This is a genomic window from Streptococcus oralis, from assembly GCF_026782375.1.
GTDB classification, from domain to species: Bacteria; Bacillota; Bacilli; order Lactobacillales; family Streptococcaceae; genus Streptococcus; species Streptococcus oralis_CL.
In genome coordinates, this window is sequence record NZ_JAKUWJ010000001.1 from 1 (window position 1) to 230,686 (window position 230,686).

The following is a 230,686-nucleotide window of genomic DNA, read 5'->3' on the forward strand; positions in this document are numbered from 1 at the left end:
TCGGTGGTTCGAGTCCACTCGTGCCCATTAATAGGAGAATTACTCAAGAGGCTGAAGAGGACGGTTTGCTAAATCGTTAGGTCGGGTAACTGGCGCGGGGGTTCGAATCCCCCATTCTCCGTAATTTAAGAGTGATAACTCTTTTTTTGTTGCCTTTGTAAGATAAATTATCCCCTCTTAGTTTATAAGAGGGGGATTTTTAATTACCAACTTGTTAGGGAAACCTCTCCACTATTTAGCCAAATGTTTTTTTTGTCTTCTAGTTCGACTTGAAGTTGACCGGTGTTTGAGATGTCTTTTGCAATTCCCTTTTCATTTTGTCCATTTCGCTGGAAGGTGATTTCCTTTCCCAGTACGATTGATCTCTCTTTATAGAAATAGAATAGCTCGTCTGGATCCGTATTGTAGAAACAATTCCATATTTCGCTGATGAGCTCATTACGACTAATTGGTGCAGGTGGCATAAATAGGCTACCTGCTTTTTCTTTTAGTTCTTCTGGAAAGTCTTCTATAGAAAAATTTATACCAAGTCCGATAATGACATCTGTAACTAAGCCTGTCTCAACTGATGTCATTGCTTCGGTAAGAATACCTGCCATTTTTTTATTTTTAAAGTAGATGTCATTTACCCATTTGATATATACTTCTATCATAGTTAGATTTTTAATGGCTTTGTAGACTGCAGCAGCTACAAGGAGGGTATAGGAAGGGAGTTTTTCATAGGGAAGATTGGGTTGAATATGCAGGGACATATAGATCCCCCCCTGAGATGGAGAATAGTAGGGACGCTGAAAGCGGCCACGACCTGCTGTTTGACAGGTTGAAAGATAGAGTGTATTTCCTTTGTTTCCAGCTTCAATCCCTTCTTTTGCATCTGTTTGTGTTGATTTGGTCTCAGGTTTGTAGCGAATGGTTAAGTTGCTTTTCTCCTGAATCAAATCAGGCAATATCAGATCGCCTTGAATAAGCTTGTATCCTCTATTTTTGATACTGTCAATTTCTAGCCCTTCTTGTTGGAGGCGTTGGATTGCTTTCCATATGGATGTCCGACTTAGATTCAGTTCTTCGCCAATTTTTTCTCCGCTGACATAGTCGTTTTCTCTGGTTAGTATTTGGTAGACTAGTTGGTGTGATTTCATAGATTTTTCCTTTTTAACTGTCGTTCATATAGTAGTTATTTTCAACTTTATTATATTCTACCATAGCTTTTCCTTTTTTAGAAGTTTCCTTCTTTTTCTCTAGCAACTACTGGACTGGAATGTCTTTGAATATAACAGAGTATACTTTGATACTTCCGTAAAAGTTTTTTCTTTTTGATAGCGTGTTCATTGTTCCCAAATGACGGAAAAAATGGTAGAATATAAAGATAGTTTAGCATTTATCTTCTGGAGAAATCCAGAACAGAAAGGATCCGTTTTGAAATCAATTGGATTACTGGATAAGATAAGAGGGCTTTCAAAAAAAGATTTCTTTTTGTATTTGATGATCATGAGTATCTTTTTACCTTTTTATTTGTTCTTAGCACTCTTTGCTTTATATTTGATAGGTTTACTTGTTACTGGGGAGATGAAGGGAATTATCAAAGGATTAGCCAAACATCCTGTACTTCTCTTTTTTATTGCCTACAGTAGTATCATTTCCATCGTCGCCAAGAACTGGCTTGGTCTAGCAGCATCTTTCCTGATGCTCCTATTTCTTATTTTCTTTAGTTTTTACCAGAAGCGTCTGACGCATGCTTTCTTTCGACTGATACTCCAGACGGTTTTGTTTGGTAGTGTTGTCTCTGCCGCTTTTGCTACTTTGGAGCATTTCCAAATTGTAAAGAAATTTAACTATGCCTTTCTTTCACCAAATATGCAAGTATGGCACCAAAACCGTGCAGAGGTGACCTTCTTCAATCCTAACTACTATGGGATTATCTGTTGCTTCTGTATCATGATAGCTTTTTACCTCTTTACGACGACAAAGCTAAGATGGTTAAAAATTTTTTGTGTGATAGCAGGTTTTGTAAATCTTTTTGGTTTAAATTTCACGCAAAATCGAACAGCCTTCCCTGCTATTATAGCGGGTGCCATCATTTATCTCTTTACAACCATTAAAAACTGGCGCGCCTTCTGGCTCAGTATTGGAGTTTTTGGGATTGGCCTTTGTTTCCTCTTCTCAAGCGATTTGGGTGTCCGTATGGGAACGCTAGATTCTTCAATGGAGGAGCGAGTTTCGATATGGAATGCGGGTATGGCTTTGTTTAAACAAAATCCGATTTGGGGTGAAGGTCCATTGACCTATATGAATTCTTATCCTAGAATCCATGCTCCTTATCACGAACACGCGCATAGTCTTTACATCGATACTATTTTAAGTTATGGATTGATTGGAACCATTCTCCTATCCATTTCTTCGGTTATCCCAGTTCACATGATGATGGATATGAGTCAGGAGTCGGGTAAACGACCAATTATCGGTCTTTATCTCTCCTTCCTTACAGTAGTCGCTGTACATGGAATTTTTGACCTGGCTCTCTTCTGGGTTCAGTCAGGATTCATCTTCTTATTGGTTATGTGCAGTTTACCGTTGGAGCATCGTACCTTAGTAGCGGACATGACCGACTAAGTTTATAACGATTGAAGATCTTCTACTTTAGGTAGGAGGTCTTTTTTGTTTGGTGGAAATTATTTCTAAGTCGAAATAGTTGACAGATAGAACAACAGGTGTTACAATAAAAACAATTCTATATAGAAATAAATTGGAGAAGTCATGAAAGATAGTCATTTGGTAGCCCATCATATTCGTTTGTTGAATGGGCGGATTTTTCAAAAGTTACTGAGTCAGGATCCTGAGGCTCTTTATCGGAGTGAACAGGGAAAGATTTTAGCGGTTTTATGGAATAGTGAAACTGGCTGTGCAACCGCGACAGATATTGCACTTGCGACAGGATTGACCAATAATACGCTGACAAGCATGATTAAGAAACTTGAGGAGCAAAATCTGGTCATCATTAGCCCATGTGGAATAGATAAACGAAAGAAATATGTCAAGTTGACAGAGCAAGGTTGGTGCCAGAAAGAAGTTGGCCGTCGTGTTAGTCAAAAATTGGATACAATTTTTTATAAAGGCTTCTCAGAGGAAGAAATTCGCCAGTTTGAAAATTATCAGGAACGTATTTTAGAAAATTTGAAAGAAAAAGCAAATGAGGTTTAGAATGGGGTAAATTAGTTATTAAAAGTTTGGTAACTTGACCAACCGAGGAAAATTTTAAATTGAGGACAAAAAATGATTGAATACAAAAATGTAGCGCTACGCTACACAGAAAAATATGTTTTGAGAGATGTCAATTTACGGATTGAGAATGGGGAGTTCATGGTTTTAGTTGGGCCTTCTGGGTCTGGTAAGACGACCATGATCAAGATGATTAACCGTCTCTTGGAGCCAACTGATGGAAATATTTATATGGATGGCAAGCGCATCAAAGGCTATGATGAGCGTGAACTTCGTCTTTCTACTGGTTATGTTTTACAGGCCATTGCTCTGTTTCCCAATCTAACGGTTGCGGAAAATATTGCTCTCATTCCTGAGATGAAGGGGTGGACTAAGGAAGAAATTGCTCAGAAAACAGAAGAGCTTTTAGCTAAGGTTGGTTTACCAGTGGCTGAGTATGGGCATCGACTTCCAAGTGAATTATCTGGTGGGGAACAGCAACGGGTTGGTATTGTTCGTGCTATGATTGGTCAGCCTAAGATTCTCCTCATGGATGAGCCCTTTTCGGCCTTGGATGCTATTTCGAGAAAACAGCTACAGGTTCTGACGAAAGAATTACATAAAGAATTTGGGATGACAACGATTTTTGTGACCCATGATACGGATGAAGCTTTGAAATTGGCGGACCGTATTGCTGTCTTGCAGGATGGAGAGATTCGTCAGGTGGCGAATCCCGAGACTATTTTAAAAGCTCCTGCCACAGATTTTGTAGCAGACTTGTTTGGAGGTGGTGCTCATGGCTAATTTGATATCAACTTTTCAGGATCGTTTTGGTGATTGGGTAACAGCTCTATCTCAACATTTGCAGTTGTCACTTTTGACCTTATTACTAGCTATTTTTATTGCGATTCCCTTGGCTGTTTATCTTCGCTATCATGAGAAGTTGGCGGACTGGGTCTTGCAGATTGCAGGGATTTTCCAGACTATCCCGTCTCTGGCCTTGTTGGGACTCTTTATCCCCTTGATGGGAATTGGAACCTTGCCTGCTTTGACAGCACTAGTGATTTATGCGATTTTCCCGATTTTGCAAAATACCATCACGGGGTTAAAGGGAATTGATCCAAGTCTGCAGGAGGCTGGGATTGCCTTTGGGATGACCAGATGGGAACGTCTCAAGAAATTCGAAATTCCACTTGCCATGCCTGTTATGATGTCAGGTATTCGGACAGCAGCGGTCTTGATTATCGGTACGGCAACTCTGGCAGCCTTGATTGGGGCAGGGGGGCTGGGATCTTTTATCCTTCTAGGAATCGACCGTAATAATGCCAGTCTGATTTTGATTGGGGCCCTTTCTTCTGCAGTGCTTGCTATTGCCTTTAACTTCCTGCTAAAAGTGATGGAAAAAGCGAAATTGCGGACGATTTTCTCTGGTTTTGCCTTGGTGACAATCTTGCTCGGTCTGTCTTATAGTCCAGCTCTATTAGCCCAAAAAGAGAAAGAGAACTTAGTGATCGCTGGGAAATTGGGACCGGAACCAGAAATTTTGGCAAATATGTATAAACTCTTGATTGAAGAAAATACCAGTATGACTGCGACTGTTAAACCGAATTTTGGGAAAACAAGCTTCCTCTATGAAGCTCTGAAAAAAGGGGATATTGATATCTATCCTGAATTTACTGGTACGGTGACTGAAAGTTTGCTTCAACCAGCACCTAAAGTAGGTCATGAGCCAGAGCAGGTTTATCAAGTGGCGCGTGATGGCATTGCCAAGCAGGATCAACTAGCCTATCTCAAACCTATGTCTTATCAAAATACCTACGCTGTAGCTGTTCCGAAAAAGATTGCTCAAGAATATGGTTTGAAGACCATCTCTGACTTGAAAAAAGTAGAAGGGAAGCTCAAAGCAGGCTTTACACTAGAATTTAATGACCGTGAGGATGGAAATAAGGGCTTGCAATCAATGTATGGTCTCAATCTCAACGTAGCGACCATGGAGCCAGCTCTTCGCTATCAGGCAATTCAGTCGGGCGATATTCAAATCACAGACGCCTACTCGACCGATGCGGAATTGGCGCGTTATGATTTACAGGTCTTGGAAGATGACAAGCAACTCTTCCCACCTTACCAAGGGGCCCCTCTGATGAAAGAAACTCTTCTCAAGAAACATCCTGAGTTGGAGACAGTTCTCAATAAATTGGCTGGTAAAATTACTGAAAGCCAGATGAGCCAGCTCAACTACCAAGTCGGTGTTGAAGGCAAGTCAGCAGAACAAGTAGCCAAAGAATTTCTACAAGAACAAGGTTTGTTGAAGAAATAACAGGAAAGGAAAGTCAGTGGTAGTCACTAGCTCCCTTCTTTAGCAGACAAAATCCCATCTCGTCTATAATTCGAGATGGGATTTTTAATGTTAGAGTAAGATAAAGAGGAGCGTAATTAAAACTGCTAGTGCTACCCTTACAATATGATGCGATATGGTGAGAGAGCCTTTTTGGCGACCATTCCAGTAGGCACCATAGCAGACGATACTCGAGCCCACAATCCATAGAAGAATGGTTGCAAGTGGGACGAAGTAAAAGATAGCTAGAGCCAAAGAGGTGAGACAACTGCCGACCAAGATACACTTGTTTCCCAAACTGTAGTTCTTTTGTTTCATGGCTGAAAAGGCAGCAGCAAGGTGAAGCAATGAGAAGGCGAGAGCTAGTACAATTGTTAGTATTCCTAGAATCATCGAAGTTAACATAGTTGGTTCCTTTCTGAGTTTCAGGCTTAGTTATCAAGTGGAGTTGTAGAGGTCATCTCCATTACATCAAGGTAAAATCTCACCACTTGCTCTTCGGTATAAGATTTTCCTTTTTTTAGCCACCAAGTTAGGGTCTCGATAAAGTTCGTCACAACAAAATGCTGGAGGTAGGAGGCCGGAATGTTTGGATAGGCCTCTTGCAAGTCATCCGCCACCATGGGATAAACGTGGTGTTCGAGTTCCTTGTGTAGTTGGCGGAGGAAGTAGTCGTTTTTAGAAAAAAGGAGACTGGTGACATGGTCCTGGTTTTTCTGAAAATGTAAAAAGATATGTGCGAGGTAATCCTTGGTCGTAAAGTGTCCTTCCCTTTCAAAGAGATGATGAAAGAGGTAGCGACAGAGCTCATCTAAAAGGAGTTCCTTACTTTCATAGTGACAGTAAAAAGTAGAACGTCCAACATCTGCTAGGTCAATGATATCCTGGACAGTAGTGGCATCATAGCCCTTGTCGTTCAAAAGTTGTAAAAAAGCTTGATAGATAGCTTTTTTCGTCTTACTAACCCGACGGTCTCTTTTTGGCATATAGACACTTGAGACAAACTGTTCAGAACTGAACATAGTTTACAGTTTGCTTCTATCCTTTCTTTGAATTTTATTAGATAATACAAATGAAAGAAGTATGTATATACCCATTATACCAAAGGAGGGAGAGAAATGAGTTCTAAAACATCTATCTGGTTAGCTTTTTTCTTAAATTTAAGCTATGCGATTGTTGAGTTTATAGCAGGAGGAATCTTTGGTTCGAGTGCAGTTCTTGCTGATTCTGTTCATGACTTGGGAGATGCTCTAGCCATTGGTATCTCAGCCCTTTTAGAAACAATCTCAAACCGTGAGGAAGATAGGCAGTACACCTTGGGTTACAAACGTTTTAGTCTTTTAGGGGCCATGCTAACGGCTGTGATTCTTATGATAGGGTCTGTCCTAGTGATTTTGGAAAATATCACGAAGATTGCTCATCCGCAACCCGTTAATGAGAAAGGTATCCTCTGGCTGGGAATCATTGCAGTAGCTATCAATGTGCTAGCAAGTCTGGTAGTTCGTAAAGGAAAGACAAAGAACGAGTCAATTCTTAGCTTGCATTTTTTGGAAGACACTCTTGGTTGGTTGGCTGTCATCCTAATGGCGATTATCCTCCGATTTACAGATTGGTATATCCTCGATCCGCTTTTATCGCTGGTTATTTCTATCTTTATTCTGTCGAAAGCCATTCCTCGCTTTTGGAGCGCACTGAAGATTTTCCTAGATGCTGTGCCAGAAGAAGTAGAGACAGGGGATTTGGAGAAGGATTTGGAGGCTCTGATCAATGTCAAAAGTGTCAATCAACTTAGCATTTGGTCCATGGACGGTCTAGAGAATAATGCTATTGTCCACATTTGTATTAAGGACTGGGAACAGATGATGGAAACCAAAGAAGTGGTGCGTCAATTTTTAGAAGAAAGAGGCGTGCAGAATATCACTATTGAAGTGGATAGCAGTCAAAGTAATCATGCGCAACATAAGCGGAGGGTGAGAGAGTTAGAGCAGAAGCATGGGCATCATTAGTAAAAAGTAAAGAATGATTAAGCCCCTATGTTATTTGAAATAGAGTATTTTCTTTCCTGTTTAAATATCTTAAAAGTTTGATCCTATAAGGCTCTGTATAAACTTTACTTAGATGTTTGGTAATTTAAAGAATTTTTCGATTAGATACAAAATGTTTGACTTGGAGTCAACTCAAAGTTGTATAATAAGATGAATGAGTTATAGTTGCTTAAATTCAGTGAAGATAATGAAAGGAGGCTAGTATATGAATATTAAATCTGCCAGCGACTTATTGGGAATTTCAGCGGATACGATTCGGTATTATGAGCGAGTTGGTCTTGTGCCACCGATTACTCGAACCGCGACTGGAATTCGTGACTTTCAAGATCAGGATATAGAAGCGCTGGAATTTATTAAGTGTTTCCGTTCGGCGGGTGTCTCTGTAGACAGTTTAGTTGACTATATGTCGCTCTTCCAAAAGGGGGATGAAACGAGAGAGGAAAGGCTTGGTATTTTAGAAGACGAAAAGAAAAAATTAGAGGAGCGCTTGTCTCAGTTACAGACGGCATTAAATCGCTTAAATCTCAAAATTAAACTTTACAAGGAAGGAAAATTTTAAATGAAATCAGCAGTATATACAAAAGCTGGCCAAGTTGGTCTAGTAGAAGTGGAGCGTCCGCAGATCGAGGCGCCGGATGATGTCATTCTCCGTATTGTGCGTACCTGTGTCTGTGGTTCTGATTTATGGAGCTACCGCAATCCAGACATTGAAAAGGGGCATCAAAATAGTGGTCACGAGGCAATCGGGATTGTCGAAGAAATCGGAGATGCTATTACAACGGTTAAACCAGGAGATTTTGTCATTGCGCCTTTCACCCATGGCTGTGGTGAGTGTGACGCCTGCCGTGCTGGCTATGATGGGACTTGTGACCGCCATATTGGAACCAACTGGTCAGGTGGTGTCCAAGCTGAGTATATCCGTTTCCACTATGCCAACTGGGCGCTGGTTAAAATCCCAGGTCAACCCTCTGATTACACAGAAGGAATGCTCAAATCTCTCCTAACACTGGCTGATGTCATGCCGACTGGCTATCATGCAGCGCGTGTTGCTAATGTGCAAAAAGGGGATAAGGTTGTGGTGATTGGTGACGGGGCTGTTGGGCAATGCGCTGTCATTGCAGCTAAGATGCGTGGAGCTTCTCAAATTGTCCTTATGAGTCGTCATGAAGATCGCCAAAAGATGGCCTTGGAATCAGGTGCGACAGCTGTTGTGGCTGAACGTGGCGAAGAGGGAATTGCCAAAGTCCGTGAAATCCTTGGTGGTGGAGCAGATGCAGCCCTTGAATGTGTTGGGACTGAAGCAGCCGTAGATCAAGCTCTTGGAGTACTTCACAATGGTGGACGTTTAGGCTTCGTTGGTGTTCCTCATTACAATAACCGTGCGCTCGGTTCTACCTTTGCTCAAAATATTTCAGTGGCAGGTGGAGCAGCCTCAGTTACTACTTATGACAAACAAGTTTTGTTAAAAGCGATTCTTGATGGAGACATCAATCCAGGCCGTGTCTTTACATCAAGTTATAAATTGGAAGATATTGACCAGGCTTATAAAGATATGGATGAACGCAAGACCATTAAGTCTATGATTGTGATGGATTAACAATGAAAATCCTAATGGAGATTTGGGACTCCCTATTAGGATTTTTTGCGTTGGTATATTTGTTGAGTTATGGCAGCGTACTTTCTCTCAAAGTTAGTCTGGTTCCCAGCATGGTTAGGCTAGGGATTTTGCGACCGTGTAGAACTTCCTTGTTAAGAATATCCATCCCTGCTCGGCCCATTTCCTCGGTATAGACAGTGATACTGGAGAGGGGGGGATAGACCTGCTTGGTCAGGCTAGTGTCGTTAAAAGAAATGAGGCTGACGCGGTCTGGTAGGCTGATTCCAGCTTCTTGGAGGGCACGGAGGGCGCCGATGGCTAAACTATCGCTAGCTGCGAAAAAGGCTGGTGGGAGTTGTTCTCCTAGCTTGTGAATGGCCTCCTTCATCAAGTCATAGCCAGACTGGGCAGTAAAGCTTCCCTGAAAGACCAGTTCTTCATGGTAGATTCCTTTTGCTTGGGTAATATCTTTGAAATTTTCTAGCCGCTTATCCTGAATAATTTCTTCCTGGTCGGTTGTTTCCTCAAGGCCTGTTAGAATGCTAATCCGATCCAGTCCCTGACCGAGGAAATGGTCTACAACTTGTTTCACAGCAGTGTAAAAGTCAGTGATAATACAGGTATGACCTAGTGAGAGGGTATCACTGTCTAGAAAGACCAAGGGTTTTTGGTATTCTTCAAATGCAGCAATCTGAGCTCGGCTGAACTTTCCGATGCAGAGAATGCCAATCACTTCCTCACTTAATGTAAAAGGATGGTCATTAAAATAGCGCAAGATGTCATAGTCCAACTCTTGGGCTCTTTTTTCAATACCGAGACGAATCTGATAATAGTAAAGATCATCAAGCTCCCCTTGTTCGCTGACCCATTGGATAATGGCAATCTTTTGCTTGGGTTTGTGGGATTCGCCTGTCTTGAGGTGCTTAGTATAGCCCAGCTCTTCAGCGACAGTTAAAATACGGTGTCTGGTTTCTTCTGTAACAGATAGACTCTGGTCGCGATTGAGGACACGAGATACGGTCGCGATAGAGACAGAGGCTAGCTGTGCAATGTCTTTTAAGGTAGCCATAAATCCTCCTCCTTTTAGGTTAGTATATCATATTTTTCTGCTTTTTACTGATAGTTTAGTAAAAGTTTAGTAAAAAGGATTGACCTTGGTAAATCCCTTGGATACAATAGAAGAAAACGATTACACGTTAAGGTGACTTAACGGACAGTCAAAGGAGAATTCATATGACACAAGATCTTACTACTGAAGCCCTTCGCAAAGACTTTCTTGCCGTTTTTGGTCAAGAAGCAGACCAAACTTTCTTTTCACCAGGTCGTATCAATTTGATTGGTGAACACACGGATTACAATGGTGGACATGTTTTCCCAGCAGCTATTTCCTTGGGAACTTATGGGGTGGCTCGGAAACGTGACGACCAAGTTTTGCGTTTCTACTCAGCCAACTTTGAGGACAAAGGTATCATTGAAGTTCCTCTTGCTGACCTCAAATTTGAAAAAGAGCACAGCTGGACCAATTATCCAAAAGGGGTCCTCCATTTCTTGCAGGAAGCTGGCCATGTTATTGACAAAGGGTTTGATTTCTATGTCTTTGGGAATATCCCAAATGGTGCAGGCTTGTCTTCATCAGCATCTTTGGAACTTTTGACAGGGGTCGTGGCAGAGCATCTCTTTGGTTTAAAACTAGACCGTTTGGATTTGGTTAAAATCGGAAAACAAACAGAAAATTACTTTATCGGAGTCAACTCTGGTATCATGGACCAATTTGCCATCGGTATGGGGGCAGACCAACGTGCCATTTACCTAGATACCAATACGTTAGAATACGACTTGGTGCCACTTGATTTGAAGGACAATGTCGTTGTTATCATGAACACCAACAAACGTCGTGAACTGGCGGACTCTAAGTACAATGAACGCCGTGCTGAGTGTGAAAAAGCTGTGGAAGAATTGCAAGTTGCCTTGGATATTCAGACCTTGGGTGAATTGGATGAGTGGGCCTTTGACCAATACAGCTATCTGATTAAAGATGAAAATCGCTTGAAACGTGCTCGTCATGCTGTGCTTGAAAACCAACGTACCCTCAAAGCGCAAGCAGCTCTTCAGGCAGGTGATTTGGAAACCTTTGGTCGTTTGATGAATGCTTCTCACGTTTCTCTAGAACATGACTATGAAGTAACTGGCTTGGAATTGGATACCCTTGTTCACGCAGCTTGGGTACAAGAAGGTGTTCTCGGTGCTCGTATGACAGGAGCTGGTTTTGGTGGCTGTGCCATTGCCTTGGTGCAAAAAGATGCTGTTGAGGCCTTTAAAGCAGCTGTTGGCAAGCACTACGAGGAAGTCGTTGGATATGCTCCAAGCTTCTATATCGCTGAAGTTGCAGGTGGCACTCGCGTCCTTGACTAGTTAAAAGGAGGCTCTATCGTGACCTTAGTAGATAAATTTGTAACACACGTTATTGCTGAAAGTTCATTTGAGGAAATGGATCGCATCTACCTGACCAATCGTGTCTTAGCACGGGTGGGCGAAGGAGTTTTGGAAGTTGAGACTGATATGGATAAATTGATTGACCTCAAGGACCAGCTTGTTGAGGAAGCCGTTTGCATGGAAACGATTGAAGATAGTCTGGCTGCGCGCGAAATTCTCGGTGCTGACCTCATGGACTTGGTAACGCCGTGTCCGAGCCAGGTTAATCGTGACTTTTGGACAACCTATGCCCAGTCACCAGAGCAGGCAATTGCAGACTTCTACCAACTCAGTCAGAAAAATGACTACATCAAACTAAAGGCTATCGCAAAGAATATTGCTTATCGTGTTCCGTCTGACTACGGTGAACTAGAGATTACCATCAATCTCTCTAAGCCTGAAAAGGATCCAAAAGAGATTGCAGCAGCCAAGTTGGTGCAAGCTAGCAATTATCCTCAGTGTCAGCTTTGTCTAGAGAATGAGGGCTACCATGGTCGGGTCAACCACCCAGCTCGAAGCAACCACCGTATTATCCGTTTTGAAATGGCTGGGCAGGAGTGGGGCTTCCAGTATTCGCCCTATGCTTATTTTAATGAGCACTGTATTTTCTTAGACGGCCAGCACCGTCCCATGGCTATCAGCCGTCAGAGCTTTGAGCGTCTGCTGGCGATTGTAGAGCAGTTTCCAGGCTATTTTGCAGGTTCGAATGCCGACCTGCCAATCGTGGGAGGCTCTATTCTCACCCATGACCACTATCAGGGAGGCCGTCACGTATTTCCTATGGAATTGGCTCCCTTGCAAAAGACTTTCCGATTTGCTGGTTTTGAACAGGTCAAGGCTGGGATTGTCAAGTGGCCTATGTCAGTGCTTCGTTTGACTTCGGATTCCAAAGAGAATTTGATCAACTTGGCTGATAAGATTTTGCAGGAATGGCGCCAGTATTCAGATTCTGAAGTGCAGATTTTAGCAGAGACAGACGGGAGACCGCATCACACTATCACACCGATTGCGCGTAAGCGTGATGGACAGTTTGAATTGGACTTGGTCTTGCGGGACAATCAGACTTCGGCAGAGCATCCAGATGGCATCTATCATCCCCACAAGGATGTCCAACATATCAAGAAGGAAAATATCGGCTTGATTGAGGTCATGGGCTTGGCTATCTTACCACCTCGTTTGAAAGCAGAAGTGGAGCAAGTTGCAAGCTATCTTGTAGGAGATGATGAAGCAGTTGCAGACTATCATCAGGAATGGGCAGACCAACTCAAAGTCCAACATCCAGACCTAACAGATAAAGAAAAAGCCCTTGAAATCGTCAAGGACTCTGTGGGTGCCATCTTTGCGCGCGTTCTAGAGGATGCAGGAGTTTACAAGCAGACGGAGCAAGGACAGACAGCCTTTATGCGCTTTGTGGAACAGGTCGGAATTTTGCCAGACTAGGAGCTTTCTCCTTGCACAGTCCTATAAAAAGTAGTATCATAGTGTCGTTTGAACTATCAGGAGGAAACGATGAAAGATTTTCATTTTGATGCTATATCTGCCTTTGAAAATTACGAAATTGAAAAAATGAGAGATGGTCATGTTGTGGTGACGACCAAAGTGGTGGACTCGTCGCTCAACTACTATAGCAATGCCCATGGTGGCTATCTCTTCACCCTTTGTGACCAGATTAGTGGTTTGGTGGTTATCTCGCTGGGGCTTGATGGAGTGACGCTCCAGTCCTCTATCAACTACCTCAAGGCAGGAAAACTCGACGACGTGTTGACCATTAAAGGAGAATGTGTCCATCATGGACGCACAACCTGTGTCGTGGATGTGGATATCACCAATCAAGAAGGCAGAAATGTCTGCAAAGCAACCTTTACCATGTTTGTCACAGGCCAGCGGTCAGAAGACAGACAGGTAAGGATATAGAGAAACAAAAAAGAGGTGTGAGCCTCTTTTTCTTATTTCTTTTTCCGATTTAATACGGCATTGAGTACAATGGCAAGTAGGCTGGCTACGACGATTCCGTTTGAGAAGAACATTTGGAAGGCTGTCGGCATGCTGACAAAGAGATTACTGTTATTGAGTCCGACACCTGCAGCGATTGATACAGCTGCGATAAGGAAGTTGTGTTCATTGTTAGCAAAGTCAACGCGGGCGAGGATTTGCATCCCTTGAAGGGAAACAAAACCAAACATCACCAGCATGGCACCTCCAAGAACAGGGCTTGGAATGATTTGGGCGAGGGCACCAAACTTAGGAAGGAGTCCAAGGAGAACTAAGAAACCAGCCGCGTAGTAGATTGGCAGGCGAGTCTTGATACCAGACAATTTAACCAAACCAACGTTTTGTGAAAATCCTGTGTAAGGGAAGGTGTTAAAGATTCCTCCGAGAAGGACAGCTAAACCTTCTGCGCGGTAACCGTTACGCAGGCGCGTGCTGTCGATTGGGTCATTGGTAATATCAGACAAGGCCAGGTAAACACCAGTGGATTCAACCATAGACACCGTTGCGATGATACACATCATGACGATAGAGGAGATTTCAAAAGTTGGAGCGCCGAAGTAAAATGGAGTTGGGATGTGAACGAGTGGAGCCGCAGCGACTGGAGAGAAGTCTACCAAGCGCATGGTAGCGGCAATAGCAGTCCCAACGATTAAGCCAATCAAAATCGAAATCGACTTGATAAATCCTTTGGTAAAGATGTTAATCAAGAGGATGATCAGAACAGTGATGGCTGCAAGCAAGAGACTTTGACCAGTTGGCTCTGGGACGTTATTTCCCATATTTCCAATAGCGACAGGAATTAAGGTCAATCCAATCGTGGTAATGACAGAGCCTGTAACGATAGAGGGGAAGAGATTGGCTACTTTTGAAAAAATTCCTGAAATCAGAACCACATAGATTCCTGATACGATAAGGGCACCAAACATAGCTCCGCTACCGTGACTTTGCCCAATCATAATCAAGGGAGCGACTGACTGGAAGGCCACTCCGAGAACGACTGGTAGTCCAATCCCAAAGTATTTGTTGAGTTGGAGTTGGAGGAAGGTGGCCACCCCACACATGAAGATATCTGTGGAGATTAGGTAGGTCAATTGCTCAGCTGAATAGCCAAGAGCTGTTGCAATCATGATAGGAACCAGGATAGAACCTGAGTACATGGCTAGTAAGTGCTGTAAGCCAAGAACGGCTGCTTGCGAGTGTTTTTCTTGTTTTTGCATTAGAGATCTGCCTCCTTAAATACGACCTGACCGTTTTCAAAACGTTCCAAACGAGCGAGTGATAGAACTGGATAGCCAGCTTTCTCGAGCAAATCACGACCATCCTGGAAGGATTTTTCGATAACAATACCGATGGCTTCGACTTTTGCTCCGGCCTGTTCGATGATTTGGATCAAGCCTTTGGCAGCTTGTCCATTGGCTAGGAAATCATCGATAATCAAGACCTTGTCCTCAGGTGAGAGGAATTTCCCAGCGATGGAAACCGTGCTCGTCTCCTGCTTGGTAAAGGAGTAAACCTCAGCAGTTAAGATGCCTTCGTTCATGGTGATGTTTTTAGCTTTCTTTGCGAAAATCATGGGAACATCTAAGGCTGCAGCTGTAAAAACAGCTGGGGCGATCCCGGAAGCTTCAATCGTTACAACCTTGGTAATGCCAGCAGTTGCGAATTTTTCCGCAAAAACCTTACCAATCTCCCGCATCAAACGATAGTCAACTTGGTGGGTTAAAAAGGAATCTACCTTGAGGATGTTGTCACCCAAGATATGCCCATCCTGAAGAATGCGCTCTTCTAATAATTTCATAAGATCTCCTAAAGTCTAAACTCTTTTGTGTTTTTCTATCGCCTTTATCATCTCAAAAAGGGCTAGAAAAAAGGACCTACTTAACAGATAAGCAAGCCCTCAAAATAGGTATGTCTAAAAACATACCCTCAACAGACTTACTCATTGTTAGGTGTTCCGGCACCTTGTAGAAACGTCGTGCCAATTCACGACATAAACAAGTAAAATGATATTCAATTTTAAATAGGCTGCTGCCAATGTTTTTATTTTACACCAATTAGCTTTATAAATCAAATATTTTGTTAGTAAATAGATCATAAAAGCGAACGAATAAAAGGCTGCAACGCTAGAAAGTATTGTAGCCTTTTGTTCTTCTATTCGCTAAATCTTAAAAAATAGCCATCGGGATCCAAGACTGCAAATTCGTGAGGATAGATGTAATGATCCCCAACACGAAATGTTCTCTTGGTCAGCGGACGATGGATAGGATAGTCAGCTTCCAGCAGTTTTTGGTGGAGCTGAGGGGCATCTTCAATACCAAAGGAAATATTGACACCGCGCCCGAAAGGATAGGTTAGTTGGGCTAATTCTTCTGTGCTGCCTTCTTCTAGCATAAGTTGGCAGTCTTCAAGCGAGAGGAAGAGAAATTTCTCCTCTGGACGCTCGTATTCGACAGAAAATCCCAGCAAGTCGCAGTAGAAGTGGCGTGACTTTTCGAGGTCAGATACTACAAATTCAGGAATGACAGCTTGATAGTCCATTAGCTTTCTCCTTAAAGTTCAATTTCCAATACAACCGGCGTATGGTCTTGACGCGCACCCGAGTCAATCATGTCAGACTTGGTCACCTTGTCAGCCACGCGGTTGCTAGTGAGCCAGTAGTCGATTCTCCAGCCTGTATTGTTGATTTTAGAAGTCTTGCTACGTTGGGCCCACCAAGTATAACGCTCTGGGACATCGCCGTGAATATGGCGGAAAGTGTCAGTAAATCCAGTTGCCAAAAGGTTGGTAAAACCAGCACGTTCCTCGTCTGTAAATCCAGGCGAACGGCGGTTGCTGGCAGGATTTGCAAGGTCGATTTCCTTGTGGGCTACGTTGTAGTCTCCGGTCGCAAGGACTGGTTTTTCTTTGTCTAGTTGAGCCAAATACTCAGCATATTTGACATCCCAGACTTGACGCTCTTCCAAGCGTTTCAAACCATCACCAGCGTTTGGTGTGTATACTTGGGTCACGAAAAATGTATCAAATTCCAAGGTAATGATGCGGCCTTCCAAATCCATGGTAGAAGGAGCACCGATTTCTGGGAAGCTAATCGTTGGTGTGAGTTCTTTCTTATAAAGGAACATGGTTCCAGCGTAGCCTTTGCGAGCAGGTTCTTGAGAGGAACGCCAAGTGTTTTCATAACCTGGGAAGAGTTCTTCTAAAATTTCCAAGTGTTTTTTTGTAGGCCCTTTGGCAGAAAGCTTGGTTTCCTGGATAGCGATAATATCAGCATTTTCAGCGACCAAGGTTTGTAGTACTTCTTGGGACAATTTGGCACGAGTTGAGTCACTAGTTAGGGCAGCATTGAGGGAATCAATATTCCATGAGATGAGTTTCATAAAGTTACCTTTTTCATTCAGATTATAGATTTTATTATACCAAAAAAAGGTCCATTTCCCCAACGTATGGCTTGAAAAATCACTCTCTTTCGTTTATAATTAAGAATGATTTTATGAAAGGGAGTGAAAATAAATGAAATTTTACTCATATGACTATGTACTTAGCCAAATCAGTCAGCAAAATGGCATCATGATTGGCTTTGGAATTGTTCTCCTAGCTATCACAGGATTTTTTGCTTTTAAAGCCTATCGAGATAAAAAGGGGACTAAGTTTCGGGAATTGGTCATGATTTTGGCCTTGACCTTGGTGGCCATGCTTTTGGTGACAATCTCAAAATACCAGACCAATCAAGCCTCTAACAACCAATTTCAAACCTCCCTTCATTTCATAGAGGTTGTTTCCAAAGACTTGGGAGTGGATAAATCAGAAGTTTATGTCAATACTTCTGCAGCCACTGATGGAGCGCTTGTCAAGGTAGGTCCAAATTTCTACCGCGCCATGAACGGGAGCCAACCAGACAAGTATCTTTTAGAGAAATTAGAATTGAATCAAACAGACGCTATTGAATTGGTGGAGGTAAACAAATGACACTCAATTATATGGAAATTTTAATCAAACTGGCCTTGGGTCTTTTCTCTCTTGTTTTTGTTATTAATGTGACAGGAAAGGGGAATCTAGCACCTAACTCTGCTACAGACCAAATTCAGAACTATGTTCTTGGTGGTATCATCGGTGGGGTGATTTACAATAGTTCAATCAGCATTCTGCAGTACGCAGTGATTTTGATGATGTGGACGATTTTGGTCTTGACCCTCAAGTGGCTCAATAACAATGTTCGTTTTGTCAAACGCTTGATTGATGGAAAACCAACTCTCCTTATCAAAAATGGGCAGATTGACCCAGAAGCCTGTCGTTCAGTTGGTTTGTCTGCAGCAGAAGTTGCTCTCAAACTTCGTAGCCAAGGGATTTTCCAGATGAAACAGGTCAAATGCGCTGTGCAGGAGCAAAATGGCCAACTCATCGTGGTCCAAATGGGAGATGAAAATCCTAAGTATCCAGTTGTGACTGACGGTGTGATCCAAGTAGATGTTTTGGAATCGATTGGTCGTAGCGAAGAGTGGTTGCTTGATAACCTCAGCAAACAAGGGCATGACAATGTAGCCAATATCTTTATCGCTGAGTATGACAAGGGTGTCGTCTCAGTCGTAACCTATGAATAAGAAAAACCTGGGGTCTTGGCCTCAGGTTTCAATTTGCAATCAGAAAGGGATGTTATGTCCATTATTCAAAAACTTTGGTGGTTTTTCAAGTTAGAAAAACGCCGTTATCTAGTCGGGATTGTGGCCCTGGTTTTGGTTTCCGTCCTCAATCTCATTCCCCCCATGGTCATGGGGCGGGTCATCGATGCCATCACATCGGGGCAATTAACCCAGCAGGACCTCCTTCTTGACCTATTTTACTTGCTTCTTGCGGCCTTTGGGATGTACTATCTGCGCTATGTTTGGCGGATGTATATCCTTGGGACTTCCTACCGTCTGGGACAGATTATGCGCTCTCGCTTATTTGAGCATTTCACAAAAATGTCTCCAGCCTTTTATCAAACCTATAGGACGGGGGACCTGATGGCACACGCCACCAACGATATCAATGCCTTAACGCGTCTGGCAGGGGGAGGGGTTATGTCAGCGGTTGATGCCTCAATCACAGCTTTAGTGACCTTGTTGACCATGCTCTTTAGCATTTCATGGCAGATGACCTTGGTTGCCATTCTTCCCCTGCCTTTCATGGCTTATGCGACCAGTCGTCTAGGGAGAAAGACCCACAAGGCCTTTGGCGAATCCCAAGCTGCCTTTTCCGAACTTAATAACAAGGTACAGGAGTCTGTATCAGGTATTAAAGTGACCAAGTCTTTCGGTTACCAGGCGGACGAGTTGAAGTCCTTTCAGGCAGTCAATGAATTGACCTTCCAAAAGAACCTGCAAACCATGAAATACGATAGTCTCTTTGACCCCATGGTTCTCTTGTTTGTTGGTTCATCCTATGTGTTAACCCTCTTGGTCGGCTCCTTGATGGTTCAGGAAGGGCAAATCACGGTTGGGAATCTGGTCACCTTTATCAGCTACTTGGATATGCTAGTTTGGCCTCTTATGGCCATTGGTTTCCTCTTTAATATCACTCAGCGAGGCAAGGTTTCTTACCAACGGATTGAGGAACTTTTATCTCAGGAATCACCTGTAAAAGACCCTGAGTTTCCTCTGGACGGTATTGAAAATGGACGTTTGGAGTACGCTATTGACAGCTTTGCCTTTGAAAATGAGGAGACACTGACGGATATTCACTTTAGTTTAGAAAAAGGACAAACCCTAGGCTTGGTCGGACAGACAGGCTCTGGGAAAACGTCCTTGATTAAGCTCCTCTTGCGTGAATACGATGTGGATAAGGGAGCTATTTATCTAAACGATCACGATATTCGTGATTATCGTCTGACAGACCTTCGTGGTCTCATGGGCTATGTCCCTCAAGATCAGTTTCTCTTTGCGACCTCTATCTTAGACAATATCCGCTTCGGCAATCCTAATTTGCCCCTTTCAGCGGTCGAGGAAGCGACTAAACTAGCTCAAGTTTATAAAGATATTGTGGACATGCCTCAGGGATTTGATACGCTGATCGGTGAAAAGGGAGTCAGTCTCTCAGGTGGTCAAAAGCAACGTCTGGCTATGAGTAGGGCTATGATTTTAGACCCTGATATCTTGATTCTAGATGATTCCTTGTCAGCCGTGGATGCCAAGACAGAGTATGCGATTATCGACAATCTCAAGGAGACGCGCAAGGACAAGACAACTATTATTACAGCACATCGACTCAGTGCAGTTGTCCATGCAGATCTGATTTTGGTTCTGCAAAATGGTCAAATTATCGAACGGGGCAAGCACGATGACTTGCTAGTCCTGAATGGCTGGTATGCCCAAACCTACCAGTCTCAGCAGTTGGAAATGAAAGGAGAAGAAGATGCAGAATAAGAAAGAACAATTGGCTGTATTGAAGCGCTTGATGTCTTATCTCAAGCCCTATGGCCTCCTGACCTTTTTGGCACTCAGTTTTCTCCTCGTGACTACAATCATTAAAAGTGTCATTCCCCTTGTGGCTTCCCACTTTATCGACCAGTACCTCAGCAACCTAAACCATCTTGCTATTACAGTTTTATTGGCCTACTATGGCCTCTATATCCTGCAAACTCTGGTCCAGTATGTCGGCAATCTTCTCTTTGCGCGGGTGTCCTACAGTATTGTCAGAGATATTCGTCACGATGCCTTTGCCAATATGGAGAAACTGGGCATGTCTTATTTTGACAAGACGCCAGCAGGTTCCATCGTCTCTCGTTTGACCAATGATACTGAGACCATCAGTGATATGTTTTCGGGAATTTTATCCAGCTTTATTTCAGCAGTTTTCATCTTTCTGACAACTCTGTATACCATGTTGGTGCTGGATTTTCGTTTGACAGCTTTAGTTTTGCTCTTTCTTCCCTTGATTTTCCTTTTGGTCAATCTCTATCGGAAAAAGTCAGTCAAGATTATCGAGAAAACCAGAAGTCTCTTGTCAGATATCAATAGTAAGCTGGCAGAGAATATCGAGGGAATCAGGATTATCCAGGCCTTCAACCAAGAGAAGCGTCTGCAGGCAGAATTTGATGAGATTAATCAAGAACATTTGGTCTATGCCAACCGTTCTGTAGCCTTGGATGCCCTCTTTTTGAGACCTGCCATGAGTTTGTTGAAACTTCTAGGTTACGCTGTTTTGATGGCCTATTTTGGCTACCGTGGGCTTTATCTGGGAATAACAGCAGGAACCATGTATGCCTTTATCCAGTATATCAACCGTCTCTTTGATCCTCTGATTGAGGTGACGCAAAACTTTTCAACCCTTCAAACTTCTATGGTTTCTGCAGGCCGTGTTTTTGCCTTGATTGATGAGAGGACCTATGAACCCCTTCAAAAGGATAGCCAAGCAAAGATTACAGAAGGCAATATTCGTTTTGAACATGTGTGTTTCTCATATGATGGCAAACACCCGATTCTGGATGACATTTCTTTTTCAGTTAACAAGGGGGAAACCATTGCCTTTGTAGGTCATACAGGTTCGGGGAAATCATCTATTATCAATGTCCTCATGCGTTTTTATGAATTTCAGTCAGGCCGAGTTCTCTTGGATGGTGTGGATATTAGGGACTACAGTCAGGAAGAGCTGAGAAAGAACATCGGTCTGGTCTTGCAGGATCCCTTCCTCTATCATGGGACTATCAAGTCCAATATCGCCATGTACCAAGACATTAGTGATGAAGAGGTCCAGGCTGCGGCTGCCTTTGTCGATGCAGATTCCTTTATTCAGGAGCTTCCGCAGAGTTATAATGCACCTGTATCTGAGCGTGGTTCGAGCTTTTCTACTGGACAGCGCCAGCTTCTTGCCTTTGCCAGAACAGTTGCTAGTCAACCTAAAATCCTGATTTTGGATGAAGCGACAGCCAATATTGATTCGGAAACAGAAAGTTTGGTTCAAGATTCCCTAGCTAAGATGAGACAGGGTCGGACGACCATTGCTATTGCTCATCGCCTTTCGACCATCCAAGACGCCAACTGTATCTACGTTTTGGACAAGGGGCGCATCATCGAGAGTGGAACCCATGAGGAACTCTTGGACTTGGGAGGAACCTATCACAAGATGTATAGCTTGCAGGCAGGGGCTCTTACCTAAAGAAGAATTCCTTTAAATTACAGATTTCTTGCACCGCCTTTTCCATTTTGTGGTATAATGAAAAATGTTGACAAATAGTATAATAAAAACAAAGGAGAAACAGCATGCTGAAATGGGAAGACTTGCCCGTGGAAATGCAATCAAGCGAGGTTGAGTCTTATTACCAGCTTGTCTCTAAAAGGAAGGGGTCGCTGATTTTCAAGCGTTGCCTGGATTGGGTTCTGGCCCTGTTTTTGCTACTTTTGACTTCTCCCGTCTTTCTTATCTTGAGCATTTGGATCAAGTTGGATAGCAAGGGACCTGTCATTTACAAGCAAGAGCGCGTGACCCAGTACAACCGTCCGTTCAAGATTTGGAAGTTCCGTACTATGGTAACGGATGCAGATAAAAAAGGAAGCCTGGTGACTTCTGCTAACGATAGTCGCATTACCAAGGTTGGAAATTTCATTCGACGTGTGCGTTTGGACGAACTGCCTCAGCTGGTCAATGTCCTTAAAGGCGAAATGTCCTTTGTAGGCACACGACCTGAGGTGCCACGTTACACCGAGCAGTATAGCCCTGAAATGATGGCGACCTTGCTCTTGCCAGCAGGAATCACCTCTCCAGCCAGCATCAACTACAAGGATGAGGACACGATTATCAGTCAGATGACAGAGAAAGGTCTGTCGGTTGACCAGGCCTATGTAGAGCATGTTCTTCCTGAAAAGATGCGCTATAATCTCGCCTATCTCCGAGAGTTTAGTTTCCTTGGAGACATCAAAATCATGTTTCAAACCGTGTTTGAAGTGCTAAAATAAAGTAGTCATGAGAAAATGAGTACAGATAAAAGGAGCAAATCAATGCCAAATTACAATATTCCATTTTCACCGCCCGATATCACTGAAGCTGAAATTGCTGAAGTAGCAGATACCCTGCGTTCTGGTTGGATCACAACAGGTCCGAAGACAAAAGAACTGGAGCGTCGCTTGTCTCAATACACACAGACACCTAAGACTGTCTGCCTCAACTCTGCGACTGCCGCCCTTGAGTTGATTTTACGTGTTTTGGAAGTGGGACCAGGTGATGAAGTCATCGTTCCAGCTATGACCTATACAGCTTCATGTAGTGTTATCACTCACGTAGGAGCAACACCTGTCATGGTGGATATCCAAGCAGATACTTTTGAGATGGACTATGACTTGCTTGAGCAAGCTATCACTGAGAAAACTAAGGTTATCATCCCAGTAGAGCTTGCAGGGATTGTGTGCGACTATGACCGTTTGTTCCAAGTTGTGGAGAAAAAACGTGATCTCTTTACAGCTGCTAGCAAGTGGCAAAAGGCCTTTAACCGTATCGTGATTGTCTCTGATAGTGCCCATGCTTTGGGATCTACTTACAAAGGGCAACCAGCTGGTTCGATCGCTGACTTTACTTCCTTCTCATTCCATGCCGTTAAGAACTTTACAACTGCTGAGGGAGGAAGTGCGACTTGGAAGGTCAATCCAGCGATTGACGATGAAGAGATGTACAAGGAATTCCAGATCCTTTCCCTTCATGGTCAAACCAAAGACGCTCTTGCCAAGATGCAATTGGGTTCATGGGAATACGATATCGTCACACCAGCCTACAAGTGCAATATGACCGATATCATGGCGTCACTTGGTTTGGTACAATTGGACCGTTACTCTGGGTTGCTACAACGTCGTAAGAACATCGTGGACCGCTATGATCGTGGTTTTGCGGGTACTCGTATTCACCCACTGGCACACAAGACTGATAGTGTCGAATCTTCACGCCACCTCTATATCACCCATGTAGAAGGAGCAAGTTTAGAAGAACGCAACCTCATCATCCAAGAATTGGCCAAAGCAGGAATTGCAAGTAATGTACACTATAAACCGCTTCCTCTCTTGACAGCCTATAAGAATCTTGGTTTTGATATGGCAGATTATCCAAGAGCCTATGCCTTCTTTGAAAATGAAATTACGCTTCCTCTTCATACAAAATTAAGCGATGAAGAAGTTGATTACATCGTTCAGACTTTAGTGAGAATTTCTGAAGAAATCCTCGGTTCTGGAAAAAAATAATAAAAAATCTTGACAAAAAGCGGACAATAGCATATAATATTCTCAACAAATCAGAAAAGTAACTATTTTTGATCTTCAGGGAGCCTGTGGTGATTGTGAACAGGTGGTTGGAAGTAGTGAAAGTGGGCTGATTTTAAAAATGAATTTGAAACAATGAAAATTCGGTGCGCACACCTTACAGTGCAACTTGTTGTTAGACAAGGCAGAGATGTAAAGGGGAATAGTCCCTTTATAATTGAGGTGGCACCGCGTTACCAACGCCCTCACACGGAAGTAGATTCTGTGTGTGGGCTTTTTTCATATCTTTAAATTAATACTGAAAGAGGAAAAATTTATGACAACTAAAGGTTATTTTGGACAATTTGGTGGTAGTTTTGTACCGGAGCCAATTCAGGCTTTGTTGGATGAGTTGGAAGTGACATTTGACAAGTACAAGGATGATCCAGAGTTTTTGGCAGAATTTCGCCATTACTTGAAGGATTATTCTGGTCGCGAAACACCGCTTTATTTTGCGGAAAGTTTGACAGACCACCTAGGTGGGGCTAAGATTTATCTCAAGCGAGAAGATCTTAACCATCTTGGTTCTCACAAGCTCAACAATGTTTTAGGACAAATTCTTCTTGCCAAACGTATGGGCAAAAAACGAGTGATTGCAGAAACAGGAGCTGGTCAGCACGGTGTTGCGACAGCGGCTGCTGCAGCCAAGTTTGGTATGGCTTGTGATGTCTACATGGGGGCAGAAGATGTGGAGCGTCAACGTCTCAATGTCTTCCGTATGGAGATGATGGGAGCAACTGTTCACGCGGTTGAAACTGGAACTCGTACCCTTAAGGATGCGGTTGATGCAGCCTTTGGAGCATGGATGAATGACCTTGAAGCCTTCTACGTTTTGGGATCTGCTGTAGGCCCTCATCCTTATCCTACCATTGTTCATGAATTCCAAAAGGTCATCAGTGAAGAATCTCGTCGTCAAATCTTGGAAAAAGAAGACCGTTTACCAGACTACGTTATTGCCTGTGTAGGTGGTGGTTCTAATGCCATCGGTGCTTTTTCACAGTATGTGGCTGATGAAGAAGTCAAATTGGTTGGGGTCGAAGCTGCCGGTCACGGACTTGACACAGACAAGCACGCAGCCACTATGACAAAAGGTAGTGTCGGAATTGTCGATGGTATGAAGACTTATGCAGTCTTTAAGGAAGATGGAGAGCTGGCTCCAGTTTACTCTATCTCAGCTGGTTTGGACTATCCAGGGGTTGGTCCAGAACACGCCTACTTTAAAGATTCTGGCCGCGTAGAATACGTGGCAGAGACAGACGAAGAAGCTGTTCAAGCCTTGCTCCTTCTCAGCAAGATTGAAGGGATTATCCCAGCGATTGAAAGTTCGCACGCCATCGCAGAAGCGGTTAAACGTGCACCGAAACTAAGTAAAGATGAGATTATCATCATCAATGTCTCTGGTCGTGGAGACAAGGACGTAGCTGCTATTGCAGACTACCTAGAAGCTAAAAAATAAAAGATGGAAAAATTACAGTCTTTTCTCTCACAGAGAGCTTGTGGTTGCTGGAAACAAGCAGAGAAAGCTGTAAGGTTGGGTCTATCTGAAACGAGAGAAGAAAACATAATTCTCAAGGGAGTGCCCTTTATCGCACAGCCTGTTGCAGGAATGTTCTGAGACAGGAATGAGAGATAGGAGAAATCCTATAATTGAGGTGGCACCGCGAATTTCGTCCTCACGCAAGTTATTTTGCGTGGGGATTTTTATATATTTATCGTAGATATGGCTATCAGTTTTAAATTATGCTTCATCACTAGATAGATTTCTATAAAATATTTGCTAACGAAGTGAGCATTGACCCGCTATTTCCCGCTATAGTGGTATTCTAGAGAAGCAAAGATGCTTCTCTAGAACGGAATTTTTGAGACCTAAGTCTCGAAAATTAGGTCTTTCATTTCATGGATTTCTAAAATCATCCACTGGATAATTTTACCTCCCGTCCGCACTATTTAAGGGAAATAGAAAAAAGACCAAAAATTAAAAATAAGAAACTGAAAGGGAAATTACAATGGAACGAATCATTCATGGAGATGTCTTATCACCAATCTTGGCTTATATGCGCCTAAAGGGACAACACAAGGTGATCTTAGAAAGTATTCCGAGAGACAAGGAAACAGCTCGTTTTTCTATCCTAGCCTATAATCCTGTTTTTGAGATTCAGTTTGAAAATGGAGTCCTTTATCAAAATGGTCAAGTGATTGATCGGGATCCTTTGGATTTCATTTATGAAGTGACTCATAAGAGCCAGCACCATTCAGATCTCCCTTTTGGTGGAGGAGCCATTGGCTTTGTCGGTTACGATATGATTTCTCTTTATGAAGAAATTGGTCAAATCCCTCAAGATACCATTGGGACACCAGATATGCATTTCTTTGTCTATGAGAGTTATATGGTCTTTGACCATAAGAAGGAAAAAATCCATGTCATCGAGGATGCTCTCTATAGTGATCGCAGTCAAGAAGATTTGGAAGAAGCCTTGAAGCAAGTGCTGGAGGAATTACGCATTCCTGCTCCAAATGAATTTGAAGATTTGGATCTATCTCCGCTGAACTTCAAACCGCATATCGCTCCTCAGAAGTTTGAGGAAATGGTGGAAACAGCTCGCGACTTGATTCGTAATGGTGATATGTTCCAATGCGTGCTCAGCCAGCGTTTTTCAGCAGAAGTTACTGGAAATCCATTTGACTTCTACAGAAATCTCCGCGTGACCAATCCATCTAATTACCTCTATTTCTATGATTTTGGGGATTATCAAATCATCGGTGCTAGTCCTGAAAGTTTGGTTTCTGTCAAAAATGGCATTGTGACAACCAATCCGATTGCCGGTACGCGACCAAGAGGGTCTACGGATGAAGAGGACAAAGCTTTGGCAACTGATCTGCTTTCTGATGAGAAGGAAACAGCAGAACATCGGATGTTGGTAGACTTGGGGCGTAACGATATTGGCCGCATCTCTGAAACGGCAAGTGTCCAAGTCACTAAGTATATGGAAGTGGAGCTTTTCCGCTATGTCATGCATTTGACCAGTGTGGTGAAAGGGCGTTTGATTCCCGAACTCACTGCCATGGATGCCTTGAAAGCTACACTTCCAGCTGGAACAGTTTCAGGAGCACCAAAGATTCGGGCCATGAGACGCATCTATGAACTGGAGACGGAAAAACGAGGCGTATACGCAGGAGCAATCGGCTACTTGTCTGCGACGGGTGATATGGATTTCGCCATTGCTATCCGAACCATGATTCTCAAAGATCAAACAGTCTATGTGCAGGCTGGGGCAGGGATTGTCTATGACTCCATCGCCCAAAACGAATACCAAGAAACCATTAACAAGGCTAAATCTATGACTAGAATTGGAGAACTAAGACCATGATTTTATTGATTGACAACTATGATTCCTTTACCTATAACTTGGCCCAATACATTGGGAATTTTGCAGAGGTGCAGGTTTTGAGAAATGATGATCCTAAGCTGTATGAAGAAGCTGAAAAAGCAGATGGTCTGGTCTTTTCTCCTGGTCCAGGTTGGCCAGTGGATGCCGGAAAGATGGAAGACATGATTCGTGACTTTGCAGGCAAGAAGCCGATTCTAGGGATTTGTTTGGGGCACCAAGCCATCGCAGAAGTCTTTGGTGGAAAGCTAGGTTTGGCTCCAAAAGTCATGCATGGGAAACAGAGCCATATCAACTTTGAAGCGCCATCTGTTCTCTATCAAGGCATTGAGGATGGTCGTCCAGTCATGCGTTATCACAGTATTTTAATTGAAGAAATGCCAGAAGGCTTTGTAGTGACAGCTCGTTCAACTGATGACCAAGCTATTATGGGAATTCAACACAAAAGCCTGCCGATTTATGGCTTCCAGTACCATCCAGAAAGTATCGGAACGCCAGATGGCTTGTCTTCTATTCGGAATTTTATCGAGAAGGTTGTAAAGTGAGGAAACTAGGATGAAAGAGATTATTGAAAAACTAGCAAAATTTGAACATTTATCAGGTGTGGAAATGACGGATGTCATTGAGCGTATCGTAACTGGGCGTGTAACCGAAGCGCAGATTGCTTCTCTTCTCTTGGCCCTTAAGATGAAGGGGGAAACACCTGAAGAACGCACAGCCATTGCACAAGTCATGAGAGGCCATGCCCAACACATTCCAACTGAAATCCATGATGCTATGGACAACTGTGGTACAGGTGGTGACAAGTCTTTCAGCTTTAACATTTCCACAACTGCAGCCTTTGTCTTGGCTGGTGGCGGCATTCATATGGCTAAACACGGTAACCGTTCGATTTCTTCTAAATCGGGTTCTGCAGACGTCCTTCAAGCATTGGGCATCAATCTTGACCTTAAACCAGCTGAACTAGGTAAGGTCTTTGATAAAACTGGAATCGTCTTTCTCTTTGCTAAAAATATGCACCCAGCTATGAAATACATCATGCCAGCTCGTTTGGAATTGGGAATTCCAACGATTATGAACTTGACTGGTCCACTGATTCACCCAATGGCCTTGGAAACACAGCTTCTTGGTATTAGTCGTCCAGAACTGCTAGAAAGTACCGCTCAGGTTTTGAAAAATATGGGTCGCAAACGTGCCATCGTGGTTGCTGGACCAGAAGGCTTGGATGAAGCTGGTTTGAATGGAGCTACCAGCATTGCCCTTCTTGAGAATGGCAAAATCACCTTGTCAAGCTTTACTCCAGAAGATTTGGGGATGGAACGCTACGCTATCGAAGATATCCGTGGTGGCAATGCTCAGGAAAATGCAGAAATTTTGCTCAGCGTTCTTCAAAACGAACCAAGTCCATTCTTGGAAACGACAGTTTTAAATGCTGGTCTTGGTTTCTATGCCAATGGTAAGGTAGCTAGTATCAAGGAAGGAGTTGCCTTGGCTCGTCAAGTAATTGCTAGTGGCAAGGCCCTTGAAAAGCTCAGACTGTTACAGGAGTACCAAAAATGAGTCAGGAATTTTTAGCACGAATTTTGGAGCAGAAGGCGCGTGAGGTCGAGCAGATGGAGCTGGAGGAAGTCCATCCCTTGCGCCAGACCTATCGCTTATCTGACTATTTAAAACAACATCAAGACCGTTTGCAGGTAATCGCTGAAGTCAAGAAAGCTAGCCCTAGTCTGGGAGATATCAATCTCGATGTGGATATTGTGCAACAGGCCCAGACTTATGAAGCGAACGGCGCAGTGATGATTTCGGTTTTGACAGATGAAGTTTTCTTTAAAGGGCATTTGGATTATTTACGTGAGATCTCCAGTCAGGTAAACATTCCAACGCTCAACAAGGACTTTATCATCGATGAAAAGCAAATCATCCGTGCTCGCAATGCCGGCGCGACAGTTATCTTGCTAATTGTCGCTGCCTTGTCAGAAGAACGCCTCAAGGAACTGTATGACTACGCGACAGAGCTTGGTCTGGAAGTCTTGGTGGAGACTCACAATCTAGCTGAACTAGAGGTAGCCCACAGACTTGGTGCCCAGATTATTGGGGTTAACAACCGCAACTTGACCACCTTTGAAGTCGACTTGCAGACCAGTGTAGACTTGGCCCAGCACTTTAAGGAAGGTCGCTATTATATTTCTGAATCTGCCATTTTCACAGGGCAGGATGCGGAACGACTAGCACCATACTTTAACGGAATTTTGGTGGGAACAGCTCTCATGCAGGCAAAGGATGTGGCTCAAAGAATCAAGGAGTTGCAGATTGACAAAGGTTAAAATTTGTGGACTATCGACCAAAGAAGCGGTAGAAACAGCCGTATCAGCAGGGGCCGACTACATCGGTTTTGTCTTCGCACCCAGTAAAAGACAGGTGACCTTGGAAGAGGCTGCTGAGCTGGCAAAGCTCATTCCTTCCTATGTAAAAAAAGTTGGCGTATTTGTTTCACCAAGTCGAGAAGAATTGCTAGAAGCGATTGAAAAGGTTGGCTTGGACTTGGTACAAGTTCATGATCAGGTAGCGGATGATTTGTTTGAGGATCTGCCTTGTGCCAGCATTCAGGCCGTGCAGGTAGATAGAAATGGTCATGTGCCTCATTCTCGGGCAGACTATCTACTCTTTGATGCCCCTGTGGCTGGGAGTGGTCAGACCTTTGACTGGGGCCAACTGGATACAGCAGAACTAGCTCAGCCATTTTTCATCGCAGGTGGGCTTAAGGAAGACAATGTAGCAAAAGCAATTCAACATTTCTCTCCCTATGCAGTTGATGTATCAAGCGGAGTGGAGACAGATGGACAAAAAGATCAGGAAAAGATTAGAAGATTTATAGAGAGGGCAAAGAATGGCATATCAAGAACCAAATAAAGATGGATTTTACGGAAAATTCGGTGGACGTTTCGTCCCAGAAACATTGATGACAGCAGTTTTGGAGTTGGAGAAGGCTTACCGTGAAAGTCAGGCAGACCCAAGTTTCCAAGAGGAATTAAAGCAGCTCTTACGCCAGTATGTAGGACGTGAAACGCCTCTTTACTATGCAAAAAACTTGACCCAGCATATTGGCGGAGCTAAGATTTACCTCAAGCGTGAAGACCTCAACCATACAGGGGCCCACAAGATTAACAATGCCTTGGGACAAGTTCTCCTCGCTAAACGAATGGGCAAAAAGAAAATTATCGCTGAAACAGGTGCTGGTCAGCACGGTGTGGCAACTGCAACAGCTGCAGCCCTTTTCAACATGGAATGTACTATCTATATGGGTGAGGAAGATGTTAAACGTCAAGCCCTCAATGTTTTCCGCATGGAGCTTTTAGGAGCCAAGGTGGAAGCTGTAACAGATGGTTCGCGCGTGCTCAAAGACGCAGTCAATGCAGCCCTTCGTTCATGGGTGGCTAATATCGATGATACCCACTATATCCTTGGTTCTGCCTTGGGACCTCATCCTTTCCCAGAAATCGTTCGTGACTTCCAAAGTGTCATCGGTCGAGAGGCTAAACAACAGTACCGTGACTTGACAGGTCAAGATTTGCCAGATGCCCTAGTAGCCTGTGTTGGTGGTGGTTCTAATGCTATTGGTCTCTTTCATCCATTTGTAGAAGATGAGTCTGTAGCTATGTATGGGGCTGAAGCAGCTGGACTTGGTGTGGATACAGAGCACCACGCAGCGACTTTGACCAAGGGTCGTCCGGGTGTCCTTCACGGTTCGCTTATGGATGTGCTCCAAGATGCTCATGGTCAAATTCTTGAGGCTTTCTCTATTTCAGCAGGTTTGGACTATCCTGGTATCGGTCCAGAACACTCTCACTACCACGATATCAAACGTGCCAGCTATGTCCCCGTGACAGATGAGGAAGCCTTGGAAGGATTCCAGCTCTTGTCTCGTGTGGAAGGGATTATCCCAGCCTTGGAATCTAGCCACGCTATCGCCTTTGCAGTGAAATTGGCCAAAGAACTTGGTCCAGACAAGTCAATGATTGTCTGCCTATCCGGTCGTGGGGACAAGGATGTAGTTCAAGTCAAGGACCGCTTGGAAACAGATGCAGCAAAGAAGGGAGAAGCTCATGCCTAAGACTCTAACAGAAAAATTGAATGCTATCAAAGCAGCAGGAAAAGGAATTTTCGTTCCCTATATCATGGCTGGAGACCATGAGAAAGGTTTGGATGGTCTCGCTGAAACAATCCACTTTTTAGAAGATTTGGGTGTTTCAGCTATTGAAGTGGGCATTCCCTTTTCAGATCCTGTTGCAGATGGACCTGTGATCGAAGAAGCAGGCTTGCGCAGTCTAGCTCATGGAACTTCTACCCAGGATTTGGTTGAAACCTTGAAAACCATTCAAACAGAAGTTCCACTTGTCATCATGACCTACTTCAACCCCCTCTTTCAGTACGGTGTGGAGAAATTTGTCAAAGATCTGGCAGATACAGCAGTTAAGGGCTTGATTATCCCAGACCTGCCTCATGAGCATGCCAACTTTGTAGAGCCCTTTTTGGCAGATACAGACATTTCCTTGATCCCCCTAGTTAGCTTGACGACAGGAATTGACCGTCAAAAGGAACTCATTGAAGGTGCAGAAGGTTTTATCTATGCAGTTGCCATCAATGGGGTGACAGGAAAGTCAGGAAATTACCGTGCAGACTTGGACAAGCACTTAGCACAATTGCATCAAGTAGCTGACATCCCAGTCTTGACAGGATTTGGTGTGTCTAGTCAGGCTGATGTAGAACGCTTCAATGCGGTGTCAGATGGCGTTATCGTCGGTTCGAAAATTGTAAAAGCTCTCCACCAAGGAGAGCCAATTCAGGACTTTATCAAACAAGCAGTAGCTTACCAAAAATAATCACACAGGCAGCAAGTAAGAGGAAAGGCACGAAAGGAAGTCTTTCCTTTTTCTTTTGCAGGAGAAAGGCCAGAATGCCTGCCGCAGAAGCGAACTGAATCAAGATGAGTAATTCTGTCACGCTAAAGACGAGCGCACAAGAAGCCAGAAAGAGAAAATCCCCTGCACCCATGCGGATATCTATGAAATGAGCCATGATTCCAAGGATAATGAAGAAGACCATGACTAGATTCCAACCACAGAAAGCCATGAGGATTAGGTGGAAAGTCATCCAGACCAGCAAGGGATATTCCTGATGGCGAAAGTCATAGATTCCTAAGGTCAGGCCAGCAGTGATGAGGATGATTTGACCCAAGGAAATCCATCCCCAAGACCAAGCTAGAAAGAGGATTCCTAAGCCGAGTTCAAAGAGGGCATACCAGAATGGATAACGAATCTTGCAGTAGCGACAGCGAAAGCGATTAAATACCTGCGAGAGGATAGGAATCAAATCCAACGGACGCAAGCGAGTCTGACAGGAATCGCAGTGACTAGCTGGTCGGATAATGGATTGCTCAGGAAAACGGTCAATGACCAAACCCAAGAAAGAAGCGAGAATGCTCCCGACAAGAAAAAAATAAAGATCAATCATACTTATCTATTCGTAAAAAATAGGAGAAGTAGTATAATGGAGAAACATAGATAAGATGGTGAGGTCAAGATGATGATTCGTTTTGAAGAAAATGTGAGCACAGAAAATGCTCAGCACGTATGCCAATGGTCCAACTCCCTTGGCAAATCTTTTCAAGAACAATGGATGGGACCAATGATTCCTTTTCCCTTGACAATTCAAGTCTTGCAAGATTTGGAAGGGATCTTTTCAATCTTTGATGGACAAGAGTTTGTGGGGCTTATCCAGAAAATCAGGCTAGAAGACAGGAATCTTCATATCGGGAGATTTTTTATCAACCCCCAGAAGCAGGGGCAAGGCTTAGGTAGCCAGGCTTTAAGGAAATTTGTTAGTTTGGCATTTGAAAATGAAGACATAGATACTGTCTCTCTAAATGTCTACGAGGCAAATCAAAAAGCTTACAATCTTTACCAAAAAGAAGGATTTGAAATCGTTCAAATGGTTGAAAAACCTATACGAAAATACATCATGAAAAAGGGTAGATAGCAGTCACTTGAGTTAGAGTTCCAAGGATATCCGGGGATAAAACAGTTACCTTTCAAAGTTGGAAACAAGATTATTATGATTTCTTAGATAGAGGAGATAAACATGTCGAAATGTAGAAAAATACGAATCTTGCTCGCTTCTGTACTTGCCTTAGTTGTTGGTATCACTCTTTATTTTCAGTATCAAAGCCACCAAAACAGTTCCAACTAAAGGCTTCCTTTGAAGAAAAGGATAATATAGCAGTCTTACAACATTTAATGGCGTCAGAAAAATATGCGTCTGACATGCGAAAAGCAGGCTATATTGTTCCTCCCGACGGTGCTATCCGCTTGGATGGAGGGATTGACTCCGTAGGGATAAAAGGAGACATCGATTTGGATATCTCAAATCCGGGACGGAATGGGGTAACTGCTTATTTTAGAATAGAGATAGATGGTAAAATAACTAGTGTACTATATGAATTGGATAAGAACTTTGATTTAGTTTCTAGTAGCTACTTTCAAGTTAATGAAAACAATATAAAAGAAAGTGTGACCGTCTCTCAAGCCGAAGAAGAACGCCTATTAAAGATTGTTCGAAAAGAGTTGAAAGCTTTTCTAGATAAGATGTATCAGACTTTGTATGGTTGATGTTACCAGTGAGAAATGAACACGAGACCTTGTTCAGGATGTCAACGATGATGAGAAAGGAGGGACAAGAATGTTTACAGAATTGCTCTTTATTGTCTCTTTTGTCTTACTTTTACGTTTGTTTAAAAGTAGGCGCTCACGAATAATTATAGGAGTCTTGTATAGTTTGCTGCTAGTCTGGTTTGTCTTTTCCGTTTTGAACTATGGCAAATACACTCTTCAACCAGGTCAATCCGTCAACTTAAGAGTAAATCCCAGAACACAAGATTTGGAATACTATTCAATCTTCATCTTGAAGAAAAATGATTCAAGCAGAATTAAATTAACTGGCTCTAGTGTTTGGAGTGAGAGAAATGGTGATGTTTACTATGAAGTAGAGGGACAAAAAATTATAAAAAGCCATGGTTTGGATGAGGAGGATGAAGAACTTCCAAACAAGCAAGCAGATATTTATTTAGTAAAAGATGGAGTTGTTGTGAGTTACCAAGGTGAAAAAGTCTTTGATGCCACCAATAACAAGCCCTACACGATCACCATTACCAATGTAGACAAGAAACCAGCCCAATTTGAAGCTCAGGTGGTGGATAAATAAGCCAGTCTAGTAGTGTGTAACCTTTTCAATTTTGTTTCTTTTAAAAGGGAGCTATTATTTTAAACAAGCAAAAAGCCCTGAAAACAGAGCTTTTCCTGTTAAGAATTTCTTTTAACGAAAATTGGGAAGCGTGTTTAGAATCCGATGTACAAAAAAAGAGGACATTTACGGTCCTCTTTTTGACTACTATAGATGAAAAGGTCAGCTAACTTTTAGCCTTATTTTTCATCTTTGTGAAGCATGTTTTTAACACCTTCAATAGCGCCTTCGACAGCGTCTTTAGCATCTTCAGCAACTTCTTTTACTTTAGAAACAACTTTTTCAGCTGTTCCTTCTTTTTCCATTTTTTCATCGCCGATCATTTTGCCGACACCTTCTTTAATGGAACCTTTTGCTTGGTTTAATTTTTCTTCTGTTGACATGATTCTGCCTCCTTTAAATTGATTGATTTTGATCAGATGAATTAGTGTACGCGAGCATTTTCCTTTGCTTCGCCCTTAACGGCTTCAACACCTTCGCCTACTTTTTCTTGAACAGCAGCAACACCTGAACCGATACCAGATTTCACTTTTTCAAATTGTTCTGAAGCAAATTCTCCTGTTGAAGAAGCCACGTCAGTTACTCGGTCTTGGAGGCTTACTGAATCTGCTTCATGCTGTTCTTTCGTTTTGATATCAACAACATTCACATTGACTTCAACAACTTCTAGATCAGTCATTTTTGTAACTTGTGATACGACAACATCTTTGATTTCTTTGTACAAAGCAGGGACATTCTTTTGGTATTCAACAACAATGTTCAAGTCAACTGCAACTTGCTCTTTCCCAACTTCAACATTGACACCATGAGTGACATTATCTGTATTGATAATTTTTTCTGTTAGATTAGAGAAGAATCCTCCATCCACATCCAAAAGTCCAGGTACTTTTTCAAGTGAAAGACCAATGATTTTTTGGATTACTTTATCCTCATAAGTGAGTTCCCCTTTAACATCTTGAGAAACAACAGCAATATCTTTTTTTTCTACATTTTTATCTACGTTTGACATACGAGACTCCTTTATTTATTTAAATATTTTTCCTTAACATAGTATCCAGCAAATGCTCCTAGGGCTCCACAAATTAGTACAAATAGTGTTTTGAAAAAGCCAAAGGATAGGATAAAGCAAGCGAGAATGACACCTACTAAACCTGCAATGATTGGATACTGATATTTTTTAAACCATTCCATTTTTACTTCCTTACTTTACACGACTAACAGTCTTTTTGGTCGTTTTTCGAGGTTCAAATTCTTTTACTTTAACTTCAAGTTTTACCTCACGTTCAATACCAAAGAACTGCTTTAATCCATGAGTTATTTCATTCTGAATGACTAGACATCGATTTGAGATGTTGTCTGAAGGAAGAATTTTCCCTTCTACAGTAACGAAACATTTATTTTTGCGGCTATTTACATGGACCGTTGGTTCTTTCATCAACTGATGATCAATAACCAAACATCGAACAAAGCCTTCGATAGCTGAATTTTTTAGTTTTAATGTATCTTCTTGAGTTTCTAATTGAATCTCTAGATATTGTTTAGGATAAAAGAGTATCACTAACATTGAAATTAAAACTAAAACAGATAGGACAAGTGTCCCCCAAAAGACATATCTAGCAATCAGGAATTCAGCGTAGAGTTCTCTCCAACTGAATAAGTGGATCCCTAAATCACTGACCTGATGATAATCTATGAGAATAGGAAGGAAAATAGTCAAGATTAAGATACAGAAAATAAGTAACAATATTTTCTTTGATTTTGACATATTAAATCCTTTCAATTGAAAAGCTTTAAACCATAATTTTACCCGTCTACAGTATTCAAAATTATGGCTTATCACTTTTAATTTCTTATTAGGTAATGCTTATTTTTTACCAAATAGAAATGAAACGACTGCAACAACAATCACAGCACCAACGATTGACGGAATAATAGCCATTCCAGCCAATGAAGGTCCCCAGCTTCCTAGAAGTGATTGCCCTACAGACGAACCGATAAGACCTGCAAAGATATTTGCAATCAATCCCATTGAACCACCTTTTTTAGTGATTGCACCTGCGATGAGACCAATAAGACCTCCTACAATAATGGACCACAACATAGTGTATCCTCCTTTTCTATTTCTAAATCAAAGAGTCAATTTCTTTGATTGAACTAATTATATAGTATTTCAACTTGGAAACATAATAGTTCGTCTTAAAAACCGTACTGTAAACATGTACTTTAGATACAAATAAATAAGAAAATCTTGAAGCTACTGGGTTTCTAAGGGATTAGACTAGTCTTTTTATGACAAGCAAAAGTCGTTGTAAGAGGATAAATACACTCCATGTGGTATAATTGCATGAAGATTGAAAGACAATCCTTCAGTTTATTATAAAGAAAGAAAAGCTATCCATGAGAGATTTATTATCGAAAAAAAGTCACAGACAATTAGAATTATTAGAATTACTATTTGAAAACAAACGCTGGTTTCATATTTCAGAACTAGCAGAATTATTGCACTGTACAGAACGTTCTGTAAAAGATGACTTGTCCCATGTCAGGTCTTCTTTTCCTGACTTGATTTTTCATTCCTCAACAAATGGTATCCGTATCATTAATACCGACGATAGTGATATTGAGATGGTCTATCATCATTTTTTTAAGCATTCAACCCACTTTTCAATTTTAGAATTTATCTTCTTTAATGAAGGATGTGATACTGATAGTATTTGCAAAGAGTTTTATATCAGTTCTTCCTCTCTTTACCGTATCATCAGTCATATTAATAAAATTATTAAGAATCAATATCGTTTTGAAATTAACCTTAATCCAGTTCGAATCACTGGAAATGAAATCGATATCCGTTACTTTTTTGCCCAGTATTTTTCAGAGAAATATTATTTCCTCGAATGGCCATTTGAAGATTTTTCTGTAGAACCTTTGTGTAAGCTGTTGGCACTGGTCTATAAAGAAACTGCATTTCCAGTCAATTTCGCCACTCAACGAATGTTAAAGTTACTCCTCGTAACAAATTTATACCGAATAAAGTTTGGTCATTTCTTGGAAGTTGAGAAAAATTCTTTTAACAATCAATTGTTGGAATCTTTCATGCAGGCAGAAGAAATCGAAGAGATTGTAGCCAGCTTTGATTGTGAATATCATATCTCTCTGAATAAAGAAGTGATAGGCCAACTATTTGTATCCTATTTTCAAAAAATGTTTTTCATAGATGAAGAAGTATTTCTCAACCATGCAAAAACAGACAGCTATGTAAAAAAATCGTATCAGTTATTGGGCGATCTAGTAGATCAGGTATCAAGAGACTATAATCTCCAAGTAGACAATAGAGACAATCTGATTTGGCATCTGCATAATACGGCACATCTGCATCGCCAGGAATTATCGACAGAGTTTATCCTATTTGATCAAAAAGGCAATACAATCAAAAACTTTCAAAATATTTTCCCTCGATTTGTTTCAGAGGTGAAGGAAGGGATTGAACATTATCTAGAGGCTTTGGATATGGATCGTAATTCAATGAAGGTCAATCATTTGTCTTATACTTTTATCACTCATAGCAAACACTTGGTGCTAAATCTTTTACAAAATCAACCTAAATTAAAGGTTTTGGTCATGAGTAATTTTGATCAGTATCATGCAAAATCAGTAGCCGAGACACTTTCTTACTATTGTAGTAACAATTTTGAACTGGAGGTTTGGGGTGAATTAGAGTTATCACTTGATTCTCTAAAAGAATCACCATACGACATCATTATTTCTAATTTTATTATTCCTCCTATTGAAAATAAGAGACTGATCTATTCTAATAATGTCAATACAGTTGCTCTCATCTCTTTGCTTAACGCAATGATGTTTATTCGATTGGACGAGTAACTAAGATTAACAAAAAAGCCTTGAAATCAAGGCTTTTTCTGTTGATGTTTCTTTCCTTACACGAACTTTTACATTGAGAATCAACTAGTTTTGAAGTACCTTTACTTAGTCATTAAAGGAAAATAGAGTCAGACTACTCACTGTTTGGTTTGAAACAATTTGATTTTATCGTCACAGTAAGTGATTAAATCTTGAGCTTTTTCAAAATTATATCCTTTTTCAGAAGCTGACTTCACTTTTTTTTCATCAAAATAGTAGCCAGTCAAACCTGTAATTTCTTCTGATAAGGTGAGGTAGTAGCCTGTTTTAATTCCCTCGTCTAGATCTTTTGAAAATGACTTCATCAAGCGTCCGAAGAGAGACTTTTTCGTCTTTTCATCACAGGAATCATTCCCCAATTTGGTTGAAATTAAACCTGGATGGTAAGAATTGATGGTGATGTTTGAACCTCTTAAGAAGAACTTTCTGGCTAGATAGCGTGTCATCCAAATAGTGTAAAGTTTAGAATTATTATAGGCCAATCCGGGATTATAATTGTTCTCAAATCCAAAGTCTAAATCCTTGACCTTGGCAAAATGATGCATATAGGAGGAGGTATTAATGATACGACCGTCAGGCGCTTTTTCTAACAAGGGGCTTAGCTCAGTTGTTAACGTATAGGGAATGAGAACGGATAACATAAAAGTCAACTCGACATTTTCAGCACTCGCTTTTCGTTCTTTTCCTGCATACAGTCCTGCATTGTTAAACAAGACATCGATACTTTGAAAGTCTCGCTTGATTTCTTCCACAAATCGATAAACATCGTCTAATTTTGAAAAATCTGCAAGGTAACTAGAAACTCTGCCTCTCAAGGAAACTGCCCGAACCTCTTGAAGCGCCAACTCAAGTTTTTGAGGGTTTCGACCATGGAGGATGATCTGATGACCTTCACTGGCCAGTTTCTTTGCCAAATGTTTCCCAATACCGTCAGTAGCACCTGTAATCAGAATCGTTTTGACCATCTTAGTCCTCCAAGAAAGTAATGAGTTCTTTTGAAAATTCGTCTGCATATTGGAAGATCGAACCGTGCCCTGCATTTGGATAGATAATCAGCTTACTATTTTCGATTTTCTCATGCATGTCATAGGAATTTTCCGTTGGAACCTGCATATCCTTGTCCCCGTTGACGATTAAGGTTGGTTGAGTGATAAATGTTAGATCGTCTTGAGGATCTTTCCCCCAACGTTTAATAGCTTTGAGTTGAGTTAGGAAACCAGGCACACTCATGTCTTTATCCGCAAATTCCTTTGTTCTCATACCCATTCGTCCTAGAACTTTCAAAGCTTCAATTTTCCCTTGTTTATCATGATTATAGAAGATATAGCGTTTAGGGTCGATGCGCTCGAGTCCAGCTTTAAACATATACTTAAATGTTTTCCCTGTTACCTTATCGATCTCTTTTCCACCTCGAGGTCCTGTTCCTGCCAAGATGAGACGGTTGACTAGATTAGGCTTGATTCTGACGATTTCTTGTGCAATCATACCTCCCATTGAAAGACCTAGGAGGTTGATTTTATCGTAACCAAGGGCTTGAATAAAGGCAATTGTCTGCTCAGCCATTCCAGGAATCGTCGAAGCAACTTTTCCCTGGCTGGCTCCTACTCCAGGAAGATCGACTACAATGACATGGTGCTTTTCAGCAATCAAGTCTAATAGTCTTGGATCCCAGTTATCTAGAGTTGCTGCCAAATGGACCAGCATCAGAAGAGGTAGTTTTGATTTGCCTTTACTGAGTTCGCGATAGGCAATTTGATTTCCTTGGACAGTGATGTATTGATTTTTAGTTGTAAGATATGACATTGTGTTTTCCTTTTTATTTCTTAAAGCTGAGGACTGTTTTTCCACGCGAGCGACCATTAGCGACCTTGTCTAAGGCGCTATTCACTTCTTCAAATGGATAAACTGTATCGATAGAGGGTTTGATTTCTAATTTACTAAAGAGGTCAGCTACCTCTTGTAATTGAGCGCCGTTGCTTTCTACAAAGATAAAATGGTAGTGAACGCCGTATTTGTCAGCCATCTTATCAAATTTGCGACCAGCTAAGCCAAGAATCATCTGTTTCCATTTTGGCAGATTCATGCGTTTGGCAAAGGCAGCGTTTGGCATGGCACGAAGTGAAACAAGATGACCACCTTTTTTCATGATAGACATTTGTTTTTCAGTTTCAGCTCCACCGAGAGTATCGAGGACATAATCAACCTGGCTAACAGTTTTTGTATAATCCTCTGTTTTGTAATCGATAAAGCGGTCTGCTCCTAGTTTCAAGACACGCTCTGCACTATCTCCAGAACCGTTGGTAATGACTTTCAAACCTTTTGCTTTGGCAATCGGAATGGCCATTCCACCAACTCCTCCAGTACCACCAGAAATAAAGATTATTTTCCCAGCTTGAGCGCCCATGAGGTCAAAAGCCTGTATAATGGTTAAGGCAGTAAGAGGAACAGCAGCAGCTTCCTCGTCTGATAGATAGTCTGGAACCTTGGCTAAGGCTTGGCTATCGACAGCTACGTATTCTGCAAAGGCGCCGACATGATCAAGTGGCAGACGGCCAAATACACGATCTCCGACCTGAAAGTTGTCAACTTGCTTGCCAATGCTTTCAACGATTCCAACTACTTCGTTACCTGCAGTTTGAGGAAGTTTGTAAGGAACAATCATCTTGACTTCACCACGAGAGATCATGTTATCGAGAGGATTAACCCCAGCTGCGGTGACTTTGATTAAAACTTCTTTGTCTGTGATACTTGGTTTAGCGATTTCTGTTATGTTCAGTGTGATATTATTTTTGTTATAAGTAGTGTGTTGTGCGGCTTTCATTGTCTTCTCTTTTCTTTTTTAACGCGACTGAGTATACTTGTATCTAATACAAGTATATGTTGTTTCAGGTAAAAACTGATTTGTTATCAAATCAGTTTCGGACTTGTTTGGCTTGTTTATATAGATTGTCAATGACATCTTCTAAAGTTTGATTTGCTAATTCCTTCTCTAATTGAGATTCGGCACTAGCGAAAAGCGGTGAAACTGCTCCTTGGATATGTTTTCCAACAGGGCAATCAGGATTGCTATTTTGATGAACAGGGAATAAACTAATGTGATTGATTTCTTGAGTAGCATAGTAGATCTCTAGTAAAGTCATTTTCTTTGGAGACTTACTGAGTTGATAACCTGTTTTTCCTTGCTGGGAATGAATCAAATCTGCATTTTTCAATAAGGCAATCACCTTTCGAATGTAACTAGCGTTGGTCCCGACGCTCTCAGCCAGTGCTTGTGAACTTAAGGTATCCTTGCTTTCACTAATCATGGTTAGGATGTGCAAGGCTACTGAAAATTTCGTATCCATATAAACTCCTTTAGATAACTTGTATCTGATACAAGAACAAGTATAGCACAAATAAAAAGAAAAGCAAGACTTTTGTTTTAAATTAAAAAAAATTTTTTGAAGAGTGTCATCAGATTAGAGATGTTTGGTAAGAAAGTTCATAATCAAATGGGAGGATAAACTTGTTTTAAAGAAACAGAATCTCCCCTCTCTGCTTGATTAAACATATCTTAGTTTGTGCCTAGTAAACTTTGTTTCATAATCTAATTATATGTTATTTCATTCCGTTTTTTTGTTCTTTTCAAAGCGTTATGAGGACTTGAAACTTATTTTATAATTTTTAATTAGTAAAATGTTGAATTATAGTGAGTATTGTGTCACAATAGATAGTATATAAATCATTAATAGAATAGAAATAATACTTTCTTACCTTTACAAGTAGTATTGGTTACACATTTTTTCGTCTCAATTGTACTTATCTCTCAAGTTTAGTTAATTTTTATTAGCTTTGTTTTCGAATCAATAAAACAAATTTTAGAAGTGCATAAGACAAGATGGTGACATTACTACAGTCATTTCTAGTCACCATATGTTGCTGGCACAGGCTGTTTGTAGTGTTGGCTATTTACTAGTCAGTTTAATCGGAGTGTTTAATTTTTATTGTTGAAAGGTTTTTATATGGCGAAAATTCTATCTTTAGGTCTGACAGGTAAGAAATTACTTGCTCAGGGGTTCTTGTTTGTTCTGCTAGGTCTCATCTTGATGGTCACGGGGACTTGGTTGCCAGTAACGGTTATTCGACTGGTTCTGTTTTTAGCTTGGATAGCAACGGTCTTAGATTTAGTATTACGTATTTTCAAAAAAAGTCAGTCAACGGACACCTTGGGAGTTGCACTGGTTAAATTGTTAGTGCTGGGATATTTGCTTGGCTCCAATCTTGCGACGGATGTGCCGATTTATATTTTGGCTCTTGTGATTGGAGTTTATCAGATTTTTCATGCTAGTATTAACCTTGTCACCTATGTTCTCTACCGCAAAAACAAAATTCGACCTCGTTTTCGTCTCTTACTAGATGGACTCGTACTAGTTTTTCTTGGTGGGACTAGTCTTTTGTCCTCTACAGGAAATTCTGTCTTTCAACTCTTTGTATTAGGGGCTTATTTTTTCCTTTATGGTGTGTCCAATATCCGTGATGGTTTCTTGTTTGAGGAGGAAATTGGGAAAAACCATCTCAAACGTCGCATTAGAATTAGCTTACCTATTGTCCTAGCCGCTCTCATCCCTGCAAGAACTTTAGCAAAAATCAACAAATTCATGCAGGAAAATGCTGATGAGAGAGAGGATATCCATCTTGGAATGGTGAAGTCTGGTAAGACAGCGGAGCTTGAAATTTTTGTTCATACAGCTGAGACCTCTCTGTTTTCGGCAATTGGTCATGTGGATATCTGCTATCAAGGCCGTGTTATTTCTTATGGCAACTATGATCCGTCTTCTGAGACCTTATTTGGCATGGTAGGAGATGGTGTCTTATATTTCTGTGATCGTGACAAGTACATTGACCTATGTAAACGTGAGAGTCAAAAAACGCTTTTTGGTTATGGGATAGATTTGACGCCTGAAATGGAAAAAGCAGTTCAGAAAAAGTTGGCTGAATTGAAACAACTGACGATTCCATGGGAGCCAAGTGCAGATAAAATCATGACAGGTGATGGTAAGGAAGACTACACCTACGCTTATAAAATCAGACATGAGACAGATGGGGAACTTTATAAATTTATCAAATCTAAGTTTAAATCCTACTTTGTCTTATCTACAAACTGTGTGCTCTTGGCTGATACCATAGTCGGTCAGGCTGGCACCGATATCCTCTCACCCAAAGGATTTATCGCTCCAGGAACTTACCAAGCCTACCTTAATCGAGAGTTTGAAAAACCAAATAGTATAGTCGTATCTAAACATGTTTATTAAGGAGAATTTATGAACTTAGTAAAAAAATACACCCCGTTAATACTTTTTATAGGGCTGGTTGCTCTTGTAATTCTGAATGCATCGAGCTTTATATCAGGAGCAATCTCTCTCTTTGATGTAATATCAACCTTGATTTATGGTGCTGTTATTGCTTTTGTGCTTAATGTTCCTATGAAAAAAATTGAACAGTACTTAGTTAAATTGAAGGTAAAGGCAGAGTTGCGTCGTCCGATTGCCATGGTACTTGTTTTCCTAGCTCTTATCTTAATCGTGATTGCTCTTTTGGTTTTGGTGCTGCCAACCCTAGCCCAGACTATTAGTCAGCTGGGAACAGTCCTTTCAACAGTCCTTACTCAACTTGGGAAATTGCTAGGCAGCTCGGAATTTGTAACCAAAGACATGTTGTCAACTATCGTATCAGGCATACAGGGACAATCTAGTTCTATTAGCCAAGCTTTGATAGGTTTTTTATCAGGTCTGACTAGTAATATCGGCAATATTTTTTCAAGTTTGATGAATGCCTTTTTGATTATAGTCTTCACCTTTTTATTTTTATCCAGTAAGGAACATTTGGCAGCGATGACGAGTCGACTTCTAAAAGTTTTTCTTCCAGAGAAGGTGGTGATAAAGTTGACTTACATTGGACAAGTAGCACTAGAGACTTATGACCAATTTTTGATGAGTCAGCTGATTGAAGCAGTTATCATAGGAGTTATGATAGCGGTTGGTTACAGCGTGTTTGGGATACCCTATGGAGTAATGACAGGTATCTTTGCAGGAGTGCTATCGTTCATTCCTTATGTAGGGCCTATGATTGCTTGTGTTGTGGGAGCGATTTTTATCTTCACAGTGAGTCCTACTCAAGCCTTACTTTCTCTTCTTCTATATCAAGTTATACAGCTGATTGAAGGAAACCTTATTTATCCTAGAGTTGTAGGGCAGTCTATTGGTTTGCCAGCTATTTTCACGCTTGCGGCTGCTAGTATCGGAGGGAATCTTTTCGGACTACTTGGAATGATATTCTTTACCCCCGTATTTGCTGTTATCTATCGACTGGTTAAAGAATTTGTCGTTGCAAAGGAAAATCAGGTAGATTAAGAAAAACTAAATTTAATAAGATATACTGAGAAGAGAGTGAGAGATTCTCTTCTCTTTTATTTTTAAATACTTTTCTACAAAAAGCTATTAGACGTTAAAAAAAGCCTTGGTTTCAAGGCTTATTTCTGTTGATTTAGATGCCCCCTGCAGGGCTCGAACCTGCGCCCCATAGCTTAAGAGTCTACTGCTCTACCAACTGAGCTAAGGAAGCAACAGAAAAAGCTGAGAATGTAACTTCCCAGCTTTTTTAATATGCCCAAAATGGCAGCTAGATTATTTACGAAAGGCATCAAGGATATAGGTGAAACCAACAATTAAAAATGCAAAGGCAACGACATAAACGACAAAGACACTTGTAGCTACTGGATTGAACAAAATCACTAGACCTAGTAAAAATGCAAGCAACGCTATCCACATGATATGGTTGCCAATAATAGGGAAAATCAATCCCAAACGATTGCCTTTAAAGAAAACTATAATGGCTTCTACAATTAACCAAATTCCTAAAATAGTTGGAATGACAACTGGCAGCGTCACAAAGCCATAGGCAACGAGGTAAAGAGCTAAGAGAAGATTAACAATCCCTTGGAAAAGATGAGCTGGTGAGCGAAGCTCTTTTGGTACAGAGAAATAGCCTAAAATAGCTGCTATAGAAGAAACCAGTAAACCAAATGCAATCCACCAGCTGTAAGCAACAAGATTAGCTACTGGGTTTGTAAATAGGAAAAGTCCTAAAAGGACAAAAACAACTCCTGCAAGGAATAGCAGTAAACGATTAGAAAATTTCATTTCAATACCCCCTATATAGTATAGTATAGTATAGTTTGATAATAAAAATATTATACACCTTTTTAGAGGAAATGTCAATAAACAAAATGGAAAATTTGGAAGTTTCAGTCTGATTCATGAAAAGAAAATCAGTTTTTATTATTTTGAAAATAAAAAGAGAAGATAAAATTTGTCTTCTCTACATGAAAATATTGTATGGCATCAAAGCAAAAGTAACTGGCTTTACACTATTTGTTAAGATGTAATTTGGTTCAAAAAGAAAAGATAGATTTAAAAGTGGGGCAAATGATGAGGCAAATCAGTTATAGATAAGCAAAAAAGCCTTGGTTATCAAGGCTTTTCCTGTTGTATCTAGATGCCCCCTGCAGGGCTCGAACCTGCGACCCATAGATTAAGAGTCTACTGCTCTACCAACTGAGCTAAGGAGGCAAAGAAAAAGCTGTATTGGTGCCGAAACTTCACGGTTTGTATTGAACCCGCGCAATTAAGCAGGTGGGCAACTCGCTCTAACTGAAGCTGTTTCCGTGTGAGACGGCCTACATGCTGTTAGAAGACTTTTGTTTCCCTAATAATACAAAAAATAGTCGGTCAACACTTAAGTGTGAAGTCGTACACCACAGCGTTTCTATGTTTATATGATACCACTTTTTCAAAAAAAATCAAGAGGAAAATGCAATTATTTGAAAAGGATTTCACAAGTCCCGTAATTTATCAATGGTTTCCTTGCGTTGAGCTAAAGCCCGTTCGTATTTGCCAGTATCTTCCGGAGTGAAGTAGTGCTGATCTTTAATTTTTTCTGGCAGATAGTCCTGCTTGACCCAGTTTCCAGGATAGTTGTGCGGATAGAGATAGTTTTGCGCATTCCCTAGTTCCTTGCTTCCACTGTAGTGGCCATCGCGCAGGTGGCGCGGAATAGGTAAATGACCTGATGTTTTGAGGTCAGCAAGGGCCTTGTCCATGGCCACATAGGCTGAGTTGGATTTTGGAGAGAGGGCCAAGTCAATCACGACATTGGCAATGAGAATGCGAGCTTCTGGGAAGCCAATCTTTTGAGCAGCATCTAGAGCAGTTACAGTATGAATCTGAGCTTCAGGATTGGCCAAACCGATATCTTCATAAGCGATGACGGTCAAACGACGAGCGAGACTGGGCAAATCTCCAGCCTCAATCAAGCGGGCCGCGTAGTGGAGACTGGCATCGACATCCGAGCCACGGATGGACTTTTGCAGGGCAGATAGAACATCATAGTGACCGTCCCCATCCTTATCCATGGTAATGTAACTCCTCTGCAGGCTGTTTTCCATGATATCAAGAGTGATATGACGGATGCCCTTGTCATTTTCGGGAGTAGAAAGAACAGCCAAGTCAAGTGAGTTGAAGGCAGAGCGAAGATCTCCGTTTGTAGAAGTTGCGATGAAATCCAGCGCATCCTCATCTAGCTCAACTGGAAAATCAAAACCACGCTCAGGGTCAGTTAGAGCTATCTGAAGAGCCTCTTTGACGTCTTGGTTAGACAGAGGTTCCAACTCAAAAATTTGAACACGGCTACGGATGGCAGGAGTGACAGAAAAGAAGGGATTTTCAGTCGTAGCACCAATCATGATGACCAGACCACTTTCTAAGAGTGGTAGAAGAAAGTCTTGCTTAGTCTTGTCAAGACGATGAATCTCGTCTAGTAGCAGTACAAGGCCACCTGAGAATTTAGCCTCTTCAGCGATTTCTTGGAGACGTTTTTTACTATCAACAGTGGCATTGAAGGCCCGAAAGGCATACTTGGTCGTTCCAGCGATGGCAGAGGCGATACTGGTTTTGCCGATTCCTGGAGGTCCGTAGAGAATCATGGAGGACAGGCGGTTGGCCTCCACCATACGACGGATAATTTTTCCAGGTCCTACCAGATGCTCTTGACCGATGACCTGGTCGATGGTTTTAGGGCGCATGCGAAGCGCGAGATTGTCAGGCATAGCAGTCCTTTCTAACGTGGATTTTCTGATGTATATATGGTAAGATGGTAGTATCTATTTTAGCATATTTCCGAGTATTCGGGGCGATTAAAGAATCGCATAGAAAGAGGACAAAATGGCAACATACGGATTTTTAGATGTTTTAGAGGAAGAGTTAGATAAGAACTTTCCTTTTGACTTTGAGATTAGCTGGGACAAGCGCAATCATGCGGTTGAAGTGAGTTTTTTATTGGAAGCACAAAATGCTGCGGGAGTAGAGATGCTGGACGAGGACGGAGAGGTCTCATCAGACGACATTCTCTTCGAGGAAGCAGTCCTTTTCTACAATCCTGCCAAGTCAACAGTCAATGAGGAAGACTATTTGACAGTTATCCCTTATCTGCCGAAGAAAGGTTTTTCTCGCGAATTTTTAGCTTATTTTGCGCTATTCCTTAAAGATACTGCAGAGGTTGGGCTAGATGCCCTCATGGACTTTTTGGAAGACCCAGAAGCAGAAGAGTTCGTCATGGAATGGAACCAAGAAGTCTTTGAAGAAGGAAAAGTCGGCTTGGAAGAAGGAGAATTTTATCCTTATCCGAGGTATTAGAAACTAGTGAGGAAGTATATGAAGAAAATAGGTTTGTATCTTATTTCTGGTCTGTCCTTTGTTTTTTTGATGCTAGGATTTGCTTTTGGAACAATTGCCTTTAAAGAGTTAGATTTTTCGTTTGTCTTTGTTCCAGGCTACCTATTTACTTTTTTCAGCATCTATCTGATATTTATCCTTCATGAGCTGGGGCATGCAGTCTGCGGTTACCTGACAGGCTATCGACTGGTGGCTTTTGGATTAGGGAATTTTCTTCTGACCAAAAAGTCAGGTGAGTTTTCTCTTAGTCGAACAGCTGTTCTCAAAAATGTTGGTGCTCAGTATATTGGATTGAAAGAAGATGAAAGTGATCAAAGAATCATCCTGATGCTTGCAGGCGGCTTGGTAGTTCATCTTGGTTTGATTTTATTGGCGATATTGTATGGATTTTTGACAAGAAACTGGTATTTTGCGGCTACTTGGATTTGTCTAAATCTATCTTTTCTTCTCATCAATGCTAAGCCAGTTGGGATTACCGATGGAGCAAAAATTTTGGAATTGCTACAACACCCTGAAAATACCCAATACGCCTACTTGGTGTTGAGGCATTCTGCCCAGACCTTGCTAGCTCCTCAAGAATATGATTTGAAAGACTTTATCATGCCTGTTGATGAGAATGCGAGAGGGAGTTTTGCAGAAAGTGTTCAGACTCTCCAGGGCTTGGTATTCATATTGGATGATAATATAGAACTTGCTAAGCGACAGTTTCAGTCTTTGCTAGAGAAAACAGATAATCCAATGTCTAAAACGATTTCTCAATTATACCTTCTTCACATTGCCTTGCTAGAAGGAGATCATGAAAAAGCGGAGGAGTATGCAAGTAATCGAGGAGTTAAATCCTTTTTGTCTCTAAAAATGGCAGACATGCAGATCATTCAAGCCTGGTATCAATTTAAGATAAAGAAAGATGTAGCTCAAACTCGCAAGGCTATGAAGATTGCTAGACAGAAAATGGCTAGTAGTAGAATGTTACGAAACGAGAAACAATACTATGAAAACTGGTTAGAGGAGCTGGAGAAGGAAATCCATGAAGAAAACTCTGTTGTAAGCTGACAAGCTAGGTTTGTTTCAATCGGCTTGATTGCTTGATATAAATGAGAAGGGGATCTAACTGGTGTTTCTGAAGAGGGGTTGAAGTCTAGAAAAGAGGTAAAAATGTTTCATATTTTCAAGCAGCTATTTAGAAAAATAAGCCCAAACTCGCAAGAGTATGGGATTTCTCTACCACGCAATCGATTTGAAAATTTAGATTTTGAGAGAGTGTTGAAGTGTGAAAGCCGCCGATTTTTTAATGAAGGGGGACTTTATGACGAGAGCGCAAAAATCATGGAACTTGAGTTTTCTGAAGGCTTTGGAGAATTTGAGTTTTTGATTTACTTTAAGACTGGTGAAGAGAAACAGTTTGAGCAGTTGATAGCTTCTTTAAACGACTTTGATAATGCCATCCAGTCCAGTTTGGAAAGGGAGTTTCAAAACTCCATTCCTCAGAACAAGAAAAAGTTGAACAATAGTCGAGAGAGGCGAGAGAAATATTTTTATTTTCATCCATGGATACTGAGTTGCGAGGAGGCTCCACCTAGTCTTCGCTATGTTGCAGATAATGTAAACGATGAGTTTACGGTTTATTTTAGTAAGAATCAGGGGAGATGGCAGGCATATTGGGATCTAGATTGTCAAAAATTGATTCAAGAATAGCTAAGTAGAATGCTAGCATAGAGCAGTTTGTTATCATAGGAAGAGACTTAATCATGGAATTATTGAATAAAAGAATGAATTTCACAGGCTGTAAAATTGCCCTCTTTTGTGAGGATAGGATTTTAACTATCTTACGCGATGACAAGCCCAGCATTCCTTGGCCCAATATGTGGGAGTTACCAGGTGGTGGCCGTGAGGGGAATGAAAGTCCTTTTGAGTGCGCGGCGCGTGAAGTTTACGAAGAACTAGGAATTCATCTGACTGAGGATTGTCTGCTTTGGAGTAAGGTTTACCCAAGTATGCTTTTTGAGGGAAAAGAATCCGTCTTTCTAGTTGGCAAGTTAAGGCAGGAACAGTTTGATAGTATCGTCTTTGGCGATGAAGGGCAGGGCTACAAACTGATGAGCGTTGAGGAGTTTCTTGGCTCAGATAGGGTTGTACCCCAGTTGCAGGATAGAGTGAGGGATTATATGGAGAGTAACTATGATTAGACTAGAACGAGCAGGAGCAGAGGATTTAGAAACCGTAATTGCAATTCAAAGGGCTAGCTTTAAGGCTGTCTATGAGAAATATCAAGATGAGTATGATCCTTATCTGGAGGACTGCGAACGAATCAAGTGGAAACTGGTAGAACGTCCTAATAGCTATTATTACTTTGTGAAAGAAGATGAAGAAAAGATTGGTTTTTTACGAATTCAGACCAATGAAGAGTTGACAGAGGCTTGGTTGGGAACGGCAGCGATTTTGCCCCAGTATCAAGGAAAAGGTTATGGTTCTGAAGGATTGGAATTGCTGGAAAAGGAATTTCCGACGATTAAACAGTGGGATTTGTGTACGGTATTACAGGATGAAGGTATGGTTGCTTTCTATGAGAAGAACGGCTACCATCAAACCCATATTGAACCTGAAAAAGAAGGCATGGATATGGTATACATGAAAAAATGCATAGAGAAATAGAAAGGATAGTTCAGTTACATTTCTAAACTGAACCCGCCCTAAACACTGTGCCAAAAAGATAAACTTCTCTTAGACCCAAGCGTCATCAGAGAATTTCCTATTTTGGCTTTGTGTTTTACGGGCTTGGTATCTTAATTATGGAAACATGGCAAGAGTTAAAAGTAACGGTTAAGCGTGAGGGAGAGGAATTGGTTTCCAATCTCTTAATTGAGCTGGGGGCGCAAGGTGTTGCGATCGAGGATAGTATGGACTATGTGGGAAATGTAGACCGTTTTGGTGAGATTTTCCCAGAGGTCGAGCAGCAAGAAGAAATCGTGGTGACAGCCTATTATCCCGAAACGGTTGATGTAGTGGCAGTTGAGGCAGACTTGCAGGCTCGTCTGGCAGAATTGGCAGATTTTATGGACTTAGGAGAAGTCAAGATGGGGACGACTGTCTTAGCTGAGGAAGACTGGGCAGACAACTGGAAGAAATACTATGAACCAGCTCGCATCACTCATGATTTGACCATTGTGCCGTCTTGGACGGACTATGAGGCGACTATGGGAGAAAAGATTATCAAGCTAGATCCTGGTATGGCCTTCGGGACAGGAACTCACCCGACAACCAAGATGAGTCTTTTTGCCTTGGAGCAGGTTCTTCGCGGTGGGGAAACGGTGCTAGATGTGGGGACAGGTTCAGGTGTCCTTTCTATCGCTAGCTCACTACTAGGAGCTAAAGAAATCTTTGCCTATGACCTCGATGACGTGGCGGTTCGTGTCGCTCAGGAAAATATTGAGCTCAATCCAGGTATGGAAAACATCCATGTAGCGCCAGGTGATTTGCTCAAGGGTGTGGAGATTGAAGCAGATGTCATTGTGGCTAATATCTTGGCGGATATTCTCATCCATCTGACGGATGATGCTTATCGCTTGGTCAAGGACGAAGGCTACCTGATTATGAGTGGCATTATCAAGGACAAGTGGGATATGGTGCGAGAGTCGGCTGAAGCGGCAGGTTTCTTCCTTGAGACTCACATGATGCAAGGGGAGTGGAATGCCTGTGTCTTTAAGAAGACCAAGGATATTTCCGGTGTGATTGGAGGCTAACATGCAGCAGTATTTTGTCAAAGGCAGTGCTATCTCTCCTGTCGCCATCGAGGACAAGGAAACCAGCAAGCACATGTTTCAGGTCATGCGCTTGAAAGAAGGTGATGAGGTGACCTTGGTCTTTGAGGATGGTATCAAGCGCTTGGCGCGCGTGTTGGATGTGGAAAATCGTCAGTTTGAGTTGGTCCAAGAGTTGGCTGACAATGTGGAACTGCCCGTTCAAGTGACCATTGCATCTGGATTTCCCAAGGGAGACAAGCTAGAGTTCATCACTCAAAAAGTGACGGAACTGGGAGCCAGCCAAATCTGGGCATTTCCTGCCGACTGGTCAGTTGCCAAGTGGGACGGCAAGAAATTGGGCAAAAAGGTTGAAAAACTAGAAAAAATCGCCCTCGGTGCAGCTGAGCAAAGCAAGCGAAACTTTGTTCCAAGTATCAAGCTATTTGAGAAAAAAGCAGACTTTTTAGCACAACTTAATCAGTTTGATCGTATCGTGGTAGCTTACGAAGAGTCAGCAAAAGAAGGTGAATCAGCTGCCCTTATTCAAGCTGTCGCTGCCCTTGAAAAAGGAGCCAAACTGCTCTTTATCTTTGGACCAGAAGGTGGTCTTTCGCCTGCGGAAATCGAAAGTTTCGAAGCTAAAGGAGCCGTCTTGGCAGGCCTAGGACCTCGCATCTTGCGAGCAGAAACAGCGCCACTTTACGCCGTATCAGCCCTTAGTGTTTTATTAGAATTAGAGAAATAAGAGGAAGAAAATGGAACAAAAACACCGTTCAGAATTTCCAGAAAAGGAACTTTGGGATTTAACCGCCCTATACCAAGACCGTGAGGATTTTTTGCGTGCAATCGAGAAAGCTCGCGAAGACATTAACCAATTTAGCCGTGACTACAAGGGCAATCTTCACACTTTTGAGGATTTTGAGAAGGCCTTTGCGGAATTGGAGCAAATCTATATCCAGATGAGTCATATCGGCAATTATGCCTTTATGCCTCAGACGACAGACTATAGCAATGAAGATTTTGCCAACATTGCCCAAGCTGGAATGGAATTTGAAACAGATGCCAGTGTAGCCTTGACCTTCTTTGACGACGCCTTAGTCGCTGCAGATGAGGAAGTCTTGGACCGTTTGGGTGAATTGCCTCACTTGACGGCAGCTATTCGTCAGGCCAAAATCAAAAAAGCCCACTATCTTGGGGCAGATGTGGAGAAGACCTTGACCAATCTCGGTGAAGTTTTCTACAGTCCACAGGACATTTATACTAAGATGAGAGCTGGGGATTTTGAAATGGATGATTTTGAAGCCCATGGCAAGACCTACAAAAACAGCTTTGTTACCTATGAAAATTTCTACCAAAATCACGAGGACGCTGAGGTTCGTGAAAAATCCTTCCGTTCCTTCTCAGAAGGACTCCGTAAGCACCAAAATACGGCTGCCGCAGCCTACCTTGCTCAAGTCAAGTCTGAAAAACTCTTGGCAGATATGAAAGGCTATGACTCAGTTTTTGATTATCTTTTAGCTGAGCAGGAAGTAGATCGTGCCATGTTTGACCGCCAGATTGACCTTATCATGAAGGACTTTGCGCCAGTCGCTCAGAGATACCTCAAGCATGTTGCCAAGGTGAATGGTCTTGAAAAGATGACCTTTGCTGACTGGAAGCTTGACTTGGATAGCGCCCTCAATCCTGAAGTGAGTATTGATGATGCCTATGACTTGGTCATGAAGTCAGTCGCACCATTGGGTCAAGAATACACTCAAGAAATTGCCCGTTACCAAGAAGAACGCTGGGTGGACTTCGCTGCTAATAGTGGCAAGGATTCAGGTGGTTACGCAACGGATCCATATCGTGTGCATCCTTATGTTCTCATGAGTTGGACTGGCCGTTTGAGCGATGTCTATACCTTGATTCATGAGATTGGGCATTCTGGTCAATTTATCTTTTCAGACAACCATCAGAGCTATTTCAACGCCCACATGTCGACCTACTATGTCGAAGCACCATCAACCTTCAATGAATTGCTTTTAAGTGATTATTTGGAGCACCAGTCTGACGATCCGCGTAAAAAACGCTTTGCCCTTGCTCACCGTTTGACAGACACCTACTTCCATAATTTCATCACCCACCTCTTGGAAGCAGCTTTCCAGCGTAAGGTTTATACATTGATTGAAGAAGGAGAAACCTTCGGAGCAAGCAAACTTAACAGCATTATGAAGTCAGTCTTGACGGATTTCTGGGGAGATGCCATTGAGATTGATGATGATGCAGCTCTGACCTGGATGCGCCAAACTCACTACTACATGGGCTTGTATAGCTACACTTACTCGGCAGGGCTAGTCATCTCGACAGCTGGTTACCTTCATCTGAAACATTCAGAAACTGGAGCTGAAGATTGGCTCAATCTCCTCAAATCAGGTGGCAGCAAGACACCGCTTGAGTCAGCCATGATTATCGGAGCCGATATCTCAACGGACAAACCACTCCGTGATACCATCCAGTTCTTGTCAGACACAGTTGATCAGATTATCGCCTACAGTGCTGAGTTGGGAGAGTAAGGGAATAGAGAGGTCGTTCTAGAATGATGCTAATGAGACTTTTGCTTTATTTGTAGTGATTGTCAAGAAAAGTGTTGAGGGTCGTAATTGCAAAGCAGAATTAATAACGGAATCGGTATTACTAATCATCCTTTTTATTTTCTATATGATTGAATTTAGTTAAGAAATTGATGAGGAACTATATATTACAATTTATAGTTAAGTTGTTTTATGTAATTATAGATGCAAGGTATAGATTTATAAACAATTTCTAAGAATATCGTAATTCTTTAAAAATATAGGAATATATGATAAAATATAAAATGTAAACGCTTAAAAAGAAAGGTTGGATTAATGAAAAAGGAAAAAGTGCTGATTGGTTTGGGAGTTGCAACTGCAATAGTAACTGCTTTTAATGGTCATGTCCAAGCAGATGAGGTTACAAATAAACAATCGAATAAAACTACTGTCAGTCAATCAGAGACCAAAAAGGATGTTGAAGTTTCAGAATCAGATGTAAAAAATGCAGAAGTAAAACTAAACAAAGCAATTGATGAAGAAAAGAATGCTCAGAAGATTGTTGATAAAACGCAACAAGAGTATGCATCTGCTGTAACAAATAAGAACAAAGCAGATGACGCTTTGAAACAAGCTCAAGAATTTGCTAAACAAGCTACACCTGAGAAAATTAAAAATGCAGAAAAGGATCTTGCCGCAAAACAAGTAACTGTCAAGAAAGCCGAAGAAAATTTGGCTGGAGTAAAACAAGGTGAGAAACAAGCTCAGACAAGTGTCGAGAACCAACAAACAGTTGTTAATAAGGCAAAAACTCAGGTTGATCAAAGAGCAGCAGACGTAAAAAAGGCACAAGACAAAGTAAGGGTAGCAGAGGAAACTTTTGATTGGAATACATTACGTGAGGTGCAACAAGCAACTGAGAAATTAGATGCGAAGGTGAAAGCTGACCAAGCTAAAGTGAGTTCTTTAACTAGTGAGTTCTCAAAAGCACAACAAGAAAGAAAAGCACTTGTAGAAAGAGGAAATAAGAACCGTTCTACTCTTGAAAAGAATTTAAAATCAGCTGGGAATGAGTTTTTAACAGTTACGGTCCCTCACGAGATTCAATCAAATTCTGTTAGCGAGAGTGATTCCAAGACTCCTCCACTTGAGGAAAAAACTTTCGTAGGAAGTGATGGGAAGACATATTATGTTGCTGCAAATGAAGATGTGAATTTTAGCGGAGAAAGAACAGAAACTATCGTTGTTTCATCTAAAGATTATGTCAGCGATCCTCATGTGGTTGATTATAAAAAGGTTTCTGAAGAAGTTCGTAAATACTTAATTGAATTGCGTAGAATCAATGGTATTGATATTCCAGTGCCAGCTGTGACTGACAAGGCTCTGAGATATGCAAAAGCGAGAGCAAATGAAATGGTGGCAAATAATAAATTGTCACATGATACAAAATTGAAAAATCAAGATTTTGGTTTTAAGGATGCGACTGAAAATGCAACAGCTGGTTCGGTTCCAGAAAAGAGCCTGTTAAGTGAAAAAGAACTTGCTTATAAAGAGGTCCTATCTTACTTTAATGATTATAGTAATGCCTCGTTATATGGCTCATCAGATCCAAAAGAAGCACATAGACGTAACTATGGTCATAGAATTCCATTGCTAGCAGCTTCTGGGACAGGGATGGCTGTCGGAGCATCCTCTAGCGAAAAAACAAGCTATGGAAATTATGGAGTGTTAACATTTATTAGCGAGAATAAAGATGTTTATGGAATACTTCCTTCTGGAGCTGAAGAGTATAGTAGTTATTTTTTAGCAAGAGCAGAAAATAAAGATAGTAATCCAGATTATAGCGAATTTTACTTTAATGGGAAACGAGTAAAATTCTTGCCTAAAATAACCTTCCGTTATGTTTGGAATGAAATCACGCATCCTAAAAATCCAGCCTATACTAAAGCGAAAGAAGCTTTAGATAATTTTAATCGAAAACAAAGAAATGAAGAGACTGTGGCAAATGAAAAACTATCGTCTCTAAACAATAACCTTACCATTGCTAAAACGACTTTAGATAAAGATAAAAAAGAACTAGACAAATCTAAAAAACGTCTTGTGGATTTGACAAAACAAAATAAAGCTAAGCTAAACGTTTTGAAATCAGCACAAGCAGAATTGAGTAAACAACAAACTTTGCTGAGTGCTGCTAAAACTGAGTTTTTGAAACAAGAGACTGAACTAAATCGATTGAAAGTAGTCAAAAACGATAAGATAAAATTCGTTAAGACTGCTGAACAATCACTTAAAAATGCTAAAAAAGAGTTGGATACAGCACATCAATATGTTACAAATCTCAAAAATGCTCCAAAAAAACTCGATGAAGCTAAAAAACAATTGATTAGAGCTAAACAAAAGGTTGAGGAATCTAAAAAAGCGCTCGATAATGCCAATGCTAAATTAAAACTTGCTAATGCTAAAAAAGAGGCTGCTAAAAAGGAATATACGAAAGTATCTGAATCATATAAACAATATTTATTGTTAAAACAAAAAGCAGCTTCGAAAGGAAGTTGGATTCAATCCTCTGGTCGTTGGTGGTACAGACACAACAATGGTTCTTATACAACTAATGGTTGGGAACTAATCGATAGTACATGGTATTATTTTGACAGTTCAGGATGGATGCAAACAGGCTGGGTAAAAACAGGCGGTTCATGGTATTATCTTAATTCTTCAGGTGGAATGAAAACAGGCTGGGTAAAAACAGGTGGATTATGGTATTACCTCAATTCTTCAGGAGCAATGCAAACAGGATGGTTCACTGTTTCAGGGAAATGGTATTATGCTTATAGTTCTGGCGCTTTAGCAGTCAATACAACTACACCTGATGGATATCATGTCAATTACAATGGGGAATGGATTAAATAGAGAGTGCTATGCTATTTAAAAAGATTAATACAAACTCTCATTTTATTCAGTATAGTATAACCATCAAATATAGAGATTTACAACTAATTGCAATACATTAAAAATATACAAATTTTGAAAACAATATTGCAACATATATAAATTTTCCAATCAAATTTCTTGAAACCCTTTCCTTCTTCTGATAGACTAATACATAGTTTGAAAAAAGGAGACTTATCATGAAAAAATTTGTTGCTGAATTAATCGGTACATTTATGCTTGTGTTCATCGGAACAGGAGCTGTTGTTTTTGGAAATGGTGTTGAAGGTCTTGGACACCTTGGAATTGCTTTTGCCTTTGGTTTGGCAATCGTAGTCGCAGCTTTCTCAATCGGAACTGTTTCAGGTGCTCACTTGAACCCAGCTGTTTCGATCGCTATGTTTGTAAACAAACGTTTGTCATCTTCAGAACTTGTAAACTACATCCTTGGACAAGTAGTTGGAGCTTTCCTTGCGTCAGCTGCGGTATTCTTCCTCTTGTCTAACTCAGGCATGTCAACTGCTAGTCTTGGTGAAAATGCCTTGGCAAACGGTGTCACTGTCTTTGGTGGATTCTTGTTTGAAGTCATCGCAACTTTCTTGTTTGTCTTGGTTATTATGACTGTAACATCAGCAAGCAAAGGAAATGGCGCGATTGCTGGTTTGGTAATCGGTTTGTCCTTGATGGCTATGATCCTTGTAGGATTGAACATCACTGGACTTTCAGTAAACCCAGCTCGTAGTTTGGCTCCAGCTGTCTTGGTTGGTGGCGCAGCTCTTGAACAAGTTTGGATTTTTATCCTTGCTCCAATCGTTGGTGGTGTACTTGCAGCTCTTGTTGCAAAAAACTGCCTTGGAACAGAAGAATAAGAAACGAAAAAAGAGTCCTGTTCTCAGTTTGAGGAACAGGGCTTTTTCTATGCAAACAAAAAAGCACTCCCTTTTTGAATGGGAGTGTTTCGTGATTAGCTCAATTCAGCAACGATAGCCTTGATTTGTTCTGCAGTGTGTACTCCAGCAACCTGTTTCACAACTTGGCCATCTTTTTTGAAGAGAAGGGTTGGGATAGACATGATTCCAAAAGCACGAGCTGTGTTTGGATTTTCATCAACGTCCATTTTAACGATTTTCAAGACATCTTCTGAAAGTTCTTCAGACAATTTGTCCAAGATTGGACCTTGCATACGACATGGACCACACCAAGTTGCCCAGAAGTCTACCAAGACCAAACCGTCTTTTGTTTCTTGTTCAAATGTTGCATCTGTAATTGCTTTTGCCATTGTATTTCTCCTTTTTTAGTTATATTGGCTTAAATCTTGTTTCATGAGATAGAAGAAGACATCTCCATAAGTCCCATGGTAGTCCAAATCATGACCATTGTAGGTTAATTTTTGGACAGTATAGTAATCCGCGACGCCGATAAGGCAGGCGTGTTGAGAACGTTCAAAGTCTTGGTAAGACTCGAAAGTCATGGTTCTCTCTTGCTTGCTGGCATCTAGGTAGGTAATTTCGATCATATAAAACTCCTTTGTTGTTTGATCTTGACTTTATTGTACTCCTTGGAAAGAGGAATGTCAAGAAAAATGATTGCGCACGCAACTTTTTTAAAAAATCTGATTACGAAATGAATTCAAGACTCGTTTCCAGTCTTTCTTCGACAGCCTTTTGCAGGTAAGCTAGAGTTGTCTGTCCCTCGTCAGTCAGGCAGATAAAGCTAGCCCGTCTATCCTGATCGCAACATCGGCGACTAAGCAGACCACAGTTTTTCTCTTCTAGGCGAGCCACCATTCGAGAAACAGCGCTCGGGCTGAGATGGAGTTTATCTGGCAGGTCAATCTGTCGTAAAGATTTTTCATCAGCTAGGTCCAGATAGTAGAGCAGGTAAAACTCCTTCAAGGTCAACCTTTGTTCACTCTGCTGGGCGATGGTTTCTTCTAACAAGGCTTCCATTTCTTTTTGACGGCGGTTGTAGTCAAACCACTTTTCCAGATAGGTCATTGCTTTCTCCTTTCTTTTCAAAGTAAAAATAGCAAAGTCATGACTGACTGTTCTTGCAACACAAGATGATTGCGCATGCAATGATTATACTACTTTTAACTAATCCTTGCAAGCAAGAAGAATTCCAATATTTCCTTGAAATTTTCTGAAAAAAGAGTAAACTGGTATGCAAGAAGTCTATTTCATGGAGTTTAGGATGAAATTATATGTTCAATTAATGATTCTCTTTGTGATTTCTCTAATCGGAGAGGGAATTTCTAGTTTCTTTCATCTGCCCATCCCAGGCAGTATTATCGGGTTGATTATTCTCTTTCTAGCCCTACAGTTCAAGTGGCTACGGATCAGGCATGTCAATATGGTGGGGAATTTTCTGCTGGCCAATATGACCATTCTCTTTTTGCCGCCAGCAGTGGGAATCATGGAAAAGTTTGATGTCATTGCCCCCTATCTCTTGCCCATTGTCTTGATTGTCTTTTTTGCGGCTGTTATCAATATTATCCTTATAGCCCTAGTGGTTCAGTTCATCAAACGACGGTTTGAGGGAGATTATGAGAAAGGAGACGCCAAATGAGTGAATTTGTTTCCAATCCCCTATTTGGGATTGCATTATCTATCCTAGCTTATCTAGTAGGGATGTTGATTTACAGACGTTTTCCCCATCCTTTGACAACGCCCTTGCTTTTGTCAGCTGTTTTTATCATTATTTTTCTCAAGGTGACTGGTATTTCTTACCAAGACTACTATCAAGGTGGGGTTTATCTGAACAACTTGATAGTCCCATCGACCGTGGCTCTAGGGATTCCGCTTTATAAGAGTTTTCACCTGATGAAGCACCATGCTCGGAGTATTCTCTTTGGTAGTCTGTTAGCAGTAGTTGTCAATACTTGCTTTACTGCCATAGTAGCGAAAATATTTGGTATGGACTTTTTCCTAGCCATTTCTCTCTTTCCCAAGTCAGTAACAACCGCCATGGCAGTGGGGATCACAGAAAAATTGCAAGGTTTGACGACTGTGACCTTGGTCGTCGTAGTGGCGACTGGGATTTTGACCAGTGTTATCGGACCAACCATTTTGAAGTGGTTGAAAATTGATGATCCAGTTGCGGTGGGACTTTCCCTCGGTGGGACAGGTCATGCTGTCGGAACAGGAACGGCCCTTCGCTACGGCTCTGTAGCAGGAGCTATGGGTGGCTTAGCTATCGGTATCACTGGTATTCTTTATGTCTTTGTCAGCCCCCTTGTAGCCAGCTTGATATTGAGTTAAAGAAAAACCCAGCTTTCTAGCTGGGCATTTTTTATTGCAAGTTAACCTTGTTTTTCAAGATATAGTAGGTTCCGAGATAGTAGATAGCTGATAAAAAGAGATTGCGCAGAATTTCTGTACCAGCTATCACGTTAAAGTCATTGTCAACTCTGAAGAAGAAAGTGATATAACCAATAACGATGGAAATGACGATATAGGCCAGAATTCCCATAGCTGTTCGATACTCATTAAAGAGTTGCCCGATTGAGATTGCGAGGTAAATGGACAAGATCCAGGAGATCGAGCTGACAAGTAGTGAGACCGCATAAAGTCCACCGTGGCTGAGGTAAGGAGAAATGAAGTTATAGAGGGAAGTGAAGTCTTTTTCTATTGGTGTTAAGAAAATGATAATCAATATACTTAAGATAAAGACGATATAGCTTAAGATGGACCAGACAAGGGCACTGAAGAGTTTTGCAGTAATAATTTGGTGTTCAGAGACAGGCAAAGTCAAGGTCAAGTATCCTTGGCGGTCATAGACACTACCCTTAAATCTTCGGATGATTAAAAAGATTGTTGCAATCCAAAGAGTGACGCTGAGTCCCCCGAAGACTAAAATCAAAAAGAAAATGAGATAGCCTGTATTATCAGGGTTGTAACTAGGGCTAAGACTGCTAATAAAAATTCCAATCAAAACTGAAATTGCAAGCACAGCACCGTAGAGTGCCAGATACCATTTATTGATATTTTTAAATTCATAGCGAACTAAATTCCAAAACATAATAATCTCCTTTAACTAAGCCTTGAACTCTTGACGGAAGAGCTGGTCAATGGATTCACCTGACTCGTAACGAATATCATCAACATTTCCTTGGCGGACGACTTTTCCGTCTTTGAGGAAGATAATCTCATCCAAGATTGGTTCAATATCTGAAATCAAGTGGGTTGAAATCAGTACCGTAGAGGTTGGTGAGTAGTTGTTGATGATGGTATTGAGGATATAATCACGGGCAGCTGGATCCACTCCACCGATCGGTTCATCGAGGACATAAAGACGAGCTTCGCGGCTCATAACCAGAATGAGTTGAACTTTTTCCTTGTTCCCTTTTGATAGTTTCTTAAGGCGGTTGTTCTCATCAATGCCAAGATCAGCTAACAGGTGTTGGGCTCTTTCGAGATTAAAATCCTGATAGAAGGTTTTAAAATAGGTTAGAGCATCCTTGACCTTCATCTCTTCATTGAGATAAGTTGTGTCAGGCAGATAAGAGACAATCGCCTTGGTGGCTGGACTTGGATCCTGTCCGTTAATGAGGACACGTCCTTTATCGGGCTGAAGGAGGCCATTGATCAGTTTGATCAAGGTTGTTTTCCCGGATCCGTTTGGTCCAAGGAGTCCGACAATCTTTCCGGCTGAGATCTCTAGTGAGATATTGTCAAGTGCCGCAGTTGCTCCATAAGATTTTGATACATTCTCAAGTGCTAATAATGTCATAGTCTTAAACTCCTTTGATATAATCACTTAATACATTTGGCAGTTCTTCTTTTTTGTATCCAAATTGAAGCATACAAGAGACGAAGTGTTGCAGTTGCTCCTCGGAAAGTTGTTTGCGGGACTGAACGATGAGGTCCAAGTCCTCGGTGACAAAACGACCAGTTGTCCGCTTGCTGTATACAAATCCTTCACGTTCAAGGTCCGATAAGGCGCGCTGGATGGTATTGGGATTGACCCCAGCATGGCTCGCCAGTTCTCTCACGGTTGGGAGCTGTTGGTTGGGTTCCAGTTCATGGGAAACAATCTGTAGTTTGATTTTTTCCATAATCTGTAAATAAATCGGTTTTGTATTATCAAATGACCAGGACATCATAGTCTCCTTTCTTTGTCTTGCTTGTTCTAATCAAATAATACAATAAAACAAAAAACTTGTCAAGCAAAAATAAGAATTGTTTTGGGAATTGCTCAAAAAATGGTATAATGAAAAGAAAACGACAAGGAGGGAAATGCATGCGTTGTCCAAAATGTGGGGCTACAAAGTCAAGTGTTGTTGATAGTCGACAAGCCGAAGAAGGAAATACCATCCGCCGAAGACGTGAGTGCGACGAGTGCCAGCATCGTTTTACAACCTATGAACGAGTAGAAGAAAGAACGCTGGTTGTCGTCAAAAAAGACGGTACGCGAGAGCAGTTTTCGAGAGATAAAATCTTTAATGGGATTATCCGCTCAGCCCAGAAACGCCCGGTTTCGAGTGATGAAATCGGCATGGTGGTCAATCGTATTGAGCAAAAACTCCGTAGTCGCAGTGAGAATGAGATCCAAAGTGAATACATTGGTTCTTTAGTCATGGAAGAATTGGCAGAGCTTGATGAGATTACCTATGTCCGTTTTGCCAGTGTTTACCGTAGCTTTAAGGATGTGAGTGAGTTGGAGAGTCTGCTCCAGCAAATCACCCAGTCCTCTAAAAAGAAAAAGGAAAAATAAATGAAGCCGAATGACCGTTTTTCTTTTCTAAAGAATAATCGGGTGTCGCAAGATACCTCTTCTCTGGTGCGGTGCTACCTCCCGATTATCGGTCAGGAGGCACTGAGCCTCTATCTATATGCCATTACCTTTTGGGATGGTGGTCAAAAGGAACACCTCTTTTCCCATATCCTCAATCACTTAAACTTTGGCATGCCGACCTTGCTCCAATCCCTTAGAGTCTTATCTACTTTGGATTTGTTGACCCTTTATCAGAAGGGAGAAACCTATGAATTGCAGCTTCATTCTCCCCTACCTATTCAGGATTTTTTAAGTCATTCTGTCTATAGCAGACTGTTGGAGAGAAAGATTGGGGATACTGCGCTTGCTTCTATGAAGCAAGCTCCAAGTGAGGGAGAAGCACTCTCTGTTTCTTTGAGCCAAGTATTTCCAAACCTGACCGAAGAAGTGACTCCAACCGAGTCTAAAAGCAAGTTAAAAAACGATTTTGAATTGGAACATTTTCAGCGCCTGATGGCTCGAGATGGTTTGCGTTTTGAAAATGAGCAGGCGGATGTTTTGGAACTGTTTGCCATTGCAGATGAAAAAAAATGGACCTGGTTTGAAACCTATCAATTAGCCAAGGCGACTACAGTGGCTCAGGTTATTTCAGTCAAACGCATGCGTGAAAAGATTGCGCAAAAGCCAGCATCTTCTGACTTTAGCCCCAAAGAAATGACCATTATCAGGGAAGCCAAAAATAAAACTCCCCTAGAATTTTTAGCCGAAATCAAGCAAACACGTAAAGGAAACATCACCCAAAGTGAAAGAGAACTCCTTCACCAGATGGCGTCTTTAGGCTTGTTGGACGAAGTCATCAATATCGTCTTACTTCTAACCTTTAACAAGGTTGATTCGGCAAATGTCAATGAAAAATACGCTATGAAAGTCGCAAACGACTATGCCTATCGCAAGATTCGGACAGCAGAGGAAGCCGTGCTTCGGATTCGAGAGCGTCAGCAAAAAGGTCAGGAAGACCAGAAATCGAAAACTAGCTCGACTAAAACAAATGTTCCTAAGTGGAGCAATCCAGAGTACAAGAATCAAACCAGCGAGGAAACTCGTCTGGAACTAGAACGTAAAAAACAAGAAATGTTAGCCCGATTAGAAGAAGGAGGAGACTAGATGGAAAGTGTTGGTGATGTAATCAAACGTCAGACAAGTCGTTTTCAGTATCAGGACTTGGTCCAGCAGATCATGAAGGACCCCGATGTAGCGGCTTTTATCCAGAAAGAATCCCTCAGCCAAGAGGAGTTAAATCGTAGCATTTCCAAGTTCAACCAATATATCACAGAACGGGATAAATTTCTTCGTGGGGATGCTGACTATATAGCGCGTGGCTACAAACCTATTTTGGTCATGAATCACGGCTATGCAGATGTATCTTATGAAGAAACACCAGAACTAATCGCGGCTGAAAAAGAGGCGGCAATCAAGAATCGTCTCAAGTTGATCAATCTACCAGCAAGTCTCAAGAAAGCGAAATTGGCTCAGATTGACCTAGATGATCTAGGTCGTTTGCCGATTTTTGAGAGACTCTATGCCTTTGTTGACCTTTACCCAAGTATCCGAAAGGGTCTCTATCTTTATGGAGATTTTGGTGTCGGTAAGAGTTTCATGATGGCGGCTCTTGCCCATGACCTATCTGAAAAACGTGGTGCTTCAACAACCATTCTCCACTATCCAAGTTTTGTCATTGATGTGAAAAATGCCATCGGTGAAGGATCTGTGAAGACCTTGGTGGATGACATCAAGTTAGCAGAGGTCCTGGTCTTGGATGATATTGGTGCAGAGCAGTCGACACCTTGGGTACGTGATGAGATTCTCCAAGTTATTCTCCAGTACCGCATGCAGGAAGATTTGCCGACCTTCTTTACTTCCAACTTTAATTTCCAAGATTTGGAAAAACATTTTGCCAAAGGAAAGAATGGAAACGACGAGACTTGGGAAGCTAGACGGGTCATGGAACGAATCCGTTATTTAGCTGAGGAAACCAGACTAGAAGGAGAAAATCGCCGATGACAGAAACCATTAAACTGATGAAAGCCCATACTTCAGTTCGTCGCTTTAAGGAGCAAGAAATTCCTCAAGCGGACTTGGACGAGATTTTGACTGCTGCTCAAATGGCATCATCTTGGAAAAATTTCCAATCCTACTCTGTGATTCTTGTACGCAGTCAAGAGAAGAAAGATGCCTTATATGAATTGGTTCCTCAGGAAGCCATTCGCCAGTCAGCTGCTTTCCTGCTTTTTGTTGGTGATTTGAACCGAGCTGAAAAGGGAGCAAGCCTTCATACAGACACTTTCCAACCCCAAGGAGTGGAAGGTCTCCTCATCACGTCTGTGGACGCTGCGCTCGCTGGGCAAAATACCTTGCTTGCGGCTGAGAGTCTGGGATATGGTGGTGTGATTATCGGTTTGGTCCGCTACAAGTCGGAAGAAGTGGCAGCGCTTTTTAACCTGCCTGACTATACCTACCCTGTTTTTGGGATTGCCCTTGGCGTGCCAAATCAACAACATGATGTCAAACCAAGACTGCCTTTGAACCAAGTGGTTTTTGAAGAAGAATACCAAGAACAGCCAGTTGAAGCGATTTTGGACTATGACCAAGTACAGGCAGACTATGCTGGTGCGCGTGCGACGACCTCTTGGAGTCAGCGTTTGGCAGAGCAGTTTGGCCAAGCCGAACCTAGTTCAACTCGGAAGAATCTAGAACAGAAAAAGTTATTTTAGAAAGTGAGAAAACATGGCCTTACCAACTGTTGCCATTGTAGGGCGTCCCAATGTTGGGAAATCGACCCTCTTTAACCGAATCGCTGGTGAGCGAATCTCAATCGTAGAAGATGTCGAGGGTGTGACACGTGACCGTATCTATGCAACGGGTGAGTGGCTCAACCGTTCTTTCAGTATGATTGATACTGGAGGGATTGACGACGTCGATGCTCCCTTCATGGAGCAAATCAAACATCAGGCAGAAATTGCCATGGAAGAAGCAGATGTCATCGTCTTTGTCGTTTCTGGTAAAGAAGGGATTACAGATGCGGACGAGTACGTAGCTCGTAAACTTTATAAGACCCATAAACCTGTTATCCTTGCTGTTAACAAGGTTGACAACCCTGAAATGCGAAATGATATCTTTGATTTCTATGCGCTAGGCTTAGGTGAACCGTTGCCAATTTCATCTGTCCACGGTATTGGTACGGGTGATGTACTGGATGCCATCGTGGAAAATCTACCACATGAAGTCGAAGAAGAAAATCCAGACGTGATTAAATTTAGCTTGATTGGTCGTCCTAACGTTGGAAAATCAAGTTTGATCAACGCCATTTTGGGAGAAGATCGCGTGATTGCTAGTCCAGTAGCTGGAACAACGCGTGATGCCATTGATACCCATTTTACAGATACAGATGGTCAAGAGTTTACCATGATTGATACAGCTGGTATGCGTAAGTCTGGTAAAGTCTATGAAAATACAGAAAAATACTCTGTCATGCGTGCTATGCGCGCTATTGACCGTTCCGATGTAGTCTTGATGGTCCTCAATGCCGAAGAAGGTATTCGTGAGTACGACAAGCGTATCGCAGGTTTTGCCCACGAAGCCGGTAAAGGGATGATCATCGTGGTCAATAAGTGGGATACCCTTGAGAAAGATAACCATACTATGAAGAACTGGGAAGAAGACATCCGCGAGCAGTTCCAATACCTGCCTTATGCACCGATTGTCTTTGTTTCAGCTCTTACCAAGCAACGACTTCACAAACTGCCTGAGATGATTAAGCAAATCAGTGAAAGCCAAAACACCCGTATCCCATCTGCTGTCTTGAACGATGTGATTATGGATGCCATTGCCATCAATCCAACACCGACAGACAAAGGAAAACGACTCAAGATTTTCTACGCAACTCAAGTGGCAACCAAGCCACCAACCTTTGTCATCTTTGTCAACGAAGAAGAACTCATGCACTTCTCTTACCTGCGTTTCTTGGAAAATCAAATCCGCAAGGCCTTTGTCTTTGAAGGAACCCCGATTCATTTGATCGCAAGAAAACGTAAGTAAGCCTTGCTTATTTTTCAATAAGAATAACTGAAAAGAAGACTAGTCTGTCTTCTTTTTTCTATAAAATAGGTGAAAAAATCCTGTCAAATCGAAGGAAAAATCTGTCATCAAAATTCAATCATTTTCTTGGCTTTTGTAACCTATTTGTAATGAAATTGCACTTTTTTTGTAAAAATCAAAATGCTATAATTCCTTAAATCAATTTTCCTTTATCAGGGAGGTTATTATGAAAAGAAGCAGATTATTTAAACATAGTTTGTTGGTTCGTTTGCTTGGATTGCTGATGGTTTTTCTCTTCTTGTCAGCATTCACAGCACCTGAAAAACCTGAGTACGGGATCTATGACCCGGATCACTATCTAACGGATGAGACTATAAGTCAGATTCGGGAATTGAATAAAGTCAATAGTAAAAAAGCAGAAAAATTCCAAGTAGGCGTTTATGTTGTGAAAAGCCTAAATGGAGAAACAATCGAAACAGTTGCCAATGAAACAGCTAGAGCTTGGAAGATTGGCTATTCGGGAGATAATCACGGTGTCTTGATTGTGGTAGCAGTCCAGGATAGAAAATCACGGATTGAAACCAGTAATAATGTGGCCAGTAAAATCACAGACTATCAGACTCACAGGTTCTTGACAACAGCACGCCCTTACTTTAAAAATGGTGACTATAACAAGGGTGTTCTCTCAATAGTCAATAATCTCAACTACATGTTCTATAGTGGATCGAGTACAACTGCTTCAAGTTCTAAAAGTAGTTACGACTATACTACCAACTCTAGTCGCTTAAGGGAACTTGAAAGGTATGCTGGTGAGAGCAGTTCTTCGAGACGGCATCGAAAAAGCAGTTCGAGTGACGAAGTTATCGGATTTGGAATTCTCATTTACTTCATCGTGATGATTATCGGATTTATATCTGGAGGTCGTGGTGGCGGTTCACATGGCGATGATTCTGGCGGTGGCTGGTGGGGCGGTGATTCATCAAATTCAGGATCCTCTTGGTCTGACTCTGGCTCTGATTCATCTGGGGGCTGGGACGGCGGTGGTTTTGATGGTGGCGGTTCGTCTGATGACTGGTGAGTGATTGTATATTACTCAAACCAATTTCTCCATGCAGTAAGGTGACTCCTTTGCAACAGTTCACTCCTAAATTAAAAATAAAAACAAAGTTTGGGAAATTGATTTGAAATCTGAGTATTTTCTCAGAAAAGTTGATAAAAGAAAGTGTTAAGGTTTTGATATGAAACAAAATAAAGTAATTCTCTCAATAGTGGCGATTTTCTTTGGACTACTAGTTCTGGGAAGTTGTTCCGCAGTGACGACCTATAACGGTCTGGTTGGTGAACAGACTAAAGTGGAGCAGGCTCAGGCTGATGTCTCTACAGCCCTCCAACGTCGTTCAGACTTGATTGGTAACTTGGTGGAGTCCGTTAAAGGACAAATGAATCATGAAACCGAAGTCTTTACCAAGATTGCGGATGCTAGAGCTAAAATTGGTAGTAGCTCAGTAACATCGGAAGAAAATCAAAAGGCTCAGGGAGAGTTGAGCTCTGCTCTTTCCCGCTTGATTTCCTTGACGGAGAATTATCCAGAACTCAAGAGCAATCAAAATGTTGAGCAACTAATGGTCGAACTTTCAGGCAGTGAAAATCGAATCTTTGTAGCACGCAAGGATTATAACAAGGTCGCAGTAGAATACAATCAAAAGTTGAGAAGTTTTCCAACTGTGCTCTTTGCGAATATGATGAACTTTAAAGAAGCTGAAACCTTCAAAGAAACAGAAGAAGCCAAGACAGTTCCCAAGGTTGATTTTGGAACTTCTTCATCAAGCCAATAAAGTGAATCAGTTTATGAATAAAGTGATTTCTATAGCATGACTAGTAATTTCAAACTCAAACCTGGAAAGCCTTTTCCAGGTTTTTTTGGTATAATAAAATAAAATGAAATCTTGGAGAAAGCTATGCTAGAAAGACTTTTTCAACTTTTGGTCTTGTCACCATACTTTTATTTTTTTCATTGGATTGAGAAGGCGGATAAAGATAGTAAATATTTCGTGTTTTTCTATTACTTTTATTGGATTTATCTCCCTTTTTGGGCTTTATTCAGTATCGCTTTTACAATTTTTTCTTTGTTGATTTTCAATTTTATCTTGAAAAATCCCATGGACCTAACAAGATGGGGGATATGGATTCTTTTAGTCTTTTTGTCTCTTGTGAATGACTGGAAAGTCTATGTCTGCCTGAAGAGAATGTTCAAGCTGAGACAGATCAATAACAGAGGCTCATCACAGAATGGCTAATTTTTAGAGGAGGTTTAAGATGTCAAAGATAAGGCAATTTATGTATAGCTATTACAAAATCTATATCCTTACGCTTTGCATCCTCTGGTTCCTCATGTTTTTTCTTCCTTGGGATTGGCATATAGGAGGAGTTTCAATTTATTATTTCGTTATGAAAAAACTCTTTGTGGTCTTTGGTGTTTTATCCATTCTATACTCGGTGCTGATTAAAAAAATCAGTCTTCTTATCTTTGGCATCATCTTTTGCTTGGCCTTCTGGATTAATCTCTTTTTGTACTTTGGCTTATTGCCAGCATTTTTGGGAAATTAAACATTAAAAATTGATGGACTAGACGAGCTTCTAGTCCTTTTTACTTTCTTGACAAAATAGTTTGAGAAGTGAAAATGATTTTGTTGACGAGCTATCTATATGATATAATAAGTTCCGTAAACAGAAGATTAAGGAATTTAAAAATGGCGAAAAAAGTAAAGGATTATTATGACTTGGCTTATGCTAGGGATTTGAGTCGACGGTTGCAAGAAGCGTCCCCTGCCTTTGATGGACAAAAATTCAGCTTGTTGCTAGAAAAAGAGTTGGAAGAGTTGGAGTTTAGCCAGCGTCAAGAACTCTTGGCAAAAAGTATCAAGGATTGTCTCCCCCTATCTTATCAGGACTCTCTCAAGGTTTTTGAGAAAATTTTAGGTCCTGAGTTAGAGGGTGGTTTAGGCATGTTTTCAGAAGGGTATTGGCTTTGGCCAATCGGCAAATATGTAGAGCTATATGGAGACAAGGAATTTGAATTGAGCGCGGCCTTTAGTAAGGAACTCACCAAGCGGTTTACGGGAGAATTTTCCATGAGACCCTTACTGGCTCGCTATCCTAAGGCTACAATGACTTTGCTGTTAGAATGGAGTCAGGATGAAAACTTGCGCGTTCGTAGACTTGCTAGCGAGTGCATGCGTATCCGTCTACCTTGGGCTAAGAGACAAACCGTGGTATTGGATTATTTTGAGGATTTCACCACTATTCTGACCAATCTAAAGGATGATGGAGACAAGTCCATTCAAAAAAGCGTAGCCAACAATCTAAATGATTTATATAAGGAAGCCCCCGATAAGTTTGAAAGAATTATTCAAGCTTGGCAAAGGGAAGATTTGAGTCCAAGTTGTGCCTGGATCATCAAGCATGCATCTCGAACAAAAAATAAAAAAATAGCAACAGAAGATTGATGCAAAAAAAGCTGAATTTTGACTGGTCTTTTCCGTTGTAAATTAAGGATTCTTTCTTGAAAAATAATAGTAAATATGCTAAAATGAAAAGAACATTCTAAAATATTCAGAATTAAAAGTAAGGAAAATCATGGCTAATATTTTAAAAACGATTATTGAAAATGATAAAGGAGAACTTCGCCGTCTAGAAAAGATGGCAGATAAGGTTCTTAATTATGAGAGTCAAATGGCTGCGATGTCAGACGAAGAGCTAAAAGCAAAAACTGACGAATTTAAAGAACGATACAACAAGGGTGAATCACTTGATTCATTGCTATATGAAGCTTTTGCGGTAGTGCGTGAAGCAGCAAAACGTGTCCTTGGGCTTTTCCCTTATAAGGTTCAGGTCATGGGTGGGATTGTTCTTCACCATGGTGACGTTCCAGAGATGCGTACGGGTGAAGGGAAGACCTTGACAGCGACCATGCCAGTATACCTCAATGCCCTTGCAGGTAAAGGGGTTCACGTAGTTACAGTCAATGAATACCTAACAGAACGTGACGCGACTGAGATGGGTGAGCTCTACTCATGGCTCGGTCTGTCAGTAGGGATCAACTTGGCAGCTAAATCTCCAATGGAGAAAAAAGAAGCTTATCTTTGTGATATTACCTACTCAACCAACTCAGAGATTGGTTTCGACTACCTTCGTGACAACATGGTGGTTCGTGCAGAAAATATGGTACAACGTCCACTCAACTATGCCTTGGTCGATGAGGTGGACTCGATCTTGATCGATGAAGCCCGTACACCATTGATCGTTTCAGGTGCCAACGCAGTTGAAACAAGCCAACTCTACCATATGGCGGATCACTTCGTGAAATCCTTGGACAAGGACGACTATATCATTGACGTGCAGTCTAAGACAATCGGTTTGTCAGACTCTGGTATTGACAAGGCTGAAAGCTACTTCAAACTAGAAAATCTCTACGATATCGAAAACGTAGCTCTTACTCACTTTGTTGACAATGCCCTTCGTGCCAACTATATCATGATCCTTGATATCGACTATGTGGTTAGTGAAGAGCAGGAAATCCTAATCGTCGACCAATTTACAGGTCGTACCATGGAAGGTCGTCGTTACTCTGATGGTTTGCACCAAGCCATCGAAGCAAAAGAAGGTGTACCAATTCAAGACGAGACCAAGACTTCAGCTTCTATTACCTATCAAAACCTCTTCCGTATGTATAAGAAATTGGCAGGTATGACAGGTACTGGTAAAACAGAAGAAGAAGAATTCCGCGAAATCTACAACATTCGTGTTATCCCAATCCCTACTAACCGTCCAATCCAACGTATCGACCACTCAGACCTTCTCTATGCAAGTATCGATGCTAAATTCAAGGCTGTTATTGAGGATGTGAAGGCGCGTTACCAAAAAGGGCAACCTGTCTTGGTTGGTACTGTCGCTGTTGAAACCAGTGACTACATTTCTAAGAAATTGGTAGCAGCAGGCGTTCCTCACGAAGTCTTGAATGCGAAGAACCATTATAGAGAAGCTCAAATTATCATGAACGCTGGTCAACGTGGTGCGGTTACTATTGCAACCAACATGGCCGGTCGTGGTACCGACATTAAGCTTGGTGAAGGAGTTCGCGAACTTGGTGGACTCTGTGTCATCGGTACAGAGCGCCACGAAAGTCGCCGTATTGATAATCAGCTTCGTGGACGTTCAGGACGTCAAGGAGACCCAGGTGAGTCACAATTTTACTTGTCTCTTGAAGATGATTTGATGAAACGTTTCGGTTCAGAACGTTTGAAAGGTGTCTTTGAACGCCTCAACATGTCTGACGAAGCTATCGAATCTCGCATGTTGACGCGTCAGGTTGAAGCAGCTCAAAAACGTGTCGAAGGAAACAACTACGACACTCGTAAACAAGTCCTTCAATACGATGACGTCATGCGTGAACAACGTGAGATCATCTATGCACAACGTTATGATGTCATTACTGCAGATCGTGACTTGGCACCTGAAATCCATGCTATGATCCGTCGTACCATTGGCCGTATCGTGGATGCACATGCTCGTTCGAAAGAAGACGAAAAATTGGAAGCAATCTTGAACTTTGCTAAGTATAACTTACTTCCAGAAGATTCAATTAACCGTTCAGATCTTGCAGGTTTGTCAGACCAAGCTATCAAGGATGAACTTTACCAACGTGCCTTGAAAGTCTATGACAGCCAAGTTGCTAAGCTTCGTGACGAAGATGCAGTAAAAGAATTCCAAAAAGTCTTGATTCTACGTGTTGTAGACAACAAGTGGACTGACCATATCGATGCCCTTGATCAGTTGCGAAACGCTGTTGGTCTTCGTGGTTATGCACAAAACAACCCTGTTGTAGAATACCAAGCAGAAGGTTTCCGCATGTTTAACGACATGATTGGATCGATTGAATTCGATGTGACCCGCTTGATGATGAAAGCACAAATCCATGAACAAGAACGTCCGCAAGTTGAACACAATATCAGTACAACTGCGACTCGTAATATCGCAGCGCAGCAGGCAAATCTTCCAGAAGATTTGGACTTGAGCCAAATCGGACGAAATGACCAATGTCCATGTGGATCTGGTAAGAAATTCAAAAACTGTCATGGAAAGAGACAATAATATGAGATAAGATACAGGCGGATACCTGGTGAAAATCATTTTTTACTTGGTGTCCGTTTGCTTTATAAGGAGATGAATCATGGTATTTAAAGCTAAAAGTCCTAAAATTAATATTGAAGAAGTTCGTGCCTTGTCAAAACTAGATGATTTGGCTTATGAGAAAAAATACCAGCGTGATCAAGAACTAGAAGCCATCATCCGTGGAGAAGACCAGCGTATTCTTTTGGTGATTGGACCATGTTCATCTGATAATGAAGAGGCAGTCCTCGAGTATGCCAAGCGTCTGTCTGCTTTGCAAGAAGAAGTCAAAGATCGTATCTTTATGGTCATGCGGGTCTATACAGCCAAACCTCGTACCAATGGAGATGGCTATAAGGGCTTGATTCACCAGCCAAACGCGACAGAAGCCCCTAGTTTGATCAATGGAATCAAGGCTGTTCGCCAACTGCACTATCGTGTGATTACCGAGACGGGTATGACAACGGCTGATGAGATGCTCTACCCAGAAAACCTTCCTTTGGTGGATGATTTGATTTCTTATATGGCTGTTGGGGCTCGTTCAGTTGAGGACCAGCAACACCGTTTTGTAGCGAGTGGAGCAGGGTTTTCGACAGGGTTTAAAAATCCAACATCTGGAAATCTCAATGTTATGTTTAATGGGATTTATGCGGCACAAAACAAGCAGAGCTTTCTCTTCCTCGGCAAAGAGGTGGAAACGACTGGAAATCCTTTGTCTCATGCTATTCTTCGCGGTGCCTTGAATGAATACGGGAAAAACATTCCCAACTATTACTATGATAATTTAGTGGATACCATTGATCAGTATGAGAAGATGGGCTTGGAAAATCCCTTTATCATCATCGATACCAATCATGACAATTCGGGCAAGCAGTACATGGATCAAATCCGTATCGTTCGTCAGACCTTGATTAACCGTGACTGGAATGAGAAAATCAAGAAATACGTTCGTGGTTTTATGATTGAGTCCTATCTGGAAGATGGACGTCAAAATGAGCCAGAAGTTTTTGGCAAGTCTATCACGGACCCTTGTCTCGGCTGGGACAATACGGAAGCACTTGTTCGCGAAATCTACCAAACGCTAGGAGAATAAGATGGCATTTATCGAAAAAGGTCAAGAAATAGATATTGAAGCAATCAAGGCTGCAACTCAGCTGTCACCTGAAGTCTTGCGTTATAAGGAAGCACGAGATCGAGAGTTGGCAGCCATCATCTCGGGTGAGGACGACCGAATTCTTTTGGTGATGGGGCCTTGCTCTTCTGACAATGAAGAAGCAGTGCTTGAATATGCTCGTCGCTTAGCCGACTTGCAGAAAAAAGTTGCGGATAAAATTTTTATCGTGATGCGTGTCTATACGGCTAAACCTCGTACCAATGGAGATGGCTATAAGGGAATGATTCATCAACCAAATACCAGCGAAGCGCCTAGTCTCATCAATGGTTTGCAGGCTGTTCGTCAGCTGCACTACCGTGTGATTACCGAAACTGGCTTGACGACAGCTGATGAGATGCTTTATCCGTCAAATCTCGTTTTGGTTGATGATCTGGTCAGCTACCATGCTGTAGGGGCTCGTTCAGTGGAAGACCAAGAACACCGCTTTGTAGCTTCTGGAATTGATGCTCCGGTTGGGATGAAAAATCCAACATCTGGAAATCTTGGGGTCATGTTTAATGCCATCTATGCGGCTCAAAACAAGCAAACCTTCCTTTACCACGGTCAAGAAGTGGAAACTTCAGGAAATCCCTTGGCCCACGTTATCCTTCGTGGTGCCATGAACGAATATGGTAAAAATGAACCCAATTTCTACTATGAAACCCTCTTAAATGCCATCAATCGTTATGAGACCATGGGGCTTGAAAATCCCTTCATTATCATCGATACCAATCATGACAATTCTGGCAAGCAATATATGGAACAAATTCGCATTGTTCGTCAAGCCTTGCTGAATCGTGATTGGAATGAAAAGATTAAAAAGACGGTTCGAGGCTTTATGATCGAATCTTACCTAGCAGATGGTCGCCAAAACCAACCAGAGGTCTTTGGTTGCTCTATTACTGACCCTTGTCTAGGTTGGGAAAATACAGTAGCCTTGGTAGACGAAATTTATACTACCTTAACAAAATAAGTGAAAAGGATGGAGTTGGGGGAATCTCAACTCCTTTTGATGAAAATGATAGTTGGACATGGAATTGACATCGAAGAATTGGCTTCGATAGAACGCGCAGTTACACGGCATACAGGATTTGCCAAGCGGGTGCTGACCACTAAGGAAATGGAGCGATTTACCAATCTCAAAGGCCGCAGACAAATCGAATATTTGGCAGGTCGTTGGTCGGCTAAGGAAGCCTTTTCTAAGGCTCTGGGAACGGGTATTGGCAAACTGACCTTTCAGGATTTGGAAGTCTTGAACAACGAAAAAGGGGCTCCCTATTTTAGTCAGGCGCCATTTTCAGGAAAAATTTGGCTATCGATCAGCCATACAGATCAGTTTGTGACAGCCAGTGTCATTTTGGAGGAAAATCATGAAAGCTAGTCCACATAGACCGACCAAGGCTCTGATTCGTCTGGGAGCCATTCGAAAAAATATCCAACAGATGGGGGCTCGTATCCCTGAAGGAACGCTCAAGTGGGCAGTGGTCAAGGCCAATGCCTATGGACATGGTGCTGTAGCTGTTGCGACAGCTATCCAAGACGATGTCGACGGCTTTTGCGTTTCCAATATTGATGAAGCTATTGAACTTCGTCAAGCAGGTATAAACAAGAAAATCCTCATTTTAGGAGTTTCTGAAATAGAAGCTATTGACCTATCTAAAGAATACGACATCACCTTGACGGTAGCTGGACTGGAGTGGATTCAAGTATTGCTTGCCACTGGGGCTGATTTATCTGGCTTATCGGTTCACCTCAAGATTGACTCAGGAATGGGACGAATTGGTTTTCGAGAAGCTAGTGAAGCTGAAGAGGCTCAAGACTTGCTCAAGCAAGAGGGTGCTCGTGTTGAGGGGATCTTTACCCATTTTGCGACGGCAGATGAAGCATCAGATACCTACTTTAATACCCAGTTGGAACGATTTAAGACTATTCTGTCAAGCATGAAGGAAGTGCCAGAGCTGATCCATGCCAGCAATTCTGCCACGACTCTTTGGCATGCAGAGACTATTTTCAATGCAGTGCGTATGGGAGACGCCATGTATGGCCTGAATCCCAGCGGAGAGGTTTTGGACCTGCCTTACGACCTGACACCAGCCTTGACCTTGCAATCTGCCCTTGTTCATGTCAAAACAGTTCCATCTGGAGCTTGCATGGGCTATGGAGCAACTTATCAGGCGGATAGTGAGCAAGTCATTGCGACGGTACCAATCGGCTATGCGGATGGCTGGACACGAGATATGCAGAATTTCTCCGTCTTGGTAGATGGACAAGCTTGTCCAATTGTTGGGCGGGTTTCGATGGACCAAATCACCATTCGATTGCCTAAGGTTTACCCGCTAGGGACCAAGGTAACCTTGATTGGCTCCGACGGAGATAAGGAAATCACAGCAACTCAGGTAGCGGCCTACCGTGGAACCATTAACTATGAGGTGGTTTGTCTTCTCAGCGATCGCATTCCACGAGAATATTATTAAAACAAAGAAAGGAGGGGGAGCATGAATCTACATCAACCCTTGCATGTCTTGCCTGGTGTGGGACCAAAGTCGGCAGAGAAATATGCCAAACTAGGAATTGAAAACTTGCAAGACCTCTTGCTCTACTTTCCTTTCCGTTATGAAGATTTCAAGACCAAGCAAGTATTGGAACTAGAAGACGGGGAGAAGGCAGTCCTATCTGGTCAAGTCGTGACTCCTGCCAGTGTCCAGTATTATGGTTTTAAGCGTAATCGTCTACGCTTTAGTCTCAAGCAGGGAGAAGTCGTTTTTGCGGTGAACTTCTTTAACCAGCCTTATCTAGCAGATAAGATAGAATTGGGAGCAACGCTTGCCGTTTTTGGCAAATGGGATCGTGCTAAGGCCAGTCTGACTGGGATGAAGGTTCTTGCTCAGGTTGAAGATGACCTCCAGCCTGTCTATCGTCTGGCTCAAGGAATCAGTCAGGCCAGTCTAGTTAAGGTCATCAAAACGGCTTTTGATCAGGGGTTGGACTTCTTGATAGAGGAAAATCTTCCCCAGTCTTTACTTGATAAATACAAACTCATGTCCCGTTGTCAGGCAGTTCGTGCTATGCATTTTCCTAAGGATTTGGCGGATTATCGTCAAGCCCTTCGTCGGATTAAGTTTGAGGAGCTTTTCTATTTCCAAATGCAATTGCAAACCCTCAAATCAGAAAATATGGTTCATGGAAGTGGTCTAGTCATAAATTGGTCTCGTGATAAATTAGAAAAAGCGAGGGAAAACCTGCCTTTTGCCTTAACCCCAGCTCAAGAAAAGAGTTTGCAGGAAATTTTAGCCGACATGAAGTCTGACCACCACATGAATCGACTCCTCCAAGGGGATGTAGGGAGCGGAAAGACGGTGGTTGCTGGCCTGGCCATGTTTGCGGCGGTGACGGCTGGCTACCAGGCAGCTCTCATGGTGCCAACAGAAATCCTTGCTGAGCAACACTTTGAGAGTTTGCAGAACCTTTTTCCAGACTTGAAACTAGCTCTCTTAACAGGTTCTTTAAAAGCTTCAGAAAAGAGAGAAGTTTTAGAGACCATTGCCAAGGGTGAGGCTGATTTGATTATCGGAACCCATGCTCTGATTCAGGATGGGGTGGATTATGCTCGTCTTGGTTTGATTATCATCGATGAGCAGCACCGTTTTGGTGTGGGGCAAAGGCGGATTTTACGAGAAAAAGGGGATAATCCAGATGTCCTCATGATGACGGCGACTCCCATTCCACGAACCTTGGCCATCACAGCCTTTGGAGATATGGATGTTTCCATTATTGACCAGATGCCAGCAGGTCGGAAACCCATTGTGACACGTTGGATCAAACATGAGCAGCTACCTCAGGTACTGACTTGGTTAGAGGTGGAAATTCAAAAAGGTTCCCAAGCCTATGTCATCTCTCCCTTGATTGAAGAATCTGAAGCTTTGGATTTGAAAAATGCCATTGCCTTATCTGAGGAGTTGACGGCTCATTTTGCAGGGAAGGCTGAAGTAGCTCTTCTACATGGTAAGATGAAGAGTGATGAAAAAGACCAGATTATGCAGGATTTCAAAGAGAGAAAAACAGATATTCTAGTTTCGACAACTGTTATCGAGGTTGGAGTCAATGTCCCTAATGCGACCGTCATGATTATCATGGATGCCGATCGGTTCGGTCTCAGCCAGCTTCACCAGCTCAGAGGTCGTGTGGGTCGGGGAGACAAGCAGTCCTATGCAGTTCTAGTGGCCAATCCAAAAACTGACTCTGGGAAAGACCGCATGCGTATCATGACGGAAACGACCAATGGTTTTGTCCTTGCAGAAGAAGATTTGAAAATGAGGGGTTCTGGTGAGATTTTTGGAACCAGACAGTCTGGGCTACCAGAGTTTCAGGTGGCTGATATCATCGAAGACTTTCCGATTTTAGAAGAAGCCAGGAAGGTTGCCAGCTACATTAGTTCGATAGAAGGTTGGCAAGAGGATCCAGAATGGCGGATGATTGCTCTCCACCTAGAGAAGAGAGAACATCTGGATTAAGCCTTTTCTAAGAAATCTATAAGCTAGCTTTTAGGTTTGGGTCTTATACTAGAGTCATCAAAAAGAAACGAGGACTCTCATATGACGATTAAAGTGACCTACCAAAAGAAATTTCAGACTTTCAAACTAGAGAAAGGAGCTAGCACCTATTGATAACCAAAGAGCGGAAACGCTCTTTTTATTTTTAAAACTACTTTCAGATGATAGGTTTGAGGAAAGAGAATATAAATTCACTTTCTGTTTACCCTTCTTTCTTGCATTGCTTTCCCAGATATGCTACAGTTGTGGTAGCGATTACAATTCAAAAGGAGCATGCTATGAAAAATCCAGCTTTGCTAGAAGAAATCAAGACCTATCTCGGAAGGGATGAGGTTCCAGAAGACTTTGATGCTTTTTGGGATGAAGAGGTCAAAAAAGTTTCAGTCCTTCCTGCCTATCAGTTGGAGGAAAGAGATTTCCATATTCCTCAAGTCAAGTTCTATGAACTGACCTTTGAGGGAAGGAATGAAGGCAAGGTTTATGCACGCGTTGTCCTTCCAAAGACTGAGGAGAAGGTTCCGATAATCTTCCATTTCCATGGGTACATGGGACGTGGTTGGGATTGGGCTGACATGCTAACCTATACTGTGGCTGGTTACGGTGTTGTTTCTATGGATGTCCGTGGCCAGTCAGGTTATTCGCAAGATGGCTTGCGCTCTCCTTTGGGAAATACCGTTAAGGGACATATTATCCGTGGTGCTGTTGAAGGTCGAGACCAGCTCTTTTATAAGGATGTCTATCTGGATATTTACCAGTTGATCGAAATTGTTGCTAGTCTGCCACAGGTAGATGAGGAAAGACTTTCTAGCTATGGTGCCTCACAAGGCGGTGCTTTAGCCCTGGTTGCAGCAGCGCTCAATCCTCGGATTCAGCGAACAGTTGCCATCTATCCCTTCTTGTCTGACTTTAGACGAGTGCTTGAGATTGGCAATACCAGTGAAGCCTATGATGAACTTTTCCGTTATTTCAAGTTTCACGATCCCTTCCATGAAACAGAGGAGGAAATCATGGCGACCCTTGCCTATATCGATGTGAAGAACCTTGCCCATCGTATCAAAGGAGAGGTCAAGATGATTACGGGCTTGGATGACGATGTTTGCTATCCCATTACCCAGTTTGCGATATACAACCGTCTGACTTGCGACAAGGCCTATCGCATCATGCCAGAGTATGCTCACGAAGCCATGAATGTTTTTGTCAATGACCAAGTCTATAACTGGCTCTGTGGTAGTGAGATTTCTTTTTCTTATGTAAAAAAATAATTTTGAGAGGGCAGTAGCTCTCTTTTTCGTGTGAAAGGATGAGAAAGTACTTTCTGTAACGATAGAATAAACTTAGATTTCTGAAAGTAAAATCTTTTCTATAGCAACATAGATATAAATTTAAGACTTGTTGTATAATAGAGTAAAAGTCAAGTAAGAAAGGAGAAGGAATTCTACTGTTTAAAACAGATGACAGTAAGGAGATGGAGGTAAGAATGAGAGACCTCATTCATTTGTATTGCTTTTTTATTGTATAGTCATAAGGACTAAAAATTTTACGCAAAAAAGAAAGCGCTTTATTTTTATAAAAAATGGAAGGACGAACATGAATTACAAATCTTTACATCGGAAACAGCGATACGGAATTCGAAAATTTGCTGTTGGAGCAGCATCAGTAGTGATTGGTACAGTAGTATTTGGAGTAAATCCAGTCTTAGCTCAAGAGCAAGCCAATGCAGCAGGCGCTAGTACAGAAACAGTCGAATCTGGTCAAGGGCAAGGATTATCAGAGTTGCCAAAAGAAGTGTCTTCTGGAGATCTTGAACATTTGGATAAGGACTTAGCTGATAAATTGGCAGCGGCTCAGGACAACGGAGTTGAAGTAGATCAAGATAAGCTTAAATCACAACCAACAGAAGAGACTGAAGCACCTGCGAATCAAACTGAAAACCCATCTGCAGAAGAAACAGAAGATGAAGGGGCAATTCCAAGAGATTATTATGCAAGAGAACTCGAAAATGCTAATCCCGTACTCGAAAAAGAAGATGTGGTAACGGATTCTACAAATGGACAGAGAGTTGACCTTTCTGGAGAATTAGAAAAATTAAAGACACTCCAGAATGCTACAGTTCATATGGAGTTTAAGCCAGCCGCAAACGCCCCATCATTTTACAACCTATTTTCAGTATCAAGTGATAAAAAAGAAAATGAGTATTTTACGATGGCTGTTCTTAATAACACAGCCTTGATCGAAGGACGTGATGCGAACGGAAATCAGTTTTATGACAAATATACTGATGCTCCCCTGAAGATTAAACCAGGTCAATGGAACTCTGTGACCTTTACAGTTGAAAGACCAAGTGTAGAGCATCCAAATGGTAAGGTTAGACTTTACGTAAATGGTGTGCTTTCTCGCACTAGTTTGAAATCTGGTCGATTTATCAAGGATTTGCCAAATGTCAATCAAGCTCAAATTGGAGCAACTAAACGTGGAAACAAGACATTTTGGGCTTCAAATTTGCAAGTTCGTAATCTTACCGTTTATGATCGCACCTTGACACCAGAAGAAGTTAAAAAACGTAGTCAACTATTTGAGCGTTCTGAATTGGAGAGAAAGCTTCCTGAGGGTGCTAAAGTTACAGAAAAATATGATGTTTTTGAAGGTGGATCTAATCGCCAACCAAATAAAGATGGTATCAATAGTTATCGCATCCCTGCCCTTCTCAAAACAGACAAGGGAACTCTTATAGCTGGAACAGATGAGAGACGCTTGCACCATTCTGACTGGGGCGATATCGGAATGGTTATCCGTCGTAGTGATGACAATGGTAAGACATGGGGAGATAGAATCGTGGTTTCTAATCCTCGTGACAACAAAAATGCCAAGGATCCAAATGCACCATCTCCAGTGAATATCGATATGGCTCTGGTACAAGATCCAGAAACCAAGAGAATCTTTGCCATTTACGATATGTTCTTAGAAGGGAAAGCTGTTTTTGCTTTGCCAGGTCAAGCACCCAAAGCCTACGAGCAAATCGGAGATAAGGTTTATCAAATTTTGTATAAACAAGGGGAAACAGGACAGTACACTATTCGTGAAAATGGTGATGTTTATGATCCTCAAAATCAGAAGACAGACTACCGTGTTGTTGTAAATCCTAAGAAAGCTGCTTATAGTGACAAGGGAGACCTATACAAGGGTGATGAATTAGTTGGCAATATTTACTTTGCTTATAGTGAAAAGAATATCTTTAGAGTAGCAAATACTAGCTATCTATGGATGTCATACAGTGATGATGATGGTAAAACTTGGTCTGCGCCTCAAGATATTACACACGGAATTCGCAAGGAATGGATGCATTTCTTAGGAACAGGACCTGGTACAGGTATTGCCTTGCGTACAGGCCCTCATAAAGGACGTCTTGTGATTCCGGTTTATACAACTAATAATGTATCACATCTAAGGGGTTCTCAGTCTTCACGTGTTATCTATTCGGATGATCATGGTAAAACATGGCATGCAGGAGCTGCAGTCAATGACAATCGTCCTGTCGGAAATCAAACTATCCATTCTTCCAATATGGATAATGCTGGTGCTCAAAATACAGAATCTACAGTTGTTCAATTGAATAACGGAGACCTCAAGCTCTTTATGCGTGGATTGACAGGAGATCTTCAAGTTGCCACAAGTAAAGATGGTGGTGCAACGTGGGAGAAGGAAATCAAACGCTATCCTCAAGTTAAAGATGTCTATGTTCAAATGTCTGCTATTCATACCATGCATGAAGGTAAGGAGTATATTGTACTCAGCAATGCAGGGGGACCTGGACGTTACAATGGTTTGGTGCATTTAGCTCGTGTAGAAGAGAATGGTGAGTTGACATGGCTCAAACACAACCTTATCCAAAGTGGTAAGTTTGCTTACAACTCCCTCCAAGACCTTGGAAAGGGAGAATATGGTTTGCTTTACGAAACAGCGGATAGCAACCAAAATGAATATACCTTATCTTATAAGAAATTTAACTGGGATTTCTTGAGCAAGGATATGATCGTTGCAAAAGAAGCTAGAGTGAAGCAAGCTATCGAAATGGGACAAGGAATTGTTGCTATGGAGTTTGACTCAGAGGTATTGGTGAATGAAGCGCCAACACTGAAATTGGCAAATGGCAAAACTGCTAACTTTGTTACCCAATATGATAGTAAAACTCTCTTGTTCTCAATTGATAAAGAGGATATTGGTCAGAAAATCACAGAGATCATTGATGGCCGTATTGAAAGCATCCATAATCTTGCCGTGATTGTAGCAGGTTCAAAAATTACCAATGGTGTTAATGCAACTGAGCCAGCAGTTGAAGAAGTTCCGGAGTTCGCAGGTGGTGTTAATGCAGAAGAAGCTGCTGTGACAGAAGTTCCGGAGTACACCGGTCATTTGGCAACAGTGGGTGAAGAAGCAGCTCCAACAGTAGACCAGCCTGAATTCACAGGTGGTGTTAATTCAGAAGAAGCTGCTGTGACAGAAGTTCCGGAGTATACAGGTCCAATGGCAACAGTGGGTGAAGAAGTAGCTCCAACGGTTGAAAAAACTGAATTTACAGGTGGTGTTAATGCTGAGGAAGCCCCAGTGGCAGAAATCCCAGAGTACACAGGTCCTTTGGCAACAGTAGGCGAAGAAGCAGCTCCAACGGTTGAAAAACCTGAATTTACAGGTGGGGTCAACGCTGTTGAAGCGGCAGTCCACGAACTGCCAGAGTTTAAAGGTGGCGTTAATGCGGTCCTAGCTGCATCTAACGAGCTTCCTGAATATAGAGGAGGCGCTAACTTTGTCTTAGCAGCTTCAAATGACCTACCAGAGTACGTTGGCAGCGTCAATGGCGCTGAGGCGGCAGTCCATGAACTTCCAGAGTTTAAGGGAGAAACCAAACCAGTCTTAGCGGCTGCAAATGACAAACTATCTCTAGGAAAAGATGTTACCTATCAAGCTCCAGCAGTTAAACAAACGGGTCTACCAAATACTGGAAGCAAGGAAACAAGCTCACTGATTTCCCTTGGTCTTGCAGGTGTTCTTTTATCCTTGTTTGCATTTGGCAAGAAGAGAAAAGAATAGTAAGCAAAAGCTATTTGAATAAGTCTCAGAAGAGATAGCAGGTTTTTCAGCCTGCTATCTTTCTTTATTACATTCAGGTTGATTCGAAATCATAAGAAGTCTGAAACTACTTTCAGGATAGTCTGTTCTATAAAATAGTTTTGAAACTGAAATCTATTCTATCACAATCTATTGAAAGCGCTTAACAAATGATATATAATAAGCCCATAGAAGAAAGAAAGGGAGGAAAGAGGATGCCACAGATCAGCAAAGAAGCCTTGATTGAACAGATCAAAGATGGAATCATTGTCTCTTGCCAGGCACTTCCTCACGAACCGCTTTATACAGAAGCGGGAGGGGTTATCCCCTTGCTAGTCAAAGCGGCTGAGCAAGGTGGAGCAGTCGGTATCCGAGCAAACAGTGTTCGTGATATCAAGGAAATCAAGGAGGTTACGAAACTCCCGATTATCGGGATCATCAAACGTGACTATCCCCCACAGGAGCCATTCATTACAGCGACTATGAAAGAAGTTGATGAGTTGGCTGAACTAGACATTGAGGTTATTGCTCTGGATTGTACCAAACGTGAACGTTACGACGGTTTGGAAATTCAGGACTTCATCCGACAAGTCAAAGAAAAGTATCCACATCAACTTTTAATGGCTGATATCAGTACTTTTGAAGAAGGGCTAGCAGCAGTCGAAGCAGGGATTGATTTTGTTGGAACAACCCTATCAGGTTACACTTCTTATAGTCCAAAAGTAGATGGTCCAGACTTTGAACTAATCAAAAAACTTTGTGAAGCAGGAGTGGATGTCATCGCTGAAGGGAAAATTCATACACCTGAACAAGCCAAACAAATCCTTGAATATGGGGTGAGAGGCATCGTTGTTGGTGGAGCGATTACTAGACCAAAAGAGATTACGGAGCGCTTTGTTGCCGGTCTTAAATAACACAATCTCAAAAAAGAGGAGAGTGGTTGATGCGTCGGAGAAAATGAAAACGTATACAAATATAAACTTGCTCATTATCCAATATGGATACGCTTATAAATTAGGAGAATACAGATGAAATTTAGAAAACTAGCTTGTACAGTACTTGCGGGTGCTGCGATTCTTGGCCTTGCTGCTTGTGGTAACTCTGGTGGAAGCAAAGATGCTGCAAATTCTGGTAGCGATAGCGGAAAAACAGAAATCACTTGGTGGGCATTCCCAGTCTTCACACAAGAAAAAACTGGTGACGGTGTTGGAACTTATGAAAAATCAATCATCGAAGCTTTTGAAAAAGCAAATCCAGATGTAAAAGTGAAATTGGAAACCATCGACTTTAAGTCAGGTCCAGAAAAGATCACAACAGCTATCGAAGCAGGAACAGCGCCAGACGTACTCTTTGACGCACCAGGACGTATCATCCAATACGGTAAAAATGGTAAATTGGCTGAGTTGAACGACCTCTTCACAGACGAATTCGTCAAAGATGTGAACAACGAAAACATCGTACAAGCAAGTAAGGCTGGAGACAAAGCCTACATGTATCCAATCAGTTCAGCACCATTCTACATGGCAATGAACAAGAAGATGTTGGAAGATGCTGGAGTTGCAAACCTTGTAAAAGAAGGTTGGACAACTGATGACTTTGAAAAAGTATTGAAAGCGCTTAAAGATAAAGGCTACACTCCAGGTTCATTGTTCAGTTCTGGTCAAGGGGGAGACCAAGGAACACGTGCTTTCATTGCAAACCTTTATGGCGGTTCTGTAACAGATGAAAAAGTAACGAAATATACAACTGACGATCCTAAATTCGTCAAAGGTCTTGAAAAAGCTGCTAGCTGGATCAAAGACGGTTTGTTGAACAATGGTTCACAATTTGACGGTGGAGCTGACATCCAAAACTTTGCTAACGGTCAAACTTCATACACAATCCTTTGGGCACCAGCTCAAAACGGTATCCAAGCGAAACTCTTGGAAGCAAGTAAGGTAGATGTAGTAGAAGTACCATTCCCATCAGACTCTGGTAAACCATCTCTTGAATACCTTGTAAACGGATTTGCAGTATTTAACAACAAAGACGATAAGAAAATCGCAGCTGCTAAGAAATTCGTTCAATTCATCGCTGATGACAAAGAATGGGGTCCTAAAGACGTTGTTCGTACAGGTGCCTTCCCAGTTCGTACTTCATTTGGCAAACTTTATGAAGACAAACGTATGGAAACAATCAGTGGCTGGACTAAATACTACTCACCATACTACAACACTATCGATGGATTTGCTGAAATGAGAACACTTTGGTTCCCAATGTTGCAATCTGTATCTAATGGTGACGAAAAACCAGCGGATGCTTTGAAAACCTTCACTGAAAAAGCTAACGAAACAATCAAAAAAGCTACAAAACAATAAGCACTAAGTCAGATTGATTCCCCCTTTTCCCTGTGCACTAAGGTGTAAGAAAAGGGGGACTTTTGTTTGAAATGGTAGGAACTGTCACGAAATTAAAATGAAGTTCTTACATAAGCGAATCTTAAAAAATTTCATTTTGATTTTAAAACAGTTTAAGAAAATCAAAAAATATTCTATTTGAAAGAGAGGTGCCGACTGTGAAAGTCAATAAAATTCGCATGCGGGAAACAGTGATTTCCTATGCTTTCCTAGCACCAGTATTATTCTTCTTTGTAATCTTTGTCTTGGCTCCTATGATTATGGGATTCATTACAAGTTTCTTTAACTACTCCATGACGAAATTTGAGTTTGTAGGCTTGGACAACTACATTCGTATGTTTAAAGATCCTGTCTTTACCAAGTCTTTGATCAATACCGTTATCCTGGTTATTGGATCTGTTCCGATTGTAGTTCTCTTCTCGCTCTTTGTAGCATCTCAAACCTATCATCAAAATGCCATTGCCCGTTCTTTCTATCGTTTCGTCTTCTTCCTACCGGTTGTAACAGGTAGTGTTGCCGTAACGGTTGTATGGAAATGGATCTATGACCCACTATCAGGGATTCTAAACTTTGTTCTTAAGTCAAGTCATATCATCAGCCAAAACATTTCTTGGTTGGGTGATAAAAACTGGGCTTTGCTAGCGATTATGATCATCCTTTTGACAACATCTGTTGGTCAACCGATTATCCTTTATATCGCAGCTATGGGAAATATTGATAACTCACTAGTTGAAGCAGCGCGTGTTGATGGTGCGACTGAATTTCAAGTCTTCTGGAAGATCAAATGGCCTAGCCTTCTTCCAACAACACTTTACATCGCAATCATTACGACTATCAACTCATTCCAATGTTTTGCCTTGATTCAGCTCTTGACATCTGGTGGTCCAAACTACTCAACAAGTACCTTGATGTACTACCTTTACGAAAAAGCCTTCCAATTAACAGAATACGGCTATGCAAACACTATCGGTGTCTTCTTGGCAATTATGATTGCGATCGTAAGTTTTGTTCAATTTAAAGTACTTGGAAACGACGTAGAATACTAAAGAAAGGAGACAGCTATGCAATCTACACAAAAGAAACCCTTAACAGCTTTCACTGTTATTTCAACGATTATCTTGCTCTTGTTGACCGTGCTGTTCATCTTTCCATTCTACTGGATTTTGACAGGGGCCTTCAAATCACAGCCTGATACCATTATGATTCCGCCACAGTGGTTCCCTAAAATGCCAACCATGGAGAACTTCCAACAACTCATGGTGCAAAACCCTGCTATGCAGTGGATGTGGAACTCTGTATTTATCTCACTGGTAACCATGTTCCTAGTCTGCGCAACCTCTTCTCTAGCAGGTTATGTACTAGCTAAAAAACGTTTCTATGGCCAGCGCATTCTCTTTGCAGTCTTTATCGCTGCCATGGCTCTTCCAAAACAAGTTGTCCTTGTACCATTGGTGCGTATCGTCAACTTCATGGGAATTCACGATACTCTTTGGGCAGTTATCCTGCCTTTGATTGGATGGCCATTCGGGGTCTTCCTCATGAAACAGTTCAGTGAAAATATTCCAACAGAATTGCTTGAGTCAGCTAAAATCGACGGTTGTGGTGAGATTCGTACCTTCTGGAGCGTAGCCTTCCCTATTGTGAAGCCAGGATTTGCAGCCCTTGCAATCTTTACCTTCATCAATACTTGGAACGACTACTTCATGCAGTTGGTTATGTTGACTTCACGTCAAAATTTGACCATCTCACTCGGGGTTGCGACCATGCAGGCCGAAATGGCAACCAACTATGGTTTGATCATGGCTGGTGCAGCTCTTGCAGCCGTGCCAATCGTAACCGTCTTCCTTGTCTTCCAAAAATCCTTCACTCAAGGGATTACTATGGGAGCTGTTAAAGGATAAGATCCTGCGAAAATCGAATTCAAACAACTTTAGCATCACCTTGCCATACTTAAGTACGGCCTGCGGTTAGCTTCCTGGTTTGCTCTTTGATTTTCATTGAGTATAAGAGAATACAGAGTTATAAGTGTCTACAAAATGTTGGGTATTTGTATGCCATAGAGATTTTGTCAGACACTTATAAACTTAAGAATGAGCTCTTTTCATGATACTAGTTAGAGTAGGTTCGTTTTATGGTAAGTATTTCCCGCTATAGTGGTATCTAAGATAAGCATCTTACGCTTATCTTAGACGGAATTTTTGAGACTGACGATGAAAGAGCAACAGGCTCAAAAATTAGGAATGAAATTCCGAAGGAATTTGCTTGCGTCCACACTATTACAGGGAAATAGAAAAAGAAACATTCGAAACTGAAAAATAGGAACTATCAGAAACGAAGGAAACAGTATGATTTTTGACGATTTGAAAAACATCACCTTTTACAAAGGGATTCATCCCAATCTAGACAAGGCTATCGACTATCTCTATCAGCACCGTAAGGATTCTTTCGAACTCGGTAAGTATGAGATTGACGGGGACAAGGTCTTTCTAGTTGTGCAGGAAAATGTCCTCAATCAAGCTGAAAATAATCAATTTGAGCACCATAAACACTATGCAGATTTGCATTTACTGGTAGAAGGACATGAATATTCGAGCTACGGTTCACGTATCAAAGATGAGGCGGTAGCATTCGATGAAGCGAGTGACATTGGTTTTGTCCATTGTCATGAACGCTACCCACTCTTGTTGGGCTACCACAATTTTGCGATTTTCTTCCCAGGAGAACCTCACCAGCCAAATGGCTACGCAGGGATGGAAGAAAAAGTTCGCAAATATCTCTTTAAAATTTTGATTGATTAAAAGAATCAGGAGGAGCAAACATGGCACAAAAAGGAGTAAGCCTTATCAAGGCAGCATTTGATACAGATAATTTTCTCATGCGTTTCAGTGAGAAGGTCTTGGATATCGTCACAGTCAATCTTCTTTTTGTCGTCTCTTGTTTGCCCATCGTGACGATCGGAGTGGCTAAAATCAGCCTCTACCAAACCATGTTTGAGATTAAAAGAAGCAGGCGAGTACCTGTTTTCAGAACCTATCTGAGAGCATTCAAGCAAAATCTGAAACTGGGTTTCCAGTTAGGTTTGCTAGAGTTGGGCATTGTGTCATTAAGCCTTCTAGACCTCTATCTCTTCTGGGGCCAGACAGCTTTGCCTTTCCAGATTGTGAAAGCTATTTGTTTGGGGATTCTCATCTTCCTCACTCTCGTGATGCTGGCTAGTTATCCCATCGCTGCGCGCTATGATTTGTCTTGGAAAGAAGTGCTGCAAAAAGGTCTTATCTTGGCAAGTTTTAACTTTCCGTGGTTCTTCCTCATGTTAGCCATTCTCTTTCTCATTGTGATGGTTCTTTATCTATCCGCATTCACTCTCCTTTTGGGTGTGTCAGCTTTTATCCTCTTTGGTTTTGGTTTGCTAGTCTTTCTCCAAGCAGGTTTGATGGAGAAAATCTTCAACAAATACCAGTAGGATGGCTTGTTTCTGAAACTACTTTCAATCGTTACAGTTTCTAAAATACAAGTAGAAACTAAAATCTAAGTGTATACAAGATATTGAAAGCGATTTTCACAAGGTGTATACTAAACTTGTAAAGAATAGAACTGCTCTCAGCAGAAAAAAGAAATCTTAGGAGAAAATCTATGTCAGATTTGAAAAAATACGAAGGTGTCATTCCAGCCTTCTACGCATGTTATGATGATCAAGGAGAAGTCAGTCCAGAGCGTACGCGTGCCTTGGTTCAATACTTCATTGATAAGGGAGTTCAAGGTCTCTATGTCAACGGTTCTTCTGGTGAATGTATCTACCAAAGCGTAGAGGATCGCAAGTTGATTTTGGAAGAAGTCATGGCAGTTGCTAAGGGCAAATTGACAATCATTGCTCACGTAGCTTGCAACAATACTAAAGACAGTATGGAACTTGCTCGCCATGCGGAAAGCTTGGGAGTAGATGCTATCGCAACAATCCCACCTATTTACTTCCGTCTTCCTGAGTACTCAGTTGCTAAATACTGGAATGACATTAGTGCTGCAGCTCCAAACACAGACTACGTAATTTATAATATTCCTCAGTTAGCAGGTGTTGCTTTGACTCCAAGTCTCTACACTGAAATGTTGAAGAATCCTCGTGTTATCGGTGTTAAGAACTCTTCAATGGCAGTTCAAGATATTCAAACCTTTGTCAGTCTTGGAGGAGAAGACCGTATCGTCTTTAACGGTCCAGATGAACAGTTTCTAGGAGGACGCCTCATGGGTGCTAAAGCTGGTATCGGTGGTACATATGGTGCTATGCCAGAACTCTTCTTGAAACTCAATGAGTTGATTGCTGAAAAAGACTTGGAAACAGCCCGTGAATTGCAGTATGCTATCAACGTAATCATTGGTAAATTGACTGCTACACATGGAAATATGTACTGTGTCATCAAAGAAGTTTTAAAAATCAATGAAGGACTTAATATCGGTTCAGTTCGTTCACCATTGACGCCAGTAATCGAAAAAGATCGCCCAGTTGTAGAAGCAGCTGCTCAATTGATTCGTGAAACCAAGGAGCGCTTCCTCTAATCCATAAGGAGGTATTTATGACACACTACGTTGCAATTGATATTGGTGGAACCAACATCAAATATGGTTTGATTGACCAAGAAGGCCAACTTGTTGAATCGCATGAAATGCCAACTGAGGCGCATAAGGGTGGTCCTCATATCTTACAAAAGACAAAAGATATCGTTTCCAGCTATTTAGAAAAAGGCCCAGTAGCAGGTGTTGCCATTTCTTCAGCGGGAATGGTCGATCCAGAAAAGGGTGAAATCTTCTATGCTGGTCCTCAGATTCCCAACTATGCTGGAACCCAGTTCAAGAAGGAAATTGAGACGAGTTTTGCGATTCCTTGCGAAATTGAAAATGATGTCAACTGCGCAGGTCTTGCTGAGGCAGTATCTGGTTCAGGAAAGGGAGCGAGTGTGACACTTTGCTTGACCATTGGAACAGGTATCGGTGGTTGCTTGATTATGGATGGGAAAGTCTTTCATGGATTTAGCAACTCAGCTTGCGAAGTCGGTTATATGCATATGCAGGATGGAGCTTTCCAAGACTTGGCTTCAACGACAGCTTTGGTAGAATATGTAGCAGCAGCTCATGGTGATCCAGTTGATCAGTGGAATGGCCGACGCATTTTCAAGGAAGCTACCGAAGGAAACAAGATCTGTATGGCTGGCATTGACCGCATGGTAGATTACCTTGGAAAAGGTCTGGCAAATATTTGCTACGTGGCCAATCCGGAAGTGGTCATTCTCGGTGGCGGTATCATGGGGCAAGAGGCTATTCTCAAACCAAAGATCCGCACAGCATTGAAGGTGGCCTTGGTGCCAAGCCTAGCTGAAAAAACACGATTAGAATTTGCCCATCACCAAAATACAGCAGGGATGTTGGGAGCCTATTATCATTTCAAAACAAAACAATCCTAGTTTGGAACTATAGAATTAAGAAAAACACTTAATCACTACTTGAGTGAAAAATGTTTTGCTTAATTCTTTTTTATTGAAAAATTTGAGCCAAAGCAGGTAATCGTGAGAAACTAGGAGAAAATAACCGCCTTGTATGAAAGGTTAAGGCGAGATGATGAGCTACAAGGCGAGAGCAATTCTATCAACCATTTAATTGATATTTAGCTTGAGTAAATGGGAAAATGTGGAAAAGTGATATAATGAGATGGACGAAAAATTGATAAATTAGAATTTGTATAGGTGAGAAAAATGCAATGGCAACCTATTCACCTGAAATCGAAATAATATAAAATTACGAGGAGATGATAAAATGAACAATTATATAAAATTAAATGAAGATAGATGGAATAATGTAAAAAATGACTATACTGAGCCATTGACACATGAAGAATTAGAAGAAGTTAGAAAACATCCAATTTCTGTTGCCTTAACTGTTGGGAAAAAAGTTCCAAAAGAATGGTTTGAAAAAGCCAAGGGGAAAAAGATATTAGGTTTAGCTTGTGGAGGCGGACAGCAGGGTCCAGTTTTTGCTGCAAAAGGTTATGATGTCACTATCATGGATTTTTCTAAATCACAATTACAAAGAGATGAGATGGTTGCTAAAAGAGAAGGCTTAAAAATCAATACAGTTCAAGGCGATATGACAAAACCATTTCCATTTGAAGATGAAACCTTTGATATTATTTTTAATCCAGTTTCAAATACATATATAGAGGATTTAGAAAACATGTATAAAGAAGCTACTCGCGTATTGAAAAAGGGTGGTCTGTTAATGGTTGGATTTATAAATCCTTGGATATACATGTATGATGCTGACAATGTATGGGACAAACCTGATGAGGAATTACTGTTAAAGTTTTCACTACCTTTTAATTCAAGAGAGCTTGAAGAGGAAGGCAAGATAACGATAAATCCAGAGTATGGCTATGAATTTAGCCATACCTTAGAAACGCAAATCAGAGGACAACTTAAAAATGGTCTCGCCATGATTGATTTTTATGAATCGTGTGATAAAAGACATAGATTATCACGTTATGGAAATGACTACATCGCTACACTCTGCATTAAACTATGATATTTTAGAACCTACTTCTGAAGAATAGCTCATTTTATTTTCCTTAAGGGTTAAAATCTAAATCTCAGTTTGTCGAAGTAAAACAACTAAATAAAATTATAGAGGGGAAGTAAAAGCGGATAGCCGATACTTCCTTTTTGTTGTCAAACATTCAAAAACGATAAGGAGAATTTAAGGAAGAACTGAAAAACATAGATAAAAAAGTATTGGTACAAAGAAACAGATACAAGAGACCACCTATGGGCCTATTATCATTTCAAAACAAAACAATCCTAGTTTGGTTGAACCAAACTAGGATTTTCTAGCGCGTTTTTGTCTACGATAGCCGTTGAGCTTTTTGTTTTCCCAATAACTATTAAAAATTTTTTCCTTGTTCTCACGGTTGATTTCTAAAAAGTAGGCATAAATCAAATCTGTTAAAAAGAGCATAGGCAGTTGAGCAGAAATACGTTGGATGTAAGAAGATTGGCTATGACTTGCGACTAGGACTGTTTCGGTGTAGGCCTGACAGTCTTTGCTAGGAGAACTGGTAAAGAGAATGGTCTTGGCACCCATATCCTTGGCATCCAGCAAACTATCGAGGACGGATCGGGTAGTGCCAGACAAGGAAAAACCTAGCACCAAACAATTTTCATCCATGATACTGGTCGTCCAAGCAAAGCCATCCCGATCGGTCAAAGCTTCACAGACAACACCTAGACGCATAAAGCGCAATTTCATCTCACGGGCAATCAGACCAGAACTTCCCGTCCCAAAAAAGTAAACCCGTTCAGCATCATCAATTAGCTGGGCAACTCGTTCAAGCTGCGCTTCATCAATCAAATCCTGCGTGTGTTCTCGCATGATGCTGTAGCTTCGCAAAACACGTTTGGTCAAGGGACTGTGTATGTGTGAATGGATGTCCTGTTTACTAGCTTGGTGTTGGTATTGAAAAACAAATTCTCGGTAGCCTGTAAAACCACACTTTTTGGCAAAGCGAGTCAGAGCTGCTTGGGAGATATGTAATTTTTGGGTAACTTGCTGAGAAGAAAGATCATCTTGGATCGTATCAGACTGCAAAAAATAGTGAGCGATTTCTTGCTCCAGCTCGGTTAATTCTTCAAAATGGAGGTCGATTATGGTTGCGATATCTGGCTTATTCATGAGGCTCCTTTTTATGAGTCAAAGTCTTAAAAGTTGACGCTTCCCTAACTATTACTATCATTATATCATAGAAGGTAGGATAACCAAATAAAAAGGCGTTTTGGATGAAATCTCAAAAAAGAGATAGACTTTTCCAAGAGTTTCTCCATAAAATATGGTACAATGAAAAGTACTGGTCTTCGGTCAAATCCTAGTATTTTTTAGCTGAGATTTATCCGGAAGATCTGTAATTTTCTAGAAAAGAGTCTTAGTTGTATGAGAAAATTCAATAGCCATTCGATTCCGATTCGGCTTAATTTACTGTTTGCGATTGTCATTCTGCTCTTTATGGCCATTATTGGTCGATTGTTATACATGCAGGTACTGAATAAAGACTTCTATGAAGCAAAGTTGGCATCAGCCAGCCAGACTAGGGTGACAACCAGTTCGGCTCGTGGTCAAATCTACGATGCAACAGGTAAACCCTTGGTAGAAAACACACTCAAGCAAGTTGTTTCTTTCACACGAAACAATAAGATGACGGCAGCAGAGTTAAAGGAGACGGCTAAAAAACTGCTTACTTATGTGAATGTCACTTCCCCTGAACTCACAGACCGTCAGATTGCGGACTATTACTTAGCTGACCAAGAAATCTACAAGAAGACAGTCGAGGCCCTTCCAAGTGACAAACGCCTAGATTCAGATGGAAATCGCTTATCGGAAGCGACACTTTACAATAATGCGGTTGAAAGCATTGACGTGAGTCAACTTAATTATACAGATGACCAGAAAAAGGAAATCTATCTCTTTAGTCAGCTCAATGCTGTTGAAAATTTTGCGACGGGTACCATTTCTACGGATGCCTTAGATGATACCCAAGTTGCTCTCGTTGCATCAGCGTCCAAGGAATTACCAGGTATCAGCATTTCAACTTCATGGGATCGTAAAGTACTGGATACATCTTTATCAACAATCGTTGGTAGTGTTTCAAATGAAAAGTCAGGACTTCCAGCAGAGGAAGTTGATGCTTATCTCAAAAAAGGGTATTCTCTCAATGACCGAGTGGGGACTTCCTATCTTGAAAAGCAATATGAAGATGTTCTTCAAGGCAAACGCTCCGTCAAGGAAATCCACCTCGACAAACACGGAAATATGGAAAGTGTGGAAAATGTCGAAGAAGGAAGCAAAGGAAACAATATCAAGTTAACGGTTGACCTAGCTTTCCAGAATAGTGTGGATGACCTACTCAAGAGCTACTTCAACTCAGAGTTGGGTAACGGTGGAGCTAAATACTCTGAAGGGGTTTACGCCGTAGCCCTTAATCCTAAAACCGGAGCAGTTTTGGCCATGTCAGGTGTCAAGCATGATGTCGAATCCGGTAAATTAAGTTCAGATTCGCTTGGAACGATAACCAACGTCTTTGTGCCAGGTTCTGTCGTTAAGGCGGCGACCATCAGCTCTGGTTGGGAAAACGGAGTCTTGTCAGGTAATCAAACCTTGACAGACCAACCGATTGTTTTCCAAGGTTCGGCCCCTATCAATTCATGGTATACCTTGTCCTATGGCTCTTTCCCTATCACAGCAGTTGAGGCTCTAGAGTACTCTTCTAATGCCTATATGGTTCAAACTGCTCTAGGAATCATGGGACAGACCTACACACCAAACATGGTGGCCGCAACGGGACAGTTAGAGACTGCAATGGGCAAATTGAGATCAACCTTTGGGGAATACGGACTCGGAGCTTCAACAGGGATTGACCTTCCAGATGAATCCACAGGATTTACGCCAAAAGAATTTGATTTGGGGAACTATATCAATAATTCCTTTGGTCAGTTTGATAACTACACACCTATGCAGTTAGCCCAGTATGTCGCAACCATTGCAAACAATGGTGTGCGTTTAGCTCCTCACATCGTTGAAGGGGTTTATGGAAACAATGACCAAGGTGGCTTAGGTAGTCTGGTTCAAGAAACAGCCACTAAGGAACTGAACAAGGTCAATATTTCAGAATCAGATATGGCTATCTTGCAGCAAGGTTTCTATCAAGTTTCGCATGGAACGAGTGCTCTGACAACTGGTCGTGCCTTTTCAAATGGCGCAGCCGTATCCATCAGCGGGAAAACGGGTACTGCCGAAAGTTACGTTAATGGTGGTCAAAAAGCCAACAATACCAACGCAGTCGCCTATGCACCGACCGAAAATCCTCAAATCGCAGTTGCAGTCGTCTTTCCTCATAACACCAACCTAACAAACGGTGTCGGACCTTCGATTGCACGCGATATTATCAATCTTTATCACCAACACCATCCAATGAATTAGAAAGGGACTTATGCTGTATCCAACACCTATTGCCAAGCTGATTGATAGCTATTCAAAGTTACCAGGTATCGGGATTAAAACGGCTACCCGCCTAGCCTTCTATACCATTGGAATGTCTGATGACGATGTCAATGAATTTGCCAAAAATCTCCTGTCTGCTAAGCGGGAACTAACCTATTGTTCCATCTGCGGTCGTTTGACCGATGATGACCCTTGCTCGATTTGTACGGATCCGACTCGAGACCAGACAACTATCTTGGTGCTAGAAGATAGTCGCGACGTGGCTGCTATGGAAAACATCCAGGAATACCACGGACTCTATCATGTCTTGCACGGCCTCATTTCTCCGATGAATGGTATCAGCCCAGATGATATCAATCTCAAGACTCTCATGACCCGTCTCATGGATAGCGAGGTTTCAGAGGTGATCGTGGCAACCAATGCGACGGCTGATGGGGAAGCGACATCTATGTACCTCTCTCGTCTCCTTAAGCCAGCTGGTATCAAGGTGACTCGCCTAGCACGAGGCCTGGCCGTGGGAGCAGATATCGAGTATGCGGATGAAGTCACACTCTTACGAGCCATTGAAAATCGGACAGAGTTGTAGGAGTAGACAAATTTACGAACTAAATTCATTCATAAGAAAATTAAGGAGACCGACTTTGATGTTATAGGTCTCTTTTATGTTTCTTGAATTCTAGTACCATGTTCAAGTTTCAAAAAAGAAGCAAATATGATATACTAAAGAACGAGTATTCTATTAGAATTAGGACAAGCAATATGAAACAAACGATTATTCTTTTATATGGTGGGCGTAGTGCAGAGCGTGAAGTCTCTGTCCTTTCAGCTGAAAGTGTTATGCGTGCGGTCAACTACGACCGTTTTACAGTCAAGACTTTCTTCATCAGCCAGTCAGGTGACTTTATCAAAACACAAGAATTTAGCCAGACTCCAGGTCAAGAGGATCGTCTCATGACCAATGCGACTATTGACTGGAACAAGAAAATCGCGCCAAGTGCCATCTATGAAGAAGGTGCAGTGGTCTTTCCAGTTCTTCATGGTCCTATGGGAGAAGATGGCTCTGTTCAAGGATTCCTTGAAGTTTTGAAAATGCCTTATGTTGGCTGCAATATCTTGTCATCTAGTCTTGCCATGGATAAAATCACGACCAAGCGTGTTTTAGAATCTGTCGGGATTGCCCAAGTACCTTATGTGGCTATCGTCGAAGGGGACGATGTGACTGCTAAAATCGCTGAAGTTGAAGAAAAATTGACTTACCCAGTCTTCACGAAGCCGTCAAACATGGGTTCTAGTGTCGGTATTTCTAAGTCTGAAAATCAAGAAGAACTCCGCCAAGCTTTGGAACTTGCCTTCCAATATGACAGCCGTGTCTTGGTAGAGCAAGGGGTGAATGCCCGTGAAATCGAGGTTGGTCTTTTGGGCAATTACGATGTTAAGAGCACGCTTCCTGGTGAAGTGGTTAAGGATGTTGCCTTTTATGACTATGATGCCAAATACATCGATAACAAGATTACCATGGATATCCCGGCTAAAATCAGTGATGATGTGGTAGCTATCATGCGTCAAAATGCAGAAACTGCCTTCCGTGCGATTGGTGGCCTCGGTCTGTCTCGTTGTGATTTCTTCTATACAGATAAGGGCGAAATTTTCCTAAACGAGCTCAATACCATGCCAGGTTTTACCCAGTGGTCTATGTATCCACTACTTTGGGACAATATGGGAATCAGCTACCCAGAACTAATCGAGCGTTTGGTTGACCTTGCTAAGCAAAGTTTTGACAAGCGCGAAGCGCATTTGCTATAAAATGAAAGAGAGGGTAGAAGCCGGAACTATCACTGCAAGGTGAGTCGAGTTCTCGGACTTCAACCCTTTTTAAAGGAGTAGAAATGAAATTAACAATCCATGAAGTTGCCCAAGCTGTTGGGGCTAAAAATGATGTCAGCATCTTTGAGGACACCCAGATAGAAAAAGCTGAGTTTGACAGTCGTTTGATTGGGACAGGTGATTTGTTTGTGCCACTCAAAGGTGCGCGCGATGGTCATGACTTTATCGAAACAGCTTTTGAAAATGGTGCAGCAGTAACCTTGTCTGAGAAAGAGGTTGCAAATCATCCCTACATTCTAGTAGCTGACGTTTTGATTGCCTTTCAACAACTAGCCGCCTACTATCTTGAGAAAACGGCTGTTGATGTCTTTGCCGTAACGGGTTCAAATGGAAAAACGACGACCAAGGATATGTTGGCACATTTATTATCAACAACCTACAAGACCTACAAAACTCAGGGCAATTACAATAACGAGATTGGTCTTCCTTACACAGTTCTTCATATGCCAGATGATACTGAAAAATTGGTCTTGGAAATGGGGCAGGATCACTTGGGAGATATCCATCTCTTGTCAGAATTGGCCCATCCTAAGACAGCCATTGTGACCTTGGTTGGAGAGGCTCATTTGGCCTTTTTCAAAGACCGTTCTGAGATTGCCAAAGGAAAAATGCAGATTGCAGATGGTATGGCTTCAGGTTCTTTGCTTCTGGCACCAGCTGACTCGATTGTAGAGGACTACTTGCCTACAGATAAAAAGGTGGTTCGTTTTGGGCCAGGAGCAGAGCTGGAAATCACAGACTTGGTTGAGCGCAAGAATAGTCTGACCTTTAAGGCCAATTTCTTGGAGCAAGCCCTCGATTTGCCAGTGACAGGTAAGTACAATGCCACCAATGCTATGATTGCTGCTTATGTGGCTCTTCAAGAAGGAGTGTCAGAGGAGCAAATTCATCAGGCCTTTCAGAACCTAGAATTGACCCGCAATCGTACTGAGTGGAAGAAAGCAGCCAATGGAGCAGATATTCTGTCTGACGTATACAATGCTAATCCAACTGCTATGAAGTTGATTTTGGAGACATTCTCTGCCATTCCAGCTAATGAAGGGGGCAAGAAAATCGCTGTCTTAGCGGACATGAAGGAACTCGGCGATCAGTCTGTTCAACTCCATAACCAGATGATTTTGAGTCTGTCACCAGATGTGCTGGATACCGTGATTTTCTACGGAGAAGACATTGCGGAATTAAGCCAACTTGCCAGTCAAATGTTCCCAATCGGTCACGTTTTCTACTTCAAAAAAACAGCTGACGAGGACCAATTTGAAGACCTAGTCAAGCAGGTTAAGGAAAGCCTCGGTGCCAATGACCAAATTTTGCTTAAAGGCTCTAACTCCATGAATCTAGCCAAGCTGGTAGAAAGTTTAGAAAATGAATGCAAGTGATTTTACCAAGTATCTGCAAAGAATGCTAGCCATTACGGATACTGGATTAACCTTTACAAAAGATCCTTTCGACCGCGAGCGTTACGAGGACTTGCGAATCCTGTTATCTGAAATGTTGAATCAGGTATCAGACCTCGATGCAGAAGAAGTGGCAGAAGTCTTGAAACCAACATCCGCTTATGCAACTCCTCTGATGGACGTCCGTGCTTGGATTGTTGAGGATGAAAAAGTATGTTTAGTTAGAGGAAAAGGAGAGGATAGTTGGGCTTTGCCAGGTGGTTTTGGTGAAGTCGGCTACTCTCCAACCGAAAATATTCTCAAAGAAATTGAAGAAGAAACCGGCTTTACAGCAAAAGCTGAAAGGTTACTTGCAGTTTTTGATACCAATCGTTTCCAACTACAGAGCAAACAATATGCAAAGTTTGTCTTTGAATGTCAACTTCTTGATGGACAATTTCAAGAAAATCAAGAAATTGCTGAGCTTCAATTTTTTGCCATTGACCAATTGCCAGTCTTATCTGAAAAACGCATCACAAAAGAACAAATGGAGATTCTTTGGCAAATTCATCAAGGACAAAGAGAGCAATATCTTGACTAAGAAGATTATTATCGTATTTCTGAATTCATTTTTTTCGATTGACATGGTATAATATGTGAGAAGATTTTGAAATAATGAGGAATATTAAATGAATTTATGGGATATTTTCTTTACGACGAAAGCCACAGAACCACCTCAATTTGACCTTGTCTGGTATGTAAGTTTATTTTCGTTATTAGCGTTGACCTTCTACACTTCTTATCGCTATTACGATAAAAAAGTCTATCAACGTTTTTTCCAAATTTTACAAGCTGTCCAGTTGATTCTTCTCTATAGTTGGTACTGGGGAAATCACATGCCGCTTTCAGAAAGTTTACCATTTTATCATTGTCGTATGGCGATGTTTGTAGTGCTATTACTTCCTGGTAAGTCAAAATACAAGCAATATTTTTCTCTACTTGGAATCTTTGGAACGCTTGCGGCTTTTGTGTATCCAGTACCCGATGCCTATCCTTTTCCCCACATAGCCATCCTGTCTTTCATTTTTGGTCACCTAGCTCTTCTAGGAAATTCTTTGGTTTATTTATTTAGACACTATGACCCTCGATTATTGGATGTTAAGGGGATTGTTTTATTAACCTTCTCACTTAATGCTCTGATTTTTGTGGTTAATTTAGTGACTGGAGGAGATTATGGATTCTTGACAAAGCCACCATTGGTTGGTGATCATGGCTTAGTGGCCAATTACCTGATTGTGTCGCTGGTATTAGCTACAGCTATTAGTTTGACCAAGAAAGTATTAGAAGTTTTTTTAGAGCAGAAAGCAGAAAAAATACTTGTGAAGAAAGCTTAATTTTAAGCTTTCTTTTTTTGTAAAAAACGATACTTTTTTTAAAGTAAGGCTGTTAAGATAAAAAAATAGAAATAAAAAGTGAAAAAATGACTAGGAAATTTATCAAAATCTAAGCACAATAAGATATTTTGTGTTATAATATTCTGTGAATAGCTATGCCCAAACATAGTTATTAAATAGAAGTGAGAAACTTGGAAGACAGAGAGGATGCGATGTAATGACTAGAGATGGTTTTTTTACAGGCTTAGATATCGGAACTAGCTCGATTAAAGTGCTAGTAGCTGAGCATAGAGATGGCGAAGTAAATGTAATTGGTGTTAGTAATGCCAAAAGTAAAGGTGTAAAAGACGGAATTATTGTTGATATTGAAGCAGCTGCTTCAGCAATTAAATCTGCAATCACACAGGCAGAAGAGAAAGCGGGTATTTCTATTAAGTCTGTTAACGTTGGCCTTCCAGCAAACCTCTTGCAGGTTGAACCAACACAAGGAATGATTCCTGTAACTTCAGATACTAAAGAAATCACAGATCAAGATGTTGAAAATGTTGTCAAATCAGCTTTGACAAAGAGCATGACTCCTGACCGTGAAGTGATTACCTTTATTCCAGAAGAATTCATCGTGGATGGATTCCAAGGCATCCGTGACCCTCGTGGTATGATGGGTGTTCGCTTGGAAATGCGTGGTCTGCTTTACACAGGTCCTCGTACGATTCTACACAATCTTCGCAAGACAGTTGAGCGTGTAGGCATTCATGTTGATAATGTGATTATTTCACCTTTGGCAATTGTGAACTCCGTTCTCAATGAAGGCGAACGTGAATTTGGTGCGACTGTCATTGACATGGGTGGAGGTCAGACTACTGTAGCGACTATCCGTAACCAAGAATTGCAGTTCACTAACATCTACCAAGAAGGTGGAGATTACGTTACTAAAGACATTTCTAAAGTCTTGAAAACATCTCAAAAAATTGCAGAAAGTTTGAAATTGAACTATGGTGAAGCTTACGTTCCACTAGCAAGTAACGAAACTTTCCAAGTTGAAGTAATTGGTGAAGTAGAACCTGTTGAAGTAACAGAAAGCTACTTGGCAGAAATTATCTCTGCACGCATCAAACATATCTTTGACCAAATCAAACAAGAGCTTGAAAGAAGACACTTGTTAGATTTGCCAGGAGGTATCGTCCTTATCGGTGGAAATGCAATTTTGCCAGGAATTGTTGAATTAGCCCAAGAAGTATTTGGTGTTCGCGTAAAACTTTATGTACCAAATCAAGTTGGAATTCGCAACCCTGCATTTGCGCACGTGATTAGCTTGTCTGAGTTTGCTGGTAAATTGACGGAAGTCAATCTTCTTGCTCAAAAAGCAGTTAAAGGAGATGAATTCCTTCGTCAAAAACCAATCAACTTTGGCATTCCAAATCAACGTTTGAATCCTGTAGCGCAACCAAGTCCAGCACAAACAGCTCCAGCTGAAACCGTGCAGGAAGCTCCAGTTGCTCCCAAGGAAGAATTCCAAGCAAGTTCTCAAAGTAAACCGAAGCTAACAGAACGTTTCCGTGGTTTGATCGGAAGCATGTTTGATGAATAAAAGAGGATAAGAAATTATGACATTTTCATTTGATACAGCAGCAGCTCAAGGCGCAGTTATTAAGGTAATTGGTGTCGGTGGTGGTGGTGGTAACGCCATCAACCGCATGGTTGACGAAGGTGTTGCTGGTGTAGAATTTATCGCAGCCAACACTGATGTACAAGCCCTTAGCAGTACGAAAGCAGAAACAGTTATCCAACTTGGTCCAAAATTGACTCGTGGTTTGGGTGCTGGAGGTCGTCCAGAAGTTGGACGTAAGGCTGCAGAAGAAAGCGAAGAAGCTTTGACGGAAGCAATCAGTGGTGCAGACATGGTCTTCATCACCGCTGGTATGGGTGGAGGATCTGGAACAGGTGCTGCCCCAGTGATCGCACGTATTGCTAAAGATCTTGGAGCCCTTACAGTCGGTGTTGTGACTCGTCCTTTCGGATTTGAAGGAAGCAAACGTGGCCAGTACGCTGTAGAAGGAATCAACGAACTTCGCGAGCATGTTGATACTTTGTTGATTATCTCTAATAACAACTTGCTTGAAATTGTTGATAAGAAAACGCCACTTCTTGAAGCTCTTAGCGAAGCAGATAATGTCCTTCGCCAAGGTGTTCAAGGTATCACTGACTTGATCACGAACCCAGGATTGATTAACCTTGACTTTGCTGACGTGAAAACTGTAATGGCCAACAAAGGGAATGCCCTTATGGGTATCGGTATCGGTAGTGGTGAAGAACGTGTTGTTGAAGCAGCTCGTAAAGCAATTTACTCTCCACTTCTTGAAACAACTATCGATGGTGCAGAGGATGTCATCGTCAACGTTACTGGTGGTCTTGACTTGACCTTGATTGAAGCAGAAGAAGCTTCAGAAATTGTCAACCAAGCAGCTGGCCAAGGTGTAAACATCTGGCTTGGAACATCAATTGACGAAAGCATGAAGGATGAAATCCGTGTTACAGTTGTAGCGACAGGTGTTCGTCAAGAGCGCGTGGAAAAAGTAGTTGGAGCTCGTAACAACCAACCAGTTGGACGTCCATCAACTAAAGCTCCTCAAGCACACACATTTGACCGTCAATTCGACTTGGAAGAGACAGCAGAATTGCCTAAATCAAGCCCACGTCGCTTTGAAACTAACCAAGCGTCTGCTTTTGGAGACTGGGATTTGCGTCGTGAGTCTATTGGTCGCCAAACAGATCCAGTTGTTTCACCAGTAGAACGCTTCGAAACACCAGTTTCACAAGATGAAGATGAATTGGATACACCTCCATTCTTCAAAAATCGTTAATCAATGAATTTGAAAAAAAATACTGAATTAGTTTTTCAGCAAATAGCTGATGCTAGTCAAGAAGCCAACCGTGCTCTAGATGCTGTTTCAGTAATCGCAGTGACAAAGTATGTAGATGTACAAACAGCGGAAGCCTTGCTTCCGCTTGGTGTCCGTCATATAGGTGAAAACCGAGTCGATAAATTTTTAGAAAAATATCAGGCCTTGAAAGATTACCCAGTTACTTGGCACTTAATAGGAACACTACAGAGACGGAAAGTGAAAGAAGTAATCCCATTTGTGGATTACTTTCATGCTTTAGATTCCCTGAAGTTAGCCCAGGAAATTCAAAAGAGAACAGATCATGTTATCAAGTGTTTCTTGCAGGTCAATATTTCTGGGGAAGAAAGCAAGCATGGGTTTTCAAAAGAAAAATTGCTAGAACTTTTGCCAGAATTGGCTAAGTTAGATCAGATTGAGTATGTTGGTTTAATGACCATGGCTCCTTTTGAGGCAGACAGTGATGAATTGAAAGAAATTTTCAAGGATGCGCAGGCTCTGCAAGCAGAAATTAGAGAAAAACAAATCCCTAATATGCCGATGACGGAGCTAAGCATGGGAATGAGTCGTGATTTTAAAGAAGCGATTCAGTCCGGCTCAACCTTTGTTCGAATCGGTACAGCATTTTTTAAATAGGAGAGAGCTATGTCTTTAAAAGATAGATTCGATAAATTTATAGATTATTTTACAGAAGACGGAGAAGAAACGACTAACTACCAGACTCAACAAGAGGAAACAGTTAGCCCAGCCATCTCATCTTCTAAAGAATTACCAGCACCTGCTCAGTCAGGATCAGCAAAAGATGCAAATATTACTCGTCTTCATGCGCGTCAGCAAGAATTGGCAATGCAAAGCCATCGTTCAGATGAGAAAGTGACAATTGACGTTCGCTATCCAAGAAAATATGAAGATGCAACTGAAATTGTAGATTTGTTGGCTGGAAATGAAAGTATTTTGATTGATTTCCAATATATGACAGAGATTCAAGCCCGTCGTTGCCTTGACTACTTGGACGGAGCCCGTCATGTCTTGGCTGGGAATATGAAAAAAGTTGCGAGTACGATGTATCTATTGACGCCTGTCAACGTTGTCGTGAATATTGAAGATATCAAACTTCCAGATGAATCACAAAGCGCTGAGTTTGGTTTTGATATTAAACGAAATAGAGCAAGATAATGATTTTCTTAATCCGTTTAATCCAAAATGCGGTTAGCATTTATTCCATCATTCTCGTTGCATTTGCTCTTCTTTCATGGTTTCCAAATTCCTATGAAAGCCAGCTAGGTCGCCTAGTTATCAGACTTGCTCGCCCAGTTATTGAGCCCCTTCGTAAGCTCAATATACAATTTGCTGGTCTTGACTTTACGGTTTGGGCAGCGCTGATTCTGATTCAGTTTGTTGGAAATCTCTTAACACGACTAGTCTTATTACTATGACAGCAAATCGAGCCATTTATCAGCATTTTTCTCAAGATGATATTCCCTTTATTGATAAGGGGTTAGAGTGGATCAAGCGGGTAGAAGATACCTATGCACCGGTACTTACTCCTTTTATCAATCCCCATCAGGAACAGATCTTGAGGGTACTAGCTGGGACATATGGACTGGGTTGCCAAAGTAGTGGTGATTTTCTTCCGACAGAGTCGGTTCGAGTTCTTCTCTATCCAGATTACTTTGAACCGGAGATATCAGACTTTGAAATGGCCTTGTTGGAAATTTGCTATCCGAGTAAGTTTGAGCAACTGAGTCATGGAAAAATATTGGGAACAATTATCAACCAACTAGGAATTGACCGTAAATTATTTGGTGATATCTTGGTAGATGAAAAGAGAGCACAGATTTTTGTCAATCGTGATTTCATTCCTCTTTTTCAGGATGGGATAAGAAAGATTGGCAGACTTCCTGTATCGCTGGAGGAACGTCCTTTTACCGATAGGATTTTGACTAAAATTGATTATAGAGAACGAGAAATTTTAGTTTCGAGTTTTCGATTGGATGCCCTCTTATCAAGTGCCTTGAAATTATCTAGAAACCAAGCTAGTCAACTGATAGAAAAAAAATCTGTCCAGGTAAACTATCATCTGGTTGAAAAAAGTGATTACCAGGTTGCAGTTGGGGATTTGATCAGTGTGAGAAAGTTTGGTCGTCTAAAAGTTGTCAAAGACAATGGTCAGACCAAAAAGGATAAGAAAAAACTAACAGTCCGGCTACTTTTAAGCAAGTGAGAAAAAATATGTCGATTACACCACAAGAAATAAGTGATAAAGCTTTCTCAAGAACATTCAGAGGCTACAATCAGGAAGAAGTTGACCTCTTTCTAGATAAGATTTACTTTGAATTAGAGGAGATGATTCGATACAAAGATGAAACTGAACTCTATATCAAAAAACTAGAAGAACGTCTTTCCTATTATACGAATGATATTCCTAAGAGAACAGTAACAAGCGAGCAAGAACCAGAAGCAATTAATGATTCTATTTTTTATTAAGTAAGTGAGGAAAAGTATGCCAATTACATCGTTAGAAATTAAAGATAAAACCTTTGGCACAAGATTTAGAGGTTTTGACCCAGAAGAAGTAGACGAGTTTCTTGATATCGTTGTTCGTGATTATGAAGACTTGGTTCGTAGTAATCACGATAAAGAGACACACATCAAAAGTTTGGAAGAACGTTTGTCTTACTTTGATGAGATGAAGGATTCCTTGAGTCAGTCAGTTTTGATTGCTCAAGATACAGCTGAGCGTGTCAAACAAGCTGCTCAAGAACGTTCAAACAATATTATTCAACAAGCTGAACAAGATGCTCAGCGTTTGCTTGAAGAAGCGAAATACAAGGCAAATGAAATTCTCCGTCAGGCTACAGATAATGCGAAGAGAGTGGCTGTTGAGACAGAAGAGTTGAAGAATAAGAGCCGTGTATTCCATCAACGCCTCAAGTCTACGATTGAAAGTCAATTGGCTATTGTCGAGTCATCTGATTGGGAAGATATTCTTCGCCCAACAGCTACTTACCTTCAGACAAGTGATGAAGCCTTTAAAGAAGTGGTGGGTGAAGTTCTTGGTGAAACTGTATCTATACAACCAGAGGAAGAACCAATTGATATGACTCGTCAATTCACACCAGAAGAGGTTGCTGAATTGCAAGCTCGTATCGAGGCTGGCAACAAAGAATTAGCTGAGTTTGAAGCTCAACAAAATCAACAGACAGAAGAAATTGACCAGCATGAAGAGTCAGTTGAAGTAGAAGCTACTGCAGCAACTGAGAACGATGCAAATAAAGAATCTGTTCTTATCCTATAAAAAATGTGAGAACAAGATCCAACCAACTATATTTTCAGCGAGTGGGAGATGGTGAGAGTCCTGCAATCCCTAGTGGTTAGATTATCCTCTCAAGCAATCCAGTCCGAAAGCAGTAAGACTAGACGTCCCCCACGTTACGGGAAAAGAGGAAAAGAGACCCTGTCTTTTTTCGAACAAAGGTGGTACCACGATTTTCGTCCTTTTTGCGAATCGTGGTTTTTATTTTGTCAGTTTAAATTAAAGGAGTAACAATGAAACTTAAAGAAACCCTCAATCTAGGGAAAACAGACTTTCCTATGCGTGCTGGTCTTCCAACTAAAGAACCAGTTTGGCAAAAAGAATGGGAAGAAGCAAAACTTTACCAACGTCGTCAAGAATTGAATCAAGGGAAACAACATTTTACCTTGCATGATGGACCTCCGTATGCAAACGGAAATATCCACGTTGGACATGCCATGAACAAGATTTCCAAAGATATTATTGTTCGTTCTAAGTCTATGTCAGGATTCTATGCACCTTACATCCCAGGTTGGGATACACATGGATTGCCAATCGAGCAAGTCTTGGCAAAACAGGGCGTGAAACGTAAAGAAATGGACTTGGTTGAGTACTTGAAACTTTGCCGCGAGTATGCTCTTTCTCAAGTTGATAAACAACGTGAAGACTTTAAACGATTGGGTGTTTCTGGTGACTGGGAAAATCCTTATGTGACTTTGACTCCGGACTATGAAGCGGCTCAGATCCGTGTCTTCGGAGAAATGGCTAAGAAAGGCTACATCTACCGTGGTGCCAAGCCTGTTTACTGGTCATGGTCTTCTGAGTCAGCCCTTGCGGAAGCGGAAATTGAATACCATGACTTGCTTTCAACTTCCCTTTACTATGCTAACCGTGTCAAAGATGGAAAAGGTGTCCTAGATACAGACACTTACATCGTTGTCTGGACAACTACGCCATTTACCATTACAGCTTCTCGTGGTTTGACTGTTGGAGCGGATATTGACTACGTAGTCGTACAACCTGCTGGTGAGACTCGTAAGTTTGTGGTTGCTTCAGAATTGTTGAACAGTTTGTCTGAGAAATTTGGCTGGGTGGATGTGCAAGTCTTGGCAACCTACCGTGGTCAAGAATTGAATCACATCGTAACAGTCCACCCATGGGATACGGCTGTAGATGAGTTGGTAATCCTTGGTGACCACGTTACGACTGACTCTGGTACAGGTATCGTCCATACAGCCCCTGGTTTTGGTGAGGACGACTACAATGTCGGTGTTGCCAACGGCCTTGAAGTTACTGTAACAGTTAACGAACGCGGTATTATGATGGAAAATGCTGGTCCTGAATTTGCGGGTCAGTTCTATGACAAGGTTGTGCCGACTGTTATCGAAAAACTGGGTGATTTACTCCTTGCTCAGGAAGAAATTTCTCACTCATATCCATTTGACTGGCGTACGAAAAAACCGATCATCTGGCGTGCTGTTCCACAGTGGTTTGCCTCTGTATCTAAATTCCGCCAAGCAATCTTGGATGAAATTGAAAAAGTGAAGTTCCACTCAGAATGGGGTAAAGTTCGTCTTTACAATATGATTCGTGACCGTGGCGACTGGGTTATCTCTCGTCAACGTGCTTGGGGAGTTCCCCTTCCAATCTTCTACGCAGAAGATGGTACAGCTATCATGACAGCTGAGACTATTGAACATGTAGCTCAACTCTTTGAGGAACACGGTTCTATCATCTGGTGGGAACGTGATGCTAAGGACCTCTTGCCAGAAGGATTTACGCATCCAGGTTCACCAAATGGCGAGTTCAAGAAAGAAACAGATATCATGGACGTATGGTTTGACTCAGGTTCATCATGGAATGGAGTAGTGGTCAACCGTCCAGAACTCAAATATCCAGCAGATCTTTACCTTGAAGGTTCTGACCAGTACCGTGGTTGGTTCAACTCATCACTTATCACATCTGTTGCCAACCATGGCGTTGCTCCTTACAAACAAATCTTGTCACAAGGTTTTGCCCTTGATGGTAAAGGTGAGAAGATGTCTAAATCTCTTGGAAATACCATTGCTCCAAGTGATGTTGAAAAACAATTTGGTGCGGAAATCTTGCGTCTCTGGGTAACAAGTGTGGACTCAAGCAATGACGTGCGTATATCTATGGATATCTTGAGCCAAGTCTCTGAAACTTACCGTAAGATCCGTAACACTCTTCGTTTCTTGATTGCCAATACTTCTGACTTTAATCCAACTCAAGATGCAGTCGCTTATGATGAACTTCGTTCAGTTGATAAGTACATGACGATTCGCTTTAACCAGCTTGTCAAGACCATTCGTGATGCTTATGCCAACTTTGAATTCTTGACAATCTACAAGGCCTTGGTGAACTTTATCAACGTTGACTTGTCAGCCTTCTACCTTGATTTTGCTAAAGACGTTGTCTACATCGAAGGTGCCAAATCACTCGAACGCCGTCAAATGCAGACAGTCTTCTATGACGTTCTTGTCAAAATCACCAAACTCTTGACACCAATCCTTCCTCACACAGCAGAGGAAATCTGGTCATATCTTGAGTTTGAAGCTGAAGACTTCGTTCAATTGTCTGAATTACCAGAGGCTCAAACTTTTGCCAACCAAGAAGAAATCTTGGATACATGGTCAGCCTTCATGGACTTCCGCGGACAAGCTCAAAAAGCCTTGGAAGAAGCACGTAATGCCAAAGTTATCGGTAAATCACTTGAGGCTCACTTGACAGTTTACCCAAATGAAGTGGTGAAAACTCTTCTTGGAGCGGTGGATAGCAATGTGGCTCAACTCTTGATCGTGTCAGAATTGACCATCGCTGAAGGTACAGCTCCAGAAGCTGCTGTTAGCTTTGAGGATGTTGCCTTTACAGTTGAACGCGCTGCAGGTGAAGTTTGTGACCGTTGCCGTCGTATCGATCCAACTACTGCTGAACGTAGCTACCATGCCGTCATTTGTGACCACTGTGCAAGCATCGTAGAAGAAAACTTTTCGGATGCAGTTGCAGAAGGATTTGAAGCGAAATAATCATAATAGTATCAAGGTGTCTCATAGTTTAAGATGAGATAAAAAGGAAAAAGAGAGGAAGTCATTTCTCTCTTTTTTTGCTGGAAAAAGTTTAGGACAAAGGGAGTAAATCTAATATTTTTAGGAAGAGTTTTAAGCTGATTTTTTGAAATGTTTTTAAAAAGAGAGGTCGTTTTTTGGTACTTTTCAAAAGCTTGTGTTACTTCTAAAAATCGTGACAAATAATTTGAATAATCAAGTGAAATCAGGTAGAATAGAAAGGATTGAATAATATATTGAAAAGGAAATCTTTAGAATGAAACATCAGTTTTATGGAGAAAAACGACAACGTTTTTCTTTCAGAAAGTTGTCAGTTGGATTGGTTTCTGCCACTATTGGAAGCTTCTTTTTGAGTGGGCAAATAACTGGGGACTTGACTTCTGTAAAGGCAGCAGAAATTCAAAGTCAGCAGTCTGCTCATGTCAAATACCACTACGTAGTGGAGTCTGAATTGACGGAGGCAGAGAAGAGTGCCTTGATAAGGGAGATTCCAAAGTATGTTGAGGATGCTTCAGAGACCTATTATTTAGTTTATCGTCCGACTATTCAAGGGGATTCATCTGGAGTATTGCCTAAGACAGGTCACTCCGGCCTTTGGGAATCAACTTTTACAGCGATGGGTCTTGCATTACTAGTACTTGTAGTTGTTAGAGGCAGGAATGGGAAGAGGTATTTATCTTCGATCTTGTTGGTAACTGGAATGGGATCCATGCTACTATCTCCAACAGTCTTAGCAGTGACGAATATCGAACTTGCAGCATATAATCAAAGTCTTAACTTGGGTCTTGGAGATGCACTTCCAGCACCATTGAAAATTGACGGTTACGACTATATCGGTTACTTAAAGAATGAAGAACAAAATGATAGTGGTTTAGCTCATTCTGCTCAGAAGGAAAATCCGACACTGGACTTGGAGAAAGAGAAGGGAAGTGAACTTAAACCGAGTGAAACAAATCCGAATACAAAAGAGATTGTTTCGGATAAGGAAGACGGTCTGACAGAGCAAGAGAGAGAAGCTATCGCTACTAAGGAGAGAGAACTCGCTCGCCTTGGAGCAGTTCATGAATTGCCAGAATTAAAAATTAGTGAACAAAAGTCGGTTCAAGCTCTCCCTTATCAGACCCAATACCAGTATTCCGATGAATTGGCTCAAGGTCAATCAAAAGTCATACAATCAGGTGTTCGAGGTCAACGTACAGTTGTGACTCGTCATTATCGTGAGAATCAAGAAATCGTAAAAAGCGAAATGATTTCTGATCAAGTGACGCTTGAACCTGTTTCTGAAATTATTTTAGTTGGAACAGCTCCAACTAACTCGATACCAAAAGAAACTCCAGTTCACGAAGTTCCGAAATTGTCAGAATATGGCACAACTCCAGAAACAGCGCCAGTTCATGAAGTTCCAGAATTGGCAGAATATGGTACAAATCCTGAGACATCTCCAGTTCACGAAGTTCCGAAATTGTCAGAATATGGCACAACTCCAGAAACAGCGCCAGTTCATGAAGTTCCAGAATTGGCAGAATATGGTACAAATCCTGAGACATCCCCAGTTCAAGAGATTCCAGAATTGGCAGAATATGGAACTAGTCCTGAAACGGCTCCAGTTCATGAGGTTCCAGAATTGGTAGAGTATGGCACCAGTTCTGAGATGCCTCCAGTTCAAGAGATTCCAGAATTGACGGAATATGGCACAACTCCTGAAACAGCGCCAGTTCATGAAATTTCGGAATTGACGGAATATGGCACAACTCCAGAAACAGCTCCTGTTCACGAAGTTCCGGAATTGGCAGAGTACGGAACCAGTCCCGAGACAGCTCCTATTCATGAGAATTCTGAGTTGGAATTAACTACAAATGATGAGGTTAGAATAGAAAAGATTGATTTTTCTATTGACGAGCAATATACAGATGAGATTCCAGAAGGAAGTCGTCAAATCGCGACTCCGGGAGTCCAAGGTGAGCGGACCATCAAGACTCGTGTCTACAGTTCCAATGGTCAAGAGGTTGACCGCCAAGAGTTGTCTAACGAGGAAACCTTGGCTCCGGTAACACAAATCGTTAAAGTCGGCACGGCTAAGCCAAACATGATACCGAGTGAAGCGCCGAAAGCAGATGCTTTACCAGAGTATCCACTGACTTACACCGATGAAACGCGAGTTGAGAAAATTAACTTCACCACTCGTGAAGAAGAAACGGATGAATTGGTTCGTGATGCTCGTCAAATCGCGACTCCGGGAGTCCAAGGTGAGCGGACCATCAAGACTCGTGTCTACAGTTCCAATGGTCAAGAGGTTGACCGCCAAGAGTTGTCTAACGAGGAAACCTTGGCTCCTGTAACGCAAATTGTCAAAGTCGGCACGGCTAAGCCAAACATGATACCGAGTGAAGCGCCGAAAGCAGATGCTTTACCAGAGTATCCACTGACTTACACCGATGAAACGCGAGTTGAGAAAATTAACTTCACCACTCGTGAAGAAGAAACGGATGAATTGATTCGTGATGCTCGTCAAATCGCGACTCCAGGAGTCCAAGGTGAGCGTACCATTAAGACTCGTGTCTACAGTTCTAACGGTCAAGTTGTTGACCGTCAAGAATTGTCTAATGAGGAAACCTTGGCTCCTGTAACGCAAATTGTCAAAGTCGGCACGGCTAAACCAAGCATGGTACCGAATGAAGCACCAAAAGCAGAAACTTTTCCAGAGTATCCGTTGACTTATACTGACGAAACTCGAGTTGAGAAGATTAACTTCATAGTTCGTGAAGAAGAAACGGATGAATTGGTTCGAGATGCTCGTCAAATCGCGACTCCGGGAGTACAAGGTGAGCGGACCATCAAGACTCGTGTCTACAGTTCCAATGGTCAAGAGGTTGACCGCCAAGAGTTGTCTAACGAGGAAACTCTGGCTCCTGTCACACAAATCGTCAAGGTCGGCACAGCTAAACCAAGCATGGTGCCAAATGAAGCACCGAAAGCAGACGCTTTACCAGAGTATCCGTTGACATATACTGACGAAATTCGCGTTGAAAAAATCAACTTTAGCATTCGTGAAGAAGAAACGGATGAATTGGTCCAAGGTGCTCGTCAAATCACAACTCCAGGTGTTGAGGGTGAGCGCACGATTAAGACTCGCATCTACAGTTCTAACAGTCAAGAGGTTGATCGCCAAGAGTTGTCCAACGAGGAAACTCTAGCTCCCGTAACGCAAGTGGTCAAAGTTGGAACGGCTAAGCCAAGCATGGTACCGAACGATCCACCGAAAGCAGACGCACTGCCAGAGTATCCGTTGACTTATACCGACGAAATTCGCGTTGAGAAGATTAACTTCACCACTCGTGAAGAAGAAACCGATGAGCTTGTTCAAGATGCTCGTCAAATCGCCACTCCAGGAGTCCAAGGCGAACGAACTATTAAGACTCGCGTCTACAGTTCTAATGGCCAGGAAATTGACCGTCAAGAACTTTCGAATGAAGAAACTTTGGCTCCTGTAACACAAATCGTCAAAGTCGGTACGGCTAAACCAACTATGGTGCCGAACAATCCACCGCAAGCAGACGCACTGCCAGAATATCCGTTGACGTATACTGATGAAACGCGCGTAGAGAAAATTAACTTCACTATTCGTGAAGAAGAAACCGATGAGCTTGTTCAAGATGCTCGTCAAATCGCAACTCCGGGTGTCCAAGGTGAGCGTACCATTAAGACTCGTGTCTACAGTTCTAACGGTCAAGTTGTTGACCGCCAAGAATTGTCCAATGAGGAAACTCTAGCTCCCGTAACGCAAGTGGTCAAGGTCGGCACGGCTAAGCCAAACATGGTACCGAACGATCCACCGAAAGCAGACGCTTTAGAAGAGTTCGATTTAATTTCACTGCATAATCTCTTAGCAGAAGCGGATCAGATTAAAGCTCAGGCCCGTTATTTCAACGATAGTCAGAGTCATCAAGCTAACTATGATGCTGCTTTGACGGCAGGTCAAGCGATTCTGAGTCAATCCCAAGCCAGCCAAGCAGAAGTCAACCAATTGGTGGAACAAATCAATCAAGCCAAGGCTCAATTAAGTGGTCTTGAAGTTGTCAAAACGGCTCTACAAAATGAATACGATTTAAATCCAAGAGTTAAAACTTCTGTTAAATATAAGAATGCGGATTCAGATAAGCAGACAGCTTATACTGACGAATTGACTAAGGCTGAAGGAGTTTTGAACAATCAAACTGCTACACAAGTGCAAGTCAATCAAGTTCTTGCTAGCCTGACAGCAACCAAAGAAGCGCTGAATGGAATACCTAAAGTCAAGCCGACAGTTTCGATTCTAAGTCTGACTGAGAATGCCGATGATAAGTCGGTTACGGTCCAATATAGATTGGAAGACCAGACCAAATCCTTCCGTTCAGCGACTGCAGAATTGTACCAGGGAGATCAGCTGGTTCGCACTCTTCCGATTACTAACTTTGCTGGTAGCTTGAAAATTGGCGACCTAGACTACTATACAGGTTATACTTTGAAAACTAAGTTGACTTATGAACTGGATAATGGCAGCTTTACTGAGTTTGAAACAGACAGTCGTAACTTTGAGTTAGAATACAAGAAGATTGCCTTCCGTGATATTGATTCTGTTGAGTTTTATCATAAAGAAAACGACCAATATAAGCGCTTTGTATCGATGAGTTCTATGCCTACGGATCTGTCTACCTACTTCGTCAAGATCAAATCAAGCGAATCCAAAGAAATTCTCCTACCAGTTCAGAGTATCTCCGAAGCAGAAAAAGATGGCAAGGCAGTCTATAAGGTTAATGTAACCCTTCCTGAACTCGTCCAAGAAAGTGAAGCGGGCTACAAGTCTGGGCACGACTTCTACATCAGTAAGGCAGTCCCAAGTCAGCAAAATGTCTACACCAGCTTTGCTGGATTGGTAGACGCTATGAAGCGAAATATGGCAGGAAATTATGTTCTGGGAGCTGATTTGGATGCGAGCGAGGTCAACCTAGCTCCTGCGGATTATGTCTATCTTAAAGGGAACTTCACAGGTAGTCTGACAGGTAGTCATAATGGTAAGCAATACGCCATTTATAATCTAGTCAAGCCCTTATTTGAAAACCTCAAGAGTGGGTCTGCAATTTCCAATATCGACTTTAAAGACGTGAATATCGTGGGTACCTATGACTCAGCTGCGCTGGCACGCAATGCGGAGAATGCGCGAATCACTGACGTTTCTGTTCAGGGGAGAGTATCGGTAGTAGGCAACGCTTCTAACGTAGCGGGTCTTGTAGTTAATGGAACCAATACGAAGATTACCAATAGTTCCTTTACGGGTACCATCCTATCTAACAATCAACACATCAAAGCTTATAACGTAGGTGGTTTGGTTGCGAGCCTTAAAGGAGGAGAATCTCTTCTTAGCCAAAGTAAAGCAGATGTAACGATTATTAGCGGTGCGCGATCAAATGAACAACGTATTGGTGGTTTGGTTGGACGTCTAGAAAACAATGCTCGAATCACCAAATCTTATGTGACAGGAAAACTATATAATTCAACCACTAACGGTCAAATCGGTGGAGTGGTCGGTTCGAACTACTTTAATGGTTTAGTTGATAATGTTATCAGTAATGTTAGCGGTACAAATGTTTACAGTATTTCTGGGGATCAGGGATACAAGAACGACCGCATTACACAAGCATATAAAGTTGCCAAAAGTGAAACCTTGAAAAACGATCAGTTTGTTACTTCTACCATTACTCAAGAAGAAATGGAAGAAAAACTGACTGCTATGGACATAACAACTAGCCTAGATGACACGAATCTAAATATGCGTTTTGTCGACTATGGTCAAGTAAACAATGCTCAATTTGACCGCGGATATTCTTATGCAAATATGGAGAAACTGCTTCCTTTCTACAATAAAGAAACCATTGTTTCGTTTGCTAACAAGATTCCGAAAAATCATAAGTTGAACAAGGAGTACCTACTGGATGTTGTTCCGATGAAGGGCGACCAGGTTATCACTGATATTCATAGCAATAAAACTGGAATCAATCGTTTGATGCTGCACTACATGGACAATACCATTGACTACCTAGAAATATCTTATAAAGGAGATTTCGTAAATCGAGGTATTGCTGAGTATAGTATCAAGGGGTTAGACCTTCTTTATACTCCAGAAGCCTTTGTATCAGATTATACTAGTATTCTAAATCAAGTGTTGCCAGAGTTAAACAAGGTAGTTCTTGATTCGCCAGCTATGCGCACAGCTCTTGGAGTAGCAGCAGATACTTCTTTGGATGAACTATACTTAGACACCGCATTTACGCAAGTGAAAAGCAAGCTATCAGGTGAGCTTCGCAAAGTGCTAGCTATGGATAAGGCTATCAATACTGAAGGTGAAGTAGTTAAGGATTATCTTGTTAAGAAGATTCTTGCTGATAAAGAAGCTTTCCTATTGGGTCTGACTTACCTTAACCGTTGGTATAATATCAACTATGACACCTTTAATGTCAAAGACCTGTCTGCTTACAAGATGGATTTCTACGGTAAAAATGATGTTTCGGTTCTTGATACAATCATTGCTTTAGGGAAATCAGGACTTGAGAATCTCAAGGCTAAGAACAACTATACAGCGTATGATAATTTGCTCTCTGAAGCAACTGGCAAGCGAGGACTCTTCAATTACCTTGAAGGCTACCGTCAGCTCTTCCTACCATACAAGACCAATAATGAATGGCTCAAAACCAATACAAAAGCCTACATCGTTGAGGCTAAGTCGGATGTAGCAGAAGCGAGACAGCTTCAGGACGCAGCCGAGGGCAAGAGCAAGTATTCTGTTGGTGTTTATGACAAGATTACTGCAGATAATTGGGAACACAAGGGCATGCTCCTGCCACTCTTGACCATGACCGAGAAAGGTGTCTATGCTATCTCTAATATGTCTACCCTCTCTATGGGAGCTTATGATCGCTATCGTCTTGATGCTAATAACAGGATCCGCACAGATGCAGAACTAGTTGAATATGTCGAAGACCGAGTGAGAAAAACTGCTGAATACCAGCGCGACCACTATGATTTCTGGTACAAGATTCTCAGTCCAGAAAGCAAGGACAAACTCTTCCGTTCGGTTCTGGTTTATGATGGGTTCTTCTTGACTGACAAAGCAGGACAAAGCTATTGGGCACCAGCTAATGACAAAAGATCACAGGCAATGCAGGAATTCTTTGGACCAGCCGGCAAGTGGTATCCAAGCAAGGGTTACAATGCCTATGCTACGGGAAGTGTGACCCATTTTGATAGAGCACGACTATTAGAAGACTATGGAAACTCTGTCTACACCCATGAGATGACCCATAACTCTGACGGAGCAATTTACTTTGAAGGATATGGTCGTCGTGAGGGACTAGGTGCGGAACTCTATGCTCGCGGACTCTTGCAGTCTTCGCCGAGTGCAGATGAACCAACTATTACGCTCAATACTCTCTTCAAGGTGGACAAGGATTCTAAGACCCGTATGCATACCTATAATTTCAAGGAACGTGTTCAAAATGCAGCAGACCTGCAGCACTATGTCCATGGTATGTTTGACATGATCTACACCTTGGACTATCTAGAAGGTACTTCTATGCTGAAGCAGAGCGATGCTGCGAAACTTCAGTGGTTCAGAAAGATGGAGAATTACTATATTACAGATAAGTATGGTAAGGAGACTCATGCTGGTAACCAGACGCGAAGCTTCACTGCTGAAGAAATCAAGCAATTAAAGACCTTTAACTCTCTCATTGAAAATGATGTGATCACTCGTCGTGAGAACAAGGATAGTGGGAAATACGGCCGTAATGGCTACCTGAGCCTCAGCCTCTTCTCACCGATTTACTCAGCCTTGAGCAATCCGAAGGGAGCTCCAGGTGATGTCATGTTCCGTCGCATAGCCTATGAATTACTAGCAGCCAAGGGCTACCATGACGGATTTGTCCCTTATGTTTCTGGTCAGTACTCTCAGGAAGCCTTTGATGAAGGGATGAAAACGTGGGATGGATGGTCTGGAAGAGATGTTGGTCTTGTGACAGACCAGAAAGTCTTGGAAAATGTATTTAAGGGTGAATACACCTCTTGGGCAGCCTTCAAGAAGGCCATGTATAAGGAGCGGATTGATCAGCTGACCAAGCTGAAGCCAATTACCATTGAGTACGAGCTTAGAAATCCAAACAGTACCAAGAAAGTAACCATTCGCTCTTATGCAGAGATGCAGCAGTTGATGGACGCAGCCGTGGCAGAGGATGTACGCAACATTACCAATGCTACTAGCCGTGTCGAAGCTAGCTGGGTCAACCTGCTCAAGAAGAAGATTTACAACGCTTATCTTCGTGAGACAGACGACTTCAGACAGTCTATTTTCAAGAAATAAGGAAAGTACTCTGTTCAATCAAAATTTAAAAAATTCCTAGGTATCCTTAAACCTAGGAATTTTTTCTGTGGATTTTCCATGATCTTGTTTGTGCATTCAAGACCTGATAAGATAAGGATTTTGAAAGCGCAAATAAACTGAAAAGATTAGCAGTTTTTTGTTGCTATTATTTATAGCAAATAAATTGAATAATCTAGTAAATTTCGGTAGAATAGAGGGGATTCAAATCATGATGAAGGAAAGATTAGGAATGAAAAGAAGTTATTTAGGAGAAAAGCACCAGCGTTTTTCATTGAGAAAAGTTTCGGTTGGTTTGGTTTCTGCTCTGGTAGGGGTTTTCTACCTTTTTAGTGGAGGAGGTTCTCTTGCAAATGTAGCAGCTAGTGAACAGACGCCATCCGTCACAAAACAGGTTCACTATAAGTACGTGACAGAGAGTGAGCTCACGGACCAAGAGAAGCAATTGGTAGTCAAAGAATTGCCACAGTTTGCTGAGGAAACAGATGATACTTACTATTTGATTTATCGTCCGACGAGACAGTTGCCTGCAACTGGTCACAGCCAACTCATTAGCTCAATTGCAGCAGGGGCAGGTATTGTACTACTGGTCGTAGCGATTAAACTGGGCAGAGATGATCGCAAGAAACTCGCTTCATTCATGCTTTTGACCAGTCTAGGAAGTCAGCTGATTGCGCCAACTTCCTTGGCTTTAACAAATCAAATGCTGGCAGACTATAATCAGGAATTGACTGTACAGGTCGGGGAAGCATTACAATCCCCACTTACGATTGAAGGTTACCAATATGTAGGCTATTTGAAGTCTCAAAAAGCAGTAAACTCTCCAGTTGATGGCAAGAAAGAGTTGAATCATTCGGCTCCTATTGATACTCCAGTTCAAACTTCAAACGGAAGTCAAGCGCAGGAAGAGTATCGTTCTCAGAAACCAAGTGATGCTCCTGTATTTGAACAACCAGAGTTAAAGGTTGATAGTAAAGAAACGAGTCGTACAGAGATTATTCCTTTCCAAGTGGAGGAAGTAGAAGCAGCTGATTTGCCGCAAGGTCAAACTGAGGTGATTCAGGCAGGGAAAAATGGTAGTCGTACCATTGTGACCCGCAGCTACATTTTAAATGGTCAGGTGATCCATACAGAGGAGGTTTCCAATCAGGTAACGACTGAGCCGACTTCTGAGATTAGAAAAGTCGGAAGCAAGGTCCTTTCTCCTACAAAACCAAGCCCAGAGGAGTCCGTTAGTGACAAACCAACAAACGCTCCAGTACACGAAGTTCCAAGCCTAGAGGTCGAAGAAAAGGATGTTACCACTACGGTAGCAGAACCTTACACTCGGGAACGTATTGAGAGTGACAGTTTGCCAGTTGGCCAGACCAAGATAACCCAAGCTGGTCAAGATGGTGTGCGTACGATCGTTACCCGTCAGTACATGGTAGATGGAAAAGTAGAGAGAAGCCAGGAAATCTCCAACGAAGTGACGACTCCAGCAGTCTCAGAGATCGTAACAGTCGGAACAGGCCCTGTTAGCGAGAAACCAACAGACTCCCCAATAAATGAAGTTCCAAGCTTAAACGTTGAAGAAAAGGACATTACCACAACAGTGGCCGAACCCTATACTCGAGAACGAGTAGAGAGTGATAGTTTGCCAGTTGGCCAGACCAAGATAAGCCAAGCTGGTCAAGACGGTGTGCGAACGATCGTCACTCGTCAGTACAGTGTAGATGGCAAAGTAGAGAGAAGTCAGGAAATCTCGAACAAAGTAACGACACCAGCAGTTTCGGAAATCGTAACAGTCGGAACAGGCCCAGTTAGTGATAAACCAACAGACGCTCCAGTACACGAAGTTCCAAGCCTAGAGGTCGAAGAAAAGGATGTTACCACAACGTTGGCAGAACCCTATCCAACCAAGGAAGTGGAAAGTGCAGACTTGCCTTTGGGGCAAAGGGAAGTTAGCCAAGCTGGTCAAGACGGTGTGCGAACAATCGTCACCCGTCAGTATTTGGTAGATGGAAAAGTTGAAAATACGGAGGAAATTTCTAATACTGTCACAAAAGAAGCAGTTCCTCAGATCATCAAAGTTGGTACAAAACCAATCTCTACAAATGCGGATCATGCTCCTGTAGAGCCAGAAAAAGGAACACTCGACCTCGAACCCTTACACCAATTAGTGGAAGAGGCCGACAGCATCCAGAAAACGCATCAGTATTTCAATGATACCGCTGCAGATCAAGAGTCTTATAAACAGGCAGTTGCAAATGCCCAAGCTATCTTTGAGACATCTCACGCTAGTCAAGAACAGGTTGATTCCTTGAAAAAGGCCCTTGAAACTGCTAAGAATAATCTAGACGGCCAACCTGTTGATAAGAAAACTCTCGGAGTTGAATTTGAGATGAAGGATGTGACTCAGTCTACAGTTGCTTACCAGTATGCTGATGAACAAGTCAAACTCCGTTATCGTCGTGCTCTAGATCAGGCCAAGCTCGTTTTGGACAATCCTTTCGCCAATCAAGCCTTGGTTGATCAAGTTCGGACGGATCTCGCGGCGGCTCGTCAAGCTCTGGATGGAGTCAAGAGAAAACCAACCCTCTCTCTAGTCCGTGTCGAGAAGGAAGAAGATAAACGCCAAGTTTCTCTTAGCTATCACTTGACGGATGCTACAGCTAGCTATCAATCAGCCAAAGTGCAGCTTTACAAGGGCGAAACGTTGATCAAGGAAGTTGACCTTGTGGATCTCGCTCAAAAATTGACACTTGATGACTTGGATTACTATACTCCTTATACCCTCAAAACCGTCATGAAATATGACCTAGGTCAAGGGGAACAAACTAGTATAGAGGATCAACGTCCAGTTCAGCTAGATTATAAGAAGGTTGAAATCAAAGACATCGACCGCATCGAACTGTACGGTAAAGATGGCAGTCACTACCGACGTTACCTATCCTTGTCAGAAGTGCCGTCTGATTTGAACAATTACTATGTCCGAATTCAGTCAGACAAGTTCAAGGATATGCTCATGCCCGTTTCTAAGATTACAGATAAGGGCAATGCCTACTCCGTAACAGTATCAGCTAATCAGCTTGTTGAGGGAGAAGGGGATCATTATCGTCCAGATTACTCCTTTGATCTTCCGAAAACCCCTCTTAGTCAAGAAGGAGTCTATACGTCCTTCAAAACGCTCATAGAGGCCATGAAGTCAAACCCGACTGGAAACTTCACATTAGGAGCGGATGTTTCAGCAGATGAGATTGAGTTGGAACAGTCTACGACAAGCTATGTTCCAGAAGAATTTTCAGGTAGCTTAACGAGTCGAGTAGATGGCAAAGATTATGCTATCTACAATTTAGCAAAACCACTCTTTGCAACCTTGAAAAATGCCACTATCCAGCAACTGACCTTGAAATCGGCTGCAGTTTCAGGTAAGGACTCTATAGGGGCCTTGGCTAGCAACGCTCAGAACGCAACGATTACGGATGTTTCTGTAAGTGGTAGTCTATCTGGTAACAAGCATATCGGTGGACTAGTAGGAGTTGCCCAAAATACAAAACTAACCAATGTTGCCTTTAAAGGGGCTATCACCAGCACCCAAGATGGAGGGCAGGAGTACAATATTGGTGGCCTAGTCGGTAATTTCCACGGGAACCAATCACTGGCGCAGAAGAGTCAAGCAGATGTATCTATCCAAGTAACGGGTCGAAATGGAGACCAGCGTGTTGGTGGCTTGATTGGTCGCTTGCAGAATGGAGCTAGATTAGAAACTTCTTATGTGTCTGGTTCTATCCAAAATGGAGGTCATTCTGGCCAAGTCGGTGGAGCAATCGGGTCTACTTGGAACAATGGACAGGTCCGAAATGTCTTGACCAGTGTCAAGGTTCAAAATGGTCATGCCATGACAGGAGATCCCTATCCTGAGGCTTCTGTTCGGGACTCACATGTTCTTGAAAGGACTACAGCAAATCGAAAAGATGAGCGTTTTGTCCGTACTATTTCAGAGGTAGATGGACAAGCCAAACGTCAGTCCTTTGGAATCACTTCAAACTTGACGGACCAAGAGCCATTGCAGCTAGCTTACCAGCATCAGACAGACTATAGTCGAGTGAGGGGAGCCCAAGAGTCCAGAAAGCTAGCCTACGAAAATGTAGAAAAACTATTACCATTCTACAACAAAGACTTCATCGTTCATACAGCCAACCAATTAGCTGAAGACGATAAACTCAACAAAGTAGCCTTGTTAGATGTGGTTCCGATGAAAGATGGGACACTGATAACGGATGTCAATAGCCATAAGGGTGAAATCAATAGACTGATGCTGCATTATGCAGATAAGACCATTGCTTATCTTGATTTGACCTACAAGGGAGATTTTGCCAATGGTCAGATTGCTGAATATAGCATCGCTGATAAGAATTTGCTCTATACACCAGAGGCCTTCCTATCGGACTACCAGTCCATTAAAGAGAGTGTCTTGGATGAACTCAAAGCTGTGACTTACGACTCAACTGCAGTGCGTAAGGTACTGGGAATTGGTGAAACAGCTTCCTTAGATGATCTTTATCTGGAAAAAGCCTTTGAACAAATCAAAGCTGAACTAGGTCAGGAGCTCCTCAAGGTGCTTTCAGTTGACAAGTCGATTAACACCCTAGGTCCTGCCGTAGCGGATGCGATTAGCCAAAAGATTCTGAAGAACAAAGAGGCCTTCATGCTTGGTCTAACCTATCTCAATCGTTGGTACAATGTCAACTATGGAACTTTCAACACCAAGGATCTTAATGCCTATAAGTTTGATTTCTTCGGCAATCAATCAGCTTCGACACTGGATACTATCATCGCTCTCGGGAACTCTGGAATGGGCAATCTTCGAGCGCAAAATAACTTCAATGCCTACCGACAATCCCTAGCCAAGGAAAAAGGCAAAGGAGACCTCTTTGCTTACTTAGAAAGTCTGCGTGAACTCTTCTTACCACACAAAACCAACAGTGAATGGTTTAAGGAAAATACCAAGGCTTATATCGTAGAGGCTCGTTCAAGTCTGCCAGAAATTCAGGCTAAGCAAGACAATGCAGATCGTAAGAGTAAGTATACAATAAAGGTCTACGACAGACTGACTCAGGGAGATTGGGGCTTCAAGCAAATGGTCCTCCAACTTCTGACCTTACCTGAAAGGGATGTCTATATCATCAGCAATATGTCGACCATTGCCTTTGGTAGCTTTGGAGGCTACAGGAAAGAAGGTGGCAGAGTTCTCTCAGGCGAGGAACTCCATCGACACGTTGAAAAACTTGTGGATCAATCAGCTGAATGGCAACGAAACCACTATGACATGTGGTACAACATTTTAAGTCCAAACAGGAAAGACACTCTATTCAGACGGGTGATCGTTACAGACGGTTTCTTTCTTTATAATGATAAAGGTCAGCAATATTGGGCTCCGCGTAATGATAAGACCTCTGTTGCTATGTATAATTTCTTTGGCCCTGCTGGCAAGTATCACGGAGACAATGGACTAGGGGCTTTTGCCAATGGTTATGAAGTCTTCTACGTCTATGACCAGATGCTGGGAGCTTCTGGAACCATGGTCTATACCCATGAAATGACCCACAACTCGGATGGTTCTATCTATTTTGAAGGACATGGTCGTCGTGAGGGTGAAGGACCTGAGAGCTTTGCTACAGGGATGTTAGAGTCTGTAACCAATGTTAGCGAAAAAGGTCTCGTACTTAATAGCTTCTATCAAGGAGATAAAGATTCGACCACACGTTACCATACCTATGATCCTGTTGCTCGATTCTCCTCAGCAGATGCTCTTCGCGACTACATGCATGGAGTCTTTGATGTGCTAAATCTTCTGGATTATGTTGAAGGGGATATTGTTACTAGTGTCCTAACTGATCAGCAGAAAATGAAATGGTACCGTAAGGCTGAAAATTATAAATTTGAGAATACGTCTTATGGTAAGAAAGCCCATGCTGATGATCGTATTGTCCCTATAACAGCCGAAGAAGCAGCCAAACTAAAATCCGTTGAAGACCTTGTTGATCATAATATCATTGGTCGTCGCGATGGTTGGGATACAGCTAGCTTTGGACGAAATGGCTACTATGTCGTCAATATGTTTGCTTCCTTCTATGCAGCTCTGGACAATCCAACTGGTGCACCTGGGGGACTTATGTTCCGCCGTAGAGCCTATGAATTGCTCGGAGACAAGGGTTACCAGCAAGGATTTGTCCCATATGTATCTGGCCAATACTCTGGCCAAGCACTTAAAGAAGGTTATAAGACCTACTCAATCTGGAACCGAGGAGATGTCGGAGTAGTTGGAGATGATTTGGTTTTCAAAAATCTCTATGGTAGTCAGTATGAATCATGGAAGGATTTGAAGAAAGCTATGTTGAAAGAGCGATACAACAAGGCGCAAACATTCCTTCGTCCAATCACCATCGAGTTTGAAGCAGGAAAACTGGATAGCAAACGACAAATTACGATTTCTTCTTATGAGGAATTGCAAGATTATATGTACTTAGCAGTACTAGCGGATGCCTCAGCTAAGAACATTGATCGTGCCTTATCAGACAGCTCTAAGAGCAGTGTCGCCCAGCTCAAGTATCGTATTTTTAATTCTTATCTACGTGCTACAGACGACTTCAGACAGTCAATCTTTGAGAGCTAAGCATCTTGCAAAGATAGACATGAAAAAAGAAGATCTAAGTGATCTTCTTTTTTCTATGAAAATTGCTAGCTTACTACTAAAAACGAATGGACTGACAAACCAATCTATAGATTTTTTATATCCTTCTTAGCATGTTTAGATAGAAATTTGAAATCATTCATCATCTAGTATCCTTATTTTGAAATTCCTTTTGTTTTTCATGAAAATATGATAAAATGATAGCTGTACAAATTTTTAAGGAGATTCAGATGAAAACAAATACACTTGCTCGCGTAAATGCGATTTTTGGTCTTATTTCAGGTATTGTCTTACTGTTGGCTCCAGTTGTTATGTTTATGATAGCTGTCGGTGCTGCTGCGGCAACGGAGGACTCGGATGCAACAGTTGGGCTATTGACGATTTTTTCAATTATTTTGTCATTGGTGAAAATTGCAATCTTGGTTTTAGGAATTGTGGCTATGGTTTATTACAAGGATGATGAGCGTGTGACACCTGCACCGTCTGTCTTGTTTATCGTAGGTGGTGCTGTTGGATTGATCCCATTCTTGGGCTGGGTAGGAGGAATTTTGACAATCATTGGTGGCTCCCTCTACTTTGGACTTTTGAAAAAATTCGATGTTCAAGAATAATGACTTTTTGTTAGGAATATTTTTAAATAAGAGAAGGCGATTAGCCTTCTTTTTTCTTACCAAGTAGGGGATAAATTTAACAGGATAAATAAACTTTTTAATTCGTAAAATCTAAAGCATTTATTTGGGACAAGGAACTCTTTTTATAGTATAATGATGATTGTAAATTACCTATATCAAAATATAATCCTAGTTATTTTCTTGATAGAGGGTAAAAGTTGAGAGGATTTAGAATGAAAAAGATTTTTGGAGAGAAGCAGCATCGTTTTTCCTTACGAAAATTAGCAATTGGTCTTGTATCAGCTTCGATTTCAAGCCTATTTTTTGTGTCCATTGCTAGCAGTGGAACTGTATTTGCTCAAGAAAATGCAGCTGTGCACTACAAATATGTGACGGATACGGAGCTGAGTGGGCAAGAAAAAGACTTAATTGTCAAGGATATTCCGAAGATTGCGGAAGATGGTGAGAGCACCTATTATCTAGTCTACCGTATGGATGAGAAAGCCCAGCTAGGTCAGTTGCCCAATACAGGTGGGCAGAATAGCCTTACTAGCGTTTTATCTGGTGGAGTCCTGGCTTCGATTGGTCTCCTTATTTTTGTCGTATCGAAAAAGAAAGGCAAAAAGAAAGCTCTCTTGAAAGTTGTCTTGATAACAGGGATGGGCAGTGGTTTGGCTTCTTCAGTTCAGGCTATTGAAAATCAACTTTTGTTCCAGTACAATCAGGAATACCAATTATCCCAAGGAGATAGTCTGCCTTTGCCACGTGCCTTATCAGGTTATACTTATCTAGGCTATATTAAGCAAGACAAAGAGATTAATCAGCAAGAAACTGCTGCTAGGGATCAGAAACTTAACTATACAATTCAACCTCATTTTCAGACCAATGAAGATGGGCAAAAGGCAGGAGATGAGCAGGAAACTCCGTCTCCTATAATCCCTGCTGAGAAGCCAATCCCTTCTCAAGATTCATCCAATCAAAATCCGTCTGGTCTTGCTAGTGTGGATCCTCAGGATGAAGTCTTGGCTGGTCGCGTCAATAAACCAGAGCTCCTATACAAGGACCAAGAAATTGTAACTAAACTAGATGTTTCAGAAGTGGTTCAGGAAAATCCAGAACTAGCAGAGGGAACCATTCGTGTCAAACAAGAAGGGCGTGCTGGGAAGAAGATTGAGCTTGTTCGCATTTTCACTGTTGAAAACCAAGAAATTTCTAGGGAAGTTCTCTCAACTAAAGTAGAAGAAGCTTTGCCACGTATAGTAGAGAAAGGGACTAAGAAGGCAGTAGCTGCAAGTGAAGCACCTCAGTCTGCAAAAAAGGGAGAGCCTGAGACGCAGGCTCCATTACCAGAATATACAGGCGAGCAAGCGGGAGCGGTTGTAGCCCCAGAGACAGCTGAAAAACCAGAATATACAGGCACCCAAGCAGGAGCCATTGTTGAACCCGAGCAAGTCGCTCCGCTACCTGAGTATCAGGGAACCCAAGCTGGTGCTATCGTCGAGCCAGAACAAGTTGAGCCAGAGGTTGGGGGCGTCCAGTCTGGGGCTTTGGTGGAACCAGCAACGTCTGAGAAACCAACCTATACAGGCGAGCAGTCTGGAGCAATCGTAGAGCCTGAAAAGGTACCACCAACACAAGAGTATACAGGAACTCAAGCGGGAGCGCTTGTAGCCCCTGAGACAAGCGAAAAACCAGAATATACAGATACTCAATCAGGTGCGATTGTGGAACCTGAGGCTCAATCTTCCTTACCAGAATATACAGGAACTCAAGCAGGAGCCATTGTGGAACCGGAACAAGTCGCTCCTCTTCCAGAATATACTGGTAATACTGAGCAAGTAAAACCGGAAGCTCCGACAGAAAAAACAAAAGAAAAAGATCCAGAAAAAACACTTGAATTAAGAAATGTTTCGGATCTGGAGTTGTATAGTCAGACCAATGGTACTTACAAACAACACGTTTCTTTAGACGGTGTCCCAAGTAATCCAGACACTTACTTTGTCAAGGTTAAATCCTCGTCATTTAAAGATGTCTATCTACCAGTCGCTTCAATAACGGCTGAAACGAAAGATGGTCAGCCAGTTTATAAAATCACAGCCAAGGCTGAGAAACTCCAGCAAGAGCTAGAAAATAAATATGTTGATAATTTCACCTTCTACCTAGCTAAGAAGGCTACAGAGGAAACAACAACCTTTACTTCCTTTAGCAACCTAGTCAAAGCTATCAACCAGAATCTCTCTGGAACCTATCATTTAGCAGCTAGTTTGAATGCCAACGAAGTGGAGTTGGAGCCTGAAGCTAAATCCTACATCAAGGGCATCTTTACTGGTCAGTTGATCGGTGAAAAAGATGGCAAGCAGTATGCTATTTACAACTTGAAAAAACCACTGTTTGAAACTTTGAATGGCGCCACAGTAGAAAAATTGAGTCTGAAAAATGTCTCTATTTCAGGGAAAGATGATATCGGTTCATTGGCCTATGAGGCTCAGAAAGGCACAAAGATTAAACAAGTTCATGTCGATGGTGTTCTTGCTGGGGAACGTGGTATTGGTGGTTTGCTGGCTAAGGCTGAGCAATCAAGTATCACAGAGAGCAGTTTCAAGGGAAGAATTATCAACACTTATGAAACGACTGCTGCCTACAATATCGGTGGTCTGGTCGGTCATTTGACAGGAAACAGGGCTTTGCTGACGAAGTCAAAAGCGACAGTAGCCATTTCATCCAACACAAATAGTTCAGATCAGACTGTGGGTGGTCTTGCAGGTCTAGTAGACCGAGATGCGAAAATCCAGCATAGCTATGCTGAGGGGGATATCAACAATGTCAAACACTTTGGTAGAGTCGCGGGAGTAGCAGGCTATTTGTGGGACCGAACTTCTAATCTAGAAAAGCATGCTGGAAGTTTGACCAATGTTCTCAGCGATGTCAATGTAACCAACGGAAATGCCATCACTGGTTACCACTATAATGATATGAAGGTGAAGGACACATTCAGCAGCAAGGCCAACAGAGTCTACAATGTCACCTTGGTCAAGGATGAGGTCGTCAGCAAGGAATCCTTTGAAGAAAGAGGAACGATGCTAGATGCTTCTCAAATTGCAAGCAAGAAAGCAGCAATCAATCCTCTCACTCTACCAACAGTGGAGCCCCTCTCAACAAGTGGCAAAAAAGACAGTGACTTTTCTAAGGTGGCCCATTATCAAGCTAAGCGCAACTTGGCTTATAAAAACATTGAAAAATTGCTACCTTTCTACAACAAGGCAACTATCGTCAAATACGGAAATCTGGTCAATGAGAACAGCCTTTTATATCAAAAAGAACTCTTGTCAGCAGTTATGATGAAGGATGACCAAGTCATCACAGACATTGTTTCCAACAAAAAGACTGCAAACAAACTCTTGCTACACTACAAGGACCATTCATCTGAAAAACTCAATCTCAAATACCAGGCTGATTTCGCCAAATTAGCAGAATATAGTCTAGGAAATACTGGACTTCTCTATACGCCAAACCAATTCCTGTACGACCAAACCTCCATCATCAAGCAAGTCTTACCAGATTTACAAAAGGTTGACTACCACTCAGAAGCCATCAGAAAGACGCTCGGTATTTCTCCAAACGTCAAGCAAACTGAGCTCTATCTAGAAGACCAGTTCGCCAAAACAAAACAACAACTGGAAGACAGTTTGAAAAAACTCTTGTCAGCAGATGCTGGACTTGCCGGTGATAACCCAGTCACCAAGGGCTATCTTGTAGATAAAATCAAGCACAACAAGGAAGCCTTGCTACTTGGCTTGACCTATCTGGAACGTTGGTATAACTTTAGCTATGGTCAGGTGAATGTCAAAGACCTACTTATGTACCATCTGGACTTCTTTGGTAAGGGAAATGCTTCACCACTCGATACTCTGATTGAGTTGGGTAAATCAGGCTTTAACAATCTTCTAGCTAAGAATAATGTCGATACTTATGGTATCAGTCTTGCCAGTCAACATGGAACGACAGATTTGTTTAGCACGCTAGAACATTACCGAAAAGTCTTTCTACCAACCACAAGCAACAATGACTGGTTTAAATCAGAGACTAAGGCTTACATCGTTGAAGAAAAATCCACTATCGAAGAGGTGAAAGCGAAGCAAGGATTAGCTGGCACCAAGTACTCTATCGGTGTTTATGACCGCATCACTAGTGCCACATGGAAATACCGCAATATGGTCTTGCCTCTCCTAACCTTGCCAGAAAGATCAGTCTTTGTCATCTCAACCTTGTCTAGTCTAGGATTTGGAGCCTATGATCGCTACCGCAATAGCGAGCATAAAGCGGGCAAGGCTCTCAATGATTTTGTTGAAGAAAATGCGCGTGAAACAGCCAAACGCCAGCGAGATCACTACGATTATTGGTATCGCATTTTAGATGAACAATCACGTGAAAAACTCTATCGCACCATCTTGCTTTATGATGCCTATAAATTTGGTGATGACACAACCTCTGGAAAAGCTACAGTGGAGGCTAAGTTTGATAGCTCCAATCCAGCCATGAAGAACTTCTTTGGACCAGTTGGCAATAAGGTAGTTCACAACCAGCATGGAGCCTACGCTACAGGGGATGGTGTCTACTATATGTCTTACCGTATGCTGGACAAGGATGGAGCCATTACTTATACCCATGAAATGACCCATGATTCGGATCAGGATATCTACCTTGGCGGCTATGGTCGAAGAAGTGGTTTGGGACCAGAGTTCTTCGCAAAAGGCTTATTGCAAGCCCCTGATCAACCAAGTGACGCAACCATTACCATCAATTCTATCTTGAAACACTCAAAATCAGATAGTACAGAGGACTCCCGTCTGCAAGTCTTGAATCCGACAGAGAGATTCCAAAACGCAGCAGATCTTCAGAACTATGTCCATAACATGTTTGACCTTATCTACATGCTGGAATACCTCGAAGGGCAATCAATCGTTAACAAGCTAAATGTTTACCATAAAATGGCGGCTCTCAGAAAAATTGAGAACAAGTATGTGAAAGATCCAGTAGATGGCAATGAGGTATACGCTACTAACGTAGTCAAAGAATTGACAGAAGAAGAGGCAAAGAGACTAACCAACTTTGATAGTTTGATTGACCATAACATCTTATCATCTCGTGAGTACCAGTCTGGCGACTATGAACGAAATGGCTACTATACCATTAAACTCTTTGCCCCAATCTATTCAGCTCTCAGCAGTGAGAAAGGAACGCCAGGTGACCTTATGGGACGTAGGATTGCTTATGAACTTCTTGCTGCCAAAGGCTTTAAGGATGGAATGGTACCTTATATCTCCAACCAATACGAAGAAGCTGCCAAACAAAAAGGTAAAACCATCAATCTCTATGGTAAAGAACGCGGATTGGTGACAGATGAACTTGTATTGGACAAGGTATTTGAAGGCAAGTATTCATCTTGGGCTGCCTTCAAGAAAGCCATGTATAAAGAACGTGTGGATCAGTTTGGGAACTTGAAGCAGGTGACCTTTAAAGATCCGACAAAACCATGGCCAAGCTATGCGACAAAGACCATCAATAGTGTGACTGAATTGCAAGCCCTCATGGATCAAGCTGTACTGGAGGATGCGGATGCTCCTCGTTGGAGCAACTATAATCCAGAGTATGACAGTGCTGTTCATAAGTTGAAGAGAGCAATCTTTAAAGCCTATCTTGACCAAACAAACGATTTCAGAACCTCTATTTTTAAGAAATAAGGATTAGAAAATGAAAAGGGAGGATCAGCAGATCTTCTCTTTTTATGTTCGGCTGTCTGAAAGCTGGTAGGCGATTTGTTTGTGCCTGAGAAGGTCTTTTGTTTCTGGGGCAAATGTGGTAGAATGATAGCTACGAGAGAAGGAGGTTCTTATGGAGATAACTAGATTGGTTCGACTCAATTGGAGACTGGGTATGGTGGCAGGCATAACCTTGTTTTTGGGACCTGTCCTACGATTTTTGCTATCCTATACTGGTGCCCTCATCTATAAAGATCCTTCAAAAATGCTAATCGTCACGGTTGCCTTTTCTTTACTCCTGACATTTTTTAAAATTCTGGTAATCGCATTAGGCACTTTTATGCTAATCTATTTCGAAGAAGATCAACAACTTCGAAAGTTGCCTTCTATTTTATATATCATTGGTGGCGTGATGGGATTTCTTTCAGCGACCGAGTGGATAGGAGGATTTCTAATCATTAAAGGAGCTGTTTCTTTTGCCAAATTTTTGAAAGAAGTCTATGGCCTTGTCTGATAATTTAGTGAAACAATCCGTTGGAGGGTTGTTTTTTTCATTTAAAGAATTATCTGGTGAAAGAATATGTTGGCAAAATGCTTTTTTATATGAAAACATGATGTAATACAACTTGAAAAAATAAAAGGAGAATATTATGAAACAATCTTTCATTACATCGTATTTAACATTCTATTTAAAAGCTTCCATTACTTTAGAGGGAGTCTTTATAAAAACTTCTAACCCTACTATTTTAAAAGTTATTCCACTGGGTTCTCAAAATAAAACAATTCCTGTTGATCATGTTGCAAGTGTAGATAGTTCATTTCGTCTTGATTTCAAAACATTTGCTTGGGTATAATTTTCGCTCTTATTGGCCTTTCAATGATGCAAAATTCATTTATTGGGGGATTGATATTAGCGGCTTATGGTGTATTAACAGTGCTAAGTGCTTTTCAAACTCTACTAGTTTTGCATCTTGCTTCTGGTGGAACACATGTTGTCAGTGTGGTAGTATTTGAAAAAGCTAATCTTGAAAATTGCAAAGAAACAATTGAAGGTCTAATTCATAATCGTTACAATGATACTAATGTAACTAAGAATACTGATCGTATAATTGATGCTTTAAATAACAAATAATTGCAATCGTTTCTTGATTGAATATCGCGAATTAATAATAACTAGATGAGAGGACACTGTTCTCTCTTTTTAGTTGATTTTAACTAGCTTTTTTGTGAAAAATTGTGTAAAATAGAATAGATAAACGAGGGCAACCTCGAAAAATTAAAGGAGAATCCATCTAATGGTAAAATTGGTTTTTGCTCGCCACGGTGAGTCTGAATGGAACAAAGCTAACCTTTTCACTGGTTGGGCTGATGTTGATTTGTCTGAAAAAGGAACACAACAAGCGATTGACGCTGGTAAATTGATCAAAGAAGCTGGTATCGAATTTGACCAAGCTTACACTTCAGTATTGAAACGTGCGATCAAAACAACAAACTTGGCTCTTGAAGCTTCTGACCAATTGTGGGTTCCAGTTGAAAAATCATGGCGCTTGAACGAACGTCACTACGGTGGTTTGACTGGTAAAAATAAAGCTGAAGCTGCTGAACAATTTGGTGATGAGCAAGTTCACATCTGGCGTCGTTCATACGATGTATTGCCTCCTGCAATGCCTCGTGATGACGAATACTCAGCACATACTGACCGTCGTTACGCTTCACTTGACGACTCAGTTATCCCAGATGCTGAAAACTTGAAAGTGACTTTGGAACGTGCCCTTCCATTCTGGGAAGACAAAATCGCTCCAGCACTTAAAGATGGTAAAAACGTATTCGTAGGAGCTCACGGTAACTCAATCCGTGCCCTTGTAAAACACATCAAACGCTTGTCAGACGACGAAATCATGGACGTGGAAATCCCTAACTTCCCACCATTGGTATTCGAATTCGACGAAAAATTAAACGTAGTTTCTGAATACTACCTTGGAAAATAATCTATAAACAGAAAGCCTAGGAATTCCTAGGCTTTTTTGTTTTTGCTTCTAGCTTTCAACTAGTTGAAAAAGCGTTATAATGATAGTAAAGAGTGACTTGATTGTAAGAAAAGTAGATATGCTTGAAGCCCTGAAATCAGTAGAGTAATTCAAGGTTTTAAACAGTAAATCAGTTGACAAAGTCCCTGCTTCTTGGTAGAATAAGAACTGTCGTAAAGACAAATAACTTCTTCTTGGTTACAGGCATGCCAACCTGTCACTCGGATGAAGCCAAATAAAAAGGAGAAACATCATGGCAATCTCAAAAGAGAAAAAAAATGAAATCATCGCACAATATGCACGTCACGAAGGTGATACAGGTTCAGTAGAGGTTCAAGTTGCTGTCCTTACCTGGGAAATCAACCACCTTAACGAACACATCAAACAACACAAAAAAGACCACGCTACTTACCGTGGATTGATGAAGAAAATCGGTCGCCGTCGTAACTTGCTTGCATACTTGCGTAAAAACGACGTTAACCGTTACCGTGAGTTAATCAACTCTCTTGGACTTCGTCGCTAATCTTGCGTCTAAAACGTTTCTATACTTCGTTGGCTTCAGCTCGATGTACCATTAGTACAATCTTCGCCTCGTCGCCTAGTCTATAAACGTTTTATCCAGCAAGACTTGAGCTCTCTGATATTCAGAGAGCTTTTTTACTTTTGTCACCCTACCTCGATATACCCAAGTATAATCTTCGGTTACGATTATTAGCACTGTAAGACCAACTATATTTATTTTTCTCATCTTGTTCCATTGTTGAAAATATGGTATACTTTTCATGAGAATTTTCTAAATTTTTAATTTTGTCTAAGGAGGTTTTCATGCTTTCCAAATTTTCTGGAAGCCGACAAGATTTGCAATTTGTGTTACTTTTAGTTATTTTACTAGGTATTTTAGGGATTTCTCTCTTTCTAGCAGTTTCAATGGGATCTGTTGCGATTGATCTAGGAGATACCTATCGGATTATTTTGAGCAGGTTAGGATTTCCTCTTGAGATAGGAGAGGTTTCCAAGTCTACTCTTGCCATTGTATGGAACATGAGATTCCCCCGAGTATTGTTAGGTCTGATAGTAGGGGCTGGTCTCTCTATGTGTGGTAGTGTGATGCAGTCCACAGTGAACAACCCCATCGCTGAGCCTTATGTCTTAGGAATTTCTGCGGGTGCAACTCTAGGGGCAACCTTAAGCATCATTCTTGGTTTAAAATTGGTGATTAGCCTTGGAGCTTTCCTTGGAGCTATTTTGGCAACAATCGCTGTCCTCATCATTGCCTCTATGCAGGGAAGGATGACGACTTCTAGTCTGATCTTATCAGGAACGGTGGTCAATGCTCTCTTTCTGGCATTTTCCAACTTTATTATCTCAGTTGGCGCTAATGCGGACAGTGTGATGACCATTAAGTTTTGGACCATGGGTTCGCTTGCCGGGACTACCTGGTCTGACTTAGTCCTGCCAACTATAGTAGTAGGAATGGCCTTTCTATTTTTCGCTACCCAGTATCGTGTTTTCAATGCGATGATGATGGGAGATGAGGCTGCTTTAACTTTGGGAATTCCCTTACGCTTTTATTGGTATCTTTACGTGACCATGGTGGCTGTGTTGACAGCAGTCTTAGTGGCAACCTGTGGGATTATTGGATTTGTCGGTCTGATTACTCCACATTTAGCTCGAGGGTTAGTAGGAACGAATTACAGGAGGCTTTTTCCTATTGCGACCTTACTGGGTGCCCTCTTTGTCATCTGGGCAGATGTACTCTCTCGTATCATCATTCCAAACGCTGAGTTGCCGATTGGCATTTTCACAGCCTTAGTAGGTGCTCCCTTCTTTATCTACATTGTTGGAGGTAGGCGAAGGGAGGTGAGGGCCTGATATGGACTTGATTTGTCAGGATATCCATTTTGGAATAGGAGAGAAAAAAATTCTCAAAGGAATTTCTCTTAAGGTTGAGGGGCATCAATTTCACACGATACTAGGACCAAATGGAAGTGGGAAAACCAGCCTGCTTAAACTCCTCTATCGTCAGGAAAAGGCGAACAAAGGCTTGATAAGCCTAGATGGAAAGCCGCTGGAGCATTGGTCACTCAAAGACACAGCCAAGCAGATGGCAGTTGTAACCCAGTTTAATCAATTGCAGTTTGATTGTACAGTTGAGGAAATTGTCTTACTGGGAAGAACTCCCCACCTCTCTTTTTTAGAGAAGGAAAAGGAAAGGGATTATGCCCTCGTTCAAGATGCTCTCGTCAAGGTGGATATGCTCGAGAAGAAAACTCGTCTCTATTCGTCCCTGTCGGGGGGAGAGAAACAGCGAGTCTTGTTAGCCCGCGCCTTGGCTCAAGAACCGACTCTCTTGCTCCTGGACGAACCAACCAATCACCTGGATATCAAGTATCAGCTAGACTTGTTGGCCATTGTGAAGAATCTGAAGGTCAATGTTTTAGCTGTCCTACATGATATTCAACTTGCTTGTCGCTATTCGGATTATCTCTATCTGATGAAAGAGGGAGAAATCCTTTACCAAGGGACTCCAAAGGAGACCATTACCCCTGAGTCATTGCAAACTGTATATGGAGTTCAAAGTCAGGTGACTTGGACCGAGGATCAGCAAGCGATGATTCACTATTTATAAGAAAGAAAAGGAAAATAAGATGAAAAAAACACTAAGCATTTTACTCGTAACAGTAGCTACCCTAACCATGGCAGCTTGTGGCAACACTACTACAGAAAAAGCTACCACACAGTCTAGCACAGAAACAAGTCAAAAGGCCAGCACAGAGACGACTTATCCGTTAACGGTCAAGACCTATGATGCTAAGGGAAATGAAGTCGAACAAGTCTTTGATAAGGCACCTGAAAAAGTTATCACCAACAATCTTTCAACCACTGAAATCTTATTGGAGTTAGGGTTGAAGGATAAAATTGCTGGCATGCTTAACCCTGATAATGCTGTGACTGACAAATACAAGGACGCGATTGCGACGATTCCTCAAATTGGGGACAAAAAAACAGTCTCACAAGAAACAGTCCTTTCTTATGAGCCAGACGCTGTGATGGGTCGAAATATGATGTTTTCTGAAAAATCCTTGGGGACAGTTAGCACTTGGAATGAAAACAAAATCCCAGTCTATACGCAAAAAGCTTCTCTCTCAACGATTCAGCAAGATTTGGGAAATATTGTAGAAGATGTTAAAAATCTTGGAATGATTTTCAATGTTCAGGACAAGGCCAATGAATACGCGGCCCAATTACAAGCTAAAATTGACGCTGTTAAGAAAGCAAACCCAACAAGCCAAGGTGAAAAGAAAAAAGCTTTGATTATGGTTGCTTATAACGACGAAACCTTTGGTGCCTACAAGTCTGCTTTGCAAGAGAGCTTGTTGAATCAACTTGGTTATACAAACGTTGCAACGGGAACATCAGGCTTGACCTTGGAAAATCTCGTGTCAATGGATCCTGAGTTGATTATCTATGTGACCAGCGACCGCAATAAAAAATTGGATGCCAACGCAGTAGAGTTGATGAAGGCAAATGAAGTTTTGGAAAACGTTCCTGCAATTAAGAATCAAAAAATCATGACCATCTCTTACGATGAGTTGATGGACTATGGTCCAGCAGTGATTGATTCCCTCGAGAAAATCAATGACTTTATCAATAAATAATGAGTTTGATTGGGAAGGGATCCAAGTCAAGGTCAGCCTTCCTTCGACCTATAACCCCAATCAAACCTATCCAGCGATTCTCTTGAATGATGGAAACTTGGATTTCCTATCATCTCTTTCCGAATCTGTGATTTTAGTGGGCTTGTTCTCTAAAAATCGCCTAGACGATTACACTCCATGGAAGGCAGCTGCTCTGAGAGATGGGGCTCCAGATTTTGGAGGTCAGGCAAATACCTATCATAGTCATTTATTTGGAGGTCTTTTAGACAAGTTGCAGTCACTTTATCGTCTGGACAAAAATCGCCTTGCTTATGGAGGATACTCACTAGGTGGTTTGGCGGCTGTATACAGTCTTTTCAGCTTTGACAAGGTCTCCTGTGTCTTCTCTATCTGTGGTTCCTTTTGGTATCCTGATTTTACGACGTATTGCAAGGATGAAAGGGTGAAAAATTTAGATTGTTTACTGTATTTACAGAATGGTCAAACAGAAGGAGCCCATCATACCAATCGCTTGGCTCAAGCACCAGTCTATGCTGAGCAGATTCATACTAGTCTTCAGAAACACTATCCGACTAGTCAGTTTGTCTTTGATCCCTATGGGCATCATGAGCAAGTGGCTGAACGATTCCTAGCCTTTTCCAACTGGTTAGCCCAAAAATGGCAAATCGAATAAAAGAATTATCCCTTGGAAAAAGCCAAGGGATAATTGTATTTTTTAACCAAGAGACTCTCTCTTCTTATCTGGGTTCCAGATAAAGCTTGCGATGAAGGTAAAGATAATCGTTAGGATACCAACAATCACAGCAAGGAAGAGGGCAGGGATGCGGACAAACCACCAGAGTGGATTTGGTTTTTTATCATTGTGCCATTGATTGGTTTCTTCGTCTAAACGTTGGAATTCTGCTTGGATACGATCTGCAACCATTTCGATTCCTTCATCATTCATTTTCTTGATATCTGAGATATCGATAGGGTTTCCAAAGTTCATATCCACACGTTCACGGCTGACTAAGCCTTTCAAGGTCATGGGACCTGTGTAGGTAACCGGCATGATACGGACCTTGGCCATTTTGGCAATCAGAGCAACTCCACCCTTGACATCATTTGAGTGACGGCTCCCACTTGGAAACATGATGAGAGAACGGTCGCTTTTTTTGAGGACATTGATAGGGTACTTGATGGCAGAGGCGTTAGGTTTTTCCCGGTCAATAGGAAAGGCGCCACACATACGGATCCACCAGCCAAAGATGCGGTTGTTAAACAGCTCTTTTTTGGCCATAAAGATGAACTGTTTTGGCTTGGTCGCAAAAGCCATGTAAACTGGATCCCACCAGGTACGATGAGGAGCGACGAGGATATAGTTTTCATCTTGACTAGGGATTTTATCAGTATTGTGATAGTGGGCATTGCCATTGATGGACCACAAGATCAGCATGACTAGTCCACGCAAATAAGTATAAAACATGAGATCTCCTTCGATTGTATTGCTTTTATTATTATACCTTATCGAAAGACTACTGGCAAACTTTTTCAGTTATCAGCCAACAGTTTTAGATGGGATTAGAATTCTTTTAAAAAAAATGATATGATAGAATTTATGGATAAAAATAAGATTATGGGATTAACCCAAAGAGAAGCCAAGGAAAGACAGGCTCAAGGTTTGGTCAATGACTTTACCGCTTCAGCCAGTACCAGTACTTGGCAAATCATCAAACGAAATGTTTTTACACTTTTTAACGCATTAAACTTTGTTATTGCCCTAGCGCTGGCCTTTGTGCAGGCTTGGAGCAATCTGGTTTTCTTTGCCGTTATCTGCTTTAACGCTTTTTCTGGGATTGTGACCGAGCTGCGGGCTAAACACATGGTGGACAAGCTCAATCTCATGACTAAGGAAAAAGTCAAAACCATTCGTGAGGGTCAAGAAGTTGCTCTCGATCCAGAAGAATTGGTCCTAGGAGATGTCATTCGTTTGTCTGCGGGAGAGCAAATCCCTAGTGATGCACTGGTTCTGGAAGGATTTGCAGAAGTCAATGAAGCCATGTTGACGGGTGAGAGTGATTTGGTGCAAAAGGAAGTGGATGCCTTGCTTTTATCAGGGAGTTTCCTAGCCAGTGGCGCAGTTTTGGCTCAAGTCCACCATGTCGGGGCAGAAAACTATGCTGCCAAACTCATGCTGGAAGCTAAGACAGTGAAACCAATCAACTCCCGTATCATGAAATCGCTGGACAAGCTAGCCGGTTTTACTGGGAAGATTATCATTCCCTTTGGTTTAGCCCTCCTGCTAGAAGCCTTGATTTTAAAGGGCTTGCCCCTCAAGTCGTCCGTTGTAAATTCGTCGACAGCCCTTTTGGGTATGCTGCCCAAGGGAATCGCCCTTTTGACCATTACTTCACTCTTGACTGCGGTGATCAAGCTGGGCTTGAAAAAGGTATTGGTGCAGGAGATGTACTCTGTCGAGACCTTGGCGCGCGTGGATATGCTCTGTCTGGACAAGACGGGCACCATCACCCAAGGAAAGATGCAGGTGGAGGATGTTCTTCCTCTGACGGAAACTTATGATGATGAGGCTATTGCCAGCATTTTGACTAGCTATATCGCTCATAGTGAGGATAAAAATCCAACAGCCCGAGCCATTCGCCAGCGTTTCCAAGGTCAGGTTTCCTATCCTATGCTTTCGAATCTTCCTTTCTCAAGCGATCGCAAGTGGGGAGCTATGGAGTTAGAAGGGCTAGGAACGGTTTTCTTAGGGGCGCCTGAGATGTTGTTGGACTCTGAAGTCCCAGAAGCCAGAGAGGCTTTAGAGAGAGGTTCACGTGTCTTGGTCTTAGCCCTTAGTCAGGAAAAACTTGATCATCATAAACCACAGAAACCGTCTGACATTCAGGCCCTCGCCTTGCTGGAAATCTTGGACCCGATTCGAGAAGGAGCAGCTGAGACACTAGACTATCTTCGTTCCCAGGAAGTGGGCCTCAAGATTATCTCTGGTGATAATCCAGTCACGGTTTCCAGCATTGCCCAGAAGGCTGGCTTTGCGGACTATCACAGCTATGTAGATTGCTCAAAAATCACGGATGAGGAATTGATGGCCATGGCGGAGGAGACAGCTATTTTCGGACGTGTTTCCCCTCATCAAAAGAAACTCATCATCCAAACTCTGAAAAAAGCAGGGCATACAACGGCAATGACAGGGGACGGAGTCAATGACATCCTGGCCCTTCGTGAGGCGGATTGTTCTATCGTTATGGCTGAAGGAGATCCTGCGACTCGTCAGATTGCTAATCTGGTTCTCTTGAACTCTGACTTTAATGATGTTCCTGAGATTCTCTTTGAGGGGCGTCGTGTAGTCAATAATATCGCCCATATCGCACCGATTTTCTTGATTAAGACCATCTATTCCTTCTTGCTTGCAGTCATCTGTATCGCCAGTGCTCTTCTAGGACGATCTGAGTGGATTTTGATTTTCCCTTTCATTCCAATCCAGATTACCATGATTGACCAATTCGTGGAAGGTTTCCCACCATTCGTTCTGACTTTTGAGCGGAATATCAAACCTGTTGAGCCAAACTTCCTCAGAAGATCCATGCTTCGTGCTCTACCAAGTGCACTCATGGTCGTCTTCAGCGTTCTTTTTGTGAAAATTTTTGGAGCGAGTCAAGGTTGGTCTGAGTTAGAAATCTCAACCCTCCTCTATTATCTCCTTGGGTCTATCGGTTTCTTATCCGTATTTAGAGCCTGCATGCCATTTACCCTCTGGCGTGTCCTCTTGATTGTCTGGTCAGTAGGAGGCTTCCTAGCCACAGCTCTCTTCCCAAGAATCCATAAACTGCTTGAAATTTCGACACTTACAGGACAAACATTCCCTGTTTACCTTGTCATGATGGCTGTCTTTACTGTGATTTTCATTCTAACCAGTCGTTATCAAGCTAGAAAATAAAGAAAGACCGCAATCTGTGGATTGCGGTCTTTTTAGGTGCAAGATTGCTAGCTGAAATATGGTATAATAAGACGTAACAGAGTTTTGGAAAGTGAGAGAAGATGATTTCAAAGAGATTAGAATTGGTGGCGTCCTTTGTGCCACAAGGTGCCATTTTACTAGATGTGGGGAGTGACCATGCTTATCTGCCGATTGACTTGGTTGAAAGAGGAGAAATCAAAAGTGCCATTGCAGGTGAGGTGGTGGAAGGCCCCTACCAGTCTGCTCTCAAGAATGTTGAGGCTCATGGTCTAAAGGAGAAAATCCAAGTCCGTTTAGCCAATGGCTTGGCAGCCTTTGAAGAGGAAGACCAAGTGTCGGTCATCACCATTGCTGGTATGGGTGGCCGTTTGATTGCTACCATATTGCAAGAAGGCCTGGACAAGTTAGCTAACGTAGAACGTTTAATCCTCCAGCCCAATAATCGTGAAGACGACTTGCGCATCTGGCTAGAAGACCACGGTTTTCAGATCGTAGCAGAAAGCATCCTAGAAGAAGCTGGCAAGTTCTACGAGATTTTGGTGGTGGAAGCGGGACAAATGAAGCTATCAGCCAGTGATGTTCGCTTTGGTCCCTTCTTGTCCAAAGAAGTCAGCCCAGTCTTTGTCCAAAAATGGCAAAAAGAAGCTGCTAAGTTAGAGTTTGCCCTTAATCAAATCCCAGAAAAAAATATTGAGGAACGTCAAGTTCTTGTAGATAAAATTCAAGCCATCAAGGAGGTGCTCCATGCTAGCAAGTGAAGTAATTAGAGCTTATGAAGCCTTTTGCCCTCAGGAGTTTTCAATGGAGGGAGACAGTCGTGGCCTGCAAATCGGTACTCTAGACAAGGAGACCCAAAGAGTCATGGTGGCTCTCGATATTCGAGAAAAGACGGTGGTAGAGGCCATTGAAAAGGGTGTGGACTTGATTATCGTCAAGCACGCGCCAATCTTTCGTCCCATCAAGGATCTGGTAGCTAGCCGTCCGCAAAATCAGATTTACATCGACCTGATCAAGCATGACATCGCAGTTTATGTCAGCCATACCAATATTGACATCGTTGAAAATGGCCTCAATGACTGGTTCTGTCAGATGTTAGGTATTGAGGAAACGATCTATCTACAGGAGACAGGTCCAGAACGTGGAATTGGACGGATTGGGAATATTCAGCCTCAGACATTTGGGGAATTGGCCCAACATGTCAAGCAAGTCTTTGGTCTAGATAGTCTTCGAATGGTTCATTATCAAGAGAGTGATTTGCAGAAGTCTATTTCAAGAGTGGCCATCTGTGGTGGCAGCGGGCAATCTTTTTATAAGGATGCTTTAGCTAAGGGAGCAGATGTTTATATCACTGGTGACATTTACTACCATACTGCTCAGGATATGCTGTCTGATGGTTTGCTAGCATTGGACCCAGGTCACTATATCGAAGTGCTTTTTGTGGAAAAAATTGCTGCACTCCTTACTCAATGGAAGGAAGAAAAGGGCTGGACTATTGATATTGTACCTAGTCAGGCATCGACCGATCCTTTCCACCATATCTAGTTAGAAGGTGAAGACAATGAAAAAAGTTGCCATTATTGGAGCAGGGATTGTGGGGGCGACAGCTGCCTACTACCTCTCTAAAGAAGCTGACCTAGAGATAACAGTTTTTGACCATGGTCAGTGTCAGGCAACCAAGGCAGCAGCGGGAATTATCAGTCCTTGGTTTTCCAAACGCCGTAATAAAGCCTGGTACAAGATGGCACGCTTGGGGGCTGACTTTTATGTGGATTTGTTGGCTGATTTAGAAAAGTCAGGACAGGAAATCGACTTTTACCAGCGTTCGGGAGTTTTTCTCTTGAAAAAGGATGAATCCAAGTTAGAAGAACTCTATGAACTAGCACTCCAGCGTAGGGAAGAATCTCCCTTGATAGGTCAATTAGCCATTCTAGACCAAGCGTCTGCAAATGAATTATTCCCTGGCTTGCAGGGATTTGACCGCCTGCTCTATGCTTCTGGTGGAGCGAGAGTAGATGGCCAACTCTTAGTGACTCGTTTGCTAAAAGCTAGTCAAGTCAAGCTGGTCAAAGAAAAAATGAGTCTGACACCTTTAGCAGCAGGTTACCAGATTGGCGAAGAGGTGTTTGATCAGCTTATTCTAGCGACAGGAGCTTGGTTGGGGGACATTTTGGAACCTTTAGGATATGAGGTAGATGTTCGCCCCCAAAAGGGACAACTACGAGATTATCAACTTACCAAAGATATGAAATCTTACCCTGTTGTCATGCCAGAAGGGGAGTGGGATTTGATCCCTTTTGCAGGTGAAAAATTGTCCTTAGGCGCTACCCACGAAAATGATATGGGATTTGATTTGACGGTAGATGAAACCTTGCTCCAACAAATGGAGGATGCGGCCTTGCCTCACTATCCAGCCTTGGCAGAAGCGAAATCATCGGGTGAGCGTGTGGGAATTCGTGCCTACACCAGTGATTTCTCCCCTTTCTTTGGGCAGGTACCAGGATTGGCAGGTGTCTATGCGGCTAGTGGACTAGGTTCATCAGGCCTCACAACTGGTCCGATTATCGGTTACCATCTAGCCCAGCTGGTCCAAGACAAGGAGTTGACCTTGGACCCAGTAAACTATCCAATTGCAAACTATGTCAAACGAGTAAAAAGCGAATAAGTATTTTACTGAAATTTTAGCAGGTAGTTTAGGATGTCAAATGACATTCCCTATCAAAAATGATAAAATAAGAAAAAATAATCCGAGAATCGAGGAAAAAAGATGCAAGAAAAGATTTTGGTAACTGGTGGTGCTGGATTTATCGGAACCCACACTGTTATTGAGTTGATCCAAGCAGGTCATCAAGTGGTTGTGGTGGATAATCTTGTCAATAGCAATCGTAAAAGTTTAGAAGTTGTTGAAAGAATCACAGGAGTTGAGATTCCTTTTTATGAGGCAGATATCCGTGATACTGATACTCTCAGAGATATTTTCAAGCAGGAAGAACCGACTGGTGTGATTCACTTTGCTGGTTTGAAGGCTGTTGGCGAATCAACCCGTATCCCTCTTGCCTACTATGATAACAATATCGCAGGAACTGTCAGCCTTTTGAAAGCTATGGAAGAAAATAATTGTAAGAACATCATCTTCAGTTCTTCGGCGACAGTTTACGGAGATCCTCACACTGTTCCAATCTTGGAAGATTTCCCACTTTCAGTGACCAATCCATACGGTCGTACCAAGCTCATGTTAGAGGAAATTTTGACCGATATCTACAAGGCAGACTCAGAATGGAATGTGGTCTTGCTTCGTTACTTTAATCCAATCGGAGCGCATGAAAGTGGAGACTTGGGAGAAAATCCTAACGGAATTCCAAACAATCTCTTGCCTTATGTTTCCCAAGTAGCAGTGGGCAAACTAGAACAAGTACAAGTTTTTGGAGATGATTACGATACAGAAGATGGGACTGGTGTTCGTGACTATATCCATGTTGTCGATTTAGCTAAAGGTCACGTTGCAGCTTTGAAAAAACTTCAAAAAGGTTCAGGTCTAAACGTTTATAACCTTGGAACTGGTAAAGGTTACTCCGTTCTTGAAATTATCCAAAACATGGAAAAAGCAGTGGGACGTCCTATTCCTTACCGCATCGTAGAACGCCGCCAAGGTGATATCGCTGCCTGCTACTCAGACCCAGCAAAAGCCAAAGCAGAGCTCGGATGGGAAGCAGAACTCGACATCACCCAAATGTGTGAAGACGCATGGCGTTGGCAAAGCAAGCATCCAAATGGATTTGAAGACTAAGATGATGATTTCAATCATTGTCCCTTGTCTAAACGAAGAGGAAGTACTTCCTCTTTTTTATCAGTATGTGGAAGCTCTGCTCCCTGACTTGGGAGCAGAAGTCGAATACGTCTTTGTGGACGATGGCTCAATCGATGGGACCCTGCAGCTTTTGAAGACCTATCGGGAGCAGAATCCTGCGGTCCGTTATGTCTCATTCTCACGAAATTTTGGGAAAGAGGCAGCCTTATACGCAGGCTTGCAGCATGCAACTGGAGACTTGGTGGTCGTGATGGATGCAGACCTTCAGGATCCTCCTAGTATGCTACTTGAGATGAAAGCCTTACTAGACCAAAATGCAGACTTGGACTGTGTTGGGACACGGAGAACTAGTCGGGAGGGAGAACCCTTTTTCCGCAGTTTCTGTGCTGACCTCTTTTACCGCCTCATGCAAAAAATTAGCCCAGTGGCCTTGCCCTCAGGTGTCCGTGATTTTCGCATGATGAGAAGGTCTGTGGTAGATGCTATTTTAACACTGACCGAGTCCAATCGTTTTTCTAAAGGACTCTTTGCCTGGGTGGGTTTTAAAACGCACTATCTTGATTATGCAAACGTTGAACGACAGGCTGGCAAGACCAGTTGGAGTTTTAGACAACTCTTTTTCTACTCGATTGAAGGGATTCTTAACTTTTCAGATTTCCCCTTGAGTATAGCCTTTGTAGCGGGACTTCTATCTTGTTTTCTTTCGTTTGTGATGACATTTTTTGTAGTGTTTCGGACTCTTATCCTGGGAAATCCGACATCTGGTTGGACCTCTTTGATGGCTGTCATTCTTTTTCTTGGAGGGATTCAGCTCCTGACAATTGGGATTCTCGGTAAGTATATCAGTAAGATTTATCTAGAGACCAAAAAAAGACCACTCTATCTCGTCAAAGAAAAGAGTGACCTTTCTATTATTGAAGGAAAAAATAACCAAAAAAGACTATAATTTTACCTAGAAATATGCTAAACTAGTAAGTGTGGGAAAAATGAGAAAAAATCAATAACATTCATTCCCTGCTTCCTACGATGGATCTTTTAGAAGTGCTCTTGTAGGACAATTTTTGATGGCCTCCAGAACATCGCTGGTCTCAGCGATTTCTCTTTGCAATTCGACTGGATCATCGTAAAATCGAACGATTCCATTATCATGGTAATCAAAGAGTTCAGAATAAGTTTGGCAAAGCCCGCAGGCGATGCACCGTTCGGGTATAAGTGTGACTTTCATGTTTATATTGTAATAAGAAAATGTAAAAAAAACAAGGAGTAAGGTATGGAAAAAGAACCGTGGCAAGAAGATATCTACGAAAACAATGAGGAAGAAACAAGATCAGAGCGTCGACACCGGAAACAAAAAGGGGAAGGCGTTGTTGCGAATCGTGCCTTGACAGTTCTAGCTAGCCTCTTCTTTGTAATTGTTGTAGCGATGGTAGTTGTATTGATTTATCTATCAACCGGAGGAAGCAATCGTACTTCATCTTTGAAGGATTTCTATGATGCATCGTCTCCTTCTACAAGTTCAAGTTCTAAAGTGGAAGCATCATCATCTTCAAGTAGCAAGGTAGAGGAAACAGCTTCTTCTGAATCAACACCTTCAGAGAGCAGTTCGGAAGAACATACAGAGGGTGAAGGAACAATGACAGTACAGCCTGGAGAGGGAGAAGCAGCTCTTGCTCAACGTGCAGGGATTTCCATTGCCCAGCTAGAGGCTCTAAATCCTTCTCACATGTCATCTGGATCTTGGTTTGCCAACCCAGGTGATGTGATTAAGACAAGATAGGAGTCGGTCATGAAGACAATTCAAATTGCTATCGATGGTCCAGCTTCGAGTGGTAAGAGTACGGTCGCAAAGCTTGTCGCTAAGGATTTTGGTTATACTTATCTCGATACGGGTGCTATGTATCGTGCCGCGACTTATATAGCGCTCAAACACCAGTTGAATGCAGGAAATGTAGATCAACTTCTCGAGCTTCTTAACCAACACCCCATTAGTTTTGGACGTTCAGAAACAGGTGAGCAACTTGTTTTTGTAGGGGATGTTGATATTACGCATCCGATTCGTGAAAATGAAGTGACCAACAAGGTTTCAAGCATTGCTGCCATTCCTGAGGTACGTGAGAAACTGGTTTCGCTCCAGCAAGAGATTGCTCAGCAAGGTGGTATCGTCATGGATGGGCGTGATATCGGGACAGTTGTTTTACCACAAGCTGAACTCAAGATTTTCCTAGTGGCTTCTGTTGAAGAAAGAGCAGAGCGTCGTTACAAGGAAAATATTGCTAAAGGGATTGAGACTGACTTGGAAACGCTGAAAGAAGAGATTGCTGCGCGTGACTACAAGGATAGTCACCGTGAAACCTCACCTCTCAAACAGGCTGAGGATGCGGTTTACCTTGACACAACTGGACTAAGTATCCAAGAAGTGGTCGAAAAAATCGAATCAGAAGCAAAAAAATATATGTCCTAGGGACGAGAGGAGCAGGCTAAATGAAGCCTGCTCCTTTTCTCTCTTTTGCGCGCGTTTCAAAACAGCCTTTTTGGGAGAATTTTGATAAAATAGTAGTATCAATAAAAAGGACGGAAGCATGACAAAGAAAATCATAGCCATTTGGGCCCAAGATGAAAAAGGTGTGATTGGGAAGGAAGATCGTCTCCCTTGGCATTTGCCAGCAGAGTTGCAACATTTTAAGGAAACAACTTTAAATCATGCTATACTGATGGGACGAGTGACCTTTGATGGTATGGGACGTCGTCTGCTTCCAAAACGGCAAACCCTGATTTTAACGCGCAATAGCGAAGAAGTCATAGATGGGGCGCTCGTATTTCAAAATGTGGAGTCTGTTTTAGCGTGGTATCAGAGTCAGGAAAAAAATCTCTATATCATTGGCGGAAAGCAGATTTTTCAGGCTTTTGAGCCTTATTTAGATAAAATTATCGTGACGCAGATTCATGCTCAGGTAGAGGGAGATACCTATTTTCCTGAGGAGTTTGACTTGTCTCGTTTTGAGACAGTTGCAAGCAAATCTTACACCCGAGATGAGAAAAACGACTATGATTTTACCATCGAATACCGAGATAGAAAGGAAGTCTAATGGAGCGCAGTATATTTGGATTTTTTACAGCTTTTTTGTGTGTGATCTGTATTTTGACTGGAGCACAGGCTTTTCGTAAGAAGCGCTATGGACTGTCTGCCTTACTCTGGTTGAATGCTTTTACCAATCTGGTAAACAGTGTCCACGCTTTTTATATGACCTTATTTTAGATAGAATGATAAATTAGATTGGAAGGAAATCATGCCTACAAATAGGAAAAATGATATGATGGTTTATTGCTCATTTTGTGGCAAAAGCCAAGAAGAAGTAAAGAAAATAATCGCTGGGAACAATGCTTTTATCTGTAATGAATGTGTGGAGTTGGCCCAGGAAATCATTCGGGAGGAGTTGGCCGAGGAAGTTTTGGCAGACTTGTCTGAAGTACCAAAACCAATCGAACTCCTCAATATCCTAAATCACTATGTGATTGGTCAAGATCGTGCCAAACGTGCCTTGGCAGTGGCTGTATACAATCACTATAAACGCATCAATTTCCACGATACGCGTGAAGAGTCAGAAGATGTGGATTTGCAGAAGTCAAACATCTTGATGATTGGTCCAACTGGTTCTGGGAAAACCTTCTTGGCTCAGACTTTGGCTAAGAGCTTGAACGTGCCTTTCGCTATTGCAGATGCGACGGCTCTGACTGAGGCTGGGTATGTGGGTGAGGACGTGGAAAATATCCTCCTCAAACTCTTGCAGGCTGCTGACTTTAACATCGAACGTGCAGAGCGTGGAATTATCTACGTGGATGAAATTGACAAGATTGCCAAGAAGAGCGAGAACGTGTCTATCACACGTGACGTTTCGGGTGAAGGAGTGCAACAAGCCCTTCTCAAGATTATCGAGGGAACTGTTGCTAGCGTGCCACCTCAAGGTGGACGCAAACATCCACAACAAGAGATGATTCAGGTGGATACCAAGAATATCCTCTTTATCGTGGGTGGTGCTTTTGATGGCATCGAAGAAATCGTCAAACAACGTCTGGGAGAAAAAGTCATCGGTTTTGGCCAAAATAACAAGGCGATTGACGAAAACAGCTCCTACATGCAAGAAATCATCGCTGAAGATATTCAAAAATTTGGGATTATCCCTGAGTTGATTGGACGCTTGCCTGTCTTCGCTGCTCTTGAGCAATTGACGGTCGATGACTTGGTTCGCATCTTGAAAGAGCCAAGAAATGCCTTGGTGAAACAATACCAAACCTTGCTTTCTTATGATGATGTTGAGTTGGAATTTGACGACGAAGCTCTTCAGGAAATCGCCAATAAGGCTATTGAACGCAAAACTGGTGCGCGTGGTCTTCGCTCAATTATCGAAGAAACCATGCTAGATGTTATGTTTGAAGTGCCAAGTCAAGAAAATGTGAAATTGGTCCGCATCACAAAAGAAGCTGTCGATGGAACGGAAAAACCCATCCTAGAAACAGCCTAGAGGTGACTATGGAAATCAATACACATAATGCTGAAATCTTGCTCAGTGCGGCAAACAAGTCTCACTATCCGCAGGATGACCTGCCAGAGATTGCCCTTGCAGGGCGTTCAAATGTTGGCAAGTCTAGCTTTATCAACACTATGCTGAACCGCAAGAATTTGGCTCGTACATCGGGGAAACCTGGGAAGACCCAGTTACTCAACTTCTTCAACATTGATGACAAGATGCGTTTTGTGGATGTACCGGGTTATGGGTATGCCCGCGTTTCCAAAAAGGAACGTGAAAAGTGGGGGCGCATGATTGAGGAGTACCTGACAAGTCGTGAAAATCTCCGTGCGGTTGTCAGTCTGGTGGATCTCCGCCACGACCCGTCAGCAGATGATGTGCAGATGTACGAATTTCTCAAGTATTATGAGATTCCGGTTATCATTGTTGCGACCAAGGCGGACAAGATTCCTCGTGGTAAATGGAACAAGCATGAATCAGCAATCAAAAAGAAATTAAACTTTGACCCAAGTGACGACTTCATCCTCTTTTCATCTGTCAGCAAGGCAGGGATGGATCAGGCTTGGGATGCAATATTAGAAAAATTGTGAGGGAAAGAAATGGCAAAAACAATTCATACAGACAAAGCTCCAAAAGCAATCGGACCATATGTTCAAGGAAAAATCGTTGGTAATCTTTTGTTTGCGAGCGGTCAAGTCCCCCTATCTCCTGAAACTGGAGAAATTGTAGGAGAAACGATCCAAGAACAGACAGAACAAGTCTTGAAAAATATCGGTGCTATTTTGGCTGAAGCAGGAACAGACTTTGACCATGTTGTCAAAACAACTTGCTTCTTGAGCGATATGAATGACTTTGTTCCTTTTAACGAGGTTTACCAGACTGCCTTTAAAGAGGAATTTCCAGCTCGTTCAGCTGTAGAGGTTGCACGTCTTCCTCGTGATGTAAAAGTCGAAATTGAAGTGATCGCAGAGATTGGATAAGCTAGTTGAAGTTTGGCTCTGCCAAACTTTTTTTGATATAAGGAGAGATAGATGACAAAGAAACAACTTCACCTGGTGATTGTGACAGGGATGAGTGGTGCAGGGAAAACGGTAGCCATTCAGTCCTTCGAGGATTTGGGATATTTCACTATTGACAATATGCCACCAGCCCTCTTGCCAAAGTTTTTGCAGTTGGTAGAGACCAAGGATGATGACCATAAGTTAGCCCTAGTAGTCGATATGCGGAGCCGTTCCTTCTTTTCAGAGATTCAGGCCGTTTTGGATGAATTGGAAAACCAAGACGATTTGGATTTCAAAATTCTCTTTTTAGACGCCGCAGATAAGGAATTGGTGGCACGCTATAAGGAAACTAGAAGAAGTCACCCTCTAGCTGCTGATGGTCGGATTTTAGATGGCATCAAGCTGGAACGTGAACTCTTAGCACCTTTGAAAAATATGAGTCAAAATGTGGTGGATACGACAGAACTCACTCCGCGTGAACTGCGTAAAACCATTGCTGAGCAATTTTCAGACCAAGAACAAGCCCAGTCTTTCCGTATCGAGGTCATGTCTTTTGGCTTTAAATATGGAATCCCAATCGATGCAGACTTGGTCTTTGATGTCCGTTTCTTGCCAAATCCATACTACCTTCCGGAACTCCGCAATCAGACAGGTGAGGATCAAGCAGTTTATGACTATGTGATGAATCATGAAGAGTCTGAAAGTTTCTATCAGCACTTACTCGCCTTGATTGAGCCCATTTTGCCAAGTTACAAAAAAGAAGGCAAGTCTGTTTTAACTATCGCAGTAGGTTGTACAGGTGGACAGCACCGTAGTGTTGCCTTTGCCAAACGAATTGCTGAGGACCTTGCTAAAAACTGGCCTGTCAATGAAAGCCATCGTGACAAAGACAGAAGAAAGGAAACGGTAAACCGTTCATGAGAAAACCAAAGATAACGGTAATTGGTGGAGGAACTGGTATCCCCGTCATTTTGAAAAGCTTGCGAGAAAAGGATGTTGATATCGCAGCCATCGTAACGGTAGCTGATGATGGTGGCTCTTCTGGTGAGCTAAGAAAGAATATCCAACAGCTGACACCACCAGGCGATCTTCGCAATGTCCTGGTAGCCATGTCGGATATGCCTAAGTTTTATGAGAAGGTTTTTCAGTACCGTTTCTCAGAAGAGGCTGGAGCTTTTGCGGGTCATCCACTGGGGAATATCATCATAGCAGGGCTCTCTGAAATGCAAGGGTCCACTTACAATGCAATGCAGCTGCTAAGTCTCTTTTTCCACACAACAGGAAAAATCTACCCCTCAAGCGATCAGCCTTTGACACTGCATGCAGTCTTTAGAGACGGTTCTGAGGTGGCAGGTGAGAGCCACATTGCAGATCATCCAGGCATGATCGACCATGTCTATGTGACCAATACCTTGGATGATGAAACACCGCAAGCCAGCCGTCGAGTAGTCAATACCATTCTCGAGAGTGATATGATTGTCTTGGGGCCTGGTTCCCTCTTTACATCGATTTTGCCGAATATTGTCATTGAGGAGATTGGGCAGGCTCTCTTGGATACTAAGGCTGAGATCGCCTATGTCTGCAATATCATGACCCAGCGTGGGGAAACAGAGCACTTTTCAGACAGTGACCACGTGGAAGTCCTCCATCGACACTTAGGTCGGCCATTTATTGATACGGTCTTGGTTAATATCGAAAAGGTTCCTAGAGAATACATGGATACCAACCGTTTTGATGAATATTTGGTTCAGGTAGAGCATGATTTTGCTGGTCTTTGCAAGCAGGTCCCTCGTGTGATTTCATCCAACTTCCTTCGTTTGGAAAATGGAGGAGCCTTCCATGATGGCGATTTGATTGTAGATGAATTGATGCGCATTATACAGGTGAGAAAATGAGTTTCACAGTAGCAGTAAAAGAAGAAATTCTTGGTCAACACCATCTCAGTCGTTATGAACTATCGGCCATTATCAAGATGTCTGGCAGTATTGGTCTCTCGACTTCGGGCTTGACCCTGTCTGTTGTGACTGAAAATGCCAAGTTAGCTCGGCACCTCTATGAGTCCTTTCTCCATTTTTATGAAATCAAGTCAGAGATTCGTCACCATCAGAGAAGCAATCTTCGCAAGAACCGTGTCTATACGGTCTATACTGACGAGAGGGTGCAGGAGCTTTTAGCTGATTTGCGGCTTGCGGATTCCTTCTTTGGTTTGGAGACAGGCATCGATCCTGATATTTTAGCAGATGAAGAAGCAGGTCGTGCTTACTTATGTGGGGCCTTTCTGGCAAATGGTAGCATTCGAGATCCTGAGTCTGGCAAATACCAGTTGGAGATTAGTTCTGTTTATCTGGACCACGCCCAAGGACTGGCCTCTCTCCTCCAGCAATTTTTACTGGATGCCAAGGTTATTGAGCGCAAGAAAGGTGCAGTTACCTATCTCCAGCGTGCAGAGGACATCATGGATTTCTTGATTGTGATTGGAGCCATGCAGGCGCGTGATAATTTTGAGCGCGTCAAGATTTTGCGTGAAACCCGTAACGATCTCAATCGCGCCAATAACGCTGAAACAGCCAATATTGCTCGGACAGTTTCTGCCAGCATGAAAACCATCAATAATATCAGTAAAATCAAAGATAGAATGGGCTTGGAAAATTTACCAGTGGATTTGCAGGAGGTGGCTCGCTTGCGGATCCAACACCCAGACTACTCTATCCAGCAGTTGGCAGATAGCCTGAGCAATCCCCTGACCAAAAGTGGTGTCAACCACAGACTGAGAAAAATAAACAAGATTGCAGAAGAACTATGAAGAGAGCACATAAGATAAGCGGATTTTAAGCTTCTATATGTGCTTACGGGTATGAATTTGATAAAGAAGGGTGTACTCATGTTTTGAATTCTGGGGATATGAAAATAGTTGTAAAACCCCTTAATTCTTGGTACAATAGAACTAAATAAGTAGGTAGTAGTTTACGAGTGAAAACGTGGTATAGAACCTTTGAAAGAAGATGGATTTAGCGAGGATACACTGAGTATAGTAGTATCTAGCTATTGAAGCTTGTGCTATTATCAAGACGACGGTTGAAATCCGTTCACCTATAATGATTAGCCTCAATTTAATGTTGGGGCTTTTGTCTTAATTCAGTCTTTTTTTTCTACAATCAAATTAGCCTTTATAATATTTCTAGAGGATTTACACGTTGCGAATAATATAATTCCATTATAAAACCACGGATTAGTAAATCCGTGGTTCTTTTCTTATAAACTGGTTGAGTGTTTGGGTTGTACTTTTTGGTCAGGGTCGATGTAGTTGATAGCATTGTTGACGGCAGTAGGTGCTTCCCCCAGTCCTGTAGCGATCAAATCAATCTTACCTTCATAGTGGCAGCAGTCTCCGATAGCATAGATACCTGCTTGGCTAGATTCTTGCTTGCTATTGACGATAATCTTATGACGGTTGAGATCTAGACCCCAGTTTTTAAGATTTCCGACAGAGGACTTGAAGCCGTAGTTGACAAAGAGGTGGTCTACCTCAATCGTTTCGGCTTCATCAGATTTGACTTTGGTGATTTCCAGTTTATCGAGTGTTTTTCCATCTCCAAGGAGTTGGCTAGGAACGAATGGTGTCTTGATAGTCACAGATGATGCTTGCAGGGCTTGCACACTGTGTTCTAAGGCGCGGAAGTTATCTCGACGGTGAACGAGAGTAGTTGGGGCAATTTTTTCGAAAGCCAATGCCCAGTCAACTGCTGAGTCCCCTCCACCAAGGATGGTCACTTTCTTACCAGCGTATTGCTGGATATTGGCAACGTGGTAGTGGATATTTTCATAGTTTTCGACGCCATCTAATTCGAGGGGACGAGGTTTAAAGGCACCACCACCCATGGCAATGATGACTGTTTTGGTCAGGTGGCTTCCCTTGTTTGTTATGATGGTAAAACCTTGATCTTGTTTCTCTATTTCAAGAACAGTTTCGTTGAGGTGAACAGGTGTGTCAAAGCCGTTTAGCTGTTCAATCAAACGATTGGTTAACTCTTCTCCAGTTAGATTTGGGAAACCAGGAACATCAAGGATTTGCTTTTCAGGATAGAGGATGGCAGGCTGACCACCGAGTTGGGGAAGAGAGTCGATGATTTGGACTTTGGCTTGGCGTAGGTGGGCGTAAAAGGCAGCAAAGAGGCCGACAGGACCGCCACCTACAATGGTAATATCATAGAGTTGAGACATGATTTCTCCTTCGTTTTTTCTAGTCAGTTTATTTTATCATAATTTTGCTTAATTTAAAATGAAGTAGGATGGGGAAAAAATGAGTAGAAAATGGTATAATAGTACGGAAAGTGTTTTGACAGGGAGGAGGCCAGGGATGAATTTTCAACAATTATCCAATTTGCAATACTGGACGAGTTTGTTTTCAAGTCCTTGGACGATAGTCATCAATCTGATTGATATTTTGATTGTGACTTATATTTTGTATCATTTTACTAAAGCGATTGCAGGGACTAAAATCATGATATTGGTTCGGGGAGTTTTGGTCTTTATTCTAGGTCAGATTCTGTCCAATATGATTGGCTTAACGACCATTTCATGGTTGATCAATCAGATTATCACCTACGGGGTCATCGCTGCGGTGGTTATCTTCTCACCAGAGATTCGGACTGGTTTGGAGAGATTGGGTCGAGCTACTGATTTCTTCTACAATGCCCCTATTAGTGCAGAAGAGCAAATGGTTCGTGCCTTTGTCAAATCAGTCGAGTACATGAGTCCGCGTAAGATAGGTGCTCTGGTTGCTGTTCAGCGAGTGAGAACCTTGCAGGAATATATCTCTACTGGAATTCCTCTAGATGCGAAAATCTCATCCGAGTTATTGATTAATATCTTTATCCCCAATACTCCCTTGCACGATGGTGCGGTCATTGTCAGAGAAGACCGGATTGCCGTAACTTCAGCCTACCTACCCCTGACTGAAAATACAGGAATTTCCAAGGAGTTTGGGACACGCCACAGGGCGGCGATTGGTTTGTCAGAAGTATCGGATGCTCTTACCTTTGTGGTTTCTGAGGAAACAGGTGGAATCTCAATCACCTATAATGGAGTCTTTAAGCATGATTTGACCTTGGAAGAGTTTGAATCGGAGTTAAGAAGAATCTTGCTTCCAGCATCAGAGGAAAAACAAGGTTTGAAAGAGCGTTTGCTAGGAGGATTGAAACATGAGAAAAAATAGCCTTTATATTATTTCTTCCTTCTTTTTCGCCTGCATCCTCTTTATCTATGCGACTTCTACAAACTATCAGAATAGCAATAGTGCCAGACAGGTGAGGACAGAAACCTACACCAACACGGTCCTTAATGTCCCAATCGATATTCAGTATGACAGTGATCAGTACTTTATTAGTGGTTTTACATCTGAAGTGACCGTCTTTCTGACTGGGTCAAACAGAGTTGCTTTGGCGAGTGAGATGCAGGAAAGCACTCGAAAATTCAAGGTCAAAGCTGACTTAACCAATGCCAGTGTAGGGACCATTGAAGTTCCTCTAACCATTGAAAATTTACCGAGTGGTTTGACGGCTGTTGCAACTCCGCAAAAGATAACAGTCAAGGTCGGTAAAAAAGCAAAACGAGACAATGTAATCGTTGTGCCGGAGATTGACCCTAGTCAGATTGATTCTCGTGTGAAAATTGATACAGTCACTGTGTCAGATGAAAAAGTAACGGTTATTAGTGACGAGGAAACTCTCTCTAGAGTAGATCGTGTCATTGCCATCTTGCCAACGAGTGAACGGATAACAGGTAACTACTCAGCCTCTGTTCCACTACAAGCAGTTGATAAAAATGGGAATGTCTTGCCAAGCGTCATTATGCCATTTGACACTACAATGAAAATTACAACCAAAACAGTATCGTCTAGCTCGAGTTCTTCATCAACGACCTCGTCAACAGGGTCCTCGACTAGCAGTTCGTCTTCAACGAGTTCAGAAACAAAACCAGACTCGTCTAAACAAGAATAAAAAATAATAGAAAAGGATGATTAACAAAATGGGTAAATATTTTGGGACCGATGGAGTCCGTGGAGAAGCAAACGTAGAACTGACGCCAGAATTGGCCTTTAAATTGGGACGTTTTGGTGGTTATGTTCTTAGCCAACATGAAACGGAAGCCCCTAAAGTCTTTGTAGGACGTGATACACGTATCTCAGGAGAAATGTTAGAATCTGCCTTGGTGGCAGGTCTTCTATCAGTAGGAATTCACGTCTACAAACTCGGTGTCCTTGCAACACCAGCAGTAGCATACTTGGTCAAAACTGAGGGAGCCAGTGCAGGTGTCATGATTTCCGCTAGTCACAACCCAGCCCTTGATAATGGAATTAAATTCTTTGGTGGGGATGGTTTCAAACTTGATGATGAAAAAGAAGCAGAAATCGAAGCCTTGCTTGATGCTACAGAAGACACTCTTCCTCGTCCAAGTGCCGAAGGATTGGGAACCTTAGTGGACTATCCAGAAGGCTTGCGTAAGTATGAAGGCTACCTTGTTTCAACTGGAACTCCTCTTGAAGGGATGAAAGTTGCCTTGGATACTGCCAACGGTGCAGCAGCTACGAGTGCTCGTCAGATTTTTGCTGATTTAGGTGCTCAGTTGACAGTTATCGGTGAGACACCAGATGGTCTTAATATCAACTTGAATGTTGGTTCAACACACCCAGAATCTCTTCAAGAACTAGTCAAAGAAAGCCAGTCAGCTATTGGTTTGGCCTTTGACGGAGACAGTGACCGCTTGATTGCTGTTGATGAAAATGGTGACATCGTCGATGGTGATAAGATCATGTACATCATCGGGAAATATCTTTCTGAAAAAGGACAGTTGGCTCAAAACACCATCGTGACAACGGTTATGTCTAACCTTGGCTTCCATAAGGCCTTGGAAAGTGCTGGCATTAACAAGGCAGTCACTGCTGTTGGTGATCGCTATGTCGTTGAAGAAATGAGAAAATCAGGCTACAACCTTGGTGGTGAACAATCAGGCCACGTTATCTTGATGGATTACAATACAACTGGTGATGGTCAATTATCAGCTGTCCAATTGACCAAAATCATGAAAGAAACAGGCAAGAGCTTGTCTCAACTAGCATCAGAAGTGATGATTTACCCACAAAAACTGGTCAATATCCGAGTGGAAAATGCCATGAAAGAAAAAGCCATGGAAGTACCAGCTATCAAATCAATCATCGAAAAGATGGAAGAAGAGATGGCAGGGAACGGCCGTATCCTTGTTCGCCCAAGTGGAACAGAACCCCTCTTGCGTGTCATGGCAGAAGCCCCAACAACAGAAGAAGTCAACTACTATGTCGATACGATTGCTGCTGTGGTTAAAGATGAAATCGGAATTGACTAAGGCCTAGAAAAACTAGATGAAATGATAAAAATGTGGTACAATTGCATAGTAAATTGTAGCAATGGGAGAGAAAAATGAATCTTAAAAGAGAACAAGAATTTGTTAGCCAGTATCACTTTGATGCTCGTAACTTTGAATGGGAAAATGAAAATGGCGCTCCTGAAACCAAGGTAGACGTGAACTTTCAGTTACTCCAACATGACCAAGAAAACCAAGTAACTTCGCTAGTTGTTATCTTGAGTTTCATGATTGTCTTTGACAAATTTGTCATCAGCGGGACGATTTCCCAAGTGAACCACGTGGAAGGCCGTATTGTCAACGAACCAAGCGAATTTAACCAAGAAGAAGTCGAAACCTTGGCACGTCCATGCTTGAACATGCTCAACCGTTTGACTTATGAAGTAACAGAAATTGCCTTGGATCTTCCAGGGATCAATTTGGAGTTTTAGTCATGAAATTAGCTGTCATTACAGATTCTTCAGCCTATTTAGAGGAGAAGACGCTGCAAAGAGAGAATCTATTTATCTTGGATATTCCTGTCAATATCGATGGAGAGGAGTATGTTGAAGGTGTCAATCTAACTGCTGAGGAATTTTATCAAAAGATGACTCAGTCTGCAGAATTGCCTAAGACCAGTCAACCAAGTATTGCCAAATTGGATGAGATTCTAAGCTCCTTGAAAGAAGAGGGATATACCCATGTCTTGGGACTCTTTCTTTCGTCAGGGATTTCAGGTTTTTATCAGAATATCCAATATATGGTGGACGAGTATGAAGGTTTGACCATTGCTTTTCCTGACACTCATATCACAAGTGCTCCTCTAGGATTTATGGTAGAGAGTGCCTTTGAATGGGCAGAACAAGGCGATGATTTTGCCCAGATTCAGGAGAAATTGGCTATCCAAATCGCTGATAATTCAGCCTTTATCATAGTAGATGACCTCGATCACTTGGTTAAGGGAGGACGTCTGTCAAATGGGGCAGCCATCCTAGGGAATCTTCTCAGTATCAAGCCTATTCTTTACTTTAATGACCAAGGTGTGATTGAGGTTTATGAAAAAGTTCGTACAGAGAAAAAAGCAATCAAACGTTTGGTGGAAATCATCAAAGAGTTGACAAAAGATGGGGACTACCGTATTACAGTCATTCATGGTAATGCACCTCAGAAGGCGGCAGATTTGCGTCATCTCTTGATTGAGAGTGGTGTGAATTCTGAGATTCCAATTGTCAGCTTTGGTAGTGTCATTGGGACCCACCTTGGAGAAGGTAGTATCGCCTTGAGCTATACACCAATCGTCTAAATTGTTCTTACAGGTTTTGTATCTTAGAAATTAAACACAGACTACCTGCCTCTTGAAAAAAGATGCCTGTCTTGCCTTTCATGGAAAGTCAGCGCCATTCCCTATTTTTTATGGGCAGCTAACGTCCTTTGTATCTTGATAATTGAACACACCTGGAACACTGTGTGAAAAAGATAGTTCTTCCGAGGAGTAGACACTCCTTGATCAGACCTCCTATTTTCACTTTGTGTTCTTGCAGACTTTGTATCTTAGACTGGAGTAGAGATGAGTATTCGAGTGATTATTGCTGGGTTTAAGGGAAAGATGGGCCAGGCCGCTTGTCAGATGGTCTTGGCTGATCCTGACTTGGACTTGGTTGCAGTTTTGGATCCTTTTGAGTCTGAATCAGAATGGAAAGGTATTCCTGTCTTCAATGATAAGGCTGCCTTGGCTGGATTTGAGGCTGATGTCTGGGTAGACTTTACAACACCAGCTGTTGCCTACGAAAATACACGCTTTGCTCTTGAAAATGGCTTTGCTCCAGTAGTTGGAACAACAGGATTCATTAGTGAAGAAATTGCAGAACTAAAAGCATTTTCCCGTAAGCAAAATTTGGGTGGCTTGATAGCCCCTAACTTTGCCTTGGGTGCGGTCTTGCTCATGCAATTTGCGGCCCAGGCTGCCAAATATTTCCCAAATGTGGAGATTATCGAGCTTCATCATGACAAGAAAAAAGATGCTCCGAGTGGAACAGCCATTAAAACAGCTGAGCTGATGGCGGAAGTGCGAGAGTCTATCCAACAAGGTGCGCCTGATGAGGAAGAACTGATTGCGGGTGCTCGTGGTGCTGATTTTGATGGCATGCGCATCCACTCAGTTCGTTTGCCAGGCTTAGTAGCTCATCAAGAAGTTATCTTTGGCAATCAGGGAGAAGGATTGACCCTTCGTCATGACTCCTATGATCGCAGCTCCTTCATGACAGGGGTCAGTTTGGGAATCAAAGAAGTTGTCAAGCGTCATGAGCTTGTCTATGGATTAGAACACTTATTATGAGATTAACGCAAATGCCTTCTGAATTTCAGAAGGCTTTACCAGTATTAGAAAAAATTAAAGAAGCAGGTTTTGAAGCCTATTTTGTTGGGGGTTCCGTCAGAGATGCCCTCCTCCATCGTCCCATCCATGATGTGGATATTGCGACCTCATCCTATCCAGAGGAAACCAAGCAGATATTTTCCCGCACAGCCGATATCGGAATTGAGCATGGAACGGTCTTGGTTTTAGATGGCGATGAGGAGTATGAGGTAACCACCTTTCGGACAGAGGATGTCTATGTAGACTATCGCAGACCCAGTGCGGTTTCCTTTGTGCGTTCACTAGAAGAGGACCTCAAGCGCCGTGATTTCACAGTCAACGCTTTTGCCTTAGATGAGACAGGCGAAATCATCGATTTGTTCGATGGTCTCAAAGATCTGGAAAAACAAGTCTTGCGAGCTGTCGGTATAGCCAGTGAGCGCTTCAATGAAGATGCTTTGCGCATTATGCGTGGTTTTCGTTTTCAGGCCAGTCTTGGTTTTGAACTTGAGCGAGAAACATTTGAAGCCATGAAATCCTTGACTCCGCTCTTGGAGAAAATCTCTGTGGAGCGTACCTTTGTTGAATTTGACAAACTCTTGCTTGCACCTTTTTGGCGTGTTGGCTTGTTTTCCATGATTGAGAGTCAAGCTTATGATTACCTCCCTGATATGGCAGACAGTCGAGAAAAGCTCCAAAAATTGTTTGATTTGGAGACTGATTTCACTTTTGAGTCTTCTGAACAAGCCTGGGCGGCTCTCTTGTGGGTACTGGAAATTGAGGATGCTCAACCATTTTTGAAGCATTGGAAGACCTCACGCCAATTTACAAAGCAAGTACAGGATTTGCTGACTATTTTGGCTCTACGAGAAGAAGGAGAGTTGAGCAAGCGTGATTGTTACCGTTTTGACTTGGATTCCCTTCTACAAGCTGAACGTCTTCGTCAAGCCCAAGGAAAAGAGGTCAACCCCCAACTTATCACAGAAACTTACCAGAGTTTGACCATTCATGACAAGAAAGAAATCCAGATTAACGGTGGTATTTTAATCAAGGAATATGGTTACCAGCCAGGTCCAGATTTGGGAGAGATTTTAGCAGAGATTGAGTTTGCCATTGTCGATGGTGACTTGGAGAATGACCGTGATGCCATTCATACTTACCTGAGGAGAAAAAATGAGTGATTTTATTGTTGAAAAACTAAGTAAATCCGTTGGTGACAAGACCGTTTTTAAGGATATTTCTTTTATCATCCATGATTTGGATAGAATCGGTCTCATTGGTGTCAATGGCACGGGTAAGACCACCCTTTTAGATGTTTTATCAGGTGTTTCAGGCTTTGATGGGGATGTTAGTCCTTTTTTGGCTAAGAATGATTACCAGATTGGCTACTTGACCCAGGATCCAGAGTTCGATGATAGCAAGACAGTTTTGGATACGGTCCTATCCAGCGACCTCAAGGAAATCCAGTTGATTCGTGAGTATGAGTTGATCATGCTCAACTACAGTGAGGACAAGCAGGCTCGTTTGGAACGCGTTATGGCGGAGATGGCCTCCCTCCAAGCCTGGGAAATCGAAAGTCAGGTCAAGACCGTTCTCGGCAAGTTGGGTATTCAGGATTTGTCGACTCCAGTTGGTGAATTGTCAGGTGGTCTGAGAAGACGTGTTCAGTTGGCGCAAGTTCTCCTAGGCAACCACGACCTCTTGTTACTGGACGAGCCGACCAACCATCTGGACATTGCGACCATCGAGTGGCTGACCCTCTTTTTGAAAAATTCCAAGAAGACAGTTCTTTTTATCACCCATGATCGTTATTTCCTAGATGCACTATCAACACGAATTTTCGAGTTGGACCGAGCAGGCTTGACCGAGTATCAGGGTAATTATCAGGACTATGTTCGCCTCAAGGCAGAACAAGATGAGCGTGACGCAGCCCTTCTCCACAAGAAAGAACAACTCTATAAGCAAGAACTGGCCTGGATGCGAAGACAACCACAAGCGCGTGCGACCAAGCAACAGGCCCGTATCAATCGTTTCCACGATTTGAAAAAAGAAGTTTCAGGTGGCGTTGCTGAGACAGACTTGACCATGAACTTTGAAACTAGCCGTATTGGAAAGAAGGTCATCGAGTTTAAAGATGTTTCCTTTGCCTACGAGAACAAACCTATTCTGCAAGATTTTAACCTCTTAGTGCAAGCCAAAGATCGTATAGGTATCGTTGGTGACAACGGTGTTGGAAAATCCACACTACTTAATCTGATTGCAGGAATTCTTGAGCCGACAGCAGGTCAAGTTGTGATTGGGGAAACCGTTCGTATCGCCTATTTTTCTCAACAAATCGAAGGCTTGGATGAAAGCAAACGGGTCATCAATTACCTGCAGGAAGTAGCAGAAGAGGTTAAGACTAGTGGTGGTTCTACGACTTCCATCGCTGAGTTGCTAGAGCAATTCCTCTTTCCACGTTCGACCCATGGAACCTTGATTGAGAAATTGTCTGGTGGCGAGAAAAAACGCCTCTATCTCCTCAAATTGCTCTTGGAAAAACCAAATGTTCTCCTCTTGGACGAGCCGACCAATGATCTGGATATTGCGACCTTGACAGTCTTGGAAAATTTCTTGCAGGGCTTTGCAGGTCCTGTCTTGACAGTTAGCCACGATCGTTATTTTCTGGATAAGGTAGCGACCAAGATTCTCGCCTTTGAGAATGGTAAGATTCGTCCTTTCTTTGGCCATTACACTGATTACCTTGACGAAAAAGCTTTTGAAGCAGAAACAGCAAGTCAAGTTCAAAAGGCCGAAAAAGAGAAAGTGGTCAAAGTCCGTGAAGACAAGAAGCGAATGACCTATCAAGAAAAGCAGGAGTGGGCAAGCATTGAAGGCGATATTGAAGCCTTGGAAAATCGTATCGCAGCCATTGAAGAAGAAATGCAGGCAAATGGCTCCGACTTTGGTAAACTAGCGACTCTTCAAAAAGAGCTAGACGAGAAAAACGAAGAACTTCTTGAAAAATACGAACGCTATGAATACCTAAGTGAGTTGGCATGATGGAAGAAAAAATCATTAAACGTAGTCCCAAGAAAATCATTTGGAATGCCTTGTTTGGCCTAGCTTCGGTGCTTTTCTTCTTGTTACCTCTCTATTATCTCCATTCGTATTCGCAAAAGGGGCCGGGACTTCATACGATAAGTCTTTTGTTGATGCTGCTTGTACTTTTTTGCGCTGGAGTAGTCATTTATCAGACATACAGACTGTTAAGTTCCGATAAGGAATATTTGAGATGTACAGTTAAGGGGTTTTACTACAAACCGAATCCAAAGAAACCCAGTCATTTCTACGCTTGGGCTGATGTAGAGGAATTTTCCTTCTCTCGGATTCGAGGGAAGTATAGGGATTCCTACCGGATTGAAGTTTATTTTAAAAATAAGGAAAATGTGAAATCCCAATCACCTCTAGCCCTACTGAAGAAAAGGTGTTTCCCTTTTCATCAGTCAGCAGATTTGATCATCCCTATCTTTCTACTAGATGTAGGTCTTCCTGAAAGGGTATACGAGACCATGAAGTACTATGAAAGAGAATGGCGTATCGAACAAAATCGTCAAGCAAGAAAAGAGACAACACAAGCTTCGAAAACCAAATCTTCCAAACAGCTATAAGTCAGTTTAGCTTAAAGAAAATCAATCAAAAAAGCCCTATCCACTGGATAGGGTTACTCTTTGTCTTCTTTTTTTGTTTCCTGGTGGAAGATATTTTGCCAAGTCTCATGGCGACGCCAGATACTGGTGTGGACGATGCCATCTAGCTCATAGCAAATGAGCTTGGTTTTCTGACTAATGGAGGTGATTTGAATATCCTTAATCGAAGCACTAAGTTCTTTTTCGGCTTGATAAGCCTCTTTATCCATCTGCTCCCCATCTTGACGGATATAGAGAAAGTCCTCAGCAAGGAGTTCTTCTAGCTGATTTCCTTGGTCAATCAACTGCTCACGCATGAGAAGTTTTTTATAGACATTGTCCAAAATCTCGTCCTCAGGTATGGGAGCTGGCTCGATATGGACATCGGTATCAAAGACTCCAAAGCGCTCTTCCAGCATAGACTCAACCTGGTCCGCAATTTCGTGGCTTTCATAGACTGATAGGTCAGGATTCATTTCTAAGGTGATATCAAGGTAGATATTGCTACCGTATGTACGCCCTCTTTGGGACTTAACCTTGCTGATTTTGGGAATTTCCATGATAGCCTTTTGGTAGTCCTCTAGCAGACGGTCATCAAAACCATCTGAAAGACTGAAGGAAGACTCAATAAAAATATCGTAGGCTGTCTTTAAGATAAAGAAAGTGATGATGATAGCGACCAATTTATCCACGATAGGATAATTGAAACTGCTGGCTAGGATAGCAATGGAAGTTCCAAGTGAGGTGACAGCATCGGAAAGATTGTCCTTGGCAGCTGCCTTGATAGCCTTGGATTTGGATTTCTTACTGAGTCGTGTGTTATAGAGATAAACAGCAAACATGACCGCTGCTGAAATGACTCCTAGAGTTGCACCCAGAGGGTCGATAACCGTCTGTTCCCGACTAAGAATTTTTTGAATGGTGTCCCGAAGAACATCAAAGCCAACGTAGAACATGATGATGGAAGTGATCAAGCTAGCCAAATCTTCAATCTTCCAGTGACCAAAGCGATGGTCACGGTCTGCAGGTTGGCGGGCCATTCGAATCCCAATCAAGAGAGCAACATTTCCGATAATATCGGATACGTTGTTGAAACCATCCGCCACCAAACTGGAAGAATGCAGGAGGTGACCAGTTGCTAATTTTGACGCAGACAAGAGGAGGTAGGTCGAAATGCTGATAATGGCACCACGTTCCGCCAACTTGAGATTTGACATGGATTGGTTCATCTGACTTCCTTTCTAGTGCTGAGATTCTGTTTTCATTATACTGGTTTTCATGGGAAAATTCAAATTTAGTCTTGTTTCATCGGATTTTAATTCTTGAAAATTGTTCAAATTTTGATATAATAGTACTACTCAAGGGAGTAGCTGGCAGAAACCTGTGATAGTGTCGTCATTCCGAATTTTATACTGTAAAGTATTCTTTCCGGCGCTATCTTAAACAGCGAGACTTGTTATGATTAACAGGTCTCTTTTTGTTTGTCATAAAACCAAAAGAGAGCTTGTTTTGCACACAAAGTCAAGGAGGAGACATATGTCAAAAGAACAAAAACGCCAAGCGTTTTATACTCAAAGTCCCGAAGAAGTCTTGAAGTCGGTTGAAGCAACTGAGCAAGGCCTTTCGTCAAGCGAAGCGCAGAAACGCCTAGCTGAATATGGGCGCAATGAACTCGAAGAGGGTGAGAAAAAATCTCTCTTGGTTAAATTCATCGAACAGTTTAAGGATTTGATGATTATTATTTTGGTGGCTGCAGCCATCTTGTCCGTCATAACTTCTGGTGGGGAAGATATTGCAGATGCCATCATTATTCTAGCCGTTGTTATCATTAACGCAGCTTTTGGTGTTTACCAAGAAGGAAAAGCAGAAGAAGCCATCGAAGCCCTCAAGTCTATGTCTAGTCCAGCTGCACGTGTTATCCGTGATGGGCATATGGCTGAGATTGACTCAAAAGAATTGGTACCAGGTGATATCGTTGCCCTTGAAGCAGGTGACGTCGTACCAGCAGACCTACGTTTGCTAGAAGCTAACTCTCTCAAAATCGAAGAAGCAGCCCTAACAGGTGAGTCTGTTCCAGTCGAAAAAGACTTGACTGTCGAGCTCTCTGCAGATGCTGGTATTGGTGACCGTGTCAATATGGCCTTCCAAAACTCAAACGTGACTTATGGTCGTGGTCTTGGTGTTGTTGTCAATACAGGTATGTACACGGAAGTTGGTCATATCGCTGGCATGCTCCAAGATGCGGATGAGACGGATACACCACTCAAACAAAACTTGAACAACCTTTCTAAGGTCTTGACCTATGCAATTTTGGTTATTGCCCTTGTTACTTTTGTAGTTGGAGTCTTCATTCAAGGTAAAAATCCACTTGGTGAGTTGATGACCTCTGTTGCGCTTGCTGTTGCAGCCATCCCAGAAGGACTTCCTGCTATCGTGACTATCGTTCTTGCCCTTGGTACTCAAGTTTTGGCAAAACGAAACTCTATCGTTCGTAAGTTGCCAGCAGTAGAAACACTTGGTTCAACTGAAATCATCGCTTCTGATAAGACTGGTACGCTTACCATGAACAAGATGACCGTCGAAAAAGTCTTCTATGATGCAGTACTACATGATTCAGCTGATGACATTGAACTAGGTCTTGAAATGCCTCTTCTTCGTTCAGTTGTCTTGGCTAACGATACTAAGATTGATGCAGAAGGAAACCTGATCGGGGATCCAACGGAAACAGCCTTCATCCAGTATGCCTTGGACAAGGGTTACGATGTTAAAGGGTTCTTAGAGAAATATCCTCGTGTAGCTGAATTGCCGTTTGACTCAGATCGTAAACTCATGTCAACGGTTCATCCATTACCAGATGGTAAATTCCTCGTAGCAGTCAAGGGAGCCCCTGACCAACTCTTGAAACGTTGTGTTGCTCGGGATAAAGCTGGAGATGTCGCTCCGATTGATAATCAAGTCAATGACATAATTCACACAAACAACTCTGAAATGGCTCACCAAGCCTTGCGTGTCCTTGCGGGTGCGTATAAGATTATCGATAGTATTCCAGAAAACTTGACTTCTGAAGAGCTTGAAAACAACTTGATCTTTACTGGATTGATTGGAATGATTGACCCTGAACGTGCCGAAGCTGCAGAAGCTGTTCGTGTGGCTAAGGAAGCTGGAATCCGTCCAATCATGATTACGGGTGACCATCAAGATACTGCAGAAGCTATTGCCAAACGTTTGGGAATTATTGATGCAAATGATACAGAAGGCCACGTTTTAACTGGTGCTGAGCTCAACGAACTGTCAGATGAAGACTTTGAAAAAGTAGTTGGTCAATACTCTGTTTATGCCCGTGTGTCTCCAGAACACAAGGTTCGTATCGTCAAGGCTTGGCAAAAACAAGGTAAGGTTGTTGCTATGACAGGTGACGGTGTTAATGATGCGCCAGCTCTGAAAACAGCCGATATCGGTATCGGTATGGGAATCACTGGTACAGAGGTTTCTAAGGGAGCTTCTGACATGATTCTTGCAGATGATAACTTTGCGACTATTATCGTCGCAGTTGAAGAAGGACGTAAGGTCTTCTCAAACATTCAAAAGACTATTCAGTACTTACTTTCTGCCAATACTGCTGAAGTATTAACTATCTTCTTATCAACCTTGTTTGGTTGGGACGTCTTGCAGCCAGTTCATCTTTTGTGGATCAACTTGGTAACAGATACCTTCCCAGCTATCGCTCTTGGTGTTGAACCTGCTGAGCCTGGTGTCATGAATCATAAACCACGTGGACGAAAGGCAAGCTTCTTCTCAGGTGGTGTTTTGAGTTCTATCATCTATCAAGGTGTACTCCAAGCAGCTATTGTTATGAGTGTTTATGGACTTGCAATTGCTTACCCAGTTCATGTGGGTGACAATCATGCCATTCATGCGGATGCCCTTACTATGGCCTTTGCAACACTCGGTTTGATCCAGCTCTTCCATGCCTACAATGTCAAGTCTGTTTACCAATCCATCTTGACAGTTGGCCCATTCAAGTCTAAGACCTTTAACTGGTCTATCTTGGTATCCTTCATTCTTCTGATGGCAACAATTGTCGTAGAACCGCTTGAAGGAATCTTCCACGTAACCAAACTAGACTTGTCACAATGGGCCATTGTTCTTGCTGGAAGCTTCTCAATGATACTTATCGTCGAAATCGTTAAGTTTGTTCAACGTAAACTTGGTCTTGATAAGAACGCGATTTAAAAAGAAAGTCATCTTCGGATGGCTTTTTTTGCATTTGAGGGAAAGGACTAGAAGTTGCCCCCTTTTGTGCTATAATAAAGTAAAGTTGTAAGGAGCGTAAGAGAATGGAAAAGAAAATTGTCCGAGATATCTTATTCTTGTCTCAGGTCTCGAAACCTGCAAGTCAGGAAGACCTTTATCTGGCTAAGGATTTGCAGGATACCTTGCTGGCTAATCGCGAGACCTGTGTCGGTCTGGCGGCCAATATGATTGGTGTGCAGAAGCGTGTGATTATCTTTAATCTTGGCCTAGTTCCCATGGTCATGTTTAACCCTATTCTCCTTTCCTACAAAGGGCCTTACGAGACAGAGGAAGGTTGTTTGTCTTTGACTGGGGTTCGAACGACGATTCGTTATGAAACGATTACGGTTTCCTATCGCGATAGCAAGTGGCAGGAACAGACCATTACACTGACAGGTTTTCCAGCTCAGATCTGCCAACATGAACTGGATCATTTGGAAGGACGGATAATTTAGGAGGAACTCAGATGAAACGCATACTATTTGAACTTGTTTTTATCGCAACGACTTGGTATATCTTTTTACCACCATTCAATCTGACTAGTTGGGAATTCATCTTCTTTCTCTGTGGGCATCTGGTGGTGATGGGGATTTTGTTTAGTTTCCGCAAGGATACCAATCTCCTCAAAAATGTTCATGTACGTCATGGCAAGCATGCCAACGAGCTTAATCTAGAAGGACTTCATTTTACCAAACTCAGTAAAGGATTGTTGCTGGCCGCAGGACTTATCTTTGCCCTTGCTGGTCTGGTTGGCTTAGTAACCTCTAGCTTTTTCCAAGCAAAAAATTATGCTAATGTGGTATCTATCACAGAAAAAGATTTTAAAGATTTTCCCAAGAGTGATACCAGCAAGGTTCCAATCCTAGATCGGAGTACCGCCGAAAAGATTGGAGACCGTTATCTAGGCTCTCTGACGGATAAGGTCTCCCAGTACGTAGCAGCAGATACTTATACCCAGTTGACGGTTGATGGCAAGCCCTATAGGGTGACTCCTTTGGAGTATGCTGATCCCATCAAATGGTTCAACAATCAAGCCAAGGGAATTGGCGAGTATATTAAGGTTGATATGGTGACAGGAAATGCGGAATTGGTGGATTTAAAAACACCGATGAAGTATTCGGACTCTGAGTATTTTAACCGTGACGTCAAACGTCATCTTCGAATCAAGTATCCAACCAAGATTTTTAAAACCCCATCCTTTGAGGTGGATGATGAAGGCAATCCTTTCTATGTAGCAACCGTTTATCAAAAACAGTTTGGTCTAGGAGTACCTCGCCCTTCATCCGTTATCATCTTGGACGCTACTAATGGAGAAACCAAGGAATATAGCTTGGATGAGGTGCCAGAATGGGTGGATCGTGTCTATCCGGCCGAAGAAACCATCCAGCAAATCAACTACAATGGCAAGTACAAAGACGGTTTCTGGAATGCCTTGATTTCTAAGAAAAATGTTACCCAAACGACTGAAGGTTATAACTATCTTTCTATCGGAAATGACATTTATCTCTACACAGGTGTGACTTCAGCAAATGCTGACGAAAGTAATTTAGGATTTATCCTTGAAAACATGCGCACTGGTGAAATCACCAAGTACAACCTAGCTTCAGCAACCGAAGAATCAGCCCGTGCTTCCGCAGAAGGAGCAGTGCAAGAGAAGGCCTATAAGGCTACCTTCCCTATCCTTGTCAATCTCAACGACAAACCGCTCTATATCATGGGCTTGAAGGACAATGCAGGCTTGGTCAAGGAGTATGCATTGGTTGATGCAGTAGAGTACCAAAACGTCATCGTAGCAACTACGGTAGATGAACTCCTCAGCAAATATGCCAATAAGAATGACCTCGAGCTGGATAATGAAACGGTGGAAAGTATCAAGGGAGTGATTTCAGACCTTAAATCAGCTGTCATCAAGGGGGATACCGTCTACTTCTTCAAAGTTGATGGTAAGATTTATAAGGTCAAGGCTTCAGTGTCAGACGACCTTCCTTACCTTGAAAATGGCCAATCTTTCGAAGGTCAAGTTGGAAAAGATAATTACCTCAAAACCTTTAAAGTCAAGTAAAAGAAACCTCGGTATAAACCGAGGTTTTCCAGATGAAATTCTTGGTCGTGATTGAAAAATATGCTACACTAACAATATGAAAATTTTAATCCCAACAGCAAAAGAAATGAACACAGGCCTTCCTCTTATCGAAGCGCTCCCCTTGAGTGTAGAAAGTCAGGCAGTTCTTGACTCACTGGCGCACTACTCAGCTAGTGAATTAGAAAGTTTTTATAAGGTATCTGCCGAGAAAGCAGAAGAAGAATACGCTCATATTCAAGCTCTAAAAGATCAGAGGGCTAAGAATTATCCAGCCTTGAAACTCTTTGATGGTCTCATGTATCGCCACATTAAGAGAGATAAATTGACCGAGACTGAACAAGCCTATCTTGAAGATCATGTTCTGATTACCTCGGCTTTGTATGGCGTAGTTCCAGCCCTATCTCCCATGGCGCCTCACCGCTTGGACTTCTTGATGAAGTTAAAAGTTGCTGGTAAGACTTTAAAGAGTCATTGGAAGTCAGCCTACGATGAGGCGTTAGAGGATGAGGACTTGATATTTTCTCTCTTGTCATCAGAGTTTGAAACTGTATTTTCGAAGAAAATCAGAGAAAAGATGGTGACCTTCAAATTTATGGAGGACAAGGGTGGTCAGTTGAAAATCCACTCAACTATTTCAAAAAAAGCCCGTGGCGCCTTTTTGACCGCCTTGATAGAAGAGCAAGTTCAAACAGTTGAGCAAGCTCGCAAGCTCAGTTTTGCAGGTTTTGACTACCGACCTGATTTATCAAGTGACTTAGAACTCGTCTTTGTGAAACAAGCATAAAACCAGCTCGAATGAGCTGGTTTTTGGTAGATTAGTTGATGGCTGCAAGAAGGTCGTCAGCTTGTTTGGCAAGTGATGAAGCAGTTGTTTCTTCTAACACCAATTTTCCGTCTGCCCAAGCAGAGTCATTGACACGTGCAGCAGTGAAATCACCAACGACTTGTGTGCGGATAAATGGCAAGAGGTCTTTGTAAATAGCAAAGAGTTGCTCGTGACCTGCATTGGCTACAGATGAGACAGTAACAAACTTGTCTTGGAGGGCAGAAGCACCACGTGTATCAGACAAGTCAATGGCACGCGAGAGCCAGTCAAGCAAGTTCTTCACTGTTCCAGGGATAGAGAAGTTGTAGACTGGAGAGAAAATCCAGATGGCATCGGCAGCAAGGACTGCTTCACGAGCAGCAGCTACAGCTGGATGAGTTGGAACTTCAAGATCTTGGCTGAAGAGAGGAACAGCTGAGTAATCAAGATAGCTAACTTCTACTTTGCCAGCAAGTGTTTTTTCAGCTTCGAGGGCCATTTGGTGGTTGAAAGAACCTTGGCGTAGTGATCCGACGATAAATAGTACTTTTTTAGACATGATATGTCTCCTTTAGCTTAAAATTCAAAGAGCGAACTCTTTTGTTACCGTCTATGTTACAACAAATAATACTAATTAGCAATAATTTTGCTCACAAATTTTTAAATTTTTTTAAAATGCGGATTAAGTCTTCCTTTTCGCCATCTTCCAAGATGCTGAGTGCTTCTACGATAGAATCGATATGGTCAGGAAGAACCTCTTCGATTTTTCTGCGTCCTGCAGGTGTTAATTTCAGGAAAAAGGATCGACGATCTTTTGGGTCACAAGTTCTAGAAATCCACCCATCTCGAACCATGTTTCGAATAACAACAGTCATGTTTCCAGAAGTGGCTAGCATTTTTTCAATCAAGTCCTGAATGCGTAGTTCCCCCTTGCTATAGAGGGTTTCCAGAACAGAAAATTGAGTAGGGGTTAGTCCGTGTTCTTTGGCAGCCTTGGTTTCATAAGGTTTAAAACTTCGCATCGCTTTATTGAGAACGATAGCCGTCTTCAGGTCTAATTGATTTTGGGAAATTTTTTCTTTCAAATATTGTTTCATAAGGCTATTTTATCAATAATTAGATAGAAAAACAAGAACTGATATTTTATAGGAAAAGATTCTCAGAATGTTTCTGTCATTACTTGTAATAAAGAAGGAGAGATGGTAAAATAGACGAGTGAAACTAAGACAGAAAAAAGCAAAAAACAAGCTACTTTTACAGTATGGAATCGGCATTGCTCTGATAGTACTAGTCATGACCACTTCCTTCCTTTATCTGATATCACTCAGCATGAAACCCTATCAAGATGCTAGGGTTGAGGGAGAAAAACTAGCCAAGCAGTATGCAGAATTGGAACAGGCAGATCAGGTTGATTTTTATAATGGACTAGAAGGTTATTATAGCGTTTTAGGACATAATAAAAAGCAAGAGGCCATTGCCGTACTGATTGAAAAGAATGATCACAAGATTTATGTTTACCAGCTTGATAAGGGAATTTCTCAAGACAAGGCAGCGACGATTTCGAGGGGAAAAGGTGCTAGCGACATTGATAAGATCACCTTTGGTCGTTATCAGGACAAGCCGATTTGGGAAGTTAAGTCAGGAAACCACTACTATCTGGTTGACTTTGAAACAGGAGCAGTGATCCAATAAGGAGGGCATATGAAACTATCCAAACGTGTACTAGAAATGGAAGAGAGTGTTACTCTAGCCAGTGATGCAAGAGCCAAGGCATTAAAAGCTCAAGGAAAAGATGTTCTTTTCTTAACCTTGGGACAGCCTGATTTTCATACTCCTGAAAATATTCAGGATGCGGCGGTGGAAGCGATTCGAGATGGACGAGCTTCCTTCTATACAGTTGCTTCAGGCCTACCAGACTTAAAGGCTGCGGTTAATACCTACTTTGAACGCTACTATGGCTATTCCGTAGCAGCCAACGAGGTTACCTTTGCCACAGGTGCTAAGTTCTCTCTCTATACCTTTTTTATGGCTGTGGTCAATCCAGGTGATGAGGTCATCATCCCTACACCATACTGGGTCAGTTATGGGGACCAAGTCAAGATGGCAGAAGGTGTGCCGGTCTTTGTCCAAGCCAAGGAAGACAATCACTTTAAAGTAACGGTCGAGCAGCTAGAAGCGGCCCGAACAGATAAGACCAAGGTCTTGGTTCTCAATTCACCATCGAATCCGACCGGTATGATTTACACTCGTGAGGAACTCTTGGCTATCGGGGATTGGGCGGTTGAACATGATGTCCTCATCCTAGCAGATGATATCTACGGACGTCTGGTCTATAACGGAAATGAATTTGTTCCAATCTCTAGTCTGTCAGAAGCGATTCGCAAGCAAACCATCGTAATTAATGGTGTATCTAAGGCTTATGCCATGACTGGTTGGCGGGTAGGTTATGCTGTGGGAAATCCTGAGATTATTGCTACTATGAGCAAATTGACAGGACAAACAACCTCAAACCTGACTGCTGTATCACAATATGCTACCATTGAAGCCCTGACTGGACCACAAGACTCTGTCGAAACCATGCGCCAAGCTTTTGAGGAACGTTTGAACACTATTTACCCTCTATTGTGCCAAGTACCAGGATTTGAAGTTGTCAAGCCCCAAGGAGCCTTCTATCTCTTCCCAAATGTCAAAAAAGCGATGGAGATGAAGGGTTATACCGATGTGACAGACTTTACAACGGCTATTCTCGAAGAAGTCGGCCTTGCCTTGATTACAGGAGCTGGATTTGGAGCACCAGAAAATGTTCGTCTCAGCTATGCCACAGACTTGGATACTTTGAAAGAAGCTATTCGTCGTTTGCATCAATTTATGGAAAAATAAAACTCAAAATCTTCGCCTTTTTGGCGAAGATTTTTTGTAACGAAAATCTCGCGAATTTTCTCTAGTCGAACCTAGCTATCGCAGTCTATTTATGGTAAAATAGTGGGTAATGACGTCTTCGGACAAGTTAAAGAAAAGGAAGATAGATTATGACAAAACGTGTAACAATTATCGAAGTAAAAGACTACGTTGGTCAAGAAGTGACCATTGGGGCCTGGGTTGCCAACAAATCAGGAAAAGGGAAAATTGCCTTCTTGCAATTGCGTGATGGAACAGCCTTCTTCCAAGGAGTAGCCTTCAAACCAAACTTTATTGAAAAATTCGGCGAAGAAGTTGGTCTTGAAAAATTTGAAACGATCAAACACTTGAGCCAAGAGACTTCTGTTTATGTGACAGGAATTGTCAAAGAAGATGAGCGTTCTAAGTTTGGCTATGAGCTCGATATCACAGACATCGAAGTGATCGGTGAATCTCAAGACTACCCAATCACACCAAAAGAACATGGAACAGACTTCTTGATGGACAACCGTCACTTGTGGCTCCGTTCTCGTAAGCAAGTAGCGGTCATGCAAATCCGTAACGCTATCATCTATGCAACCTATGAGTTTTTTGACAAGAACGGCTTCATGAAGTTTGATAGCCCAATCCTTTCAGGAAATGCGGCAGAAGATTCAACAGAGCTCTTTGAAACAGACTACTTTGGGACTCCAGCCTACTTGAGTCAATCAGGTCAGCTTTACCTAGAAGCAGGAGCTATGGCTCTTGGCCGTGTCTTTGACTTTGGTCCAGTATTCCGTGCGGAGAAATCTAAGACGCGCCGTCACTTGACTGAGTTCTGGATGATGGACGCTGAATACTCATACTTGACACACGATGAGTCACTTGACTTGCAAGAAGCGTATGTAAAAGCCCTTCTTCAGGGTGTTCTTGATCGTGCGCCTCAAGCCTTGGAAACCTTGGAACGTGATACAGAGCTTTTGAAACGCTATATCGCAGAGCCGTTCAAACGCATCACTTACGATCAAGCCATTGACCTCTTGCAAGAGCATGAAAATGATGCCGATGCTGACTACGAGCATTTGGAGCATGGAGATGACTTCGGTTCGCCACACGAAACTTGGATTTCGAACCACTTTGGCGTGCCAACATTTGTCATGAACTACCCAGCAGCTATCAAGGCCTTCTACATGAAACCAGTTCCTGGAAATCCAGAACGCGTGCTTTGTGCAGACTTGCTTGCACCAGAAGGCTATGGAGAAATCATCGGTGGTTCTATGCGTGAGGAAGACTACGATGCACTTGTAGCTAAGATGGAAGAACTTGGTATGGATCGTACAGAATACGAATTCTACCTTGACCTTCGTAAATATGGTACAGTACCACACGGTGGATTTGGTATCGGTATCGAGCGTATGGTAACTTTCGCAGCAGGTACAAAACATATCCGTGAAGCGATTCCATTCCCACGTATGTTGCACCGTATCAAACCATAAGAAGACTAAAACGCCATAATAGGCGTTTTTTCAAAACACTATCATACTTGAAGGAAGAGGTGAGGAACATGTAAAGTTAGGATTGACAAGTGACAAACACAAAGATACATATACACTTGTTAAAGGAGAAATGATGTTTAAACCAAATTATCGGAAGAATATCGGTCTCATGGTTGGTGTGGAATTTTTTGCCTTTCTAGGCATTACCAGCTTTTGGATTCTATTTCTCAGTCAAAACGGGATGTCGCTTTGGCAGATTGGCTTATTGGAAAGTATTTTTCACGCCACCAGTGTCATTTGCGAAATTCCCTCTGGAATGTTAGCTGACCGCTATTCCTATAAAACCAATCTTTATCTCAGTCGGATTGCTGGGATTGCGTCGTCTATTCTCATGTTACTAGGACAAGGTAATTTTTGGATTTACGCACTCGCTATGGTGGTGAGTGCCTTGTCTTATAATTTTGATTCGGGGACGAGTGCAGCTATGGTTTATGATTCGGCCGTGGAGGCTGGATTAAAAGAGAGCTACTTGTCTATCTCAAGTTTTATGTCAGGAGTAGCAGAAGGAACTCGGTCTTTGGGGACCGTTTTAGCGGGATTTTTTGTCCATGGTCAATTGCACTTGACCTACTATATCGTGATTGCCACTTCTATAATCGTCCTATTCTTAACTTGGATGCTAAAAGAGCCTCGTGTTAAAGCGCAAAAATCTGAGCGTCTGACCATGAAAAAGATTATGTTGACTGTCAAAGAGGAGTTGCAGAGAAATCCCGGTCTTTTTGGCTGGATGATTCTGTCCCAAATCATCGGGACACTGATGTGCATGTTTTATTTTTACTATCAAAATCAACTGCCGGACTTAGAAGGATGGCAGATTTCGATGGTCATGCTAATCGGTAGTGTTTTGAATATATGGGCAGTTTATCTAGCGAGTAAGATTGGAAAGAAATATTCCGCCTTAAAGCTCTTTCCAATTTTTGTACTCTTAACGGGAGTGACCTACTTACTTTCCTACTTTGGTACGCCGCTGATTTATATTTTGATTTATTTGATTAGTAACGCCTTATATGCTCTCTTTCAACCGATTTTTGACAACGATTTACAAAAGCGACTCCCAAGTGAGGTACGTGCAACCATGCTAAGTGTCTACTCCATGATGTTCAGCCTGAGTATGATTGTTATTTTTCCTCTAACGGGTTGGCTGATTGATACTCTAGGTTTTGTAGTAGCCTTCCTTTACTTAGGATTCTTTTTAGTAATAGTCGGCTTCTCATTATTTTTCATTTTGAAAGAGATGGCCAGAGCTGTAGAACTGAAAGAGAATGTTATTTCTAAGCAATAGAGTTATTTTTTATTTTTCTCTTTTTTCTCTTTTTTCTCTTGCTATCTACTAGTATTTCTAGTATAATAATTAATTGTGAGCAAACCTCACTTACCCCTTGCAAAGTCTTGGGGTCATTAGACCAAAAGGAGGAACATATCAATGGCTAAATACGAAATTCTTTATATCATTCGTCCAAACATTGAAGAAGAAGCGAAAAACGCTTTGGTAGCACGTTTTGACTCTATCTTGACTGACAACGGTGCAACTGTTGTTGAATCAAAATCATGGGAAAAACGTCGTCTTGCATACGAAATCCAAGATTTCCGTGAAGGACTTTACCACATCGTTAACGTTGAAGCAAACGACGACGCAGCTCTTAAAGAGTTTGACCGTCTTTCAAAAATCAACGCTGACATTCTTCGTCACATGATCGTCAAACTTGACGCGTAAGAAGGTAAATTATGATTAACAATGTTGTACTTGTAGGGCGTATGACACGTGACGCTGAGTTGCGTTATACCCCATCAAATGTAGCAGTTGCGACTTTTACTCTTGCAGTAAACCGTACATTCAAGAGTCAAAATGGCGAACGTGAGGCTGATTTTATCAATGTCGTTATGTGGCGCCAACAGGCTGAAAATCTTGCTAACTGGGCTAAAAAAGGCTCTCTTATCGGGATCACAGGTCGTATCCAGACTCGTAGTTACGATAACCAGCAAGGACAACGTGTCTACGTAACAGAAGTCGTGGCTGAGAATTTCCAAATGTTGGAAAGCCGCGGAGTGCGCGAAGGACATACAGGTGGAGCTTATTCTGCCCCAACTGCTGGTCAATCAGCACCTGCAAACCCAGTACCAGACTTTTCACGTTCTGAAAATCCATTTGGAGCAACAAATCCATTGGACATTTCAGATGATGATTTACCATTCTAATGGACAATTAATACTATAAAGGAGAAAAAACATGGCTCAACAACGTCGTGGCGGATTCAAACGCCGTAAAAAAGTTGATTACATCGCAGCAAACAAAATTGAATATGTTGATTACAAAGATACTGAGCTTCTTAGCCGTTTCGTTTCAGAACGTGGGAAAATCCTTCCTCGTCGTGTAACAGGAACTTCAGCTAAAAACCAACGTAAAGTAACAACAGCTATCAAACGCGCTCGCGTAATGGCTTTGATGCCTTTCGTAAACGAAGATTAAAGAAAAGACCCTTACGGGTCTTTTTTTCACGAGCCTTGAAATGAGAGAGCAAGTTGAGGTCCGGGTGGACCTCTTTTTCATGAGCTTGAAAACTAGAAAGCGAATTAAGACCCCAACGGGTCTTTTTTTTTCAGGTCCAGTGGACCTCTTTTCAGACCTTTATAGGGCTATTTTGGACAGGGATATTTTTTAACCTAGCAAGATTCTTTTGTCTTACTAGGTTTTTTCTTTTAATCTTTATTATCGTGCTATAATGGTAGGAGAAAGCTTTAAAGGAGCAACTTATGAAGACGACATGTTCAATTAGAAAAATGCAAGAATCTGACATTAAAGATCTATCTCGAGGATTTATCAGCCAAGGTTGGCCAAGTAGAGAGGAGATTTTAACTCGATATTTTAAAGAGCAGGAAAGTGGAGAGAGGGAAGTGTTAATTGCTGACCTTACTAGTGCTGTAGCGGGCTACATTACTATTTTACCCGATGCTAAGCAGGGCCCCTTTGCTGGAATGGCTCCAGAGCTTTCAGATTTCAATGTCTTTGAGCCCTTTCAAAATCAAGGTATTGGAAATTTCTTGATGGAAGAGGCAGAAAATCGAGTTAAGCTTTTTTCAGACAAAGTGACTTTGGGAGTAGGTTTGCACTCAGGGTATGGACCTGCCCAGAGATTGTACATCAAACGAGACTATATTCCAGATGGTTCAGGCGTTTGGTATCGAAATCAGCCCTTGGAAATGAATGCAACTATTCAAAATAATGATGATTTAGTTCTGTACTTATCCAAGAAGTTCGAATAAGAGATAGCGAATTTCTTTGAAGATAGGGGATTTCTCTACTTTATGGTATAATGGAAAGAGTGATGGAAAAGAGGTAGAGAGATGGATGCGAAATTAAAATACAAGGCAAAGAAGATTAAAGTCGTCTTTTTTGATATCGATGATACCCTGCGTACGTCAAAGACGGGCTTTATTCCGGCGACAATTCCCACTGTCTTTAAGCAGTTACGTGAAAAAGGGATTTTAACAGGAATCGCCTCTGGACGAGGGATTTTCGGTGTCGTTCCAGAGATTCATGAGCTCAAGCCGGACTTTTTTGTAACCCTAAATGGGGCTTATATAGAAGATAAAAAAGGTCAGGTTATTTATCAGCATCAGATTGCCAAAGAAGATGTGGAAGAATACATCACTTGGACAAAACAAGAGGGGATTGAATATGGTTTGGTTGGCAGTCATGCTGCTAAACTCTCCACTCGAACAGAAATGATCAGTGAGGCTATTGATCCGATTTATCCAAACTTAGATGTGGATCCCAACTTCTATGAAAAAGCAGATATTTATCAGATGTGGACCTTTGAAGATAAAGGAGATGACTTGCAGTTGCCAGATTCTTTGTCGGATAAGCTTCGCATGGTTCGTTGGCACGAACACTCATCTGATATCGTGCCGATTTCAGGATCCAAAGCAACTGGTGTAGCTAAGGTGGTGGAGCATTTAGGCTTGAAACCAGAGAATGTCATGGTCTTTGGGGATGGTCTCAATGACTTAGAACTCTTTGATTATGCTGGAATCAGCGTTGCTATGGGTGTTTCCCATGAAAAAATCAAAGAAAAAGCAGATTATATTACAAAAACAGTAGAAGAAGATGGCATTTTTGATGCCTTAGAAGGATTTGGTATGGTAGAAAAAGAATTGCATTTCCCACAAGTAGACATTGAAACAGTAGAAGGTCCGTTTGCGACTATTAAGACAAATCACGGAGACTTGCGTATCAAGCTTTTCCCTGAGCAGGCTCCCAAAACAGTAGCAAACTTTGTTGCGCTTTCAAAAGACGGTTACTATGATGGTGTGATTTTCCACCGAATTATCAAGGACTTTATGATCCAAGGTGGAGACCCCACTGGTACTGGTATGGGTGGTGAGTCGATTTATGGCCAAGCTTTTGAAGATGAATTTTCTGAAGAACTCTATAATATCCGTGGCGCTCTTTCTATGGCCAATGCTGGACCAAATACAAATGGTAGCCAGTTCTTTATCGTACAGAATCAACACTTGCCATATTCTAAGAAAGAAATTGCTCGTGGTGGTTGGCCAGAGCCAATTGCGGAGATTTATGCAGACCAAGGTGGAACTCCTCACCTAGACCGTCGTCATACTGTATTCGGTCAACTTGCGGATGAAGCTTCTTATGAAGTTCTGGATGTAATTGCAGGTGTCGAAACAGGTGCAATGGACAAGCCAGTTGAAGATGTCGTAATTGAAACTATTGAAATTGAGGACTAAAATGAAAATCGGTGATAAGCTAAATGGCCGTATTACTGGGATTCAGCCCTATGGAGCTTTTGTTGAGTTAGAAACAGGAGTGACAGGCCTGATTCATATTTCGGAGATTCGGACAGGATTTATTGAGAATATCTATGATATTTTAAAAATTGGCGATGAAGTCCAAGTTCAGGTGGTGGATTTTGACGAATACACTGGGAAAGCCAGTCTTTCTATCCGTACTTTGGAGGAAGAAAAACATCAATTGCCAAGACGGAGACGTTTTTCAAATGATCGTATCAAGCATGGTTTTGCGCCCCTTGCTCGAATGATGCCTGTTTGGACGCGTGAAGCATTAGAACATTTAAAAAAGAAGCCGTAAATACAATTATCTAAATAATTTATGCTATTAACATAATTTGATATAATGAAAGTATGAAAGAAGAACAATTATTAAAATCAGGAGAGCGAATCAACCAGCTCTTTTCGACAGATATCAAGATCATTCAAAATAGAGAAGTGTTCAGCTATTCGGTGGATAGTGTTCTCTTGTCACGCTTTCCTCGCTTCCCTAAAAATGGCTTAATTGTGGATTTTTGTGCTGGCAATGGTGCAGTAGGACTTTTTGCAAGTAGTCGTACCAAGGCAAAAATTCTCTCTGTGGAAATTCAGGAGCGTTTGGCGGATATGGCAGAGCGTTCGGTTCAGTTGAATGGATTGGAAGAGCAGATGCAGGTTATTTGCGATGATTTGAAAAATATGCCTGCTCATATCCAAGGAAGTAAGGTGGATATGATTTTGTGCAATCCGCCTTATTTCAAGGTGGATCCACATTCTAATCTGAACGAGAGTGAACACTACCTTCTGGCCAGACACGAAATTACGACTAACCTAGAAGAAATATGTCGAAGTGCTCAAAGTATTCTCAAGTCTAATGGCCGTTTGGCTATGGTTCATCGTCCAGATCGGCTCTTGGATATCTTGGACATGCTCAAACGCCACAATTTGGCACCCAAGCGCTTGCAATTTGTCTATCCGAAACGTGAGAAGGAGGCCAATATGCTCTTAATTGAAGCTATCAAGGATGGCTCAACGAGTGGCTTTAAGGTCTTGCCACCACTCATCGTTCACAATGATGATGGTTCTTATACACCAGAAATTCAAGAGATTTACTATGGATCATAAGGCCTATATGTATGTGGTGGAGTGTCGCGACGGTTCTTACTATACGGGTTATACAACGGATGTGAAGAGGCGTCTTGCCGTTCATAATAGTGGTAAGGGAGCCAAGTATACCCGAGCTCGCTTGCCAGTCAAACTCATCTATGTAGAGGGTTTTACCAGCAAAGAAGAAGCCATGTCTGCCGAAGCTCTCCTCAAACGAAAGAAACGTCCACAGAAAGAACGATTTTTATCCGAAAATCAAGAGAAAAATCTAGTCAACCATATTGATATCTAACGAGGAGTCCTTTGACTCCTCTTACTTTTGTCAAAAGAGGAAAAAAGTGCTAAAATAAGATGAATAAATTTAAAGAGGTATTATCATGTCTAAGATTCTAGTATTTGGTCACCAAAATCCAGACTCAGATGCCATCGGGTCATCTGTAGCCTTTGCTTATCTTGCGAAAGAGGCTTATGGATTGGACACAGAAGCAGTAGCTCTAGGTACTCCAAATGAGGAAACAGCCTTCGTTTTGAACTATTTCGGTGTAGAAGCACCACGCGTCATCACATCTGCTAAAGCAGAGGGTGCAGAACAAGTTATCTTGACTGACCACAATGAATTCCAACAGTCAGTGTCAGATATCGCTGAAGTAGAAGTTTACGGAGTTGTGGACCACCACCGTGTGGCTAACTTTGAAACTGCAAGCCCACTCTACATGCGTTTGGAACCAGTTGGATCAGCTTCATCTATCGTTTACCGCATGTTCAAAGAACACAGTGTAGCAGTTCCTAAAGAAATCGCAGGTCTGATGCTTTCAGGTTTGATTTCAGATACTCTTCTTTTGAAATCACCAACAACTCACCCATCTGATAAAGTCATTGCTCCTGAATTGGCAGAATTGGCTGGTGTCAACTTGGAAGAGTACGGTTTGGCTATGCTGAAGGCTGGTACGAACTTGGCAAGCAAATCTGCTGAAGAATTGATTGACATCGATGCTAAGACCTTTGAACTCAACGGAAATAAGGTTCGTGTAGCTCAAGTGAATACAGTTGATATTGCTGAAGTATTGGAACGCCAAGCAGAAATTGAAGCTGCAATGCAAGCTGCCAATACAGCAAATGGCTACTCTGACTTTGTCTTGATGATTACAGATATCGTCAACTCAAACTCAGAAATCCTTGCTCTTGGGTCAAACATGGACAAGGTCGAAGCAGCTTTCAACTTCAAACTTGAAAACAACCACGCTTTCCTTCCAGGTGCCGTTTCACGTAAGAAACAAGTGGTGCCCCAGTTGACTGAAAGTTTTAATGGGTAATTGTCTGAGTGATAATTGAAATGAGGAAACGGTAGTTTCCTTATAGCTAAATGGTTTCGGCTCCTTTTTTTCTAGGAGAGAAAGATGTTAGAAAATGGCGATTTGATTTTTGTGAAGGACCTTTCAGATATAGGGCAGGCTATCCAAACTTCGACTGGGAACTATAGTCATGTAGCTATCTTTTTAGACGGTTTGATCTATCATGCTAGTGGGCAAGCAGGTGTTATCTGTCAAGACCTATCAGAATTTTTTGAACCGACTCATCTCTACGATCTTTATGTCTACCCAGAGATGGAAGCTGACTTGGTAAAGGAAAGAGCAAGCAAACATTTAGGTGCACCCTATAATGCCTCTTTTTATCCAGATGGGCCTGGCTTTTACTGTTCCCAGTACATCGCTGAAATCCTACCGATTTTTGAGTGCGTTCCGATGAAATTTGGAGATGGGGAGCAGGAGATCAGTGATTTTTGGAGAGAATACTACAGGAAACTCGAACTTCCTGTGCCTCTGAACCAACCAGGGACCAATCCCAGTCAGTTGGCAGCATCTCCTCTTTTAGAATGTAAAGAAAGGAATCTTCATGATTCAGATTTTTAATCCATCACGTTTGACGCGACAGCCATTTTTTATAGATTTGGTGAACTATCTGGACCAGCATGATGATGTAATCCTCCGAGAAATCAAGGCTCAGTTTCCAGATGTGGCAGTTGATAAACTGATGGAAGAGTATATTAAGGCAGGCTTGATCCGAAGGGAAAACAAACGCTATTTTCTCAATCTCCCTTTTTTAGAATCTACGGATGATTTAGCCCTTGACCAAGAAATTTTTATCAGAGAGGACAGTCCAGTCTATCAAGCCTTGCTAGAGAAGACTTTTGAGACAGAATTGCGCAATCAAACCAATGCAGCCATTTTAGTCGAATATACGGATTTTGCGCGGACAAAAATGACCCTGTCGAATTATTTCTATAAGGTCAAGAACCAATCTCCTTTAACAGAAAAACAGCAGGAACTTTATGCTATTTTAGGAGATGTCAATCCTGAGTATGCTCTCAAGTATATGACGACGTTTTTGCTCAAGTTCCTCAAAAAGGACCAGCTCATGCAGAAACGGCGTGATATCTTCGTTGAGAGTTTAGTCGTCTTGGGTTATATTGTTCAAAATGAAGAAGGAAAGTATGAGTTGGCTGTTGATTTTGACAAGCAACGCTTGTCTTTCTATTTGTCTTAATTGTTTGCTTTTGAGCAGATTGTTTGACTTTGCCAAAGAATAAGCATAAACTAAATGTAAGCGATAACCATTATCGTATTAAAACAAAAAGGAGACAGAGCTATGTCACTTGAAAATAAATTGGAACAAGCAACTGGTGCTATCAAAGAAGGATTTGGTAAAGTTACTGGCGATAGCAAAACAGAAGCAGAAGGTGCTGTAGAAAAAACAGTTGCCAAAGCTAAAGAAGTTGTTGAAGATGCTAAAGGTGCTGTAGAAGGTGCCGTTGAAGGTCTTAAAAACTCATTTAAGAAAGAAGACTAAAAAATCAAGGGAAAACTTCCCTTGATTTTTTGATTTTATAGGTAACGTTCTGCGATAGCAGCGTCACCAGGGTAGGATTCTTTCACTCCATTAACGATTTGGTAGCAATCAGCTCCCTTACCTGCAATAATGACAGCATCGAGTTCTTGATTTGTGATGGCCATCGCCGCCTTGATGGCTTCTTCACGATCGGCAATCTTTTCAACAGGATGACTGATATAGCCGCTGATTTCTTCAGCAATGGCCATTGGATCTTCATAGTTGGGGTCATCAGCGGTGAGAAAGACTTGAATTTCAGGATGTTGATTGAGAAGGAGTCCAAAGTCTTTGCGACGACTTTCACCCTTGTTTCCAGTCGAACCGAGAACCAGAGCGATTTTTCCAGTTTGATGGGTTTCAACCACAGAAATCAGTTTTTTCAGACTGTCACCATTGTGGGCGTAGTCGATGAAGACCTTGGCACCATTTTTCTGTGTGAGGACTTCCATACGTCCAGGAACGCGGGTTGTAGCAATTCCTTTTTTGATATCTTCAAGACTGGCTCCGAGACGAAGGCAGGCAAGTCCTGCAGCAACGGCGTTTTCTTGGTTGAAGTGGCCAATCAACTGGATATCATAATCGCCAGCGAGTTTTCCTGTAGCTGAGAAGCTAAAGGCTTTGGAGTTCTCGATTTGGTTATCAGATTGGCTACCGTAGAAGTCATGTTCTTGTTTTTCTACTTGTTCTTTTAAGACAGAGAAGTGATCCATAACGCTATTGATAACTACTGCGTGACTATTTTCCATCAAGAGACGTTTGTGGTAGAAGTAATCTTCAAAAGTTGGATGCTCAATAGGACCAATATGGTCAGGACTGATATTGAGAAAGACTCCTACATCGAAAGTGAGGCCGTAGACTCGCTTAACCAAGTATGCTTGACTGGAGACTTCCATGATGAGATGGGTTCTTCCGTTATGAACAGCTTGAGCCATCATATCAAAGAGATCGATACTTTCAGGAGTTGTGAGTGCAGACTTAAAGAAGGTCTTACCATCTAAGGTTGTATTCATAGTAGACAACATAGCAGGGCGATGATGTTGAGCCAAGATGTTATAGGCAAAATAGGCTGCAGTTGTCTTACCCTTGGTTCCTGTGAAGGCGAGAATTTTGAGTTTCTCTTGTGGATTACCATAAAATTCCATGGCAATCAAACTCATGGCTTTCTTAATGTCGTTCACGATAATAGCAGGAATACCGACCTCGTAGTCTTGCTCGGCTACATACCAACCGAGTCCTTGTGAGATTGCCGAAAGAAGAAATTCCTTCTTAAAAGCAGCTCCTTTTACAAAAAAGAGACTATTTTCTTGTGCTTTTCGGCTATCGTAGCAGATGCTACCAAAAGTTACATCATTAAAGTTATAGTGGTAATGTCTTTGGTCGATAATCTCACGGAAGAGATTGTCTTTCTTTAAAATATCTAATACGGTTTCAATCTTTATCATACTTTCTATTGTAAACCGAAAGTCTGAATTTTACAAGTAACAAGGAAAAGTTTATAATGGAAGATAAGGAACATTTCCTAGTTATTAAAAATGAATGAGGAAGTTATGTCTAACGAAAATAATCATCAGCAGGCCCAGATGTTACGTGGGACTGCCTGGCTTACAGCTAGTAACTTTATCAGTCGCTTGCTCGGGGCTATTTACATTATCCCTTGGTATATTTGGATGGGAACATATGCTGCTAAGGCTAATGGTCTCTTTACCATGGGTTACAATATCTATGCTTGGTTCTTGTTGATTTCGACTGCGGGTATTCCTGTTGCAGTCGCTAAGCAGGTCGCTAAATACAATACCATGCATGAGGAAGAGCATAGTTTTGCCCTGATTCGAAGCTTCTTAGGCTTTATGACTGGCTTGGGACTTGCCTTTGCCTTGGTCTTGTATCTCTTTTCTCCTTGGTTAGCAGATTTATCAGGTGTGGGGAAAGATTTGATACCTATCATGCAGAGCTTGGCGTGGGCGGTCTTGATTTTCCCATCTATGAGTGTCATCCGAGGCTTCTTCCAAGGGATGAACAACCTAAAGCCTTATGCTATGAGCCAAATCGCTGAGCAGGTGATTCGTGTCATCTGGATGTTGATGGCGACCTTCTTCATTATGAAGATGGGTTCTGGTGACTACCTAGCAGCAGTTACCCAATCAACCTTTGCGGCTTTTGTGGGGATGGTGGCTAGTTTTGCAGTCCTGATCTACTTCCTAGTCCAAGAAGGTTTGCTCAAAAGAGTATTTGAAACACGGGATAAAATCAATAGTAAGCGTCTCTTAGTCGATACCATTAAGGAAGCCATTCCCTTTATTCTGACAGGATCAGCCATCCAGCTTTTCCAAATCTTGGATCAGATGACTTTTATCAGAAGCATGACTTGGTTCACCAACTATAGCAATGAAGACTTGGTTGTTATGTTTTCGTATTTCTCTGCCAATCCGAATAAAATTACCATGATTTTAATCTCTGTAGGAGTTTCCATTGGTAGTGTTGGCTTGCCACTTTTGACGGAGAACTATGTAAAAGGTGACTTGCAGGCAGCAGCTCGCCTAGTTCAAGATAGTATGACCATGCTCCTCTTATTCTTGCTGCCAGCAACGGTTGGAGTTGTCATGGTAGGGGAACCGCTCTACACAGTCTTTTATGGTAAACCAGATAGTCTGGCTATGGGCTTATTTGTCTTTGCAGTTTTGCAGTCTACTATCCTAGGCTTGTATATGGTCTTGTCTCCTATGCTTCAGGCCATGTTCCGCAACCGCAAGGCAGTTCTTTACTTTGTCTATGGTTCCATTGCTAAGATCGTCTTGCAATTGCCAACCATTGCTATTTTCCACAGCTACGGTCCCTTGATTTCAACGACTATCGGCTTGATCATTCCGAATGTCTTGATGTACCGAGACATCTGCCAGGTAACGGGTGCTCGTCGAAAGATTATCTTGAAACGAACTATCTTGATTACTATTTTGACCCTTGTCATGTTTATCCTAGTTGGCTTCTTGCAATGGCTAGTCGGTTTTGTCTTCCAGCCAAGTGGACGCTTCTGGAGTTTCCTTTATGTAGCTCTCATCGGAGGACTTGGAGGAGGTCTTTATGGCTTGATGAGTCTACGGACACGACTCTTGGACAAGATAATTGGCCAAGCTCAAGCAGAACGACTACGGACACGATTGAAAATATCGTAAATGATTTATAAATAAAAGTTATAATTACAACCTTTCTATTAAAGAAAGGTTGTTTTATTGTTCAAAATATTAAAAAAGTAGAACTTTTTCTAAATTTAGTAGCAAAAAATATGTTTTTTGACTTTTTCTTCAAAAAAAGCTTGACTAAATAAAACCAAAACTGTATAATATAACAAATATTTAAAACAGGAGGTTCTGGAAATGAAAAAGTCTAAGGCCAAGTATCTGACACTGGCAGGTGTCGTGTTAAGCGCAGGTATCCTACTAAGCGCATGTGGGAACTCAGCAAGTTCATCTAAAACATACAACTATGTTTACTCTAGTGATCCATCTAGTTTGAACTATCTGGCTGAAAACCGTGCAACAACCAATGATATTGTTACCAATTTGGTTGATGGTTTGATGGAAAATGACCAATATGGGAACTATGTTCCATCTTTAGCAGAGGACTGGACCGTTTCTCAGGATGGTTTGACCTATACCTATAAACTTCGTAAGGACGCTAAGTGGTATACGTACGAGGGTGAAGAATATGCCCCAGTTACTGCTCAAGACTTTGTGACTGGTTTGAAATATGCAGCTGATAAAAAATCGGAGGCCTTGTATCTAGTCCAAGCGTCAGTTGCAGGATTGGATGACTACATTAATGGGAAAACAACTGACTTTTCAACTGTTGGTGTCAAAGCTATTGATGATCAGACGGTTCAATATACTTTGAATCAACCAGAACCTTACTGGAACTCTAAGACAACCTCTACTATTCTCTTCCCAGTCAATGCTGATTTCTTGAAATCAAAAGGAGATGATTTTGGTAAGGTAGATCCTTCTAGTATTTTGTACAGTGGACCTTTCTTGATGAAATCCTTTGTATCAAAATCTGTTATTGAATACAAGAAAAATCCAAATTACTGGGATGCTAAAAATGTCTTTGTAGATGATGTGAAATTGACTTACTATGACGGCAGTGACCAAGATGCTCTAGCTCGTAACTTTGCAGAAGGAGTCTACAGTTATGCTCGTCTCTATCCTAATAGTTCAAGCTTTGAAGGGATTAAAGAGAGCAATAAGGATAACATTATCTATAGCATGCAAAATGCAACTTCTTATTACTTGAACTTCAACTTGGATCGAAAATCATATAATTTCACTTCTAAATCCACAGATATCGAAAAGACTTCGACTCAAGAAGCTGTTCTCAATAAAAACTTCCGTCAAGCCATCAACTTTGCCTATAACCGTACGGCTTATGGAGCCCAATCTCAAGGGGAAGAAGGAGCAACGAAGATTATTCGTAACCTCGTCGTACCTCCTTCATTCGTAACCATCAATGGAAAAGACTTTGGTGATGTTGTCTCAGAAAAGATGGTCAACTATGGTCAAGAATGGCAAGGAATCAACTTTGCAGATGCGCAAGATCCATACTACAACCCAGAAAAAGCTAAGGCTAAATTTGCAGAAGCCAAGAAAGAATTAGAAGCTAAGGGAGTTCAGTTCCCGATTCACTTGGATAAGACTGTTGAAATGACTAATAAATCAGAAATTCAAGCGATTAGTTCAATGAAACAATCAATCGAATCTGTTCTTGGAACTGAGAACGTGGTTATCGATATCCAACAGTTGACAACAGAGGACTATGATAGCTCAGGTTATCTTGCTCAGACAGCAGCACAGAAGGATTTTGACCTTTACAATGGTGGGTGGGGTCCAGACTACCTAGACCCATCAACCTACCTCGATATCTTTAACGTCAACAGCGGAGGTATGTTGCAAAACCTCGGTTTAGAGCCAGGTGAAGTCAATGACAAGGCCAAGGCAGTTGGACTTGATACCTATACTCAAATGTTGGAAGAAGCCAATAAAGAGCAAGACCCAGCAAAACGTTATGAGAAATATGCTGAAATTCAAGCGTGGCTTGTAGACAGTGCCCTTGCGATTCCAAACGTTTCTCAAGGTGGAACCCCTAGCCTGAGAAAGACAGTTCCATTCTCAGCTCCATTCTCACAAGCTGGAAATAAGGGTGTAGAGTCATACAAGTATCTCAAGTTGCAAGATAAGACGGTGACAACTGCTGAGTACGAAAAAGCTAAAGAAAAATGGCTGAAAGAAAAAGAAGAATCAAATAAGAAAGCCCAAGAAGAACTGGCAAAACACGTTAAGTAACCAGTCTATTCAACAGGATAAACGATAGTTTCTCAGGAAGCTATCGTTTTTGTATAGTTTGAAACTATAACTAGCTCTTGAAAAGAAGAAAATGACTTGCTGAAAATAAATGATACAATAGTTACTATAGATTTGGAGGTATTGTATGATCAAAGAACGACACATTGACACAATTTTGGCCCAGGCGGGGATCAAGTCAGATAAGGCGACAGGTGCCTTGGTGACACCACTACATTTTTCAACCACTTATCAGCATCCAGAGTTCGGTCAGTCTACTGGTTTTGATTATACTCGTACCAAAAACCCAACTCGCAGTAAGGCGGAGGAAGTATTGGCGGCGATTGAATCAGCAGACTATGCACTAGCAACGAGTTCAGGTATGGCTGCGATTGTACTGGCCTTTAGTGTCTTTCCTGTAGGAAGTAAAGTCTTGGCAGTGCGAGACCTTTATGGTGGTTCTTTCCGTTGGTTCAACCAAGTGGAGAAGGAAGGTCGTTTCCATTTTACCTATGCCAATACTGAGGAAGAGTTGATTGCTGAGCTGGAAAATGATGTGGATGTTCTCTATATCGAAACGCCAACCAATCCCTTGATGTTGGAATTTGATATTGCAAAACTGGCAAAACTAGCTCATGACAAGGGTGCCAAGGTAGTGGTGGACAATACCTTCTACAGCCCAATTTATCAACGACCGATTGAAGATGGAGCAGATATCGTTCTTCATTCGGCAACCAAGTATCTAGCAGGGCACAATGATGTCTTGGCTGGGGTAGTTGTGACTAATAGTTTAGAACTATATGAACAACTTTTCTATAATCTCAATACGACAGGTGCGGTCTTGTCTCCATTCGATAGTTATCAGTTGATTCGTGGTCTTAAGACCTTGTCTCTGCGCATGGAGCGTTCGACAGCTAATGCACGAGAAATTGTGGCCTATCTGAAAGGTTCACCTGCAGTCAAGGAAGTTCTCTATACTGGTCGTGGGGGAATGATTTCCTTTAAAGTGGCTGTTGAGAGTCGAATTCCTCATATTTTAAATAGCCTGAAGGTTTTCTCTTTTGCTGAGAGTTTGGGTGGGGTGGAAAGCCTGATCACCTATCCAACAACCCAAACCCATGCGGATATTCCGGCAGAAGTACGCCATTCCTATGGATTGACAGATGATCTTTTGCGTTTGTCTATTGGGATTGAGGATGCTAGAGATTTGATTGCGGACTTGCGTCAAGCATTAGAAGGATAAGACAAATATGGGGAAATATGATTTTACAAGTCTGCCCAATCGTTTTGGGCATCATACCTATAAATGGAAAGAAGCGGAAGCTGATCGAGAAATTCTACCAGCCTGGATAGCAGATATGGACTTTGTGGTTTTGCCTGAGGTTCGACAAGCCGTACAAGCCTACGCGGATCAGTTGGTCTATGGTTATACTTATGCAAGCGACTCTTTGATTGAGTCAGTTCAAGAATGGGAAGCCAGTCAGCACGGGTATCACTTTGACAAAGATGCTCTTGTCTTTATCGAGGGAGTGGTGCCAGCTATTTCAACAGCCATTCAAGCCTTTACAAAAGAGGGGGAAGCTGTTCTAATTAACACACCGGTCTATCCACCTTTTGCTCGCAATGTCAAACTCAACCATCGCCGATTGATTACCAATCCTTTGGTGGGAAAGGATGGTCTGTTTGAGATTGACTTTGACCAGTTGGAGAAGCAATTGGTGGAAGAGAATGTGAAACTTTATATCCTCTGCAATCCTCATAATCCTGGGGGCCGTGTGTGGGAAAAGGAAGTGTTGGAAAAGATTGGCCAACTCTGTCAAAAACATGGTGTTTTGTTGGTTTCAGATGAGATTCACCAAGATTTGGCCCTCTTTGGTCACAAGCACCAGTCTTTTAATACCATTGATCCTGCTTTCAAAGACTTTGCCCTCATCTTGAGTAGTGCTACCAAGACCTTTAATATTGCTGGGACGAAAAATTCCTATGCTGTCATTGAAAATCCCAAGTTGAGACTTGCTTTTCAAAAACGACAGTTGGCCAATAACCAGCATGAAATCTCAGGCTTGGGGTATTTGGCAACAGAAGCTGCCTACCGTTATGGCAAGGACTGGTTAGGAGAGTTAAAAGAAGTCATTGAGGACCACATCAATTATGTAGTGGAGGTCTTGGGTAACGAAACCAAGATTCAGGTCATGAAACCACAAGGTACCTACTTGATCTGGCTGGATTTTTCTGCTTATAAGCTAACGGATGAGCGCTTGCAAGAGCTTTTGAAGAATAAAGCCAAGGTCATCTTGAACCGAGGTTTGGACTTTGGGGAGGAGGGAAGCCTTCATGCCCGTCTCAATGTTGCCATGCCTAAAACACTTTTGGAAGAAGTTTGCCAACGCATCGTGACTGCTTTTGCCACACTTTAAGAATCGAGCCTTCTAGGAGAAAAGTCTTCCTGGAAGGCTATTTTCATAGGGGATAATATGGTATAATGAGGAGATAAGATAAAGGGGTAACTATGGCTAAATTGATTCCAGGGAAGTTGCGCATGGAGGGGGTCACCCTCTATGAGACGGGCAAGATTGAGATCATCAAGGAAAAAGGGAATCGCCTCTATACACGTGTAGCTGGAGAAGACTTGCGCTACAGTTTAGAGGATGATCTTGTTTTTTGCGCTTGCGATTTTTTCCAAAAAAGAGGTTACTGTGTTCACCTAGCAGCGCTCGAGCATTATCTGAAGAATGATGAAGAAGGCCAGGTGATTTTACAAGCCTTAGAAAAAGGACATGAAGAGCAAGAAGAGGTCGAAACCAAGGTTAGTTTTGGCGGTAGTTTTTTGGAGCGTATCCAACCTCAGAAGAGAGAGAAAATCTACACTTTGTCGGCTCAAGGTCAGGTGGAAGCTGGGACCAATCGTTTCCTTTGGACTCTCCGAATCGGTTTAGTTGATAGTCAAAAATATTATGTCATTCGTGACATCCCTCTCTTTTTGAAGGTCTTGGTCCATCGAAAGCCATATATGATTGGGAAACACTATGAAAATGACTTGTCTTGGGAGGTTTTTGACGAATCGAGTCAAGAAGTTCTTACTTTTTTACGGGGGTTGATTGAGGAGGGGCTCAGTCAGGAACTCTTTTTCCCAAATCAAGGTCGTCACCTTTTTTTTCCTCTGACCTTTTTTGAGCAGGGTGTGGGTTTATTGGTGAACTTGGAAGATTTTCATTTTGACCACCAGCTTGATAGCTATGAGAATCTCCTCTTTCATGATTTAGATCCTGATGCAGACCTTTTCTCTTTTTACGTGCAGGAGTACCCAGATTATTTTGAGATGGAGATTTCTGAAAGTGAGCGAGTCAACGTATTCTATGGAGGGGCGGTTCTCTTTCGTAAGGGCAATGTTTATCTCTTAAATCCGAAACAAATTAGTCTTTTAAAGGAAATCAATGAACTTCCTCAGGAAACAAAAGGGAGAAAATGCCTTCAGTTTGATACTGGCGATCGGGATCGATTGGCTTCCTGTCTTCCTTTGTTTGGGCAACTGGGCACAGTTTCTGCTCCTGAGCGCTTGCAAATCAGACCCTTTTCACCGATCTTTTACTTTGACAAGGAGAAGGATGGTCGTATCCGCTTGGATATCAAGTTTGATTATGGAGATATTCAGGTGACTAGCCATCAACAGCTGGAAGAATTACCTTTCGCTAGCGATGCTGCCCTAGAAAGCCAGATATTTCAAGTTAGTTTAGGGGCTGGTTTTGAGGCTGATTTTCAGTCTTGGAGACAGGCTTTAAAGCCAGAGGCAGTTTATTCTTTCTTTCACCATACGATTCCTACTTTTGAGAAGTTGGGTCAAGTTTTCTTGTCTGATGAGATAAATCAGCTCTACAGCCTTCAAACTCCTCAGGTTCAGATCGAGTCCAAGGGAGGACTGCTGGAAATCCAGTTTGACTTCCAAGGGATTGGGCAAGAAGAGATTGATCAAGCTCTTAAAGCCTTAACCAGCAATCAGGATTTCTATATCAGTTCTTCTAATCAAGTATTCTTTTTTGATGAGGAAACCAAGCAGATCCGTCAGAATTTGCAGGAACTGGAGGTTGAGCTAAAAGATGGTTCTTTCCAAGCGCGAAAATCTCTGGCTTACAGTCTGTCTCAGTTATTTGAAGGTCGAGACAGGATTTCCTTCTCGGAAGAATTTCAGCATTTAGCTCATGATTTGACCCATCCAGAGGATTTTCCTTTGGGAGATATACGGGTGCAGGCGAGTTTGAGAGACTATCAGGAAAAGGGAGTCCGTTGGCTCCAGATGCTTCATCACTATGGCTTTGGTGGCATTCTGGCAGATGATATGGGACTGGGAAAAACATTGCAAACCATCGCTTTTTTGACCAGTCAGGTGACAGAAGACAGTCGGGTCTTGATTTTAGCGCCGTCAGGTTTAATCTACAACTGGGCAGATGAATTCAGGAAATTTGCCCCACAGTTGGATTTGGCTATCGTGCATGGTTTGAAAGCGAATCGAGAAGCGATTCTTTCTGAAAATCACCAAATCTATGTGACTAGCTATGCCACCTTTCGTCAAGACAGCGAGCTTTATCAAGAGATGGTTTTTGATTTTCTCTTTTTAGATGAAGCCCAGGTCATGAAAAATGCTCAGACTAAGATTGCTCAGAGTTTGCGCCAGTTTGTAGTGCCGGCAGTCTTTGCTTTGTCAGGTACGCCTATCGAAAATCATTTAGGAGAGTTGTGGTCTATCTTCCAAATTGTGCTTTCGGGGCTCTTGCCAAGTAAAAAGGAATTTATGAAATTACCGGCTGACCGAGTCGCGCAGTTTATCAAGCCCTTCGTCATGAGGCGTAAGAAAGAAGAAGTCCTTACAGAACTGCTTGACCTAATCGAAGTCGTCTATAAAAATGAACTGGAAGATCAGCAGAAGACCATCTATCTCGCCCAGTTGCAACAGATGCGAGACCGACTAGCCCAAGTGACAGATAAAGAATTCCAGAGAAGTCGGGTAGAAATTTTATCTGGTCTCATGCGTTTGCGTCAGATCTGCGATACGCCAGCTCTCTTTATGGACGATTACCAAGGAGCTAGTGGTAAATTGGATAGTCTCCGAGATTTATTGCTACAAGTGGCTGCTGGTGGGCATCGGGTCTTGATTTTCTCCCAGTTCAAAGGAATGTTGGAAAGAATCGAGCAAGAACTCCCAGACTTGGGCTTGACCTCCTTCAAAATCACAGGTTCAACTCCTGCTCATGACAGACAGGAGATGACCAAGGCCTTTAACCAAGGAGAGAGAGATGCCTTTCTCATCTCCCTGAAGGCGGGTGGTGTTGGTCTCAATTTAACGGGAGCTGATACGGTTATTTTGGTTGACCTCTGGTGGAATCCCGCTGTCGAAGCCCAGGCTATCGGACGAGCCCATCGCATGGGGCAGGAGCAGATGGTCGAGGTCTATCGTTTGATTACTAAGGGAACCATTGAAGAAAAAATTCAAGAACTTCAAGAACAGAAAAAGCATTTGGTTTCCCAAGTTTTAGATGGTACAGAGTCGCGTGCGAGCCTCAGTCTGGCAGAAATTCGAGAAATTTTAGGAATTTCTGAAGCCAACACTTGAAAAATCAAGACAATACGCTATAATGAAGAGTTGAAAGGAAATACAAAATGAAACAAGATCGATTTCCATTGGTGTCAGATGACGAGATCATGCTGACCGAAATGCCAGTCATGGACTTGTATGATGAGTCTGACTTTATTAGCAATATCAAAGGTGATTACCGAGATAAAAACTATTTAGAATGGTCTCCTATTGTTGAGGAAGCTAGTGTAGTTGCTCCTGTGGTAAGCAAAAAGCCAGAACCAGCTCCAGAAGTAAAAAAAGTTGAAAAGACTTATGCAGAGTTAGCTCGAGAAGAGGCGCGTGCGGACTTGAAGAAGAAACGTTCAGCCAAGTATTTGACCCAAGATGTTAGCCATACCAGACGACACAATGGTTCAAAACTTGTTCGTCAGGGAAATCAACCCACAGCGCCATTTCAAAAGGAAAATCCAGGTGAGTTTGCCAAATTTAGCAAAAACTTGAGCCAGTCCCACTATATTTTAGCTGAAGAAGTTGGACAAGTAGCGACTCCGAGTCTAGAAAATCAAGCTGGAAAAGCTAAAAAGAACAACTATGATTTTCTGAAGAAGAGCCAAATTTATAATAAAAAGAATAAGCAATCAGAACAGGAACGTCAGGTTGCCCAAGAGTTGAATCTGACAAGAATTACTGAGTAAGGGAGAAAAGCATGTCAAAGACATATCATTTTATTGGAATTAAAGGATCAGGGATGAGTGCCTTGGCCTTGATGTTGCACCAAATGGGGCATAAGGTTCAAGGGTCAGACGTTGAAAAGTACTACTTTACACAACGTGGTTTAGAGCAAGCAGGAATTACCATTCTTCCTTTTGATGAAAAGAATCTGCAAGGTGATGTGGAGATTATCGCGGGGAATGCCTTCCGTCCAGATAACAACGTTGAAATTGCCTATGCAGATCAAAATGGTATCAGCTACAAACGTTACCATGAATTTCTAGGGAGCTTTATGCGTGACTTTGTCAGCATGGGAGTTGCTGGAGCACATGGGAAAACCTCAACAACTGGTATGTTATCTCATGTCTTGTCTCACATCACTGATACCAGCTTCTTGATTGGTGACGGGACAGGTCGTGGTTCCGCTAATGCCAAATATTTTGTCTTTGAATCAGACGAATATGAGCGTCACTTCATGCCTTACCACCCAGAATACTCTATCATCACTAACATTGACTTTGACCATCCAGACTACTTTACAAGTCTAGAGGATGTTTTCAATGCCTTTAACGACTATGCCAAACAAATTACCAAAGGTTTGTTTATCTACGGAGAGGATGCTGAGTTGTGTAAGATTACAGCCAATGCTCCAATCTATTACTATGGTTTTGAAGCTGAGGGCAATGACTTTGTAGCTAGCGATCTCCTTCGTTCAACGACTGGTTCAACCTTTACCGTTCACTTCCGTGGACAAGAATTGGGTCAATTCCACATTCCAACCTTTGGTCGACACAATATCATGAATGCGACAGCTGTTATTGGTCTTCTTTACACAGCAGGTTTTGATTTGAACTTGGTCCGTGAACACTTGAAAACTTTTGCTGGTGTTAAGCGTCGTTTCACTGAGAAAATCGTTAATGACACGGTAATCATCGATGACTTTGCCCACCATCCAACAGAAATCATTGCGACCTTGGATGCAGCTCGTCAAAAATACCCAAGCAAGGAAATCGTGGCAGTCTTCCAACCGCATACCTTTACAAGAACCATTGCCTTGTTGGACGAATTTGCCCATGCATTGAATCAAGCAGACGCCGTCTACCTAGCGCAAATCTATGGATCAGCTCGTGAAGTGGACCATGGTGATGTCAAAGTAGAAGACTTAGCCAATAAAATCAACAAGAAACACCAGGTTATCACTGTTGAAAATGTCTCTCCACTCCTTGACCATGACAATGCTGTTTACGTCTTTATGGGAGCAGGAGACATCCAAACCTATGAGTACTCATTTGAACGTCTCTTGTCTAACCTGACAAGCAACGTCCAATAGGAAAAACAAATGGAAATTCCAATTACTATAAGGCAAGCCACCTTATCAGATCTAGATGAAATGTTGGCGATTGAAGAAGCTAATTTTTCAGCAGAAGAGGCAGTGAGTCGACAATCCTTAGAAGAGTGTATCCGCAAGTCTGCGGGTACCTTTCTTGTAGCTAGGGATGAAAATCAGCTGGTGGGCTATGTTCTTGGAGCTGAAGTGTCAGAGACACACACTCAAGCACTCCTAAACCTTGAAATCAAGCGTTTAGCCATTCATCCAGACCATCGTGGACAAGGTTTGGGAACTCTTCTTCTTGCAGCCTTGAAACAGGTGACAGTCGAACTAGATTATCAAGGTATTCTTTTGCAGAGTCCTGATGAACTACTATCTTATTTTGAAATGAATGGCTTTGTTGAAGAAGAAGTGACAGGGATTCAATATGACAGTGGTTCTGAATGGTATATGACTTGGGTCAATCCTTTTTATCAGGAGGAAATATGAAAATCAGACAAGCAAGATTTTCGGATTTGGACCGAATTTTCGAGATAGAGCTAGAGAATTTCTCCCTGGAAGAAGCCATTCCTCGTTCGGTCTTTGAGGCGCATTTACGTGAAATTCAGACCAGCTTTCTCGTCGCTGAAAAAGAAGGACGTGTCCTTGGCTACATTGAAGGTCCAGTCGTCCCACACCGCCATCTCCATGATCAGTCCTTTACAGAAGAAATAAAAGACTATAGCCATCAACCTGGAGGTTATATCTCTATTACCTGTCTATCCATTGCTAAAGAAGCACAAGCTTTGGGAGTCGGTAAGAGATTGCTGACGGCCCTAAAAGAAGTAGCTTTAGAGCATGAAAGAGAAGGTATCAACCTGACCTGCCATGACTACTTGATTCCCTATTATGAAAAGCACGGTTTTGTTAATGAAGGAGTATCCCAGTCAACCTTTGCAGGTGAGAGCTGGTATGATATGGTTTGGCAACCAGAAAATAAAGAAAACTAGCTAGGGAATGCCCTAGTTAGTTGCTTTTCTGCTACTTTTAAGATATAATATTATGGATTGTCAACAAGGAGGTAAAGCTTTTGACTGAAAAACAAAGAGATACAGAAAAATTAAGTTTTAAAGAGCAGATTCTACGTGACTTAGAGAGAGTGAAAGAACAAGATAGAAGAGAGAGAGAAGTTGAAATTCCAAATGTGAAAACTTCATCAACTCAGCCAAGTTCAGTAACACCTGTAAGTCCAGAACCTGAAACTTCTACGGAAGAGTTGATGGCTGATTCCCTATCTGTTGTCGATAAAATCTTAAAGAATGCACCTAGCGTTCCTCCGCTTTCAAGTTCTGAAATTGAGGAAAAAGATGTACCAGAAGCTAAAGAGGATAGACTGCCAATCATTGATAAGATTGAAGTCGTAGAATCTGAAGAACCTCTAGTAGAGCCGATTCATCTGGCTGAAGAACCTGTTGTGGAGCCAGTCCAACCTAAGGTAGAACCAGTTGAGCTTAAACCCGAAGAAAAAGAATTTAACGATACTCCAACAAAGGTTGCCGTAACCTATAAAACAGAAGACAAGAAAGAGGAAATCACCCCAGATATGCCTGAAAGAGTAGAGCCTGTTTCTACAGAATCTGGCAGTGGGTTAGCTGATGCTCCGCGTCGTAGTCGTCGCCAAGGTGCAAAACCAGCTAAGAAAAAATCAAAAGCCAAAGGTTGCCTATTAACAGTTCTAGTTCTCCTAGTTCTTGTGGCAGTTGGTGGATATTTTGGTTATGGTTATGTTCAAGATTCCTTGAAACCAGTTGATGCAAGTTCTAAAGAATATGTAACGGTTCAAATCCCAGATGGTGCAAATGTTCAAGAAATTGGAAGCACCTTAGAAAAATCTGGTTTGGTTAAACATGGACTTATCTTTAGTCTTTATGCTAAATACTATAGCCATGCTAACTTGAAGTCAGGTTATTACAACTTGAAGAAGAGTATGAGTACGGATGAGTTGATTCAAGAATTGGAAAAAGGTGGGACTCCTGAAGCTCAGGCACCTGTTCTTGCAAACTTGACAATTCCAGAAGGCTATACATTAGAGCAAATCGCTCAAACAGTAGGACAACTTCAAGGTGAATTTAAAGAACCTCTTACTGCGGATGCTTTCTTGGCAAAAGTTCAAGATGAGACCTTTATCTCACAATTAGTAGCCAAGTATCCAAACCTACTTGGAAGTCTTCCAACAAAAGACAGTGGCGTTCGTTATCGTCTTGAAGGCTACCTTTTCCCAGCGACCTATACGATCAAAGACAGTACAACTGTTGAAAGTTTGATTGATGAGATGGTGGCTGCTATGGATAAGGCTATGTCACCATATTACGCTACGATCAAAGAAAAGAATCTGACAGTTAATGAATTGCTCAGCATTGCTTCTCTTGTCGAAAAAGAAGGTGCTAAGACCGAAGACCGCAAGAAAATCGCAGGTGTCTTCTATAACCGTTTGAATGTCGGCATGCCACTTCAAAGCAACATTGCTATCCTGTATGCTGAAGGCAAACTTGGTCAAAAGATTAGTTTAGCTGATGACGCTACAATTGATACAAATATCGACTCACCATACAATGTCTATACGCATCTTGGCCTCATGCCTGGACCAGTTGATAGTCCAAGTCTGGATGCTATTGAAGCAAGTGTAAATCAGACAAAGAGTGACTACTTGTATTTTGTAGCCAATGTAGAAGATGGTAAAGTATACTTTGCAACAACCAAAGAAGAACATGATCAAAATGTTGCAGAGCATATCAATAGCAAATTACCCCAATCAAGTAGTTCAAACTAAAATTATGTGGTTTTCCACATAATTTTGTTTTAAAAACCTAATAGAAAAAGAAAGTTGAGAAAAATGGCAGAAAAAACTTATCCAATGACCCTTGAAGAAAAGGAAAAACTTGAAAAAGAATTAGAAGAATTGAAACTCGTTCGTCGTCCCGAAGTTGTAGAGCGTATCAAAATCGCTCGTTCATACGGAGACCTTTCAGAAAACAGTGAATATGAAGCAGCAAAAGATGAACAAGCCTTTGTTGAAGGACAAATCTCTAGTTTGGAAACAAAGATTCGCTATGCTGAAATCGTCAATAGCGATGCAGTTGCACTGGATGAAGTTGCGATTGGTAAGACTGTAACTATCCAAGAAGTCGGTGAAGACGATGAAGAAGTTTACATCATCGTTGGTTCTGCGGGTGCAGATGCTTTTGCTGGTAAAGTATCAAATGAGAGTCCGATTGGACAAGCCTTGATTGGTAAAAAGACTGGAGATACAGCAACCATCGAGACACCAGTTGGCAGCTATCAAGTAAAAATCTTGAAGGTTGAAAAAACAGCTTAATGAGAATAAAAAGGAGTAGGGGAGGCTTTTCGCCTCGTTCAACTCCTTTTTGGTTTTTTAGATGAAATGGGGGACTATATGAGTGAATACAAGAAGAAAAATAAAATGGAGCGTGGATTAACCAATCGCCATGTTCAGGTGATGGCTATTGCGGGAACAATCGGAACAGGACTTTTCCTAGGTGCTGGTCGCTCTATCAGCCTTACAGGACCTTCGATCATCCTGATTTATATGATTACAGGAGCCTTTATGTTTTTGATGATGAGAGCTGTTGGGGAGATGCTGTATCAGGATCCAGAACAGCATACCTTTATCAACTTTATCACCCGTCATTTGGGGAAAGGCTGGGGATATTTTTCAGTTTGGTCTTATTGGTTGTCTGTTGTCTTTATCGGTATGGCAGAAATCACTGCCATCTCAGACTATGTCCGCTTCTGGTTCCCTACCTGGCCCAGCTGGATGATTCAGCTTGTCTTTTTAACGATTTTGGCTTTGGTCAACCTGATTGCGGTTAAGCTCTTTGGAGAAGTCGAGTTTTGGTTTGCTATGGTCAAGATTGTGGCGATTTTAGCTATGATTGCCACTGGAGTCTTTATGGTTTTGACGGGCTTTAAGACACCGCATGGTGTTGCAAGTTTGGCAAATATCAGCGACCAGTTCTCTCTTTTTCCAAACGGAGTTATGAACTTTGTCATGGCCTTTCAAATGGTATTTTTTGCCTATCTGATGATTGAATTTATCGGAGTGACAACTTCTGAAACAAAGAACCCTCGTCAGGTCTTGCCCAAAGCTGTTAAGGAAATTCCTCTCAGAATTATCTTCTTCTATGGGGGAGCTCTCATTGCGATTATGGCCATTATTCCTTGGTCTTATCTTAATTCTTCAGATTCTCCATTTGTAACGGTTTTTGAACTGGCGGGAATCAAGTGGGCAGCAGCTCTAATCAACTTTGTTGTCTTGACCTCAGCGGCGTCTGCTCTTAACTCAACTCTCTACTCAACAGGGAGACACTTATATCAGATTGCCCATGATTCGCCCAATCGTTTCTTAAAGGCCATCAAGGTCGATACCCTTTCTCGCCACAATGTTCCACAAAATGCCATCATCGCCTCAGCAATCTTGATTGCTCTCGCCGCCTTTATCAATGTGTTGCCAGGTGTTTCAGATGCTTTTGCTTTGATCACAGCATCCTCATCAGGTGTTTATATCGCGATTTATATCTTGATTATGGTGGCCCATCTTAAATACCGCAAGTCACAAGATTTCATGGCTGATGGCTACCTCATGCCTCAGTATCGCTTGCTTAATCCCCTAACCATCCTCTTTTTTGTCTTTGTTTTTGTGACTCTCTTTTTGCAAGAGTCGACTTTCATGGGGGCAGTTGGTTCTGCTATCTGGATCCTTGTTTTTGGGATTTATAGTCAGTGGAAATTTAGAAAATAAATCATGAACTCATCAACTCTGTTTGGTGAGTTTTTCTAGTTTGACAGTCCATCGAAATAAGACTATAATCAAGCTGTAGCAGTTTATTAGGAGGTTTGAATGCACGTTAGATTGGAAAATATGGAATCACATAAAGCGCAAGAAATTGGGACTTTGATTCGTGCTTATAATCGTTCCAAAAGAGAAGAGGCTGAGAGCGAGCCACTGAATCTTTATGTCGAAGACGAAAAGGGCAATCTCATGGCGGGCTTAGTAGCTGAGACTTTCGGAAATTGGCTGGAAATCGAATATTTGTTTGTGAAAGAGGAGCTACGAGGACAAGGAATTGGTTCGAAACTACTGCAACAAGCAGAAAATGAAGCTAAGAATCGAAATTGTCGTTTTGCTTTTGTCAATACCTACCAGTTTCAAGCCCCAGATTTTTATCTAAGTTATGGCTACAAGGAAGTTTTTACCTTGCAAGACTATCCCTACACAGGACAAAGATACTATTACCAAAAGGATTTGTGACCTAGACTTCTATCCTTTGAAGAGGAGCTTAGCTAAGTATCAAATAAGAACGAATACTCTTTATCATGTAAGATGATAGAGAGTTTTTTTGTTAATAAAATATTACAAAATGACATTTATATATTGCATTAAGTTAGATATATGGTATAATATTTTTAAAAGAAGCGCAACTTTTTAAAATGTTGAAGGAGGACGCTAGTGACTAAAAATTTAAAATTAAAATTAGCTCGGGTGGAGCGTGATTTAACACAAGGGGATTTGGCAGAAGCTGTAGGTGTTACTAGGCAGACTATAGGTCTGATTGAAGCTGGAAAATACAATCCTAGTCTCTCCCTCTGCCAGTCCATTTGCAGATGCTTAGGCAAAACTTTAGATCAATTATTTTGGGAGGAAGAAGATGAAAAATAGAAAGAAACTTGTGATTAAAGATGAACGTACGGAAAAATTGGACGGAAACATTTCAGGAGAAATTCTCTTGGGAATTTGCCTATTTTTGGCACTGGAAATTTTTGCCAAAGTTTATATTTTCAATTTAACACTTTTGTCCTATTTACCAGAATTACTTTTATTGATTGGAGTCGGTTTGTATGCCATTATTCGCCGCATGTATGTTGGAATTGACATTCGAGATATTGTTGAGAATACCGGAAAAGAAAGAATTTTATCTGCTTTGGGATTCTCTATAGTGATTTTATTGATTGATATCGTTGGCAATCGCGAGGAACTGGTCAATCTATTGACTTGGAAGTACTCCCTAAAAGTGGTTCTAGCAGTTATCATCTATCTCGTTGGGAGTTTTTCTATGGATAGAGTTATCCTATACTTGAATCGCAGAAATCAGCAAGTTTGGGAGGAAGAAGATGAAAAATAGATTTTTTTATTATCAATTATTAGACGAAAGAGAAGAACAACTGATGAATAAAGCGGGGGCTGAAAGTTTCTATATCTCTATAGCTTTCTTGCTTTTATCTTATATGATTGCAGTATTAGCACCAAGTCTTTTTAATCCGAGAATGATTCTCATCATTATCATTATTGGAACTTCTTACTTTTTCGGCCGTGCTCGAGATTTGGGTGTGAACTACTATAGTCGTTTTCATTTTACAATTTTAGGGTGTTTGCTGGTAACTCTCGCTATTACGACTCTCTTGATGTTGGAGAATTATCAATTTAACATAGAAATTTATCAGCACAGTCCTTTGAACGTTAAATACTTATCTGCTTGGATCATTACTTATCTGATTTACCTTCCTTGGGTTTTTATCGGCAATCTCGGTCTTAAAAGTTATGGCGAATGGGCTCAAAAAAAGTTTGAGCGAGATATGGATGAACTGGAGAACGGAGAATAGCTTGTTAGCTTTTTATCAATCTCGGTAAAATGTGTTATAATAGTACTAATTTATCGAACGGTGTGAAAGTGGTAGAATACGTTCATACCTTTGTAAAGTAGGAAGAAGGAAAACATATGTATCCAGATGATAGTTTGACATTGCACACGGACTTGTACCAGATTAACATGATGCAAGTTTACTTTGACCAAGGGATTCACAATAAAAAGGCGGTCTTTGAGGTTTACTTCCGCCAGCAACCGTTTAACAACGGTTATGCGGTTTTTGCTGGTTTGGAAAGAATTGTACATTATCTTGAAGACTTACGCTTTTCAGATAGCGATATTGCCTACTTGGAGACGCTTGGGTATCATGGAGAATTCTTGGATTACCTACGAAATCTCAAGTTAGAACTAACGGTTCGTTCTGCTCAGGAAGGGGACTTGGTTTTTGCTAATGAGCCGATTGTGCAGGTTGAAGGACCTCTAGTCCAATGTCAATTGGTTGAAACGGCTCTCTTAAACATCGTTAACTTTCAAACCTTGATAGCGACCAAGGCAGCACGTATTCGTTCAGTCATTGAAGATGAGCCTTTGATGGAATTCGGGACACGTCGTGCGCAAGAAATGGATGCAGCTATCTGGGGAACACGCGCAGCCGTGATTGGTGGAGCCAACGGAACTAGCAACGTGCGAGCAGGGAAGCTCTTTGGCATTCCTGTCTTAGGTACTCATGCCCATGCCTTGGTACAGGTTTATGGAAACGACTATGAGGCCTTTAAGGCCTATGCTTCAACCCATCGTGACTGTGTCTTTCTAGTAGATACATATGATACACTTCGCATCGGTGTGCCAGCTGCCATTCAGGTAGCTCGTGAACTGGGAGACAAGATTAATTTTAAAGGCGTTCGTATTGACTCAGGGGATATTGCCTATATCTCCAAGAAAGTTCGCCAACAGTTGGATGAGGCTGGATATCCAGATGCTAAGATATATGCTTCCAATGACTTGGATGAAAATACCATCCTCAACCTCAAAATGCAACACGCTAAGATTGATGTTTGGGGGGTGGGTACCAAGCTGATTACAGCCTATGATCAGCCTGCTCTTGGCGCAGTTTATAAGATTGTGGCCATCGAAGATGAAACTGGTCAGATGCGCAATACCATCAAGCTTTCAAGCAATGCTGAAAAAGTATCGACACCAGGTAAGAAGCAGGTATGGCGCATTACCAGTCGTGAAAAAGGCAAGTCAGAAGGTGACTACATCACCTATGACGGTGTGGATGTTGTCAGCATGACTGAAATCAAGATGTTCCATCCGACTTATACATATATCAAGAAGACCGTTCGAAATTTTGATGCCGTTCCTCTCTTGGTGGATATTTTCAAAGAAGGAACATTAGTTTACAACTTGCCTAGTTTAACTGATATTCAAGCCTATGCTCGTAAGGAATTTGATAAGTTATGGGATGAATACAAGCGCGTGCTCAACCCGCAACATTATCCAGTAGATTTGGCGCGTGATATTTGGCAAGATAAGATGGACTTGATTGATAAGATGCGTAAGGAAGCTCTTGGTTAAGGAGAAGAAGAATGAGTTTGCAAGAGACCATTATCCAGCAACTGGGCGTCAAACCAGTGATTGACGCCCAGGAAGAAATTCGTCGTTCGATTGATTTCTTAAAGAGATACTTGAAAAAACACCCCTTCCTTAAAACCTTTGTACTAGGAATTTCTGGGGGTCAGGATTCAACCTTGGCAGGGCGTTTGGCGCAATTAGCTATGGAAGAAATGCGAGCAGAGACAGGAGATGACAGCTACCAATTTGTCGCTGTCCGCCTGCCATATGGCGTGCAAGCAGATGAGGCAGATGCTCAAAAAGCTCTTGCTTTCATCCAGCCAGATGTCAGTCTAGTTGTAAATATCAAGGAATCAGCTGATGCTATGACAGCTGCAGTCGAAGCGACAGGAAGTCCTGTTTCAGACTTTAACAAGGGAAATATCAAGGCTCGTAGTCGTATGATTGCCCAATATGCCCTTGCGGGTGCCCATAGCGGAGCGGTCATTGGAACAGACCATGCTGCGGAAAATATCACAGGCTTTTTTACTAAGTTTGGTGACGGTGGTGCAGACATTCTCCCTCTTTACCGCCTCAATAAACGCCAAGGAAAACAACTCTTGAAGGAACTTGGTGCAGACCCAGCCCTTTATGAAAAAATCCCAACAGCAGATTTGGAAGAAGAAAAACCAGGTATTGCAGACGAAGTAGCCTTGGGAGTCACATACAATGAAATTGATGACTACCTTGAAGGCAAAACCATCAGTCCAGAATCCCAAGCGACTATTGAAAACTGGTGGCACAAAGGCCAACACAAACGCCACTTACCAATCACCGTATTTGATGACTTTTGGGAGTAAAAAGGTCCGGGGGACCTTTTTAGCCCGAGTCTAGAAACGAGAAAGCGAGGCAGATTCGGTAACTCGTAGAGTTCGATTTCGTTGTCTCACCCCCGCAACGATGACTAGGTTTGAAAAAGCTTGGTAAAGCGCATTTCAAACCAGACAGCGACTGCGTCAAGTAACTAGATGAAAAACTTGTTTTCTAGCTGTTGCTGAGTATAGTCTTTTTACCCTGAGCCTAGAAATAAGAAAGCGAGGAAGGTCCCGAGGACCTTTTTACCCCGAGCATGGAAACAAGTGAGCGAGGAAGGTCCAAGGGACCTTCTTCGCTTCTCGTCATGAATAGAGAGTAAGGTAGAGCAATGGAAGTATAGACCTACTCTCAAAGATAGAAAGCGAGGGAACATCATGAAAGCAATCGGTACGCAAACCTTACAAACAGACCGTTTGATTTTGAGAAGATTTGTGGAGAGTGATGCGGAAGCTATGTTTCAAAATTGGGCTTCATCTGCTGAGAATCTAATCTATGTTTCTTGGGATCCTCATCATGATGTCGAGGTGACTCGGAACTCGATTCAAAATTGGGTTGCTTCTTATGTCAATCCCAACTATTACAAATGGGCCATTTGTCTCAAAGAGAACCCAGAGCATGTGATAGGAGATATCAGCATCATTGAAATGCACGAGGAAGATTTAAGTTGTGAAATTGGGTATGTTTTAGGAAAAGATTATTGGGGTCGTGGTATGATGACGGAGGCCTTGAAAGCTGTGTTAGACTTTTGTTTTACTCAAGCAGGCTTTCAAAAAGTCAGAGCTCGTTACGCCAGTCTCAACCCAGCTTCAGGCCGTGTGATGGAAAAAGCGGGAATGTCTTATCTAAAAACCATTGCCAATGGTGTGGAGAGAAAAAACTACGTTGCGGACCTTATTTATTACCAGATAAGTAGGGAGGACAGGTGATTCTCTTTTCTGTTTCTACCAAAGTCAGACCTTGTCTGGCTTTTTTTGTGCCAGATTTCTAAATAAACTGATTAAATTCCTATTTTTCCCTATCATTGTCCCTGTTTTTTCTGGAGTTTTGGGGATATAATAGACCTATCAAATCAAAGAATGGAGGAAGGCAATGGACAATGTAATCTTTTTTATCAGTGTTTTTCTTGCTGGAATTCTTTCCTTCTTTTCTCCTTGTATTTTACCCTTGTTGCCAGTCTATGCAGGAGTTTTACTTGATGACAAAGATGGTACTCAGGCTTCCAGCGGAAATTTTTCAATCTCACTTGTTAGTCTATTGCGAACTATGGCCTTTATAGCGGGGATTTCCTTTGTTTTTATCTTACTGGGCTATGGAGCTGGTTTTTTAGGCAATTTGCTGTATGCTTCTTGGTTTCAGTATGTGACGGGTGCGATTATCATTCTCTTGGGCTTGCACCAGATGGAAGTCTTACATTTGCAGGGACTCTACAAGGAAAGAAGGCTACAATTAAAGAGACAGGATCAAAACGCTAACGGCTATAGTCAGGCATTTTTACTAGGGTTAACCTTTAGTTTTGCTTGGACGCCGTGTGTAGGGCCGGTTTTGGGCTCTGTTTTAGCCTTGGCGGCTTCAGGTGGTTCAGGTGCTTGGCAGGGAGCTGGTCTCATGTTGGTTTACACACTGGGTTTGGCGCTACCGTTTTTAGTTCTAGCTCTCGTCTCCAGCTATGTTTTGAAACATTTCCGAAAACTCCATCCTTATCTCGGAATCCTCAAAAAAGTAGGTGGTTTCCTCATTATCGTGATGGGAATCTTGGTACTTTTGGGAAATGCTTCCATTTTGACAAGATTATTTGAATAGAGAGGAAAAAGAAATGAAAAAATGGCAAACATGTCTCCTTGGAGTAGGCTCAATCTGTTGCTTGGTAGCCTGTTCGGCTAAAAACATGTCAGACGAGTCTACTATGAAGGAGCAATCCAAAACAGAACAAGTTAGTTCACAAACTGCGACTAAAGGTCAGGCGGTTGCTGATTTTGAACTGATGGGAGTAGATGGTAAGACCTATCGTTTATCTGATTACAAGGGCAAGAAAGTCTATCTTAAATTCTGGGCTTCTTGGTGTTCCATCTGTCTAGCCAGTCTTCCAGATACGGATGAAATTGCTAAGGATGCTGGAAACGACTACGTGGTCTTGACAGTGGTGTCTCCTGGTCACAAGGGGGAGCAATCTGAAGCAGACTTTAAGAACTGGTACAAGGGTTTGGATTATAAAAATTTTCCAGTTCTAATTGATCCATCAGGTAAACTCTTGGAAAGTTATGGTGTCCGTTCTTATCCGACTCAAGCCTTTATAGACAAGGAAGGTAAGCTGGTCAAAACGCAACCAGGTTTTATGGATAAGGATATGATTTTAAAAGAATTGAAAGAAATGGGGTAGAGAAAGGCTATGAATGATAAAGTAAAATTGTTTGTCTTGGCAGGGGTCATTCTCCTAGTCCTAACCGGTTTTTATTTTCTATTGACGCGAAATGCAGGGCAGACAGATAGCTCGCAAATTGAGAAAGCATCCGTTAGCCAAGGAGGAAAAACAGTGAAAAAAACAGAAGTGAGTAAAGACGCAGACTTGCACGAAATTTATCTAGCTGGGGGATGTTTCTGGGGAGTGGAGGAATACTTCTCACGCGTGTCTGGAGTAACCGATGCCGTTTCAGGCTATGCAAACGGTAGAGGGGAAACAACTAAGTACGAATTGATTAATCAAACAGGCCATGCAGAGACTGTCCATGTTACTTATGATGCTAATCAAATTTCCCTCAAGGAAATCCTGCTTCATTACTTCCGCATTATCAATCCAACCAGCAAAAATAAACAAGGAAATGATGTGGGGACTCAGTATCGTACTGGTGTTTATTACACAGATGACAAGGATTTGGAAGTAATCAACCAAGTCTTTGATGAAGTTGCTAAAAAATATGACCAACCTCTGGCAGTTGAAAAGGAAAACTTGAAGAATTTTGTGGTGGCTGAGGATTATCACCAAGACTACCTCAAGAAAAATCCAAATGGTTACTGTCATATCAATGTCAATCAGGCTGCCTACCCCGTCATCGATGCCAGCAAATATCCTAAACCAAGTGATGAGGAATTGAAAAAGACCTTGTCACCTGAGGAGTACGCAGTTACCCAGAAAAATCAAACAGAACGAGCTTTTTCAAACCGCTACTGGGATAAATTTGAATCCGGTATCTATGTGGATGTGGCCACTGGCGAACCTCTCTTTTCATCAAAGGATAAGTTTGAGTCTGGTTGTGGCTGGCCTAGTTTCACCCAACCAATTAGTCCAGATGTTGTCACTTATAAGGAAGATAAGTCTTACAATATGACGCGCATGGAAGTGAGAAGCCGAGTTGGAGATTCTCACCTTGGCCATGTCTTTACAGATGGGCCTCAGGACAAGGGTGGCTTGCGCTACTGTATCAATAGTCTTTCTATCCGATTTATTCCCAAAGACCAAATGGAAGAAAAAGGCTATGCTTATTTACTAGATTATGTTGATTAAGAAGTCTTTCCTAAGCAGTTAGAGGAGAATTTTGCTATACTGATACTAGTAAGTGACAAAGGAGTAGAGCATGACCTACACAATCTTAATCGTAGAGGATGAATATCTAGTAAGACAAGGCTTGACCAAGCTGGTCAATGTAGCAGCCTACGATATGGAGATCATCGGTCAGGCTGAAAATGGAAGACAGGCTTGGGACTTGATTCAAAAGCAGGTGCCAGACATCATTTTAACCGATATCAACATGCCTCAGCTAAATGGCATCCAGTTGGCCAGTCTGGTACGAGAAACCTATCCACAAGTTCATTTGGTCTTTTTGACAGGTTACGGTGATTTTGATTATGCCTTGTCTGCTGTCAAACTAGGTGTGGATGACTACCTGCTCAAGCCCTTTTCTCGTCAGGATATTGAGGAAATGTTGGGGAAAATCAAGCAAAAACTAGACAAGGAAGAAAAGGAAGAGCAGTTACAAGATTTATTAACCGATAAGTTTGAGGGAAATATTGCTCAGAAGATCCAGTCTCATCTAGCTGACAGTCAGTTTAGTTTGAAGTCTTTGGCCAGTGACCTAGGTTTTAGTCCGACTTATTTGAGTTCCTTGATTAAGAAAGAGTTGGGCCTACCTTTTCAGGATTACCTGGTGAGAGAGCGTGTCAAACAAGCCAAGCTCTTGCTTCTGACCTCAGATTTAAAGATTTATGAGATAGCCGAAAAGGTTGGTTTTGAAGATATGAACTACTTTACCCAACGCTTTAAACAGATTGCAGGTGTGACCCCTCGTCAGTTTAAGAAGGGGGAAGGTCAATGAAGCGTTCTTCTCTCCTAGTCAGAATGGTTATTTCCATCTTTCTGGTCTTTCTCATTCTCCTAGCTCTGGTTGGGACTTTCTACTATCAATCTAGTTCTTCAGCCATTGAGGCTACCATTGAAGGCAATAGCCAAACGACTATCAGTCAGGCTAGCCACTTTATCCAGTCTTATATCAAAAAATTAGAAACCACCTCGTCTGGTTTGACCCAGCAGAAGGATGTGTTGGCCTATGCTGAGAATCCCAGTCAAGATAAGGTCGAGGAAATCCGAGATCTATTTTTGACCATCTTAAAGGCTGACCAGGACTTGAAAACGATGGTACTGGTTACCAAATCCGGTCAGGTTATTTCTACAGATGACAGTGTGCAGATGAAAACTTCCTCAGATATGATGGTTGAGGATTGGTACCAAAAGGCCATTCATCAAGAGGCTAAGCCTGTTTTGACACCAGCTCGTAAATCAGACAGTCAGTGGGTTATTTCTGTTACTCAGGAACTGGTTGATGCAAAGGGAGCCAATCTTGGCGTGCTTCGTTTGGATATTTCTTATGAAACTCTGGAAGCCTATCTAAATCAACTTCAGTTGGGTCAGCAGGGATTTGCCTTTATCATCAATGAAAAGCATGAATTTGTTTATCATCCGCAACACACAGTTTATAGCTCAGCGAGTGAAATGGAGGCCATGAAACCCTATATTGAGACAGGGCAGGGTTATACTCCAGACCACCAATCCTATGTGAGTCAGGAAAAGATTGCAGGAACTGATTGGACGGTTATAGGTGTATCTTCACTGGAGAAGTTAGACCAGGTTCGGAGTCAACTCATGTGGACCTTGTTTGGGGCAAGTGTCACGTCTCTATTTGCCTGTCTCTGCTTGGTGTGGTTCAGCCTCAAACGTTGGATTGCCCCTTTGAAGGATTTGAGAGAAACCATGCTGAAAATTGCTTCTGGTACACAAAATCTGCGTGCTAAGGAAGCTGGCGCCTCTGAACTGAGAGAAGTGACTCGCCAGTTTAATGACATGTTGGATCAGATTAATCAGCTGATGGCAGCTATTCGCAGACAGGAAGAAACGACCAGGCAGTATGAACTTCAAGCCTTGTCAAGTCAGATCAATCCGCATTTTCTCTATAATACTTTGGACACTATCATCTGGATGGCTGAATTTCAGGATAGTCAGCGAGTGGTTCAGGTGACCAAGTCCTTGGCAACCTATTTCCGCTTGGCGCTCAATCAAGGAAAGGATTTGATTTCTCTTTCTGATGAAATCAATCATGTGCGCCAGTACCTCTTTATCCAGAAACAACGCTATGGGGATAAGCTGGAGTATGAGATTGATGAAGATCCTGCTTTTGGTAACCTAGTCTTACCCAAGTTGGTGCTACAACCCCTTGTAGAAAATGCTCTTTACCATGGCATTAAGGAAAAGGAAGGTCAGGGCCATATTAAAGTTTCTGTTCAGAAACAGAATACAGGGCTTGTCATCCGCATTGAGGATGATGGCGTTGGCTTCCAAGCTGCTGGCGATAGCAGTCAAAGTCAACTCAAACGTGGGGGAGTTGGCCTTCAAAATGTCGACCAACGACTCAAACTTCATTTTGGAGACAATTACCAGATGAAGATCAATTCTGCACCCGAAAAAGGGACGATAGTTGAAATATGCATTAATAAAATAGTAATTAGCTAACTCCCAGTCTATTCTGGGAGTTTTGCTTTTAAAATTCAGAATGATTAGTTGGCCTTGATAAAATCAGTAAAAAAAGATATGATAGATAGTGACAAAAGAGGTATCAAGTATGAAGGAAAAAGACATTCAAAGAGCAACAAGCCAGATTGTAGAAGATGTAATAGAAAAGTCTAATTTGAAGCAAGGAGCTATCTTTGTTTTGGGCCTTTCTTCTAGTGAGGTGATAGGTGGTCAGATTGGCAAGGAATCCAGTCAAGAAATTGGGGAAATCATTGTGAAAACCATCCTAGATATCCTAGAGGAAAAAGGAATTCATCTAGCTGTTCAAGGTTGTGAACATGTCAATCGAGCCCTCGTTGTTGAACGTCAGGTGGCAGAGCAGTTTGGCCTGGAAATTGTTAGTGTCCTTCCGACACTTCATGCAGGAGGTTCGGGTCAATTGGCAGCCTTCAAGTTTATGCAGGATCCAGTTGAGGTCGAATTTATCAAGGCCCATGCTGGGTTGGATATCGGAGATACTGCGATTGGCATGCATGTTAAGCATGTTCAGGTTCCGATTCGCCCTCTTTTGAGAGAAATTGGGCATGCCCATGTAACGGCTCTTGCAAGTCGTCCCAAACTAATCGGAGGTGCGCGTGCGCATTATCCTGAAGACTTCATAAGAAAGTCATAAGTGGGCTGAAAGTTATCGTAAGTTAGAGATATTTCAAGTATGTAGAGATATAAGGTTGGAAAATTGTGTTTATATTATTTCAGGTCCCCCAGGCGTTGGAAAGAGCACCGTCAGCAAAGAGTTGGCCTATTCTTTTGACAAAAGTGCAGTTATAGAGGGCGACATGATTTACTTAATGATTAAAGGAGGTCTCGTAGCTCCTTGGGAAGATGATGGATTTTACATGGATTTATTCTGGGATAATATCATCAGTCTGACCAATAATTTCTTGGATCGTGGCGTTACTGTCGTGATAGAGTATGTCATATTTGAAGATCAACTGAAGAAAATTGCAGCCTTCTTAAAAGAAAAACGAATTAAGCTAAAATATTGTGTCCTAATGGCTCAAGAAGAAACCTTGAAAGATAGGGATTCTTCTCGGAAAGAAATTGAGAGAACAGGCGATTTATCAATCCAAGCAAGAAATGAGTTTCTAGCTAAAAATAGTGAGAAACATCATTTTCTATTCACGGATGATTTAGATGTCAAGGAAACGGTAAACATCATTAAAACTTCAAATCAATTTTTAATTTCTGAACAGTAAAAGACAGAGAGAGTAAGGGTATAGAAACCAAGACTCTCTCTGTTTTTTGTTGAATTTTTGTGCAAAGTGTCCCAAACAAGGCCATCTTTTACTAGAAGAACTAGTGCCATCTGATGGAGAATTGCCAAAAGTAGAAAAAAATAACTTAGAGAAGATATTTCGTTATAGGAATCAGTAAACAAAGCTTGATTTAGCTGTTCTAGGCTAGCTTTTTTGTGTTATACTTAAGATATGCATAGAAAAACAGTGATTGATTTTAGGGCTTTGGGCGAGAGATACACCTTTACCCAGCCTATCAAAGAGTTAAAAACGAGAGATTTAGCAGAAGTGACGGACCTGCTGGCACAGGTGGAAAGCTACCAAGAGCAAGGATATTATGTCGTGGGCTACGTCAGTTATGAGGCTGCACCTGCTTTTGAGGAAAAATTAGCAGTTCACAAGCTTCCTTTACTGGGCGAGTATTTGCTTTACTTTACCGTTCACGATAGTGTGGAAACATCCCCTATTCCTTTGACTTATGAGGAAGTAGATCTGCCTTCAAAGTGGCGGGAACAAACATCTGCAGAGGACTATGAAAAAGCTATTTCCCAGATTCACCATCATTTAAGACAAGGAGATACCTATCAGGTCAATTATACTGTCCAACTCAAGCAGGACTTAAGTGCCAATCCTTTTGCCATCTACAATCGCATGGTGGTAGAACAGGAGGCGGGCTACAATGCCTATGTTGAACATGATGAGATGGCAGTGATTTCCATGAGCCCAGAGCTCTTTTTTGAGCAAAATGACCGTGAGTTGACAACACGACCAATGAAGGGAACGACTCAGCGTGGAGTGACTGACCAAGAAGACCTTGCCCAGGCTAGCTGGTTGGAGCAGGATCCTAAAAATCGCTCTGAAAATATGATGATTGTGGACCTCTTGCGAAACGATATGAACCGTATTTCTGAAGTGGGAAGTGAGCATGTGGAGCGTCTGTGTCAGGTGGAGCAGTATTCGACTGTCTGGCAAATGACTTCGACCATTAAGAGTCAGTTACGACCGGATGTGGACCTAGTTGAAATCTTCCGTTCGCTCTTTCCATGTGGATCTATCACAGGAGCTCCCAAAATTGCGACCATGGAAATTATCAAGAACTTGGAGCCCCAACCCAGAGGAGTCTACTGCGGAACGATTGGTCTCTTGCTTCCAAGTGGGCGCCGGATTTTTAATGTCGCCATTCGGACCATTCAACTCTACAAGGGTCAAGCCATTTATGGGGTTGGCGGAGGTATTACATGGGATAGCACCTGGGAGTCTGAATACCGTGAAGTTCATCAAAAGGCGGCTGTTCTCTATCGTAAACAAGCCTGTTTCCAACTGATTACGACTGGGAAAATCAGCCAGAAAAACTTGTTGTTTGAAGAACAACATCTGGAAAGACTGAAAAAAGCTAGTCGATATTTTGCCTATCCTTTTGATCCAGAAAACCTGAGACAAAAGATAGAGAAAGAGTGCCAAGTTTGTGATGCTAATCAAGACTACCGTTTGCGAATCATCCTCAGCAAATCTGGAGGGATGGAAGTCAGTCGCCAACTCTTAGCACCCCTCAGTCCAAGTTTCTGCAAAGCTAAACTTTGTCTGCAAGAAGCAGATTTGAATCAAGCGTTTACCTACTTTAAAACAACTCATAGACCGCATTTAAATCTAGATAAACAAGAAATCATTTACCATAATGCAGCAGGAGAACTGCTTGAGACCTCTATTGGAAATCTGGTCTTAAAAATTAATGGTAAACTCTATACACCACCTACCAGTCAAGGAATTTTGCCAGGAATCTACCGTCAGCATTTGCTAGAAACAGAACAGGTAGAGGAAAAAGTCTTGACTGTGCCAGACTTGGACCAAGCGGAAGCTGTCTATGGCTGTAATGCAGTGAGAGGATTGTATGAGTTGCAAGTGATAGTGTTGTGAGTTTTATCTATTAATAGCTTTTAGTATATATTAATACATATTTGTGTTATAATGTAACCGTAAACAATAAAAATTTAAAGGAGATTTTTGATGAAAAAATCAAAAAAAATTTTAGTAACCAGCTTAGCAACTGCAACACTGGGACTTATTGCATTATCAGATACAACTGGAGACTTTCCTTTTTCGGCTCAGCATGTTTCTGCTCAAGAAAAGGATGCATCTAAAAATGGTAAGGTTGTAAAAGAGAATACAACTTCGGCGTCAAATCAAGCTGAGAAATCAAAAACACCAGCGCAAAATCCTGCTGAGAAACCAAAAACACCAGTACCAAAGCCAGAACCAAAGCCAGAACCAAAACCAGCGCCGAAACCGAAAACACCAGCTCAAAAACCTGCTGAGAAACCTAAAAATACAACTCCTAAAGAGGATAAGTCCAAATCTACAGCTCAGTCTGGTTGGGTAGGCTCATCATACTATCAAAATGGTACTAAAGTTATAAATAAGTGGATTTTTGATAAAAAAGCTAATTCTTATTTCTATCTAAATGCTTCGGGAAACTATATCCAAAATGCTTGGGTAGGCAATTACTATCTTAAATCAGATGGTAAAATGGCTAAGAATGAATGGATTTATGATAAAAACTATGGATCCTATTATTATCTAACCGCAGAAGGTAGCTACGCTCGAAACGCATGGGTAGGTAATTACTATCTCAAATCAAATGGGAAGAGAGCTAAAAATGAATGGATTTATGACAATAACTATGGTTCATACTACTACCTAACGGCAGAAGGTAGTTATGCTCGTAATGCTTGGTCAGGCAACTACTATTTGAAATCAAATGGTAAGATGGCTAAAGCTGAGTGGATTTATGATAAGAACTATGGTTCATATTACTATCTAACATCAGAAGGTAGCTATGCTCGCAATGCTTGGTCAGGCAATTACTATTTGAAGTCAAATGGTAAGATGGCTAAGAGTGAGTGGGTTTATGATAAGAACTATGCTTCGTACTACTACTTGACTTCAGAGGGAAGTTACGCTCGTAATACTTGGGTAGGCAATTACTATCTTAAATCAAACGGTAAGATGGCTAAAAGTGAATGGGTTGATGGAGGTCGTTACTATGTAGGAGCTAATGGATTATGGGAAACCAAATCATCAACCAATAGTGAATATTCTGCTGCTTTAGAAAAGGCAAAGAGTTATAACTCGTGGGCAAATATGTCTAAAAAACGCTTATATAAGCAATTAACTTCAAAATATGGAGAAAAATTTCAAAGTGATGCTGCACAATATGCCATCGATCATTTGAATGCAGATTATAAATCAAACGCCTTAGCTAAAGCAAAGAATTATCGAAAATGGTTTAAGAACTCGAAGTCAGCAATTTATAATCAACTAGTTTCGCCTTATGGTGAAGAATTTACTGAAGAAGAAGCTAATTATGCCATTCAACATCTTGACGACTAATTATTTAGAATAACTATTTTAACACTGATTGACAACTCAAGTGCAACAAAGTTGTTCCTCTAATTAAGAGAGTATCTTTAAAGCTGTTTGAGTGAGCTCAAACAGCTTTTTTGCGGACTATAGCCAAGTTCAAAATAGAAGCTTCTCCTATTGTCTTTCCACTCAGAACAGAATGGATTTTCCAATTTCAAAAAGGGGTTGGAGTTTATAGGTGTGAACAAAGGCATCTATGCTATGTCCCGTTGGTTTCTCTCCCATTACTTCTGTAAATTCTTTCAGAAAGTCGTCCAATAAACGATATAGTTTCAAATAATAGCTGGCTTCTCTAGCACACTGATAACAGTTATGGGTAACATCTGCATAATGGTGTAGGTAATAGATCTTCTGCCCATTGACTTATTTCACTTGTGTTATGGAACCACGATTCATTTTACGAGTAATAGTAGAGCAGTTTCCCCCAGTTTACGAGCAAACTCAGCAGGTTTGAGTCCTACGTTTAAATAAGCTTCAATTTCTACTTGCTCAGCTTCAGATAAGTGCTTGTATGAGAATAATTAGTGGACATGTTCATCTTCCTTTATACTGTTTTTCGCAACTCTAGTATATCAGATGAACATGTCTTTTGTGTTGCACTTCATTTTAAAATAGGGCTTTCATAAATAGTTATTATTTGAGTGTAAAAAAAATTAAGTATATGGTATACTATAGCTATTAATCATTAAAAACAATGGAGATTTTTATGAAAAAATCAAAAAAATTTTTAGTAACCAGCTTAGCAACTGCAACACTGGGACTTATTGCATTATCAGATACAAATGGAGACTTTCCTTTTTCGGCTCAGCATGTTTCTGCTCAAGAAAAGGATGCATCTAAAAATGGTAAGGTTGTAAAAGAGAATACAACTTCGGCGCCAAATCAAGCTGAGAAACCGAAAACACCAGCGCCGAAATCAGCTCCGAAACCAGAGCCAAAACCAGCACCGAAACCAGCTGAGAAACCGAAAACGCCAGCTCAAAAACCCGCTGAGAAACCTAAAAATACAAGTCCTAAAGAGGATAAGTCCAAATCTACAGCTCAGTCTGGTTGGGTAGGCTCATCGTACTATGAAAATGGTGCTAAAGTTACTAATAAGTGGATTTTTGATAAAAAAGCTAATTCTTATCTCTATCTAAATGCTTCGGGAAACTATGTCCAAAATGCTTGGGTAGGCAATTACTATCTCAAATCAGATGGAAAGATGGCCAAGAATGAATGGATTTATGATAAAAACTATGGGTCATACTATTATCTAACAGGAGAAGGCAGCTACGCTCGCAACACATGGGTAGGTAATTACTATCTCAAATCAAATGGGAAGAGAGCTAAAAATGAATGGATTTATGACAATAACTATGGGTCATACTATTATTTAACAGGAGAAGGCAGCTACGCTCGCAACACATGGGTAGGCAATTACTATCTTAAATCAGATGGTAAGATGGCTAAAGCTGAGTGGATTTATGACAAAAACTATGGATCCTATTATTATCTAACAGCAGAAGGCAGCTACGCTCGCAACAAATGGGTAGGTAATTACTATCTAAAATCAGATGGTAAGATGGCCAAAAATGAATGGGTAGATGGTGGTCGTTATTATGTAGGAGACGATGGTGTGTGGCAACCAAAACCAGCGCCAAAACCAGCACCAAAACCAGCTGAGAAACCGAAAACGCCAGCACAAAAACCTGCTGAGAAACCAAAAACACCAGCACAGAAACCTGCTGAGAAATCGAAAACACCAGCACCGAAACCAGCACAAAAACCTGCTGAGAAACCGAAAACACCAGCACAAAAACCTGCTGAGAAACCGAAAACACCAGCACAAAAACCTGCTGAGAAACCAAAAACACCAGCACCAAAACCGGCTGAAAAAACTAAAGAAACAACTCCTAAACAGGATAAATCACAATCTAAAGTTCAGTCTGGCTGGGTAGGAAATTACTACCTCAAATCAGATGGAAAGAGAGCTAAAAATGAATGGGTAGATGGTGGTCGTTATTATGTTGATTCTGATGGAAAAAAGGTTAAAAGTGACTGGATTTATGATAAAAACTATGGTTCCTATTATTATCTAACAGCAGAAGGCAGCTACGCTCGCAACAAATGGGTAGGAAATTATTATCTCAAATCAGATGGTAAGATGGCCAAGAATGAATGGGTAGATGGTGGTCGTTACTATGTTAATTCTGAAGGCAAAATGGTAAGGGGTAAATGGGTAGATGGTGGTCGTTACTATGTAGGAAACGATGGTGTGCGACAACCAAAACCAGTAGCCGGGAATCCATACTCAGCAGCTTTAAAGACAGCACAAGATTATAATAGGATTCATTTGTCCAAAAAAAGAATTTATGAGATGTTAATTTATGAAGGTTTTAATAGTGACACTGCACAATATGCTATCAATCATTTGCAAGCAGACTATAAGGCGAATGCCTTAGCTCAAGCAAGAGAATACCGAAAGAATGCCAATTTATCAAAGACAGAAATTTATGAGAGGCTAACTTCTCCTTATTTTAGAAAATTTACAAAAGAAGAAGCAGACTATGCCATTCAAAAACTAGATTTAACACCAGAAGGAAGCATTGCCCGCAATAAATGGGTAGGGGACTATTATTATAAATCAGATGGAAAGGTGGCCAAGAATGAATGGGTAGATGGCGGTCGTTACTATGTTGATTCTAAAGGCAAAATGGTAAGGGGTAAATGGGTAGATGGTGGTCGTTACTATGTAGGAAACGATGGTGTGCGACAACCAAAACCAGCAGCCGGGAATCCATACTCAGCAGCTTTAAAGACAGCACAAGATTATAATAGGATTCATTTGTCAAAAAAAAGAATTTATGAGATGTTAATTTTTGAAGGTTTTAATAGTGACACTGCACAATATGCTATCAATCATTTGCAAGCAGACTATAAGGCAAATGCCTTAATTCAAGCAAGAGAATACCGAAAGAATGCCCATTTGTCAAAGACAGAAATTTATGAGAGGCTAACTTCTCCTTATTTTAGAAAATTTACCAAAGAAGAAGCAAACTATGCCATTCAACATTTAGGTGACTAATTTTTACAAATAGTGAAGCAAATGAGATGTTTTAATTTTGGCTTGTAGCCTGCAAACCTTTGCACAAAAGAGACGATTTTGTTATACTATATCTGTAAGCATTTTCAATTAAAAAGGAGAAGACGATGAGTCAAAAGATTATTGGGATTGACCTTGGTGGAACATCTATCAAGTTTGCGATTTTAACTCAAGAAGGAGAAATCCAAGAAAAATGGTCTATCAAGACCAACATTTTGGACGAAGGAAGCCACATTGTAGATGATATGATTGAGTCAATTCAACATCGTTTGGATTTGCTTGGATTGTCAGCTACGGATTTCCGAGGTATTGGAATGGGATCACCTGGTGTGGTTGACCGTGAAAAAGGAACTGTTATCGGTGCCTATAACCTCAACTGGAAAACCCTTCAACCGATTAAAGAAAAGATTGAAAAAGCCTTGGGGATTCCATTCTTCATTGATAATGATGCCAACGTAGCTGCTCTTGGTGAGCGCTGGATGGGGGCTGGTGAAAACCAACCAGACGTTGTCTTTATGACACTTGGTACAGGTGTTGGTGGCGGTATCGTGGCAGAAGGCAAATTGCTTCACGGTGTTGCTGGTGCAGCAGGAGAGCTTGGCCACATCACTGTTGACTTTGACCAACCAATCGCATGTACCTGTGGTAAAAAAGGCTGTCTTGAGACAGTTGCTTCTGCAACAGGGATTGTCAACTTGACTCGTCGTTATGCAGATGAATACGAAGGCGATGCGGCCTTGAAACGCTTGATCGACGACGGTGAAGAAGTAACTGCTAAAACTGTTTTTGACTTGGCTAAAGAAGGGGACGACCTTGCTTTGATCGTTTACCGTAACTTCTCACGTTACTTGGGAATCGCTTGTGCTAATATCGGTTCCATCCTCAACCCATCAACAATCGTTATCGGTGGTGGGGTGTCAGCAGCGGGAGAATTCCTTCTACAAGGTGTTCAAAAGGTCTATGACGAAAATACCTTCCCACAAGTACGCACAACAACTAAACTGGCTCTTGCAACTCTAGGAAATGACGCTGGAGTTATTGGAGCAGCATCACTTGTATTGCAATAAGATAATAAAAAGGGGGAAAAACACTACTTTAAAGCCAGTGATTTTCCTCCTTTCTTTTTTTATGCTATACTAGTTAGGACAATAAATGAGGTGAGAGTAAATGACAAAAGCAGATACGATTTTTAAAGAGAATATTGAACGAATCCTCAAAGACGGCGTCTTTTCTGAACAAGCACGTCCTAAGTACAAGGATGGGACTGTTGCCAACTCCAAATACGTAACGGGTGTCTTTGCAGAGTATGACTTGGCCAAGGGAGAATTTCCTATCACAACCCTACGTCCCATTGCAATCAAATCTGCCATCAAGGAAGTGCTCTGGATCTACCAGGATCAGTCTAATAGCCTAGAAGTGCTCAATAGCAAGTACAATGTCCACTACTGGAATGACTGGGAAGTGGGGGATACAGGAACCATAGGTGAGCGCTATGGGGCAGTTGTTAAGAAACACGACATCATCAACAAGTTTCTCAAGCAGTTGGAAGCCAACCCTTGGAACCGTCGCAATATCATCTCTCTCTGGGATTATCAAGCTTTTGAGGAGACGGACGGACTTCTTCCATGCGCCTTTCAGACCATGTTTGATGTCCGTCGGGTTGATGGGGACATCTATCTGGATGCGACTTTGACCCAGCGCTCTAATGACATGCTAGTTGCCCACCACATCAATGCCATGCAGTACGTAGCTCTTCAAATGATGATTGCCAAGCATTTCGGCTGGAAGGTTGGGAAGTTCTTCTACTTCATCAACAACCTTCATATCTATGATAATCAGTTTGAACAAGCAGAGGAATTGCTCCGCCGTGAGCCGTCAAACTGCCAACCTCGTTTGGTCTTGAATGTACCAGATAAGACTAATTTCTTTGACATCAAAGCCGAGGACTTTGAGTTGGTTGACTATGATCCGGTTAAGCCACAGCTGAAGTTTGATTTGGCTATTTAAGAAAAATGTAAATATCCTTCTATGACTAACACCTCATAAGTTAGACAGAAAAATCTAACTTATGAGGTGTTTTCTTATGTTGTAATTTATGAGGATAAAGTTCAAATTTATAATCTGCAAAAGCAGGCTTTTCGTCAACTGTAGTGGTCTAGCGAAAAGCCTTTTTAAGACAGGTATAGGGGTCATTGTGCTGACTATAGTTAAACTTTTTCGGACTAAGCATATCCTTCTGTCTGCTAGGACGAGTGTAAGGAGAGATAGGAGTGATGTCTTAATTCAGTAAGAACTTAAGTTTAATGGGAGTTTTGTAACTGGAATTCGCGATAATGTAAGAAAGTTTGATGTTTTCTATCTAGCTAAAGAGGGCAGGCAATACCTGACTGTTACGTACATTACCTGCCTCCAAACTATAAGCCTGCGCTCAGCAGTACTTATCGCTGAGCAGTCTAGGCAAAACTCTCCTTAGAAATTAAGATTATCCAACTCCGATAATAATAATTCCTTCTAGTAAAAAGAGTAGGAGTGGTAATATTTTTTGTTTTTTCATGTGTAATCCTCACTTTTGTTTTTTTTTATTATATGTTATTATTGGGGTGAATAAAATATATTCCCATATATGCGTGATGGAGGTTCAGAATGAAAAATTTTGGAGAAATTTTTAAAAAGTTTAGAGAATCAAGAGGATTGCGGTTAAAGGATCTCACGAAGGCTGGTATATCAACATCTCAGCTTTCACGTTTCGAAAAAGGAGAAACGGATTTAACCATTTCAAAGTTTATACATATTCTAAATGAAATTAACATGCCAATTGATGAATTTATGTATGCCGTTCATGATTTTCATCGTGATGAACTAAATGAACTATTAGCTCAGGTTAGGAAATGTGTAACGACTCGCGACATTGAAGGGATGAAGAGATTGTTGATATCTCAAATGGAAAATGAAGGAAAACGAGAGAAATTTCATCATATAAATACCATTTTAGTTAAAATTCGCCTTCAGGATTTATCGGGAGAAAAATACTATAATGAAACAGATTTGGATGATTTAACCGATTATCTATTTGGTGTTGAATATTGGGGATATTATGAATTGTTGATTTTCATGAATACTTTGGATGTTCTAAAACATGATGTTTTTATGGTTTTAGCAAGAGAAATGTCTAGACGATCAGATTTTTATAAAGAAATTCCTATTAATCGACGCCTGATTTCAACCATGTTGCTTAATGCTTATATTACCTGTATTGAAAAGAAAAAGTTTATGGATGCTTTGTATTTTGAAAAACAATTGAAACAATGCTTTTTTATCGAGACAGAAATTTATGAAAGACTCATTTTTCTCTATGCTCAAAACCTTTATCGCTATCAAAAAAACGGAAATAAGATTGCAATTATTGAAATGAAAAAATGTATTGGAGCAATAAAATTAGCAGGCAGTAACCACTTAGCAAAGATTTATGAAGGACATTTAAAAAAAGTTTTAGGGGAGGACAGTCGTCAAGCAGATATGGGAAAGAAATTTTGACTGAACTATTGAATGATATAATCATATCATCAAATAAAGGAGGACAATAAAATGGATAATCTCAAAATTATCGATTTGGAAGAATTACTAGCCAATAAATCAGCCTATGTTATTCATGATTGCGGCCCTAGTCATTCTTGTGGTGGAGGTCGGTAACGACTATCTTATTTTTATTGTGAGAGGGATTTTTATTCCCTCTCTATGTTATATAGGGGGAATAATTATGTTAAAAGCATTTATTACAGAATCCGATACTCTTTATTTTAATTCTGAAACCTTTACTTTATCAACTTCAATAGATGATTTGAATAATAATATCAAAAAAGAAAACGATTATAATATTTTAAAAAAAGTAGTAATCAATATTTCAAATAACTGTAATCTTTCATGTACATACTGCTATGCTGATGGTGGTAATTACGGAATGATGAATCAACTGATGAATATTGATACAGCAGATAAAATTATTGATCAGCTAGTCTCTCGCAGAATTCAATGTATAAAGAGATTAATCCTTTTTGGAGGCGAGCCGTTTTTAAATATTGATTTGTTTGTTTATATTATTGAAAAGCTATCTAAAAATATTGAGATTCAAAAAATTGAAACTGTGACAAATGGTACCATCCTAAATAAGAAAGTTGAAATGATGATTAACAATTATCATCCTTTTTTAACAGTTAGCCTTGATGGCCCACAATTGATTCACGATAAGTTAAGAGGCAAGGGAAGTCATAGACGAACATTGAATTTTATTCAGTATTTAAAAGAAATAGATTACGAAAATTTTGAAGTCGCTTCTACTTACACGCGGATGCATCAAATACTTGGATTTCAAAAAGGGGATATCTATAGATATTTTACTGATATGGGTGTTAGATTTAATATCAATAATGTATTTAGCAAAAATAAAATTCTAATAGTTAAAGAAATGGAAATGACTGAAGAAAATAGAAAAACATTTATCGATCAGTCATTCGAAGATATTATCAATAATAATGTTAAAAACTACATTAGCCCGATTGTTTATGATGTGCTACTTTCAATGATTTTTAAAAGTAAGATAGAATCGTTTTGTGATGATATTGATCCAGAAACAACAATAACATTTGATGTTGATGGATCAACTAAATCTTGCTTTAGATTTTGGGGGACCCATAGCAGTGATAAAGTTACACAATTCAATAATAAGGATAACTTTTCTAAGTGTAAAGATTGTTGGTGTAGAGGAATGTGCATGGAATGTGTCGCAAATATGATTGATGGCTATTCATCAATTATTTCTGAAGAAGGAAAATTTATTGAGTGTAAAAAACAAGATTTAATGGAATACTGTATTTATAAAATTATTGAATTGAGTAAGGATAAAGAGCGTTTAACAAAATTAGTTAACAATTTTGAAAGGTTCATTAGATATGCTTAAAAAGTTCATCACAAAAAAACATTTGGTGCTCTATTTTATTTTCATTGCTATTACGTGGTTAGAGGCTATCATCACACCAACCTTGGTATCGATGATTATAGCCAGTTTTGAGAAGAAGATTCTGGATGATTTATGGATAGCCCTTACTGTAGGTATAATTGGTAATTTATTTATTCTTATTGGATTGGCTGGGAAAAGGTATTATTATGCCAAGTTAGTAGCAGATTTCACTTGGATCATGAAATATAAATTGTTTGAGCATTTTCTATATAATAAAAATAGTAAAAAAGAGGATATCCTATCCAATCTTGAAAACGATGTCAAACAATTAGAAACGTCTTATCTCGAACCAGCAGTCATTATTATTTCCTCAGTTGGTTTTACAATAGTTTCCATTGTATATGCATTGACAACAAATTTTTGGTTGGGCTGGATATTTATCTTTTTTTACTCTATGCCTGCACTCTGTAGTGGTATAGGTAGTAAAAAATTAGCCCTTATTTCTGAGGAAAAAGCGACGTCGAATCAGGAGTACTTGTCTCAGACAACGAATATCATTGGTGGAGAGAGTGTGATTAAAAATTACGGTGCTATGGATTTCTTCTATTCTCTTTTCAGAAGAGCCTTGTCGAAGAGAATTGATCAGGACATTCGTTATGAACAACAACGTACGATTAATAATATTCTCATTAATAGTATTGACGCATTTTGTTCGGTAGTTCCCATCATTATCGGTGGTATAATGACTTATTATAATTATTTGTCAGGAGCTAGTTTTGTTGCAATTTATCTAGTATCTCATAACATAGGCTATCAATTCAATGAATTGTCATATTTTATCAATACCTATAAATCAAGCAAGCAGCTTAGGAATCGTTATGATTTTCTACTTCAAGATGCGATTATACAAACAGATGACCTGTCTTCAACATCACTTTTTCCTATCTTAGTTGATTGCGTCAGTTTAAGTTTTGAAGATAATATACTTTTTGAAAATCTATCATTTGAAATTAAAAAAGGAGAAAAAATTGCTCTAATAGGTGCAAGTGGTTGTGGTAAGTCAACCTTACTTAACCTCATCTATGGGCAACTATCTCCAGATTTGGGGAAGGTGACTTATGCTGGTCAGATCTTAAATCAAGAGCAAGTTGCCAAATCAGCTTCTTATATTTTACAAGATTCCTATATTTTTGATGGTTTATCACTTGAGGAGAATATTACCCTTGGAGAGTCGATGGATAATATAAAGATGGACCTGATTCTTAATCGAGTAAATCTAGAATTTTTAAAGGGACATCTTCTTTATGGAAATCATCTTTCTGGTGGGGAAAAGCAACGTATAGAAATCGCTCGCAGTTTGTATCATAATAGTGATCTGATTTTGGCAGACGAGGTTAAAGCCAATCTTGATAAAGTGAATTCAAAACAAATTTCAAATATCTTATTAACCCTTCCACAAACCTTGGTTGAGGTAATCCACCATTATGATGAGGAGACACTTGCACAATACGACAAAGTAATTAATTTGTCTCAGTGACAATCAATAAAAAGAGGAAAGTATGTCTCGTTCATTTGTAAAATTATTAGTACGCGAATTGTTTGCATTTGGATGACAGTTAACATCATTGTGTATATATACGTTATTACAAAATCTGATATTGTAAATTTAATAGATTCAATATTGCCTTTTTATGAATAATATAAGTAAAGAATAGTAGCAAACATATTTAATTTACACCTCAATCATGAAATTTTCTGTCTAACTTTCGTAATATAGATTCATACTTTATTTATCAATTCGATTTCTACTTTTTAATTATAAAGTATGGGTTAAAAGTCGTCGAAATCAAAAAACACATAGTATCAGTTTTTTGAATACCTGATACTATGTGTTTTATTGTGGAAATATTTATTGGGCATTCTCCTCAAATTAAGTTTATCCCCAACTTCTTTTGTTGCTTAATGTGATACGCGACGGCGAGCTGCTTTTTTACGGTTTTCTTCGATGAAAGCTGCTTTTTGCTCTTCTGGCTCAATCACTTTCTTTTTAATTGCGTATACTGCACCTGCAACGGCAGCGACAGTTCCTGCGACACCTGTTACAAGACCTTTAGCGAATCCTTTAGCCATGAGTCTTCCTCCTTTATCTTCCCAATCAGCCAGGCTCCTTAAGTGGTAGCATTTTTCTGACTGACCTTTTTGTGATATAATAATAGTAACGAAAAAATGGAAATTTTTCAAGGAAAAAAGATGAAAACAAAAATAATTGTGATTGTTGGACCGACTGCTGTTGGGAAGACAGCCCTTGCTATTGAAGTGGCCAAGCGCTTTGGTGGAGAGGTAGTCAGCGGTGACAGTCAGCAAGTATACAGAGGATTGGATATTGGGACGGCCAAGGCTAGCCCGGAGGAGCAGGCTTCTGTTCCTCATCATTTGATTGATGTCAGAGAGGTGACCGAGTCTTACTCGGCTTTTGATTTTGTTTCAGAAGCTAAGAAGGCTATTGAGGATATTAAAAGCCGTGGCAAGCTAGCCATTATAGCTGGAGGCACAGGGCTTTATGTCCAGAGCTTGCTGGAAGGCTATCATCTAGGTGGGGAAACACCTCATGAGGAGATTTTAGCCTATCGGGCTAGCTTGGAGCCTTATTCAGATGAGGAATTAGTCCATCTCGTGAAGCAAGCAGGCCTTGAAATTCCCCAGTTTAACCGTCGTCGTGCCATGCGTGCCTTGGAAATCGTCCATTTTGGTCAGGATTTGGAAAATCAAGAAAGTCCTTATGAACCACTGATTATCTGCTTAGATGATGAACGCAGTCAACTCTATGAGCGTATCAACCACCGAGTGGATTTGATGTTTGAGGCTGGACTTTTGGATGAGGCTAAGTGGCTTTTTGACCATTATCCAGATGTGCAGGCTGCCAAAGGCATTGGCTATAAGGAACTTTTTCCTTATTTTCGTGGGGAGCAGACACTCGAGGAAGCCAGCGAGAGTCTCAAACAGGCAACGCGTCGTTTTGCTAAGCGTCAGCTGACCTGGTTCCGTAATCGCATGCAGGTGACCTTTTATCAGATCGGAGAGTCTGGCGTGAAGGACCGCATTCTAAGCCAGATTGAGGAGTTTTTAAATGATTGAAACGGAGAAAAAAGAGGAGCGAGTCCTGCTCATTGGTGTTGAACTCCAGGGCATGGATAATTTTGACCTCTCTATGGAAGAGCTGGCTAGTTTAGCTAAGACAGCTGGAGCTGTTGTAGTTGATAGCTACAGACAGAAGCGTGAAAAATACGACTCTAAGACCTTTGTCGGTTCTGGTAAGTTGGAAGAAATTGCTCAAATGGTGGACGCAGAAGAAATCACGACTGTCATTGTCAATAACCGTCTGACACCTCGACAAAATGTCAATTTAGAGGAAGTCTTAGGTGTCAAGGTCATTGACCGTATGCAGTTGATTTTAGATATCTTTGCTATGAGAGCTCGAAGCCATGAAGGCAAACTCCAAGTTCATCTTGCACAACTCAAGTATCTCTTGCCTCGTTTGGTTGGTCAGGGGATTATGCTCAGCCGTCAGGCAGGGGGAATTGGTTCCCGTGGTCCAGGTGAAAGTCAGCTGGAGCTGAACCGTCGTAGTGTTCGCAACCAGATTACAGATATCGAACGTCAACTCAAGGTGGTTGAGAAAAATCGAGCGACAGTTCGAGAAAAACGTTTGGAGTCAAGTACCTTTAAGATTGGTTTGATTGGTTACACCAATGCTGGGAAGTCAACTATTATGAATACTTTGACCAGCAAGACTCAGTATGAAGCGGATGAGCTTTTTGCAACTCTAGATGCAACAACTAAAAGCATCCATCTGGGGGGCAATCTACAGGTAACCTTGACAGATACCGTTGGATTTATCCAAGATCTACCGACAGAGTTGGTGTCAAGTTTCAAGTCTACCCTAGAAGAAAGCAAGCATGTTGATCTACTGGTCCATGTCATCGATGCTAGCAATCCTTATCATGAGGAACATGAAAAAACGGTCCTCTCCATCATGAAAGACTTAGACATGGGGGATATTCCTCGCTTGACCCTTTATAATAAAGCAGATTTGGTGGAGGACTTTATACCTACTCAAACGCCGTATGCATTGATTTCTGCCAAATCTAAGGATAGTCGAGAACAGTTGCAGGCTTTATTGCTGGATAAGATTAAGGAAATTTTTGAACCCTTTACTTTGCGCGTGCCGTTTTCTAAATCATACAAGATTCATGATTTGGAAAGTGTTGCGATTCTTGAAGAGCGTGACTACCAAGATGACGGCGAAGTCATCACAGGCTTCATTTCTGAGAAAAATAAATGGAGATTAGAAGAATTTTATGACTGATATTAAATCATTAGCTCTCAAGTATGGTGGCTATACAAGTTTAGACAAGGTCTATCTGGACCAGCTTTTAGCTGGTAGGTCTGAAGAGGAGCAACTAGCTCTCATTACACCTCCACCGAGTGTAGTCAATGCCTACTTTGCCGAGCTGTACCAGAAAAAGAGCCCAGAAGCTGCGACCGATTATTTTGCGGAAGTCAGTAAAGAACTAAATCTTTACAATGTTGAACCAAGTTTCACGGAAGAAAGCAAGCCCTTTATTCGCCTCAATCTATCTGGTAAATCCTTTGGATTTTGCTACGAGAAAGAAGGACTAGGTCGCATTTTCTCAGAGACTGAGGAAGCAATTACGGATGAATTACTCTTTGAGATAGCGCAAATTTTCCCTCATCAACTAGTCTTTGAGGAGGCTGGAAAGATTTATCTTAAGGCTGTCGGAGATGAAGAAGTTGTTAGTGTGGAAAGTCTCACAGCTTTGACGGATTTGGAAAGTTTGGCTGATGGTCGCAAACGTCTAAAGGGCTACAGCCAAGAGGATTTATTGCAAGAAGCTGCTGCTTTTTCTGGAAAGCGCTATTTCCGATCGGAAAACCGCACGGCCATGTTATATATTGATTAATTAGAAAGTATCGAATGGATATTCAATTTTTAGGAACGGGGGCTGGTCAGCCCTCCAAAGCCCGCAACGTTTCAAGCCTCGCCCTGAAACTCTTGGACGAGATTAACGAAGTTTGGCTCT

At 41.7% G+C, this 230,686-nt stretch carries 213 protein-coding genes, 3 tRNA genes, 3 pseudogenes and 1 riboswitch (1 of these 220 cut by a window edge); of the genes and pseudogenes, 181 read left to right on the forward strand and 38 right to left on the reverse strand.

Translation table 11 applies throughout. The features are described from left to right. Positions 1-33 precede the first annotated feature (33 nt). Positions 34-121: transfer RNA gene (locus MK409_RS00005), tRNA-Ser, on the forward strand. Between the two features lie 82 nt (positions 122-203). Here the strand turns inward: MK409_RS00005 and birA are convergent. Further along, entirely contained in the window at positions 204-1,139 is a 936-nt protein-coding gene (birA, locus tag MK409_RS00010; RefSeq protein ID WP_096406150.1) for a bifunctional biotin--[acetyl-CoA-carboxylase] ligase/biotin operon repressor BirA, read from the reverse strand. Positions 1,140-1,416: 277 nt separating this feature from the next. Between birA and MK409_RS00015 the strand changes: the two genes are divergently transcribed. From MK409_RS00015 to MK409_RS00030, 4 genes are all read left to right on the forward strand, one after another. Next, positions 1,417-2,610, forward strand: coding sequence for an O-antigen ligase family protein (locus tag MK409_RS00015; protein ID WP_268705611.1), 1,194 nt, complete (start codon positions 1,417-1,419; stop codon positions 2,608-2,610). Positions 2,611-2,754: 144 nt separating this feature from the next. Beyond that, a complete protein-coding gene (locus MK409_RS00020; protein WP_268704895.1) occupies positions 2,755-3,198 on the forward strand; it encodes a MarR family winged helix-turn-helix transcriptional regulator in 444 nt (147 codons plus the stop codon). A 72-nt stretch (positions 3,199-3,270) separates the two neighbouring features. Then, positions 3,271-3,999 carry an ABC transporter ATP-binding protein gene (locus MK409_RS00025; RefSeq protein WP_268704896.1) on the forward strand — a complete coding sequence of 243 codons (729 nt, stop codon included), beginning with the start codon at positions 3,271-3,273 and terminating at the stop codon, positions 3,997-3,999. Next, positions 3,992-5,512, forward strand: coding sequence for an ABC transporter permease/substrate-binding protein (locus MK409_RS00030; protein WP_268704897.1), 1,521 nt, complete (start codon positions 3,992-3,994; stop codon positions 5,510-5,512). The genes MK409_RS00025 and MK409_RS00030 overlap by 8 nt, the downstream gene beginning before the upstream one ends. A 90-nt stretch (positions 5,513-5,602) precedes the next feature. Here the strand turns inward: MK409_RS00030 and MK409_RS00035 are convergent, their stop codons facing one another. Beyond that, complete coding sequence (locus MK409_RS00035) at positions 5,603-5,935, reverse strand: glucuronide permease (protein WP_268704898.1); 333 nt, start codon at positions 5,933-5,935, stop codon at positions 5,603-5,605. Positions 5,936-5,961: 26 nt separating this feature from the next. Beyond that, a complete protein-coding gene (locus tag MK409_RS00040) occupies positions 5,962-6,516 on the reverse strand; it encodes a TetR/AcrR family transcriptional regulator (protein WP_042902742.1) in 555 nt (184 codons plus the stop codon). A gap of 132 nt (positions 6,517-6,648) precedes the next feature. On the opposite strand from MK409_RS00040, the gene MK409_RS00045 reads away from it, so the two are divergent. The 3 genes from MK409_RS00045 (at position 6,649) to MK409_RS00055 (ending at position 9,172) form a co-directional block, all read left to right on the forward strand. Next, the gene (locus MK409_RS00045) at positions 6,649-7,536 is read left to right on the forward strand and encodes a cation diffusion facilitator family transporter (RefSeq protein ID WP_268704899.1); all 888 of its coding nucleotides are present in this window, start codon (positions 6,649-6,651) and stop codon (positions 7,534-7,536) included. Positions 7,537-7,780: 244 nt separating this feature from the next. Next, complete coding sequence (gene nmlR, locus MK409_RS00050; protein WP_247929870.1) at positions 7,781-8,134, forward strand: stress response transcriptional regulator NmlR; 354 nt, start codon at positions 7,781-7,783, stop codon at positions 8,132-8,134. Then, positions 8,135-9,172, forward strand: coding sequence for a zinc-binding dehydrogenase (locus MK409_RS00055; protein ID WP_247929869.1), 1,038 nt, complete (start codon positions 8,135-8,137; stop codon positions 9,170-9,172). Between the two features lie 67 nt (positions 9,173-9,239). Here the strand turns inward: MK409_RS00055 and galR are convergent, their stop codons facing one another. Then, a complete protein-coding gene (gene galR / locus MK409_RS00060) occupies positions 9,240-10,241 on the reverse strand; it encodes a DNA-binding transcriptional regulator GalR (RefSeq protein ID WP_049479043.1) in 1,002 nt (333 codons plus the stop codon). A gap of 164 nt (positions 10,242-10,405) precedes the next feature. Between galR and MK409_RS00065 the strand changes: the two genes are divergently transcribed. The 3 genes from MK409_RS00065 (at position 10,406) to MK409_RS00075 (ending at position 13,558) form a co-directional block, all read left to right on the forward strand. Then, positions 10,406-11,584: a galactokinase gene (locus MK409_RS00065; protein WP_268704900.1), complete on the forward strand. Its 1,179-nt coding sequence runs from the start codon at positions 10,406-10,408 to the stop codon at positions 11,582-11,584. An 18-nt stretch (positions 11,585-11,602) separates the two neighbouring features. Next, positions 11,603-13,084: a UDP-glucose--hexose-1-phosphate uridylyltransferase gene (locus MK409_RS00070; RefSeq protein WP_084856072.1), complete on the forward strand. Its 1,482-nt coding sequence runs from the start codon at positions 11,603-11,605 to the stop codon at positions 13,082-13,084. Between the two features lie 69 nt (positions 13,085-13,153). Continuing rightward, on the forward strand, positions 13,154-13,558 hold the full coding sequence (locus MK409_RS00075; RefSeq protein ID WP_000651202.1) for a PaaI family thioesterase: 405 nt from the start codon (positions 13,154-13,156) through the stop codon (positions 13,556-13,558). Positions 13,559-13,590: 32 nt separating this feature from the next. On the opposite strand, the gene MK409_RS00080 is transcribed toward MK409_RS00075, so the two are convergent. The 4 genes from MK409_RS00080 to MK409_RS00095 form a co-directional block, all read right to left on the reverse strand. Further along, positions 13,591-14,853: a nucleobase:cation symporter-2 family protein gene (locus MK409_RS00080; RefSeq protein WP_268704901.1), complete on the reverse strand. Its 1,263-nt coding sequence runs from the start codon at positions 14,851-14,853 to the stop codon at positions 13,591-13,593. Then, positions 14,853-15,434 (reverse strand): xanthine phosphoribosyltransferase, encoded by a 582-nt coding sequence (locus tag MK409_RS00085; RefSeq protein ID WP_268704902.1) that lies wholly within the window; start codon positions 15,432-15,434, stop codon positions 14,853-14,855. Before MK409_RS00085 ends, MK409_RS00080 begins: the two co-directional genes overlap by 1 nt. A 124-nt stretch (positions 15,435-15,558) precedes the next feature. Beyond that, positions 15,559-15,654, reverse strand: a riboswitch (purine riboswitch). Positions 15,655-15,787: 133 nt separating this feature from the next. After that, complete coding sequence (locus MK409_RS00090; protein ID WP_268704903.1) at positions 15,788-16,174, reverse strand: bleomycin resistance protein; 387 nt, start codon at positions 16,172-16,174, stop codon at positions 15,788-15,790. An 11-nt stretch (positions 16,175-16,185) separates the two neighbouring features. Beyond that, positions 16,186-17,013: an exodeoxyribonuclease III gene (locus MK409_RS00095; RefSeq protein WP_268704904.1), complete on the reverse strand. Its 828-nt coding sequence runs from the start codon at positions 17,011-17,013 to the stop codon at positions 16,186-16,188. Positions 17,014-17,146: 133 nt separating this feature from the next. On the opposite strand from MK409_RS00095, the gene MK409_RS00100 reads away from it, so the two are divergent. The 14 genes from MK409_RS00100 (at position 17,147) to trpA (ending at position 32,155) form a co-directional block, all read left to right on the forward strand. After that, entirely contained in the window at positions 17,147-17,602 is a 456-nt protein-coding gene (locus tag MK409_RS00100; protein WP_000675332.1) for a DUF3290 family protein, read from the forward strand. Further along, positions 17,599-18,234: a DUF421 domain-containing protein gene (locus MK409_RS00105; RefSeq protein WP_084856080.1), complete on the forward strand. Its 636-nt coding sequence runs from the start codon at positions 17,599-17,601 to the stop codon at positions 18,232-18,234. Before MK409_RS00100 ends, MK409_RS00105 begins: the two co-directional genes overlap by 4 nt. A 54-nt stretch (positions 18,235-18,288) precedes the next feature. Beyond that, complete coding sequence (locus MK409_RS00110) at positions 18,289-20,034, forward strand: ABC transporter ATP-binding protein (protein WP_268704905.1); 1,746 nt, start codon at positions 18,289-18,291, stop codon at positions 20,032-20,034. Continuing rightward, the gene (locus MK409_RS00115; RefSeq protein WP_268704906.1) at positions 20,024-21,766 is read left to right on the forward strand and encodes an ABC transporter ATP-binding protein; all 1,743 of its coding nucleotides are present in this window, start codon (positions 20,024-20,026) and stop codon (positions 21,764-21,766) included. The genes MK409_RS00110 and MK409_RS00115 overlap by 11 nt, the downstream gene beginning before the upstream one ends. Before the next feature lie 104 nt (positions 21,767-21,870). Further along, the gene (locus MK409_RS00120) at positions 21,871-22,563 is read left to right on the forward strand and encodes a sugar transferase (protein ID WP_000922221.1); all 693 of its coding nucleotides are present in this window, start codon (positions 21,871-21,873) and stop codon (positions 22,561-22,563) included. A 42-nt stretch (positions 22,564-22,605) separates the two neighbouring features. Next, a complete protein-coding gene (locus MK409_RS00125; protein WP_268704907.1) occupies positions 22,606-23,832 on the forward strand; it encodes a DegT/DnrJ/EryC1/StrS family aminotransferase in 1,227 nt (408 codons plus the stop codon). Between the two features lie 334 nt (positions 23,833-24,166). Next, positions 24,167-25,345: a tryptophan synthase subunit beta gene (trpB, locus tag MK409_RS00130; RefSeq protein WP_268704908.1), complete on the forward strand. Its 1,179-nt coding sequence runs from the start codon at positions 24,167-24,169 to the stop codon at positions 25,343-25,345. Positions 25,346-25,895: 550 nt separating this feature from the next. Beyond that, positions 25,896-27,257: an anthranilate synthase component I gene (gene trpE / locus MK409_RS00135; RefSeq protein WP_268704909.1), complete on the forward strand. Its 1,362-nt coding sequence runs from the start codon at positions 25,896-25,898 to the stop codon at positions 27,255-27,257. Next, positions 27,254-27,820: an aminodeoxychorismate/anthranilate synthase component II gene (locus tag MK409_RS00140; protein ID WP_268704910.1), complete on the forward strand. Its 567-nt coding sequence runs from the start codon at positions 27,254-27,256 to the stop codon at positions 27,818-27,820. The genes trpE and MK409_RS00140 overlap by 4 nt, the downstream gene beginning before the upstream one ends. Before the next feature lie 10 nt (positions 27,821-27,830). Next, positions 27,831-28,835 (forward strand): anthranilate phosphoribosyltransferase, encoded by a 1,005-nt coding sequence (trpD, locus tag MK409_RS00145; RefSeq protein ID WP_000658672.1) that lies wholly within the window; start codon positions 27,831-27,833, stop codon positions 28,833-28,835. Continuing rightward, positions 28,832-29,599, forward strand: a complete 768-nt coding sequence (gene trpC / locus MK409_RS00150) for an indole-3-glycerol phosphate synthase TrpC (protein ID WP_268704911.1) — start codon at positions 28,832-28,834, stop codon at positions 29,597-29,599. The genes trpD and trpC overlap by 4 nt, the downstream gene beginning before the upstream one ends. Beyond that, positions 29,586-30,185 carry a phosphoribosylanthranilate isomerase gene (locus MK409_RS00155; RefSeq protein WP_268704912.1) on the forward strand — a complete coding sequence of 200 codons (600 nt, stop codon included), beginning with the start codon at positions 29,586-29,588 and terminating at the stop codon, positions 30,183-30,185. The genes trpC and MK409_RS00155 overlap by 14 nt, the downstream gene beginning before the upstream one ends. Then, positions 30,163-31,386, forward strand: a complete 1,224-nt coding sequence (gene trpB / locus MK409_RS00160; RefSeq protein WP_268704913.1) for a tryptophan synthase subunit beta — start codon at positions 30,163-30,165, stop codon at positions 31,384-31,386. The genes MK409_RS00155 and trpB (MK409_RS00160) overlap by 23 nt, the downstream gene beginning before the upstream one ends. Continuing rightward, positions 31,379-32,155 carry a tryptophan synthase subunit alpha gene (trpA, locus tag MK409_RS00165; RefSeq protein ID WP_061586752.1) on the forward strand — a complete coding sequence of 259 codons (777 nt, stop codon included), beginning with the start codon at positions 31,379-31,381 and terminating at the stop codon, positions 32,153-32,155. Before trpB (MK409_RS00160) ends, trpA begins: the two co-directional genes overlap by 8 nt. On the opposite strand, the gene MK409_RS00170 is transcribed toward trpA, so the two are convergent. Then, entirely contained in the window at positions 32,127-32,786 is a 660-nt protein-coding gene (locus MK409_RS00170; RefSeq protein ID WP_268704914.1) for a prepilin peptidase, read from the reverse strand. The genes trpA and MK409_RS00170 overlap by 29 nt on opposite strands. Before the next feature lie 69 nt (positions 32,787-32,855). Between MK409_RS00170 and MK409_RS00175 the strand changes: the two genes are divergently transcribed. The 3 genes and pseudogenes from MK409_RS00175 (at position 32,856) to MK409_RS00185 (ending at position 34,532) form a co-directional block, all read left to right on the forward strand. After that, positions 32,856-33,311, forward strand: a complete 456-nt coding sequence (locus MK409_RS00175; protein ID WP_268704915.1) for a GNAT family N-acetyltransferase — start codon at positions 32,856-32,858, stop codon at positions 33,309-33,311. A 102-nt stretch (positions 33,312-33,413) separates the two neighbouring features. Beyond that, a pseudogene (locus MK409_RS00180) lies at positions 33,414-33,940 on the forward strand (thiol-disulfide isomerase). 70 nt (positions 33,941-34,010) lie between these two features. Next, the gene (locus tag MK409_RS00185) at positions 34,011-34,532 is read left to right on the forward strand and encodes a hypothetical protein (RefSeq protein ID WP_268704916.1); all 522 of its coding nucleotides are present in this window, start codon (positions 34,011-34,013) and stop codon (positions 34,530-34,532) included. Positions 34,533-34,750: 218 nt separating this feature from the next. Here MK409_RS00185 and MK409_RS00190 read toward each other — a convergent pair whose 3' ends face one another. The 5 genes from MK409_RS00190 to MK409_RS00210 all read right to left on the reverse strand — a co-directional run bounded on the left by MK409_RS00190 (position 34,751) and on the right by MK409_RS00210 (position 36,672). After that, complete coding sequence (locus tag MK409_RS00190; protein ID WP_000102421.1) at positions 34,751-34,954, reverse strand: CsbD family protein; 204 nt, start codon at positions 34,952-34,954, stop codon at positions 34,751-34,753. Between the two features lie 41 nt (positions 34,955-34,995). Next, positions 34,996-35,580 (reverse strand): Asp23/Gls24 family envelope stress response protein, encoded by a 585-nt coding sequence (locus tag MK409_RS00195; RefSeq protein WP_000072928.1) that lies wholly within the window; start codon positions 35,578-35,580, stop codon positions 34,996-34,998. An 11-nt stretch (positions 35,581-35,591) separates the two neighbouring features. After that, complete coding sequence (locus MK409_RS00200) at positions 35,592-35,762, reverse strand: DUF2273 domain-containing protein (protein WP_000454669.1); 171 nt, start codon at positions 35,760-35,762, stop codon at positions 35,592-35,594. 10 nt (positions 35,763-35,772) lie between these two features. Continuing rightward, positions 35,773-36,336: an alkaline shock response membrane anchor protein AmaP gene (amaP, locus tag MK409_RS00205; protein ID WP_025168468.1), complete on the reverse strand. Its 564-nt coding sequence runs from the start codon at positions 36,334-36,336 to the stop codon at positions 35,773-35,775. A gap of 99 nt (positions 36,337-36,435) precedes the next feature. Continuing rightward, positions 36,436-36,672: a GlsB/YeaQ/YmgE family stress response membrane protein gene (locus tag MK409_RS00210; RefSeq protein WP_000964741.1), complete on the reverse strand. Its 237-nt coding sequence runs from the start codon at positions 36,670-36,672 to the stop codon at positions 36,436-36,438. Positions 36,673-36,968: 296 nt separating this feature from the next. On the opposite strand from MK409_RS00210, the gene MK409_RS00215 reads away from it, so the two are divergent. Beyond that, positions 36,969-38,450 carry a M protein trans-acting positive regulator PRD domain-containing protein gene (locus tag MK409_RS00215; protein ID WP_268704917.1) on the forward strand — a complete coding sequence of 494 codons (1,482 nt, stop codon included), beginning with the start codon at positions 36,969-36,971 and terminating at the stop codon, positions 38,448-38,450. Between the two features lie 137 nt (positions 38,451-38,587). Here the strand turns inward: MK409_RS00215 and MK409_RS00220 are convergent, their stop codons facing one another. From MK409_RS00220 to MK409_RS00235, 4 genes are all read right to left on the reverse strand, one after another. Then, positions 38,588-39,454, reverse strand: coding sequence for an SDR family NAD(P)-dependent oxidoreductase (locus tag MK409_RS00220; RefSeq protein ID WP_044020344.1), 867 nt, complete (start codon positions 39,452-39,454; stop codon positions 38,588-38,590). Position 39,455: 1 nt separating this feature from the next. Further along, positions 39,456-40,292 (reverse strand): alpha/beta fold hydrolase, encoded by an 837-nt coding sequence (locus MK409_RS00225; RefSeq protein WP_044020346.1) that lies wholly within the window; start codon positions 40,290-40,292, stop codon positions 39,456-39,458. Positions 40,293-40,305: 13 nt separating this feature from the next. Further along, positions 40,306-41,310, reverse strand: a complete 1,005-nt coding sequence (locus tag MK409_RS00230; protein WP_268704918.1) for an NADP-dependent oxidoreductase — start codon at positions 41,308-41,310, stop codon at positions 40,306-40,308. A 91-nt stretch (positions 41,311-41,401) separates the two neighbouring features. Beyond that, on the reverse strand, positions 41,402-41,833 hold the full coding sequence (locus MK409_RS00235) for an Rrf2 family transcriptional regulator (protein ID WP_033584335.1): 432 nt from the start codon (positions 41,831-41,833) through the stop codon (positions 41,402-41,404). Between the two features lie 657 nt (positions 41,834-42,490). Here MK409_RS00235 and MK409_RS00240 point away from each other — a divergent pair. Beyond that, entirely contained in the window at positions 42,491-43,780 is a 1,290-nt protein-coding gene (locus MK409_RS00240) for a DUF308 domain-containing protein (protein WP_268704919.1), read from the forward strand. A gap of 9 nt (positions 43,781-43,789) precedes the next feature. Beyond that, positions 43,790-44,878: an AI-2E family transporter gene (locus MK409_RS00245; RefSeq protein WP_004193676.1), complete on the forward strand. Its 1,089-nt coding sequence runs from the start codon at positions 43,790-43,792 to the stop codon at positions 44,876-44,878. Between the two features lie 138 nt (positions 44,879-45,016). Here MK409_RS00245 and MK409_RS00250 read toward each other — a convergent pair. The 4 genes from MK409_RS00250 to MK409_RS00265 form a co-directional block, all read right to left on the reverse strand. Continuing rightward, positions 45,017-45,089: transfer RNA gene (locus MK409_RS00250), tRNA-Lys, on the reverse strand. Between the two features lie 62 nt (positions 45,090-45,151). Beyond that, entirely contained in the window at positions 45,152-45,667 is a 516-nt protein-coding gene (locus tag MK409_RS00255; protein WP_000672740.1) for a DUF308 domain-containing protein, read from the reverse strand. A gap of 356 nt (positions 45,668-46,023) precedes the next feature. Continuing rightward, positions 46,024-46,096: transfer RNA gene (locus MK409_RS00260), tRNA-Lys, on the reverse strand. A 263-nt stretch (positions 46,097-46,359) separates the two neighbouring features. Beyond that, positions 46,360-47,631, reverse strand: a complete 1,272-nt coding sequence (locus MK409_RS00265; protein WP_268704920.1) for a replication-associated recombination protein A — start codon at positions 47,629-47,631, stop codon at positions 46,360-46,362. A 115-nt stretch (positions 47,632-47,746) separates the two neighbouring features. Here MK409_RS00265 and MK409_RS00270 point away from each other — a divergent pair, with 115 nt between their 5' ends. The 10 genes from MK409_RS00270 to MK409_RS00315 all read left to right on the forward strand — a co-directional run bounded on the left by MK409_RS00270 (position 47,747) and on the right by MK409_RS00315 (position 58,342). After that, positions 47,747-48,217, forward strand: coding sequence for a DUF3013 family protein (locus MK409_RS00270; protein ID WP_049505623.1), 471 nt, complete (start codon positions 47,747-47,749; stop codon positions 48,215-48,217). Positions 48,218-48,235: 18 nt separating this feature from the next. Beyond that, positions 48,236-49,309, forward strand: a complete 1,074-nt coding sequence (locus tag MK409_RS00275; RefSeq protein ID WP_268704921.1) for a site-2 protease family protein — start codon at positions 48,236-48,238, stop codon at positions 49,307-49,309. 102 nt (positions 49,310-49,411) lie between these two features. Next, on the forward strand, positions 49,412-49,951 hold the full coding sequence (locus tag MK409_RS00280; protein WP_049537159.1) for a hypothetical protein: 540 nt from the start codon (positions 49,412-49,414) through the stop codon (positions 49,949-49,951). Positions 49,952-50,004: 53 nt separating this feature from the next. Continuing rightward, positions 50,005-50,442 carry an NUDIX hydrolase gene (locus MK409_RS00285; RefSeq protein WP_049537157.1) on the forward strand — a complete coding sequence of 146 codons (438 nt, stop codon included), beginning with the start codon at positions 50,005-50,007 and terminating at the stop codon, positions 50,440-50,442. Then, the gene (locus tag MK409_RS00290; protein ID WP_268704922.1) at positions 50,435-50,908 is read left to right on the forward strand and encodes a GNAT family N-acetyltransferase; all 474 of its coding nucleotides are present in this window, start codon (positions 50,435-50,437) and stop codon (positions 50,906-50,908) included. Before MK409_RS00285 ends, MK409_RS00290 begins: the two co-directional genes overlap by 8 nt. A 137-nt stretch (positions 50,909-51,045) precedes the next feature. After that, positions 51,046-51,996: a 50S ribosomal protein L11 methyltransferase gene (prmA, locus tag MK409_RS00295; protein ID WP_268704923.1), complete on the forward strand. Its 951-nt coding sequence runs from the start codon at positions 51,046-51,048 to the stop codon at positions 51,994-51,996. 1 nt (position 51,997) lies between these two features. After that, positions 51,998-52,741, forward strand: a complete 744-nt coding sequence (locus tag MK409_RS00300) for a 16S rRNA (uracil(1498)-N(3))-methyltransferase (protein ID WP_268704924.1) — start codon at positions 51,998-52,000, stop codon at positions 52,739-52,741. Positions 52,742-52,751: 10 nt separating this feature from the next. Further along, positions 52,752-54,548, forward strand: a complete 1,797-nt coding sequence (pepF, locus tag MK409_RS00305) for an oligoendopeptidase F (protein WP_268704925.1) — start codon at positions 52,752-52,754, stop codon at positions 54,546-54,548. 333 nt (positions 54,549-54,881) lie between these two features. Further along, positions 54,882-57,455: a hypothetical protein gene (locus MK409_RS08950; RefSeq protein WP_326845903.1), complete on the forward strand. Its 2,574-nt coding sequence runs from the start codon at positions 54,882-54,884 to the stop codon at positions 57,453-57,455. Positions 57,456-57,673: 218 nt separating this feature from the next. Continuing rightward, positions 57,674-58,342 carry an MIP/aquaporin family protein gene (locus MK409_RS00315; protein WP_000714829.1) on the forward strand — a complete coding sequence of 223 codons (669 nt, stop codon included), beginning with the start codon at positions 57,674-57,676 and terminating at the stop codon, positions 58,340-58,342. Between the two features lie 95 nt (positions 58,343-58,437). Here the strand turns inward: MK409_RS00315 and trxA are convergent, their stop codons facing one another. The 3 genes from trxA to MK409_RS00330 all read right to left on the reverse strand — a co-directional run bounded on the left by trxA (position 58,438) and on the right by MK409_RS00330 (position 59,470). Further along, positions 58,438-58,752: a thioredoxin gene (gene trxA / locus MK409_RS00320; protein WP_001029581.1), complete on the reverse strand. Its 315-nt coding sequence runs from the start codon at positions 58,750-58,752 to the stop codon at positions 58,438-58,440. Between the two features lie 15 nt (positions 58,753-58,767). Continuing rightward, the gene (locus MK409_RS00325; protein ID WP_000570263.1) at positions 58,768-58,989 is read right to left on the reverse strand and encodes a DUF4649 family protein; all 222 of its coding nucleotides are present in this window, start codon (positions 58,987-58,989) and stop codon (positions 58,768-58,770) included. Between the two features lie 100 nt (positions 58,990-59,089). After that, entirely contained in the window at positions 59,090-59,470 is a 381-nt protein-coding gene (locus tag MK409_RS00330; protein WP_000221646.1) for a MarR family winged helix-turn-helix transcriptional regulator, read from the reverse strand. 196 nt (positions 59,471-59,666) lie between these two features. On the opposite strand from MK409_RS00330, the gene MK409_RS00335 reads away from it, so the two are divergent. Beyond that, the gene (locus MK409_RS00335; RefSeq protein ID WP_025168467.1) at positions 59,667-60,041 is read left to right on the forward strand and encodes a CidA/LrgA family protein; all 375 of its coding nucleotides are present in this window, start codon (positions 59,667-59,669) and stop codon (positions 60,039-60,041) included. After that, positions 60,038-60,733: an LrgB family protein gene (locus MK409_RS00340; protein WP_001288940.1), complete on the forward strand. Its 696-nt coding sequence runs from the start codon at positions 60,038-60,040 to the stop codon at positions 60,731-60,733. The genes MK409_RS00335 and MK409_RS00340 overlap by 4 nt, the downstream gene beginning before the upstream one ends. Before the next feature lie 31 nt (positions 60,734-60,764). Here MK409_RS00340 and MK409_RS00345 read toward each other — a convergent pair whose 3' ends face one another. The 3 genes from MK409_RS00345 to MK409_RS00355 are packed head-to-tail and all read right to left on the reverse strand — an operon-like array spanning position 60,765 to position 62,574. Continuing rightward, on the reverse strand, positions 60,765-61,493 hold the full coding sequence (locus MK409_RS00345; RefSeq protein ID WP_000498752.1) for a hypothetical protein: 729 nt from the start codon (positions 61,491-61,493) through the stop codon (positions 60,765-60,767). 15 nt (positions 61,494-61,508) lie between these two features. Beyond that, positions 61,509-62,204, reverse strand: a complete 696-nt coding sequence (locus MK409_RS00350; protein ID WP_000173182.1) for an ABC transporter ATP-binding protein — start codon at positions 62,202-62,204, stop codon at positions 61,509-61,511. A 4-nt stretch (positions 62,205-62,208) separates the two neighbouring features. Then, the gene (locus MK409_RS00355; RefSeq protein WP_268704926.1) at positions 62,209-62,574 is read right to left on the reverse strand and encodes a GntR family transcriptional regulator; all 366 of its coding nucleotides are present in this window, start codon (positions 62,572-62,574) and stop codon (positions 62,209-62,211) included. 140 nt (positions 62,575-62,714) lie between these two features. Here MK409_RS00355 and nrdR point away from each other — a divergent pair, with 140 nt between their 5' ends. The 28 genes and pseudogenes from nrdR (at position 62,715) to MK409_RS00490 (ending at position 93,220) form a co-directional block, all read left to right on the forward strand. Beyond that, positions 62,715-63,188, forward strand: coding sequence for a transcriptional regulator NrdR (gene nrdR / locus MK409_RS00360; protein ID WP_001203676.1), 474 nt, complete (start codon positions 62,715-62,717; stop codon positions 63,186-63,188). Next, positions 63,189-64,352: a DnaD domain protein gene (locus MK409_RS00365; RefSeq protein WP_268704927.1), complete on the forward strand. Its 1,164-nt coding sequence runs from the start codon at positions 63,189-63,191 to the stop codon at positions 64,350-64,352. It begins immediately after the preceding gene. Next, a complete protein-coding gene (gene dnaI / locus MK409_RS00370) occupies positions 64,353-65,249 on the forward strand; it encodes a primosomal protein DnaI (protein WP_033584372.1) in 897 nt (298 codons plus the stop codon). It abuts the gene before it with no gap. After that, complete coding sequence (locus MK409_RS00375) at positions 65,246-65,959, forward strand: NADPH-dependent oxidoreductase (RefSeq protein ID WP_268704928.1); 714 nt, start codon at positions 65,246-65,248, stop codon at positions 65,957-65,959. Before dnaI ends, MK409_RS00375 begins: the two co-directional genes overlap by 4 nt. 13 nt (positions 65,960-65,972) lie before the next feature. Then, positions 65,973-67,283 carry a ribosome biogenesis GTPase Der gene (gene der, locus MK409_RS00380; protein ID WP_045616786.1) on the forward strand — a complete coding sequence of 437 codons (1,311 nt, stop codon included), beginning with the start codon at positions 65,973-65,975 and terminating at the stop codon, positions 67,281-67,283. 226 nt (positions 67,284-67,509) lie between these two features. Continuing rightward, positions 67,510-68,361, forward strand: coding sequence for a TPM domain-containing protein (locus MK409_RS00385; RefSeq protein WP_268704929.1), 852 nt, complete (start codon positions 67,510-67,512; stop codon positions 68,359-68,361). A 160-nt stretch (positions 68,362-68,521) separates the two neighbouring features. After that, positions 68,522-69,118: a LemA family protein gene (locus MK409_RS00390; protein WP_268704930.1), complete on the forward strand. Its 597-nt coding sequence runs from the start codon at positions 68,522-68,524 to the stop codon at positions 69,116-69,118. Between the two features lie 123 nt (positions 69,119-69,241). Continuing rightward, positions 69,242-69,580, forward strand: coding sequence for a hypothetical protein (locus MK409_RS00395; protein ID WP_268704931.1), 339 nt, complete (start codon positions 69,242-69,244; stop codon positions 69,578-69,580). 19 nt (positions 69,581-69,599) lie between these two features. Then, complete coding sequence (locus MK409_RS00400) at positions 69,600-69,890, forward strand: hypothetical protein (protein WP_268704932.1); 291 nt, start codon at positions 69,600-69,602, stop codon at positions 69,888-69,890. Between the two features lie 143 nt (positions 69,891-70,033). Beyond that, positions 70,034-70,789 (forward strand): DNA alkylation repair protein, encoded by a 756-nt coding sequence (locus tag MK409_RS00405; RefSeq protein ID WP_268704933.1) that lies wholly within the window; start codon positions 70,034-70,036, stop codon positions 70,787-70,789. A gap of 130 nt (positions 70,790-70,919) precedes the next feature. Continuing rightward, the gene (gene secA / locus MK409_RS00410; protein ID WP_268704934.1) at positions 70,920-73,433 is read left to right on the forward strand and encodes a preprotein translocase subunit SecA; all 2,514 of its coding nucleotides are present in this window, start codon (positions 70,920-70,922) and stop codon (positions 73,431-73,433) included. A 79-nt stretch (positions 73,434-73,512) separates the two neighbouring features. Next, entirely contained in the window at positions 73,513-74,544 is a 1,032-nt protein-coding gene (locus tag MK409_RS00415; protein WP_268704935.1) for a 3-deoxy-7-phosphoheptulonate synthase, read from the forward strand. A 1-nt stretch (position 74,545) separates the two neighbouring features. Continuing rightward, positions 74,546-75,577, forward strand: coding sequence for a 3-deoxy-7-phosphoheptulonate synthase (locus MK409_RS00420; RefSeq protein WP_268704936.1), 1,032 nt, complete (start codon positions 74,546-74,548; stop codon positions 75,575-75,577). Between the two features lie 45 nt (positions 75,578-75,622). Then, positions 75,623-75,985, forward strand: a complete 363-nt coding sequence (gene acpS / locus MK409_RS00425; RefSeq protein WP_268705612.1) for a holo-ACP synthase — start codon at positions 75,623-75,625, stop codon at positions 75,983-75,985. Next, positions 75,975-77,078, forward strand: coding sequence for an alanine racemase (alr, locus tag MK409_RS00430; RefSeq protein ID WP_268704937.1), 1,104 nt, complete (start codon positions 75,975-75,977; stop codon positions 77,076-77,078). The genes acpS and alr overlap by 11 nt, the downstream gene beginning before the upstream one ends. 21 nt (positions 77,079-77,099) lie before the next feature. Beyond that, positions 77,100-79,115 (forward strand): ATP-dependent DNA helicase RecG, encoded by a 2,016-nt coding sequence (recG, locus tag MK409_RS00435; protein ID WP_268704938.1) that lies wholly within the window; start codon positions 77,100-77,102, stop codon positions 79,113-79,115. Positions 79,116-79,432: 317 nt separating this feature from the next. Further along, on the forward strand, positions 79,433-80,416 hold the full coding sequence (locus tag MK409_RS00440) for an acetylxylan esterase (protein ID WP_268704939.1): 984 nt from the start codon (positions 79,433-79,435) through the stop codon (positions 80,414-80,416). A gap of 325 nt (positions 80,417-80,741) precedes the next feature. Further along, the gene (locus tag MK409_RS00445) at positions 80,742-84,239 is read left to right on the forward strand and encodes an SIALI-17 repeat-containing surface protein (RefSeq protein ID WP_268704940.1); all 3,498 of its coding nucleotides are present in this window, start codon (positions 80,742-80,744) and stop codon (positions 84,237-84,239) included. Positions 84,240-84,472: 233 nt separating this feature from the next. Continuing rightward, on the forward strand, positions 84,473-85,171 hold the full coding sequence (locus MK409_RS00450; RefSeq protein ID WP_268704941.1) for an N-acetylmannosamine-6-phosphate 2-epimerase: 699 nt from the start codon (positions 84,473-84,475) through the stop codon (positions 85,169-85,171). A 114-nt stretch (positions 85,172-85,285) separates the two neighbouring features. Then, positions 85,286-86,614, forward strand: a complete 1,329-nt coding sequence (locus MK409_RS00455) for an ABC transporter substrate-binding protein (protein WP_049537111.1) — start codon at positions 85,286-85,288, stop codon at positions 86,612-86,614. Between the two features lie 218 nt (positions 86,615-86,832). Continuing rightward, complete coding sequence (locus MK409_RS00460) at positions 86,833-87,699, forward strand: carbohydrate ABC transporter permease (protein WP_001209416.1); 867 nt, start codon at positions 86,833-86,835, stop codon at positions 87,697-87,699. A gap of 15 nt (positions 87,700-87,714) precedes the next feature. Continuing rightward, entirely contained in the window at positions 87,715-88,554 is an 840-nt protein-coding gene (locus MK409_RS00465) for a carbohydrate ABC transporter permease (RefSeq protein WP_070696207.1), read from the forward strand. A 444-nt stretch (positions 88,555-88,998) separates the two neighbouring features. Beyond that, the gene (locus MK409_RS00470) at positions 88,999-89,451 is read left to right on the forward strand and encodes a YhcH/YjgK/YiaL family protein (RefSeq protein ID WP_268704942.1); all 453 of its coding nucleotides are present in this window, start codon (positions 88,999-89,001) and stop codon (positions 89,449-89,451) included. 20 nt (positions 89,452-89,471) lie between these two features. Next, positions 89,472-90,116 carry a YesL family protein gene (locus MK409_RS00475; protein ID WP_268704943.1) on the forward strand — a complete coding sequence of 215 codons (645 nt, stop codon included), beginning with the start codon at positions 89,472-89,474 and terminating at the stop codon, positions 90,114-90,116. Between the two features lie 170 nt (positions 90,117-90,286). Then, positions 90,287-91,204 (forward strand): dihydrodipicolinate synthase family protein, encoded by a 918-nt coding sequence (locus MK409_RS00480; protein ID WP_268704944.1) that lies wholly within the window; start codon positions 90,287-90,289, stop codon positions 91,202-91,204. Between the two features lie 17 nt (positions 91,205-91,221). Beyond that, positions 91,222-92,106 (forward strand): ROK family protein, encoded by an 885-nt coding sequence (locus MK409_RS00485; RefSeq protein ID WP_061454364.1) that lies wholly within the window; start codon positions 91,222-91,224, stop codon positions 92,104-92,106. 120 nt (positions 92,107-92,226) lie between these two features. Next, positions 92,227-92,289: pseudogene (locus tag MK409_RS08975) on the forward strand (resolvase); the annotation flags it as partial. Positions 92,290-92,455: 166 nt separating this feature from the next. Continuing rightward, positions 92,456-93,220, forward strand: a complete 765-nt coding sequence (locus MK409_RS00490) for a class I SAM-dependent methyltransferase (protein WP_268704945.1) — start codon at positions 92,456-92,458, stop codon at positions 93,218-93,220. A gap of 291 nt (positions 93,221-93,511) precedes the next feature. Here MK409_RS00490 and MK409_RS00495 read toward each other — a convergent pair whose 3' ends face one another. Continuing rightward, positions 93,512-94,363 (reverse strand): MurR/RpiR family transcriptional regulator, encoded by an 852-nt coding sequence (locus MK409_RS00495; RefSeq protein WP_268704946.1) that lies wholly within the window; start codon positions 94,361-94,363, stop codon positions 93,512-93,514. Positions 94,364-94,618: 255 nt separating this feature from the next. On the opposite strand from MK409_RS00495, the gene pbp2b reads away from it, so the two are divergent. From pbp2b to MK409_RS00635, 28 genes are all read left to right on the forward strand, one after another. After that, entirely contained in the window at positions 94,619-96,661 is a 2,043-nt protein-coding gene (gene pbp2b, locus MK409_RS00500) for a penicillin-binding protein PBP2B (protein WP_268704947.1), read from the forward strand. A gap of 10 nt (positions 96,662-96,671) precedes the next feature. After that, entirely contained in the window at positions 96,672-97,268 is a 597-nt protein-coding gene (gene recR, locus MK409_RS00505) for a recombination mediator RecR (protein ID WP_083977801.1), read from the forward strand. Between the two features lie 173 nt (positions 97,269-97,441). Further along, positions 97,442-98,485, forward strand: coding sequence for a D-alanine--D-alanine ligase (locus MK409_RS00510; protein WP_049479411.1), 1,044 nt, complete (start codon positions 97,442-97,444; stop codon positions 98,483-98,485). Positions 98,486-98,568: 83 nt separating this feature from the next. After that, positions 98,569-99,942: a UDP-N-acetylmuramoyl-tripeptide--D-alanyl-D-alanine ligase gene (locus tag MK409_RS00515; RefSeq protein ID WP_268704948.1), complete on the forward strand. Its 1,374-nt coding sequence runs from the start codon at positions 98,569-98,571 to the stop codon at positions 99,940-99,942. Further along, positions 99,929-100,540, forward strand: coding sequence for an NUDIX hydrolase (locus tag MK409_RS00520; RefSeq protein ID WP_268704949.1), 612 nt, complete (start codon positions 99,929-99,931; stop codon positions 100,538-100,540). The genes MK409_RS00515 and MK409_RS00520 overlap by 14 nt, the downstream gene beginning before the upstream one ends. 88 nt (positions 100,541-100,628) lie before the next feature. After that, a complete protein-coding gene (locus MK409_RS00525) occupies positions 100,629-101,333 on the forward strand; it encodes a TIGR02206 family membrane protein (protein WP_268704950.1) in 705 nt (234 codons plus the stop codon). A gap of 217 nt (positions 101,334-101,550) precedes the next feature. Next, positions 101,551-102,921 carry a cell division protein FtsA gene (ftsA, locus tag MK409_RS00530; RefSeq protein WP_000196346.1) on the forward strand — a complete coding sequence of 457 codons (1,371 nt, stop codon included), beginning with the start codon at positions 101,551-101,553 and terminating at the stop codon, positions 102,919-102,921. 16 nt (positions 102,922-102,937) lie between these two features. Further along, positions 102,938-104,194, forward strand: coding sequence for a cell division protein FtsZ (gene ftsZ / locus MK409_RS00535; RefSeq protein WP_268704951.1), 1,257 nt, complete (start codon positions 102,938-102,940; stop codon positions 104,192-104,194). A 3-nt stretch (positions 104,195-104,197) separates the two neighbouring features. Next, a complete protein-coding gene (locus MK409_RS00540) occupies positions 104,198-104,869 on the forward strand; it encodes a YggS family pyridoxal phosphate-dependent enzyme (protein WP_268704952.1) in 672 nt (223 codons plus the stop codon). 9 nt (positions 104,870-104,878) lie between these two features. Next, entirely contained in the window at positions 104,879-105,409 is a 531-nt protein-coding gene (locus MK409_RS00545) for a cell division protein SepF (RefSeq protein ID WP_268704953.1), read from the forward strand. Then, positions 105,409-105,669, forward strand: coding sequence for a YggT family protein (locus MK409_RS00550; protein ID WP_268704954.1), 261 nt, complete (start codon positions 105,409-105,411; stop codon positions 105,667-105,669). Before MK409_RS00545 ends, MK409_RS00550 begins: the two co-directional genes overlap by 1 nt. Continuing rightward, positions 105,666-106,457 (forward strand): RNA-binding protein, encoded by a 792-nt coding sequence (locus MK409_RS00555; protein ID WP_268704955.1) that lies wholly within the window; start codon positions 105,666-105,668, stop codon positions 106,455-106,457. Before MK409_RS00550 ends, MK409_RS00555 begins: the two co-directional genes overlap by 4 nt. An 8-nt stretch (positions 106,458-106,465) precedes the next feature. After that, entirely contained in the window at positions 106,466-106,720 is a 255-nt protein-coding gene (locus MK409_RS00560; RefSeq protein WP_000028988.1) for a DivIVA domain-containing protein, read from the forward strand. 16 nt (positions 106,721-106,736) lie between these two features. Beyond that, complete coding sequence (locus MK409_RS00565; protein WP_268704956.1) at positions 106,737-107,531, forward strand: DivIVA domain-containing protein; 795 nt, start codon at positions 106,737-106,739, stop codon at positions 107,529-107,531. A 251-nt stretch (positions 107,532-107,782) separates the two neighbouring features. Next, positions 107,783-110,575 carry an isoleucine--tRNA ligase gene (gene ileS / locus MK409_RS00570; protein WP_268704957.1) on the forward strand — a complete coding sequence of 931 codons (2,793 nt, stop codon included), beginning with the start codon at positions 107,783-107,785 and terminating at the stop codon, positions 110,573-110,575. Positions 110,576-110,870: 295 nt separating this feature from the next. Then, the gene (locus MK409_RS00575) at positions 110,871-119,003 is read left to right on the forward strand and encodes a ZmpA/ZmpB/ZmpC family metallo-endopeptidase (RefSeq protein ID WP_268704958.1); all 8,133 of its coding nucleotides are present in this window, start codon (positions 110,871-110,873) and stop codon (positions 119,001-119,003) included. Positions 119,004-119,253: 250 nt separating this feature from the next. Then, entirely contained in the window at positions 119,254-125,679 is a 6,426-nt protein-coding gene (locus MK409_RS00580) for a ZmpA/ZmpB/ZmpC family metallo-endopeptidase (protein WP_268704959.1), read from the forward strand. 248 nt (positions 125,680-125,927) lie between these two features. Beyond that, positions 125,928-126,308 carry a hypothetical protein gene (locus MK409_RS00585; protein WP_268704960.1) on the forward strand — a complete coding sequence of 127 codons (381 nt, stop codon included), beginning with the start codon at positions 125,928-125,930 and terminating at the stop codon, positions 126,306-126,308. Between the two features lie 233 nt (positions 126,309-126,541). Next, the gene (locus MK409_RS00590) at positions 126,542-132,049 is read left to right on the forward strand and encodes a ZmpA/ZmpB/ZmpC family metallo-endopeptidase (RefSeq protein ID WP_268704961.1); all 5,508 of its coding nucleotides are present in this window, start codon (positions 126,542-126,544) and stop codon (positions 132,047-132,049) included. A 151-nt stretch (positions 132,050-132,200) separates the two neighbouring features. Continuing rightward, positions 132,201-132,581, forward strand: coding sequence for a hypothetical protein (locus tag MK409_RS00595; RefSeq protein ID WP_268704962.1), 381 nt, complete (start codon positions 132,201-132,203; stop codon positions 132,579-132,581). Positions 132,582-132,717: 136 nt separating this feature from the next. After that, positions 132,718-132,921, forward strand: a complete 204-nt coding sequence (locus tag MK409_RS00600) for a hypothetical protein (protein ID WP_008281298.1) — start codon at positions 132,718-132,720, stop codon at positions 132,919-132,921. A gap of 23 nt (positions 132,922-132,944) precedes the next feature. After that, positions 132,945-133,199: a hypothetical protein gene (locus MK409_RS00605; RefSeq protein ID WP_268704963.1), complete on the forward strand. Its 255-nt coding sequence runs from the start codon at positions 132,945-132,947 to the stop codon at positions 133,197-133,199. A gap of 163 nt (positions 133,200-133,362) precedes the next feature. After that, entirely contained in the window at positions 133,363-134,055 is a 693-nt protein-coding gene (locus MK409_RS00610) for a phosphoglycerate mutase (protein WP_268704964.1), read from the forward strand. A 292-nt stretch (positions 134,056-134,347) separates the two neighbouring features. Next, the gene (gene rpsO, locus MK409_RS00615) at positions 134,348-134,617 is read left to right on the forward strand and encodes a 30S ribosomal protein S15 (RefSeq protein WP_001018251.1); all 270 of its coding nucleotides are present in this window, start codon (positions 134,348-134,350) and stop codon (positions 134,615-134,617) included. Positions 134,618-134,919: 302 nt separating this feature from the next. Continuing rightward, the gene (locus tag MK409_RS00620) at positions 134,920-135,966 is read left to right on the forward strand and encodes a FecCD family ABC transporter permease (RefSeq protein ID WP_268704965.1); all 1,047 of its coding nucleotides are present in this window, start codon (positions 134,920-134,922) and stop codon (positions 135,964-135,966) included. 1 nt (position 135,967) lies between these two features. Beyond that, positions 135,968-136,723, forward strand: coding sequence for an ABC transporter ATP-binding protein (locus MK409_RS00625; protein ID WP_268704966.1), 756 nt, complete (start codon positions 135,968-135,970; stop codon positions 136,721-136,723). A 19-nt stretch (positions 136,724-136,742) separates the two neighbouring features. After that, the gene (locus MK409_RS00630) at positions 136,743-137,753 is read left to right on the forward strand and encodes an ABC transporter substrate-binding protein (protein ID WP_084853308.1); all 1,011 of its coding nucleotides are present in this window, start codon (positions 136,743-136,745) and stop codon (positions 137,751-137,753) included. Then, on the forward strand, positions 137,734-138,426 hold the full coding sequence (locus tag MK409_RS00635; protein ID WP_268704967.1) for an alpha/beta hydrolase-fold protein: 693 nt from the start codon (positions 137,734-137,736) through the stop codon (positions 138,424-138,426). The genes MK409_RS00630 and MK409_RS00635 overlap by 20 nt, the downstream gene beginning before the upstream one ends. Before the next feature lie 42 nt (positions 138,427-138,468). Here the strand turns inward: MK409_RS00635 and MK409_RS00640 are convergent, their stop codons facing one another. Next, positions 138,469-139,218 carry a lysophospholipid acyltransferase family protein gene (locus tag MK409_RS00640; protein WP_268704968.1) on the reverse strand — a complete coding sequence of 250 codons (750 nt, stop codon included), beginning with the start codon at positions 139,216-139,218 and terminating at the stop codon, positions 138,469-138,471. Positions 139,219-139,350: 132 nt separating this feature from the next. Here MK409_RS00640 and MK409_RS00645 point away from each other — a divergent pair, with 132 nt between their 5' ends. The 6 genes from MK409_RS00645 (at position 139,351) to MK409_RS00670 (ending at position 146,459) form a co-directional block, all read left to right on the forward strand. Beyond that, positions 139,351-141,687 (forward strand): cation-translocating P-type ATPase, encoded by a 2,337-nt coding sequence (locus MK409_RS00645; protein ID WP_268704969.1) that lies wholly within the window; start codon positions 139,351-139,353, stop codon positions 141,685-141,687. Positions 141,688-141,788: 101 nt separating this feature from the next. Further along, positions 141,789-142,466 carry a tRNA (adenine(22)-N(1))-methyltransferase gene (locus MK409_RS00650; RefSeq protein ID WP_216732951.1) on the forward strand — a complete coding sequence of 226 codons (678 nt, stop codon included), beginning with the start codon at positions 141,789-141,791 and terminating at the stop codon, positions 142,464-142,466. Continuing rightward, positions 142,453-143,250 carry a Nif3-like dinuclear metal center hexameric protein gene (locus tag MK409_RS00655; RefSeq protein ID WP_268704970.1) on the forward strand — a complete coding sequence of 266 codons (798 nt, stop codon included), beginning with the start codon at positions 142,453-142,455 and terminating at the stop codon, positions 143,248-143,250. The genes MK409_RS00650 and MK409_RS00655 overlap by 14 nt, the downstream gene beginning before the upstream one ends. A gap of 16 nt (positions 143,251-143,266) precedes the next feature. Beyond that, the gene (locus MK409_RS00660; protein ID WP_268704971.1) at positions 143,267-144,370 is read left to right on the forward strand and encodes an NAD(P)/FAD-dependent oxidoreductase; all 1,104 of its coding nucleotides are present in this window, start codon (positions 143,267-143,269) and stop codon (positions 144,368-144,370) included. Positions 144,371-144,472: 102 nt separating this feature from the next. Further along, positions 144,473-145,492, forward strand: coding sequence for a UDP-glucose 4-epimerase GalE (gene galE / locus MK409_RS00665; RefSeq protein WP_268704972.1), 1,020 nt, complete (start codon positions 144,473-144,475; stop codon positions 145,490-145,492). Position 145,493: 1 nt separating this feature from the next. Beyond that, the gene (locus MK409_RS00670; RefSeq protein ID WP_268704973.1) at positions 145,494-146,459 is read left to right on the forward strand and encodes a glycosyltransferase family 2 protein; all 966 of its coding nucleotides are present in this window, start codon (positions 145,494-145,496) and stop codon (positions 146,457-146,459) included. A gap of 75 nt (positions 146,460-146,534) precedes the next feature. Here the strand turns inward: MK409_RS00670 and MK409_RS00675 are convergent, their stop codons facing one another. Further along, the gene (locus MK409_RS00675; protein ID WP_002874767.1) at positions 146,535-146,738 is read right to left on the reverse strand and encodes a ferredoxin; all 204 of its coding nucleotides are present in this window, start codon (positions 146,736-146,738) and stop codon (positions 146,535-146,537) included. A gap of 45 nt (positions 146,739-146,783) precedes the next feature. On the opposite strand from MK409_RS00675, the gene MK409_RS00680 reads away from it, so the two are divergent. From MK409_RS00680 to whiA, 9 genes are all read left to right on the forward strand, one after another. After that, a complete protein-coding gene (locus tag MK409_RS00680; protein ID WP_268704974.1) occupies positions 146,784-147,290 on the forward strand; it encodes an SAG1386/EF1546 family surface-associated protein in 507 nt (168 codons plus the stop codon). Positions 147,291-147,299: 9 nt separating this feature from the next. Beyond that, positions 147,300-147,974, forward strand: coding sequence for a (d)CMP kinase (cmk, locus tag MK409_RS00685; protein ID WP_268704975.1), 675 nt, complete (start codon positions 147,300-147,302; stop codon positions 147,972-147,974). Between the two features lie 118 nt (positions 147,975-148,092). Next, complete coding sequence (locus tag MK409_RS00690) at positions 148,093-148,599, forward strand: dihydrofolate reductase (RefSeq protein ID WP_268704976.1); 507 nt, start codon at positions 148,093-148,095, stop codon at positions 148,597-148,599. A 201-nt stretch (positions 148,600-148,800) separates the two neighbouring features. Continuing rightward, positions 148,801-150,033 (forward strand): ATP-dependent Clp protease ATP-binding subunit ClpX, encoded by a 1,233-nt coding sequence (gene clpX / locus MK409_RS00695; RefSeq protein ID WP_002874765.1) that lies wholly within the window; start codon positions 148,801-148,803, stop codon positions 150,031-150,033. 8 nt (positions 150,034-150,041) lie between these two features. Next, complete coding sequence (gene yihA, locus MK409_RS00700) at positions 150,042-150,629, forward strand: ribosome biogenesis GTP-binding protein YihA/YsxC (RefSeq protein WP_268704977.1); 588 nt, start codon at positions 150,042-150,044, stop codon at positions 150,627-150,629. Between the two features lie 9 nt (positions 150,630-150,638). Then, complete coding sequence (locus MK409_RS00705; protein WP_001140420.1) at positions 150,639-151,019, forward strand: RidA family protein; 381 nt, start codon at positions 150,639-150,641, stop codon at positions 151,017-151,019. Between the two features lie 51 nt (positions 151,020-151,070). Next, the gene (rapZ, locus tag MK409_RS00710) at positions 151,071-151,961 is read left to right on the forward strand and encodes an RNase adapter RapZ (RefSeq protein ID WP_000163039.1); all 891 of its coding nucleotides are present in this window, start codon (positions 151,071-151,073) and stop codon (positions 151,959-151,961) included. Further along, positions 151,958-152,935 (forward strand): YvcK family protein, encoded by a 978-nt coding sequence (locus MK409_RS00715; protein WP_268704978.1) that lies wholly within the window; start codon positions 151,958-151,960, stop codon positions 152,933-152,935. The genes rapZ and MK409_RS00715 overlap by 4 nt, the downstream gene beginning before the upstream one ends. Then, positions 152,932-153,843 carry a DNA-binding protein WhiA gene (gene whiA / locus MK409_RS00720; RefSeq protein WP_268704979.1) on the forward strand — a complete coding sequence of 304 codons (912 nt, stop codon included), beginning with the start codon at positions 152,932-152,934 and terminating at the stop codon, positions 153,841-153,843. The genes MK409_RS00715 and whiA overlap by 4 nt, the downstream gene beginning before the upstream one ends. Before the next feature lie 449 nt (positions 153,844-154,292). Here whiA and MK409_RS00725 read toward each other — a convergent pair whose 3' ends face one another. Next, the gene (locus MK409_RS00725) at positions 154,293-155,261 is read right to left on the reverse strand and encodes an NAD(P)/FAD-dependent oxidoreductase (protein ID WP_268704980.1); all 969 of its coding nucleotides are present in this window, start codon (positions 155,259-155,261) and stop codon (positions 154,293-154,295) included. A gap of 136 nt (positions 155,262-155,397) precedes the next feature. On the opposite strand from MK409_RS00725, the gene cdaA reads away from it, so the two are divergent. From cdaA to MK409_RS00770, 9 genes are all read left to right on the forward strand, one after another. Continuing rightward, the gene (gene cdaA, locus MK409_RS00730; protein WP_001011082.1) at positions 155,398-156,255 is read left to right on the forward strand and encodes a diadenylate cyclase CdaA; all 858 of its coding nucleotides are present in this window, start codon (positions 155,398-155,400) and stop codon (positions 156,253-156,255) included. Further along, complete coding sequence (locus tag MK409_RS00735) at positions 156,242-157,039, forward strand: YbbR-like domain-containing protein (RefSeq protein ID WP_061586680.1); 798 nt, start codon at positions 156,242-156,244, stop codon at positions 157,037-157,039. The genes cdaA and MK409_RS00735 overlap by 14 nt, the downstream gene beginning before the upstream one ends. A gap of 28 nt (positions 157,040-157,067) precedes the next feature. After that, positions 157,068-158,420 carry a phosphoglucosamine mutase gene (gene glmM / locus MK409_RS00740; RefSeq protein WP_268704981.1) on the forward strand — a complete coding sequence of 451 codons (1,353 nt, stop codon included), beginning with the start codon at positions 157,068-157,070 and terminating at the stop codon, positions 158,418-158,420. A 74-nt stretch (positions 158,421-158,494) separates the two neighbouring features. After that, complete coding sequence (locus tag MK409_RS00745; RefSeq protein ID WP_001050092.1) at positions 158,495-158,869, forward strand: DUF1149 family protein; 375 nt, start codon at positions 158,495-158,497, stop codon at positions 158,867-158,869. Positions 158,870-158,871: 2 nt separating this feature from the next. Continuing rightward, the gene (locus MK409_RS00750) at positions 158,872-159,720 is read left to right on the forward strand and encodes a DegV family protein (protein WP_049479516.1); all 849 of its coding nucleotides are present in this window, start codon (positions 158,872-158,874) and stop codon (positions 159,718-159,720) included. A gap of 264 nt (positions 159,721-159,984) precedes the next feature. After that, positions 159,985-160,752: a 4-hydroxy-tetrahydrodipicolinate reductase gene (gene dapB, locus MK409_RS00755; RefSeq protein ID WP_268704982.1), complete on the forward strand. Its 768-nt coding sequence runs from the start codon at positions 159,985-159,987 to the stop codon at positions 160,750-160,752. After that, positions 160,749-161,951, forward strand: coding sequence for a CCA tRNA nucleotidyltransferase (locus MK409_RS00760; protein WP_268704983.1), 1,203 nt, complete (start codon positions 160,749-160,751; stop codon positions 161,949-161,951). Before dapB ends, MK409_RS00760 begins: the two co-directional genes overlap by 4 nt. After that, a complete protein-coding gene (locus tag MK409_RS00765; protein ID WP_268704984.1) occupies positions 161,944-163,812 on the forward strand; it encodes an ABC-F family ATP-binding cassette domain-containing protein in 1,869 nt (622 codons plus the stop codon). The genes MK409_RS00760 and MK409_RS00765 overlap by 8 nt, the downstream gene beginning before the upstream one ends. Next, on the forward strand, positions 163,809-164,420 hold the full coding sequence (locus MK409_RS00770; RefSeq protein WP_268704985.1) for a hypothetical protein: 612 nt from the start codon (positions 163,809-163,811) through the stop codon (positions 164,418-164,420). Before MK409_RS00765 ends, MK409_RS00770 begins: the two co-directional genes overlap by 4 nt. Before the next feature lie 53 nt (positions 164,421-164,473). Here MK409_RS00770 and MK409_RS00775 read toward each other — a convergent pair whose 3' ends face one another. Then, positions 164,474-165,667 (reverse strand): cation diffusion facilitator family transporter, encoded by a 1,194-nt coding sequence (locus MK409_RS00775; RefSeq protein WP_268704986.1) that lies wholly within the window; start codon positions 165,665-165,667, stop codon positions 164,474-164,476. A gap of 307 nt (positions 165,668-165,974) precedes the next feature. Between MK409_RS00775 and MK409_RS00780 the strand changes: the two genes are divergently transcribed. The 4 genes from MK409_RS00780 to yaaA all read left to right on the forward strand — a co-directional run bounded on the left by MK409_RS00780 (position 165,975) and on the right by yaaA (position 171,598). Further along, entirely contained in the window at positions 165,975-168,671 is a 2,697-nt protein-coding gene (locus tag MK409_RS00780; protein ID WP_000032428.1) for a cation-translocating P-type ATPase, read from the forward strand. Between the two features lie 104 nt (positions 168,672-168,775). Next, positions 168,776-169,186, forward strand: coding sequence for a peptide deformylase (locus MK409_RS00785; protein ID WP_000412241.1), 411 nt, complete (start codon positions 168,776-168,778; stop codon positions 169,184-169,186). Between the two features lie 11 nt (positions 169,187-169,197). Further along, positions 169,198-170,793, forward strand: coding sequence for a hypothetical protein (locus tag MK409_RS00790; RefSeq protein WP_268704987.1), 1,596 nt, complete (start codon positions 169,198-169,200; stop codon positions 170,791-170,793). Between the two features lie 76 nt (positions 170,794-170,869). Continuing rightward, the gene (yaaA, locus tag MK409_RS00795) at positions 170,870-171,598 is read left to right on the forward strand and encodes a peroxide stress protein YaaA (RefSeq protein ID WP_268704988.1); all 729 of its coding nucleotides are present in this window, start codon (positions 170,870-170,872) and stop codon (positions 171,596-171,598) included. A 31-nt stretch (positions 171,599-171,629) separates the two neighbouring features. Here the strand turns inward: yaaA and MK409_RS00800 are convergent, their stop codons facing one another. Next, positions 171,630-172,178, reverse strand: coding sequence for an NAD(P)H-dependent oxidoreductase (locus tag MK409_RS00800; RefSeq protein ID WP_268704989.1), 549 nt, complete (start codon positions 172,176-172,178; stop codon positions 171,630-171,632). Positions 172,179-172,269: 91 nt separating this feature from the next. Continuing rightward, positions 172,270-172,716, reverse strand: a complete 447-nt coding sequence (locus MK409_RS00805; protein ID WP_268704990.1) for a MarR family winged helix-turn-helix transcriptional regulator — start codon at positions 172,714-172,716, stop codon at positions 172,270-172,272. A gap of 118 nt (positions 172,717-172,834) precedes the next feature. Here MK409_RS00805 and MK409_RS00810 point away from each other — a divergent pair, with 118 nt between their 5' ends. The 16 genes from MK409_RS00810 to MK409_RS00885 all read left to right on the forward strand — a co-directional run bounded on the left by MK409_RS00810 (position 172,835) and on the right by MK409_RS00885 (position 184,788). Continuing rightward, complete coding sequence (locus MK409_RS00810; RefSeq protein WP_268704991.1) at positions 172,835-173,311, forward strand: DUF5590 domain-containing protein; 477 nt, start codon at positions 172,835-172,837, stop codon at positions 173,309-173,311. Between the two features lie 9 nt (positions 173,312-173,320). Next, positions 173,321-174,499 (forward strand): pyridoxal phosphate-dependent aminotransferase, encoded by a 1,179-nt coding sequence (locus MK409_RS00815; protein WP_268704992.1) that lies wholly within the window; start codon positions 173,321-173,323, stop codon positions 174,497-174,499. Positions 174,500-174,648: 149 nt separating this feature from the next. Continuing rightward, positions 174,649-175,992 (forward strand): asparagine--tRNA ligase, encoded by a 1,344-nt coding sequence (gene asnS / locus MK409_RS00820; protein ID WP_129325809.1) that lies wholly within the window; start codon positions 174,649-174,651, stop codon positions 175,990-175,992. A gap of 133 nt (positions 175,993-176,125) precedes the next feature. Then, the gene (locus tag MK409_RS00825) at positions 176,126-177,334 is read left to right on the forward strand and encodes an MFS transporter (protein ID WP_268704993.1); all 1,209 of its coding nucleotides are present in this window, start codon (positions 176,126-176,128) and stop codon (positions 177,332-177,334) included. 141 nt (positions 177,335-177,475) lie between these two features. Next, entirely contained in the window at positions 177,476-177,766 is a 291-nt protein-coding gene (gene rpsF / locus MK409_RS00830; protein ID WP_001151782.1) for a 30S ribosomal protein S6, read from the forward strand. An 11-nt stretch (positions 177,767-177,777) separates the two neighbouring features. Then, a complete protein-coding gene (ssbA, locus tag MK409_RS00835) occupies positions 177,778-178,248 on the forward strand; it encodes a single-stranded DNA-binding protein SsbA (RefSeq protein ID WP_000609596.1) in 471 nt (156 codons plus the stop codon). A 31-nt stretch (positions 178,249-178,279) separates the two neighbouring features. Further along, positions 178,280-178,519, forward strand: coding sequence for a 30S ribosomal protein S18 (gene rpsR / locus MK409_RS00840; protein WP_000068664.1), 240 nt, complete (start codon positions 178,280-178,282; stop codon positions 178,517-178,519). A 284-nt stretch (positions 178,520-178,803) separates the two neighbouring features. Beyond that, positions 178,804-179,313, forward strand: a complete 510-nt coding sequence (locus tag MK409_RS00845) for a GNAT family N-acetyltransferase (protein ID WP_268704994.1) — start codon at positions 178,804-178,806, stop codon at positions 179,311-179,313. 81 nt (positions 179,314-179,394) lie between these two features. Further along, the gene (locus MK409_RS00850; protein WP_268704995.1) at positions 179,395-180,795 is read left to right on the forward strand and encodes a bifunctional Cof-type HAD-IIB family hydrolase/peptidylprolyl isomerase; all 1,401 of its coding nucleotides are present in this window, start codon (positions 179,395-179,397) and stop codon (positions 180,793-180,795) included. A 1-nt stretch (position 180,796) separates the two neighbouring features. Further along, entirely contained in the window at positions 180,797-181,156 is a 360-nt protein-coding gene (locus tag MK409_RS00855) for a S1 RNA-binding domain-containing protein (RefSeq protein ID WP_000689613.1), read from the forward strand. Positions 181,157-181,209: 53 nt separating this feature from the next. Next, on the forward strand, positions 181,210-181,959 hold the full coding sequence (locus tag MK409_RS00860) for a tRNA1(Val) (adenine(37)-N6)-methyltransferase (protein WP_268704996.1): 750 nt from the start codon (positions 181,210-181,212) through the stop codon (positions 181,957-181,959). Further along, positions 181,949-182,233, forward strand: a complete 285-nt coding sequence (locus MK409_RS00865) for a GIY-YIG nuclease family protein (RefSeq protein WP_268704997.1) — start codon at positions 181,949-181,951, stop codon at positions 182,231-182,233. The genes MK409_RS00860 and MK409_RS00865 overlap by 11 nt, the downstream gene beginning before the upstream one ends. Positions 182,234-182,318: 85 nt before the next feature. Continuing rightward, positions 182,319-183,254 carry a manganese-dependent inorganic pyrophosphatase gene (locus MK409_RS00870; RefSeq protein ID WP_268704998.1) on the forward strand — a complete coding sequence of 312 codons (936 nt, stop codon included), beginning with the start codon at positions 182,319-182,321 and terminating at the stop codon, positions 183,252-183,254. Between the two features lie 84 nt (positions 183,255-183,338). Next, positions 183,339-183,851 (forward strand): YiiX/YebB-like N1pC/P60 family cysteine hydrolase, encoded by a 513-nt coding sequence (locus MK409_RS00875; RefSeq protein ID WP_268704999.1) that lies wholly within the window; start codon positions 183,339-183,341, stop codon positions 183,849-183,851. Further along, positions 183,835-184,485, forward strand: a complete 651-nt coding sequence (locus tag MK409_RS00880; RefSeq protein ID WP_268705000.1) for a DUF1803 domain-containing protein — start codon at positions 183,835-183,837, stop codon at positions 184,483-184,485. Before MK409_RS00875 ends, MK409_RS00880 begins: the two co-directional genes overlap by 17 nt. Positions 184,486-184,587: 102 nt before the next feature. Then, a complete protein-coding gene (locus MK409_RS00885) occupies positions 184,588-184,788 on the forward strand; it encodes a CsbD family protein (RefSeq protein ID WP_000051185.1) in 201 nt (66 codons plus the stop codon). Between the two features lie 35 nt (positions 184,789-184,823). Here the strand turns inward: MK409_RS00885 and MK409_RS00890 are convergent, their stop codons facing one another. Next, on the reverse strand, positions 184,824-186,269 hold the full coding sequence (locus MK409_RS00890; protein ID WP_268705001.1) for a UDP-N-acetylmuramoyl-L-alanyl-D-glutamate--L-lysine ligase: 1,446 nt from the start codon (positions 186,267-186,269) through the stop codon (positions 184,824-184,826). 105 nt (positions 186,270-186,374) lie between these two features. Here MK409_RS00890 and MK409_RS00895 point away from each other — a divergent pair, with 105 nt between their 5' ends. The 28 genes from MK409_RS00895 (at position 186,375) to MK409_RS01030 (ending at position 217,512) form a co-directional block, all read left to right on the forward strand. Next, positions 186,375-187,997 (forward strand): putative polysaccharide biosynthesis protein, encoded by a 1,623-nt coding sequence (locus MK409_RS00895; RefSeq protein WP_268705002.1) that lies wholly within the window; start codon positions 186,375-186,377, stop codon positions 187,995-187,997. 201 nt (positions 187,998-188,198) lie between these two features. Then, positions 188,199-190,157, forward strand: coding sequence for a peptide ABC transporter substrate-binding protein (locus MK409_RS00900; protein ID WP_268705003.1), 1,959 nt, complete (start codon positions 188,199-188,201; stop codon positions 190,155-190,157). A gap of 145 nt (positions 190,158-190,302) precedes the next feature. After that, on the forward strand, positions 190,303-191,397 hold the full coding sequence (locus MK409_RS00905; protein WP_268705004.1) for a cystathionine gamma-synthase: 1,095 nt from the start codon (positions 190,303-190,305) through the stop codon (positions 191,395-191,397). A gap of 7 nt (positions 191,398-191,404) precedes the next feature. After that, positions 191,405-192,571: a MalY/PatB family protein gene (locus MK409_RS00910; RefSeq protein WP_268705005.1), complete on the forward strand. Its 1,167-nt coding sequence runs from the start codon at positions 191,405-191,407 to the stop codon at positions 192,569-192,571. 92 nt (positions 192,572-192,663) lie between these two features. Beyond that, positions 192,664-195,759 (forward strand): DEAD/DEAH box helicase, encoded by a 3,096-nt coding sequence (locus MK409_RS00915; protein WP_268705006.1) that lies wholly within the window; start codon positions 192,664-192,666, stop codon positions 195,757-195,759. 47 nt (positions 195,760-195,806) lie between these two features. Further along, entirely contained in the window at positions 195,807-196,418 is a 612-nt protein-coding gene (locus tag MK409_RS00920; RefSeq protein WP_268705007.1) for a cystathionine gamma-synthase, read from the forward strand. 11 nt (positions 196,419-196,429) lie between these two features. Then, a complete protein-coding gene (gene murC, locus MK409_RS00925; protein WP_268705008.1) occupies positions 196,430-197,764 on the forward strand; it encodes a UDP-N-acetylmuramate--L-alanine ligase in 1,335 nt (444 codons plus the stop codon). 9 nt (positions 197,765-197,773) lie between these two features. Continuing rightward, positions 197,774-198,253 (forward strand): GNAT family N-acetyltransferase, encoded by a 480-nt coding sequence (locus MK409_RS00930; protein WP_268705009.1) that lies wholly within the window; start codon positions 197,774-197,776, stop codon positions 198,251-198,253. Continuing rightward, on the forward strand, positions 198,250-198,753 hold the full coding sequence (locus MK409_RS00935) for a GNAT family N-acetyltransferase (protein WP_268705010.1): 504 nt from the start codon (positions 198,250-198,252) through the stop codon (positions 198,751-198,753). The genes MK409_RS00930 and MK409_RS00935 overlap by 4 nt, the downstream gene beginning before the upstream one ends. An 80-nt stretch (positions 198,754-198,833) precedes the next feature. Then, positions 198,834-200,573, forward strand: coding sequence for an endolytic transglycosylase MltG (gene mltG / locus MK409_RS00940; RefSeq protein ID WP_268705011.1), 1,740 nt, complete (start codon positions 198,834-198,836; stop codon positions 200,571-200,573). A gap of 63 nt (positions 200,574-200,636) precedes the next feature. After that, entirely contained in the window at positions 200,637-201,119 is a 483-nt protein-coding gene (gene greA / locus MK409_RS00945; protein WP_000818752.1) for a transcription elongation factor GreA, read from the forward strand. Between the two features lie 78 nt (positions 201,120-201,197). Continuing rightward, a complete protein-coding gene (locus tag MK409_RS00950; protein ID WP_000006111.1) occupies positions 201,198-202,562 on the forward strand; it encodes an amino acid permease in 1,365 nt (454 codons plus the stop codon). 99 nt (positions 202,563-202,661) lie between these two features. Next, positions 202,662-203,072 carry a GNAT family N-acetyltransferase gene (locus MK409_RS00955; protein WP_268705012.1) on the forward strand — a complete coding sequence of 137 codons (411 nt, stop codon included), beginning with the start codon at positions 202,662-202,664 and terminating at the stop codon, positions 203,070-203,072. 198 nt (positions 203,073-203,270) lie between these two features. Beyond that, the gene (locus MK409_RS00960; protein ID WP_000164725.1) at positions 203,271-203,480 is read left to right on the forward strand and encodes a helix-turn-helix transcriptional regulator; all 210 of its coding nucleotides are present in this window, start codon (positions 203,271-203,273) and stop codon (positions 203,478-203,480) included. Then, positions 203,470-203,943, forward strand: coding sequence for a DUF6773 family protein (locus MK409_RS00965; protein ID WP_268705013.1), 474 nt, complete (start codon positions 203,470-203,472; stop codon positions 203,941-203,943). Before MK409_RS00960 ends, MK409_RS00965 begins: the two co-directional genes overlap by 11 nt. Then, on the forward strand, positions 203,933-204,421 hold the full coding sequence (locus tag MK409_RS00970; RefSeq protein WP_268705014.1) for a DUF6773 family protein: 489 nt from the start codon (positions 203,933-203,935) through the stop codon (positions 204,419-204,421). The genes MK409_RS00965 and MK409_RS00970 overlap by 11 nt, the downstream gene beginning before the upstream one ends. Before the next feature lie 116 nt (positions 204,422-204,537). Continuing rightward, the gene (locus tag MK409_RS00975) at positions 204,538-205,983 is read left to right on the forward strand and encodes a nicotinate phosphoribosyltransferase (RefSeq protein WP_268705015.1); all 1,446 of its coding nucleotides are present in this window, start codon (positions 204,538-204,540) and stop codon (positions 205,981-205,983) included. 11 nt (positions 205,984-205,994) lie between these two features. After that, positions 205,995-206,819: an ammonia-dependent NAD(+) synthetase gene (gene nadE, locus MK409_RS00980; protein ID WP_268705016.1), complete on the forward strand. Its 825-nt coding sequence runs from the start codon at positions 205,995-205,997 to the stop codon at positions 206,817-206,819. A 390-nt stretch (positions 206,820-207,209) separates the two neighbouring features. Continuing rightward, positions 207,210-207,761, forward strand: a complete 552-nt coding sequence (locus tag MK409_RS00985; RefSeq protein ID WP_268705017.1) for a GNAT family N-acetyltransferase — start codon at positions 207,210-207,212, stop codon at positions 207,759-207,761. Between the two features lie 163 nt (positions 207,762-207,924). Beyond that, positions 207,925-208,635: a thiol-disulfide oxidoreductase-associated membrane protein CcdA2 gene (gene ccdA2 / locus MK409_RS00990; protein WP_268705018.1), complete on the forward strand. Its 711-nt coding sequence runs from the start codon at positions 207,925-207,927 to the stop codon at positions 208,633-208,635. A 13-nt stretch (positions 208,636-208,648) separates the two neighbouring features. Beyond that, on the forward strand, positions 208,649-209,212 hold the full coding sequence (locus MK409_RS00995) for a redoxin family protein (RefSeq protein ID WP_268705019.1): 564 nt from the start codon (positions 208,649-208,651) through the stop codon (positions 209,210-209,212). 9 nt (positions 209,213-209,221) lie between these two features. Then, positions 209,222-210,334 (forward strand): peptide-methionine (R)-S-oxide reductase MsrB, encoded by a 1,113-nt coding sequence (gene msrB, locus MK409_RS01000; protein WP_268705020.1) that lies wholly within the window; start codon positions 209,222-209,224, stop codon positions 210,332-210,334. Positions 210,335-210,404: 70 nt separating this feature from the next. Then, positions 210,405-211,142, forward strand: a complete 738-nt coding sequence (locus tag MK409_RS01005; RefSeq protein ID WP_061427736.1) for a response regulator transcription factor — start codon at positions 210,405-210,407, stop codon at positions 211,140-211,142. Continuing rightward, positions 211,139-212,830, forward strand: coding sequence for a cache domain-containing sensor histidine kinase (locus MK409_RS01010; protein WP_268705021.1), 1,692 nt, complete (start codon positions 211,139-211,141; stop codon positions 212,828-212,830). The genes MK409_RS01005 and MK409_RS01010 overlap by 4 nt, the downstream gene beginning before the upstream one ends. 109 nt (positions 212,831-212,939) lie before the next feature. Then, positions 212,940-213,503: a TIGR01440 family protein gene (locus MK409_RS01015; RefSeq protein WP_268705022.1), complete on the forward strand. Its 564-nt coding sequence runs from the start codon at positions 212,940-212,942 to the stop codon at positions 213,501-213,503. 55 nt (positions 213,504-213,558) lie between these two features. Beyond that, positions 213,559-214,086 (forward strand): AAA family ATPase, encoded by a 528-nt coding sequence (locus MK409_RS01020; RefSeq protein ID WP_084944210.1) that lies wholly within the window; start codon positions 213,559-213,561, stop codon positions 214,084-214,086. A 231-nt stretch (positions 214,087-214,317) separates the two neighbouring features. Next, positions 214,318-216,039, forward strand: a complete 1,722-nt coding sequence (pabB, locus tag MK409_RS01025) for an aminodeoxychorismate synthase component I (RefSeq protein ID WP_268705023.1) — start codon at positions 214,318-214,320, stop codon at positions 216,037-216,039. 90 nt (positions 216,040-216,129) lie between these two features. After that, entirely contained in the window at positions 216,130-217,512 is a 1,383-nt protein-coding gene (locus MK409_RS01030) for an Ltp family lipoprotein (protein ID WP_268705024.1), read from the forward strand. Between the two features lie 198 nt (positions 217,513-217,710). Here MK409_RS01030 and MK409_RS01035 read toward each other — a convergent pair. After that, positions 217,711-218,083, reverse strand: a pseudogene (locus tag MK409_RS01035) (helix-turn-helix domain-containing protein); the annotation flags it as partial. Positions 218,084-218,251: 168 nt separating this feature from the next. Here MK409_RS01035 and MK409_RS01040 point away from each other — a divergent pair. The 6 genes from MK409_RS01040 (at position 218,252) to MK409_RS01065 (ending at position 227,121) form a co-directional block, all read left to right on the forward strand. Then, entirely contained in the window at positions 218,252-220,612 is a 2,361-nt protein-coding gene (locus MK409_RS01040) for an Ltp family lipoprotein (protein ID WP_268705025.1), read from the forward strand. Between the two features lie 125 nt (positions 220,613-220,737). Then, positions 220,738-221,697 carry an ROK family glucokinase gene (locus MK409_RS01045; protein ID WP_049484369.1) on the forward strand — a complete coding sequence of 320 codons (960 nt, stop codon included), beginning with the start codon at positions 220,738-220,740 and terminating at the stop codon, positions 221,695-221,697. 100 nt (positions 221,698-221,797) lie between these two features. After that, complete coding sequence (locus MK409_RS01050) at positions 221,798-222,637, forward strand: thymidylate synthase (RefSeq protein WP_268705026.1); 840 nt, start codon at positions 221,798-221,800, stop codon at positions 222,635-222,637. A gap of 636 nt (positions 222,638-223,273) precedes the next feature. Next, on the forward strand, positions 223,274-224,164 hold the full coding sequence (locus MK409_RS01055; protein WP_045616868.1) for a helix-turn-helix domain-containing protein: 891 nt from the start codon (positions 223,274-223,276) through the stop codon (positions 224,162-224,164). Between the two features lie 223 nt (positions 224,165-224,387). Then, the gene (locus MK409_RS01060; protein WP_000909921.1) at positions 224,388-225,584 is read left to right on the forward strand and encodes a radical SAM protein; all 1,197 of its coding nucleotides are present in this window, start codon (positions 224,388-224,390) and stop codon (positions 225,582-225,584) included. Beyond that, positions 225,577-227,121 carry an ATP-binding cassette domain-containing protein gene (locus MK409_RS01065; protein WP_000913380.1) on the forward strand — a complete coding sequence of 515 codons (1,545 nt, stop codon included), beginning with the start codon at positions 225,577-225,579 and terminating at the stop codon, positions 227,119-227,121. The genes MK409_RS01060 and MK409_RS01065 overlap by 8 nt, the downstream gene beginning before the upstream one ends. Before the next feature lie 422 nt (positions 227,122-227,543). On the opposite strand, the gene MK409_RS01070 is transcribed toward MK409_RS01065, so the two are convergent. Next, positions 227,544-227,714 (reverse strand): DUF3042 family protein, encoded by a 171-nt coding sequence (locus MK409_RS01070; protein WP_001051782.1) that lies wholly within the window; start codon positions 227,712-227,714, stop codon positions 227,544-227,546. A 120-nt stretch (positions 227,715-227,834) separates the two neighbouring features. Here MK409_RS01070 and miaA point away from each other — a divergent pair, with 120 nt between their 5' ends. The 4 genes in view from miaA to rnz are tightly spaced (at most 14 nt apart) and all read left to right on the forward strand, a layout consistent with a single transcriptional unit that may run on beyond the window. Beyond that, positions 227,835-228,719 carry a tRNA (adenosine(37)-N6)-dimethylallyltransferase MiaA gene (gene miaA / locus MK409_RS01075; protein WP_268705027.1) on the forward strand — a complete coding sequence of 295 codons (885 nt, stop codon included), beginning with the start codon at positions 227,835-227,837 and terminating at the stop codon, positions 228,717-228,719. Further along, a complete protein-coding gene (gene hflX / locus MK409_RS01080; RefSeq protein WP_268705028.1) occupies positions 228,712-229,950 on the forward strand; it encodes a GTPase HflX in 1,239 nt (412 codons plus the stop codon). The genes miaA and hflX overlap by 8 nt, the downstream gene beginning before the upstream one ends. Further along, positions 229,943-230,566, forward strand: coding sequence for a cystathionine beta-lyase (locus tag MK409_RS01085; RefSeq protein ID WP_268705029.1), 624 nt, complete (start codon positions 229,943-229,945; stop codon positions 230,564-230,566). Before hflX ends, MK409_RS01085 begins: the two co-directional genes overlap by 8 nt. Before the next feature lie 14 nt (positions 230,567-230,580). Beyond that, on the forward strand, positions 230,581-230,686 hold the 5' portion of the coding sequence (gene rnz, locus MK409_RS01090) for a ribonuclease Z (RefSeq protein WP_268705030.1). The gene runs 824 nt beyond the window's last position; 106 of the gene's 930 nt are visible here — the first part of the coding sequence; the start codon lies at positions 230,581-230,583; the stop codon falls past the right edge of the window.

What these genes read in the sequence shown, in the direction of transcription:
- MK409_RS00055 (WP_247929869.1), top strand. Translation starts at nt 8,135, where the DNA reads ATGAAATCAGCAGTATATACAAAAGCTGGCCAAGTTGGTCTAGTAGAA.
- MK409_RS00415 (WP_268704935.1), top strand. Translation starts at nt 73,513, where the DNA reads ATGGTATTTAAAGCTAAAAGTCCTAAAATTAATATTGAAGAAGTTCGT.
- MK409_RS00175 (WP_268704915.1), top strand. Translation starts at nt 32,856, where the DNA reads ATGATGATTCGTTTTGAAGAAAATGTGAGCACAGAAAATGCTCAGCAC.
- MK409_RS01055 (WP_045616868.1), top strand. Translation starts at nt 223,274, where the DNA reads ATGAAAAATTTTGGAGAAATTTTTAAAAAGTTTAGAGAATCAAGAGGA.
- MK409_RS00930 (WP_268705009.1), top strand. Translation starts at nt 197,774, where the DNA reads ATGGAAATTCCAATTACTATAAGGCAAGCCACCTTATCAGATCTAGAT.
- MK409_RS00645 (WP_268704969.1), top strand. Translation starts at nt 139,351, where the DNA reads ATGGATAAAAATAAGATTATGGGATTAACCCAAAGAGAAGCCAAGGAA.
- MK409_RS00110 (WP_268704905.1), top strand. Translation starts at nt 18,289, where the DNA reads ATGTCCATTATTCAAAAACTTTGGTGGTTTTTCAAGTTAGAAAAACGC.
- MK409_RS00920 (WP_268705007.1), top strand. Translation starts at nt 195,807, where the DNA reads ATGAAACAAGATCGATTTCCATTGGTGTCAGATGACGAGATCATGCTG.
- MK409_RS00200 (WP_000454669.1), bottom strand. Translation starts at nt 35,762, where the DNA reads ATGGAATGGTTTAAAAAATATCAGTATCCAATCATTGCAGGTTTAGTA.
- MK409_RS00855 (WP_000689613.1), top strand. Translation starts at nt 180,797, where the DNA reads ATGAAAATCGGTGATAAGCTAAATGGCCGTATTACTGGGATTCAGCCC.
- MK409_RS00805 (WP_268704990.1), bottom strand. Translation starts at nt 172,716, where the DNA reads ATGAAACAATATTTGAAAGAAAAAATTTCCCAAAATCAATTAGACCTG.
- clpX (WP_002874765.1), top strand. Translation starts at nt 148,801, where the DNA reads ATGCCTACAAATAGGAAAAATGATATGATGGTTTATTGCTCATTTTGT.
- MK409_RS00485 (WP_061454364.1), top strand. Translation starts at nt 91,222, where the DNA reads ATGACACACTACGTTGCAATTGATATTGGTGGAACCAACATCAAATAT.
- MK409_RS00120 (WP_000922221.1), top strand. Translation starts at nt 21,871, where the DNA reads ATGCTGAAATGGGAAGACTTGCCCGTGGAAATGCAATCAAGCGAGGTT.
- MK409_RS00220 (WP_044020344.1), bottom strand. Translation starts at nt 39,454, where the DNA reads ATGGTCAAAACGATTCTGATTACAGGTGCTACTGACGGTATTGGGAAA.
- MK409_RS00350 (WP_000173182.1), bottom strand. Translation starts at nt 62,204, where the DNA reads ATGACATTATTAGCACTTGAGAATGTATCAAAATCTTATGGAGCAACT.
- whiA (WP_268704979.1), top strand. Translation starts at nt 152,932, where the DNA reads ATGAGTTTCACAGTAGCAGTAAAAGAAGAAATTCTTGGTCAACACCAT.
- MK409_RS00020 (WP_268704895.1), top strand. Translation starts at nt 2,755, where the DNA reads ATGAAAGATAGTCATTTGGTAGCCCATCATATTCGTTTGTTGAATGGG.
- MK409_RS00825 (WP_268704993.1), top strand. Translation starts at nt 176,126, where the DNA reads ATGTTTAAACCAAATTATCGGAAGAATATCGGTCTCATGGTTGGTGTG.
- MK409_RS00390 (WP_268704930.1), top strand. Translation starts at nt 68,522, where the DNA reads ATGAAACAAAATAAAGTAATTCTCTCAATAGTGGCGATTTTCTTTGGA.
- acpS (WP_268705612.1), top strand. Translation starts at nt 75,623, where the DNA reads ATGATAGTTGGACATGGAATTGACATCGAAGAATTGGCTTCGATAGAA.
- MK409_RS01060 (WP_000909921.1), top strand. Translation starts at nt 224,388, where the DNA reads ATGTTAAAAGCATTTATTACAGAATCCGATACTCTTTATTTTAATTCT.
- recR (WP_083977801.1), top strand. Translation starts at nt 96,672, where the DNA reads ATGCTGTATCCAACACCTATTGCCAAGCTGATTGATAGCTATTCAAAG.
- MK409_RS00470 (WP_268704942.1), top strand. Translation starts at nt 88,999, where the DNA reads ATGATTTTTGACGATTTGAAAAACATCACCTTTTACAAAGGGATTCAT.
- MK409_RS08950 (WP_326845903.1), top strand. Translation starts at nt 54,882, where the DNA reads ATGAAAAAGGAAAAAGTGCTGATTGGTTTGGGAGTTGCAACTGCAATA.
- MK409_RS00585 (WP_268704960.1), top strand. Translation starts at nt 125,928, where the DNA reads ATGAAAACAAATACACTTGCTCGCGTAAATGCGATTTTTGGTCTTATT.
- MK409_RS00315 (WP_000714829.1), top strand. Translation starts at nt 57,674, where the DNA reads ATGAAAAAATTTGTTGCTGAATTAATCGGTACATTTATGCTTGTGTTC.
- MK409_RS00280 (WP_049537159.1), top strand. Translation starts at nt 49,412, where the DNA reads ATGTTTCATATTTTCAAGCAGCTATTTAGAAAAATAAGCCCAAACTCG.
- murC (WP_268705008.1), top strand. Translation starts at nt 196,430, where the DNA reads ATGTCAAAGACATATCATTTTATTGGAATTAAAGGATCAGGGATGAGT.
- MK409_RS00040 (WP_042902742.1), bottom strand. Translation starts at nt 6,516, where the DNA reads ATGCCAAAAAGAGACCGTCGGGTTAGTAAGACGAAAAAAGCTATCTAT.
- yihA (WP_268704977.1), top strand. Translation starts at nt 150,042, where the DNA reads ATGGAAATCAATACACATAATGCTGAAATCTTGCTCAGTGCGGCAAAC.
- MK409_RS00620 (WP_268704965.1), top strand. Translation starts at nt 134,920, where the DNA reads ATGCTTTCCAAATTTTCTGGAAGCCGACAAGATTTGCAATTTGTGTTA.
- MK409_RS00035 (WP_268704898.1), bottom strand. Translation starts at nt 5,935, where the DNA reads ATGTTAACTTCGATGATTCTAGGAATACTAACAATTGTACTAGCTCTC.
- MK409_RS00090 (WP_268704903.1), bottom strand. Translation starts at nt 16,174, where the DNA reads ATGGACTATCAAGCTGTCATTCCTGAATTTGTAGTATCTGACCTCGAA.
- MK409_RS00635 (WP_268704967.1), top strand. Translation starts at nt 137,734, where the DNA reads ATGACTTTATCAATAAATAATGAGTTTGATTGGGAAGGGATCCAAGTC.
- MK409_RS00465 (WP_070696207.1), top strand. Translation starts at nt 87,715, where the DNA reads ATGCAATCTACACAAAAGAAACCCTTAACAGCTTTCACTGTTATTTCA.
- MK409_RS00650 (WP_216732951.1), top strand. Translation starts at nt 141,789, where the DNA reads ATGATTTCAAAGAGATTAGAATTGGTGGCGTCCTTTGTGCCACAAGGT.
- nmlR (WP_247929870.1), top strand. Translation starts at nt 7,781, where the DNA reads ATGAATATTAAATCTGCCAGCGACTTATTGGGAATTTCAGCGGATACG.
- MK409_RS00765 (WP_268704984.1), top strand. Translation starts at nt 161,944, where the DNA reads ATGAGTGATTTTATTGTTGAAAAACTAAGTAAATCCGTTGGTGACAAG.
- galE (WP_268704972.1), top strand. Translation starts at nt 144,473, where the DNA reads ATGCAAGAAAAGATTTTGGTAACTGGTGGTGCTGGATTTATCGGAACC.
- MK409_RS00975 (WP_268705015.1), top strand. Translation starts at nt 204,538, where the DNA reads ATGTATCCAGATGATAGTTTGACATTGCACACGGACTTGTACCAGATT.
- MK409_RS00095 (WP_268704904.1), bottom strand. Translation starts at nt 17,013, where the DNA reads ATGAAACTCATCTCATGGAATATTGATTCCCTCAATGCTGCCCTAACT.
- MK409_RS00745 (WP_001050092.1), top strand. Translation starts at nt 158,495, where the DNA reads ATGAATCTTAAAAGAGAACAAGAATTTGTTAGCCAGTATCACTTTGAT.
- MK409_RS00265 (WP_268704920.1), bottom strand. Translation starts at nt 47,631, where the DNA reads ATGCCTGACAATCTCGCGCTTCGCATGCGCCCTAAAACCATCGACCAG.
- MK409_RS00850 (WP_268704995.1), top strand. Translation starts at nt 179,395, where the DNA reads ATGGATGCGAAATTAAAATACAAGGCAAAGAAGATTAAAGTCGTCTTT.
- MK409_RS00195 (WP_000072928.1), bottom strand. Translation starts at nt 35,580, where the DNA reads ATGTCAAACGTAGATAAAAATGTAGAAAAAAAAGATATTGCTGTTGTT.
- MK409_RS00550 (WP_268704954.1), top strand. Translation starts at nt 105,409, where the DNA reads ATGATTTTCTTAATCCGTTTAATCCAAAATGCGGTTAGCATTTATTCC.
- MK409_RS00555 (WP_268704955.1), top strand. Translation starts at nt 105,666, where the DNA reads ATGACAGCAAATCGAGCCATTTATCAGCATTTTTCTCAAGATGATATT.
- MK409_RS00885 (WP_000051185.1), top strand. Translation starts at nt 184,588, where the DNA reads ATGTCACTTGAAAATAAATTGGAACAAGCAACTGGTGCTATCAAAGAA.
- MK409_RS00775 (WP_268704986.1), bottom strand. Translation starts at nt 165,667, where the DNA reads ATGAACCAATCCATGTCAAATCTCAAGTTGGCGGAACGTGGTGCCATT.
- MK409_RS00935 (WP_268705010.1), top strand. Translation starts at nt 198,250, where the DNA reads ATGAAAATCAGACAAGCAAGATTTTCGGATTTGGACCGAATTTTCGAG.
- pbp2b (WP_268704947.1), top strand. Translation starts at nt 94,619, where the DNA reads ATGAGAAAATTCAATAGCCATTCGATTCCGATTCGGCTTAATTTACTG.
- MK409_RS00345 (WP_000498752.1), bottom strand. Translation starts at nt 61,493, where the DNA reads ATGTTTTGGAATTTAGTTCGCTATGAATTTAAAAATATCAATAAATGG.
- MK409_RS00970 (WP_268705014.1), top strand. Translation starts at nt 203,933, where the DNA reads ATGAAAAATAGATTTTTTTATTATCAATTATTAGACGAAAGAGAAGAA.
- MK409_RS00190 (WP_000102421.1), bottom strand. Translation starts at nt 34,954, where the DNA reads ATGTCAACAGAAGAAAAATTAAACCAAGCAAAAGGTTCCATTAAAGAA.
- pepF (WP_268704925.1), top strand. Translation starts at nt 52,752, where the DNA reads ATGGAACAAAAACACCGTTCAGAATTTCCAGAAAAGGAACTTTGGGAT.
- birA (WP_096406150.1), bottom strand. Translation starts at nt 1,139, where the DNA reads ATGAAATCACACCAACTAGTCTACCAAATACTAACCAGAGAAAACGAC.
- MK409_RS00460 (WP_001209416.1), top strand. Translation starts at nt 86,833, where the DNA reads ATGCGGGAAACAGTGATTTCCTATGCTTTCCTAGCACCAGTATTATTC.
- MK409_RS01030 (WP_268705024.1), top strand. Translation starts at nt 216,130, where the DNA reads ATGAAAAAATCAAAAAAAATTTTAGTAACCAGCTTAGCAACTGCAACA.
- MK409_RS00285 (WP_049537157.1), top strand. Translation starts at nt 50,005, where the DNA reads ATGGAATTATTGAATAAAAGAATGAATTTCACAGGCTGTAAAATTGCC.
- MK409_RS00495 (WP_268704946.1), bottom strand. Translation starts at nt 94,363, where the DNA reads ATGAATAAGCCAGATATCGCAACCATAATCGACCTCCATTTTGAAGAA.
- MK409_RS00875 (WP_268704999.1), top strand. Translation starts at nt 183,339, where the DNA reads ATGTTAGAAAATGGCGATTTGATTTTTGTGAAGGACCTTTCAGATATA.
- MK409_RS00210 (WP_000964741.1), bottom strand. Translation starts at nt 36,672, where the DNA reads ATGTTGTGGTCCATTATTGTAGGAGGTCTTATTGGTCTCATCGCAGGT.
- MK409_RS00215 (WP_268704917.1), top strand. Translation starts at nt 36,969, where the DNA reads ATGAGAGATTTATTATCGAAAAAAAGTCACAGACAATTAGAATTATTA.
- MK409_RS00915 (WP_268705006.1), top strand. Translation starts at nt 192,664, where the DNA reads ATGGCTAAATTGATTCCAGGGAAGTTGCGCATGGAGGGGGTCACCCTC.
- miaA (WP_268705027.1), top strand. Translation starts at nt 227,835, where the DNA reads ATGAAAACAAAAATAATTGTGATTGTTGGACCGACTGCTGTTGGGAAG.
- MK409_RS00405 (WP_268704933.1), top strand. Translation starts at nt 70,034, where the DNA reads ATGGCGAAAAAAGTAAAGGATTATTATGACTTGGCTTATGCTAGGGAT.
- cdaA (WP_001011082.1), top strand. Translation starts at nt 155,398, where the DNA reads ATGAATTTTCAACAATTATCCAATTTGCAATACTGGACGAGTTTGTTT.
- MK409_RS01085 (WP_268705029.1), top strand. Translation starts at nt 229,943, where the DNA reads ATGACTGATATTAAATCATTAGCTCTCAAGTATGGTGGCTATACAAGT.
- MK409_RS00385 (WP_268704929.1), top strand. Translation starts at nt 67,510, where the DNA reads ATGAAAAGAAGCAGATTATTTAAACATAGTTTGTTGGTTCGTTTGCTT.
- MK409_RS00575 (WP_268704958.1), top strand. Translation starts at nt 110,871, where the DNA reads ATGAAACATCAGTTTTATGGAGAAAAACGACAACGTTTTTCTTTCAGA.
- MK409_RS00420 (WP_268704936.1), top strand. Translation starts at nt 74,546, where the DNA reads ATGGCATTTATCGAAAAAGGTCAAGAAATAGATATTGAAGCAATCAAG.
- MK409_RS01065 (WP_000913380.1), top strand. Translation starts at nt 225,577, where the DNA reads ATGCTTAAAAAGTTCATCACAAAAAAACATTTGGTGCTCTATTTTATT.
- MK409_RS00170 (WP_268704914.1), bottom strand. Translation starts at nt 32,786, where the DNA reads ATGATTGATCTTTATTTTTTTCTTGTCGGGAGCATTCTCGCTTCTTTC.
- MK409_RS00515 (WP_268704948.1), top strand. Translation starts at nt 98,569, where the DNA reads ATGAAATTAACAATCCATGAAGTTGCCCAAGCTGTTGGGGCTAAAAAT.
- MK409_RS01050 (WP_268705026.1), top strand. Translation starts at nt 221,798, where the DNA reads ATGACAAAAGCAGATACGATTTTTAAAGAGAATATTGAACGAATCCTC.
- MK409_RS00605 (WP_268704963.1), top strand. Translation starts at nt 132,945, where the DNA reads ATGATGCAAAATTCATTTATTGGGGGATTGATATTAGCGGCTTATGGT.
- MK409_RS00675 (WP_002874767.1), bottom strand. Translation starts at nt 146,738, where the DNA reads ATGAAAGTCACACTTATACCCGAACGGTGCATCGCCTGCGGGCTTTGC.
- MK409_RS00900 (WP_268705003.1), top strand. Translation starts at nt 188,199, where the DNA reads ATGAAAAAGTCTAAGGCCAAGTATCTGACACTGGCAGGTGTCGTGTTA.
- trxA (WP_001029581.1), bottom strand. Translation starts at nt 58,752, where the DNA reads ATGGCAAAAGCAATTACAGATGCAACATTTGAACAAGAAACAAAAGAC.
- yaaA (WP_268704988.1), top strand. Translation starts at nt 170,870, where the DNA reads ATGAAAATTTTAATCCCAACAGCAAAAGAAATGAACACAGGCCTTCCT.
- MK409_RS00725 (WP_268704980.1), bottom strand. Translation starts at nt 155,261, where the DNA reads ATGTCTCAACTCTATGATATTACCATTGTAGGTGGCGGTCCTGTCGGC.
- MK409_RS00625 (WP_268704966.1), top strand. Translation starts at nt 135,968, where the DNA reads ATGGACTTGATTTGTCAGGATATCCATTTTGGAATAGGAGAGAAAAAA.
- MK409_RS00735 (WP_061586680.1), top strand. Translation starts at nt 156,242, where the DNA reads ATGAGAAAAAATAGCCTTTATATTATTTCTTCCTTCTTTTTCGCCTGC.
- rpsF (WP_001151782.1), top strand. Translation starts at nt 177,476, where the DNA reads ATGGCTAAATACGAAATTCTTTATATCATTCGTCCAAACATTGAAGAA.
- dnaI (WP_033584372.1), top strand. Translation starts at nt 64,353, where the DNA reads ATGGAAAGTGTTGGTGATGTAATCAAACGTCAGACAAGTCGTTTTCAG.
- MK409_RS00355 (WP_268704926.1), bottom strand. Translation starts at nt 62,574, where the DNA reads ATGTCCTGGTCATTTGATAATACAAAACCGATTTATTTACAGATTATG.
- MK409_RS00610 (WP_268704964.1), top strand. Translation starts at nt 133,363, where the DNA reads ATGGTAAAATTGGTTTTTGCTCGCCACGGTGAGTCTGAATGGAACAAA.
- MK409_RS00105 (WP_084856080.1), top strand. Translation starts at nt 17,599, where the DNA reads ATGACACTCAATTATATGGAAATTTTAATCAAACTGGCCTTGGGTCTT.
- MK409_RS00270 (WP_049505623.1), top strand. Translation starts at nt 47,747, where the DNA reads ATGGCAACATACGGATTTTTAGATGTTTTAGAGGAAGAGTTAGATAAG.
- MK409_RS00905 (WP_268705004.1), top strand. Translation starts at nt 190,303, where the DNA reads ATGATCAAAGAACGACACATTGACACAATTTTGGCCCAGGCGGGGATC.
- MK409_RS00340 (WP_001288940.1), top strand. Translation starts at nt 60,038, where the DNA reads ATGAGTGAATTTGTTTCCAATCCCCTATTTGGGATTGCATTATCTATC.
- dapB (WP_268704982.1), top strand. Translation starts at nt 159,985, where the DNA reads ATGAGTATTCGAGTGATTATTGCTGGGTTTAAGGGAAAGATGGGCCAG.
- MK409_RS00760 (WP_268704983.1), top strand. Translation starts at nt 160,749, where the DNA reads ATGAGATTAACGCAAATGCCTTCTGAATTTCAGAAGGCTTTACCAGTA.
- nrdR (WP_001203676.1), top strand. Translation starts at nt 62,715, where the DNA reads ATGCGTTGTCCAAAATGTGGGGCTACAAAGTCAAGTGTTGTTGATAGT.
- MK409_RS00490 (WP_268704945.1), top strand. Translation starts at nt 92,456, where the DNA reads ATGAACAATTATATAAAATTAAATGAAGATAGATGGAATAATGTAAAA.
- MK409_RS00790 (WP_268704987.1), top strand. Translation starts at nt 169,198, where the DNA reads ATGAAACGCATACTATTTGAACTTGTTTTTATCGCAACGACTTGGTAT.
- MK409_RS00630 (WP_084853308.1), top strand. Translation starts at nt 136,743, where the DNA reads ATGAAAAAAACACTAAGCATTTTACTCGTAACAGTAGCTACCCTAACC.
- MK409_RS00750 (WP_049479516.1), top strand. Translation starts at nt 158,872, where the DNA reads ATGAAATTAGCTGTCATTACAGATTCTTCAGCCTATTTAGAGGAGAAG.
- ileS (WP_268704957.1), top strand. Translation starts at nt 107,783, where the DNA reads ATGAAACTTAAAGAAACCCTCAATCTAGGGAAAACAGACTTTCCTATG.
- MK409_RS00275 (WP_268704921.1), top strand. Translation starts at nt 48,236, where the DNA reads ATGAAGAAAATAGGTTTGTATCTTATTTCTGGTCTGTCCTTTGTTTTT.
- MK409_RS01010 (WP_268705021.1), top strand. Translation starts at nt 211,139, where the DNA reads ATGAAGCGTTCTTCTCTCCTAGTCAGAATGGTTATTTCCATCTTTCTG.
- MK409_RS00870 (WP_268704998.1), top strand. Translation starts at nt 182,319, where the DNA reads ATGTCTAAGATTCTAGTATTTGGTCACCAAAATCCAGACTCAGATGCC.
- MK409_RS00845 (WP_268704994.1), top strand. Translation starts at nt 178,804, where the DNA reads ATGAAGACGACATGTTCAATTAGAAAAATGCAAGAATCTGACATTAAA.
- MK409_RS00690 (WP_268704976.1), top strand. Translation starts at nt 148,093, where the DNA reads ATGACAAAGAAAATCATAGCCATTTGGGCCCAAGATGAAAAAGGTGTG.
- nadE (WP_268705016.1), top strand. Translation starts at nt 205,995, where the DNA reads ATGAGTTTGCAAGAGACCATTATCCAGCAACTGGGCGTCAAACCAGTG.
- trpA (WP_061586752.1), top strand. Translation starts at nt 31,379, where the DNA reads ATGCCTAAGACTCTAACAGAAAAATTGAATGCTATCAAAGCAGCAGGA.
- alr (WP_268704937.1), top strand. Translation starts at nt 75,975, where the DNA reads ATGAAAGCTAGTCCACATAGACCGACCAAGGCTCTGATTCGTCTGGGA.
- MK409_RS00475 (WP_268704943.1), top strand. Translation starts at nt 89,472, where the DNA reads ATGGCACAAAAAGGAGTAAGCCTTATCAAGGCAGCATTTGATACAGAT.
- rpsO (WP_001018251.1), top strand. Translation starts at nt 134,348, where the DNA reads ATGGCAATCTCAAAAGAGAAAAAAAATGAAATCATCGCACAATATGCA.
- asnS (WP_129325809.1), top strand. Translation starts at nt 174,649, where the DNA reads ATGACAAAACGTGTAACAATTATCGAAGTAAAAGACTACGTTGGTCAA.
- msrB (WP_268705020.1), top strand. Translation starts at nt 209,222, where the DNA reads ATGAATGATAAAGTAAAATTGTTTGTCTTGGCAGGGGTCATTCTCCTA.
- MK409_RS00335 (WP_025168467.1), top strand. Translation starts at nt 59,667, where the DNA reads ATGAAATTATATGTTCAATTAATGATTCTCTTTGTGATTTCTCTAATC.
- MK409_RS00400 (WP_268704932.1), top strand. Translation starts at nt 69,600, where the DNA reads ATGTCAAAGATAAGGCAATTTATGTATAGCTATTACAAAATCTATATC.
- rpsR (WP_000068664.1), top strand. Translation starts at nt 178,280, where the DNA reads ATGGCTCAACAACGTCGTGGCGGATTCAAACGCCGTAAAAAAGTTGAT.
- MK409_RS00375 (WP_268704928.1), top strand. Translation starts at nt 65,246, where the DNA reads ATGACAGAAACCATTAAACTGATGAAAGCCCATACTTCAGTTCGTCGC.
- MK409_RS00025 (WP_268704896.1), top strand. Translation starts at nt 3,271, where the DNA reads ATGATTGAATACAAAAATGTAGCGCTACGCTACACAGAAAAATATGTT.
- MK409_RS00865 (WP_268704997.1), top strand. Translation starts at nt 181,949, where the DNA reads ATGGATCATAAGGCCTATATGTATGTGGTGGAGTGTCGCGACGGTTCT.
- greA (WP_000818752.1), top strand. Translation starts at nt 200,637, where the DNA reads ATGGCAGAAAAAACTTATCCAATGACCCTTGAAGAAAAGGAAAAACTT.
- MK409_RS00225 (WP_044020346.1), bottom strand. Translation starts at nt 40,292, where the DNA reads ATGTCATATCTTACAACTAAAAATCAATACATCACTGTCCAAGGAAAT.
- MK409_RS00895 (WP_268705002.1), top strand. Translation starts at nt 186,375, where the DNA reads ATGTCTAACGAAAATAATCATCAGCAGGCCCAGATGTTACGTGGGACT.
- MK409_RS00440 (WP_268704939.1), top strand. Translation starts at nt 79,433, where the DNA reads ATGAAAAATCCAGCTTTGCTAGAAGAAATCAAGACCTATCTCGGAAGG.
- MK409_RS00800 (WP_268704989.1), bottom strand. Translation starts at nt 172,178, where the DNA reads ATGTCTAAAAAAGTACTATTTATCGTCGGATCACTACGCCAAGGTTCT.
- MK409_RS00780 (WP_000032428.1), top strand. Translation starts at nt 165,975, where the DNA reads ATGTCAAAAGAACAAAAACGCCAAGCGTTTTATACTCAAAGTCCCGAA.
- ssbA (WP_000609596.1), top strand. Translation starts at nt 177,778, where the DNA reads ATGATTAACAATGTTGTACTTGTAGGGCGTATGACACGTGACGCTGAG.
- MK409_RS00100 (WP_000675332.1), top strand. Translation starts at nt 17,147, where the DNA reads ATGAAATTTTACTCATATGACTATGTACTTAGCCAAATCAGTCAGCAA.
- MK409_RS01015 (WP_268705022.1), top strand. Translation starts at nt 212,940, where the DNA reads ATGAAGGAAAAAGACATTCAAAGAGCAACAAGCCAGATTGTAGAAGAT.
- MK409_RS00680 (WP_268704974.1), top strand. Translation starts at nt 146,784, where the DNA reads ATGGAAAAAGAACCGTGGCAAGAAGATATCTACGAAAACAATGAGGAA.
- MK409_RS00185 (WP_268704916.1), top strand. Translation starts at nt 34,011, where the DNA reads ATGTTTACAGAATTGCTCTTTATTGTCTCTTTTGTCTTACTTTTACGT.
- MK409_RS00660 (WP_268704971.1), top strand. Translation starts at nt 143,267, where the DNA reads ATGAAAAAAGTTGCCATTATTGGAGCAGGGATTGTGGGGGCGACAGCT.
- MK409_RS00510 (WP_049479411.1), top strand. Translation starts at nt 97,442, where the DNA reads ATGAAACAAACGATTATTCTTTTATATGGTGGGCGTAGTGCAGAGCGT.
- MK409_RS01005 (WP_061427736.1), top strand. Translation starts at nt 210,405, where the DNA reads ATGACCTACACAATCTTAATCGTAGAGGATGAATATCTAGTAAGACAA.
- MK409_RS00240 (WP_268704919.1), top strand. Translation starts at nt 42,491, where the DNA reads ATGGCGAAAATTCTATCTTTAGGTCTGACAGGTAAGAAATTACTTGCT.
- MK409_RS00080 (WP_268704901.1), bottom strand. Translation starts at nt 14,853, where the DNA reads ATGCAAAAACAAGAAAAACACTCGCAAGCAGCCGTTCTTGGCTTACAG.
- secA (WP_268704934.1), top strand. Translation starts at nt 70,920, where the DNA reads ATGGCTAATATTTTAAAAACGATTATTGAAAATGATAAAGGAGAACTT.
- MK409_RS00705 (WP_001140420.1), top strand. Translation starts at nt 150,639, where the DNA reads ATGGCAAAAACAATTCATACAGACAAAGCTCCAAAAGCAATCGGACCA.
- MK409_RS00565 (WP_268704956.1), top strand. Translation starts at nt 106,737, where the DNA reads ATGCCAATTACATCGTTAGAAATTAAAGATAAAACCTTTGGCACAAGA.
- ftsZ (WP_268704951.1), top strand. Translation starts at nt 102,938, where the DNA reads ATGACATTTTCATTTGATACAGCAGCAGCTCAAGGCGCAGTTATTAAG.
- trpE (WP_268704909.1), top strand. Translation starts at nt 25,896, where the DNA reads ATGGAACGAATCATTCATGGAGATGTCTTATCACCAATCTTGGCTTAT.
- MK409_RS01040 (WP_268705025.1), top strand. Translation starts at nt 218,252, where the DNA reads ATGAAAAAATCAAAAAAATTTTTAGTAACCAGCTTAGCAACTGCAACA.
- amaP (WP_025168468.1), bottom strand. Translation starts at nt 36,336, where the DNA reads ATGTCAAAATCAAAGAAAATATTGTTACTTATTTTCTGTATCTTAATC.
- MK409_RS00030 (WP_268704897.1), top strand. Translation starts at nt 3,992, where the DNA reads ATGGCTAATTTGATATCAACTTTTCAGGATCGTTTTGGTGATTGGGTA.
- MK409_RS00785 (WP_000412241.1), top strand. Translation starts at nt 168,776, where the DNA reads ATGGAAAAGAAAATTGTCCGAGATATCTTATTCTTGTCTCAGGTCTCG.
- MK409_RS00955 (WP_268705012.1), top strand. Translation starts at nt 202,662, where the DNA reads ATGCACGTTAGATTGGAAAATATGGAATCACATAAAGCGCAAGAAATT.
- trpB (WP_268704913.1), top strand. Translation starts at nt 30,163, where the DNA reads ATGGCATATCAAGAACCAAATAAAGATGGATTTTACGGAAAATTCGGT.
- MK409_RS00230 (WP_268704918.1), bottom strand. Translation starts at nt 41,310, where the DNA reads ATGAAAGCCGCACAACACACTACTTATAACAAAAATAATATCACACTG.
- MK409_RS00255 (WP_000672740.1), bottom strand. Translation starts at nt 45,667, where the DNA reads ATGAAATTTTCTAATCGTTTACTGCTATTCCTTGCAGGAGTTGTTTTT.
- MK409_RS00085 (WP_268704902.1), bottom strand. Translation starts at nt 15,434, where the DNA reads ATGAAATTATTAGAAGAGCGCATTCTTCAGGATGGGCATATCTTGGGT.
- hflX (WP_268705028.1), top strand. Translation starts at nt 228,712, where the DNA reads ATGATTGAAACGGAGAAAAAAGAGGAGCGAGTCCTGCTCATTGGTGTT.
- der (WP_045616786.1), top strand. Translation starts at nt 65,973, where the DNA reads ATGGCCTTACCAACTGTTGCCATTGTAGGGCGTCCCAATGTTGGGAAA.
- MK409_RS00670 (WP_268704973.1), top strand. Translation starts at nt 145,494, where the DNA reads ATGATGATTTCAATCATTGTCCCTTGTCTAAACGAAGAGGAAGTACTT.
- MK409_RS00290 (WP_268704922.1), top strand. Translation starts at nt 50,435, where the DNA reads ATGATTAGACTAGAACGAGCAGGAGCAGAGGATTTAGAAACCGTAATT.
- MK409_RS01070 (WP_001051782.1), bottom strand. Translation starts at nt 227,714, where the DNA reads ATGGCTAAAGGATTCGCTAAAGGTCTTGTAACAGGTGTCGCAGGAACT.
- MK409_RS00525 (WP_268704950.1), top strand. Translation starts at nt 100,629, where the DNA reads ATGAATTTATGGGATATTTTCTTTACGACGAAAGCCACAGAACCACCT.
- MK409_RS00595 (WP_268704962.1), top strand. Translation starts at nt 132,201, where the DNA reads ATGGAGATAACTAGATTGGTTCGACTCAATTGGAGACTGGGTATGGTG.
- ftsA (WP_000196346.1), top strand. Translation starts at nt 101,551, where the DNA reads ATGACTAGAGATGGTTTTTTTACAGGCTTAGATATCGGAACTAGCTCG.
- MK409_RS00045 (WP_268704899.1), top strand. Translation starts at nt 6,649, where the DNA reads ATGAGTTCTAAAACATCTATCTGGTTAGCTTTTTTCTTAAATTTAAGC.
- MK409_RS00330 (WP_000221646.1), bottom strand. Translation starts at nt 59,470, where the DNA reads ATGACCTATCTGGAAAAGTGGTTTGACTACAACCGCCGTCAAAAAGAA.
- MK409_RS00590 (WP_268704961.1), top strand. Translation starts at nt 126,542, where the DNA reads ATGAAAAAGATTTTTGGAGAGAAGCAGCATCGTTTTTCCTTACGAAAA.
- trpB (WP_268704908.1), top strand. Translation starts at nt 24,167, where the DNA reads ATGACAACTAAAGGTTATTTTGGACAATTTGGTGGTAGTTTTGTACCG.
- MK409_RS00300 (WP_268704924.1), top strand. Translation starts at nt 51,998, where the DNA reads ATGCAGCAGTATTTTGTCAAAGGCAGTGCTATCTCTCCTGTCGCCATC.
- MK409_RS00950 (WP_000006111.1), top strand. Translation starts at nt 201,198, where the DNA reads ATGAGTGAATACAAGAAGAAAAATAAAATGGAGCGTGGATTAACCAAT.
- MK409_RS00880 (WP_268705000.1), top strand. Translation starts at nt 183,835, where the DNA reads ATGATTCAGATTTTTAATCCATCACGTTTGACGCGACAGCCATTTTTT.
- MK409_RS00640 (WP_268704968.1), bottom strand. Translation starts at nt 139,218, where the DNA reads ATGTTTTATACTTATTTGCGTGGACTAGTCATGCTGATCTTGTGGTCC.
- pabB (WP_268705023.1), top strand. Translation starts at nt 214,318, where the DNA reads ATGCATAGAAAAACAGTGATTGATTTTAGGGCTTTGGGCGAGAGATAC.
- MK409_RS00395 (WP_268704931.1), top strand. Translation starts at nt 69,242, where the DNA reads ATGCTAGAAAGACTTTTTCAACTTTTGGTCTTGTCACCATACTTTTAT.
- MK409_RS00995 (WP_268705019.1), top strand. Translation starts at nt 208,649, where the DNA reads ATGAAAAAATGGCAAACATGTCTCCTTGGAGTAGGCTCAATCTGTTGC.
- MK409_RS00075 (WP_000651202.1), top strand. Translation starts at nt 13,154, where the DNA reads ATGAAAGATTTTCATTTTGATGCTATATCTGCCTTTGAAAATTACGAA.
- trpC (WP_268704911.1), top strand. Translation starts at nt 28,832, where the DNA reads ATGAGTCAGGAATTTTTAGCACGAATTTTGGAGCAGAAGGCGCGTGAG.
- MK409_RS00715 (WP_268704978.1), top strand. Translation starts at nt 151,958, where the DNA reads ATGAGAAAACCAAAGATAACGGTAATTGGTGGAGGAACTGGTATCCCC.
- MK409_RS00140 (WP_268704910.1), top strand. Translation starts at nt 27,254, where the DNA reads ATGATTTTATTGATTGACAACTATGATTCCTTTACCTATAACTTGGCC.
- prmA (WP_268704923.1), top strand. Translation starts at nt 51,046, where the DNA reads ATGGAAACATGGCAAGAGTTAAAAGTAACGGTTAAGCGTGAGGGAGAG.
- rapZ (WP_000163039.1), top strand. Translation starts at nt 151,071, where the DNA reads ATGACAAAGAAACAACTTCACCTGGTGATTGTGACAGGGATGAGTGGT.
- MK409_RS00325 (WP_000570263.1), bottom strand. Translation starts at nt 58,989, where the DNA reads ATGATCGAAATTACCTACCTAGATGCCAGCAAGCAAGAGAGAACCATG.
- MK409_RS00235 (WP_033584335.1), bottom strand. Translation starts at nt 41,833, where the DNA reads ATGGATACGAAATTTTCAGTAGCCTTGCACATCCTAACCATGATTAGT.
- MK409_RS00655 (WP_268704970.1), top strand. Translation starts at nt 142,453, where the DNA reads ATGCTAGCAAGTGAAGTAATTAGAGCTTATGAAGCCTTTTGCCCTCAG.
- MK409_RS00770 (WP_268704985.1), top strand. Translation starts at nt 163,809, where the DNA reads ATGATGGAAGAAAAAATCATTAAACGTAGTCCCAAGAAAATCATTTGG.
- MK409_RS01045 (WP_049484369.1), top strand. Translation starts at nt 220,738, where the DNA reads ATGAGTCAAAAGATTATTGGGATTGACCTTGGTGGAACATCTATCAAG.
- recG (WP_268704938.1), top strand. Translation starts at nt 77,100, where the DNA reads ATGAATCTACATCAACCCTTGCATGTCTTGCCTGGTGTGGGACCAAAG.
- MK409_RS00815 (WP_268704992.1), top strand. Translation starts at nt 173,321, where the DNA reads ATGAAACTATCCAAACGTGTACTAGAAATGGAAGAGAGTGTTACTCTA.
- cmk (WP_268704975.1), top strand. Translation starts at nt 147,300, where the DNA reads ATGAAGACAATTCAAATTGCTATCGATGGTCCAGCTTCGAGTGGTAAG.
- MK409_RS00520 (WP_268704949.1), top strand. Translation starts at nt 99,929, where the DNA reads ATGAATGCAAGTGATTTTACCAAGTATCTGCAAAGAATGCTAGCCATT.
- MK409_RS00890 (WP_268705001.1), bottom strand. Translation starts at nt 186,269, where the DNA reads ATGATAAAGATTGAAACCGTATTAGATATTTTAAAGAAAGACAATCTC.
- MK409_RS00985 (WP_268705017.1), top strand. Translation starts at nt 207,210, where the DNA reads ATGAAAGCAATCGGTACGCAAACCTTACAAACAGACCGTTTGATTTTG.
- MK409_RS00245 (WP_004193676.1), top strand. Translation starts at nt 43,790, where the DNA reads ATGAACTTAGTAAAAAAATACACCCCGTTAATACTTTTTATAGGGCTG.
- MK409_RS00445 (WP_268704940.1), top strand. Translation starts at nt 80,742, where the DNA reads ATGAATTACAAATCTTTACATCGGAAACAGCGATACGGAATTCGAAAA.
- MK409_RS00560 (WP_000028988.1), top strand. Translation starts at nt 106,466, where the DNA reads ATGTCGATTACACCACAAGAAATAAGTGATAAAGCTTTCTCAAGAACA.
- MK409_RS00125 (WP_268704907.1), top strand. Translation starts at nt 22,606, where the DNA reads ATGCCAAATTACAATATTCCATTTTCACCGCCCGATATCACTGAAGCT.
- MK409_RS00480 (WP_268704944.1), top strand. Translation starts at nt 90,287, where the DNA reads ATGTCAGATTTGAAAAAATACGAAGGTGTCATTCCAGCCTTCTACGCA.
- MK409_RS00450 (WP_268704941.1), top strand. Translation starts at nt 84,473, where the DNA reads ATGCCACAGATCAGCAAAGAAGCCTTGATTGAACAGATCAAAGATGGA.
- glmM (WP_268704981.1), top strand. Translation starts at nt 157,068, where the DNA reads ATGGGTAAATATTTTGGGACCGATGGAGTCCGTGGAGAAGCAAACGTA.
- trpD (WP_000658672.1), top strand. Translation starts at nt 27,831, where the DNA reads ATGAAAGAGATTATTGAAAAACTAGCAAAATTTGAACATTTATCAGGT.
- galR (WP_049479043.1), bottom strand. Translation starts at nt 10,241, where the DNA reads ATGGCTACCTTAAAAGACATTGCACAGCTAGCCTCTGTCTCTATCGCG.
- MK409_RS00065 (WP_268704900.1), top strand. Translation starts at nt 10,406, where the DNA reads ATGACACAAGATCTTACTACTGAAGCCCTTCGCAAAGACTTTCTTGCC.
- MK409_RS00365 (WP_268704927.1), top strand. Translation starts at nt 63,189, where the DNA reads ATGAAGCCGAATGACCGTTTTTCTTTTCTAAAGAATAATCGGGTGTCG.
- MK409_RS00455 (WP_049537111.1), top strand. Translation starts at nt 85,286, where the DNA reads ATGAAATTTAGAAAACTAGCTTGTACAGTACTTGCGGGTGCTGCGATT.
- ccdA2 (WP_268705018.1), top strand. Translation starts at nt 207,925, where the DNA reads ATGGACAATGTAATCTTTTTTATCAGTGTTTTTCTTGCTGGAATTCTT.
- MK409_RS00545 (WP_268704953.1), top strand. Translation starts at nt 104,879, where the DNA reads ATGTCTTTAAAAGATAGATTCGATAAATTTATAGATTATTTTACAGAA.
- MK409_RS00540 (WP_268704952.1), top strand. Translation starts at nt 104,198, where the DNA reads ATGAATTTGAAAAAAAATACTGAATTAGTTTTTCAGCAAATAGCTGAT.
- MK409_RS00860 (WP_268704996.1), top strand. Translation starts at nt 181,210, where the DNA reads ATGAAAGAAGAACAATTATTAAAATCAGGAGAGCGAATCAACCAGCTC.
- MK409_RS00600 (WP_008281298.1), top strand. Translation starts at nt 132,718, where the DNA reads ATGAAACAATCTTTCATTACATCGTATTTAACATTCTATTTAAAAGCT.
- MK409_RS00580 (WP_268704959.1), top strand. Translation starts at nt 119,254, where the DNA reads ATGAAAAGAAGTTATTTAGGAGAAAAGCACCAGCGTTTTTCATTGAGA.
- MK409_RS00115 (WP_268704906.1), top strand. Translation starts at nt 20,024, where the DNA reads ATGCAGAATAAGAAAGAACAATTGGCTGTATTGAAGCGCTTGATGTCT.
- MK409_RS00965 (WP_268705013.1), top strand. Translation starts at nt 203,470, where the DNA reads ATGAAAAATAGAAAGAAACTTGTGATTAAAGATGAACGTACGGAAAAA.
- MK409_RS00910 (WP_268705005.1), top strand. Translation starts at nt 191,405, where the DNA reads ATGGGGAAATATGATTTTACAAGTCTGCCCAATCGTTTTGGGCATCAT.